This is a genomic window from Salinibacterium sp. PAMC 21357 (genome assembly GCF_000247645.1).
Taxonomy (GTDB): Bacteria; Actinomycetota; Actinomycetes; order Actinomycetales; family Microbacteriaceae; genus Rhodoglobus.
Genome location: NZ_AHWA01000004.1, coordinates 1,201,441 through 1,422,923, shown reverse-complemented (window position 1 = coordinate 1,422,923; position 221,483 = coordinate 1,201,441). Strand labels below are relative to the sequence as shown.

The window sequence follows — 221,483 nt, the reverse complement described above, 5'->3', positions numbered from 1 at the left end:
CCTATCCCCTGTGTGCCTTGGCAGTCTCAGAATGGTGGCCCCCACTTGAGGCCGGAAACCTAGCAGCAGAACTGCCCGGGACTTCCGCACCTTTGGGGTGACAAGAGGAAACATTACGTGCATTTTGCCCCCCTCGCCAACACCGCCCACATCCCGGGCGTGTCGCAAAAATGAGGCCCCCAAAACACTGTGTTTAGGATGTCTGAAGTCGCACGCGATATCCCGGAGTGAAGAGTGCCGGAGGCAACTCAATACCCACTCGCCGATAAACCTCACGGGGAATGCCTATATCCGCCAGCCAGAGAGATCCGACAGCTTCGGCATCCAACCCCGTCTTCGGAACGGCGAGAGTCATCGTGTGCGTCGCGGAGACGTGATCACCTGGCGCTACTGCGGTCGTGGAGTCGACCCCGGAGGGGATGTCGAGAGAGACGACCGGGGCGGGGTGGCGCGACATCCATCTGATGAGTTCGGCAGCTGCCCCGTGCGGTGCACCACTGAGGCTGTAGCCCAACACGGCATCGACGAGCAGCTCCGCATCCGCGGTGTCGAGGTCAGCGACCGTCGCAACTCGTGCGCCAGTGGCGCGATAGAGCGCGAGTTGCTCGGCCGGTACGCCCTCGAGGCGCGACGGGTTCGAGATCACCAGCGTGACGGTGCCACCGTGGTTGGCCAGGTGGCGGGCGGCGCAGATTCCGCCGCCGCCGTTGCCGCCGGTTCCGGCCAGCACCACGATCAGCGCAGACGGCCACTGATCACCGAGCAGCTCCACGCAGAGAGAAGCAAGATTGCGGCCGGCGTTCTCCATCATTTGATAGAGGTTTGGCCCCAGCTCATCGACCGCTACTCGATCGACCTCGCGCATCTGCGCCGTCGTGATCGCGGGCACGATGAGTCCGGCATCCGTTCGAAAGGAAGCTGCAGTCACAACGGGCTTTCTTAGCTCGCGGGCGTGGACGGGAAGAAGTGCGTCTTGGCCTGCGTGAGCTCGACGCCATCGATGAAGATGTCGACCTTCTCGTTGTAGAACGCCACAAGGCCGGTGATCGGCAACAGCTGTCGCGTGGGGAACGAATACGACCACGCCAGATCGTCGTGAACCGTGTCGCCCACCTCCACTGACCAGTAATCGGTGGTCGTTCCCTTATAGGGGCACTCGGTGACGGTGTCGTTGGGCACGAGGTGCTCGAAGTTCACCTCCGTGCGATTGAGGTAATACCTCGTCGGCAAACCAGTTTCATAGACCATGACCGGAGACGATGACTCGGCAAGAACGGCCCCGTCGAGTTCGACTCGAACTGTGCGGGTCGAACGTACCGCATCCACTCGAACATAGGGGCTTCGAGGATGAACGAAGATCTGCTCGTCCTCTTCGAACCAAGAGTCGAGAGCATCCCACTCGAAACGCACCATGCCGGCCAGCCCCGCCAGCGAATCATCCGAGAATAGCTTGGCGGCCGCCGGATGCTCGCGCTCTCCTGACTTCAGGCCGAGCCGCATATAGGTGCCGCGCGACTCGTGCTTCTCCTTCTCCTCATCGACAAGCAGATCATCATTCACGTCATCAATGGGGATGTAGTACTGCGGATACGGCGACCACTCCCAGACGTAAATCGCCTGAGTGGTGTCAAAGATGAGTTCGCCCGCGAAGTAGCCGCGGATACGACGCGGGACAGGCTGGATGAGGTTCTTCTCGGAAATCATTCCTGGATAGTCGTTCATCAGAATCCTCTTTCGTCAGTGGGTCCAGCCTGTCACCGTCGCCTGAGAGGGACAACAAAACAGCGGCTGCCGCTCAGCGAACGCCACGAGGGCGAACGCTGGCGGCAACCGCTGCTGCTTCAGATTACGGGCGAGGCGCTCCCCCGCCGGGCGCTCCGCCACCAGTGCCTTCGCTACCCGCTGCGGCGACTCCCGCGGTCACGGTTCCGGCAGTCTCGCCGTTGACTGTGACCGTGTAGGTGTCACCGTTCGTGATGGCAGCATCCGATAACACGACCGATTGGAACGACTTAATCGAGGTGAATTCGGCAATCACTGTGCCACTGCTATCGAGCACCTGCACGTTCTGGTCAGCGGCGTAAGCCTGCTCGAGCGACGCACTCACCCATCCCTGAGTCGAAGACGATTCAGGCGCAGTAGCCATGAAGGTCATACCGATCGCCAGGACTGTTCCACTCTCGACCACGATGGTGCCGTTCGCATCGAGCGCACCCTCACGGTCTTCTGACGAACCGAACACCGTGGTGGTGCCGCCCGTCACGAGCATGGAACCGTTGGAGTCGATTCCGTCGCCGGCAGAGTTGACCGTGGTCTCGCCGCCGGTGATCGCCACCATTGCTCCGTCATCCGCTTCGACGACGCCGCCGATGTCGGTGGTGGTGCTGGTGCCGCTCGTCGCGTTGATTCCGTCATCGCTTGCGTTGACGGCGAGCGCGCCGCCCTCGATCGTGATGTAGTACGACTCGATGCCTTCGTAAGAGTTCGTGACAGCAGTTCCACCGCCCGAGATCACGATGTTGACTTCGGATTTGAGACCGTCATCTTCTGCCGCGAGCGTCGTTGATCCACCGGCGATCACGATGTCAGTCGCGGCTTGAACTCCGTCATCCGTCGCAGTGAGGTCAACAATGCCGCCCGCGATATACACATAGCCGCGCGTCTCGTCTTCTTCGTTGTCTGACTTGAGAGCATCGCCGCCGGCAGCCACCGTAACCGTGCCGCCTTCGACGGTCAGCGAATCTTTGCCGCGCAGACCGTCATCGCCGGCGGTGACCGTGATGTCACCCGAGAGGATGACGAGATCGTCGTGGCTTGTGATGCCGTCGTTGACCGCGCTGCTCACCGTGAGCGATCCGTCGCCCGAGATGGTGAGGTCGGCGTCACTGAAGAGCGCGGCGTTGTAGTCGGCGTCGTCTCCGGTGGAGGAAAGCGTGTTGGCGCCGCTGAGGGAGACGACCACGTCTTCGGCGTTAGCGACCGCGATCGCGGCACTTGTTGAGCTGGAGATTTCGGCGCCATCGAGCACGAGGGCAACGACAGCTTCATCGTCGGTGTCGACGACTACTTGGCCATCGAACTGCCCCGAGAGAATGTAGGTTCCAGCTGCGCTAATGGTGATCGTGGAGCCGTCGACGCTCACGCCATCACCGTCGGTAGTCGCCGTGGGGCCGTCGAGGGCGATCGAAACGGCGCCATCGAGGGTCCACTCGTCGTCGTTGGTGGTCGTTGAATTTGAATTCGCCGCCAGGACTTCTGTCGCAACAGGTCCCAGATTCAGGCCGACGTTCGCGTCGCCGATCTCGGCGGTCACGCTGGAGGTGACGGCGGGAGTCTCAACTGCCGTCGTGCATCCCGCCAACAGCACGCTGCCAATCAAGAACGTGCTGACGGCGGCGGTAAGGGTGAAGTGATTTCGCTTCATGATCAAGCTCCTCTGTTGGGTGACTTGTTTCATCACACCGAGATTGCCTATGACATTCCTATGAACGAGATATACGTGAGCCGTGGATATTGAAACCAGGTGATAACCCGTGCATTTTCGACACAGTGTGGAACGCCCTTCGGTGCGCGAAGATTGAGCCATGACAACCGGGACCACTTCCGCAGCACCAGTCGGCAACCTCGACGGTTGGGTTCGCGCGCCGTTCACCGCCGCGGGCCTGACCTATGACTGCTTCGAGAAAGGCGCGGGACCAGGGGTGGTGTTGATCCCTGAGATTCCCGGAATCACCCCCGAGGTTCTTGGCTTGGCCGAGCACCTTGTTGCCGCGGGTTTCACCGTAGTCGTGCCCTCGCCCTTCGGTGAGCCCGGCAAAGCAAAGACTCTTGGCTACATGACACGGATCGTGTTGCGGCTGTGCGTGACTGCCGAGTTCCGTGCGTTTGCGACGAACGCGGCGCGGCCCGTTACCGACTACTTTCGGGCGGTTGCCTCCGACCTCGCTGCTCGCACTCCCGGTCGAGGCGTTGGCGTGATCGGTCAGTGCTTCACCGGCGGATTCGCCTTAGCCGCTGCTATTGATGACTCCGTGGCGGCATCCGTTCTCAGCCAGCCGGCCGTTCCCTTTCCGCTGGGCCGTGCGCGCCAGCTCGATGCTGGGGTCTCGCCCGACGAGTTCGACCGCATTGCTGCCCGTGCGGATGCCGGCGAAGTCTGCGCGCTCGGCTTACGGTTCAGCGGAGACACCGCTGCTCCACGTGCCCGCTTTGACACGATCAAGGCTCGCCTCGGCGACGCCTTCGAGATCATCCAGTTGGATTCCTCGCCCGGAAACCCCGACGGTTACGCCGCGACCGCGCACTCGGTGCTGACCGGTGCATTGCGCGAGAACCCGGCCAACTCAGCGGCGGGGGCTCGCGACCGCGTGGTTGCCTTCCTTCGCGAGCGAATCGGCTGACCCGACTGACCCGACTGACCCCGCCTGCCGAATTGAATCTGCCGATCTAGGCGATTTACTCGTTTTAGCCAAGGCTCGAACCAAGCGCGCCAACGATGTACGGCACGAGCCAGATTCCCCACACGACGACAGAGAACCGGTGAAAGCTGGTTTTTTCGGCTTCACGATTGCGCACGAGCACGATGATTGCCCATGCGAGATGCACGGCCATGAGAACGATCGCGATCACTCCCGTGACGCCCATGAGCTGATTCAATGCGCTCTGCTCGATCCCGGCCGCGCGATTCTCGGTTGCGATCAGGTTCATCAGAAAGGTGCCCGTCGCGTCGGCGGCCAGCCCCAACCCGAAGAGCACGACGTGCCAGAGCTTGAGCACTTTTTGCACCCGCTCGCTCCACACCCCCACGGTGTAAAAGACAAGGGCGAGGGTGATGAGGATGATCGCGGGCAGCAGCATGCTTCTATCTTGCGCTGTTCACCGCTCGAGCGTGAAAGTGGTTCCCGCCGATTGATGCGCCAGCGGGCGGATCCGCAGAGATGTGCCGCCTGAGTCGTGTTTCTCGTGTTCCTTCTGAATTAGATGTTTGTGGCGCGTGACTGTCGTTCCGACGCGACGATCAGTTCCGTGCCGGCGTTCGCCAAGTGCCGTCGAATGTCCGCCGGAGGTGCGGCGTCTGTAATAAGGCAGTCAATTTCTGAGAATTGAGCCAAATGCGCCAGCGCGGAGCGCGCCATTTTGTCGTGGGTTGCCACGACAACGACCCGGTCCGCTGCGGCCATTGCAGCAAGTTTGATGTCTCGTTCATACTCACGCTCGATATAGCACCCACCCTCACCAACCCCGCTGATACCGATGAAGGCGATGGATGCGCGGAGCCCTTGGAGCGACTGGATGGGCATTGGTCCGACGAAGGCCTGACTATCCTTGAGCAGCTCTCCTCCGAGGCAAATGGTTCGAGCGGCTGGCAACTGGCGAGTTCGATAGACGGCCGGCAGTGAGTTCGTGATGACGGTACCGAGAAAACTTGATGGCAGTGAGTTTGCGATCTCGTAGGTAGTCGTGCCCGCATCGAGCACAATTACGTCTCGGTCAGAGAGGAGACGAATGCACGCCGCGGCGATTCGTCTCTTGCCCTCAGCATGCTCGCGGGCTCGAGCAGCGAAGAACGCACTGTGCCCGCTCACGTGGGTTGGGCTGATCCCGCCATGAACAACACGAGCGTGGCCAGCTTCAGCAATTCTCTTGGCGTCACGACGAATAGTCATGTCAGAGACACCGAACTCCTCGGCAAGGTCGACGGTTGCAATGAAACCGTGTTGCTGCAACTGATCGACGATAGCTCGCTGTCTCACGCTCAACTCGGCGGATTGACTCATGGTGACACTTCCCCAGTCTGCCCCGGCGCACGCGAGAGCATACTCACCGAGCCACGAGCTCTGTGTGGAGTTCGACGGGGTGGCCTTGCACGGCAGACAACTCGGCTGCGAGCCCCATGCGAATGGATTGGATGCCGTCTCGCAGTGTGACTTGGACGGGGCCCTTGCCGAGAACGACGTCGCGAAACCCGATGTGCTCATAGTAGGTCGACCCAAAGTGTGCGCCTGCGGCCAGGATCTCAGGGTCAACGTCGACCGCGTGCCGCGTCGGCCCCTGCGGCGAGCGCGGGCTGAACTCCACGAACGCTTCGCGAACCGTTCCGTCGGCGGGCCAGTGGTTGCTATCGACCGGGATGAAACATTCGATCTTCGCTTCGGAGCCAACCACGGAGATGTGTTCCTGATAGAAGGAGCCCTCGGCAAACATGCAGAGGTTGAGGAGTGCGCGCGAGCCACCCGCGAAATCTACAACCACTAGAGCGTTATCCAGGATGTCCGGAACCCTCCCCGCGTAGCTTTCGTCGAGGTGATTAACGCTCTGACCACCGCTCGCGTATACCCGTACCGGCTCGTCGTTCAGGATCAAACGCATCAGGTCGAAGAAATGGCAACACTTTTCCACGAGTGTTCCCCCAGTTCTTTCGTTGAATCGATTCCACGAGTCGACCTTGTCAAGAAAGGGGAAACGGTGCTCGGTGATTGACAACATCGCTGGCTTGCCGAGTCGCCCCTCATGCGTGGCCTTTATCAATTCCGCGACCGGCGGCATGTAGCGATATTCCATCGCGACCCAGATAGGTGCGCCGTACGCTTCAGCGGCTTTTTCAAGTGCCTCGGCATCGGCTAGCGACGTGCAGATCGGCTTTTCCACGAGAATGGGCAGTGCTCGACCGGACTGCATGATGTCATGCAGGATACGCGCGTGGGTGTCATTGGGACTAGCGATTACTACAGCGTCGATGTCAGCGTCGTTGAGCAAGTCGAGGTGTGAGCTAAATTTCTGGCACTCGTACCCAACCTCTCGCTCGGTTGCCGCGAGGGACTCTTCGGAGGGATCGGCCAAGGCGACAACAACGCTGCCGGGCACTAACGCCAAGTTACGTACATGTTCGCGCGCCATAAGGCCTGCACCGATAATTCCGTAACGCACGGTGACTGGGTTGCTGGGTTTCGACATGGGTATCTCTCGCTCCGCTTCGCTCAGCACTAAGGTTCGCGAACGCGTTAACGTCAACGCAAACGGTAGTGATGGTTCTTGAACAAATTATGTTGATTACTTAACATCCAGTGTGTAGCATACGACATGTTCGCAACTTTCAGTCAAGAAAACAATCGGCCTGAAATACGAAGAAGTACATCCAGATGCGCGTTCGAAACGCGCGTCATCCGGTGCAGTTCGGACGCGAGCAATCACTTCCAACGCATACTCAATGAGGAGATACAGATGAGCTACGAACTCTCGCGTCGTCAAGTACTTGGCGTCTTTGGCGCAGTGGGCGCCACCTTCGCGCTCGCGTCGTGCGCAGGGCCAGGATCCACAGGCGGCGCCATCACCGCCACAGGCCCCAGCGCACCGCTAACAGGAACGCCCAGCGGCAAAGTTTCATTCGCGCACTGGCGCGCCGAAGATAAGGATGTCTTCGACGAGCTCGGCAAGCGATGGGCTGCAGAAATTGCCGACGTATCTTTCACTCAAGACATCACGACCTCGAATGACTACAACGCTCAAGGGCTCCAGAAGATCAGAGGCTCCAATGTTGGCGACGCCTTCGCATCCTTCCGAGGCGCACAGTTTGCCAGCATGGCCGACGCAGGGATTTATACGGATCTCAGCGCAACAGCCGCCGCAGCCGCTTTCGTACCTTCGCTGCTGACTGCAGGAACACTCAACAAGCAAACTTTGGGACTTCCCTACCAAGTTGTATTCCCCATGCCCGTGAGCAATCTCGACGCCTTTGACAAAGCAAATGCAGAATCAGCCCCGAAGGACTGGGATAGCTTCCTCGGATCCTGCGAGGCGCTCAAGACCGGCGGCTATGTTCCGATGGCGTGGCCAGGTGGTGACGTCGGCAACGCCGGCCAGCTATTCAACTGCATGGTGGCCAACAATGCCCCCGCCGAGGACGCGTGCGCCCAGATTGAGATCGGCACACTCAAGGTCACGGATGACTGGTTCATTGCGATGCTTAAGCAGTATCAAGAACTCGTGCCATACATGCAGGACAACGCTCAAGGAACCGCCGTCGAGGCCGTACAGAACATGTTCGTTCAACAGCAAGCCGCGATGCTCGTGACCGGCTCGTACCACATCTCGGCAATCCGGGCTCTCGGCGCAAAGTTCCCCGTCGACCTCATCTTCCCCTCTACCAACGCTTCGGGAAAGACCGCCAACTATGAGGGTGTCTACAACGCAACCTTTATCCTCGGCGTCAACGCTGCAAGCGAGGTTCAGCCCGCTGCCTACAGCTGGATTGAGTTCCTCTCTCGTCCCGAGAACGCGGCCTACTACGCAGACAACACCGCACAACACGTCGCGGTTGCGGGAGTCGAATACTCCGACCCAGACCTCGTGAAGCTCAGCCCATGGCTGGACAAGAGAACCATGCTGGCCGCACGGTTCCAGTTCGAGAACCTCGACGTGCGCAACGCAGTCGAAGCGACAGCCATCGCAGTAGTAGGCGGGGCATCCCCTGAAGAAGCTGCAGAGAGCGCACAGCTGATCGTGGACCAAAACCTACGATGACAAAAACTCTCAACGACGACGGGGCGCCAGCAGAGCGAACTCTGCTCGCCCCGTCGAAGAAATCGCGACCGCCGAAGAAAAAGGCAGGCCGTAAATCGCCGATGCGGGTGCATCCCGCACTCTGGTTGTTTCCGATGCCCGCCGTGATCCTCCTAGTGATTTTCATGGCGATGCCCACGCTCCAGGCATTTCATTACGCCATCACGGACTGGAATGGTTACTCCGCCACGTTCAACTACGTCGGAGTAGACAATTTCGTCCGGGCCTTCACCGGCGACATTCTGTTCATGAACGCTGTCACCAACAACGTGAAGTACATGCTCGTTGTCGTGATTGTGCAGACCATCGTTTCACTAGTGCTATCGCTTATGCTCGTTCGCAACACGCGAGGTGGGATTGTGCTTCGCGCACTGTTCTTTTTCCCCACCATCCTCTCGTCGGTGTCGGTGGCATTCATCTGGCGGTTCATTTATGACCCGAATTTCGGGCTGCTGAATTCGTTCCTCGGCGCAATTGGGTTAGAACAGTTCCAAGGTGCTTATCTTGGCGATCCAGCTCAAGCGATCTACTGGGTTGCGCTTGTGCAGATCTGGGCACACTCGGGCCAAATGATGGTGGTTTTTGTGGCCGGACTACAGGCCATTCCCGCCGAACTTTACGAAGCGGCTGAATTGGACGGCGCCAACAGACGTCAACGATTCACCACCATCACCTGGCCATTGTTGGCACCGGCGACGGCCATTGTGGTGGCCTACACGACCATCCAATCGTTCAAGGCGTTCGACCTGATTTTGGGAATTGCGGGCAATCCGCCCAAGTCATCCGTAGACATCATTTCGACCCGGATCTACACGACTTTCGCAAATACTGATTTCGGCTATGCCGCTGCGCAGTCTGTGATCTTCATGCTCTTGATCGTTCTGATTACCGTCCTCCAACGACGTGTTCTTCGACTGACACAGAAACAGGAATAGCATGCTTGCCAAACTCGGCCGCAGAGGGATCCTGGCGGTGTACGCGATCATCGTTCTCGTACCCCTCACGATCGTCATCTTTGGGTCATTCAAGTCCACTGCTGAACTCTTCAACGATCCGTTCATGCTTCCCAGTTCGTTCGCTCCGACGAACTATCAAGAAGTACTCACCGGCGGTGATCTCGGGAACGCATTTCTCAACAGCACCATCGTGGCCCTGATCTCCGTGCCCGCAACACTCTTCATCGCCAGCCTTGCCGCCTACGCCCTGTCGCGCATCCAAGGGTTTCTCTCGTGGCTGATCTTCGGTTTCTTGGTGCTTGGCATGGCAATCCCCGCGCAGACGAACATGATTGCGTTGTACGTACTCTTCGGGCAGTTAGGCCTTCTGAACAGTCTGGCGGGCCTCATTCTCGCCAACATTGTTGGCACGATGCCCATTGCTGTATTCATTTTGACGGGATTCATGAAGACCATTCCCCAGCAACTCTTCGAAGCATCATCAATCGACGGAACAGGGCCCTGGCGCACCTATCGCTCCATCGTGATTCCCCTCTCGGCACCATCACTGGCCGCAGCCGGAATCTTCCTCTCCGTGATTCATTGGAACGAATTGCTCTACCCGCTGCTATTCATCCAATCGCCAAACATGAGAACGCTGCCACTAGCTCTGCTCAGTTTTCAGGGTGAATACCAGACGAACTATCCGGCCCTCTTCGCGTCGGTCATGCTCGCCTCCGCGCCAATCGTCATCGCCTACGTATTCCTGCAGCGCTACTTCGTCGCCGGAATCACGGCGGGAGCGACCAAGGGGTAACCAACCCGCACTGGCGTACGCTCCGGCATCCGCCCCTGTTTTCCGCACACAACACCCACCCATCTGGTGAAGTTCGAGCTAATTCCTTGGCTGGAAACCACGCAGAGGTGAAAGGAACACTGATCAATGTCGCAGTGGATAGGAACCCCAGCCCACAATCGTTGGCTCGAGGTCGAACTCGATCGCATTCTTGAATTCGGGCGCAAAGCAAAGAAACCCAACGGGTTTGGCTGGCTTGGACCCCAGGGCGAGACGATTGACGACAACGGAACCCACCTGTGGATCACCGCTCGCATGGTTCATGTGTACTCAGTCGCATCGCTCATGGGACGCCCCGGTGCTCGCACCCTCGCCGCGCACGGTGTTGATCAACTCCTCACGGGCGTGGCCCGCGATACCCGCAATGGCGGCTGGTTTGCGGTCGTCGCGAACTCCGGCGATGACGTGATTGATCGCCGCAAGGAAGCGTATGCGCACGCGTTTGTGGCCCTCGGTGCAGCATCTGCCGCTGCCGCCGGCATCCCGGGAGCTGACGAACTCTTGGCGCTCGCCATCGATATCATCGAGAAGTACTTCTGGTCTGATGACGAGGGACGATGCCGCGACAACTGGGATGAAGGCTTCACCGTGTGTGAGGACTATCGCGGTGGCAACATGAACATGCACTCCGTCGAGGCATTCCTCGTGCTTCATGATGTAACGGGCGACAGCGTCTGGATTGACCGCGCGCTCTCGATCGCATCCTTTGTCATCCACGACATTGCCAAGAACAACAACTACCGGGTCAACGAACACTTCGACAGCGATTGGGTGCCTCTCCCCGAGTACAACCGCGATGAGCCCGGCGATCGTTTCCGCGCTTTCGGCGGCACCCCTGGGCACTGGGTTGAGTGGTCGCGCCTGCTGCTTCAGTTGCGCGCGAGCTTGGAGACAATGGGGCGTCCCGCGCCAGAATGGCTGGTCGAGGACGCCGTCGGCATGTTCGAAGCGGCCGTGAACGATGCGTGGTCAACGGATGGCGCGCCCGGGTTCCTCTACTCGGTCGACTGGACTGGTGCTCCGGTGATTCGCTCGCGGGTTCGCTGGGTAGTCGTTGAAGCCATCGGCGGCGCCTACGCGCTGTTCCGTGCCACCGGCGAGAAGAGATATTCCGATATCTACAACGAGTTTTGGGACTACTGCCGCGACTATCTGATCGACTACGAAACTGGTTCGTGGTGGCAAGAACTCGACGAGAACAACGTCGTCACGAGCTTGGTATGGAGCGGCAAGCAAGACATTTACCATCTGCTTCACTGCCTGGTGGTTCCGCGCCTTCCCCTCACCCCGGGAATGGCGCCGGCCTTGAGTCGCGGTCTTCTTGATGCCTAAGAGTTCTTGCGGCGCACAGCGGCAAGAACCTCCCCAGCGCACGAGGAGAGTGTCGTGATTGCTCAGGACGAGGCGATGACAATCTCAGTCTGTGCCGCCTCGGCCGCACGCCTCACGTCTGCCGGCGGCTCAGCGTCGGTGATGATGACATCTATGTCGTCGTATGTCGCGAGCCTGATGGGAGACGACATCGCGAATTTGCTGGCGTCGCATAAGAGGATGACGGTGTCGGCTGAATCCATAAGCGCGCGTTTGGTCGGTCGTTCAGAATCAGTCTCGACGTACAGTCCGCGAGCGTCCGCCGCTGCGACTCCGAGGAAAAAGGTCGTCGCCCGCAGCTGTTCAGCACCAGAAACTGCGAGGGAGCCCACCATCGCTTGGCTCTCGGGGATCACCGCGCCGCCAAGCACCACGACGCTCTGTTGCGGCCGCCCGAGATACAGCTGCACTACGGGAATTGAGTTCGTCACGATTGAGCGGGGCGAGGCATCGTGCAAGCGCTCGGCTAATACGAAGGTCGTTGTTCCGGAGTCGATCGCGACGGTGTCTCCGTCGCTGACGTATCGGCGGGCGGTCTCGGCGATCGCCCGTTTGGCGACGCTTTCTGTTCCCGCTCGATTGACGAAGTCTGGGGTGCGAAGTGTGCCGTGCGTGAGCGCCGCTCCGCCGTGCACCAGACGAATGAGGTCTCGCTGCGCGAGAGTGCGCAAATCACGCCTCACTGTCATTTCTGACACGTCAAGGTGTGCTGCGAGGTCCCGAACCGAAACGAATCCCCGTGTCTGAAGCATCGCAACAATTCGTTCGTTGCGGGGGGCGGCAGGCTCTGCCGCTTCAGTCTCGTCGCGTTGCGCCATTGCTCTCCTCAAAGCTCCTCACAAGTTAACCAGACAAAAACGAGGAACCCGGAACAACTCATGTTCTTAAATCAACAATAGATGGTAATATTCACACATCTCCCATCTCGAGCTGAAAGGCAATGATGCCCCTGCCCGTTCTTTTTGTCGGCGCCGCGACCTACGACGCGATCGCCGTGGTCGACCGCACGCCTGCCTCCGACGAGCGCGTCATCGCCAGCACCATCCGTTACGGAGGTGGCGGTCCCGCCGCTACCGCTGCCGTTGCCGCGAAGCGCCTTGGGCTCGATGTCGAGCTCATCGCCGCCATCGGTCTCGATCAGGTTGGCGACTACATCCGCTCCGGACTCGAAGAAGAAGGCATCTCCGCCGAACTCTTACAAGTAGAGACTGATCGCGCCTCCCAGGCGAGCGTCATCATCTGCAGCGATGCGGATGCGACCCGAAGCATCGCGACCCGCGAAGTCGCTCCCCTGCACCTCAGCGCAGAAAACCGCGAACGCCTCCTGGCCGCCGAGTGGGTCCACGTGGATCACCTCGGCTGGCCCGCCGTAGCCGAAGCACTCGCCCACGTACCGAGGGAACAGCATCCGAGAATCAGCGTCGACGCGGGCAACCCGCTCGTTGGCCCTTCCGCTCGCCTCTGCAAAGTAGAAGACGTCGATCTCTATGTGCCGCCCCTCGAAAAGCTCATCGAGCTCTACGGCAACGGCACCCACGAAGAAATTCTGCGCGGCACTCCCAGCCTCAGCGTTGTCGCAACGCTCGGCTCAGAGGGCAGTATCGGGCGAGATTCTGCTGACAACTTCTACTCTGCTCCTGGCTTCGCGGTCGACGACTTCGGAAGCACTCTCGGTGCCGGCGACGTCTTCCACGGCGCCCTCACCGCGGCGATTACGCAAGGAACGCCCATGGCTGACGCCCTGATCTACGCGAACGCCGTCGCTGCGCTGTCCTGCCGCGGCGTCGACGGCCGCTCTGCCATCCCTAACCACAACGAAACCATCGCTTTCCTTCGAAAGGCACAGAAATGACGAGCTCCACCTCACCGACCGACCCCACGCAACCGCTGCGACGCGAGTCAGGCGCCTTTGCGATGCTCGCCGTCGACCAACGCGAAGCTCTGCGCCTCATGTTTGCTGGTGACGTGGCCGCCAACTCCGACGGATCGGTGCCTGCAGAGGTGCTCGCGGCCGTGCCCGACAGCACCCTCACCGACTTCAAGCTCAAGGCCACAAAGATTCTCAGCCCCTACGCCTCCGCTGTACTGATGGACCGCCAGTTCGTCTGGGACGCCGCCATGGAGCAGGGTGTCGTCGCGGCTGGCTGCGCGCCCATCATCGCCGCCGACCAGTTCGTGCCCGGCAATGGTGAAGTCGTTACCGCCCAGATTATTGATGAGGGCGTCGACTTTGTTGCCGCCAAGGCTCAAGGCGCTGTCGCTGCCAAGTTGCTCGTGATTTACCGCGAAGATGAATCGGCGCAGGAACGCGTCGACATGGTCGTCGACTTCATCGGCCGCTGCACAGCTGCAAACCTCATCAGCATCATCGAGCCGGTCTGCAAGGCTCCTCGCCACGGTGGCGAATGGGACTGGAACGCCGGCGTTCACGCCGCCGCCCACGAACTGGGCAGCCTCGGAGCAGATCTGTACAAGGCCGAGGTTCCACTGAAGGGCCTGGGAACTGATGCTGAACTGCTCGAAGAGTGCATCCGTCTCGGTAACGCAATCGCCTCACCCTGGGTCGTGCTCTCCAGCGGCGTTGCCGCAGACGACTTTCCGCGTGCAGTAGAAATCGCGTGTCAGGGCGGGGCATCAGGCTTCCTCGCTGGCCGAGCTGTCTGGCGTGCCTGCGTCGATGCCCCCGACGTTGTGGCTTCACTCGAGGCCGACGCGGTGCCGCGACTGCAGCGGCTGGTCGAGATCGTGGACCGCGTCGTCGGAAACCGCTGACGCTCACGCGCCCTCGATCCACTACTCAAGGAGACAAATTCATGGCCCTGAATCCGACCATTCTCATCAACGGAATTTGGCAGACACGCGACGCCCAAAAAGAGGTCTTCGATCCCTCAAACGGCGAGCTTGTAGGACGCGTCGATTACCCCGAGCCTGACACGGCCGCCAGCGACGCGATCGCCGCCGCCGACGCCGCCCATGCCGCCTTTCCCTCGTGGGCAGCAACACCCGCGCGCGCTCGAGGCGAGATTTTGCTGCGGGCCGCGGGCCTCATCCGGGAACGTGCAGACGAACTAGCGCTGCTGCTTGCCCGCGAGGCAGGCAAGCGCCTACCCGAAGCAGCCGGTGAGATCGCGTTCTCTGCCGAATACTTTCAGTGGTTCGGCGAAGAAGCCCGGCGCCTGAGTGGCGAATACCCCGCCCACGAGTTGTCGCACCGACGTCACCTTGTTCTGCGCCGACCGGTCGGTGTCGTCGCCTCCCTGTCGCCCTGGAACTTTCCGTGCTCGATCCAAGCACGAAAGCTCGCGCCAGCACTGGCCGCTGGCTGCACTGTGGTGATTCGCGTCTCTGAGAAAGCTCCACTGGCCGTGACCGAACTCATTCGTTGCATCACGGATGCCGGAGTGCCGGCTGGTGTAGTCAACCTCGTTCACGGCCCCGCTCGTGTCACGACATCCGCCATCTTGGATCACCCGCACGTTCGCGCGGTCAGCTTCACCGGATCCACCGAAGTGGGTCGAGACATTATGGTTCAGGCCAGCCGTCGCATTATTCGACCACTGCTGGAGCTGGGCGGCGACGCAGCCTTCATCGTGATGGATGACGCTGACATCGACAAAGCCGTTTCTGGCGCCATGCTTGGACGCTTTCGCAATACCGGCCAATCGTGTGTGGCCGCGAATCGCTTCTACGTTCATTCCGCGGTGTACGAAGAGTTCGTGAGCAAGTTTGTCGCTGCTGTTGATGCGCTCAGCGTCGGAGCAACGACCGGAGACGACGTTGCCGATCTCGGCCCGGTGATCGACAACGACCGCAAGGTTGCCGTCGAGAGCCTCATCGCCGACGCGGTGTCGCGGGGTGGCAAAGTCGTCACAGCGAGCCGTGATCTGCCCGAAGCAGGGTCGTGGGTTGCTCCTACGCTGCTCGTCGACGTGCCAGACGACGCTCTCATGGCGACGAGTGAAATCTTCGGCCCGGCGGCCGCGATCTTCCGTTTTGACTCGGTGGATGATGTCGTCGAACGCGCCAACGCAACGGAGATGGGCCTCGCTGGCTACGTCTACTCTGCGGGCCTGACGACCTGCTTGACGCTGGCAGAACGACTGGATGTCGGAATTATCGGCATCAACGAAGCATTGCCCTCCGTAGTGTTCGCCCCGATGGGCGGCGTGAAACAATCCGGCCTCGGTCGCGAAGGGTCCCACGCCGGCATCGAAGAGTTCACCGAAACTACGTATGCGTCGATCACGCTATAACGACGAAGCGTAATGATGAGCGCTCTGACGATTGCCCTCGCGGTACTGGTCGGAGCGCTCACCCAACGTCTCACTGGCGTGGGGTTCGCTCTCGTAGCATCCCCGCTGCTTCTTCTCGCTCTGGGCCCCGTTCAGGGAGTAGTACTGACAAATATCTTCGGGGTGGCGACCGCGCTCAGTGTCTTCGTATTCCACGTACGAGATATTGAGTATCGCCGCGTGCTGCCCCTTCTTGGCGCCGCGGCGATCGCGGTCATCCCCGGGGCCCTCTTGGCGCGTTCGCTGCCATCCCACGTTCTCGAGATCGGGGCAGGATCACTGGTGATTCTCGCGCTCGCCTTGAGCGTGCTGGCCAAGCGAGTGCCGCACGTGCGCGCCTGGCCGGGACAAGTGGTCGCCGGAGCGCTCTCTGGCTTCATGAACGTGATCGCCGGAGTCGGTGGGCCCGCGATCACGGCGTATGCGGTCGCCTCCGAGTGGGAGCACCGTCGGTTTGCGATCAGTGTTCAGTTCTACTTCGCCACACTCGGCTCTCTTTCCTTGATTGCGCGAGGCACTGCCCCCGCACTGTCATCCATTGAATGGATCGCTGCGATCACGGCCCTTGTCGCCGGGCTGTTAGGCGGTCAGCTGCTGACCCGTTGGGTGCCGACACGCGCAGCCAGAGTCTTCTGCCTAGTCCTCGCCTCACTTGGCGGGGTAGCAGTAATTGCTCGCGGAATCTTTGACGCCAGCTAGACAACCTCGGACGAGGGGTGGGCCGTCAGACCGCCGAGCAGCTGCGCTGACGAGCTCCTCGATACGGCATCGTTCCACTCCGCAATCAATGACATATGCTTAGGAAAACTAGGGGCAAGAGGGGTGTGTCTGTATGGTCGTCAACACAATCAAGGTTTCCGCTGTTCTCGTGGCAATCACTTTTGCACTGTGCGGTTGCGGCACTACGTCGTCAAGCTCATCACCGACCACCACTCCGACATCCACTCCCCCCTCAACGTCGGCCAGTGCGACCCCACAACCCAGCGCCTCGACTCCTCCTGCGGAAGAAACCGTCGCAGGCTGGACGAACCAACAGCTTTATGACGCCTGCGTGTCGCTGCGGTCCGACATGGTTGACGGCGGGGAAGCCACCGAAGCGTCATTCACACCCGGGCCACTTTCTGGCCTCATCGTTCATCTTCAAACTAATGGCGCGCTAGAGGTCGTTGTCAATGGCACTTCTGAATCGAGCGCGGGCGAAACATTCGTGTCGTCTTTCGTCTGCGAGATCTCCGGAACACCCGAGTCGCCCGTGGTTTCGGAGTACGCAGGGCCGTGAGCCCGGCATTCGGTCGAGGGACGTCATAGTCGTCCGGTGCGAGGGACAACGAGACAGCCCTGGCCATCGCCACTCACATCAGCGGTGCGGCAGCTCCGCCGCGAGCTGGAAATTGTAAAGCTGGGTGGCACCATCGATGCCGTATCTCTTCTCAACCAGCGCCAACTTATCCCCGGCATAAAACAAGAACACCGCGATCGGCACACAGACGATCAATAACCACCCGAAGACGAAGTCCTGGGCGATGCTGTCGAATTCATGCAACACGATTCGAACGGCGAGTGAGCCAATGCCATAGAGAATCACTCCGAGGAGGCCAGGGGCCACAATTCCCAGCAGCGCTTTCAGCCGAAGCCCGCGCTCAGCAGGAAATGCTTTCACTGCCGCATTGGCGAAAACCACCTGCAGGACCGCAGATACATTGGTACTCACAAGACCGACAATCACCGGTATCCGTGCCTCGAGAGCCGTCCCGAAGAGTCCAGAAAACACGACATACCCGATCAGGCCCAATACGGCGACTCCGAGCAAGGCCCAAGACAGGGGCGCGGCAAGATCGAGTATTCGCTTGACGTTCAGAAGATTCGGATCAGTATTCACGCGCGTTCCCCAATATTCGACAATCGGTATGTCTCGATTTTCAATCCCACCATCAGACCACTATTTGACAAGCGCTGGCCAAGGATCTGCGAGGTTATCGCTAACGTCAACAGCAAGCCGTTTGGCGTCCTCCGCGAATTTCTCAAGGTTCTCGAGCTCAGTAGCAAACAGGTCAACCACGCTAGTGACGGCGCTAGCAGCCGAGAGGATCAACCCGGCCACTCCTAGCAGTGTCACTGGCGGCACCAGTGCGACCGCGGTCACCACGACGCCTGCCAAGGAAATCAGGAAGGCGACAAAACCTTTGACGATATCTCCCCAGAAATCTTCGATTGCACCCGCGTGATTTTCGAGCGCGCGGCCCATGGTTTTTGCGCTCTCCTTCACCTTTGCGATCGCTTCATCTTGATCGACTGTTGCTTGCACATACAAACCCGCGGCCGGGCCGTTCCAGGTCGTGTCTGCTTGCAGGTCAGCGGCCTTGATGAGTTTTGCGGACTGTTCCAAAAGCTCGACTGTCGACACGCTCCATGCATCGGCGAGTCCACGCAGCGCCCCCGGATCTCCGAAGCCATATCCGAAAACCTCCGCGCATCGGTCGAAGAACATCTGCGCGAGGGCGCAGAAACTGTTCCACTTCGCGTAGATCTCTCCCAGCATGTCTTGAAGAAAAGACGGCACGAACTGCAGCGCGGAATTCACAGCTCCTGTCAGTTTGGCGATCTCCTCCGAGCACCTGTCAAGTGTCTGGACTGCCTGAAACGCTTGTCCGGTCATACTGTGTCCTTTAGTTTCCGTCGATTTCAGCCAAGAGCGCTCTGACCTCGTCTACAACAGACTCATCGGCCTCGATATATGATCGGGCCGCGCTGCGGAGCAGTTTCGAAACGTCGTCGCTTTGAGTAGCACCATCAAGGAGTAGAGCGGACACCGTATTCAAATATCCGCGATAGATTTGCGCCAACGGGTATCCCGCCATCATGAACGCGGAATCAGGCAAATCTCGACTAGCGGATGCCTGCGCGAGAGCAGCCAACTTCAGCGAAGATTCATACCACTTCGAAGAATCCGATCCGAGGTCTTCAATATCTATCTCAACTTCGATACTCATGCTGCCCGTAGTGTGTTTTTTCGCGGCTCCATCATTCGCCTGACCTACTCTGATTGCGCCAGTAGAGGGACTCGAAGGGCCTGCTGCCCAATCGACACAGCAGCCATCACATCACTTGCAAGGTCGCGCCCTTCACGGTGTTGCACCGCGGTCTCATCGAACGCGATTTGGTTAACCGAGCCGTCTGGCGCGAGCAGCACAGTTGCAAGCTCAGCAGGCCCGCGATGATTGATGCGCTTGCGCGCCGCTGAACGAGCGCGTTCAACGAGAAGATCTAGCGCGTCGGAAAACACTGCTTCATCAGCGGCTCTGTTTTCATCAACAAATCTCTGGACAACGTTCGCATCAGCGTGCGGATTTGGCAAAGTTAACTCGGCGATTTCAGTAGTTTCCAAACTCGCCCCGCCCCCATCAAATCGCGCCGTCGTCGCGTCGCTCAACGCCTCACCTGCACTCGCAGCGATACCGGAGGCACCCACACGCCTTTCCCAGTCGTCCGCAATCTCGATCAGAAACCGGTCGCCCTCGAGCACTATGGTGACTGCACCCCGTTTGTCAGAACCGACAGCACGTGGAGCTCCTGCGCGAGCGCTCGCGCGGAGGCCCCCTTCAAGTTCGTTTAGCCGAGCGAGGCTCAGCCGTAGGCTTTCATCAATCATTGTGATCACTCCGCGTAGGGTTTGCGTCAGCTTTTATGCAAACGCCTGCTCGATTAGGTCCTCGGTTGACTCATACTTCTCGACCGCGAAGTCACAGACAGCGGAGGCCGCCGCAATCAAGCGTTCCAACTCACGCATTGACGTCATCCAATCTGCCTGAGCTTTCTCGAATGCCAGTTGCGCTTCGCCGCTCCACGTGCCAGCGAGTTTGGTCAACTCAAGCTCTAGTCTCATCAAGTCACTCTCGATGCCTCGTGCCGCGAGCTCGATGCTGCCCCCTAGCTCACCAATCTTGTCAGTATCGTAAATAAAGTGAGTCATTTTTCTCCCAAGCAGCAGCCTAGCGTGAGGCCGCCGCACCGCCAATAAGGATGGCGATTTGTGAGTCCCGGCCTATTGATCCGTAATCGAAAACCGTTCCCGCTGAGTTATGCGGAAGTGCCCGAATTCCCGCGAAAAACTGGTGACTGGGCGCGACAGCGATGACTTGCGCTGACCACGATGATCTCCAAGTGTGGGTGAAATGTGGGCACGCCCAGACTTCAGATCGCCCTCACCCAGTGCCCCTAGTCGCGCCCTCCAAACGCGCGAAGCGCCCACGATAATCCGTGCCTAATTGCGGCGGTCTTCCACTCTTCTCCTAGAAAAGCGTCGGCTCAGACTCTGGGGCACTCTCGGGTTTCATCAAGAGCTGAAAGAACTTTGAGTTGATAAAGATGCGCTCGCGCCCGGCTTTTACATCGACGAGTATGCCCTCTCGGACCAGTGCATTTAGCCAGTTGGTTGCTGTGGGTCTAGAAACACGGCAGCGTGAAACCACATTTGTGATGCGACAGTAGGGCTGCTCAAAGAGGACAGCCAAGAGATCCGCATTGGCTGCGGGAGTAACCTCCCTTATGGTGCTGAGTGTCTCATCTTGCAAGTCTTGAATTCGGTCAATCTTCGATACCGTGCTCAATGCTGTGAGACGGATCCCTTCAAGAACGAAGAGTATCCATTCTTCCCAGTTGCCGTCTCTCGTCACTTCAAGCAGCAATCGGTAGTATTTATCTTTGTTTTCGATGATGTACCGGGAGAGATAAAGAATTGGCTGGTCGATTAACCCGGCGCTCATCAGCATCAGAACGTTGAGTATTCGACCGGTTCTGCCATTGCCGTTCTCGAAGGGATGAATGGCTTCGAATTGGTAGTGAGCAATTGCCATCACCACTAATGGATCTAAGCCGCGTGACTCATGAAGAAAGCTCTCCCAATCGCCAAGCTTGTCGCGTATTACAGTTTCACCGGACGGCGGAGTGTAGATGGCAGCCCCTGTTGCCGGGTTACCGATATAAGTTCCCGGCAGCCATCGAACGTCCATCTCGCGGCCGTTGACAATCGTGCACACCTGGACCGCGGTCGTAGACGATAGAGGTCTCGACTCGATTAACTGAATTCCGGCAAAGAGAGCTGTTCGGTACTTGAGGGTCTCTTTTGTGGCGGGGTTGGTCGCCGCCGACTCATCCTGAGCGAATCTGAAGATGTCGTCGGTGGTTGTAACAATGTTCTCTATCTCAGTACTCGCCTGCGCTTCGAGTAGAGGGATCGAGTTGATCAACACGGTCGGGTTAGTCATCCGCCGCGCAGCTTGGTCCAGAGTAGCCAAAGCCGTTCGGGCTTCAATCGCTGCTTTTAGCACTCGCTTCGTTTCTATCTCGACGTTTGGTGGCAGCTCGGGAAGCTCGTTGTGGGGGTGCGCAGGTCGCCAAGTCGTTTGTAATGCGTAGCAACATGTGCGCATGACATGCAAAAAAAGGGCCCAAATTTTTACACGTCGAGTCGATCTGTAAAAATTGCTTCAATAGACTCCGTTACACGGAAGTCAGAACCAGAACGCTCCTAACCTCTGGAAGTAACAAGCATGCGACGCGAACACCGAAGAATTCGGTCTGCCACGGCGTGAACACTTGCTGCACTCTCTCGCCCCAAACCCCAACGGTGTAGAAAACGAGGGCCAGGATTAGCGCAGGCAGCAGCGGGCCCCATAATGCGCGATTTACGGCCGGCAATCGAAAGTGGTTCGGGTCACTCAGCCGTCGGCCGCAACCCGCTCGACCTCATCGAAGTGCTCCACGACCGGGAACGGTTCGTAAAACTCATGTAGCAGTGCTCGCCACTGCTGGTACTCGAGTGAACCCCTAAAGCCGATTTCGTGGTCGTCAACGGTGTCCCACCGCACGAGCAGCAGATACGTTTCGGGATGCTCGACCCCGCGTGAGAGCGTCAGCCCACGGAATCCCGGCATCGCCGCAATGATGCTCTTCGCTTGGGCGAAAGCCGCTTCGAACTCCGCCTCACGGCCGGGCTTGACCGGAAGAAGCGCGTGCTCGAGAACGCGACCTTGCTCAGTGGATGCCATGGAGTCACTCTAACGACGCTGCAACAGGAACAACACACAATTAGCGGGGCAATAACGCCGATTCATGTTGGGAGTCGTAGAGCTGCACGGCACCGTCGACGCCATATTTTTTCTCGACTACCGACATCTTTCGGCCCGCATCAAACAAGAAGCCAGTGAGCGGCGCGCACACGAGCACGACGAGCACGAAGAGAACGTCAGAACCGAAGGCGTCTCGGACGCCTGCGATGACTTGCACCCCGAGCGAGCTGATGGCGGCCACAATAAAGGCGAGCACACCGGGGGCGGCAATTCCCAGCAATGCTTTCAGCCTCAACCTGCGCTCAGCAGGAAACGCCTTCGGTGCCGCATTCGCGAAAATCACCTGCAAGATGGCAGAAATGGTGACGCCGATAAATCCAATAATGATCGGTACCCGTGCGGCGAAGGCTGTTCCGGTTAACCCCGAAATGACGACATACCCGAGTAACCCCAGCACCGCGACTCCGAGCAAGACCCACGACAGAATCGCGGCAAGATCGAGCACTCGCTTGACGTTCAGAAGATTCAGATCAGTATTCACGCGCGTTACCTAGCTCTCTCCGTGTGTAGCTCGTCACACCGCAAATCGGGCCGAGGAAGCACTTGAGGATATCTTCTCAGAAGTTAACGACGAAAGCCCCACACGAATGTGGGCTTTCAGCTGGTGCGCCCGGAGGGATTTGAACCCCCGGCCTATTGATCCGTAGTCGAAAACCATTCCCGCAGAACTATGCGGAAGTCGCGAAAATCGCTGCAGAACATTGATGACTGGGTGCGACCCCGATGTCACGAGTTGACCACGATGCTCTCCGAGTGTGGGTGAAATGTGGGCACGGCTAATCTGATTATTGCTCGGCAAAGTGCTCTGCCTCCAGCAGATCGGTGAAATCAGGGAATGAGAACGTGCAGCCTTAGACCCACGTCTTCGAAGTTGGCTGCCACGTTGCCGCAGGATCGACTGCGTTCAGGAAAATTGGGTCGAGGAATGTCGACATCTAGTGAGTTGCTTATCGAGGATGGCCAAGACAATGTCTTCCACGACGGACTTCCTCAACACACAGCAGGGGCTACACACGAGCTAAATACTCCGCTGGCTTCGACGAAGCGAGCAAACTTTGAGCTCAGATTCGTGACTTTTCAAATGAAGCCCCCTCGCCCTAGCGTGGCGAGAACTTCGACGCCGACGAATTCCTCTCCGGCGAAAACACTCTCTACCTGATCGGCTCCAGCGGCGGATCAGGCTCGATGGGCGGCTTCCTCGGCGCCCTCCTAGACGACGTGGTGGAAACCGCACGCCGCAAAGCACTAGCAACACCCGGCTCACGGCTCGACCTGCCACTGGGGCTGATCCTCGACGAGATCGCAAATATGTTCGCATGGCCAGCGCTGCCACGGGTCATGGCTGACGGTGGCGGCCGCGGAATCTGCACAATGGTCGTCTTGCAAGCACTCTCACAAGCCGAGACTGCCTGGTCGAAGGCAGAAGCAGACGCCATCTGTTCTGCAGCAACAGCGAGAATCCTGCTCGGAGGCGCTTCAGATATGGGGCACCTGGGCGATATCGAAGCGATGCTCGGAACGCGACAGCTGAAGCGTCCCTCCTACAGCTACAACCAGCAGGGAGCCTCAACCAGCAACCAACTCGAACGGGTTCCGCTAATGACCGTTGACGAGATCCGTCGCATGCCGCAGTCGATGGGATTGTTGGCCTACCGAAACCGTCGTGGCGCTCTCCTCGATCTGCGCGGATGGACCGACCGGGCAGACAGCAAGAGCATCTCGACGGGCAAGCGCACAACCGAAGCAGAACAGCAGGAACAGTTCCGCACGCAGTTCGCCAAAGCCGAACCGCTCGTACTTTCTGAGCCCGAGGAAACCCTCGAGTTGGACTACGAGGAAACCCAGAACTGATGTCGAACTCTCGCAGGCCGGCACGGGGTAACAAGTACCGCACAGGCTATCTGCCTCACGCGCATGGTACGCCCGCCGAGCCCGCTGGTTCGCGGAGGAAACCGCAGCTGGAAACGAGTTGCGTTGCGCCGCCTGCAGCCGAACTGCAAAAGTACGCGACCTCGTGAGCCTGCACCCTGCCCACCACGAGCTGCTGCATCGCCTTCTCGAACGCGACCAGGCACTGCGCGCCATGCGCAGCCGCCGAGTCGCAAGCGCATTCGCCCTACGTGGTCTACGTGGTCTACGACGCAAACTGACCAGACCCCTCACGGAGTAACCATGAGCTACGACGACTTTGACATCAACGACGTCCTCGCCGAAGAAGAAAGCGACCGCGAACCAGACTCCGAAGAGATCGCAGCAATCGCAGTGAACTGGCGAACGCTACCGAACGAAGACGCCTCTGAGAAATGGGAAGAGCTGCGCTCGTGGGTCGAGTGGATCAGCAAACGCTACGCGGTTGACGAGACCGTCATCCCTGATTGCTGGTGGAAGCATGACGCCCTCGTAGAAGAGCTCTCCGCATTACAAACCGCATGGACTGTCTCCTATGACACCACCGACGCCGGCTACGGACCCGTCGGATTCGTTGAACGCTGGCACAACGCTCAAGCACGGCTCCGACAAATCTCCGGAGGATCGTGCACCCAGGGCCACCGCACCGTCGCGTCCGAGATTTCCCTGACACCGACGAGTGGAACCGTTGGAGCACATCCAGCCATGCATGAATCGCCCTGTCTATCTCGAGCAAATATGCGAAAGCATTGCACCTAGAGCTAGTCCAAAAATTGTCGAGGATTCCTACACAAACGAGACCAGATCTGCGTTTCAACTGACATACTCTTCTGCATGACGCAGAAGAAAATGAACATGGCGGGGAAGCACGCGGTTGCTGCAGTAACGATGCTGCTCATGACCTTGTCACTCGGTGGCTGTTTTTTGCTTGACCCTTATGGGGCGCAAGAGCGCCAAGATAACCTCGATGCTGCCGTGGCGGAATTCCAGGCACCGACGCTCGGAGAAGTACTTTGCGAAGGGTCCGGAGGCAAGCCCACCCCAAACAACGGCTTCACCCATTTCTTCGTCATTGAGGGCGACGATATTGTTGCAGTCGTCGCTGCCCAGCTCGAAGCTACAGGCTATTTCGGAACCCATCGCCCAGATACTCTCACGTACTCGCGCGCCGACGGTGTTGGCATGGAGGGCTATTTGCTCGGCTATAGCGACTATACGGAAGAGCTGGAAGCGTCATTGGCCGCCGATGAGTGCGAATTTCCTTCCAAGGGAACTATGTACGTAAAGTTCCGCGAGTCCCCCTCGACGGAGCTGACCGACTGATTGCCTCACTTTCGAGGGTATTGACAAAGGAGCAGACCACACACATTATTGGGTAACTTTCAAACTGAGGGATATTCGATTAATCGACCTATCGCGGCAATCACTGTCGCAATTCTGGCCTGTCTCGCTGCACTTCCATCTAGTGCTCTTGCCGATTCACCTGATTGCCCAACGTTTGAAATCATTGGCGCCCGAGGAACCGACGAGCCAGCCGAAGCCTCGGGGATGGGGGCGATGACATTCTCTTTCGCCAACAAGATGGCGGACCTCATCGATCCAATCCCAAACGCTGGCACCTTCAAAGTCGTCGAACTTAGCGGAGTGGACTATCCCGCGGCGGCCTTTTGGGAAAGTGAAAACCCAGGAGGAACCCCTTACCAGGGGAAGATCCCGAAGAACTTTTTCGACTCAGTGCAACTCGGAGCCGTAAATCTCAAGAATGAGATGTCCCTAAAGAGCACTACCTGCCCAGATACCCAATACATACTGGCAGGCTACTCCCAAGGTGCCGCTGTGGTGCGAACCGCCTTGCAATTGCTCGCCGCCGACGGCGAAGACGATGTAATCGACCAAGTCTCCGGGATCGCGACCTTCGGCGACCCTTACTTTGACCCAAAGGACAAAACCGCAAATTACGGCACCTTCAGCCCTTCTCGGAACGGACTGTTCGGCCCTGTTCGGAATGGGCTGTCGGGCCCGGTTGTCAACTGGGAAGATCTGACAGATGCACCAGTGATCTCGGTTTGTGTGGAGTGGGACTTTGCGTGCCAAACTCGAACCAGCTCGACGCTACTGAGCTTCTTTGGTACGCCTGTTTACGACCTATGGCCGATAAAAGCTTGGGCGAACGAAGCAAATAACGGGCGCTTCTTCGCGGAACACGAATCATATGACGATAAAGGATACACAGCGTCTGCTGCTTACCAACTAGGCACTCGCATGGGAATATCCTTCCCTGAGCCGGCGTGGGGCGAATCGTCACCTGTTGACGTCGTCATTGTCGTGGATTCCACCGGAAACGCTGGCGGGGCAGTCTCGTTGCTTCAGGGTGATGCCGCTGAGTTTGTGGAACTGGTGACCGACAACGTCAACGATTCTCGTGTCGCGGTAGTCGATTTCAAGAGTGGCGGCGAAGTCACAACTGACAATCCCTATGCAGTGAACATTGCGAACGACTTTAGCCACGATGGGCAAGACGCTATTGATGCTCTCCAAGACATCAGTCAAGGCGGTAGGACAACCGGCGCACTTTATTCCGCCGTCAATACGATCGATGAAATGTCATGGCGACCAGGTGTGCGCAAGATCACTCTCACCCTGACAGGGTCACGAGCCTGTGCTTCACAATATTGCACTTCGGAAAGCGGTAGTGGAATTCTTTACCCTGTTTACACGGATCGTCACCGTCCGGCCAATTTGCGAGCTGCTGGCGTTTACACAAAGGATAATGAGTACTTCTTCGAAACTGCGGGGTGGAGCGCGATCATGGATGATCGTTGGAGGTCGCGCCCTGGTGAGTATGAAACCAACGCTTACATGGTTGAAGAGCTCAAGCGAGTCTTCGTTTCCGCATTGACAGAAGTAGACGAGCCTATCTCGGGAATCTCCGAATCTTTAGTCGGGGAAAAAGCTACCTTTAACGCCGAGGAAGTTGTGCCGTTCTTCGCCGATTCACCGCCACGTAACTTGCAGTGGTCTTACACCCGCCAGCCTTTGCCTTCCGATGGTGACGACGGCGGCGGTGCATCCGCATCCCGGTTCGGAATCATGAATGAGACGGAACCAGAGCCAGAACTGGATCCGGATCCGTTACCTGCCGATATGGGGCCGTTGTACGAGATCGAGTTCCTAGAATCCGGCATCTACCAGGTGACACTCACGGGGTATGTGGACGATGTGATGCAGCAGTGGAACACCAGTGTTCGGATCGACGAGCTCCCCACGGAGGCTCCTGCCTCGCCCCTTCTGGCTTCGATAGTGGAAGACGACGCACAAGTCTTGGCGTGGACGGCAGGCGAGGGTGAGCCTGCCGCGTTCTATAACGTGGTGGATGCTGACGGCACCGTTCTGCAATCGTTGGCACCCGTAGCCACAATAGGTAAGAACGGGCTGATGGACTTCGAGTTCACGATCCCGCTCGATCCCGCGGAGGAGCCCAACTACTCAGTCGTCGCGGTCAACGCGGCCGGACAGACTCCAGCGACGATGCTCGTCAGAGCCAATTCAGCCAGTTACGAGCATGCATTTGATGTTGAAGGGGTACCCAGCGGTCGCGCATTGCACCTGAGCGGTGACAGCACTCCAGAACTAGCCGCGCTTAAGACCAAGCTGGATGCGAGCAACGAACTGGCTTCTATTGGCGGGGCCTACAACGCGACGTTCCACTCGCCCTCTGGGGTGAGTTTCGCGCTCGATATGTCCTCTGTTACCACGGACATCACGATCGACGACGGTTTTGAAATCGATGTGGAGTTTGGAGACTCGGTAGATTCTGCGGGCAGAGCTGTGTGGGAAACGATGCAAGAGGGATTCGCGGATGAGTTCCTGCTGGGTGGCACGCTGGATGTGCTGGTCAACGGGGATCGTATGCGTCTCAAAGTCGAACCGACCGCTGAAACCTCTCAACCCGGTGAGTTTGTCATCGACGCCAATTCAACTCCCCCAGCGAGCACTCCAATAACGAGTTTCGTCGCGGACCCCGCCAACAACTCGGTCTCACTCGACTTCAGCGGAGCGGTGGATCCTGCCACCATGCCTATGTTTGCAGAAGCCGCCGACCCGCTGTTTGATTGGTCAACAGCGGCAATTTCAGACGTGCGAACCTGGATCGGTAACGCTGAAATGACCAATGCCGCTGCGCTAGTGAATCTCACTGCCGCCGAGGGCGATGCGAACGCTCCGGGAGCGTTGGCGTTCACGTTGAATGGAAACATCGGAGGTGGGGACTACCGCACAATGCGAGAGTTCCTGCAGGAGGGAACAGTCTCGTTCCGAGTAGGCACTGGTGAGCCCAACGTCGTGAGCATGAACGTGGCAAAGGCAGAAGCTGATAGCGCCTACCCCGCACCCGTCGTGGCTCCCGCTTTCGTCGGAGGTACCACAGCGAGGTTCGTGGAATATCGAAGCAGCGCGACGTGGAAACCAGTGATCAACTGGGGATCTGCGGACCCTGGCACGATCGTTTATGACGGAGTATTCCCGGACGGCTCGCTCTTCCCCGATTGGGATACGGGCCGATTGGAAGGTATGCCGCTAGAGCAGGGAACTTTCCCGATCACCATCACTGCCACCAACGATGCGGGCCAAGTCAGTCGCGTGTACAACATCGTCGTCTCAGCGAACACCGTTGACACCCGATACGCGTTGAATCGGACCATCGTCGACCGCAATCAAGACAACACTGTGTTTTTCTTGTTGCAGGGTTCGGACTATTTCCGTTCCGACAACCCGAACGTGATCAGTCGTTTGCCGATCATCACGCAGTTGGAAGCCGAGGGCGGCTATATAAATGGGCCGCTCGATAGCCTCACCATCACCGATCCCAACGGTGCACCGATCACGGTGACAGGTAGCTTCACCGTGAGCATGTTCCGTTCGAATCCAGACATCATCGATATTCAGTCAACAAATGCTGTAATCGGTGACAACGCCACGACCACGCTGGAAACGCTGCTGGCGCAAGGAGCGACAATCTCATTCGTCTACGACGGCGGAGCGACCAACACCGTGGAACTCGGACCGCTAGAGATATACGAACCCGGGCAGCCCTAAAGAGCATGCTCACGATGTCTTCAAATTTTCTTCATCTACGAGCGCTGGGCAAACCAGCTCAGTTAACTGGGCAAGCACTTCATGGTCTTATGCTGCCTGCTATCGAGACGTCTCCGAGCCTTCACCAGCAGTCGGCGGGACGGTGACGGGATCCGGGCGTCCGCCCCTTAAATCGCGCGATTAGTGGTCGCGCAGGCTTCTCGAGAACGGCGCTGACCTCGCGGTAATACACCGCAAGCGGGGCGCGCTGGGCCGAATCGTCTTCAACCAGCTCGAACACTTGACCTTGGCAGGCTCGAAAGTGCGGGTTTGCTGCACGGATAGGTGACGCATGAGGACATCGAGAGCGGCTACTTCTCCCGCCCCTCGATTAGAGGTCAATAGGTCAATAGGTCACTTCTACGCGGTAGACCAAATCTCAGGCAAACACTGGGCCGGGACGAGTCGCAAAAGCTGCATCTCAGCCGAAATCCGACCCAGAACTTTGTGAAGTGTGGGCAAAATGTGGGCAAAAGAAAAACAGGCCCGACCGCGCTCCACGAGAAAGTGCTGGTCAGACCTGCTTTATTTGGTGCGCCCGGAGGGATTTGAACCCCCGGCCTATTGATCCGTAGTCGAAAACCGTTTCCGCAGAACTATGTGGAAGTGCTCGGAATCGCTGTAAAAAGCTGGTGACTGGGCGCGACTCCGATGCTGTGAGCTGACCACGATGCTCCCCAAGTGTGGGTGAAATGTGGGCACCGCGAACCTGGTGATTGCTCAGCAACAGGCCCTGCCTGCAGCGTATCGGTGAAATCGGGTGCCACACTGCCGCGGGTTCGTTTACGCCCAGGAAAATCTAATTCAGGAATCACGACACCTAACAAGCTGAACGTTGAGAACCGCCAAGGCGACAATCGTCACCTATTTATACAGCAGCCCCAATCAACTGACGCTGAAGCTAACCCGATCGATTCCCGAAGGCCCTAAGGAGATTAGTGTGTACCTTCACTTCACACGACGAGCCCTTCGGTTTCAGAGCGAGTGAACCTGCCCAGGGATAGCCACGCGAATTCGTCTCGCGATAGCGACCATGCTGGGTTATCGGTGCCCAAAGATAGCAGCAGTTAGTTTGAGGCACTTCCTTACAGCACCATAATCTGTCGGATACACGCCGAGGATAGATATGAGCCGTTGGTCATCCTGCACCTTCTGTTGCCGGAGTCGTGGGGCCCAACTCAGCGGCGCTAATACCTCGAGGAGTATGGTGCGACTAACGGTGACTACAAGAAAGGATCTATAACTCATGATGTGGGGCTACGGAAATATGGGATGGGCCTGGGGATACGGTCTGCTGGCGCTAGCAGGCGTCGCCTTGCTCATCTATGTCATTGTTCGTTTAGCGTCGAATAAGCCCGGGAACGACACCACACGATCTTCTTCGCGGCCCGCCGACTCATCAAATGCAAAGCGAATCCTCGAGGAACGTTTCGCCCGTGGGGAACTCACCGCGGAACAGTACCGTGAACAGTTACGGGTCCTCGACGAATCGCCATAATGCCCGAACTTAGTCGCCGCAACGCCCTGATCCTCGGCGGACTTGGCATCACGGGCACCGCCGTGGGCGCGACTGGTTTCTTCGCCAACCAACGCCTGTGTTCCCCGTCGTCGCTTGCAACAACATCCGGGAATGCCCTCGTCGAACCCACGGAACTTCGAAGTGTCAATGGCGCCCTCGCCGTTGCCCTCGAGTCTTCACCCCAGCAGGTCACGATCGCGGGTCGTGACGTACAGGCGTTGAGCTACAACGGTGGGGTACCCGGCCCGACACTTCGCGTTCGCGCGGGAGAAACTCTCAGCGTGAGCCTTCGAAATGGTCTATCGGACCCTAGCAACCTGCACGTGCACGGCCTCCATGTGTCGCCCGAAAACAATAGCGACAACGTGTTTGTCACGATCGCAGCCGGGGACTCTTTCGATTACCAGTACGAACTCCCCGCCAACCATCCTCCGGGAGTTTACTGGTATCACCCCCACCATCACGGTTTCGTTGCCGACCAGGTGTTCGGCGGACTCTATGGCGCCATCATCGTCGATGATCCCGATCCCATCCCGGTCGACCGGGAACGGGTGCTCGTCATTTCCGATATCACCTTCGATTCCGCTGGAAACATTCCGACGGCTACGCCGATGGACACAATGTCCGGGCGCGAGGGAGAACTCGTCTTGGTCAATGGACAGCTCACCCCCAGACTGGATGCCCGCCCTGGCCAACAGGAAAGATGGCGGATTATCAATGCGTGCGTATCCCGCTACCTACGGCTGCGCCTCGACGGGCAGCAGTTGACCCTGATTGGTATCGACTCTGGGCGTTGAGAATCCGCACACAATGTTGATGAGGTCACGCTGACACCAGGCAACCGAGCAGACCTCCTCGTGACTGCAAGTGCTGGCACCTCCACGCTGAGCGCCCTCCCCTACGATCGCGGATCAGCCGGCGGAATGATGATGGGAGACCGCAACTCGCGTAGCACCGACAAAATCGCGCTGGCCACATTCACCGTGGCTGGTGACACCGTTGCCCCAGTCGCCGCGATACCCAAGCAATCGGTTCAACGCGACCTCCGCAGCGTTACCGTAACTGCCCGGCGCGAGCTGGTCTTCACAATGGGAATGGGAATGGGCGGCGGCATGATGACCCCCACCATCAACGGTCAAGCATTCGATGCAGGCCGAATCGACACGACCGTGCAATTCGGTAGCGTGGAGGAATGGCTGCTGACCAATACCAGCACGCTGGATCATCCCCTCCATCTGCATGTGTGGCCGATGCAGATCGTCGAACAGGATGGGCGCCCTGTCGAGACCATCATGTGGCAGGACGTCGTGAACATTCCAGCCCGCAGCACCACGCGCGTGCGGATCGCGTTTAGCGACTTCAGCGGCAAATCCGTGTATCACTGACACATTCTCGACCACGAAGACAACGGGATGATGGGGATTATCAACGCAAGCTGACCGAAACGGTGTTGTTGCTCGGTCAGGCCACGTTGCGCGGATCAGTCAAGATTGATATTCCATGCATCAAATACTCTAGGGGGGTATGGTATCCATATGAACGGATATGCCCAAAATAAAGATGACGTGCTCAAGCGGCTTCATCGGGTTGAAGGACAGGTTCGCGGGATTGAGCGGATGGTGGAGTCCGACAAATATTGCATCGACGTACTGACTCAGGTGTCTGCCGCCACAAAAGCTCTCGAGTCAGTCGCGCTGACACTGCTTGCAGACCATCTGGCTCATTGTGTTGCCGAAGCCGCAGCTGAAGGTGGACCTGTCGCAGATCAGAAAATCCGCGAAGCCAACGAAGCGATCGCCCGTCTCGTACGTTCATGACAACACACCAACAAGGAGAGAACATGACCTCGATCGACCGCGTAGATCTAGGCCTTACGGACGGATCTGACTGCAGCTGCTGCGCCACATCGTCAGCTCCCGCACGTGAACCCGACTCCGGAGCGTACGAGACAGAGGTCCTAGTGCAGGGAATGACCTGCTCGCATTGCGTGGCAAGCGTGACCGAGGAACTTGGTTCGCTCGACGGCGTACTCGGTGTGACGGTCGCTTTAGTTTCGGATGGGGTCTCGACGGCAACTGTTTCGAGCTCGATCGCACTTGAACCTGAGCGGGTGCGTTCCGCAATCGAAGACGCAGGTTACTCGTTGGCAACAACCCCGGGAGAGCCTTCGCCGGCTCTCAACACCGAATCCAACTAGCTCGCCGAGTCCGAGTACAACCACAACACCAGGGATTGGCTAATGAGCACTCACAACCATAACGGCAGTAAGTCGAACGCAGCACCGGTTGACGCGAATTCGCGGCACCAGGAACCGAGTGCTACCGCGGCTGAGATGCCCGAATCGCAGCAACACAAAGGTGGGCACGAGCAGCACGGTGCTGGCCATGGTGGAGGCCATGGCGATCACGTTGCCGGCTTCCGGCGGATGTTCTGGATCATGTTGGTTGTTGCGATACCGGTGGTCGGGTTCTCACCCATGTTCGCGATGCTGCTGGGGTACGAACTTCCCGCTGCATGGATGGTCTGGATTTCTCCTGTGCTCGGCACAGTCATGTATGTGTGGGGTGGCGCTCCGTTCCTGACAGGCGCGGTGAGCGAGCTGCGCAGCAGGCAACCGGGAATGATGCTCCTGATCGGTTTGGCGATCACCGTTGCCTTTGTGGCGTCGTGGGGTGCCACGTTGGGCATGCTAGATCAGGGGCTGGACTTTTGGTGGGAGCTCGCGCTACTTATCGTGATCATGCTGCTTGGCCATTGGATAGAGATGCGGTCGCTGGCCCAGACGACGTCGGCGTTGGACTCCCTTGCGGCTCTCATCCCTGATGAAGCTGAGCGTGTTGACGGCGATCAGACGGTAACCGTTTCACCGTCAGAGTTGCGTGTTGGTGACGTTGTTGTTGTGCGGCCTGGTGGTCGTGTTCCTGCGGACGGACGGGTTGTTCAGGGCTCGGCGAGTATGGACGAGTCAATGATTACCGGGGAATCCCGGGCGGTCCGTCGCAGCGAAGGTGACTCCGTCGTTGCGGGCACTGTCGCGACCGATTCCGGGATGCGCGTCGAGATCACCGCGGTTGGTGACGACACCACTCTTGCCGGAATTCAGAAGCTCGTCGCTGAGGCGCAAAGCTCATCCTCGCGTGCGCAGCGTCTCGCCGATCGTGCTGCCGGATGGCTCTTTTGGTTCGCACTCGGCGCAGGAGCGATTACTGCTCTGGTCTGGTCTCTCATCGGGATGCCGGATGCCGCGGTAGTTCGCACAATCACCGTGCTCGTCATCGCGTGCCCCCACGCTCTCGGCCTCGCTATCCCGTTGGTGGTGTCGATATCGACCGAACGCGCCGCTAAAGCCGGCGTGCTGATCAAAGATCGTTTGGCGCTGGAAAGCATGCGCACCGTTGATACGGTTCTCTTCGACAAGACCGGAACGCTCACCAAGGGCACCCCCGCTGTCACCGCTATCGAACCCACCGAAGGCTTCGAGGCGGACGGACTGCTGGCATTGGCGGCCGCCGCAGAAGCTGACTCCGAGCATCCACTCGCCCGCGCAATCGTCGCGGCAGCACACGAGCGTGGACTGTCCGTACCGAAGTCAAGCGACTTTGAATCATCTCCCGCGGTAGGTGTTCGCGCTCGCGTCGCTGATCGCACGATTCAGGTTGGTGGCCCCTACCTCCTCGAGCAGGAGGGTGGCTCTGAGCTTCCGGTGACGGCCGAATGGTCTGAGCAGGGCGCGATTATTCTCCACATTTTGATCGACGGCAGCGTCGTCGGTGCCTTAAGGCTTGCTGATGAAGTGAGGTCCGAATCTCGGGATGCGATTGCGGCACTTCATGAACGCGGTGTACAAGTAGTGATGATCACCGGCGATGCGGAGGCTGTTGCCGCATCCGTTGCAGAAGAACTCGGAATTGACCGTTACTTTGCCGGGGTTCGGCCGGAAGATAAGGCCCTCAATGTTAAAGAGTTGCAGGCTGAGGGACGTAAAGTTGCGATGGTTGGAGACGGCGTTAATGACGCTCCCGCCCTTGCGCAGGCAGATGTGGGAATCGCGATCGGTGCGGGTACGGATGTAGCTATCGCCTCGGCCGGGGTGATCCTTGCCAGTGACGATCCGCGCTCGGTGGTGTCGGTAATCGAGCTTTCTCGTGCATCGTATCGAAAGATGAAACAGAACCTCTGGTGGGCCGCTGGCTACAACCTTCTTTCCGTGCCGCTTGCCGCTGGCGTATTGGCGCCGATCGGATTCGTGTTGCCCATGTCGGTCGGTGCTGTACTCATGTCGATATCAACTATCGTTGTGGCATTGAACGCACAGTTGTTGCGCCGCTTGGATCTGAACCCCGAAAAGTTCACCAGCCAGTAACGGCAGGCACAGCGCCGGTCGATACGAGGAAACTGCCATGACACAGATCACAGCAACGCGACACGCTCGCGCTACTGCGCGTGCTTCGGCGCTTCGACCGCCTGGCGGCGTGACGTTGCCTCGATTGGCCAGCACGGGCTGGAAAGCAACTGTCTTGGTCGTTCTCGCCGTGGCCGTGATTGGCGGAATTTTGGCGATGCACTCGTTCGCTTCGTCGGTGTCTCACTCCGAGATGGCAATGTCTGCCGGTAGTTCGACTTCGGCTGCTGCATCCCATCACGAGGCAGCGGGCGCATTCGCTGCCTCGAGCCTCGATTGTGTGGGTTGTGGTGAGGATGAGTCTATGGCCGTGATGTGGTGTGTTCTCGCTTTACTGACCGTGAGCCTGCTGCTGGTCGCACCCAAACTGATGAAGAGCTGGGCCGCAGTTTTGTCGAGCCGGCTCCTCTTTAAAAGTCCATTCCGAAGGCTTGCCAGTTTCGTTTCTCGGCCGCCCTCGCTCACTGTTCTCTGTATTAGTCGAACCTGATTAGGGCGCTGTCGACTTCGCCTCGACATGCCCGACGTATGCCCATTTCGGTCATGCGCTAATTATTGACTTATCAGGAGAACAACAATGAAGATCCGTTTTGCGGCGACAGCCGCTATCGCCGCGACAGCACTACTAGCGCTCACCGGATGCACCACATCCATGACCGATTCGACACAGAACCCCGACTCGTCGGCCACCGAGTCGGTCACGGTCGCCGACGCGAACAGCTCCGACGTCATGTTCACCACAATGATGATTCCGCACCACGAACAAGCCGTTGAGATGGCCGATATGGTGCTCATGAAGGAGGGAATCGACCAGCGAGTCCTCACCCTGGCACGGGACGTTAAGGCTGCTCAGGCTCCCGAGATTGCTCTCATGAATAGTTGGCTTAACGACTGGGGTGTAGAGGTTGATTCCGGTATGGCTGGGATGGATCAGGGCGACGGCATGATGTCTGATTCTGATATGACTGATTTGGAATCTGCCAGCGGTGTCGAAGCGTCACGCCTGTTCCTTGAGCAAATGATCCTTCACCACGAAGGTGCAATCGATATGGCTCTGTTGGAAGTTGAAGCCGGCCAAAACTCGGCCGCGGTAGAACTGGCACAACAGGTCATTGATGCGCAAACCGGCGAGATCGACGTCATGCGCGACATCCTCAGCTCCTTGTAATCGCAGCAGGGCTCGCCGTTCACCGACGGCGAGCCCTGCTCCTACTTTCTCTCACGAAGGACTTTCTCAATGACTTCCATTTCTCGTCGGCTGATTGCTGGCACAATTCTCGGCGTCACCGTTTCTCTCACTGTCGCTGCGTGTTCAACTGCACCTGAAACCTCGTCCTCCGCGCCGCCGACTATTCAACACATTCACGACATAGCGTTCAGTAGCAACGGCGGTTTGCTGATTGGGTCGCACGATGGTGTCTACACAGTCGACCTTGACAGTGGCGGTACCACCCTCGTGGGTGATGTCGCCTTTGACGCGATGGGCTTAGCGGCTCAAGGCGAGACCATTTTCGTCTCCGGTCATCCCGGAGCGGACAGCCCCGACTCTTTCGCCACGCCGCACCTTGGGCTCGTCAAGCACGACTCGGAGGCCGGCTGGGAGCAAGTATCTCTGGCGGGAACGACCGACTTTCATAACCTCAGCACCACCCCCGCGGACCCAGATTTCATTGTGGGCCTACCCTCTGATCGCCCCGTACTGTTGCGAAGCACGGACGGCGGGCGTACCTTCGCCGAAGCATCCGAACTGTCTGCTCGCGACGTCAGCATCGATAGCGATGACGCGAATGTACTGGCCGCGACCACCGCCGACGGACTCATGGTTAGCCGCGATGGGGGCGAGACTTTCTCGCCACTAGCCGGGCCGACCCTGGTAGTCATTTCGCCGGACCCCACCCGAGAGGGCGGGATAGTTGGCATCGCACCCGATGGTGAACTATGGATTGGGTCTACCGCGCCCGACGCCGAGTGGACATCGGCCGGCATGATCGAGGGCGGTGCCGCAGCAATTGTGGTGAACAACGATGGGGCAATTGCGGTCGCAGGCGAAAGCAGCATCGCCATCACTAGAGACGGAGGGCGGACATGGACTACCGTCATTCCAGCAGAATAATCGCCACCCTAGCGCGCCCTTCCACGCCACGGATTGAAAGGACACCGCATGTCTGAGCGCTCAAACAAGATTTCATTATTGGGATCCGTCTCGTTGGGTACCGGCGTGATGATTGGTGCGGGAATTTTCGCCCTTGTTGGGCAGGTCGCTGAGTTCGCAGGCGACTTTTTTCCCCTCGCTTTTCTTCTTGGCGCGATCGTGGCCGCCGTGAGCTCCTACTCGTACATCCGATATTCCAGCGTGAATCCTTCGTCGGGAGGAATCGCAATGCTGCTGAAGGATGCGTACGGGCCTGGTGTTGCTGCTGGTTCGTTCTCCCTGTTCATGTATGTGTCGATGGTGGTGGCCGAAAGCCTGCTCGCGAGAACCTTCGGCACTTACCTGTTGCGCCCCTTCGGATTGCAAGACTCGCTAATCCTTGTGCCGATATTGGGCGTGGCCGCGATCGTCACTGCCGCGATCGTGAACCTCATCGGCAACACCCTCGTCGAACGTTCGGCAACAGTCACCGCAGTGCTCAAGATTGTGGGCATTGCGGTGCTCGCAATCGCCGGACTGATTGGGGTGGCGTCTGCCGGAGACGGTTTCTTGTCGAAGTCATCGGGCGATTCGATCGACATCGTCGGGATACTAGCGGGCACAACACTGTGTGTACTCGCTTATAAAGGGTTCACAACCATTACCAATCAGGGCGATGACATTCAGGACCCCAAGCGCAACATTGCGCGCTCGATTCTGATCTCTCTTGCGATCTGCACCGTTCTCTATCTGCTGATCACCGTCACGGTAAGTTCGAGCATCGGGGCGAGCGGCGCAGTAGATGCCCGCAACTACGCTCTGGCTCAAGCCGCTGAGCCTTTCTTCGGCGCCTGGGGTGTCGGAATCACCGTTGCGATCGCGGTCGTCGCCACCCTGTCGGGCTTGCTCGCCAGCCTCTACTCGGTGTCGCGGCTCTATGCGATGCTGCAGAAAATTCGGCAGGCACCCTCGTTGCCGAAGTCAGTTCCGCAGCAACCGATGGTCATCACCGCCGGGCTCGCAATTCTGGTGACCGTGTTTCTTGATCTCAGCCAGATCGCATCAATGGGCGTCTTCCTTTACCTGACAATGGATATGGCAGTGCAGTGGGGCGTCATCCGTCACCTTCGTTCGAAAATCAAAGCCCGCATCTGGCTTCCGGCGCTGACTATCGTGCTCGATCTGGCCATTCTCGTGCCGTTTGCCATCCTCAAGGTGCAGAGTGATCTGTTTACGGTGATGGTTGCGGCGGTTGTTGCGGCAGCGATCATTGCTGCGCAGGTGATTGCGGTGCGCGCTCGATCGGCCCGGGAAAGCTGACACAGTTCGCCCGCTGACACCGGATCTCGATTATCGACGTGTCCCATCGATCGTTACCTGCGCCGGTGACTTTTCTTGTCGACTCCCTTCCGATACGGATTCCCTCGCCAGCCATCAACGGACTCGAGTCAACACATTCCAGCCGTGCACTGCGAAAACAACGACCGGGTCCACAGAGCGGACAACTGACGCGCCACGACTTGGAGAGCAGCTGAAGTCTTTACGCTTCGGCTGAGAGATGAAGGCCACGAGGGCAACTTCTGCAGGCTGCCATAACTAGTAGAACGCTGGTACACCAGGAGAGATTTGAACTCCAGGTCGACTACCCCTTAGCCGAAAAGCATCCCCACAGAACTCAGCCGAAGTTCCCGATACACTGGGAAAAATTGGGGACTGGCCGTAACCCGACCACGATGATCCCAGAGTGCGAGCTAAATTCGGCCGCGGCGGCTATCGAAAAAAGCTGGCGGGACGACCTCGGCTGGATTTCCTTCCGGGCCCTCCATTTATCGCACGTACGAGAACACACCCATCATGCCGCGAGCTGCGTGGTAGGCGTTGTGACAGTGGGTGAGCCATTGGCCCGGGTTGTCGGCGTCGAATTCGAACGACACTATTTGCCCCGGACGCACAATCACGGTGTCTTTTCGGGCACCGTCGTTGTCAAGTTGGAAGGTGTGGCCGTGAAGGTGCATGGGGTGCCACATGAGCGTCGTGTTGTTGATGTTGACGCGAACTCGTTGTTCAGACGGATGTCAAAGGCACCGTCAAATGGTGCGGTCGCGTCGAATTGTCGACCGTTGATCCCCCAGTCGTACATCATCATCCCGCCAGTCAATTGCATGTCGATAACTCGGTCTACCGCCCTGGCAGGAAGCAGCACTGACTCGTGTGCTCGGAGCTTTCCACCGTCGGTGACTGTACCCTCGAGCTTGGCCGGCAAAGGTGGCGGGCCGTCGAAAGTGCCGTCGGCCGAGATGATCCCCAGAGCACCGCCGCCCTTGCCTTCAGCGAGGGCAAACAGTGCGGTCTGGTCTTGAGTAACAGTGATGAGGGCATCAATCCGTTCTCCCATCCCCACCACGACCGCGTCGACATCGACCTGCTGCACGGCAAATCCATCGGCGTGAGTGAGGGTGATTTGCTGACCTTGCAACCCAATTCGATACGCAGTGTCGCCCGCAGCGTTGATGATTCGCAAACGAATACGGTCGCCCCGCTTCGCCTCGAACTGATCGGGGGCATCAGCGGACTTTCCGTTGAAAAGGTGTACCGGAATTTTCACATCGCCTGCGTCGCCGCCGAGATATTCGCTTGACGAGCCCATCAGCATCCCGCTGCCGTCACCCATGTTCATTCCAGACATGCCAGAGATCGAGGAAAGGAGTTCGTCTGGAGTGCCCGGCATTCCGTCGACCCAGTCGTCCAGGATGACAACCCATTCTCGGTCATAGCTCAAGGGCTCCTTCGGGTCCTCGACGATCAGCGCTCCGTAAAGTGCGCGTTCACGCTGCATCTCGACATGGGAGTGGTACCAGTAGGTTCCCGGATCAGGAGCCAAGAATGAGTAGCCATAGTTCGCTCCCGCGGCTACAGCCTGCTGGGTGACGTCGGGAACACCGTCTGCGTTATTGCGAAGTGCAAGCCCGTGCCAGTGAATGTTTGTTGCTTCGCTGAGCGAATTTTTGAGCTGAACGGAAAGCAAGTCACCAGCCTGCGCACGAATCGTCGGCCCGGTGAGTGCACCGTTGTATGCCCAGGTTTGCACGGTGGTTCCGGCAATTTTCGTGCTGAACTTCTCCGCCGTGAGCGCCTGCGCAACAGTTCTTCCCGAGGTAGCTCGCTTTGCTTCGTATTGCGCGATTAGTGCATCCGTCGGCATGATCTTAGTGGCGGCGAATGGTCCGGTAGCGCAGCCTGCGAGTGCGGTCGTTGCCGCAACAACGCCTAGTCCGCCGAGAAAGGTGCGTCTGGTGAACGTTGAGGTCATAGTCATTTCTTTTCGAGTACGTAGTGTGTGCGTGAGAGTGGCTCTGATCGGTTGAAAGTCCAGCTGAGCGTTAGCTCGCTTGCTGGCCGAACGCCGTTCACGATTGAATTGTTTAGTTGGAGGCATCGCATACTGCCCAATCGCAGCGCGCGACCGAGCTTTACATTCGAGTAGGCCAACTCCTCCCGGCTCTAACCAAGGCGGATACCTCGGTCGGCCATGAACTGCACCGGATCAGTAGTGTTCCAACCGCCGGGGCGAACCTCGAAATGAAGGTGGCATCCTGTTGAGCTTCCGGTAGTGCCGACGCGCGCAATCTTAGATCCGGCCGCCACGTTCTGACCGGTCGAAACCGCGATTCCGCCAGCCTCGATGTGACCGTAAGCGGTTCGCAGACCATTAGCGTGCTCAATGATGATGTAGTTGCCATAGCCGCCGTTCCATCCGTACGCCGCATAAACAACTGTTCCGCTCGCTGCGGCATACATGTTAGTTCCGCAGTTTGCACCGAGGTCGACTCCTTTGTGGAACCTCGCCCCATACTGTGAGCTGAAACCATAGACAGAAGTGATGTAGCCGCCTGAAGGTCTCGCCCAGCCGCTCGAGCTGATCGCACCGGCATTGAGGTTCGAGGCCGCAGCTGCTGCAGCTGCGGCGGCACGTTCTGCTTCACGTTGACGAACACCGGCTAAATAGCTCTCTTCAGTTATCTTGCGCTCTTCAGTAAGCGAGGCGAGCTGTGAGTCAAGTTCGACTTTCCGCTCTTCCTGTTCTTCGAGCGCTGCGGTCGAGGCCGCCGAGGCCGCCAGAGCCTCATCGAATGCCTTCTCTGCAGTGACCTTGAGCTGCTCGAGTTCAGTGCGAGCAACCTCGGCTGCATCGCTCAACGACTGAGCAGTGTTTCGCACCTGCACGGCACGATCAAAGAGTGCAGAAGTCTGCTGCGAGATCTTCGATGACATTCCCAAGTTGTAGAGCAAAGAATCTGCAATCTGCGAGTTGATGAGCAGGTTCACAGTCATATCCCGCCCGCCAGCGCGAACAAGCCGCGCAGCAAGCTCAGCGATGCGTGTCTCAGCCTGATCGGCTTCGGTGCTGGCCGCATCCGCTTGCTCTTGAAGCGCTGCAGTTTGGGCGGCTTTGGCCTGGTATTCGTTATCTGCCTCTTGCCAGATGTTGCCCTTATCCTCAGCGTCTTTTTGGGCTGCGGCAGCCTCCGCTGCCAATCGAACGAGGGCGCTTTCGAGGCGAGACACCAGCTTTTGGGTCGCGGCCTCACTGCTGCGAGCCTCAGCGACATCACTCCACGTCGGATAGTCCTCAACTGCAGAAGCCTCGCCGATATCGTTGCGCAGCGCAGCCCCCAGCACGAACGTTAATACTGTGGCGAAGGCGACGACTCGAAAGGCTAGAGACCGCAGCGTGAGTTGTGAAGCGGTGCGTCCATCCGCATGCATAGCTTTCATGTTTGCCTACGACCGGCGAGCATCCCGCCGACGATAAGCAAGGTGGCGCCCATGGGGTAGCCGGCGGCAAGATCCAGCCAGCCTGGCGGCTGACCCGGCCCGAACGCCTCGAGGTGAGCGAGCCAGTGCGAAGCTGCCACCAATACACCGGCGAGCATGACGGCTTGGCCTATGTGCACTATTCGTCGATGTTGATCCCAACTGTTCGCCACAGGGGACTCTTCGTTGTTCTTTTTGCTCCGTGAACTCATCTTTCGCCTCTACCTTTCATGCTTTGCGACCGGGGTAACCCTCGAATGTGTTTGCACTGGCCGCTAGTCGCGTGATTGTTGTTCAAGGTTTTTTCCGTCGAATCTCTTGGGCACGCTGTCTTTGCGATTCAAGGAAGTCGCAATGATCCAGGCGCCAACGATCGCGGCCACTAGCGCCGTGACGATATTGATCTTCACTCCAAAAAGTTCGAGTTCCGTCGGGTCTAGGCGGAATGACTCGAACCACGCTCTGCCAAATCCGTACCAGAGGAAATAGGTTCCGATCGCGACCCCCGCACGGCGTCGCGCGATCCGCTCTACCCCAAGAACGACGGCTATGCCCACGAGGTTCCAGAGCATCTCGTAGAGGAATAGTGGATGAAACAGTGTGCTCGAGGGAAGGCCCTCCGGAAAGGCGGGATTGTTCGCATCAATTTGGAGCCCCCACGGGAGGGTAGTTGGGGCTCCAAATAGTTCTTGGTTGAAATAGTTGCCGATTCGCCCGACAACTTGGCCTAAGAGAAGTCCAGGAGCTAGCGCATCAGCAAACGCCCCAAAGGACACCCCCGCGCGTCGCGCCCCGATCCATGCGCCAAGAGCACCAAAGGTGATCGATCCGAAAATGGCGAGGCCCCCCTCCCACACGTACAAAACCCTGAACAGATCTGCACCTTCATAGAAATAGTCGCTTGGGTGGGTGGCAACGTGGTAGAGCCGTCCGCCGAGTATTCCAATGGGAACTGCCCACGCAGCGATGTCCAATGCAACGCCACTGGCAATGTTCAGCCTCCGCATTCGCCGCCCTGCCACCAGAATCGCGGCGGCGATAGCTACGAGCATGAAGAGCGCGTAGAAATAGATTCGAATCGGGCCAAGCTCAACGAAGCTGATATCAGGACTCGGAATAACCAGTGGCAACATCGGGTGTTCCTCTCTTTCTGTGAGTTACTTGCTTGTGATTCACCATTAGCTGCGCTCGTTTCACGAGCCGATCTTGGCTTTCATCCACGCGTACGGATCCGTAGGGGTAACGCCGTCGAGGAGTATCTCGAAGTGCAGATGTGCACCAGTGCTTATGCCCGTGTTGCCTACTTGCCCCACGAGATCACCCACCGCAACGACGTCTCCGAGGCTGAGCGGCGATGACCCTTCGATCATGTGGGCGTACCGGCTACTGATCGTCTGGCCGTCGATCTGGTGAGTAATGACCACATTCGTTCCGTAGTCCGCATCGTTGGCGCCCAACTCGGTGACAACTCCGTCGGCGATCGCTTGAATCGGAGTCCCTAGCCCCGGATTGATGTCGATGCCTTTGTGGAAGGTCGGACAACCGTCGCAGGTGCGGTACCCGAACCAACTACTAATGGGCACGCCCACCAAGAACGGCCACTGGATCGGGGATTTCGCGACGTTCGTGAAGGTATCGGCAATGCGAGAGTAAGACGCCGATTCGGGCACGACCTGAATGACGCTGACGCTATCGCGCGCGACAATCGTCCTGGAACTCGCTAGCACCTGATCGGAGACGCTCAAGGATTGAACAGGTGGTGACGTGGCGGGTTCGGCAGTGAGTACCGTACTCGCCGGTTCCGCATACGCTGGTAGCAGGAAGGTACCAAATAGCAAAGCCACCACAGCGATGGCCGTCCCCGCTCTGGTACGAACACGAAGGGTTTTCGCCGCCGTGTAGTGGCCTGAGCCGCGTTGTTTCGTCCTCTTCGTGGATGATTCGACTTCAACGTGCTGGTGCCGCGAGTGTCTTGCTCTGTTCTCGATCGCGAGAGATTCACGGCGAGTAAGCGCTGTCGGCGCATCTGATTTGCGGTCGTTCATTTTTTCCCAACTAGGCATAAAGCGCGCCGTTTTACTAACTAAGGGAAACCGTTTCGATGACAGGCACGTCGTCGCGATTTCGATGGGATCGTGTCCGGGTTTCGGCAGACTCGGGATGTGATGCATGCTGCGGATCTCTACTCCCGGATCGTCAATAGACTTCTGCACGAAGGCAACCGCCTTCGCGGCCTGTCCATTTGCAGGTCGGGCTCCGGCCAGCTTGATGATCCGCTCCTGATCGACCGTCGACTACCACAGAAAAAGCGCAGGAGAGTCATCGTCGCAAGCGGCTTCTGAAATGCCCTTGGGTCGGCCGGGGGTGCCTATGCGCCTAAGTTCGTCCCGATAACGGGCCGCTTAGCGTGCAATGAACCACGAGCTCAGAAGAACGAAGTGCGATTGCGTGATCGTCGATCGATGAGGGTCGTTCTTCCGCGTGCGAGATCTACCCGAAAGCACGAGAAGAGAAAAGAATCAGGTGCGGCTAATAGAGAGCATGTGAAGCGAAGGCCGATGGGCCGAAACCACCCCAAATATCTGGTGGAAGGCGAGCCGCACCGCTGTACTCCGCGGTCGCAGCTCAAAGCGCAAACAATAAAAAAGTGCGAGAAGTGCGGAACCCAAAAGCGCTAGCAGACATGCCATCACCAGCTCGTTATGCGGCGGGCTGCATGAATCGGCGCAATTCTCTTGCGCTAAAGCGTCGCCCTGAAATACGGCAACGTCCGGTGACTCTGCAACCGCGGATCCGATGAGGGAACTCGACGCAGTCGCTGCGTGAGTTTCTGACGTCGGAGACTCCGAAAGCAGGAGATGCATCGCGAGCAGCGCAACGATAACTGTGGGAATTGCGATTAATACGACCAACATGCGTCGCCAGCTCGAACTGGCGCGAGAAGAGAGAGACAGTGCCATAAACGCCTGACCGCCCTTCCCTCTCATACGGTCAGCATAGCTGGCGCCGCGTGCGGCGGACCTGACAATCGGCCCAGCGTGATGCCTGCCACTGACCGTCAAAGCATCGACGCCGAGGCCGGGCCCCGTGCTTAAAAGAAAAACAGGCCTGACCGCAATCCGCGAGGAAGTGCCGATCAGACCTCTTTTAACTGGTGCGCACGGAGGGATTTGAACCCCCCGGCGTATTGATCCGTGGTCAATAGGTCAATCTCGTGCGGTGAACCAAAACCCAGACCAACAGTGGGCCGGGAGGAGTCGCAACGGTCGCACCACGGCCGAAATCCGATCCAAAACTTTGTGAAGTGTGGGCAAAGTGTGGGCAAACGAAAAACAGGCCTGGCCGCACTCCAGAAGAAAGTGCTGATCAGACCTGTTTTAGCTGGTGCGCCCGGAGGGATTTGAACCCCCGGCCTATTGATCCGTAGTCAATTGCTCTATCCGCTGAGCTACGGGCGCATCTTGTTGACTTACGCCAACCAGAAAACTATACCAGCGGTTGAGGGCTCCCACTGACACTTTCACCAGTCGGATGCGGCGAGCGCCTACTTTCGGACGCGAAGGTGGGCCACGCCACCATCAACTTCGAGCGCGGCGCCCGTCGTTGAGCCGGAGAGCGGGCTCGCCAGATACGCGACGGCGCCGGCAACTTCTTCGGGGGTGACCATGCGGCCGGTGGCCTGGCGGGCATCCAGAGCGGCACGTTCCTTGACGGGATCGTCGAAGCCCTGCAGCATCCGCTCCACGAACGGGGTGGAGACCGTGCCAGGGCTGACCGCGTTGACGCGCACGCCATCCGCCACATGATCGGTTGCCATCGCGTAAGTCAGCGCGAGAACCGCACCCTTCGACGCACCGTAGAGCGCGCGCTGCGGGAGGCCGTTGAGGGCTGCGATGGAGCAGAGGTTCACGATCGCGGCGTGCTCAGACTTGCGAAGCCACGGCATGGCCGCAGCCGACACTCGCGCCATACCGATGACGTTAATGTTGAGCACGCGCGCCCACTCGGCGTCGTCGTTCTCTTCGACGGTTCCGACCGCGCTGATGCCGGCGTTGTTGACGACCACGTCGATACCGCCCAATTTCTCGGCGGCCGCAGAAACGGCGGCGTCGACGGAGGCGCGATCTGACACGTCAGCGGTGAATCCGTGGAGGCGAGCATCCAACCCCTCAGTGTTGAGGTCGAGCACGGCAACCGTGGCACCACGCTCTGCTAGCGCAAGTGCCGAAGCGAGGCCAATGCCCGAAGCGCCCCCGGTGACGACGGCGACGAGACCGTCGAACTCGGCACTCATGCCTGCACCATAGTCTGGCGAGCGCGACCGAGGCCGTCGATCTCAAGTTCAACGACGTCGCCCGCACGCAGGTACGGCTGGCCCTCGATACCCATGGCAACACCGGCGGGCGTGCCCGTGTTGATGACGTCGCCGGGCTGCAGCACCATGAACTGGCTGAGGTACCAAATGATGTGGTTCACGCCGAAGGCCATGTTTGCGGCCGTGCCGTTTTGGCGTTCGACACCGTTCACCCACAGGCGCAAGCCCAAGGCTTGGGGGTCGGCCACCTCGTCGGCGGTCACCAGCTCAGGCCCGAACGGATTGAAGGTCTCGCAGCTCTTGCCCTTGTCCCAGGTTCCGCCCCGTTCGAGTTGGAAGGCGCGCTCGGAAACGTCGTGCGACACGGCGTAACCGGCAATGACGGCGGCAGCGTCATCCGGAGACTCAAGGTAGCGAGCGGTCGCGCCGATCACGACGCCGAGCTCGACCTCCCAGTCGGTCTTCTCGCTCGTGCGCGGGATGAGCACGTCGTCGAACGGGCCAACCATCGTGCTCGGATCCTTCATGAAGATGACGGGCTCGTCGGGAAGCGTTGCACCGGTCTCTTCAGCGTGGTCGCTGTAGTTGAGGCCGACACACACGATCTTGCCGGGGCGAGCGATGGGCGCACCCACGCGAACACCCTCGGTTTCGACAGCCGACAGGGTGCCCGCGTCGAGCGCGGCACGTACCGCGGCGACGCCACCGCTGGCGAAAAAGGCTCCGTTGATGTCGGCGGTGATCGATGTCAGGTTGAAGGCGCCACCTTCATCGAGAACAACAGGGATTTCTGAGCCAACCGGGCCGAGTCGCGCGAATCTCACTGAGTGTTCTCCTTCGTTGCCAGCGCGATACCTTCGCGCTCTTGTGATTCATAGCCGGCCTCGACGACCGCCATGGTGTGCATGACGTCGTCGACCGAGGTCGGAAGTTCAGATATTGAGCCCTCGAGGTAGCGCTGCAGCGCGCTCATCGAACCGATGAAGGCATCCGGGAACCAGCTGCCCTCGAACGGCACCGGCTGCCAGCCCAGCTCAGGCTTGTCGGTATACGCGATCGCGAGAGCGTCGGGGCCGCCGCGCGGATAGTCGAGCATGAGGCCCAGCTGCGCGCGAATGGCGCCCTTGTTGCCCTCCCACTTGACGAAGGCCTCTTCGAACTCGCCACCGAATCCGTGATCGTGGTTCGTGCTGATCGTGACCCGCAGTGGGCGATCGCGGTACCGCATGATGATCGTCGAGCGCGTGTTCGAGACTTGAGGCTTGGCCGGATGCCGCACCGTCGCTGCGCTCACGCTGTCCGGGTCGCCCAAGAATGAACGCACCAGATCCAGATAGTGCACGCTGTGCATGTTGAGCTCGAGCCGTTCGATGCCGAGCACGTGAGGGAAGATCTCCCACGGCGTCTCGGTGGCGATACGGATCTCCAGGTCATAGAGCTCACCGATTGCACCCTCGGCGATCAGCGTGCGGGCGGCCGCGATGTACGGCGCGAACCGCAGCTGCGTGTTCACCGCAGCAACAAGGTTCTTGCGGTGACAGATCTCGAGTAGCACGCGCGCCTCGGCAAGATTCTGGCCGAACGGCTTCTGGATGAGCACGGCCGCTCCATCGGGCAGCTGGTCGAGCACCGCCGGGTACTGCTCGGGCATGAGCGCGAGGTCGTAGACGGCGTTTTTCGGGGCCGCTGCTACGGCATCCGACAGCGAGGTGAAGACATTCGGGATGTCGAACTCGTCGGCGAGAACCTGCGCCTTGGCTGCGGTGCGGTTGACGATCCCCCACACCTCGAAACCCGCTTTGCGGTAGGCAGGCAGGTGCGCGTCTTTGACGATGCCGCCGGCGCCGATCATGACAATCGGACGCGGATGCTGGGGCAACGCCAGCGTGTACGCCTCGGCTGGCTCACGTTCGGGGAAGGGCGACACAGACAACTCCGGCTCTCGTAGACGGTAAATCTTGTGATCAAACGATATATCAAACGCCGTCACGCGGCAATGCGGCGGCCAAGCCGCTGCCGTGTGGCTTCCGCTGACTTTTGGAAACTCAGGAGATTGGCACCGTATTCGGCGTCCGCAGCGGGTCAGCGCCCCGAGAAAACCAAATCTCCTGAATTTCCGAAGGGGCAGAGCGCGATCGGGCAACGCACAACGACAAAATGCGGCCTACCCGCAAGGGTGAGCCGCATGTGAGTCGCGTTAGCGAGCAGGTTTAGATCGCACCCCGCGGGCCCTGGATCAGATCGTCGTGATGAATCTGGGCGACGTTGGGGTGCGCCCGCATTCGGTAGCGGAGCGCATTGTCTCCGTAGGTTTCGAGGATCGGGCTGTTCGTGGGGTCGAGCGAGAGTCCGCGCGCTTGAGCGGCAAGCTCGGGCGGCAACTGCAACTGCGGCATCACGGTGTCGAGCGCCGGGTTGAAGAAGAAGGGAATCGAAATGCGGTCATCACCGATCAGCGGAGAGATGACGCGGTGCAGCGTCGCCTTGAGGTAACCCTCGGTCGCGAGCTCGAGCATCTCACCAATATTCACGACAAACGCACCTGGCTTGGGTGGGACATCCACCCATTCTCCGTTGTAGTCGACCTGCAGTCCGCCCTTGCCTGGCTCCACCATCAGCAGAGTCAGCACACCACCGTCACGGTGGGCACCGACGCCCTGCTTGGGCTCCGGGTTAGATTCGCCGGGATACCGCACGATTTTCAACTGCGGGAACGGTTTGTCAGCAAACGCAGCATCGAAGACATCTTCGGGGGCGCCGAGGGCCTGAGCCCACGCGCGCAACAGGCGAAGCGAGACGGCACTGAGCTTGTCGTTCCACTCGTTCACTAGGCCACGAAGCTGGGGCAGAGCATCCGGCCACAGATTGGGGCCTTCAAGGCGCCAGTAGTCAGCATGACCGGCAGCATTGTCGACAAGGTCGCGCTCGGGGCCAACGTCGATTTGCTCACGCCAGTCGGTCTTGCCTTCGGTGAGCTCTCCGCCCACACGCGTGTAACCGCGGAACTGCGGGCTGTTCGTGTTTTCGACGGCAAGCTTTTGGTCTTCAGGAAGGTCGAAGAACTCACGGGATGCCGCGAGCAGGTCATCCATCAACGTCTCGTCGACGCCGTGCCCGACAAGGTAAAAGAACCCAACATCGTGGGTAGCACTCAGCAAATCATCCCGGAACTTGGCAGCCGCTTCTGGGCCGCCGTCGAGTAGCGAGAGGTCAATTACAGGAAGCGCGGAATCGTTCATTTAATGATGTTCACACGAGAGCGCTGAGAGTTTTCCTTTGTTACGCCCACAGCGTTAACAGTGAGCGCAACTCGATCACAGTTCGGAAAATTATGCTCCGACTACGGCGCGTTCGGGAATAACTTGCGGGTGAGTTTGGCCCATATGTTCAATAACGCGCACCACCTGGCTGGTGTAGCCAAACTCGTTGTCGTACCAGACGTACAACACGAGGTGCTTGCCCGTGCTGATCGTTGCAAGGCCATCAACGATGCCGGCACGGTGCGAGCCGGTGAAGTCACTAGACACGACCTCCGGCGAGTCGATGAAGTCGATCTGCTGCTGCAGAGTCGAATCAAGGGAGAGATTGCGCAGGTAACGGTTCACTTCGTCGCGCGTGGTTTCAGTCGCGAGATTGAGGTTCAGAATCGCCATTGACACATTCGGGGTGGGAACCCGGATGGCGCTGCCGGTGAGCAACCCCGCCAGCTCGGGGACAGCCTTTGCGACTGCTTTCGCCGCTCCCGTTTCGGTGATGACCATGTTCATCGGCGCGGAGCGGCCACGGCGGTCGCCGGAGTGGAAGTTGTCGGTAAGGTTTTGGTCATTCGTGTACGAGTGCACCGTCTCGACGTGACCGTGCTCAATGCCGTACTGGTCATTGATGGCTTTCAGCACCGGCGAAATCGCGTTCGTGGTGCACGACGCAGCAGAGAGGATGGTGTCGGCGTCTGAGATTGTGTCGTGGTTGAGCCCAAACACGATGTTCTTGATGTCGCCCTTGCCGGGAGCGGTGAGCAGTACACGCTTCACACCCGTTGACTTGAGGTGTTGGCTGAGGCCCTCTTCGTCTCGCCAGCGACCGGTGTTGTCGACGACGATGGCATCCGAAATGCCGTATTCGGTGTAGTCGATCGTGGCGGGATCGTTCGAGTAAATGACCTGGATTAGGGTGCCGTTTGCCAGGATCGTGTTCGCTTCGGTGTCGACCGAGATGGTGCCCTCGAAGGGACCGTGAACACTGTCACGACGCAGCAGGCTGGCACGCTTCACGAGGTCGTTGTCTGATCCCTTTCGCACAACGATGGCCCGCAAACGGAGCCCTTCGCCGTTGCCGGCGTGCGCGATGAGGATGCGGGCCAGCAGCCGACCGATGCGTCCGAAACCGTAGAGGACAACATCCGCGCCCACCGGTTTCGTCTCGTGGCCGTTTTTGAGCACCGGTTCGAGTTCGGCAGCCAAGAACTCGCTGAGTTCGCCGCCCACTTCGCGAAAACGGTTAACGAGCTTTGCCAGATCAATGGATGCCGAATTCAGCGGCATTGCCGACAGAGCGAGCATCATCGGCATGGTCTCTTCGATCGGCAGTTCGCTCTCGTTGAGCTGACGCGCAAAGCGGTGAGCCTTGAGCACTTCGACTGGCGACTGGTTGATGAGGCGGCGGCCATGAATCGAGGTCACGACGCCGCGGTTGCGATACAGCCCACCGATGAGGGGGATCATTGCCTCAGCCAGTTCTTGGCGGGCATTCCATCGGGCAAATTCGTCGCTGTGTTCGCGTTGCATCAGGTTCCTTCCGACTGCAGAGTCACGGGCCGCGAGCGCGCTTGTAACGCGGCTGGCCCGCGTCCATTCTCCCAGACGGATGCTCGGCACGCGGGGGCGGGCGGGCGCAGTTCTGGCAACACTTTAGAGATCGCCAAAGGGGGCGATTTTTAACGTCAACGAGCAGTGATGACGTTGCTCACTCTAGTTGCCGCTTTCCGTTACCCGTCGTGCGAATAGTACGATAATAGGATTTACTACTCGAGGGAGCATCGTGAAGATCGCACGCATCGAAACATTCCTGGTGCCGCCACGCTGGCTGTTCGTGCGCATTGAGACCGACGACGGCATTGTTGGTTGGGGCGAGCCCGTCGTCGAAGGCCAAGCCGATATCGTTCGCGCTGCCGTCGAACAGCACGCCGAATACCTCGTGGGGCTCGACGCCACCCGCATTGAAGACCACTGGCAAGTACTCACCCGCGGCGGGTTTTACCGCGGCGGCCCCGTAGCCTCCAGCGCTATCGCTGGCATTGATCAAGCCCTGTGGGATATCGCCGGCAAAGCCCACGGCGTTCCCGTGCATGATCTGCTCGGTGGCGCCGTGCGCGACCGCATCCGCATGTATGGCTGGGTCGGCGGCGACGAGCCGTCTGAACTGCGCGACAACATTGCCCAACAAGTGAGCTCTGGTCTCACCGCCGTCAAAATGAACGGCAGCGGACGGATGAAGCCCATCGGCACCGTCAGCGCCATCAACGAAGTTGTCGAACGGGCCGCCCTCGCGCGCGAAGTTCTCGGCCCCGACCGTGACATGGCGATCGACTTTCACGGACGGATGACCGTGGCCAACTCGCGCCGCGTGCTCCCCCTGCTCGAGCCCTACGCTCCCCTCTTCGTTGAAGAACCCGTCGTGCCCGAAAAGTCGCACCTACTTGACGGCATTGTCGCCTCAACGTCGATCCCCATCTCCACCGGCGAGCGCCTCTTTTCCCGCAATGAGTTCCTCGGGCCGCTCCAAGCCGGTATCGCCGTCGTTCAGCCCGACCTCTCTCACGCCGGCGGAATCTCCGAAGTGCGCCGCATCGCCGCCCTCGCCGACATGTTCGACGCTCAACTCGCGCCGCACTGTCCCCTAGGGCCCATTGCCTTGGCGTCGAGTTTGCAAGTCGGGTTCAACACACCGAACTTTCTTATTCAGGAACAGAGCATCGGCATCCACTACAACGTCGGGTCAGACGTGCTCGAGTACCTGATGGATACGAGCGTCTTCGACTTCACGAGTGGGTACATCGAACGTCTCACCAAGCCGGGGCTCGGCATTGATATTGACGAAGCCGCGGTGCGCGCCGCCGATAAGGTGGGGCACCAGTGGCGCTCCCCTGTATGGCGCAACGACGACGGCGCTCTCGCCGAATGGTAACGACCCCGCGCTAAGCGCCGAGGGTGGTCGTCATTCCCCCATCGACGAGCAGCGATGCGCCGGTAACGTATGAGGCGCCATCGCCAGCTAAGAATTGGATGACCGAGGCAACTTCTTCGGGAGTGCCCAATCGTTGCAATGTTGCTTGGCGCTCAGCACGTTGCCGATCTTCAGAGCTTTGGTGGTTCCATTGGCGCGTCTGGATTGCACCGGGAAGCACAACGTTCACGCGAACGTGTGGTGCGTAGTCGAGAGATAGCTGGCGGGTCAACGAAATCAGACCACCCTTGGCCGCAGCGTAGGCAGGCTGTTCAGCCCACGCAAGCACACCGTGAACACTCGAAACATTGACCATGTTTCCCCGCGCTGCAGTGAGGGTGTCGTGGAAGGTGCGCATAGAGCGGTACACGGAAGAGAGGGTCACCGAGAGCTGCTTGCTCCAGTTGTCTTCAGTCTGCTCGTGGGCGACTCCGGCGACCTGAAAGAAGGCGTTGTTGACGATCACGGCGGGCGGACGCTGAGCGGCGCGCAATTCGCGCGAAAGTGTCTCCCACGCTTCGGGGTCGGCAACGTCAAGAAAGTTGCCGGTGGCCGCTGCGCCAGTTGCTCGGATCTCAGCAGCGACTGCCTGCGCGGCATCCACATCGATGTCGGTAACAACAACATCGTCGCCGGCGTCCGCAAAAGCGCGCGCGGCTGCAGCCCCGATTCCGTGACCTGCTCCACTGATAAGGACGGTGCGCATCATGCTTGATCCCTTCGTCACTAAAGTGCCGGCTTGCGACTCTTCACGAGCTCAGCGCCCTCAGCATCCGTGCTCACGAGTGTTTCGGAGTCGCGGTTTGACTGATCCATTAACAGCTTCATAGCTGCCTGGGCGGCATCGGCATCCTGAGCCACAATGGCGGTGACAACAGCTTGATGCTCCACCAAGAACTGGGAGGTCGTCTCATTCTCAAAAGCCAGTTCGTCGCGCGCGTGAAGCGCAGGCTCGAGCACCACTTCAAACCGTGCCAATAGTTCATTGCCGGATGCTGCAAGCACTGCCCGATGGAACGCTAGGTCGGCTGCTGCATGAGATGCAGCCGCGTGCGATGCCGCCCCGCGCGACGCGGCCTCGGTGCTCTCGAAGGTCGCCACGAGCGCGGTCATTGCATCCTGAATCTCGGCACACTGTTCCGGGGTGCGGCGCACAGCGGCTAGTCGGGCGGCGGCAGGCTCAAGAACTTGGCGCACCTCACTCAGCTCAAGCACAAGCAGGGCGTCGGGCGTACCCTCAGACCGCCACGTCATGACGTCGCTATCGAGTAGTTGCCAGCGCTGCCGCTCGGTCACGAAGGTGCCCAATCGCGGGCGGGCATCCACAAGGCCCTTCGTCGTCAGTACTTTGATCGCTTCGCGGATAACGGTACGGCTCACCTGAAATTCGGTGAGTAGAGCATCCTGATCGATGATCTCGCCCGACACCAGTTGACCGCGCATAATGCGGCGGCCGAGCACGTCAACAACGTGGCCGTGCAAACCTCGCCGCGAGAAAGTAATCATCACCGCGATGATACTGCCCCGCTCGCGATCACTGGGACAAACGCGTCGCCTCAATGATCAGAGCGCTCTCGGGGAACAAGATCGGCGCCAAGAGCCCCACCTCAGCCAGCGCTTGTCCACTCACCTCGGCACCAACGCACCACTGGGGTGTCGCGCGAACCGGCTGCGGCGTAGAACCGGCAGGCTCAACGAGCCGCACGCTGTACCGCGCCGCCGGGTCAAGGCCCGTCAACCGGATGCGCGCCGGGATGTTCGAGCCGATATCCCGCAACTGAATGTAGCTGTAGATCGCGGCATCCTGGGTTGGGGAGACGACCCCCAGGACGTGCACAGGAGTGAAATCATCGCCCTGACGCACGACACGGCCACTGTGAAGCAACGCGCGCTTGTCTTTGTAGTACTGGGCCCACGAGGCAAGCTGCGACCGCTCTTCTGGCGTGCACTCGGTAATGTCCCACTCGATACCGGCATGACCGAAGAGGGCGATGGCGGCACGAAACTGGAGCGTGTGCACTCGGCCAGTGGTGTGCGACCACGTCGGGCCAATGTGGGTGCCCAACATCTCGGGCGGAATCGCGAACATCGTATTGCGCTGAATGCGCTCACGCTCGAGCGCGTCATTGCAGTCTGAAGCCCAGAAGCGATCAGCGTGCTGCGCCATCCCCAAATCGATGCGGGCACCACCTGAGGCACACGACTCAATTTCTAGCCGCGGATGCCGCTGCTTCAACTCATCGAATAGACGATAGATCGCCAGAGTCTGCTCGTGCACCGCGGCGTGACCGCGGTGGGAAGGCTCAACAAGCGGGCGATTATGGTCCCACTTAATGTACGAGACGGCGTTAGTGCTGAGGATCGCGTCCACCTGCGAAAACACGTGAGCGTAGGCGCCGGGATGCGTCAGGTCGAGCACCTGCTGGTTGCGCAACTCTGCCGGGATGCGTCCGTCAGCGCCAAAAATCCATTCCGGATGCGCGCGGTAGAGATCAGAGTTCGCATTGACCATCTCGCCTTCAAACCACAGACCGAACTGCATTCCGGCAGCCTGAACCCGGTCGATAATCGGGGTCAGCCCGTTCGGCCACACCCCCTTGTCAATCACCCAGTCGCCGAGACCCGCGTGATCGCCGCGGCGGCCGGCAAACCAGCCATCGTCAAGGACGAAACGTTCAACGCCGACTTCGGCTGCGGCATCCACTAGGGCACTGAGCCTGTCGAAGCTATGGTCGAAGTAGACGGCCTCCCAGACGTTGAGCGTGAGGGGGCGGGGCGAGGCGGCGCCGAGGTGGCCGGGGCGGGCCCGCAGCCACTCGTGCACCCGGTGAGATGCTCCGTCGAAGCCGTCGGTGGAGAACGTTACTGCCACGGTTGGAGCGTCATAGCTCTCGTCGGCGGCCAGAATCATTTCGCCGGGCAGCAATAGTTCCGCCGCGCCGATCTCGGTTTGGCCGGCGGCAGTGCGTTCTATGAGGTGGCGACTATTTCCGCTCCACAGCAACCCGACTCCCCACACCGACCCGTGTTGAAAGTCGGCGCCATCGGTCATCGCAAACTGCATGATCGTGGAATCGTGGCTCGTGCGCCCTTCCAGAATGTCGCGGCTCCAGAGCCCTGGCTGAATATCCCGTCGGAATAGCTGGCGTTCGTTCACCCATCTGCCGCTGAAATCCATGGACTCGGTTGCCGCGTTCGGCAGCGGAAGCCAGGTGGCGAACTCATCGACCTCAAGACCATCAGTACCGATATTCGTGATGGTGGAATCCACCAAAATTACGCCGGAGTCAGCGATCGTGAAAGTTCGCGAAACTCGTATGCCCGCAAGGGCATCTTCTGATTCGAAGTGCAGGGCGACACCGGATGTCGCTGCCGAAATAAGATCAAATCGGTGAGTCCAGTCTGCTCCTGAACGGCGCGCCCGCACGGCAGGCCGCCCGAAGAAGCCGCGCGCATTCTCGCGCCAAATGCCTGTCGGAACACTCACGTCTCCGTTGGGCCCCACCACCGTCTCGGCATTCAGCACGGCCAGATCGTTGAGGGCATGCCTTCCCCAGTCGTCACCCCAGTGCACGATGTGTGGGGTGCCGGTTGACGTGTCTACGACGAGGAGTACGCCTGCTGCGCTGAGCTGGTGAAGATTCTGCGCGGTCATAATGTGTTCACTTTCAGTGGGCCGAAACCCAGAAGAGACGGCCGCCCGTGTGAGTGGTCAACGGACGGCCGTCTGGTATCAGCGAGTGCTACTTGAAGAGCCCATTTATCTCGTCATTGACAGCGGTCAGTGATGAGACTGGCTCTTTGCCTGACATCACTGCTTCCATCGCCGGCGTCATGAGCGCGTTCACGTCTGACTTGTGGTCAGTGATGGGGAAGAGGAACGTGGTTCCCTCGTCCACCTGAACCGTGAAGGCACTCACGTCGACACCGTTGGCAGCGAAGGCCTCAACGGCGGCATCCGTTGCTTCCGGAATTGACGGGAACACGACGGCAGCATCGGCCACGACCGACTGGCACTCGAGCGAGCCCATGTACTTGACCCATTCCCACGCTTCTTCAGGATGCTTCGTACCGGCCCAAATATTGTCGGCCAGTCCGTTGAACATCGACGCACGCTCGCCCGTCGGGCCGGTCGGTGTTGGCGCAACTGCTGGAGTGAAGGAGTCAGTTGTTGCACCGAACACGTATCCGGTCATCCACGAGCCATTGCTTGCCAACGCTACTGATCCAGCGGTCAGTTGATCAGACCAGGAAATACCGGTCTGAGCTGCGAGGGAAGGCATGTAGCCCTTTTCGATGAGCGAGTGCCACCACGTGATGGTCTCCTGAAATTCAGGAGCGTCGAAGTTGTATGAGCTGCCCCAGGGGCCATCGGTTGCTTCCCAACCGTTGGCTGCCGCGAGGTAGCTCCATTGTGTTTGACCATCGCCAAGGGCGCCGGCATTGGAGGCTTCAAACCAAATGCCGTAGGTCTCCACATTGTTCTTGTCGAAGCCAGCTTCATCACCGCGAACACCGCTCTTGTCAACGGTCAAGTGGGCGATGACGTCTTCGTAGGTTCCGCCGTCTTTCGGGTTCCAGTCAAGCGAGCCGAGCTGCTCCGCTGTGACTCCCGCGGCATCCGTCAGCTGCTGGTTGTAAAAAAGCGCGATCGTGTCGAAGTCTTTGGGCAGTCCGTACTGAACGCCCTCGGGGCTCTTCCACAGGTCAACGAGTCCGTCTTGGTAAATCGAGGTGTCGACGCCATCGGCTGCGATGTAGTCGTCGAGGGGAAGGATCTGATCGTTGAGCACGAACTCGGGGTAGTACGCCAAGTGGCTCGTGAAGACATCGGCGCTGTTTCCAGAAACGAGACCGGTGTTAATTTTCTGCCAGTAATCTTCCCACCCTGACTGGTCGATCGAGATCGTGATGTCAGGGTTGGCCGCGTGGAAGTCATCAGCACACTGCTGGTACGCGGGCATTTGGTTGGCATCCCAGAGGCTGTACTTAATTTCTACAGAACCGTCTGTCGTTGTGGAGCCAGCGGAACAACCGGCCAAGACAAGGGGCACCGCTGCAAGTGCAGCGATTCCCGCCAGTGCTTTCGTCATTGCTTTCTCTTTCTCTTGGGGTCGACCGCTCAGCGACAATGCTGATCCGGTCGGATGATCGCTCAGTGCGGAGCGAAATAATGGTGGTGTTGTCGACTACTTCACGCCCGACGATTGAATGGATCCGACGATCTGCTTACCGAAGATCAGAATCAGGACGAAGATGGGGATCGCCGCGAGCAGTGCACCGGCCATGAGGCCCGCCCAGTCGGGGTTTCCCGCGGGAGTCTGGGAGCGGAAGATTCCGAGGCCGACCGTGATCAGCTTCGACTCCTCGGTGGTGCCGACCAGGAGCGGCCACAGATAGTCGTTCCAGTAGAAGATGAACTGCAACAGCGCCAGCGTGATGATCTGCGGCCAGACCAAGGGCACGGCAATACGACTGAAGATGCGCCACTGGCTCGCACCGTCGATCACTGCCGCCTCAATGATGCTGAGGTTCACGCCGAAGAAGAATTGACGAAGGAAGAAGATTGCGAATGGCGTCATGAACATCGCTGGCAGAGCGATGCCGATGATCGTGTTGAGCAAACCCAACTCTTTAATCAGCACGAAGTTGGGCAGGATCGTGAAGATGACGGGAACCATCAACGCGATCAAGAAGAGGTTGAAGACCGCGTCGCGCCCCTTCCACTTGAGCAGCGCGAAGGCGTAAGCCGCCATGGCGCTAAACGCGATCTGGAACACAGTGATGAGGGTGGCCGTGATGATCGAGTTCAGCATGTAGAGACCGAAATTGATCGATGCTCCCGAGCCGCCCTCGGCAATCGCTTCATCGGGGGTCGCGAGTCCGAGGACTCGCTCGATCGGTCCCAGGGTGAAGTCGACCGGCAGCAACGAGAGAGGTTCACCGAACATCGCCCGGTTATCGCTGAAGGCCGTACGCACCATCCAGTAGATCGGGAACAACGTGATGATCACGACAATGGCGAGAGCCAACCGGCCGAAGAACTTCGACACCGGTGATTTGGCCATTGCGGGATCTTCGGCGCTGCTTGCCCGAACTTTCTTGACGCGCTTTGTGCGTGTGCTGGTGGACATGATCTACCTCTCCATGTCTGACTCGTTGGCCCGCAGTAGGCGATTTTGAATAAGCGCAATAGTGGCGAGAAGAATCATCAGAATGACGGCGAGCGCCGAGGCGTAGCCAAAGTCGAACCGTTCAAATGCTCGCTCGAAAATGTAGAAGTTGATCGCTCGCGTTGCGTCAACCGGGCCACCGCCAGTGGTCACGGCGATGGTGTCGAAGATCTGGAACGATCCGACGACGGTGACGACAAGGACGAACGCGAGAATGGGTCGGAGAAGCGGAAGAGTGACGCTCCTGAACACTCGGAACTCGCCGGCGCCATCCACTTCTGCTGCTTCGTAGACGTCACGGGGAATGGCTTGTAAGCCTGCGAAGAGCAACAGCGCGGTGTAGCCGACGTGGCGCCACACATTGACGAAAGCGATCGTGGGCATCGCCCAGGCTTCACTGCCGAAGAAGCCGATTTTGTTGAGGCCGATTCCATCGATCACGGCGTTGATGAGACCGAGGCTGTAGTCGGCGAGCCAGAACCAGACCAGCGCGACGATGACGTTAGCGATCAAGTACGGCAGGACAACGACACCCCGAATAATCATCGAGCGGGTGAAGCGGTGCATCAGCACGGCTAACGCCAAGGCGATGACTGTCTGGAGCCCGACGTTGATGAAGACGTACTGGAATGTCACTGCCATCGAACGCCAGAAGACGGCGTCATTGAAAATGTCGATGTAGTTCTGAAAACCGATGAACGTGGGGTCTCTCAGCAGGTTGTAATCCGTGAAGCTGAGGTAGATGCCGCGAATAGTCGGCCACAGGAAGAAAGCCAAGAAACCGATGCTGGCGGGAATGAGAAACAGCATCGCCGGAACGATCTGATTATCCCTGCTGACCTTTGCTGCCATGAGCGGAACCTCACCTAACGTCGTCGTTGCCTGAATTATTCCATGATGGAAGTAATGGCGTCAAGGGCCAATGTGAAAGTTTTTCGGCACAACAAAAAGCGCCGTCGACACAGCAGGGGCGCCCGAGGCGCAGAGAAATCGTGCGCTAAAGCGCCGCGATCGACCGGTCGAACGATGTCTGAATAGCCACGGCAGCAGCGCCCTTAGCCCAGATCCCAAACCCCGTCTCGTCAACCACGATCGTGATCGGCCGCGCATCAGGGTCGCGTTCTTCGTCGATCACCCGCATCACTTCGGTGCGGGCGACATCCAAAATGCCAGTCCCCTCCCCCGCTAGCAACACCTGGTGCACCATTGCGAGGTTCGCCGCGAGAGCAATATAGCGACCGAGCGCACGAGCGGCGGCATCCACAATGTGCTTCAACACCGGCTCGCCCTGTGCTGCACCTTCAAGGATCTGCTCATAGCTGAGTTCATCACCCGTCGCCTCCCGAACTTGCTCCCGGATGCTCTCCACCGTGAGCATCGCCGTGGCGCAGCCATGGTGACCACGGAAGCAGCGGGGACCACCCGGTGCGAGCGGAAGATGCCCGCCCAGCTCGATGCCAGTCTCGGGAGTGCGCACGACACTGTCGTCCCACACCAGGCCGTACCCAATACCCGCACCGATCGTAATGACGGCAAAGTCGCGCATGCTGCGCCCGAGCCCGAACCAGTGTTCGCCTTCAATGAGCGCGATGAGGTCGTTCTCAATGGTGACAGGAACGCCGAGCCTGTCCTCAAGCGCACCACCTAAATCGACAGAAGTCCACTCGAGAAAACGCACGTTGTCGACGATGCGGTTGCCAATAACTCGGCCGCCGACCGAGACGCCCACTCCCGCGATTGCTTCGTCGCCGTCGTGGTTGAGTTCATCGAAAAGTTCGGCGATCGCGTCGACAACCACCGAAACATCGTGGCTGGCGAGCGCGCGATCGGCGCGGGCAAAAGCCAGAGCGCGCTGATCAGAGACCACGCCAAAGGCAGTCTCACTAGTGAGTTTCACCCCCAAGAACCGGCGAGGGTTCCGAGGAATGTCGAGGGGCTTCGCTGGTCGACCTACTGTTCCGCTAAGAGTTTCGCCAGCCTCAACGATTACGCCGCCGTCGAGCAGAGGCTTCGACAGTCTCGTGAGAGTTGGCGGAGTCAGCTGCAATCGGCGAAGCAGGTCACCGCGGTGGATCGGCCCATGGATGAGCACAGCCCGCGCCAGCGACGACATCGGTGACAGGGTGTGCGCGCGCCGAACCTCAGCGGGCTGCGTGCGAAATTCTTCCCGTTCGACGGATGACATGGGATCGAGGCTACCGCAGCCCAAAGCGCAGCTTGCAACGACACTGCTGCACGGGAGCGAAGGTGGGTTAACCTCACGTCCACGCGAGCTGAAGCACAGAGGTCGCTAACGGCTTGCCCAGAGCAGACCTCTCTCGACGATGGTGCGCACGGGCTCAGCCTCAAGCACGTCCGGGGTGTGCCCTGGTGTTGCGACGAAAATGCGACCTTGCCCCCAGTTGCGTGTCCACAGTGCCGGACACGTCACGGGGGAATCCCACGGGTCGCCGGGTTTGCTGGGATGGGTAGTAGTCGCCAAAACAGTGTTGTAGTCGTCAGTAAGCACCCAGTACTGTTCTGTCGACAGTTCAAAGTCATCGATCCCTGTCGTTATCGGGTGTTCCGCGCCGGCCGCGGTCATCTCGATCACGTGGGATACATCGTTGTCGTGGGCGTCACCGACGCGGTCAGCTTCGGGCTTCGAAGGATGCTCGGCAAGCTGGCCGCCGACGAGCTGAAGGTATAGCCGCGAATCGCGGAACGAGTCGACAATGCCCCCGTGCCACCCGGCAAAACCCACCCCGCGGCGGACCGCGGCATCGAGCCCCTCGAACTCTTCTGGCTCGATAGACGACATTGTGATGCACTGCACGATGAGGTCAACATCGGACATTTGGGTCGCATCCGCGTAGATAGTTGTTGAGCGAGAAATCCTGACCTCGTAACCCTGTTCCTTCAAAAAGGGAAGGAATACGTCGGTGGTGTCGATCGGATGATGACCGCTCCACCCACCGCGAACGATGAGGGCGACTTTTGACGCCCCGGCAGGTCTTTGAGAATTTAGTGAGTTCAGCACATTTTTAGCCTAGTGAACTGAGCGGCAGAAAGGCTACCGCAGTCCTCCTCGCTACCTTGGGTGCCTCATTCATCCTTGGCGTCGCGTTCGAGACGACCTTTTAGGCCATCACCCCGATCGGGGCAACCTTCCACTCGGGGAAGATGATGTTGGCGTCGCCAGCGCTCAAGTTGAGTCGCTTCATCACGACTTCACCGAGCAGGTCGCGGAAGTCGTTGCTGCCGGGCACATCCCCATGATCGAGCACTGCTTCGCCGAGGCCTTCCCACTTGCCATGCACCCCGCCGCGCACTCCCCCACCGAGAACCATCGCGAGCCCACCGTGGCCATGGTCGACACCCGAGCTGTCGTTTTGGCCGACGCGGCGGCCGAACTCGCTCATGAGTACCACCGTCGTGGTGTCGGCTTTGGGACCAAGATCAGCGAAGAATGCGGCAAGGCCGTCGCCCACCGCGGAGAGCATGTTTTTCATGTCGCCCTTATCGGGAGTGCCGATATCAGTGTGCATGTCCCAGCCGCCGAGATCCAAGGTACCGACGCGAAGTCCGACGTTGGCGCGAATCAGACTTGAGAGGGTGGCGAGATCATTCGAAAAACTGTTGTCGGCAAAGCCTCGGTCCTTGGCGGTTCCGGCGGTGCTCGCGATCTCTTTTGCCTCGCTTGAAGCACTCAACGCTAGGTTGGCCTGCTGCGCGATCGGATGGTCGAGTCCGGTGAACAGGCTGGCGAGCGCGGTGCGTGTTGGTTCGAGAACAGTGGCGTCAACGTTGATAGCCATTTTGTCTAGGTCCGGCACGACAAGCGCATTCGCGCCACCGACGAGTGACCGCGCCAAACGGTCGCTTGCTCCCACCCCGCGCCAGGTGGTGCCGGGGCCACTCTGCTCAAGGGTGCGGTTCAGCCACCCCGTTTGCGATGCATTGCCACTAGAGCCACCGCGCTCAAGGCAGTCTTGCGCTTGAAAATGACTGCGCGAAAGGTCAGGTGTTCCGATTGCCGGCACGGCGGCGATCTTGCCTTGAGCCAGCATGGGCTTGAGCGCTGACAGCGCCGGATGGAGGCCAAAGCCTCGCCCAAAGGGGATCAACCCTGAATTCTCTTTCACCATGATCCCCGGACGCGCTTTGAGCAAGTCAGCGTCGGTCGCGGGGACCAAGACCGAAAGCCCATCCATCCCACCTCGGAGAAAGACCACGATGAGCGCGCCAGTATCTGGTGATCCTGGAGCAGCGTACGAGGCTTGGGTCGTCACCAGCTGAGAACCGATCGCGGCGACTCCCGCCATGAGCCCACCCTGCAGCATTCGGCGTCGGGTAAACCCTCGCGACCAGAGTTCACGCCGAGCCTTTTCTTCAGCTACAACAATTTCGCTGTGGGCTCGCACGGCGGAATCGAGTTCGGTGGGGCCTAGTTGGCGCCAGTCTGGGCAGTCAGGGTGGAGGAAGCGCGTATCGGTCATGAGAGGTTCTTTCTCGAGTCGGGTTCGAGCATGCGGGTGTCGAGGTTTACAGCGACGGAGGCGATCAGCGCAACTGGAAATAGGGCGAATCAAGCACGAGTGCTGCGAGCGCTGGAGCTTGCCAGCCGTTGCCTTTATCGGCTTCAGCGGAGCCATCGACCCCGAGGTAGGTGAGCAAGACAGCACGATGCTTGTCGCTTAGTGGGCGACCGATCATGCGCTTCGAAATAGCATCAACCCATTGAGCATTCGTCTGGCCGATGACGGGAGTAAGTTCATCGCTGAGCTTTGCGGGCGGCGTTAGTCCTTTAAACCAACCGCCGACCAGCCCTCGATGGAGATTCCATCGCGCCACCGTCTGGCTGGCCGAAAGCCACGCGCCCGTGACGTCAGGAAAACCGTTGGGTGGACTCCACGTCAAGGGAGCGTGACCCAAATTTTCCAGCGCCCAGTAAAGGCTCTTGACTCCGTCGGCGAGTTTGTCAGTCGGCTCTGCACCAACAGCGCGCACGGAGCCCACGGCATCCTCAAGCGGACGGCGCGACTTCTCTCCGATCGCTGACCAGAATTCTGAGCTAGCGAATAGCTCTTTGAGCACCGGCACGATCGCGGTGTCGTTAGCGAGGTAAACCTCAGCGAGGTGGGTGAGCAAGGATTGCGGAGGAACATCCGACACAAATCGAACCGCAAGCTTTCTGACCACCGTGGCTGCGGTAGCCGGATGATTCGCCAATACGCTGACGAAGCGATCCCCCATCTCAAGACCACCATCGGCACTAGCGTTTTCATCAGTGAAGAACGACGTTTCAACGGGCCCGACGAAGTGGCGGTCAGCGCGGTAGAGAAACTCGCGAGTCTTATAGTCAACGCCCCGGCCAGAAAGAATCATGGCACTGTTGCGCACATCACCCTCGGTGTAGCCGGATGTGACACCGAGAGTGTGCAGCTCGAGCAGCTCGCGTCCCAGGTTTTCGTTGACATTCGCCTTGTTAGATTTCTCGTTATTGAGATAGGTCAGCATCGCCGGATGCCGAATCGCGGCATGCAGCATGTCGGAGTAGCGGCCGAAAGCATTGGCGCGAATAACGGAGTGGGCATAGTCGGAGCCGGTAGCCCACACCGAGTCTGACGGCGTCGTTACGTTGAGAAGGTTGGAGAACACGTCGACCACAACCTCGAAGAGCTGCCGTTGACTGAAGATCTGCGCGCCCAAAGTTGCTTGGCCAGTCTGGCGCGCCGCCTCGGAGCTGTACTCCTTGACTGAACTAATCACGTTCGGAGTCGAGAGTCGCGAGAGAGGGAAAGCAGCCCACGCTGCGTCTCCGCTGGGGTCTGCGATCGACGCCGGTGCCAGCTGAATACCTAACCACCTGTCGATCCCCAGCGAAGCCAGTTCTGAATGGTCGACAGCTCGTGACCCGAAAGTGGCCCGGGAAAGCAAGTGAGCGTGAGTGAGATCGTTGTCGGCGACCCCGAGAGAAATAATCTCGGGCGTCGTTGAGCCTCCCGGCTGGCTCAGCGGTTGAGGCGCCGGCCTAGCCTCCGAGGGCGCATCCGCTCGCGGAGCAGTTCCCGTGCCAGCGCCGGGTTGAGCGTAGCTCTGGTCCCGGTCGGCTGGAGGGTTGGCAGTAGCGGGAGAGCGCGGGTCTTTCGTCGGCGGCGGGCTGACAACCCCCGGCGGGTTACTCGGCGTTGGCGGCTGAGTCGCCGTTGCGCTGGGAGTCGGGGTGGTAGCAACCGGCGTATTTCTCGGCGCCGGCTTAGCTCCCGTGGGAATGCGTGGCGGGCTGGCGCCATCCGGCACCCCGGTGCCTCCGGCCGGGGCAAAGACAGCACTGCTCGCAGCGGCAGCACCGATTGCCGCGAGGGCAGCAATGCCACTGGTGATGACCATGCGGCGAGCGAGAACTGGCTCGCCATTTGAGCGAGGACGTACGTCGGGATCTACAGGAGGATTCACGCGAAAGTCCTTCGTCGGGCTCACGTGCGAGTGCCGTCGGCTAGGGATCGACGGGCTGTGCGCACTACTAAATAACGATTCGGAATCGATACTAGGGCGCGAGAGCGACGACTGTCTACCCCCTTCGGGGGGACAAGGGGGTGATTCGAGTTATGACCCCCAGAATGAGAACGCTCGACCCCGTAATTGCGAGGGTGAGCTGCTAGTTCTCGTTGCTCGGCGCAACGATGCCACGAGCCGGGTAATCGTTCTCAGCGACATACTCGAGCCCATGAAGGAGGGCTTTCACGGGCATCCGCCCGAAGGGCATGCTCGAAACCGTGCTCCAGAACACCGAGCCATCCGCGTCGAGAATGTACATGCCCGGCTCGCTGAAAAATTCAGGCTCGCCCTTTTTGAAGCCGCTGGAAATGAAAAGTTGCCACTGGCGGGCAGCTTCTTCACTCAAGCCGTGCGCAATCGGCAGACGGGTGATTTCCCACTCATCGATAGCGATAGAGGCGCGCTTGAGAGTGTCCATGCTGACTGCAACCACGCGGCCCACTCCCGCTTCGCGAAGCTCATCCATATTTTCGTCGAGCTCGCGCAACTGCTTGCGGCACACCGGGCAGTGCAAACCACGGTAAAAGACGATGAGCGTAAACCGACCGTCGGTGCCGGTGCCGAGAGCAAGATCGTCAGTCATACCGCCCTGCGCGAGCGGCAGCGAAAGAATCGGGGGCTGGGTGCGCGGCAGAATGGTCATGGTGTTAGCTAATCAGCTCTGCCCGCAATTCATTCCGATAATCAGAAGATTGACGGATGGCCTCTAGCACCAGTGTGGGACTTTTCGACGCCGCTGAAGGAAACAGTTACGCGACGTCGTGGCTGTGCAGGGCGGAGCTCACGGTTGTTCCGTTGAGCTCAAGATACAACTGCGCTTCCGTCACCGAGAGAGTCACAGTATTTCGTCGCTCGAGCGCGGTCACAGTTTCTTCAATGAAACCTGGGTCGAAGCTACGAAATACGATCGCTGACGCGTTGTGAATCTTTTTGCCTGCCCACGGGGCCGCAACCTTCGCAGGATCACGGTGAGTGTAAACGGCCACGCGGTCGGCCAGCTTACTTCCGTAGTGCAGTCGGGCAGCATCCGGGGCACCAACCTCAATCCAGGCGGTGATTGTTCCGGTGAGATCACGCACGAGAACGGCGGGCTCGTCGGTCGACGACACTCCTTCGCTGAACGCAATACCTTCCTCGTACTCGAGGCAGTACGCCAGCAGGCGCGTGACCATGTACAAATCAGTTTCTGACGGATGGCGCGCCACCCGCAGAGTGAAATCTTCGTAGACGCCGCGATCGACGTCAGCGAGTTGCACGCTAAAGGTGTGCATGGTTGAGCCAGTTGCCATAACGTCCGAGCCTAGTCTGCGGCTGAGACCGCCAGCACCGCACGGTCATGCACCGCCACTTCGTTAAACGAAGAAAACCCCCGACGAATCAGGGGTTTTCTTTCAAGAGCGGAGACGGAGAGATTTGAACTCTCGGTACCCTTACGGGTACTCCACCTTAGCAGGGTGGTGCACTAGGCCGGACTATGCGACGTCTCCAGACGTACTCAGCAATCATAACCGGTCATAGGCCATACGACGAACCGAAGGTCTCATTCCCTCCGACTATTGGATTCGCTGCAGTTTCACTCGAACCGTGACGCGCGACAGACGAGCTCAAGGGCACCTCTCACAGTCGCTCGCGCAAGTGTGATGCGTAGCCTCCCGGCGTGCGACCGTACTCTCTCCCTGAGGTGAGAACACAGCACTCGTCCGTTGCTACCGAGCGAGCGCCTAAGGCCGTGAGTGCCTCGACGAGACGCACATCCTCGTGCTCGGTGATCGGATCGAAACCGCCCGCTTCTCGATAGCGGTCGGCACGAAAACCAAGATTCGCGCCATGGACGTGGCCATTTGCTTCGCCAGGGGTATGCGTCGCCAACCAGCGATCTCGCTTTGTCTCGCTGAGGTCGTTGAAGTCGGGGCGCACCGTCCCGATCATGACCTCAGCACCGCTCTGCGCGAGCCGCCATTGCTCACTGAGCCAGTTCGCTGGCACCTGAGAGTCCGCGTCAGTGTTCGCGATCCAGAACTCTGATTCTGCTGTGCGGGTAGTGGAAAGTAAATGACGGATGCCATGCCGACGAGCCGCACCGACGGCTCCGTAGTTCACCGTGAGAACTTCGATCTCATCCCACTGCGCTGCGATAGCGGCCGACTCATCGGTGCAGTCATCCAGCACAAGAATGATGCGGATCCACGGCTCGTCGCGCGGCTCATGTGCGCGTACCGTGGACCGTGCCGAAGTGAGCGCGGTTAAGGCAGCATCGAGCAATTGGTCTTCATCTTTTGCGGGAACCACGACCCCGATTCCCGAGATCGGCGTGATCATAGAAGCCCCGTTCGCCGGGCGACGGAGCGCGCCGGACGCGGGCTGAAAACCTCAAGAAGGAAATCTTCTTCGACATGATGAACAAGTCGCTCCAGAGACCCGAGCGCGTTGAGACGCTCATGCACCTCATCCCCGCTGAGCGGATAGTCCTTCACCTCATGTCGCCAATGGCACGCAACCAGTACTCCGCCGAGGGTGAGACTCGCGGCAGCCCGCGAAAGCACTCGATCAAGAGCATCCACATCGAAGTAATACCCCACTTCTGACAGCACGATGAGGTCGAACATGCCCTCGGGCCACTCTTCAGCGGTCGCGACCTGCCGGAGCGAAACGTGAGGGAATTGCGCCAATCGTTGCCGCGCGATCTCTAACGGTTGAGGCGCGATCTCCGTCGCCAGAAGAGCATCGCAGCGCGGTGCAAGCTCGGCACTCAACACCCCGATGGAGCACCCAAGTTCCAGAGCATTTGCGAAACGCTCTCTCGGCAGACTCGCCATCGTAAGAGCTCGCTTTCGTTGCTCATACCACCGAGTTTCGAAGCCCCACGGATCAGTCTTGCCCGCGTAAAAATCGTCGAAAAACTCACGCGTGAGCGTTGCATCATCATCGGGCTTGGTGACCACGTACGCCTCCATCGGCCGATCGAAGTGTTCGAGAAAATGAGGGTGGAGAATTGCCTCGTCACCATCGGCGTCCGACAGCGGCGCGACTTGACTCTCATGGGCGGCGATGGCGCGACGCTTAACGTCTCGCTCTTCAGTGCTCAGCATCACGGTGCGCAAGGTCGTCCAGGGCATCCGAGAGTCCTCTGGTGATGACCAGTGCCACAGCCAGATTGGATACTCGACGAGGCTCAGCCGATGGGCGCTGGCGATATCGGCACACACCTCGCCAACCACTCGATGATCACCGTGTCCGTCCCCGCGCCACGTTGCCGCGATTACGGTTTTTCCCCCGCCCGGGGCGAGTGCCTCCACAATGCCGGCGCGCAACGCGACAGTCTCGTGCTTGAGCGCGCCATCCCGCAGTCCCAGTCGCCGGATCGGGGTTCCCGGGGCAATCAGTTCGATTGCTTGTTCGAGTTCTGAAGCTCGCCACGAACGCAGCTCGGCCGCGCTGCGGGTCGGCGACTCCGGATGTGAGCCTTCGCCATCAGTCGCGAGAACGAGCTGAACCTGTCCTCCTGCAGCGGATACTCTCCGCATAAGCCCGGCAGCTCCCAAAGTTTCATCATCCGGATGCGCGGAAACCACGATGAGCTGCTCGATTCCCGATGCGTCGAATTCAGCTAGGCCCTGCCAGCGTGCGCTAGAAATCCACTGTGCCTCGGGAGTCCCCGGATCACGGTGGTCGAAGTTCACCACTCGAAGGACCGATCCGCGAGCACTTTGCTGCCGAGTCGGGCGTAATCTCGTTCGGCGTGATGTTGGCGCACGTACAGCTGTAGGTCCGCTACTCGACGGGCGTGCTCTTCGTCGAGTGCGAGGGGCGCAGGACCTAAGGCGTGCCCGACTCGCTCGATCACTTCATCAACGTCACGGGCAACGCGCGCGCGCGTCCGATGGCCCACAATCGTTGCGGCGCTGCGGGTGAGCTGGCCGTTGTCCACAGCGGCAGCAGAATCCGCCAGAGCGATCCGCGATGAATGGAGCGCCAAGTCGAGAGCCCCTAAGTGCATCTGGGCAATCTGGTCGGGCTCGCGCGTGCCGGCCGCCGCGAAAGCACGTCGAGCGACTCCGACGGCTCCACCCCACCAACAGGCCGCGACACCCATCGAGCCCCACGCAAACCCGGGGCGCTCGAGATACCACCCGTCTTCGCCGACGGGAAGGGCGGAGGCAGCGGTGAAAGCAACGCTGCCGCTGGAGATCGCGGTCAGGCCACGAGCATGCCATTCACCCTCGCGCGGGACTACCCCGATCTGGCGTAACGACACCGCGAAAAGTCGCCGCGTCGAGGCTCCGGTAGTCGACGCTCCGGTAAAGGCCGTAACGAGAGCATGACTTACTGATCCCGCCAACGAGCACCAGGCCTTCACCCCGGAAAGCTGCCAACCCCCGTCAACGAACTCCGCGGTGACACGTGAATCTGGAGCTTCAGCGGCAAACACGCCCCACGTGCTGTGAGCGTCAACGCCGAGTTCACTCAGACCACCGACATCCGCTTGATCGAGGATCGCTAGAGCGTCTAGATGAGGCTCCACTGCGCGGGCAACAGTGAGATCTGAAGCTCCGACTGTGGCCAGTGCACTGAACAGCAGGCCGGTTGAACCTCCGCCAGGAAGGGGAAGCCTCTGACCTAGAGAACACGCAAACTCAAGGGCAGCGTTTACCTCGCCCGCGCATCGGTCAACTTCTTCGCTGACCCACGCCAATACCTCCCGGTCGTGTTCGTCGCGGGTGGGTAAAATCGACAGCGCTTTCTTCACCGGCAGATCTCGTCCTCGTACTCAGTGCCGTGAACGGCAGCGCCCTAGTGTTCCTCTAGCGAGGTCCACTCGTTACTGCAGTTCTATCAAACTGATCTGAGATCTGCTGAGAAATTGCCTTTAGTAGTAGTTGGTGACCGAGCAGCTGTACGTCGCTGCATTCTGGCCGCTGATGTCGAGAACTTCAGCTTCTTCGGTCGGCGCTGCGGTCGAGCCATCGGTTGCGTCGGGAACCGGGGCAGCCACGGGTGCGTTCGGGTCGAGAGTTGCGCCACGCTCATCAGTGGCATCCGCGAGGGTGAATGGCTGGTCTGCCGCGATGAGGGCCATCATCTTGTCGCCGAGGTACTCGTTGGGCTGAACCTTGCCCGAGTAGACGCCGGTGCCGCCGGTCGTACCGGGGTACTGCACGAACTGGATGCCCTCGAGCGGGATGTCCTTCAGCGCCAAAGCGATGGACACCATGGTCGGGATATCAGCGAGACCACTTGACAACTGCATGTTGGCGATTGCGGCATCTGCAAGGTTGTAGACCTTCTTGTAGTCGCCGAGCGTGTCAGAACTCTTGAGCGTGCGTACGAGCGAGGAGAGATAGACCTGCTGTGAGCTGATGCGCGTCAAGTCACTGCCATCACCAACGCCGTGTCGCGATCGAAGAAAGGCAAGTGCCTCCCAGCCCGCGAGATTGTAGGTTCCCTCCTCAGGGAGGTTGATTCCGGTATAGGGATCGATAAGAGGGCCATCGATACACACGTCGACTCCGCCGATGGCGTTGGTCATTTGGATGACACCGTCGAAAGTGATGATTCCGGCGAATTGGATGTCGAGGCCGGTGAACTCCGAGAGTGTGAGAGCAACGCACGGAAGGCCACCATACGAGAGAGCCGTGTTGAGGGCTTCGGTGGAGTAGTACTTGTTGTAGTCACCGCTCGAGCTGGGGCATTCGGGGATGCCCATGACCATGTCACGAGGGAAGCTAATGGCTACTGCTGACTGACGGTCAGCGGCAACGTGAAGGATCATGTTTACGTCGTTAAGCTCGCCTGAAGCGTCTTTAGTCGTTCCGCCGATTCCGCCTTGATCCTCACGGGTGTCACTGCCGGCGATGAGGATATTGAATCCACCCTCATAGCTGCCGATCTGCGGCGGAGGACCTTCGGTCTCGCCCACGAGAGTGACGGTGTCTCGCTGCCCATAGATGCTGTCGAAAGCGACGGCACCGACTGCGGTGCCGCTTACCAACAACACGGCAAGCGAGCCGGCTACGATCTTGGCGATCGAGCCCCACGGTCCCGGCTTCTTGAGCCGTCCGTGTCGCGCCAAACCTTGTACTTTGGGGGCCTCTTTTGAGTCTGAGCGGGCAACCGAGCGCGAACGTAATTCTGACCGCGGACGTAGTTCACTCATTACTAACTCCTTTCAACCACCTAGGACAAGACATAGCGCGCAGTGCGGAGGGCGTGGGATTCGAACCCACGAGACATTTCTGCCCACCAGTTTTCAAGACTGGCTCCATCGGCCGCTCGGACAGCCCTCCCTGCATAGCGCAAGTTCAGAGTGTATCTGATGCCTGCACTGCGTACCTGAAAGGCAGGCTGGAACACTCGAAATGGGGGTGCGGCGCGCCAAACCGTCTATTCGAGCATCCGCAGAGCTGCCCACACCTCCAGTCGCCCTTCGAAGGATTCGAGATCGAGCTGCAGGATGCCGGCAGCGTGGTCTAAGCGCGCTCGCACCGTATGCCGATGCACCCCTAGCTGCGCGGCCGTAGAACCCCAGGAGCAATCGTGCGCCAGCCAGGAGCGCAACGTCTCCACTAGGGCTGTCGAGTTCTCGGCATCAAAGGCCATAAGAGGAGTGAGCACATGGCGCGCCACCGTCTCAGCGCCAGCGGAATGCAGCACCCCGAGCATCCCAGTCTCCGCGATCGTGGTGAAGTCGGCGAGACCGGGGCGTCCGTCACCGGACCGCAGCGCGTGGGACGCTTGCCCCAGCGCGGCCCCAAGGTCGGCATAGTTAACGGCTGCAGCACTTCCCGCCGAAAGGGCGTGGTCCGCAATGAGGGTCGCAATCTGCTGCCGCTCACTGCCTTGTTCTCCGATCACAACGATGCTGTCGTCGCGCACCGCAAAGAAGACGCGACCGTCGCTATCGACAGCCAGCGACTCGAGGGCATCAAGAGCGTAGTGACTGCGCACGGGCTTAGCGATCGCGATCACGATCAGAGGTTCCGCCGGCAATGCCCCCCACACGCTGTCTGCGGTCGACTGCGCGACTGCCACCTTGCCGGCAAGGATCAGCTCAAGAAGAGTGGCACGAAGCAGACTGCGCGTTGCGTCTAGTTCGCGATTCTGCTCCAGGGCGAGAGTTGCCAGAGCAATAACGCTCGTGACTAGCTCGTTTTCGGCACGATCGAGCGGAAACCCGCGCCCTAACGCCAAAGCTCCCCGCAGTTGACCGTTTTGGCCAAACGTCTGAATGGTCACTTGACCCGAATCGAGAGTGAGATTCGTGGATGACCGGCGCCCCTTGCGCAACGCTCGAACCACCTCATCCCGCACCGGGGCGGCAAACCGGTCTTCTGACGGTCGCTGCGACGGCACTATCAGAGGCACCCCTGCTGCATCGAACAGGCCCACCCAGCACGACAGTTGGCGCTCAAGCTCCACCAGCGTTGATCGCAATCCGGTCGGTTTGAGTGCTGCGCGCGAGATCGCCTTGTGGGCTGCGATTGACCACTCCATGCGGCGGCTGCGTTCAGCGGCGATCTGATCTGCGACGTCACGGATAACGGCGATAAAGGGCACTCGGTCGGGAACATCAATAAGAGGGAGGCCGACGCGAGCGCAGGCCTGGGAGAGCCCGTGCGGCATGCCCTGATGGAGAAAGTGCGTCGCGAAGCCGACTCCGACAACCTCGGCCGCAACGAGCCGGCCGACATAGGCGTCGTAGTCGTAACGTTCCGCATCCGCCTCGAACCCGAATTGGGCGCCGTCAGTCAGGAGAAGGTTGCCAGCACTAAGAAAGGGGGAAGGGTCATCGAGGTCAGAACTGTGCACCCACGTGATCGGTGTCGCTACGAGAGCGGCCTGCAGCGGATGCTCCTGCGCGCTGGTCACGAGACTGAGCCGCAGCTCACTCCTGGCTAGCAGCCAGGAGATTGTTGGAAGCATCAGAGCGCCTCTCTTCCGATTGAGGTTCTCACTCTATGTCGATCGCTGTGCTGTTGACTATACAAAGTGTCATTCACGGGGAAGCGCTCGACCGCGATAGTTGGATTACCAGTCTCGCCCTCGAAAGGTGCCTCATGACCTCTGCGCCCACATCCAGTAATCCCAGCAATGAAGAAACCGTCGCGCTCGACCGCGCGCACGTGTTTCATTCCTGGTCGGCACAGGGCGCACTGAAGCCTCTCGTGCTCGAAGGTGGCCTGGGCAGCATGGTCTGGGACAACGAGGGTAACGAATACCTCGACTTCTCCAGCCAGCTCGTCAACATCAACATCGGCCACCAGCATCCGGCCGTCATCGCCGGCATCAAGGCACAGGCCGACATCATGGCCACTGTCGCTCCCGCCCACGCGATCAACATCCGCGCCGAAGCAGCCCGCAAGATTACCGACCACGCGCCCGAGGGCATGAACAAGGTCTTCTTCACTAATGGTGGAGCGGATGCCAACGAAAACGCCATGCGCATGGCTCGCCTTCACACCGGCCGCGACAAGATCATCTCGCGTTACCGCTCGTACCACGGCAACACCGGATCGGCCGTAGTCGCCACCGGCGACTGGCGCCGCATCCCCAACGAATACGCTCGCGCTCACGTACACGTCTTCGGCCCCTACGAGTACCGCTCCGAGTTCTGGGCTGACTCCCCCGAACAAGAATCAGAGCGCGCCCTGCACTACCTTGAGCGCACCATCCAGGCAGAAGGCGCCGAGTCAATCGCCGCGATTCTGCTCGAAACCATTCCCGGTACCGCCGGCGTGCTCATGCCACCGCCCGGCTACATGGCCGGCGTTCGGGCCATTGCCGACAAGTACGGCATCCTCATCATCCTCGATGAGGTCATGTGCGGCTTCGGTCGCACCGGCAACTGGTTCGCGTTCGACGCCTTCGACATCAAGCCCGACCTCATCTCCTTCGCCAAGGGCGTCAACTCCGGCTACATTCCCGTCGGTGGCGTCATCATCTCCGACGAGATTGCCGCAACCTTCGACGAACGCGTCTTTCCTGGTGGGCTAACCTATTCCGGACACCCGCTCGCGGCAGCATCCATCGTCGCCTCCATCACCGCGATGGAAGAGGAAGGCATCGTGGAGAACGCCGCCATGATCGGCCGCGACCACATCGCCCCCGGCCTCGCCGCCCTCGCCGAGAAGCACAACTGCATCGGCGAAGTCCGCGGAAGCGGAGTGTTCTGGGCGATGGAACTGGTCGCCGACCGCGATACCCGTGAGCCACTCAGCGCCGCCGCCATGGGCAAGATCAAGGGCGCACTCGTGAAACGTGGCCTGCTGCCGTTCATTGCCGACAACCGCATCCACGTCGTGCCGCCCGCCGTCGTCACGCCCGACGAGGTCGCACGCGCTATGGCAATTTACGACGAAGCCCTTAGCGAGCTTTAGGCAACCTGGGTTATCAGCAGCAACCCATCACGGCGAGGCGAAATAGGGCGGTCAGCAATACGCGAGAGCGCGCGGCTGACCGCCCTTCAATCTGGCGGAGGGGATCAACCGATCCAGCTCAAACCGCCCCAGCCCCAGCCGATCTGCTGCCCACCGAGCCAGCCGCCGCGGCCGTCGCCCGAGTACAACCACAACCCGCCCGAGGCGGAGCGCGCAAGCACGTCATTGTTTCCATCCCCAGTGAAATCACCCGGGCTGAAAAGCGCTGTGAAACCGCCCCAACCGTTGCCAATTTGGCGCGGGCCAGTCCACGTTCCGTTCCCTGTTCCGGAGTAGAGCCAGAGCTCCCCTCCGGCACCACGGGCGATGAGGTCTGATTTTCCGTCTCCGTCAAAGTCCCCCGCGCTGAAGAGCGCAGTGAACGAACCCCAGCCGTTGCCCACTTGCTGGCGCTCGACTAGACCACCAGCACCGTCACCGGGGTAGAGCCAGAGGATACCGCTCTCGTCTCGGGCGATGATGTCGGACTTTCGATCTCCGTTGATATCGCCGGCGGCAAAGATTGCGTTCATCGCATCCCATCCAGTTCCGAGGGATGCCGGCGCTCCCAAGCCACCAATGCCGTCGCTAGCGTGCAGCAAGAGCGCACCAGACGTGTCGCGGGTGATCACGTTTGCGATTCCATTACTGTCGAAGTCCGCCGCCCCGAAGGAAATCGTGCGTCCAGCCCAGCCATCAGCGATCTTCTTTGCAGTGCGCCAACCTCCGCTGCCATTACCCGGATACAGGTAAACGCTGCCGGCCGCATCCGTGACGAGCACGTCCCGAGCGCCATCCGCGTTCAGGTCGCCAGCACCTGGTTGCTCCACGAAGGGCTTTCCTATCGGCGATCCGGGTCCGACTATTGCGGTCAGTCCTGACCACGAGGAACCGACCTGCACTGGGGTGCCCCACCCGCCCCGCCCGTTACCGGGATAAAGCCACATGTCACCCGATGCCACACGCCCGAGTACATCCTGTGTTCCATCGCCGTTGAAATCCCCCGGGTTCGAGAGCGAGTTCATACCGTTCCAACCCCAACCAATGGCGACGGGATATCCCCAACCTCCACTGCCGTTGCCGGGATACAAAGTAAGCGTTCCCGCAGCGCTGCGACCGATGACATCCTGCTTACCATCGCCGTTGAAGTCGCCGGCTCCGAAGAGAGCCGTCATCCCCTGCCAACCGTTCCCTATCTTTATGGGAGCGCGAAGCCCACCTTGGCCATTCCCGGAATGAAGCCACAAGTCGCCAGCTGCATCTCGTGACATAAGGTCTTGGAATCCGTCGCCGCTAAAGTCGCCCACGCTGAAGATCGCTGTCTTAGTTTCCCAGCCAGAAGAAATCTCAGAAACGGTTAGCCATCCGAGGCTGCCGTTCATGGGGTAAAGGCGCATTACGCCGTTGGCATCAACACCGATAATGTCGCGGTGCAAGTCACCATTGAAGTCGCCGACCCCGAGGATGTGGAGAAAGCTGCCCCAACCGTTGCCGATTTTGGTCGTAGAGCCCCAGCCGCCCTTTCCGTTGCCCGGGAACATCCAGAGATCCCCTAGCGAGTCGCGCACGACCACGTTCGTGCCGAAGTCCGGTGATGACGCGGGCGACCCGTCCGTGGGACCAAACCATGAGTTGTAATAAGCCCAAAAATTGCGATTACCGTACGACGAGCAACTGTCACCAACTGCACCAAGATTCGCGAGAGCTGCAGCATTCGGCTGGTACGGCGTGTAGTTATAGAGTGCGGCGGTCGCATAGTTCTGCACGTTAATAACCGCGCTTCCACACGCGGTGTTCGGGTGATACCCGATGGCTTGCACTCCCGGTTGCTTGGCAAAGCGCCCAGCCTTGTAGAAGTGGAGCTGTTTAGCACCTTCGTAGAGTTGGTTGCCAAACCCTAGAGCATACTCAGCACAGGGAGCGGTATCGGGGCACGCCATTCCCATTGCGCGGGCAAGCGTCGAGGCTGACGGCGCGCGGCTCGTGACGAGACTCTGCTCCTTTTGCAAGGTAACCAGGAGGACCTTCGCGCTGATGCTGCACGCCACTTGCGCGCGATAAATGATGGATGCAGCGGAAAGCGTGCCGCCCTCGAATGCGGAACAAACGAGGTTTCCTGTGCTGTTCGAATAGACTGCCGGGCGACTAGCCACGGCAGCAGTGAGCACGTTAAGGCACTGCCCGTTCGTGCACGAGCCAATTTTGGAGTTGAGGAATGACTGGATCTCGGCCTCAGACATCGCACCACCGTCGTAAAACAACGAGTCACTGATGATGTTGCCTGCGTTGAAATCACTTCCCGTTAGCGCCTCAGCGGGCGTGACGGTTTGTATCGCCGAGACGCTAGTTGCAATCAGTGCGACAGACGCCGCGACCGCAAAGATCCGTGCGATGGCTTTCGATGTTTTAGACAATTCCGCTCCCGCCCCCTGCACGAGCCTTGTGAACAGAACCGTGCCGTCGCATTCTACGCGACAGAGTTGCGCTGGCTCGGGATTGAGCGTATGAGCATTCAAATTTCCTGCGGACCTACCTGAGTGGGCTCTGTGCGACAGCCACTCACAGAACCCTACTTGTCGGTAGACTTCATCTGCCCAGTAACTGAAACGCACTACTGCGAGGTGGGGCCAGACCAATTGATTGAGGTACACGGAGCATGATTTCCGCAGCAAAGCCAGAAGTAGGCGAAGAAGAACGCGCAGCAGTTGACCGGGTCATGCGATCGGGAATGCTCGCGCAGGGTCCCGAGGTCGCAGCGTTCGAGTCTGAGTTCTCGACCATCGTCAACAACTTCCACTCAGTCGCACTGAATTCAGGCACTTCAGCGCTGCACATGTCGCTGCTCGCAATCGGTGTTGGTCCGGGCGACGAGGTTATCGTTCCGTCCTTTAGCTTCGCCGCCACCGCCAACGCCGTGGGGCTTACGGGCGCGACTCCCGTCTTTGTCGATATAGAACTCGACTACTTCGCAACAGATCCTGCAGCCATCGAAGCGGCCATCACCCCGCGCACGAAGGCAATCATGCCCGTGCACCTTTACGGCCACCCGGCGAATATGCCGGTGATTGCCGCTATCGCCAAAAAGCACAACCTCCTCCTTGTCGAAGATGCCGCACAAGCCCATATGGCCGCGATTGATGGCGTGCCCGTCGGCGCTTGGGGCATCGCGGGCTCCTTCTCCTTCTACCCCACCAAAAACATGACCTCTGGTGAGGGCGGGATGGTGACCACCCCTTCCGAGGAAGTCGCTCGCTCAATCCGCGTATTGCGCAACCAGGGCATGGAAAAGCGCTATGAGAACGAGGTGATCGGCTTTAACACGCGGATGACCGACATCCACGCAGCAATTGGGCGCGTGCAGTTGACCAAACTCGCCGGCTGGACCGCGAAGCGCCAAGCAAACGCTGCTTTCCTCACGGAAAACATCAGCGGAGTCGTTACGCCGCCGACTGCACCAAACGCCGAGCACGTTTTTCACCAGTACACGGTGCGTGTAGTTGACCAGGACCGCGATGCGTTTGCTACTGAACTTGCCGCCCGTGGCGTGGGCAGTGGCGTCTACTACCCGACTCCGATCCACCGCCTTCCTTCGTTTGGTATAGACCTCGACCTTCCGCAGACAGAAATCGCTGCGCAGCAGGTGCTGTCGTTGCCGATCTACCCATCCCTAACGGAAGACGAGCTTTCGACAATCGTTGAAGCGGTCAACGCCATTGCAAAGGCAGGAAGCTAATGGCGCTGCGTGCCGGAGTTCTCGGTCTGGGTGTCATGGGGCGCCATCACAGCCGCGTGCTCAACAACCTCGACGGGGTCGACTTCCTTGGCGTCTATGACCCCGCGGATGCTGTCGGGTCGACCATAGAAGGCAAACCGATTGTCAAAGATCTCGATCAATTCCTCGATATGGGCTTCGACTACTGCGTCGTCTCCGCTCCGACGATCTTCCATCTCGACATTGGTAAGGCGCTTGCTGAGCGAGGCATTCACGCCCTGATCGAGAAGCCCGTCGCTTCCACCACAGCCGCAGCGATTGAGCTCCGCGACCTGTTCGCTGCCTCAAACCTCATTGGAGGCGTCGGACACATCGAGCGCTACAACCCCGCACTGCAGTCCGCTCGCGTTCGCATCGAAGACGGTCTGATTGGTGATATCTACCAGATCGCGACCCGGCGTCAGGGGCCATTCCCCGGCCGCATCGCGGACGTCGGAGTAATCAAGGATCTTGCTTCCCACGACATCGACCTCACCGCGTGGGTGAGCCAGCAACAGTACGTCACCGTAAATGCTCGCACTGCTCACCAGAGCGGTCGAGAACACGAAGACATGCTCATCGCCATCGGCACTCTCAGCAAGGGCACCATCGCGTCGCACACCGTCAACTGGCTCACTCCGTTCAAGGAGCGCACAACGGTGATTACCGGGTCAAAAGGAGCGCTTGTCGTCGACACGCTCACGGCAGACCTCACCCACTTCAAGAACGGCGTTATTGGCGATTCATGGTCGGGCGTTGCGGCGTTCCGTGGAGTTTCCGAGGGCGACGTAACCCGTTTTGCGCTTGAGAAAAAGGAACCTCTCATCGCGGAGCACGAAGCGTTCCGCGATGCAGTACTGACGAGGGACACAACATCCATTGTCACGCTTGACGAGGGAACGAACGTCGTGAGAATCGCAGAAGAACTCGCGCTCGATGGCCTAAACCACCGGATTTCCTAGCGAACTGGCTGGACTGCCATTCCTCCGCCGATGACCTGATAGCTAACGCTTCTCCAGGCCTCGGGCGACGTCACTCGGCGACCATCGACGAGTGCACGGATACCGGGAACGTCGGCAGGGACGAGTCCCCGGTATTCACGGTGATCCGTCTGAATGATCGCGGCATCGGCGGGATCACCCATCGAATGAGCTTCGAACCCGAACGAGTTGAGTTCAGCGTCGGTGAACAATGGGTCGTGCACAACTGCAGTCGCGCCGCGAGCTTTGAGCGCCGCGACAGTGGGAAACACACCGGAGAACGCGGTCTCTTTGACGCCCCCACGATAAGCGGCGCCGAATACGACGACCTTTAATCCGCTCAACGAACCAAAGGCTCTCTCCAGCACACCCACCGCATACTCAGGCATTTCTGAGTTCGCTTCTCTAGCGGCCCGCACGATCGTCGCGTCCGGATCGTTCCAGAGATAAAGACGCGGGTACACGGGAATGCAGTGCCCGCCGACAGAGATTCCGGGTCGATGGATGTCGCTAAACGGTTGAGAGTTCGTGGCTTCGATTACTTTCGACACGTCGATACCATTCCGATCAGCAAATCGTGCGAACTGATTCGCCAAACCTATGTTGACGTCGCGATACGTGGTTTCTGCGAGCTTGGCGAACTCCGCAGCCTCCACGGAATCCAAGTTCCAGACGCCGTTGGGTTTGCTCAGATCCGGACGTTCATCAAAATCGAGAACAGCGTTATAGAAATCTGTGGCAGCCAATACGCCAGCCGGAGAGAATCCCCCCAACAGCTTGGGATAGTTGCGCAGGTCTGCAAAAATTCGACCGCTGAAGACGCGTTCAGGAGAGAACACGAGGTGGAAGTCCTCACCTTCGACAAGCCCTGATTCCTTCTCCAGCAATGGCTTCCATCGGTTACGTGTGGTGCCGACGGGCAGGGTGACTTCATAGGCTACGACGGTGCCTGGTGTGATCGTCGAGGCGAGAGAATTCGTCGCGGAGTCAAGCGGCCCGAAGTCCGGGCGGGCTTCGGCATCCACTATGAGCGGAACGACGATGACCACAGCATCGGCGTTGGGTACCGCCTCCTCATAACTTGTCGTGGCGACTAGCTTTCCTTGCGCCACCACTTCAGCAAGCAATCTGTCCAGATCCGCCTCACCAGGGAACGGAACCGAGCCCTTATTCACCAGCTCAACGATTGAGGTATTGATATCGACACCGACGACATCATGACCCTTAGACGCGAACTGAACGGCGAGGGGGAGACCAATTTTTCCGAGAGCGATAACGGCGATCTTCACGTGAGCCTTTCAAAGTCTGCGTTTGCGGAAGCGTGCCAAGCGTACTCGACTCGACTGTCCGATCTACGCGTATTGTTGACGGATGAAGGTATTGAGTGTTGTAGGGGCCCGTCCGCAGTTTGTGAAACTGTCTGCCATTGCGCGCGAATTCGCGTTGCGGGATGTAGAACACGTCATTGTGCACACCGGACAACATTATGACGAGATGCTTTCTGATGCGTTCTTCCGAGATCTAGATATTCCCGCGCCGGACGAGTCGCTCAATATTGGCTCCGCAGGTCATGGTGCACAAACTGGCGCGATGCTCGCCGCGCTCGACGATGTTCTGCTTCGACACCAACCCGACTGGGTGCTGGTTTATGGAGACACAAATTCCACGTTGGCAGCGGCCCTGAGCGCTGTAAAACTTCATTTTCCCGTCGCCCACCTCGAGGCCGGTTTGCGCTCGTTTAATCGCCGGATGCCCGAAGAACATAACCGGGTACTGACCGACCACGCGGCCGACCTGTGTCTCGCTCCTACGGCCAGCGCCGTGGAGCAACTCGCCCGAGAGGGCCTCGGGGCAATCGCTGTCGACGTAGGAGACGTGATGGTCGACGTTCTCAATCACGTGCGCAACAGCCTGCAGGCGTCCGATGAAAAGTCCGAACCTAGCGGCACATTCGTTGCGACGATACATCGAGCAGAGAACACTGACGACCCAGCTCGATTAGAAATGATCGTTCGTGCACTCGCGTCGTCACCTCTGCCTGTGACGCTGTTCGCCCATCCACGACTCATCGCCAAGGCTGCGGAAGCCAACATCGACCTAGAACGCGGCTCGATTCAGCTCCAACCCCCTGCTTCGTATCCCGCCCTTGTGCGGGCCGTTCTTGCGAGCAGCGGAGTGATCACTGACTCGGGAGGATTGCAGAAAGAGGCATTTCTTCTTCGAGTTCCGTGCACAACGCTACGCACAGAGACCGAATGGCAAGAGACGGTAGACCTCGGCTGGAACGTGCTCGCTAACTCCGCTGAGGAAATTCTCGCAGCGTTAACAAGAGCGATACCTTCGCCGACCGATGCCTCGCCGTACGGAATCGGTGATGCATCGTCTCGCGTCTACTCTGCACTAGCCAAAGCCCACTAACGAGCTAAATTTTCGCCTCGAGGTTCTCTATCGCGGCGACCCACGTGGCAATTTGAGCGTCTGCACCGAGCGGCTCCGAAGCGACTTGCGACTGCTGCTTCCACTGCGTAACTAGTTGCGGTGTCAAAGTATCGAGCACGTCACGAACGGCTGCCACTGTAAAATCTCTCGTGACGGCCCCAACTCCGTACTCCTCAAGAAGTCTGACCATCTCGACTGACGGCCCAATGATGAGCCCGAGTCGTGCCTGCACGTAATCAAAAAACTTGTTGGGGAGCGCATTAGCGTTGTTGAAGCTCGTGGGAGGCAACACATGCACGCCAACGTCGTATGAGTTGAGGACACCGATCAACTCGGATTGCGGCACCGGTTCGAGTATTCTCACGCGAGAATCAAGTTGCATGCTCAGCGCCGACAACTGTTCGAGATACAGAACGTCGTTCGGCATGAGAAGAAGGTCGAGCGTCACGTTCGCTGACGACTCCGAGACGGCTCGCATAATAATTTCGAGTTGCCTACTTGGTTGAGCATTCCCGCTGTGTACTAGCCGGATTGGGCTAGAGACGATTCCAGGGGTGTAGTCTGCGCGAGGAGAGGCATTGGTGACCACCTGCGCCGAAATTCCATACTCTCGGTATGCCTCCACTATGCCCTGGCTTACCGTTGTAACTGAGGCGGCTCTAGTAGCAAACGAGCGCACAAGCCACTCCATGTAAGCGGTAGCTTTTCGGCCTTGTCGCGAACTATCACTATGCAGCCCGGGAAAAAACTCGTGCAGATCTGCGTGTACGCCGGCTGGCCCTGCTGACCGCAGACCAACGTCAATAGTGTCGACGTCGTTGGCGAGGACTAGGTCGAAGCGTCGCCCCCGGAGCATCCTTCGAGCCTGCAGGACGTATCCGGTGTCGTTATAAATGCGATGATGCCACCCGGTGACTCTGGCCGCGATTGTGCCAACTTCGCGAAGCTGACGTAGCAACGAGTTCGTGTGAGTCGGGGCACCAGCATCCACTTCGAGATGTTCAACCCCAGGGTGGGGCTGCTGACCGAAGCCACAGGTGGTCACCCTATAGCGGGAGGAAAACTCTCGTACTTGCTTGAGTACACGAGCGTCATTTGCGATATCTGAGAAGCTAAGAATCAGCAGACTCGGTTTCACGATTACACTCCCCCACGTTGTTGAAGACGCTCGGGCGAGGCAGAAAAGAACCCTGATGCTGGTGAACCGGAGCACAGTGGTGCGACCACCGGGCCTTCGCCAGAAGCTGTCTGACCCTAATCTTACAAGCAGGGGTCAGCGCGACGGTCGCTCCCGGCGTCCGTATTCGAGGAGCTCGGGCAGTTAGGCTAGAGCCGATCGATTCAGAGAACGGTAATAATGCGACTAGCAGCGACTGGGGAAAGTCAAGCACTTTCCACTTCCATGCCGCGAATCGACGCGCTCACCGGGCTCCGCTGGTGGGCCGCATTCTTTGTATTCACCTATCACATTCAAGTTTTCGCCCCGCTGCCGACAGCCGTTGCAGCATTCCTGGGACAGGGATTCTTCGGAGTTACATTTTTCTTTGTTTTATCCGGGTTCGTACTCACTTGGTCGGCATCGCCGCGTGTATCGCAGTCCACGTTCTACTGGCGTCGCTTCGCCCGTGTCTACCCCGCCCACTTCGTCGCACTCATCTTCGCGATCCCCGTCTTTTACACCTTCGCGTCAATACCTGATCCGGCGTGGGTCAAGCCAGTCGACTTTGGAGTATTAGCTCTTTCATTTGTCCTACTCCAAGGATGGTCGACTGTCCCGGCCATCCTGTTCTCGGGCAACCCTGCGGCGTGGACACTCACTTGTGAGGCATTCTTCTACGCCCTGCATCCCTACATCAGCCGATTCCTCAATCGAGTCTCAACGCGGGGGTCCCTAGTCTTTGTTGGCACCGTTGCCGGGATCGCCTTCGCCTACCGCATCATGGTTGTTGCTTCGCCATCCGATACTTTCGATGGCGTTCCGACGCCACTCATTCGCATCACCGAATTCGCCATCGGGATGGGATTAGCATGGGCGTTTCGAAATGGATGGCGCCCGCGCGTGCCCGTCTGGTTAGGGCTTTCTTCTCTCGTGGGCCTACTCATGGGAGTCACGATTGTTCAAAGGTTCATTCCCGATACGGTGGCCGGTTGGGTGGTGGGTCACTTCACCAACGAGTTCGTGATTCTTGCCTGCGCATTGACTATTGTTGCTGTCACTTCAGAGGCCCTAGCCGGTAAAAAATCGATCTTTGCGAGCCGAATTCAGGTCCTACTTGGGCAGTGGTCATTTGCGTTTTACCTTGTGCACGCAACTTTCGTGTACCTCTTTCTGCTTGCGTTCGGCAATCAGCCACAGAGTTGGTGGAACGTCGTCTGGTTAGTGGTTCTTTTCGTCGTCTCGCTACTCGGTGCCGCGGGCCTGCATCATTTCGTAGAAAAACCGTTTGAACGTCGAATCCGAGCTTGGGATAATTCACGGAAATCCCGAAAGGCAGCCAAAATTTCATCTCCCACCGGCTCATCGACCGAACCAACCCAGAACTGACAACCGATAGGCTGGCTTCGACTTCACGACAGATTGGTTTTCATGCAACTCGCCCCGCCAGCCGAATTCGGGTTCTCATTTCACGATTATGCTCGTGTGCTTCGCGCATACAAGGAAAACGGATACGCGGTGACTGGATTTGGTGAGTACATTCGCAATCCACAACCGAAGCACGTAGTTCTGCGCCACGACCTCGACAACAGCATTGATCAAGCTTTACGGGTGGCTCGAATCGACGCGCAAGAGGGTTGCGCGTCCTCTATTTTCGTTCGCGTACACGCACGCGGCTACAACCTGATGAGCCTCCCCGCACTCGCTGCCCTTCGTGAGATGGAAGACATGGGCCACGAAGTCGGCCTTCATCTTGAGGGAGGAATCAACGAAGTTTTGGGCGGCAATAATAACGATTGGGCGGATCGACAGCGCACTGTTTTCGAGGCAGCACTGAATCGCAGCCTCATAGGCTTCAGCTCACACGAACCAGCTCGCATGGGCGGTATCGAGTTTGCAGACAACCTACTCGAACGTTGGTCCGATACCGTTACCCACCATGCCTACGAAGACCGGTTTACCACGCCGACGATGAAGTACCTCAGCGACAGCAGCGGCAACTGGCGTGAGGGACATTTCGGCCTATGGGTTGGAAAAGAACCGCTCATGCAGGTGCTTACACACCCATTCTGGTGGTTCGATAAAGTGCCTGCCGAAAATTACTAGCCTGAGTCCTCCTCCTAGCGCGGCCTACTCCTTTGGCCGGTGATTGTCTCTGATTCGTTTCGCGGGATTTCCGAATTGCACTTCGTTCTCGCGAATACTCCGAGTGACGACGGCGCCGATTCCGACTAGCGACCGTGCCCCGATAACTACGCCTTGAATGATGGACGCGTTTGGACCAATCCAAACATCATCGCCGATTTTCACGCTGCCCGATATCTCTGCACATGCCGTAATAATCACGTTGCGACCGATCTGCACGTTGTGCGATATGTGCACATGGTCGTCAATCTTTGTATAGTCACCCACCCGCGTCGGGGAAATCGTGCCCGAACAGACTGTCGTGAAGTTACCCACTTCAACGTGGCTGCCAATAACCACGGAGCCTAAATGGGGCAAACGCACGTTGTTTCCATCAGGGTCCTTATCTACGCCAAAACCCTCCTCGCCAATAACGGCGTGGCTCTTGATCAGCGCGCCCTCCCCAACGCGAACGTTTGCAGCAAGGACAGCGTGGTGACGAATCTCGGCGCTGTCTCCCACAACCACCCCCGGCCCAAGAACCGTGAAATCACCGATGTAGGCCGAAGGAGACACCTGAGCGGTCGGATGGACCGAAGCGGTCGACGAAATTCCTGCCTCGATGACCGGAACGAAGAACTTAGCTACCGCAATGGCAAATGCCCCGCGCGGGTTCTCCACTTCGAGCAACGCCCCTTCGCCGACCGTGGATACTCCAGTGCCTATGGGAACAAGCAACACCGCTCCACGCGCAGTCGCCGCGAGAAACGAGTCTGCGTATTTGACCGGGTCAGCAACGAATGCGAACGTACCCGCTGTCGCGTCGCTCAGCGTAGCGATGCCATTAACAACCTGGTCACTTCCCGAAAACGGGGCGCCGAGTGCTTCAGCGATAGCACTGACTCGTACTGATTTGGTATCCATGCTTCTCAGGCTAGCGCGACCCGAGGACTCTGCCCAGACGTTATGAGTACAATCGTTGCTATGGAGCAAAGCGTATTTATTTCACTCATTGCGGGCATTCTCGAGGTTGAACCGCAAACGGTTTCAATGACGGATGTTCTCGAGGATATCGACTGGGATTCCCTCTCGAACATCAGCTTCATCGCTGACATCGATTCCGAGGCCAACGTGACCGTCAATGCCGATGATCTTTCTAACGCAACGACCGTCGCAGACCTCTTCGCCCTCGTCAACGGCGCTGACCAGGCGAAATAACATCGCTGATTATCTTGAGCTCGATGGCGCCGCGATCGTCGTCACGGGCGCTTCCTCTGGAATCGGTCGCGCTTTCGCGGTCGAAGCGAGCCGCCACGGTGCGCGCATCGCTCTGTGCGCGCGACGTACGGATGCATTAGAAGAAGTGAAAGCTAGTCTTTCCGGGTCTGGCCACACCGTCGTGCAATACGACCTTTCTCAACTCGACGGTATTCCTGCACTCCTCAAAGGCATCGCAACCGAGATGGGCCCGCTGAGCGGTCTCGTTCATGCTGCCGGCGTCCACAGCACGTCAGCGCTGAGGGGAATTACGGCAGAGCAATTGTCCTCAATGTTTGAAATCAACGTCTCGACGGCTGTCATGCTCGCGAAGGGCTTCCGGCACAAACAAGTACGCGCCGCTCACTCAAGCATCGTATTTCTTTCGTCTGTCGCCGGCATGACTGGTCAAGCGGGAGTTAGCGTTTATTCAGCGACCAAAGGCGCCGTTGCTTCGCTCGCACGTTCGCTCGCAATTGAGCTCGCTCGCGAAGGGATCCGGGTCAACAGTGTCGCCCCCGGCATCGTTGAAACGGAACTTTCTGCGGGCATCCGCGCCGCTATCGGAGAGCAAGCATGGGCGGATGTTGAAGCAGCGCACCCTCTCGGAATCGGTTCGGCTGATGACGTCGCGAAGGCCATCCTCTATCTGGTTTCGCCGGCGTCTCGCTGGGCCACTGGTACTTCGCTAGTGATCGATGGCGGGTACACGGCGCAATAGGGGCGCGCATCGGTAGACTGAACAGCATGAAAGCACGCGTTCAGGCAGTCGAGTACTACCTCCCCGAGAATGTCCTCACTAACCTCGACCTCGCAACGGAGTTTCCCGAGTGGAGCGTCGACAAAATCTCGGCGAAAACAGGTATTGAACGTCGGCACATTGCCGCCCCCGACCAGTTTTCATCGCATTTGGCAATTGCTGCCGGTGAGCGGCTTTTCAAACAGAAAAATATCGACCGTTCGACGATCGAGTATCTAATCGTGTGTACCCAAAGCCCCGATTACTACCTGCCGACAACGGCGTGCCTCGTTCAGGATGGACTAGGTCTTCGCACGGAGATAGGCGCAACTGATATCACCCTCGGTTGCTCCGGCTACATTTACGCTCTTGGCCTCGCAAAAGGACTCATCGAATCTGGGCAGGTGACCAACGTTCTCGTGATCACCGCCGACACCTACAGCAAGTTCATTAACCCCAAAGACAAATCAGTTCGGACAATATTCGGAGACGGCTCAGCGGCCACCTTGATCACTGGCTCCGATGACGACGAAGATCACTTCACAGGAATTACGTATGGCACCAACGGCGCTGGTGCAAAAAACCTGATTGTGCCGAATGGTGGGCTCCGACCTGGCACTGACATATCGCCCAAGGCCGCTATCAGCGAGCGCAACATCGAAGAGTCCCAGTACGACATTTTCATGGACGGCCCGGAGATTTTCAACTTCACGCTCGACATTGTTCCGAGTTCAGTTGATTCGATTCTCTCAAAAGCTTCGCTCGAACTCGACGACATCGATCTCTTCGTCTTCCACCAAGCGAACGCGTTCATGCTGGAGCACCTTCGCAAGAAGTTGGGCGTACCAAAAGAGAAGTTTTTTGTGGCACTCGAAGAGTCGGGAAACACCGTGTCGTCGACGATTCCGATCGCTCTGGTCGAAGCTGAACGACGTGGCGCGTTGAAGCCGGAGATGCGAGTCATGATCCTCGGCTTCGGAGTCGGGTTGTCATGGGGAGGCATGATCGTTAAGTGGTAAGTGTGCGGTGACGGCGAAGGGGCTTCTTCCCGGAATGCGAATGATAGTCTTTCCCCCAAATGAAACGTATCTGGGCAACCCTTAAAGAACTGCTTCCATTGCTCCCAGCGGGAGCGCGACGGTTCTACACCTGGTACATGGTGACGACAAGCTCGTTGACCATTCTGGATGTCGCGGCGATGGCTCTGCTGGCGATCGTTATAGCACCTGCGGTTAACGGGACAGACATTGACATTCCCGTCATTGGCGTGCTGCCACCTTCTGCTACACCGTTGCTCGTACTGATCGCATGCCTTCTAATCATCTCCAAGAGCGTGTTCGCCGTTGCGCTGCACTGGGTAGCAACAAAGCAGTTCGCTAAGTATGAACTTGAGATCGGACGACGGCTCTTCCGCGCCTACATTCACTCCAGTTGGGAAGAGCGGTCAAAACGAAGTGTCGCAGAAATAACTCGCATCGCCGATGCCGGAATTGCCGGAACAATCGCCGGCTTCATCCTTCCGCTAGCGGTAGTTCCGAGCGCCCTCACAACGTTCACTCTGGTTCTTGCCGTCCTCGTATTCACCGACCCGATGACATCAGTCATCGCGCTCGTTTATCTTTCTCTCGTCACTCTGCTCGTCAACAAGGTGGTTACCCGACGATCGTTAGAAGCTGGCCAAGTCAACCGCGATTACAGCTATCGCGTAGCAATTCTTATGACCGAGATGGTCGATGCGCTTAAGGAGCTCAGCCTTCGCAACCGCCTCGATCAGGTCGCGGATGTCGTGACGGAAAGCAGAATCCATTCGGTTCGTGCTCGCCGCAATGGTTCGTTCCTCGGAATCCTCCCCCTCTATGCATTCGAAGCTGCCCTTGTAGGAGGCTTCTTATTGATTGGGTTCGCGGCGTACCTCACGTCGGGACTCAACGGAGCTGTCTCCTCGGTTGCGTTGTTCGCTGCCACAGGATTCCGCCTCATCCCGGCAATCAACAGCGTCTTGGCCAGCGTGGTGCAGGCGACAGCCTCTATCCCGACCGCATCCGACGTCATCAAAGATCTAACAGGCGCCGAGAAAAATGTCTCCGCGACCACAACCGCGGTGGACGTTGCTGTGCTCCCGGCCAACCCGCAAATGCTGCGTCTCGATTCCGTTTCCTTTACCTACCCACGTTCGAGCGAGAGAGTTCTTCGTGAGCTATCACTCGATATTCCTCTCGGAAGTTCATTGGGCATCGTGGGGCCATCCGGCGCCGGCAAATCAACTCTTGTCGACTTGCTCTTGGGCCTGAGCGTACCGACCGGCGGACTTATCGACATTGACGGTGAGCCCTTGACTGACGTAATTCGCGCCTGGCGCGAGCGTGTCGGTTATGTTCCACAGCGCGTTGCCCTCTTCGACGGCTCTATCGCGCAAAATGTCGCCCTCACGTGGGACGACAACTTCGATCGAGATCGTGTCAGAGATGCACTCGAAAAAGCGCGCCTCACGACACTCGTCGCTTCGCGCGACAAAGGAATCGACGAGCGCATTGGGGAACGTGGAGTATCACTTTCGGGCGGGCAACAACAGCGTTTGGGAATTGCCCGTGCTCTCTACGCCGACCCCTTGGTTCTCGTACTCGACGAAGCGACAAGCTCGCTCGATACCAAAACTGAGGACGAGATCACTCAAGCAATCCGCAGCCTCCACGGTGAAGTGACGCTGATCTCTGTCGCCCACCGCCTTTCGACGATCAAAGATTACGATCAGGTTGCTTATCTTGAAGGCGGCCGAATCGTCGGCAAAGGAACGTTTTCCGAGCTTGCACTCAAGCTCCCTGAATTCGGTGAGCAAGTCGCCCTCGCTGGGCTCGCTGAAGAAGCCGGGCTCCACACTGTTGTGACGCGCGATAGTGAGGTTGCGCAGGAAGAGACGCCACGGTGATCGTGCCTCCGATCAACCAGAATTCGGTCGAGCGAAAGCCATGATCGCCCGGATTGCCGCCCGTCTTTCCGACCGAAACCGACTGCCACGGGTTCTGAATGCGACGATTGACTATGTTGCCAATCACCCGATGAGCTTGTTCGGCCGCGTTGCTGCGCGCAGGCTGGGCACGCCAGAGACTCCCGGGTCGACGGCCGTCACTACCTTCCCCCCGTCGGAGCAGCGAGTTTTGATAGCCCCGGTGAACTACTCCGGGCAAGGCAGAGCGTGGAGCGCGGCGATTGAGCACGCCGCCCCCTCCATCGCCGCGCGAAACATGGCGATCGATGTGCCTGGCGGTTTCTCCTTCGTGTCTGACTTGCTGGTTCCAGTGTCGGTCTACCACAACGACCGACTGTGGCAACGACGACAATTGGATGCTGTTGCCTCGCACGCCACCCATGTACTCGTTGAGGCTGAAGAGCCTCTCTTTGGGCGACTGATGCGACGCGACCTCCGACGTCAGATAGAAGCGCTCCGCGAACGCAACGTACACATTGCGTTCATGGCGCACGGCACCGACATCCGCCTACCGAGCAGACACGTCACCCGGACCCCGTGGTCTCTGTACAACGACCACGCGGTCTACACCCCCCGACTTGAGTACCTCGCGAAGCACAATCGAGAGATCCTTGACCGCTCCGGGGGACCGGTTTTCGTTTCCACACCGGACCTTCTCGCGGACGTCAGCAACGGGATTTGGTGCCCGGTCGTTGTTGACGTCTCCCGGTGGCAGAATATCGAGCGCACTCGATGCTCCAGCGAGAACAAGCTGCGCGTAGTCCACGCGCCTTCTGCCTCGGTGAACAAAGGAACGCCTCTCGTGCTGCCGGTGCTTGACCGTCTCCATCAAGAGGGGGTCATCGAATTCTCGCTGGTTTCTGGTGTCGCGTCTGAAGACATGCCCGCCGTTTTTCACAAAGCCGACGTCTTGCTCGATCAATTCAGGGCGGGCTCATATGGGGTAGCCGCCTGCGAGGCAATGGCCGCTGGCGCTGTGGTGGTAGGGCACGTGATCGATGACGTGCGCGACGTGGTGAAAGAGACGACGGGAATTGAGCTCCCGGTCATCGAAGCAACCCCTGATACTCTCGAACAGGTACTGCGGGGACTCGCAGCCGACCGTAACCGCTTGGACGACATCCGAGACGCAGGCGTCGGATTCGTCTCCGAAGTTCACGACGGTCGGTTGAGCGCACACGTACTCATCGATTCTTGGCTGAAGCCGGGAACCACCTAACCCAAGGGGAGAACTTCTTCGTGCATCCGACAGCGAAAATGGTCTGGAATCTAGTGCCATCGGTAGTGCAAGATTTCGTCGCATCAACCATTGACCGTGTCAACAAGGTCCCGATTCCGCCGCCGCCACTCGCGCAACGAGACAGACGAGTCCGGCTATATATCGGTCCGACGAACTATGCAGGCCAAGGCCATCGCTGGGCTCGAGCGGCGGCAGAGAACCCCGATGTCGACGGCCGAAACATGGTGTGCCTGGAGACTAATCCGTTCGGATATGCGACAGACTATTCCGTACGTTGGCGCACGATGGAACACTCCAGACGTTGGCAACGCGACTTGTTTGCCGAGCTGACCGAGGGCTATACCCACGTCATGATCGAGGCCGAATCGCCCATCCTTGGAGGTATGTTTGGCGCTGACATTCGCCGGCAAGTCGCAGCCCTCAGAGCGCGTGGCGTAACCGTCGGAATGATCTGCCACGGCACCGACATTCGCCTACCCAGTAGGCATAAGGCCTTGGAGCAGTGGTCATATTTCAGCAATGATGATTGGACTCCAGTCGCCCCCATCGAAAAAATTGTGCTCTCAAATATGGCATTGCTCGACGACATCGCGGCTCCAACCTTTGTGTCCACCCCCGGATTGCTTCTCGACGTCCCCTTCGCGCACCTGCTCCCCGTCGTCATTGAACCAGACCTTTGGGCTAACTCCGAACCCCTGCTAGAGAACAAACGCCTACGCGTCGTTCACATCCCCTCGAATCCTTTACCGAAGGGCACGATGCACATCGCTCCAGCGTTAGAACGGTTGCAGTCGGAGGGAATCGTTGACTACATTCACGTCACAGGAAAGACTCAAGCTGAGATGCCGGCCATGTATGCCGGAGCTGATGTCGTGCTCGACCAATTTCGCGCCGGGGACTATGGAGTTGCGTCTTGTGAAGCCATGGCTTCAGGCCGACTCGTGGTAGCGCACGTGAGCGAGCAAGCCCGAGGGGTTGTTCTGCAAGAAACCGGTCTAGAACTCCCGATCCTTGAAGCAAACATTGACACTCTGGAGGATGTCATTCGCGACATCGCCGTGCGCCGAGATTATTACCGCACAATCGCGGCGCGCGGACCGGCTTTTATCCGGCATGCCCATGACGGTCGGATGTCACGAGCAGTTCTCGAGCAGCACTTTCTCTCGGAGTAGGAACGATGCGGATCACAATCGTCAGCCGGATCTACGACCCAGAGCCGTCCGCCGCCTCCTTTATGCTCAGCGCAATAGCTGCGGCCTTGGTGCGGGCAGGGCATGAGGTAACTGTCCTCACCTCATCGCCGCCACGCGGGGCCCTCATCTCGGACGACCCCGACATTCGTGTGCGTCGAGCGTCAGTCATTCGCGACCGCGGTGGGTACGTGCGCGGCTACATCCCCTACTTGAGCTTCGATATTCCCCTCGCTTTTAGGATGTTGTTCGGCCCTCGCGCCGACCTCTACGTGGTGGAACCACCACCGACAACCGGTGCTGTCGTGCGGGTCATCACCACGCTGCTCGGTCGACCATACGTATACGATGCAGCAGATGTGTGGTCCGATGCTGCACGCATGACTACTTCATCGTCGATCGTGCTTTCGCTGCTGCGGTGGGTAGAAAAATTTGCCATGCAGGGAGCGAAGGCAGCCGTCACAATCTCGCAAGGAGTCGTTGATCGAGTGCGCGAGCTGGGGGTTGTGACCCCAACGACGGTTGTCGGCTTCGGCGCTGACACTTCCGTCTTTCACTACGAGCCAACCTCTACAAGCGATTCACCGTACTTTGTCTACGCTGGTTCGTTTTCAGAGTGGCATGGTGCGGAAATCTTCATCATGGCATTCGCCGCTTTCTCAGAACGGCATCCTCACTACAGTCTGCTCTTCGTCGGGAACGGGTCTGAGAAGGAGCGATTGAAAGAGCTCGCGCAGACAGCCGGCGTAACCGCCATCGAATTTCGCGATCCTATTCCTGGCGCTGAACTTGTCCCCATTCTCGCAAATGCGACTGCGTCGCTAGCGAGCTTGAAGCCTTCGGCCGGCTATGACTACGCCTTCACCTCGAAGGTGTATTCGTCTATGGCAGTAGGCTGCCCTGTGGTGTTTACCGGCCCGGGGCCCACGATTCCTTTCATTGCTGAGGCGGAGCTTTCGCAGCGTAGTGGCGTTGCCGTTGCCTATAACGTTTCCGCCGTGGTGGGCGCCCTCGAAACTTTCGCCGCAGCACCCCTGGACGACAAGGGCCGTCGACGGTTGAGCGAATGGGCATCAAAGAACCATTCAATTCGGGCCGCTGCCGAACGCGTAGTTGATGCTATTTCCGCGACGTTTACTGCAGGGGGTACACAGTGAACCAGTTTGCGAAATTCGCGATGACCATCACTGACCGCCTTGTTCGCAATCGCTCTCGCCTTCCTCTTTGGCTCAATAAACTCATCGACAGCGTCGCTAAGAACCCTGACGGAATAGCAGGAAAGATCGCTTCGCTGGTGCTCGGAGGGGGCGCAGGCGCCGTGCCGAAAGCAACGGATGTGCCTTCGACCGAGATCCGCTTGTATATCGGCTCAACGAACTACGCCGGTCAGGGCTATCAATGGGCCCGCGCAATGACCGCCTCATACCCCGGCGTTGGCGCTCGCAATATGGCGGTCGAGCTACCAGGCGGATTCGCGTTTCCGGCCGATTCACTAGTGCCTGTCGCCATCTACAACCGATCGAAGGCTTGGCAACAAGCCGAATTTCAGGCCGCCAGCGCTTTCACCCATGTTCTTATCGAGGCCGAGCGACCGTTGTTCGGAAGCCTCTACGGCCGCGACGTAGCCCGCGAAATCGCTGCCTTAACTGCACAGGGCGTCTCAATGGCGTTTCTGAGCCACGGCACTGACGCCCGTTCACCGCGGCGACACCTCGCGACAACTCCGTGGTCTCACTTTGCCGACAGCCCTACCGAGACAGCGGCAACGCAAGCTGATGTTGATCTCAATCTTGCGCTTATCGCTGCTCATAATCTTCCTGTATTTGTCTCGACGCCAGATTTACTGCTCGACCTTCCATCGGCCAAATGGTGTCCCGTGGTAATCGATCCACGGGCCTGGCAACAAAGCAGGCCAAGTGGGCAGCAGAAAAAGGTGGTCGTTGCTCACGCTCCGAGCATGGGATCGGCTAAAGGCACTCATCTCATCGACGACGCGGTGCGAAATCTGGCCGCACAAGGAATCATCGAATACCGTCCGGTTTCCGGCGTAGCCTCTGCAGATATGCCTGCGGTGTTCAGGGATGCCGACATCGTTCTCGACCAGTTTCGCGCGGGCTCATACGGTGTTGCCGCGTGCGAAGCGATGGCGAGCGGTCGAGTTGTCGTCGGTCACGTTCTTCCCGACGTACGCCGCTACGTCCGTGAGTCAACCGGGAGAGATCTCCCCATCGTTGAAGCAAACCCAACAACGATTGCAGCAACGATCCTGGCTCTCGTTGATGATCGGGAGCGCATGCGTTCGCTCGGGACGCAGGGAGAGGAATTCGTCGCTCAAGTACATTCGGGGGCCCTCAGCGCCGCCGTATTGAACGACAACTGGATCCACGCAGACGACCTAGCCCACTGAGCACAACAGCCGGGAGAGACCAGATTAGGATTGGCTCCAATGAATACCCTCGAAGCCGACATCATCGTCGCCGTCCACTCGCAGACGCGGCCCATCTCGAGGGCCGTCGGGTCCGTTCTGGATCACACACAGGCGAATATTCGAGTTACTGTAGTGGCTCACAACATAGATCCCGAGATTATCCGCACCAATCTTGGCCATTTGGCGAGCGACCCCCGCCTTCGCCTGCTCGCTCTTACCGACGGTATTCCGAGCCCCGCCGGCCCTCTCAACTATGGTCTCGACGAGGCGGAAGCACCGTTCGTCGCCATCATGGGGTCGGATGACGCATTCGAACCCGGTGCAATCGACTCCTGGCTTTCCGTTCAGCGTTCGACCGGCGCCTCCACCGTTATCGCTCGAATCTTTCACACCGGCCGGGGCAACGATAGCTACCCGCCCGTTCGCCGGCGGCGGTCACGAAATCTCGACGGAGCGAAAGATCGCCTTGCCTACCGAAGCGCTCCCCTCGGGCTGATCTCCCGCGAAAAATTTGGTCATTTACGGTTCACCGCAGGTCTCCCCTCCGGAGAGGACCTCGCGTACACCACCTACTTATGGTTCCACGGCGAAGCGATTGCCTTTGACCGGGCCGGGCCTGCATACGTTGGCTTCAGTGACGCAGTAGACCGGGTGACCTCTGAGCCGCGAGCAGTCGCAGATGATTTCCGCTTCCTCGACGAAATCCTGCCGACAGACTGGTTTCTGGCGCTATCCAAGCGTCAACGACGCGCAATCTGCATCAAAATCCTCCGCGTGCACATGTTCGATTCCATCTTGAGTAGAACCGCAACGATGCCCTGGACAGACGCCGAACGTGCAGCGCTAAGCGCGGTAATTGAGAGAATCACGGATGCCGCACCCGGCGTTCTGAGCTTGCTATCAATGGTCGACCGGGAGGTTCTCGACACTGTGACCCAGAAACCGGTCACCACCGAGCTCACGATCAAGCTGCTAGAGCGCCGTTGGAACTACAAGACGATACCAGCGATGCTGCCGCGCAACGTGTTCTTGGCTCTGCACAGACAGGGTCCGTTTCGCACACTATTTGCTGGACTTCTCGTGATGGCACCCGGGCCGTTCATCGAACGCAGCTAACTGGTTGTAGAGGCGCGTCCGTTATGCGGAGATCGGCGAAGGGAACGCCGCGAGCACCAGCGCGGCACCATCGTTGACGTCACTCTCGGTGACCTCGCTGGCGACTGCGAGTACGTCATCCGGAGCCTGGCCCATCGCAATACCGCGACCGTGACGAGCAGCCCATTCGAGCATGTCGATGTCATTGCGGCCATCGCCCATGGCGAGCACACGCGTGCGCGGGATGCCAAGCCGTGAGCGCACATTCTCGAGCGCCGTTGACTTGTTGACGCCATCGGGGGCTATGTCGAGCCAGGCGGTCCAGCCGACGTTGTAGCTGACCTTGTGCAGCCCCATGCGTTCGACAACGGCAAGGAAGTCATCCACCTGGTGTTGTGGTGAAATCACGACAACCCGAGTGGCCTGAACCTTAACGAGCTCGTCGAACGAGACATCTACACTGACGGCGCCGAGCGCACCATCAGGAAACTTTCCATCAACGAAGAACTTGCCGGTCTGGTCTTCGACCGCATAGTTCGCCGAACCCAAGTGCTTCTTGATGCTCGTCAAGACCTCTTTAGGGTTGAACATTTCAACGAACTCGCGGCTGTAACCGCCCTCGCCCATGGGGTCACGCTTGAGGGTGATCGCACCATTGGAGCAGACAACGTACTCGGGCTTGAGCCCCAGCTTCTGCAAGATGGGCAATGTCATGGCAACCGAACGACCAGTGGCCAACATCACTTCGTGGCCGGCATCCCGAACCTTCGCGACCGCCGCAATCACGGCGTCGTTCATTTCGCCCGATTCGAGCAGCACAGTGCCATCGATGTCGAGTGCGATCATCCAGCGGTCATCGAGGGCAGCGGTTGTCACGCGATGGGCTCCAAAATTTCGAGGCCGCCGAGGTAGGGGCGAAGCGCTTTCGGCACTACGACTGACCCGTCGGGCTGTTGGTGGGTTTCAAGAATGGCAACCAACCAGCGGGTGGTTGCGAGAGTTCCGTTGATGGTCGCGACGGGAGCCGTCTTGCCAGACTCGGTGCGATACCGGATGTCGAGACGGCGCGCTTGGTACGTCGTGCAGTTCGAGGTCGAGGTGAGCTCGCGGTAGGTGCCCTGGGTTGGAACCCACGCCTCAATGTCGTACTTGCGAGCAGCGCTCGAACCGAGGTCGCCACCGGCAACATCGATTACGCGATAGCTGAGCTCACACGCCTGCAGCATCGACTCTTGGAACGACAGCAGCCGTTCGTGCTCGGCCTGAGCATTCTCGGGCAGCACATAGCTGAACATCTCGAGCTTGTTGAACTGGTGCACGCGCAGGATGCCGCGGTTGTCTTTGCCCGCGGAGCCAGCTTCGCGGCGGTAACACGTCGACCAACCGGCGTAGCGCAGCGGACCCTTCGACAGATCGAGGATCTCGTCGGAGTGGTACCCGGCGAGCGCCACTTCACTCGTGCCGGTGAGGTACAAGTCATCGGCAGGCAGGTAGTAGATCTCGTCGGAGTGCTCACCCAGGAACCCGGTGCCGGCCATCATCTCTGGGCGCACCAGTGTGGGCGTGATGAGCGGGATGAAGTCGCCAGCAATCGCGCGGTCAAGGGCCATGTTCATGAGGCCAATCTCGAGGCGCGCCCCAACACCCTTGAGGAAGTAGAAGCGGCTGCCCGACACTTTCACACCGCGAGGGATGTCGATGGCTCCGAGAATCTCGCCGAGATCGGCGTGGTCGCGGGGCTCAAAGTCGAACTTTTTGGGAGTGCCAACTTCGCGCACGAGCTCCCAGTCGTCCTCGCCGCCGACGGGAACGCCCTCAACAGCGATGTTGCCAATCGCGCCAACGATGCGGGTGAACTCTGCCTCGGCCTCGGCCGAAACCAGCTGGGCGGCCTTTACCCGAGCGGAGAGCTTTTGCGCTTCTGCGACGAGAGCTTTTTTCTCCTCGGATGGCGCCTGCGCAACCTTCTTGCCGAAACTGTTCTGTTCAGCCCGAAGCGACTCGAACTCGCCAATGCTGGCGCGACGGTTTTGGTCGGCAGCAATAGCGTCGTCAACCAACTGAACCGATGAACCGCGGGCAATTTGCGATTGGCGCACGGCATCGGGGTTATCTCGGAGAATTTGGGGGTCAATCACCACTACAGCCTACCGATTCATGGCGTAGCGTTTATCTGTGCCCACCCCTCGAACTTCGAAGCCTAAAGCTGCGGTCGTCTATAACCCGCTCAAGGTTGATCTCGCGAAGCTTAAGAAGACGGTCAATGCTGCCGCAAAGGCGGCGGACTGGGCTACCCCGATCTGGTTTTCCACCACGCTGAAGGATGGCGGGCAGGGGGTCACCGGCAGTGCAATTCGTCGCGGTGTGACCATGGTGATTGCGGCCGGCGGCGACGGAACCGTGCGCTCAGTCGCGGAGGCTTTGCGGGGCAGTGGAGTTTCGATGGCCGTTGTTTCGGCCGGCACTGGCAACCTGCTCGCCCGCAACCTCGACCTGCCGACGACGAGCATTCGCGACAGCATCCAGATCGCTTTCAACGGCGCCGACCGCACCATTGACCTCGGCATGGTGGAGATCGTGCGCGACAACAATGACCACGAAGAGCACGCGTTTTTGGTGATGGCTGGCCTCGGGCTCGATGCCAAGATGATCAAAAACACCAGCACGAAATTGAAGAAGGCCGTGGGCTGGCTGGCCTACGTCGACGGCATTGCCCGCTCTATTCCCGAATTGCGCCCCGTTAAGCTGCGGTACAGCGTCGATGGGGGCCCCCACCGGTCGCTCAGCGCTCACACCGTGATCATCGGCAACTGTGGATCGCTACCCGGCGGTCTGCTACTGATGCCCGAGGCTCAGCCCGACGACGGCATCCTCGATATGGCGGCGTTGATTCCGCGCGGCCGCCTTGGCTGGCTCAATATCTGGAACAAAATTGCGTGGGAAAACGGTGTGCTGCGCAAGAGCGTCATGGGCCGCCGCATCATCGACCTCTCTAAGGACGTACGTGATGTGCGTTATGCCAAGGGCAGCGATCTCAACATGATCGTTGACATTCCCGAAGAGTTTCAGCTCGACGGTGACGAGTTTGGGCTGGCCAAATCAGTGCACGCTTGGGTGGATGCTGGCTCCCTCATCGTTCGGGTGCACAAACCTCACTCGAAAGCGCAGTTGCGAGCCCACTCCAAAGAGCAGGCTAGGAAGACTACGACCCGCGGTTAACGGACGGCTCGTTGGTCGTAATCGCTCGCAACCAATCGCGTGCCTCGGCGAAAACATCGTTTCCGTACCGAGGCGTTACGGTCGTCGCCAGCTTGTCTGCACGCGGGTAACTACCCAAGAAGATCACGTTCGGGCTGAAACGCTTCAGCCCCAGCAGAGCATCAGCAACACGTTCGTCAAGGATGTGACCTTCGAGGTCGATGACGAAGCGGTAGCGCCCCAGAGAATCACCAATCGGTCGCGACTCAATCAAACTCATGTTGACGCCGCGAGTGGCGAACTGCTCAAGCATCTCGAGCAAGCGACCTGGAGCGTCATCCGGTAGTTCTACGATGATGCTCGTTTTGTCGGCCCCCGTTGGCGCAGGCAAGGCGGTGTTTGAACTGACGAGAACGAACCGGGTAACCGCGTTCTGGTTATTGCCAATCTGGGTTGCCACAACGTCGAGGTCGTAGTGCTCGTCGATTCCGGGCGGGGCCACCGCAGCATCCGCAAGTTCGGTGTCGAGAAGGGTCGCCGCAGCAGCGACGTTCGAACTGGCAGGCACATGACCGTGGCTCGGCAGGTTAGCGTCGAGCCAACGCCGCGTCTGCGCATAGGCAACTGGATGCGCGTTGATGACGTTAACGTCGGCGAGCGCTGTGCCGGGTCGCGTCACGAGCACGAAGTTCACGGGCACTAGGTACTCGCCAATAATGCGCAGATTGGGCACGTTGGTGAGCGCATCTTGCGTTGCGCTTACTCCACCTTCGACGGAGTTTTCGATGGCGATCATTGCCGCAATACTGCGACCATTCGTGACGTCGTCGAGCGCTTCGCCCACATTGTTGACGCTCTTCCACTGCGCACCAACGGCCTCTGGAACCTGCTTGAGCGCAGCTTCCGTAAACGTCCCCGCTGGGCCTAAGTAGCTATAGGTCAGTGAGTCGGGGTTAGGCGTTGCAGTCATGACACGAGTTTAGGGTGCGCGGCACCGGCAGCGGTTGCGTTGCGAACTGCTCGAGGGCAGTCCGCGTACTTTATCCCTGCGGCACGTAAGCGTTGAGGCCTGAGCCTGCGCCGTCTTCATCGAATCTCTCGCCAAGCGGGTTCGCGGGAAGCAGCATCATGACGAACACGATCAGGCCGCCAATCATCGGAATCGCGGCGAGAAAGTAGAGCCACCCGCTGTAGTTGGCATCGTGCAGTCGTCGGCAGATCAGGGCGAAGCTGGGAAGGACCGCGGCGAGCGAAAACACAGCCAAGAGGATAAGGGCGATGATGAAAATGAGACTCGTCCCTCCTTGGTAACCGGGATCCTTCGGGAGGAGGTCGCCAGTAGCGAAGCCGACGGCAAAGAACACAGGAATGACGAGAGCAAACATCAACTGCGCCCACCAGAACTCGCTGCGACTGGCACGCCCCGAAAACGTTGTGGACTTCTTCCAAAATCGGCTCACTGCTGTCGGGAATGACGCCCCATAATAGGGCGACGCAAGATCAGGAGTCGCGTCGAACGGCTGCGACTGGTAGCTGAGCTGAGTTTCTGGACTCATGGACACGGTGGTTTCCCCCCACTAATTCGACTGGGGTCAACCAACCCCCGAACCTAAATTTAGCTCACTGGTGCGCCCGATGTCGCCCCCAATTCGCGCCACAGATCGACCCAATAGACCGGCACCGGCGGGTACCCTTGAGCTATGGCCAGCGAAGTAATTCACGACCCCTCGATGCACCGCTACGAGCTGCTCCTCGATGGCGTTCAGGTGGGGCTCGCTGACTACCAAATGCAGGATGATCAGATCGTGTTCGTGCATACCGAGATCGACCCGAAGTTTCGCGGTCAAGGCCTCGGCAACGATCTTGCTCGTGGCGCCCTCAATTTAGTTCGCGCCGAAAGCGAAGCCCGCATCGTTGCCCGATGTGAGTTCATTGACCGCTTCATCACCGACAACCCGGAATACGGCGACCTCCTCACCCGCTGAGAGCACCGCGCGTTCGGCAGCTAGATCAATCCCTAGCGACGCGGGACAACTACCGGATGCCCGGCAACCTGATGCAGGTCGACCGGGAGCCCATAGACGCTTTCGACCCGCTCGGCGGTGAGCACCTCGCTTGGCGTACCAATAGCGTCGAGCTTGCCGTGCGCAATCAGCGCGAGCCTGTCGGAGTAAGCCCCGGCCAAACTCAGGTCGTGCAGCACGACGACGACAGCACGACCATCCGCGGCCATCGAGCGTGCCACTTTCATGACGTCTTCTTGATGGCGCAGGTCGAGGGCGGCGGTCGGCTCATCGAGAAACACCACGGGGGTGTGCTGCGCGAGCACGCGCGCGAGTGAGACTCGCGCTTTTTCGCCACCAGACAGCGTTGTGTAGCGCCGCTCCCCCAAGTGGGCAACATCCGTTGCTTCGAGCGCCGCGGTGACGACGGCGACGTCATCACGGCTCTCGATGGCGCGCGCCCACGGGCTGCGGCCCATCGCCACAACTTCAGAAACGCGGAAGGGGAAACTGACGCTGTTCTCTTGCGTGAGCACGGCTCGCAGCTGGGCGAGCTCGGCATGGCGGATGCCGCCAACATCCCGACCATCAATGGTCACGGTACCGCTGTCTGGCTTGCGATCGCCGCTCAAGACCGAGAGCAGGGTCGACTTTCCGGCGCCGTTTGGCCCCACCAGCGCGAGGACCTCGCCGGGCCGCACCTCGAGACTCACGTCGTGGAGGATGGCGCGGGAGTCGAGGCGAACTCCGACGTTGCGTGCGCTGATCATGCCCATCCTCCGCTGCGCTTGCGTTGGCGAAACAGGAGGTAGAAGAAGAAGGGGCCACCGACGAGGGAGGTGAGGAGGCCGATCGGTAGATCGCCACCGGTCACCACCGAGCGCGCAAGGAGATCGGAGAGCACGAGCAGCACGCCGCCACCGACTGCACTCGCCACTATGAGTTGACGGTGGGCCGGGCCGATAACCATGCGCATGGCGTGCGGTACGACAAGGCCGACGAAGGCAATGATTCCGCAAAACGCGACCGCGACGCCGGTGAGCAGCGCGACGATCACGATCGACACGATGCGGAGTCGCTCGACATTGACGCCGAGGTGACGGGCGTTGCGCTCCCCCAGCGACAGTAGATCGAAGGGGCGCGCAAGCACAACAGCAGCGGCAAGGCCGATTGCCGTCACGAGGGCGACGATGAGCACTTCGCTCCAGCGGGAGCCGTTGAGGGATCCGAGCTGCCAAAACACGATCTGTTCTCGGCTGCCTGAGTCGGCGACGAACAGCAAAAAGGCAAGGCCCGCTCCGGCGAAGGCGTTGACGGCGATACCGGTAAGCAGCAAGGTGACGACTTCGGTGCGACCGTTGGCGCGTGAGACGAAGTAGACGAGCAAGGTGGCGAGCAATCCGCCCACAAAGGCGAAGAGGGCGATTGCGCCGTCACCGAGCGCGGCAACGCCAGCGACGATGGCAATCGCGGCGCCAAAGGCGGCTCCGGATGAGACACCAACGACACCGGGTTCGGCCAGCGGGTTGCCAAAGATGGCCTGCATGACGGCACCGGCCACGGCCAGTGCCGCACCAACGACCAGGGCCATCGCTATACGGGGGAAGCGCACTACCCAGAGCGTGGATTCCACGATGGAATCAGCCGGTGCCCACTCGTTGTGAATGCCCAGCGCCCGCAGCAGTGACCCACCGACTTCGGCGGGGCTAACGGACAGTTGCCCGAGCACCGCCGACGCCACAATGCCGCCGAGCAGCAGCGCGGCAAGAGTGAGCGTCAGGGTCACGCCGCGGAGGGTGTTGTTCACGGAACGCGCTGCAACCACTCTTCGGTGCCAAATTTCTCGGCCACGAGCTCTGCAGCGCGGGAGATCTCCTCGCTCGTCAATTCGCTTTCAGTCAGACCGTGCAGTTTGCGGAAGGTAGCGACCATGGTGTCGATGATGTCTGCGCGTTCCATGCCGGTCTGGCTGCGCAGCGGATCAACCCGTTTTGCCGCAGATTTGGTGCCCTTGTCGCTCATTTTTTCGCGACCAATGCGCAATACCTGCACCATTTTTTCGCCATCCATGTCGTAACTCATGGTGACGTGGTGCAGCACGGCACCGGCACCGAGTCGCTTTTGCGCGGCTCCCCCGATCTTGCCGGTGGGGCTGGCGATGTCATTGAGGGGCTGGTAGCTGGCGTCGATACCGAGCGACTTGAGGGCAATGATGACCCACTCGTCGAGGAAGGCATAGGAGTCGGCGAAGGTCATTCCCTGCACCAGTTCGACGGGCGCGTAAATGGAGTAGGTGATGACAGTGCCGGCTTCCATGAACATGGCGCCACCGCCTGAGATACGACGAACGACTTCGAAGCCGTACTTTTTGGCATTGTCGAGGTCGACTTCGTTGCGCAGAGACTGAAAGCTGCCGATGACAACGGCAGGTTTGTTCCATTCCCAAATGCGCAGGGTTGGCTTGCGCCGGCCAGCGGCAACCTCATCGGCGAGCACCTGATCCATTGCCATTTGCATGACAGGTTCTAGCGGCGGCCCGGTGACGATCTGCCACTCGTAATCTTTCCAACTCGTTGCACGCTGCAGTGCCCGACGGATGGCCGTGGCCACAGAGTCGGCAGAGAATCCGAGCATCACGGTGCCCGCGGGTAGCGCCTGCTGCACGGCGGCGGTGATGGTCTTCGCATCGGCGTTAGCCGGGAGCCCGTTGACGGCGGCATTGATGTCTTCGAGCGCGTCATCCGGCTCAAGAAAGAAGTCGCCGGCCAGTCGGAAGTTCGTGATGGTGTCGTCAACAACATCGAGATCGACGACCACAAGCTTTCCGCCGGGCACCTTGAATTCGCCGTGCATGACTAACCCCTGTCTAGTTGTACTGAATCCAGCCTAATGCGCCACGTTCGGCAGCGGAATTGACCAGTCGAGTGGTGGCACAAACTCGCCATGACCGTGATCGATCAGCCGCGAGCGCAACCGCCGGAATGACTCATTAAGAGCTTCAGTGCCGGGATCGCGGTCGATGCCCGTGTGGCTGTACTCGTAGACCGTCCACGAGGGCCAGATGTGTAGGTGGGCGTGCGGAACTCGGTAGCCCTCGAACATGAGCCCAACGCGATCGGCATCCCATTCGTCTCGCTGCGCCAACCCAATGTGGCGGCCGACACGAAAAATGTGCAGTGCGAGCTCTTCGTCGAGATCGCTCCACCGGTCGACCTCGAGGCGCGGAATCACGAGCACATGGCCCGGATTGCGCGGCTCGATCGTCAGAATGGCAAAGACTCGATCATCCGCCCACACAAAGCGACCGGGTGAGCGTCCGTTCAGTATTTCGGTGAAGATTGACGCCATCTATTTGGGCTCTGCAGCCTCGGGGCGGGGACCGTCTGGATGAACGGGCTTGAGCCGCACATCTAACCAAGCGATGAGATCAGTGATCACTTCGTCTTTATTGGTCTCGTTGAAGATTTCGTGACGGGCGCCAGGGTAAACGATCGCTTCCATGTCTGTGAGCTTGGAGCGTGTGGCATAGTCGGCCGCGAGCCACTCGATACTCGTCGTGCCACCAAGTGAATCCTCATCGCCGATCATGATCAGCAGGGGGATGTCGCGTTTGATGTGTTTCGTGGGGCGACCGAGGAGACGCATCCCGTCGATGGGACCGAAGAGTTTGAGCGCATCCGCATAGAAGGTCAGCGGGTCATTGACGAAGTCTTCGGCGACCTGAGCGTCTCGGCTCAACCATTCGTAGCCGGTGGTGCCGAGGTCTTTGTGCTGCGCGTTGAGATTGCCGCTGTTCATGTGCGCAAAGGTGCGGTGCGCGGTTCCGGTGAGAATCGCGACCTCATATTCGTCGGCGTGCGAGTTGAGCACGTCTTGCACCATGAGCGAACCCCACGAGTGGCCCAGAAGAGCAACGGGAAGGTCGGGATGATCGGCGCGAATAATCCGGGACAGTTCACGGATGTTTTGGGTCGCCGCCCGCAGACCACCCTTGCCGAGCTTGCCCAGTTTGCTGGCGTCGCCCGCGTTCTGGTCGAGACCGGTAGCGCCGTGCCCGCGGTGGTCATCGGCATAAACCGTGTAGCCGGCGGCGGCGAGAGCTTGGGCAACATACTCGTAGCGGCGGGCGTGATCACCCAGGCCGTGAGTGAGCTGCAGCACTGCATGGGCGTGAGGTGATTCCCACACGTAGTAGTGGATTTTTACTCCGTGGGCGTCCGTATAGGAGTGGTCAGTTCGTGGCACCGTGAACTTGGGCATTGATGGGCCTCCTTGCTTACTCCATAGTACGGCGGGAGCGGGCTCTGGTGCCGAATTCTCGATGCCACGATCGTCAGCTGTTGAGTCTGTCAGTTAGTTAGCAAGACTAATTTGATAGACTAACTAACATGCCTGACAAACTAGACGACGAGCTTCGAATCGCTCTCATGCGAATTGCTCGCCGCGTTCGGCAGCAGCGTCACGACGACACCCTCAGCGACAGCCAACTCTCCGTTCTCTATGTGCTCACCCATCACGGTGGCAGCACTCTGGCCGCCCTTGCCGAGCACGAACGCGTCACTCCCCCATCGATGAACCGCACGGTGAACTGCCTTGTTGAGGAGGGGCTGATCACCCGATCGAGCTCGCCAGACGACGGCCGCAAAGTGCTCATTGAAGTGACGGATGCCGGCACCGAACTCGTCAACAAGACACGGCAGCGTCGCGCTGAGTGGTTCGCGGCAGAACTCTCGGGGCTCGACACCGCAGAGTATGCCGCCCTCCATGCCGCCATCCCCGTTCTGCTGAAGTTGGCCAATTCGTGAGCGCAATGTTCCGCTCGCTTCGCATCTTCAACTATCGGCTCTGGATCATCGGAGCCATCGTCTCCAACACCGGCGCGTGGATGCAGCGCACCGCTCAAGACTGGATCGTTCTCACCGATCTGACCGATCATGATGCCGCAGCTCTCGGCTTCACCATGGCGCTACAGTTCGGCCCCATGCTGATTCTGATGCCGCTCACCGGGATCATCGCTGACCGTTTTGATCGCCGCACCGTGCTGTTGTGGACCCAGTTCAGCCAGTTTGCTCTCGCCCTCGGGCTGGGCATCCTCGTGATCTCGGGTCACGTTCAGTTGTGGCAGGTGTACGTCTTTGCGCTCCTGTTGGGAGTGGCCACCGCAATCGATGCCCCCGCCCGTCAAGCGTTCGTCTCTGAGCTCGTGAGTGACAAAGACCTGCCGAACGCGGTAGCCCTCAACTCAATGTCGTTCCAGACTGCGCGCCTCATCGGGCCCGCCGTTGCTGGTGTGCTGGTCGCTGCCATTGGTGCCGGGCCGGTGTTCATCGTGAACGCGGCATCCTTCGTGGGTGTACTCGCGTCCCTCTGGTTTATCCGGCGCAGCCAACTAGTTTCGGTCGTGAAGCTCGGGCGAGCGAAGGGGCAAATTCGGGATGGGCTGCGTTATGTGCGCGGTCGGCCAGACATCCTGATTGTGCTCGTCATGGTGTTTCTTGTCGGAACCTTCGGCTTCAACTTTCCTGTCTTCATCGCCACCATGGCCACTACAGAATTTGGCAAGGGCGCCGCCGAGTTCGGCCTGCTGTCGTCGATGATGGCGGTTGGCGCGGTCGTCGGATCGCTCCTGGCCGCGCGACGCGAACGGGCCAAGCTCGGCGTCGTCATTGTCGGTGCCGCCTTCTTTGGCTTCGCGTGCCTGCTTGCCGCCCTGGCCCCCAGCTACTGGACTTTTGGGGCGGCCCTCACCATCATTGGCGTCTTCTCGCTCACCATGATGACGACCGCCAACGCCTACGTGCAAACCTCGACAACGCCGATCATGCGTGGCCGCGTTATGGCGCTCTACCTGGCGATCTTCGCGGGCGGCACCCCCATCGGCGCGCCCATCGTGGGCTGGGCTGCCAACGAACTCGGACCCCGCTGGGCGCTCGGCATCGGCGCCCTTTCCGGGCTACTTGCCGCCGCCGCCGCCGTCATCTGGCTCGTTTACAGTCGCGGGATGCGCGTGGGCCGGGTGCCCGAAAGTCGCTTCCGTTTACGCTTGCGCTTTCCCCCAGAGCCCACGCCCGACGAAGCGATCGAGCTCGCCACCCAGGAGATCGCGATCGTCGAAACAACCACTCGTCGCACCAGCTAGCTGACGCTGCTCTAACCAACGAACGGGGCGGATGCTCGTTGCATCACACCCCGCCCGTATAGACCTTTTCGGCGCAGCCTAAGCCTCGCGGGTAATTTCCACACTCACGAATAGCTTCGAGCCGAACGGCCCCGCATACACTCCACGGAGCGGCGGCACGTCGTTGTAGTCGCGCCCGCGACCAACCAGCACGTGACGGTCACCAATATCGATGAGGTTCGTGGGGTCGTAGCCACGCCACTGCCCATTGCAGAACCATTCGATCCACGCATGGGACTCGCCGACTACCGTCTCGCCAATCGCCGCATCCGGTTTCGGGTGCAAGTAGCCAGACACGTAGCGGGCAGGAATGCCGACGGAACGCAGAGCGCCCAGAGCGAGATGCGCGATGTCTTGGCACACACCCTTGCCTCCGGCCCACGCCTCGGCCGCGGTCGTTGCGACTCCCGTGACACCACTCATGTACTGGATGGCATTGCCGATGGCCTTCGAGATTTCGAAAGCACTCTCGCACGCGTCATCCGATGCACCGGCGATATCTTTCGCGAGCGCCACAACCTCGGCAGGCGGTTCGGTACGACGGGTCTGACTCAAGTTCTCGACAGCATCCATCGACAGTTCAGCGGCGGCCGCCAGATCTGACCAACTCATGCACTCCGAGACATGTTCACGCTCGTGCACCTCAACCAGACTTGTCGCGGTAAGCGACAACTCCTTGTGCCCCGTGAGCACCTCAAAGGAGGCAACCCGGGAACCCCAATAGTCGACATAGTTGCTTTGACTTGAGAGCGGCAAGATCTCCAGATTCGAGAACAGCACCAGCTGACCCTCGACGCTGGCGGGCAGCATCCGAGCCTCGTTATACGACGCCGTGACTTCTCCGCCATAGCTGAACCCCGTGGAGTGAACGATCCTGAGACGCTTCATGAGATCTCTCCAACCCACTCGGGAGCGGCATTTGTGGGGAAGTAGCGCTGACGCACCGCCTCCGAAGCCGCACTCGTTGCTGCCTGCACCCGGTCCATGTGGTGGGGCAGGTCATCCAGAATTTCGTTGATGGGCCGATACTCCAGCTCGCTGCGAATCTTGCCGAGCAAGCGCTGCGCGTCATCGGCAACCCCCACCCGGTTCATGCGGCGGGGCTCAAGTTCGCGCATGCAATCCTCGGCCCGAGAAACCGAGAACAGGATGCTGCGCGGGAACAGGCGATCGAGCAGCAAGAACTCGGCAGCATTGCTCGCACTCGGAACACCACGATAGGTGCGCAGGTAAGGCTCATAAGCGCCACAGGAGCGCAGAATGGTCGTCCACGACGGGCCACTTGCTTCGGTGAGACTGCGTGTTGCCAGCAAGCGCGCCGTCATGTCTGCGCGCTCCAGGCTGCGGCCGAGCGTAAAGAACTGCCACGCCTCATCCCGACTCGTTGCCGACTCGATAATGCCGACGGCAAGAGCACTGCGCTCGCGAACCCACGAAAAGAAGTCAGCAACTTTTTCTTCAGAAATGCGACGCGGCATGCGGGCACGCGTCGTATTGAGGCACTCCCACAGTTCGGTCGACACAATTTCGCGAGCACGGCGAGCATTTTCGCGCGCAGCCCCCAGAGAGTAGGCGATCGAAGCGGGCTCGGTGCGATCAACGGCGAGAATGGAGAGCACGTCGCCGCGAGTGAGCACAGCGTCGGCGGGAGCTTCGCTACCCATGACGCTCAAGAGTGCACGGCAGGCGTCGTTTTCTTCGATCCACGGGTCTTCGAGCAGCAACTGCAAGTGAACGTCGAGGATGCGGGCTGTTCCGTCGGCACGCTCAATGTAGCGCCCGATCCAGAACAGCGATTCTGCGATGCGGCTCAGCATGACTGACCTCCCTCGATGTCGGCACTCTGCTGTTGCTGTTCTTCTTGACGTTGACGTTGCGTTAGCGAGCGAGCATTGCCGTGATCTTCGGCATGATCTTCGTGAACGCCGGCTTCCAAAAGCATCTCGGGAGTGATGACCGTGATTGCTTCGGTATCGGCCTGAACTTCCACTAGGCCCTGCATGCTGCTGGTCGACACCTCAAGCTTTTCGCGACCAACAACCCACGTGTCTTTCGATCCGCCACCCTGCGAGCTGTTGACGACGAGTTGCCCTTCGGGCATTGCCACACGGGTAAGCCCCCCCGGCAACACCCAGACGTCATTTCCGTCGTTGACGGCGAAGGGGCGAAGGTCGGCGTGACGCGGGCGCATGCCGTCATCCACGACTGTGGGAATCGTTGACAGCTGCACAACGGGCTGCGCGATCCATCCGCGCGGATCTTTACGCAACTGCTCCTTGAGTGTGGCCAACTCTGGCTTAGAGGCCGCAGGACCGATAACTAGTCCCTTGCCGCCAGAACCATCCACCGGCTTAACCACGAGCTCATCGAGTCGGTCGAGTACCTCTTCGAGTGCCCCCGGATCTTCGAGTCGCCACGTATCAACATTGGGGATTATCGACTTCTCGCCAAGGTAGTACTCGGTGAGATCGGGCAGGTAGGTGTACACGAGCTTGTCGTCGGCGACACCGTTTCCGACCGCATTGGCGATCGTGACATTTCCGAGGCGAGCCGCGAGCATCATGCCCGGGCTGCCCAACATGGAATCGGCACGGAACTGCAGTGGGTCGAGAAACTCGTCGTCGACCCGGCGATAGATTACGTCGACGCGGGTGGGGCCGGCGGTGGTGCGCATCCACACCCGACCGCCAGAACAGAAGAGGTCACGGCCTTCCACGAGCTCGACCCCCATGAGGCGGGCAAGAAGTGTGTGCTCAAAATACGCCGAGTTGTAGACACCGGGAGTGAGCACCACCACAGTGGGCTCTTCGATACCACTCGGTGCGCTGGCCCGCAAAGCCTGCAACAACTTATGCGGATAATCGCCAACCGGGCGAACACGCATCGAAACGAATAGCTCGGGCAAAGTCTGGGCCATCACTCGACGGTTCGAGATGACGTAGCTCACACCGCTGGGCACCCGAACGTTGTCTTCGAGCACGCGCCAAGCGCCAACCTCATCGCGAATCAGGTCAATACCGCTGACCTGAATGCGCACGCCGTTCGCCGGTTCAATACCGGCGGCTTGGCGATGAAAGTGACTGGATGAGGTGATCATGCGGGCAGGAATCACACCATCTTTGATGGCATTCTGCGGCCCATAAATGTCGGCTAGAAAAGCCTCAAGCGCACGCACTCGCTGCTTCACCCCGGTCTCGACCTGTTTCCATTCAGACAGGTCGATCACCCGAGGAACCGGGTCGAGCGGGAAGGGTCTTTCTTCTCCCGCAAAGTCGAAAGTTACCCCCTGCGCAAGGTAGCTATCAGCGAGCGCTTCTGTGCGCCCGTGCAACTCTTCTTGCGTCATCTGGGCGAGCGCGTCATGTATCTCGCGGTAGGGGCGACGTATCTCGCTATCGGCAGAGAACATCTCATCCCACGCCGCTGGTCCGGTGCGTTTGGAGGCGCTTGATGTGTATCCGTCAAACAAATCTGCCATGTACAGACACTATGCCGATTGCACAGTTTCCGCTTGATCGCGGGTCGCTTGCCGCAGATTGACGCACACAATTTACAATTAAGTAATGCCTAAGTCGCTCCCCACCATCCTTGTCCTCCCCGGTGGAGGATACTCGCGACTCGCACCCCACGAACGCGAGCCGATTACTGCCTGGCTGCGCACTTTAGGGTGGAACGCCCGCGTCGTCGAGTACCCCGTCGCCACGAGACATCCAGCCCCTTTGCTGGCAATTCAGTCTGAAATTGCGAAAGAGCGCGCTGCCGGAGCACCGATGGTGGGTGTTTTGGGCTTCTCCGCCGGAGGGCACCTTGCCGCCCATGCTGCCGTTGCTCCCATCGCCGAGCCAGAAGAGCGCCCCGATTTTGCGGTGCTTGGCTACCCCGTTGTCAGCATGGTCAGCCCGACCCACGCCGGCTCGCGCGAGAATCTGATCGGTCTGGACGCGAACAGATTTCTTCGCGAAGACACCTCAATTGAGTTGCTAGTTACTCCAGCAACACCGCCGATGTTTATTTGGCACACCGCCGCTGATGAACCGGTGCCGGTCGGCGAGCACTCCTACCCGCTGGCGTCAGCCTTGGCCGCCGCTGGCGTGCGTCACGAACTGCACGTCTTCGCTGACGGCAAGCACGGTCTGGGGCTCGCTGAAGGAACTCCCGCTGAGGCGTGGCAGTCGCTGTGCGAGATTTGGTTGAGCTCACTGCGCTAAAACTGCGCTGCGGATGCCCCGCTGCCGTCGATCGACGCAGTAGCTGAAGGGCAGTCCGGTAGACTGGGGTTACTGTTGTCGACCGAATAGCCCACTTCGAACAACGGGCTACCAAAATTACTGGAGCAAGATCCTGAGCAAGCTCGGCCGCTGCCACAACATGCCCCGGGAACACTAATGCTCGCGCTGCTAGCAATCTTCGCGCTCGTAGCACTTGTGGTTCCGGCGCTGACCCGAGCACTCGGGGTTCGCGTGTTCCCGCTGATTGCGATTGTTCCTGCGGCAGCGTTCGTTTACACCCTGACTTTGACGCCGCAGGTGATGGTGGGAGCACCCCCGACGGAAACCGTCATGTGGATCTCCCAGTTGCAGCTCGACCTGAGTGTGCGCGTTGATACTTTGTCGTGGCTGCTCTCCCTGATCGTGACCGGTGTCGGCGCTCTGGTGATCCTCTATTGCGCCAAATATTTCACCAACTCTGAAGAAGGTCTCGGCCGATTCGCTTCGGTGCTGCTCGCCTTCACTGGAGTGATGTACGGGCTCGTTATCGCCGATAACGTCTACCTGCTCTTTATTTTTTGGGAAGCAACGAGCGTCTTCTCGTACCTGCTCATCGGCCACTACACCGGGCGCACTGCTAGTCGCGGTGCGGCGATGCAAGCACTCATCGTGACCACGGCCGGCGGGCTCGTGATGCTGGTCGGGCTCGTGATGCTGGCGGAACATTCGGCAACCGCAAGCCTGACCGAGATCATCGATCGCGAACCTCACGGTGCGATTGTCACCGTCGCGGTCATGCTGATCCTCGTTGGGGCTCTCACGAAGTCGGCAATCGTTCCCTTCCATTTCTGGCTGCCCGCCGCGATGGCAGCCCCGACGCCCGTGAGCGCCTACCTTCACGCCGCCGCGATGGTTCAGGCCGGGATCTACCTCGTCGCCCGGCTTGCACCGGGATTCGCTGACACCCCCGGCTGGCGCCCACTGCTTTTGGGACTGGGACTCTTCACCATGCTGGTGGGCGGATGGCGCGCTCTCAAGCAATTCGACCTGAAGCTGCTCCTCGCCTACGGCACCGTGAGCCAACTCGGTTTCCTTCTCGTCGTGGTCAGCTACGGCACCCGCAACGCTGCCCTCGCCGGAGTGGCGCTGCTCCTCACCCACGCCCTCTTCAAAGCAGCTTTGTTCCTTATCGTCGGCATCACCGACCACCGGGCGGGAACCCGCGATCTGCGCAAGCTCAGTGGTCTCGGCCGAGAAGCACCATTCCTCGCAGGCTTCGCGGTACTCGCGACAGCATCCATGGCCGGAATTCCGTTCACGGCTGGCTTCGTTGCTAAAGAAGCTGTACTCAGTGCGTTTTTCGAGGATGCGGCCTCTGGCTCGGCGGCCGGTTGGGTAGCGCTGATCGGCGTAGCAGTGGGATCAACTCTCACGGTGGCCTATAGCGCGCGTTTCTTGTGGGGTGCGTTTGCCCGCAAGGAGGGTGTAGAAAAAGTTCGTCCGGTGCATGAGAGCGTGCCGTTTCTTTTCTCCCCTGGGCTTCTTGCCATCACCGGCATAGTGCTCGCGCCGCTGTTTGGTGCGCTCGGCACGGTGCTCGCCGGATACTCAACTCTTCTTCCACAGCATCACGATGACTACGCGCTCGCCCTCTGGCACGGATTCGATGTGGCGTTCCTCGTGTCGACGCTTACCGTGCTCGGCGGGCTGGCCCTCTTCTTTGCCCGCGCCCCCGTTTTCGCCGGCCAGTCTCGAGTTCCCGCACTCATCGACTCCAGCCGCCTCTACCGCCAGTCCATGAGAGCTCTCGACCGGGTAGCCGGCCGCGTCACCGCGACGACGCAACGCGGTTCGCTGCCGTTCTACCTCTCCGTGATCCTGCTTGTCATGGTCGGCGCGGTTGGCACAACTCTCGCCCTGAACAGGACGTGGCCGACAAGCCTCCTACTTTTCGATGGCCCAACGCAGCTCGCCATCGGGGCGATCATGGTCGTCGCGGCGCTCTCTCTCGGCGGAGCCAAGAAACGGTTCTCTGCCGCGTTGCTGGTCGGCGTTACCGGGTATGGACTCGCCGCACTCTTCGCTTTCCACGGAGCACCAGACCTCGCCCTCACTCAGGTGCTGGTCGAAACGGTCACCCTCATCGCCTTCGTTCTGGTCTTGAGGCGGCTGCCCGCCAGACTGGGCAAAGAGCACGGCAGCGTCCACCGCGGGGTGCGCGCGCTCATCGGCGCCGCCGTTGGACTACTCATGGCCGTGGTCGCCGTCGTCGCCCTTGGAGCAAGAACCGCCTCCCCCATCTCAGAAGCCCTACCCAAGCTTGCCCACGAAATCGGGCACGGAAATAACGTCGTCAACGTCGTGCTCGTCGACATCCGCGGTTGGGACACTCTCGGAGAGCTCGCGGTGATCGTGGCTGCTGCCACCGGAGTAGCCAGCCTGGTCTTTCTTCGGAGTCGAACCGACAACCTTCCGCGCGACGCCGAACGCCCCCGCAAGCAGAGCCTCACGTCACGTTTCACCCCCTCGCCCGAGCTCATTGCTCCGGAGTATGTTCCGGGCGTACAAGATCCTTCAACGCGCAATTCGTGGCTGCTGGCCGGACGACGGCTGGCCCCCGAGAACCGGTCCATTCTGCTCGAAGTTGTCATCAGGCTCCTCTTTCACGCCATCGTCGTTCTTTCGCTCTACCTGCTGTTTGCCGGGCACAACCTACCGGGCGGCGGCTTTGCGGGCGGGCTCGTCGCCGGTCTCGCTCTGGCCGGACGCTACCTTGCTGGTGGACGCTACGAGCTTGCTGCCGCGGCTCCCTTCGATGCGGGACGCGTATTGGGTTTCGGTCTCCTGCTTGCCGCGGGCACCGCCACTGTCCCACTCTTCTTCGGCGCTCAGGCTCTCACGTCGACCTTTTTCGAGGCCACGATTCCGGTGCTCGGACACCTCGAGTTCACCACCTCAACGATCTTCGATATCGGCGTCTACCTCGTGGTGGTCGGAATGGTTCTCGATGTGCTTCGCAGCCTCGGGGCTGAAATTGACCGCCAGCAAGAGGACGCCTCAGACGTTCTAGAAAGTGGGAGCACCATATGAGCGCCTCCCTCACCCTCGTCGTTGTCATGGCAGTGCTCTACGCCGTGGGCGTGTTCATGCTGCTCGAACGCAGCATGACCCGGGTGTTGCTTGGGTTTCTTCTTGTGGGCAACGCCACCAATCTGCTGATCCTGATTGTGTCTGGTCGGCCCGGTGTGGCCCCGTTCTTTGGCGACGAAGGCACCTTCGCTGACCCTCTTCCTCAGGCCTTTATTCTGACCTCGATTGTCATCACCTTTGGGGTGTCGGCCTTTCTCATGGCACTGATTTATCGCTCATGGCGCTTGGCCAATGCGGATGTCGTTCACGATGATTCCGAGGACATCGAGGTGGGCCGTCGCACAGCAGCCATCGCAATGGAACGTGCGGTTGCGGGCGACGACACCGAGTTCGGAACCCGGGCCGCTGCCGCCGTCGCGGATGCGCTTGACCTTGCCGAGCAAGAGCGTAAAGAAGACGAGGCGAGCGTCAACGAACAACTAAGGATGCAGGCCTCGCACACTGAGTCTGACGGCGCCGAGCACGACACAACAGAGGAGGGCAAATGAGTTCCCTGATTCCCCTCCTCGTCTTGCTGCCACTGCTGGGTGCCGCCGTCGCGTTGACGCAAGCCAAGCGCCCGCGGGTTCAGGTGTTGATCTCCGTGACCGTGCTCAGTGCTGTTCTCGTTCTGGGCATCGCCCTGCTGGTGTATGTCGACGCGAGCGGAACGATCGCCGTTGAACTGGGGGGCTGGGATGCACCCTTCGGGATCGTGCTGGTTGTCGACAGACTGGCTGCGCTGCTGCTCGTTGTCTCCGCGGCTGTCCTCTTGGCTGTGCTCGTATTCTCTGTTGGTCAAGGGCTCGCTGACGGAGATAAAGAGACCCCGGTTTCGATCTACTACCCGACCTACCTGATTCTCGCGGCGGGGGTCTTTAACGCCTTCCTCGCTGGCGATCTTTTCAACCTGTATGTGAGTTTTGAGATTCTGCTCGTGGCCAGTTTCGTGCTCATCACGGTCGGTGGCACCGAACTTCGCATACGCGCGGGAACCGTCTACATCGTCGTGAGTTTGGTCTCATCAGCCCTCTTCTTGGCTGCCATCGCCATGATCTACGGCGCAACCGGCACCGTAAACATCGCCCAACTTTCGGTGCGTCTTGCCGAGTTGCCCTCGGACACCCAACTAACCCTGCACGTCATGCTGCTCGTAGCCTTCGGGATCAAAGCGGCCGTGTTCCCGTTGTCGTTCTGGCTTCCCGATTCTTACCCCATGGCACCAGCCCCAGTGACCGCAGTATTCGCCGGCCTGCTCACCAAAATTGGTGTGTACGCCATCATGCGCACCGAGATGACCATCTTCGCTGGCGACGATCTCAACATCGCAATCTTGGTCGTCGCCGCCCTCACCATGATCGTGGGAATTCTTGGTGCCGTAGCCCAGTCCGACATCAAGCGGCTGCTGTCGTTCACCCTCGTGAGCCACATCGGTTACATGCTGTTCGGTATTGGTCTCGGTACCGCCGCCGGGCTCAGCGCGGCGATCTACTACATCGTGCACCACATCACCGTGCAAACGACGCTCTTTCTCGCGACCGGACTTGTCGAACGCCAAGGCGGCACGACGGGCATTAACCGGCTTGGCGGCATGTTGAAAGCGAATCCTTTCGTCGGAATTCTCTTTTTCATCCCGCTGCTGAACCTCGGCGGAATCCCGCCGTTCTCGGGATTCCTTGGCAAACTAGCCCTCTTCGAAGCCGGAGCGCAAGAGGGCTCCGAGCTTGCTTGGGTTCTGATCGGCAGCGGAGCCCTAGTCTCGCTGCTCACCCTTTATGCCCTCATCCGGGCGTGGAGTTTGACGTTCTGGCGCCACACCGATGAAGTGGCCGGCTACGAAAATCCACTGCCCGCCAACGACACGATGGGCGAATCCATCGAGGTGAAGACGGCTCGCAGCATCCCGCGCATCATGGTGGGCGCGACCGTGGCTATGGTGGCGCTGAGCGTGACCCTCACAGTGCTTGCTGCCCCGCTGTTCGACCTCAGCACCCGGGCTGGCGACAACATCACGGGGCCTGGCTACTACGTCACTACGGTGTTCCCGGGAGGATCCGAATGACGCGCCAGAAGCGTGATCACGCCGTCGGCCCCCGAGCAGAGGTGCCACGCCAAGCTACCCGACGCGAAGTTCGCGGAAACCTGTGGACCCAGCTGCCCTTGCTCCTGGGGCTGGTTCTGCTCTGGACCGTTCTGTGGGGGCAAGCGACCTGGATCAGTGTGATTACGGGATTCATCGTGGCAATTACGGTCACGAGAGTGTTCTACCTTCCCCCGGCAGAGCTCTCGGGTCGGCTCAACCTCTGGTACCTGCTCGTCTTTCTCGCGCACTTCTTTCTCGACGTGGCAATCGCCTCCTTCACCGTCGCATTTCAAGCACTCAACCCACGCCCCATCCCCGCCTCCTCCGTGATAGGAATCTCGTTGCGGACGAGCTCAGATCTCATCATGACCTTGGATGCGATTGCGATGTCGCTCGTGCCGGGCTCACTTGTCGTCGAGGCAGACCGCGAGCGCGGCATCCTGTATCTGCACACTTTTGCTACCCAGACCCCAGAAGATATAGAGGCTATGCGCAGAAAGGTGCTGATCGTCGAAGCACGCATTGTTCGAGCCATTGGGTCTAAATCAGACCTCGCACGCATCCACGAGAGCGAGGCCACATCGTGAGCGACTGGGTGTTCATTGTTGTCGGCCTCACTCTGACGGCAGCCGCGGCTACCGCCCTGTTCCGCATCATCCGGGGACCATCTATCTTGGACCGGATGATCGCCTCAGACATGCTTCTGACCACCATGATCTGTGCTCTGGGCGCCGAAATGATCTACAACTCCCACACCAGGAGTCTCGCCGCGATGTTTGTGCTCGCGGGAACCGCATTTCTGGGATCGGTCGTCGTAGCGCGCTACGTATCGAGGAATGGGCGCTTATGAGCTTCGATCTGATCGCCGACATTCTCACCAGCGTCTTTCTCCTCCTCGGCGCGTTCCTCTCGCTCGCGGCCGGCGTCGGGCTGATCCGTTTTCCGGATGCCATTGCACGGATGCACGCGACCACCAAGCCACAAATTCTTGGCCTCACGTTCATCCTCGCCGGAATAGCACTTGAAGAGCGTCAACTCTCGACCACCTTGGTGCTGATGGCATTACTGGCGTTCCAAATGATGACGGCACCAATCTCTGCCCACATGATCGGGCGAGCAGGGTACCGAAACGATGTCATCGCCCCCGGCTCACTACTCGTCGATGAACTTAAGCAATCAATTGACGAGGTGCAGCAAGAACTAGGCAGGGCTGAGAATGAGCCAAAGAATGAGAACGACGACGGCTCGCCGAACTAACGACGCTGACTGAACGCCTCTGATTTGGCGGTGGGGCCAGAAACCAGAATGGTGTCGTCGGCGGCGATCACTGTTTGCTGATCGGTGTAGGTCCAGGCTCCACCATGAGGGCGCACTGCGGTGATCGTCACGCCGGCCGTTGAGCGAACCTGTGACTCGCCAAGACTCTTACCCACGATGCTCGCGGGCGGTGCCATTTTCACGAGCGAGAACCCGTCGCCAATTTCTAGATAGTCCTGCATCGAACCGCGCACCAGATGGGCAACCCGACGCCCCATTTCCTTTTCCGGGTACACCACGTGCCGCACCCCGAGCTGCTCAAGGATCGTGCCGTGAGGTTCACTGACCGCTTTCGCCCACACGTGTTCCACGTTGAATCGCAACAGCAGCGACGTCGTGAGGATGCTCGCCTGAATGTCACTGCCGATCGCCACCACGACGCGATCGAACTCGGGCACCGCCAACTGCTGCAGCACCTCCTCGCGAGTCGAGTCGGCCGTCACCACATGCGTGAGCTGGCCATTGAGCTCCTGAACGATCGACTCATCAAGATCAATGCCCAGCACCTCAGTGCCGTTGGCCATGAGTTCCAACGCGAGCGCGCGACCGAAACGGCCCAACCCGATCACCGCCACCGAATCTGCGGCAGCCACGCTCGACGCATCCGAACCAGAGAACATGCGCAATTTAGCCAATGATCGGCCTTTCTTTAGGAAGTTCGTACAGGACAGCGCGTTCGCGCAACGCCAGCGCGGTAGCGAAACCGATCGGGCCGAGGCGGCCAACGAACATGAGCACCGCCAGAATCACTTGGGCAGCAATCGGCAACTCGGGGGTGATGCCTTCAGACAAACCGACGGTGCCGAACGCTGACACTGTCTCGAACAACACGGGGCCGAGCGGCAAGCCCGAGATGAGCATGATGACGATCGTGGATGACGCAACAACACCAACCGAAAGCAAGACAACCGCAATTGCTTGGCGGTGCACCGCCCGCGACAGGCGCTTGCCGAAAACGTTGACGACGCCATCGCCGCGTACTTCGGCCACAAGGATGAAGAACAGCACCGCGAAGGTGGTGATCTTGATGCCACCGGCAGTGCCAGCCGGACCACCACCGATGAACATCAGCGCCGTCATCCCGAATTGCGTCGCTTCGCTCATGGCGCCGATATCGATGCTGTTGAAGCCTGCCGTGCGGGTCTGCACCGACTGAAAGAAACCGGCAAGAATTTTGGTTGGCCAGTCGAGCGGGCCGAGAGTGGCGGGGTTATTCCACTCGATGAGAGTGATGTAGAGCGCGCCGGCGACCAACAGCAGTGGGGTCGCGGCCACAACGATGCGGGTGTTCATGCTCCACTTGAGTCGTTGGGTGCGGTAGCGCAACAGCTGAACAATCACCGGAAAACCAAGGCCGCCCAGAATGATTTCGGCGCACAACGTGAGTGAGACCACCGGATCATCGACAAACGACATCATGTTGTCGCTAAACAGTGCGAACCCGGCATTGTTGAACGATGAGACAGCGTGGAACAGCGCCAGCCACGCCGACTCCCCCACACTCTTGCCGTAGTGCAACGTAAACCAGAGAAACAGGATGACGGCGCCGGCGCCCTCGATGATGAGCGAAATCTTGAGAACGCCCAAGATGAGCGACCGCACATCGCCAAAGCCGACGCTCTTAGTTTCAGCGGCAGCCGTGATGCGCGAACGCAGCGACATGCGCCGCACCACCGCGATACCAATGATCGAGGCGAAAGTCATCACGCCAAAGCCGCCCACCTGAATGAGCATCATGATCACGACCTGGCCAAAGCCGGTCCAATAGGTGGAGGTGTCGACAATCACATGGCCGGTGACGCACATCGCCGAGACCGCGGTGAAGAACGCCTCGATGAGAGTGGCGCCGCCAGGACCGGTACGCGAAATGGGCAACGCCAGCAGGAAGGTGCCTGCGGCAATACCAATCAGAAACCCGAGAAGAGTGAGTTGCGCTGGATGAACCAGTTTTCGCTTACTACCCGTCCCACGAAGGATGTTGTGCACCGGGACACGATACGCCTGTTTTTGCCCCGGCGCGGCACTATTTTCGCGCGCGCAGGTAGCTCGCTCTAGCTCTTTAGCGGCTCCAGCACGAAGACCGGGATTTCGCGATCGGTCTTGGCCTGATAGTCGGCATAGTCGGGGTAGGCGGCGACAGCGCGTTCCCACCACAGCGCCTTTTCATCGCCGGTGGCTTCGCGGGCCAGATAGTCGCCCTTGGCGCCAACATCGTGCAATTCAACATGCGGCTGAGCCACGATGTTGAAGTACCACACCGGGTGCTTGGGCGCACCACCCAACGAAGCGACGACCGCATAGTTGCCGTCGTGTTCTACCCGCATGAGCGCAGTCTTACGCAGCTTGCCCGACTTAGCACCGACCGTGGTCAACACAATGACGGGCATCCCGCGCATGAGGTTGCCTTCGTGGCCATTGCTGGCTTCGAAAACGTCGGCCTGGTTGCGGGCCCAGGCTGAGGTGCTGGGTTCGTACTCTCCTGTTAGCGGCATGAGTTAACGGTACCCCTGCCTGCCTGAGAGCTTGTGTTAGCGCGCGGGTCAAGATAGGTAGTTTCTACTCACGCGCTAACGACCTCGAAACCGCTTGACTACCATCATGATCACTTCACAGCGCGCGCTGAAAGGCGCAATCTCTTTCGCCATCGCGGCGGGGCTCACCGTTTCCCTCAGCGGTTGCTTTGGCAACCCTTTCGAGAATCTGGCTAATGGCCTTGTTGAAGGCACGGTCGAGAAGGTCGTTGAGGGAACGACCGGCGTCGACGTTGACGTTGACGGCACTGGAGGTTCGCTACCCGACTCGTGGCCCTCAGAAGTTCCCGTCCCCGACGGCAAAATCCTCTTCTCGCTCGCCGCCGCGGGTACCTACAGTGCCACTCTCACAGTCGACAGCCAAGACAAAGCGAAGGCGGGCTACGAGCAATTCGTCGCGAACGGCTACGAAGTGGTCTCAGAGATCTCCCTCGGAGACCAGGGCTACGCTTACGGACTTCAGAGCGACAACTGGACCGTGCAGTATTCCTGGGGCGCCGATGATGAGGGCACCGCAACGGTCAACGTGACCGCGTCTCCGGTAGAGGAGTAGGCGCGCTAAAGCTCAGCGAGTACTTTTTCTAACTCAACACGACCGGTAACACCCAGCTTGCGATAGATGCGAGCCAGATGATTATCGACAGTTCGAACCGACAGCCCGAGCTGCTGGCCGATTTCCCGACTACGTTTGCGGCCAGCAGCAGCCCGGGCGATCGTCCACTCTCGTTCAGTGAGTTCATCGCCCGCCGGCGGCGCCGGCGCGTGATCCATATCGGCGGCAAGTCGGCGGGCAAGAAGAGTGGCTTTGCGCCGCAACTCCAGAAGGCCAGCTTTTTCTGTGCCCTGCACCCCGGCGAGCAGGCCATCAACCGCGAGCGCAGCCACACCAGACGACACCAACGTTGGAGCGAGTTCGCACAACTGGGCGACATCCCCCACCGCTAAGGCGTCACCCCATTCGTGGATGCCAGCGATAAGCGGCGCTGGTGATAATTGCGAAAGAAGCCGAAGCTGGTCGCTCGCTGCCGACGCCTGGCCGAGACGCAGCGCAACGGTGAGCGTGAGGGCACTCAGCAAGAAATGACCAAGGATGATGCCCTCGGCAACCGCAGCAATGATCACCGCAGCGGCGGCTTCTGGTTTGCCCTCGGCGGCAAGGAGCCACGCTTCACATTCGGCACGCTGCAGTATTACTTTGGCGTCGCCCGCATGCTCGGGGGCTATTTCGGCGAGGATGCGGCGCGCAGCTTCCCCGTCTCCACGTTGGGCTTCGATCGTGGCGTGCAGAGCGGTAGCCGTGCCGAGCAGCCCCGTGAAGTCTCGCCATTTCAGTTGGTCAACGGCGAGCGCCGCGAGAGTGTTTGCTTCGGTGAGTTTGCCGTCGTGAAGGTTCACTATGGCGAGCGCGTACGACCAGACTCCGGCAGAATCGGCAAAGTGGTCGAGGCGACGTTTGGCCGCAAATTCGCGGGCACGAACAATCTCGGCCGAAGCGACAAGGGCGAGAAATTCCGACAGGTCTAGTAGCGAGCCGGCAAATGGTGCCTCGAAACGAAATGCCTCGGCCAAGGGCCGCGTCTGAGCTATCGCCGCAAAGGCTTCGACCGGATGCCCTGACATCGTAGCCATCATCGCCGCCGTCAGTCCAGCATTCACCGCCCCCAACCCGCCATCGAGCGTGACCGGATCGGCGACGTCGGCGAGTGCCGTGGCGTCACCCGTCATGAGTTGCCACTTGGCCAGCTCTGGCCGCAGCACTTGTTGAGCTCGAGCATCCAATTTGCGGAGTTCGCTCGACACCCGCTCGACAGCTTCGGCGGGGCGAGCCAGCCGGTAGACAACATGTTGCCCCCATCGGGCAAGCGCGATCGCGCGCTGCTCGTCGCTGCTCGCCAGCGCGATCGCTGAGTCGAACACTCGCGATGACCGCTCGGATTCGGCGAGCGCCGAAAGCGCACTCGCTAACACCAGCTCGGGAGCAAAGCGCCGCTCCACGAGCTGGGCACGCTCGGCCAGCGTGGCCGCGACAGCATGGTCACCCGCCGCATGCGCATAGTTGGCGGCCCAGTCCAGATCGTCGTTACTGATGAACGCGTCGGTAGAGGTGAGCAGCAGGGTCGACGTGAATCGCAACTGCGGGTCGGCCAGAGGGCTGAGCCGTGAAGCTATATCTCGGATGATGTTTGCACGTTCCGCCCGCGAGAGCTCGACAACAAGCGCCTCCGCAAACAGCGGATGGGCCAGCCGCACCGCAGGGATCGAGTCGCCGCGAGTCTCTTCGACAACACTCTCTGCGACAAGTTTGGCCAGCAGATCCAGTTCGACCGCACGCAGGGCCGCGTGCGGAATCGGCTGCGCAATCGCAATCAGTTGAGCCAAACGCCGTTCCTTGGCGCTCAACTGCAGCAGCCTCTCGGCAATCGTCGCCCGAACATGTTGTGGCAGCGCTGCCACTGACACTTCGATACCAAATTCTCCCGCGTGGATGCCACCAGCGCGCGCCGCCGCAAAGGTAAGTTCCCGCAGCATCAGAGGGTTACCGCGGCTCGCCTCGAACAGGGCGCGCAAGCTTTCGGGGCGCAGGGTTGCGCCCAAATATTGTTGGAGGATCGACTGGCTGTGTTCCAGGCTCAGGCCTTCAATATCAACGATGTCGATCAGATTTTCGTGCAGCAGGCGCGCAAGCGGGCCGTCGACCTCGTGCGAGTCGCGAGCCGTCAGTAGGGTAGTGACGCCGAAAACGCGCATCAGTTGGTAGAGCACTCCGGCGGAGACGGCATCCAAGAGTGGTGCATCGTCAACGACAATCACAAACTTGGCGGGGTTTTCGCCGACCACCGCCACGAGTGCTTGCACGCGGTCGCTCACGCTGGCCAGGTCCACTCTGCCTGCACTGGCAAGCACTGGAGCGAGAGCTCCGAGCGGAACCTCAGACAGCTCGGCGAGGCCGACAACGGGCACCACTGTTCGGCCATCCGCGCGCAACGCTTGGGCGATGTGGGCGCCCAGTGTGGTCTTGCCGACTCCACTCGGGCCGCGCAACATCACCGATCGAGGATGGGGGCCTCGCAGTGCGTTCAGCACAGCATCCCGCTCAGTTTCTCGAGGAAGCACCGGCCAACGCGCCATGTGATCCCCCTCCCCACAATCATTGAGCTTGTGGCCGACAGCATAGTGGGGTGGCGTTGCCGGGGGAGAGATAGTGTGGATTGCATCATGATCACCATTGCGCTGCCCACCCAACACATTTTCGACAGACTCGCCCCGCAACTGCCAAACGTGAACCTGATCGTGTGGACCACCGCTGATGGTGCTCCCCCGGTACATATCGATTTGGCTCTCCTGGGTTACCTCGGTGCTTCCGGTGGGTTGGGCTCCTTTGCCGGCATGGATGTCGCGGCGCTGCAATCACAATCGCTCGGCTTCGACGGGGTTCTCGAACGGTTGCCCGCCGGCATCACCTTTTGCAACGCGGTTGGTGTGCACGAAGCTTCTACCGCTGAACTAGCGGTGGGCATGATGATCTCTGAACAGCGCGGATTCCCCGAACACTTTGCGAACCAGCAGACCGGAACCTGGAACCAACACGAACAACCCGGAATCGCCGGAAAGACCGTTGTCATTCTCGGAGCCGGTGGTGTCGGAAATCAGATCGCCGACAAGCTCGCCCCCTTTGACGCCAACGTGGTGCGGGTAGCCCGCAGCAACCGCAGTGACGCTCGCGGCGCCATCCAGTCAATGGATGCACTGCCCTCGCTGCTCGAAAAAGCCGACATCGTGGCGATCGCCGTACCCCTCAGCGACGACACCACCGGGCTCGTTGACGCCGATTTTCTGGCCGCGATGAAGCCAGGGGCGCTGCTCGTTAACGTCTCTCGCGGCAAAATCGTCGACACTGATGCGCTCATCGCTGCGGCATCCGCGGGACAGATTCGGGCAGCACTTGACGTCACCGAGCCAGAGCCGCTGCCCAGCGATCACCCCCTGTGGTCAACGCCGGGCGTGACCATCACGCCACATATCGGCGGTGCCACCTCAGCGATGCACTCCAGAGTGGATGCCGTCGTGCGCGATCAAGCCAAGCGATTACTCGCCGGAGAACCGCTCGCCAACATGGTGGTCGACGCCCGCCAGAACTGAGTCAGCCGGCGGCGAGGCGCTTAGGCGCCCCAGCCAGCTTGAACTCCACCAACACGGTCTTCAGCGATTTTCTGCTGATAACCGGATGCCGCGTAAGCCGCCATTGGGTCTGCTGCGAGCCCGCGCGACTCACGCCACGTAGCGAGGTCACCACGCACATCGGTGTAGAAGGCATCCATCATGATGGCGTTGGCACCGAGCACATCGCCAGCAATCTGGGCCGCGGTGAGCGCATCCGTGTCGACAAGCAGTGCCCGCGCCGTCATTTCTTGAACGTTGAGCACCGAGCGAATTTGACCGGGGATCTTGTCTTCGACGTTGTGGCACTGGTCGAGCATGAAAGCAACATCACTGTCAGCGCCATAGCCGCCACCGCGAACAACTTCGTACAGGATGCGGAACAGCTGGAAGGGGTCAGCCGCGCCCACAATGAGATCATCATCGGCGTAGAAGCGTGAGTTGAAGTCGAAGGAACCGAGCTTGCCGAGGCGCAGCAGTTGCATCGCAATGAACTCGATGTTGGTGCCGGGAGCATGGTGCCCCGTGTCAAGGCAGACCATCGCGCGCTCGCCGAGCGCAGACACCTGCGCATATGAAGTACCCCAGTCGGGAACATCCGTGTGATAAAAAGCGGGCTCGAAAAACTTGTATTCGAGCACCATGCGCTGCTCACCGCTCAAGCGGTCATAGATCTGCTGTAACGAGTCGGCCAGTCGATCTTGGCGACCGCGAAGGTCAGCTTGGCCGGGATAGTTCGAGCCGTCCGCTAGCCAAATCTTGAGGTCACGAGAACCGGTCTGGCCCATGATGTCGACGCACTCGAAGTGGTGATCGATAGCCTTCTGGCGAATCGTCGGGTCGACGTGCGTGAGAGATCCGAACTTGTAGTCGTCATCCTGAAAAGTGTTGCTATTGAGCGTGCCGAGTGCGACACCGTGGTCGTTCGCGAACGCACCGAGCGCCGCATAATCGTCGACTTTGTCCCAGGGGATGTGCAGGGCAACCGAGGGCGAGAGCGCCGTGAACTTGTTGACCTGAGCTGCGTCCGCAATCTTCTCCTCCGGGGTGCGCGGGGTTCCGGGCGTGCCAAACACTTTGAAGCGCGTTCCCGAATTGCCGAACGCCCACGATGGCAATTCAATAGCCTGCTGAGCGAGCAGTGATTCAATCTGAGCGAAACTGGTCATGGTGTCTTCCTGTCTTCGGTGACGATGGTGAATTCGTGGTCTGGGTCACGGGCTGGGTGAGAGAACTGTCGGCACGTTGTACCCGAGAAGCGCCGTGCTGGTGGTGCTGCTGGTGTCATTCGCTGCGGTGTCGGCGTTTCTAGTCCACGACACAGTCGTGATGCCCACGTTGAGTACCCCGGGAAATGTCGTGCGGTAGTTATCGAGCGGAATCCCCAGCGCACGACACAGGATGAGCCTCATCAGCGTCGAGTGCATCACCACAAGAACAGTGCCGTCGGGATGCCGAGCAACGATCTTCTCGAGCGCTCGCCACGCGCGTTCGACGGCGGCCTCCCCCGACTCCCCCTCGGGCAACGGCACAGTGCCAGGATTGGCGACGAAACGTGCGGCCTCTGCCGGAAAGGCGGTTCGCATCTCGGCCGAGGTGAGGCCCTCTCCCCGACCAAAGTGCACCTCACGTAATGCAGCATCGATCGTGAGCGGGATGCCGAGCGCGGTCGCGGCTGGTGTTGCGGTGATCACGGCACGAGAAAGGTCAGAGGCGTAGACCGCATCGATGGGTTGCGATTCTGCCCATCGCCCCAGTTGCTCACCTTGGGCGATGCCACGCTCGGTGAGCGCGACATCCGTACTGCCGGCGTAGCGGTTTTCGGCATGCCACGTCGTTTCTCCGTGACGCGCGAGCAACAGTGTCGTCATGCGGCTATCCACTCTTTCGAGATAAGTTCGGCAACGAACTCGTCGTAACGATCGTTCCACTGCGCCGAATTTTCGGAGCGTGGCTCAATGACACTGCCGACAATCGACATGCGCGACGCCGTTTCAGGCAGCGCTGCACCGGAAGTTCCGGCCCATGCCGCCAAGATTGCCATGCCGATCGAGCCCTCTGCGGAGCGCGGAATGGTGATGCTACGGCCGAGCAGATCAGCGCGCAACTGAGTCCACCACTCGTTCTTCGAGCCTCCTCCGGAGGAACTCAACGTGCCGTCAATGGCAGCACCCGAGCGCGCCATCATGTCGAAACTGAGTCGCTCAACGCAGGCGATTCCGAGCATGATTGACGCGATGAGACTGTCGGGGTCGAGGAGCTTGGCCGCGGCTTCGAGGCTGTGATCGACGCCAGCGATTGTGACGAAACCGCGAGCATCCGGACGGATCACCGGAAAGCGTTCACCGGTGCCGACAAGGGGATAACTCGAAGGAATCGTGGGAAGCCGGTCGCCTAAGGCACTGAGACGAGTTGACACCCCGGCAAGATCGATCGACGGCAGGGCCGCCGTAATTGCGCCAGCGCCGACGCTGGAGGCACCGCCCGGAAACCAGAGCCCGTCATGCGGAGCCCGGTGGGAGTAAACCGCGCCGGCATCGTCGATGATGATGCGGTCGGTCACGCCCTTGAGCACCATTGTTGTGCCGATCACCGTGTGCCAGTCACCGAGCCCCAGCGTCGCAGCACCCAATTGAGCGGCGCAGCCATCCGTCATGCCCGCAAAGATGGGGGTGCCCGCCGGCAGCCCCGTGAGCTCTGCCCACCGCACATCCGACTGCCCGAGTTCAGTGCCGGGCGCCACGACCTGGGGCAACTTCGCCGGATCGATTCCCAGGGTGGTGAGCGCGCCAACCGGCCACTCAAGTTCACCAAGGTCGTAGCCCGATTTAAGGGAGTGGCTCCAGTCAGAGGCAACGCGGGTTCCGACCATCGCCGCCGCGAGCACATCGCTCTGGTGGGCGACCCAGCGGTCTTCCGTCAGCAGGCCGTTGCGTGCAAGCCAGGCAATCTTTGGCAACGCCCAAGTGGGTTGGATGCGGTAGCCAAGTCGGGCCCACCGCTGCGGGTCTGCATCGTTGGCTTCCCGCCCAAGCGCGCCAGCCCGGGCATCGTCGTACATGATGCCCGGTGAGCGAGGATGTCCCACAGTGTCCACCGTGGTTACCGTGCCTGAGGTGGCGCAAATCGACACCCCCGCAATGCGGTTCACTGAGTTTGCCGCCAACGATCCCACGGCGGAGGCAAGGGCCGCTCCAGCCTGAGTGATCCACTCTGCGGGATCCTGCTCGTGACGTTCTCCGTCTCGATGGCTAACCAAGGGCAACGAAGCTGATGCCGCGACAGAGCCCTCGTCGTCGACGATGGAGACCTTTGTGCTCTGGGTCCCCAGATCGATACCAACCCACAGTGCCGTCATTGTCAGAGCCCGCCCATCCGTGCCATTAGGCCGTGCCGGCCAAGTTCTTGCGGCGCTCAATCATGTCAGTGCGCTCAAAGTAGTGCGCCACAGCCTCACTGCCGAGACCCGAAACGCCGCCAATCGACAGCGCCTGCACCCGGGTTCGTGCCCCCTTGACGGTCATGAGAGTGATCGCTTCAACGGCATCCGCACTGCCGCCGATCGCAACGATGCCGTGATTGCCCAACAGCACCACTGACGGCAATTCGCCGTGCTCGGCGAAGTAGTCGCGCAGGCGTTCGAGGAAGAGACGCCCGAGGGCTATGCCCGGCGCGGCATACGGAACAAAAAGCGGGATGCCGATCACGACAGCTTCGTCGGTGTACACCCACTCCGCAAAGGCAGTCTCGGCATGAATGCTCGAAAGGATGCCAAGCACCGCAGTGGGGTGAGTGTGCGCAACATACGCTGACGGTGATACCGACTGTACCGCGGCGTGCACGAGCGTCTCGATGGATCCGCGACGTCGAACACCGTCGTGCTCGCCGGCATCGAGCAGCGTGGTCAAGTCTTCTTGAGTCGACTCTGGATCGTCCATCAGATCGATGAGTGGCTGCACATCGGTCACCACAAAATCACTGGCGTCGGCGCGAACCATGTACACGCCTGACGCTTTAACAACGAGCCGCCCATCAGCGAGGAGGTTCGACGTGTTTCCCTCGGCGAGAATCACAAGGTCCTTGGCGGGCTCCCCGAGAGTGCGGGTGAGAGTGATGAGGTCCTCAGTAACGAGGCTGGGTTGCCAGTTGGTAGCCATGATTCCTTTCAGGAACGGATGAGGTACTCGTCACGCAGAAGTGCGCAACGATGGGGGTGCCGCGCTCGAGGCGCGCACCACCAATTCAGGGACAAGCAAGTCGTGGTGGTGAGCGTGAGACTCACCGTGGTCGATTTCGTCGAGAAGCATACGCACGGCACGCCGCCCCAACTCTTCACGGGGCTGACGCACCGTGGTGAGCGGCACGGTGGCGGCCTGCGCCCAAACAAGGTCGTCGAATCCGATGATGGTGATGTCTTCGGGCACCCGGATGCCGCGGTGCGCGAGCTCCAAAAGTACTCCAAGGGCAAGCAAATCGTTTCCGCACATGATGGCGGTGGGGCGTTCGCGGAGAGGGAGCTTCGCAATGCTCGCAGCCGCGTGCCGCCCATCCTGAATCTGCCACGACTCGGCGATAACACGACGCGACTCGATACCGATCGGGGAAAGCGCTTCAGTGAAGCCCTCATAGCGTCGGTCTACTTGAGGATTGGTGCCGAGGTCACCGACAAAAGCGATGTCGCGGTGCCCGAGGGCAACCAGGTGTTCGCCGGCAAGTCGTCCGCCAGCAAAATCGTCAGTTTTCACCCAGCAGCGGCTGGACTGTTCGGCGACCCTGTCGACGTAGACCAACGGAACGTTGCGAGCATCGAACCGGTCGAGAGCAACATCATCTGCCTGCACCGGTGCAATCATGATGCCGTGCACCCGTTGCTGCACCAGCACATTAAGGTTGTCGTGCTCACGCTCGACATCGTTGCCGTTGTGGGTCATGACGACGCCGACACCAAGCGACTTGGCCTCAGCCTCTGCGCCCAACGCAACATCGACAAAGAATGGGTTGGCCAAGTCGGCCAAGGCAAGCCCCAGCGTTCGCTGACGGCCGGCAGGAAATCGTCGTGCAGTTTGAATCGGGGCGTAACCCAGGTCGGCGATCGCCTTCTGCACCCGTTCGCGCGTCGAAGAAGCCACGTACGCCGGCCGGTTGAGCACATTGCTCACCGTTCCTGCCGACACGCCTGCGTGGCGTGCAACGTCATGGATGGTCGCCATCATTGGCCCCTTCGCGCTGGACAGGTAGAGCCCGCAACAGTCATTGCCGCGGGCTCTACCGTGATGTTCAGTTCGTCGTTCGACGAATCTTATGAGGTGACTAGTCCTTAGAAGGAGAAGTCGCCTACGTTACTTGAGTCGAAGACAAACATCGGGCCGAGAACGACCTCTCCGTCGGGGCCGACCGTGTATTCGCCGAGCTTGCCTGCCTCGAACGTGTCACCTTCAGCACCAGTGATGTCGCCGTTGATCAGAGCCTGAGCAGCATACGAAGCGAGGTAGCCGAGGTCTTCTGGGTTCCAGAGACCGAACTGCTCGATGACGCCACTGTCGATGTACTCCACCATTTCGCTTGGCAGTCCAAGACCTGTTACCCAGACCTTGCCCTGGTATTCAGGAGTGTCTGCGAGGTAGTGAGCAGCTTCCTTCACCGATACGGTGTCGGGTGCGATGATCGCGTCGAGGTCGGGGATGCTCTGGATGAGTCCCTGAGCCTCCTGGTATGCCTTCTCATCGATGTCGTCACCGTAAGCGACCTTGGCGATCGTGATCTCCGGGTGGTCTTCTTCGATGATCGCGGTCATGGCGTCAACCCACGCGTTCAGGTTGGCGGCGTTTGCTCCACCGGACAGGATGGCGATGGTTCCACCCTCAGCGCCGAGGTGAGCAGAGGTGAGGTCAACAAGACCCTGTGCGATTCCCTCGACCGTAGCCTGGTTGATGAAAACGTCGCGGCAGTCGGTGTCGGTGTCGTACGCAACAACCTTGACGCCGGCGCTCTGCGCTGCCTTCAGGTCATTACAGACGGCGGCGGGGTCGTTCGCCGCAATGACGATAGCTCCCTGGCCTGTCTGAATTGCCGTCTGGATGAACGGAACTTGGTCAGCTGAACCAGTAGCGGTCGGGCCAGCTTCGGTGAAGCTAAGGCCGAGCTCGTCCGCTGCTTCCGCAGCGCCCTTGTCTGATGCCTCAAAATACTTGTTACCCAGGCTCTTGGGGATAACGGTGATGCTTCCGCTGGCGTTTGCGTCGCCGTCTCCGCTGTCATCGCCCGTGGGGGCAACGCAGCCGGTGAGCAGCATCGCGCTGGCCGCGACGGTTACTACAGCTGCTACTCCGCGCTTGCGCGAGGCTTTACTGAACGTGAACTTCATTGTTCTGCCTTCCTGTGTGGATTGTTGGTGCATTGTGGTTGGGATGGTGAAACTTGTTGGCGCTACGCTCCCGCACCGATGGCGGAAGCCTTTCCTCGACGTCGACGCGAGATCGACCCAGCGACACTTGCGACGACGACGGAGAAGATGAGTGCAGCACCGGTGACGATGCTGATGGTGTCGGATCCGATTCCGGCGAGCTGCAGCGTCTTGTTGAGCGCTGCGATCAGAACTCCGCCAGCTAGTGCGCCGAGAAGCGTTCCGCGGCCACCCCAGATCGACACCCCGCCGAGCACGATTGCCGTGACGACCTGGAGTTCGAAGCCGAATCCGTTGGTGCCAATCGCGTTGCTGTACTGCAGCGTGTAGTAGACGCCGGTCGCTGAGGCGACGAGTCCACTCAGTACGAACAGGATCAACTTGGTGCGATTGACTCGCACTCCGGAGAAGGCTGCAGCTTCCGGGCTGAGCCCGATCGCGAAGACTCCCCGACCGAACGGGGTGAAGTGCAGGAGCACCGCGAACGCGACGACCAGCACGAGGATCGCTATCGTCACCACGGGAAGTGGTGATCCAAAGATCGGCGAGATGACAAAGCCGAGAACTTCTTCCGGGAAGTCGGTGACCGCTCGAGTTCCGAGCAGCCCGACCGCGATACCGCGGAAGAGCGCCAATGTTCCGATGGTGACAGCCAGGCTGGGTAATCCGACGATGGTAACGAGCACCCCATTGAACAGGCCGATCAGACCGCCACCGACGATCGCCAGCACGGCGGCCAGCGAAAGAGGAACGCCCGCGGCATACGACAATCCAAAGATTGCGCTCGAGAAGCCGAGCACGCTGCCAACCGACAGGTCAATTTCACCGGTGATGATGATCAGGGTGACGGGAATCAACATCAGCAAAATCGGTGCCGAGTTGAGGAGCATTGTCAGGTAGGTGTACGGCTGCGCAAAGTACGGCACCGTTGCGGTGGCGATGATAATCAGCAGCACGATGGCCACGATGATGGCGGTTTCGGTGCGCAAGAGCAGTCGACGCCACAGCGGGCGGCCGAAGCGCTTGTACTTAGCTGCCGCGGCGGGGTCAGTCATTACAGCGCTCATAGTGCGCGCCCCTTTCTCTTGGCTTGGCGTGTTCGGTTCAGAAATAGCAGTCGGTCGAGCAGGATCGCGCCCACGATGAAGACACCGACGATCGATTGCTGCCAGAGGCTAGGGACTCCGAGCACGGGAAGCGCGCTGCTAATGGTGGCTAAGAAGAATGCTCCTAGCGCGACGCCCCAGATTGTGCCCGATCCGCCGATGATGGCGACACCACCGACCACTGCTGCGGCAACTGACTCGAGTTCGTAGCCGGTGCCAACTTTTGCGTCACCCGTGGCATAAATCGACAGGTAGACGAGACCGCCAAGGCCGGCGAGGGCTCCGCTCGTGATGAACGCGTTGAGGGTGAGGCGACGCTCGCTGAGACCAAAGAGTGTTGCGGCTTCGGGGTTTGACCCGAGGGCGTACAGGTCTCGTCCTGCCCGACGGTTGGTCATGAACCATCCGACCAAGAGCACCACGATGGCGACAATGATGAGCAGTACCGGGATGCCGAAGACCTGCATGGTGCCCAGCTTTCGGTACTCGGGTGGCAACCAGCTCGAGCGGATGAAGTGCGGTCCGATCCAGAGGATTGCGATACCGCGGTAGGCGTAGAGCGTGCCCAGGGTGATCACGAGAGACGGTACTTTCAGGAAGGCAACGAGCAATCCGTTGATCAATCCGAGGAACGCACCGAGCAGAATCCCGATCACAACGACAACCGGAATCGGGATTCCGGGCACGTTGGCGAAGAGCCAACCCGAGAGATAGGTACACAGGCAGAGAATCGAGCCGACGGAGAGGTCGATGTTTCTGGTGATGATGACGATCGCCTGACCGAGCGCGATCAGAATCAGGATGGTCGGCTGGCGTAGTAGCTCACGGAACCCGCCATCGCTGAAGAGGAACGATGGTTGGATCGCTGTTGTCACCGCAACGAGCGCGATGATGAGCACGATAAGGCCGACCTCGCGAGCGCGAATAAGTTTGCCGAACACCGATCGCCCCTTCTCAATGGGCGGGAGTTTCAGGGTCGTGGTCATGCTGCCACCTCCGGTGCGTGGGTCGCGGCGTACATTACGTTCTCGGGGGTGGCCGCTTCGCGCGAGAATTCGGCCGTAATCCGGCCCTCTCGTACGACGAGAACTCGGTCAGCCATTCCCAAAACTTCGGGGAGTTCAGAAGAGATCATCAGCAGCGCGACGCCGGTGCCGGCGAGTTCAGAGAGTAGGCGGTGCACCTCCGCCTTGGTGCCGACGTCGATTCCTCGTGTCGGCTCGTCAACGATCAGGAATTTCGGTTCTGTGGCCAACCACTTGCCGAGAACGAGCTTCTGCTGGTTTCCGCCGGAAAGCATTTGAGCTTCGGTATCGAGAGCGTTTGTCTTCACGTGCAGTCGAGATGCCCAGTTTCGGGCGCTTGGCTCTTCGAGCGACGACGTGATGATCCCGAAGCGGGCGAGTCGATTGCGGATCGCCATAGTGATGTTGGTCTGCACCCCGGCTGTCATCGCGAGTCCTTGCTTGCGTCGGTCTTCGGGAACGAACCCCATCCCCAACCGCATCGCTGCGGCCGGATTCTTGCGAGCTACCTTCGCGCCGCCGATCCGAACGGAACCGGAGTCATAACCATCGACGCCGAATATCGCCCGGGCGATTTCGCTGCGCCCGGCACCGACGAGACCGGCAAAACACACGATTTCGCCGGAACGAACTGTAAAGCTCACGTCTTCGAAAACGCCTACGCTCGTGAGGTTCTCGACTTCAAGAACAGCATCTCCGACCTCGGCGACCTCTTTCGGAAACAGATTCTCGACACTTCGACCCACCATCTGGCGGATGATCTCGTCTTCCGTGACCTCTGCGGTCTGGTTAGTGGCCACATAGCTGCCGTCACGCATAACGGTTAACACATCGCAGAGCGCGAAGACTTCGTCGAAGCGGTGCGAGATGAAGATCAGGCCCTTGCCCTCGTCTCGCAACTGGCGGGCAATACCCATCAACCGTTCAACTTCGATTCCGGAGAGAGCTGCGGTCGGCTCATCCATGATGATCACCTTGGCGCCAACGGAGATTGACTTGGCGATCTCGACGACCTGCTGGTCGGCTATCGAGAGGCCACGCGCATCGCGGTCGGGGTCGATGGGAACGCCAAGACGCAATGTCAGCTCTCGCGTCTCGCGACGCATCTTGGCGCGGTCAAGAAAGCCGAGCCGCGTGTACGGCTGCCGACCGACGAAGAGGTTTTCAGCGACCGTAAGGTCGGGAAACAGTGTCGGCTCTTGGTAGATCACCGAGATGCCGGCGGCCTTAGCCTCGTGCGTGTTCTGAAAGTCAACACTCTTACCCTCAAGCAAGAACTCGCCATTATCGCGACGGTACAAACCACCAATGATCTTCACCAAAGTTGACTTGCCTGCACCGTTCTCGCCGATCACGGCGTGAATCGATCCGGCATCGAGTGCGAGGTTGGCATCGACCAATGCGGCGACCGCGCCGAACGACTTAGTCACGCCTTTAAGTTCTAGCAGCGGTGTGGGGGTCATGCTGCATCCACCTCAATCTCAATCGCATATGAACGGCTTTCGCCTGGTGCAAGCGTCGGCAGGATGCCGTTATCGCGAGCAGCAGCGCGGCCCTGAATCTCGGGAGTATTGGCAGGCTCAAGACCCAGCACATAGTGCTTTGTCGCCGTGAGCTTCCACTGGAAGAGTGCGGGAAGTGTTTCTGAGTAGCGAAGTGTGAAATTCAGTCCGCGGGCCGCGTTAGTGACTCGCACTACACGCTCAGCGCCTGGCGTGTGCACGTAGACCTGTTCGCGCGTGCCAACCACGGGTTCGCCGATCTCGGCGCGCTGGTCGAAGCCTTCGACGGCATCCGCGTCACGCGGTGTTACCGAAGAAGAGGGGATGTCGATGACGGCGCCAGCGTCGAGCAGCGGCCACCCGAGATTCACGTGGTACAGCACCATATGGGGGCTCGAACTCTCGCCCTCGTTCGTAACCGTGTCTTCAATCGTGAACGAGGTGGAACCGACGCGTGAAGTGATTCGGCGACGAAGAACGAGGTTCTCGTGAAATACCGCGGTCTGGCGTACTTCGCCGGCAATAGTGATGAGCTCGGGAGTAACGGTCACTTCGGAGACTCTGGCCGAGAGGGAACCGATGCGGCCGTGCATGCCGGAGACACCGTCTTCGTCATCCGCCGGCGGGCCGAAGCTATCAAGACCGCAGGTGGTAACGAGACCGCCGGCAAAGGTGCGGAGCCAGCCGCGCCCCTCGGGCTCGCGCGCCGCGGGGGGCGTGAACCCGGTCGAGGACAGCCAAGCCAAGGGAACTCCGTTGACGGTCGCCGCCCCAATGTCGAGCCCACGATCAGGATGAACGTCGAATTCGAGCCCTCCCCCGTTGACAACGCGAAAGCGACGAGCGCCGCGCGCGGGACCGTCGTCTTCGACGAACCGATCTACGCGGGCGAATTGATCGAGAGAGCCGACCCGAAGGATGGCCTCGTCAACCGGAATCCCGTAAATATCAGCCGACATTGCCGAGCTCCTGGTTACCAGGACCAAAGTGCTTGAGCATGACGATGTCGTCAGTAGAGCTGCGGTTGGTGATGGTGACGCCGGCCCGAGCTGCTGCCTCGGAAACGAAGAACTCATCTTGACTGAGCTGCCCATAACGAATGACCGTTGCGGCCTGAGCGTCATGCGCCCCAAAGGTGCCGCCACCCTGAACGAAGATGACGCCGTACGCATCCTGATCCGTGATGGTCACTGTCTGACCGGGGCGCACCGTGAGCTCTTTCGCGCTGAAGGAGTTGGAGCGATAAACGATCCAGTTTTCGACGTAGGCGGTGCCACCGTCTGCGACTGAGCCAGCAGTGGGGTACGGGTTCATGAAGCGGTTCGAGACAAAATCGGCGTCGACGTTCTTGTCCCAGTCGAGAAGGTCGAGGAGGAACTCGTAGTCGCCGTGGTGTGCTTCGGGCACGTCCTTCCAGAGCAACTCTTCTGGCACTTCCTTGTTGTTGCTCCACGATTCGCACATGGCAAACACGTCACTGGCGGACTGGGGTTCGTAAGTGCAGATGCTGGCCGGGGCGTGCAGTACGCCAGCGGGGATGTCCCAGCCTGTACCGAGCTGAGTGCGGTAGCCGAGCGATAGATCGGTGATGCGGTTATCTCCACCATCGGCGAAGCGCATGAGGCGCTCTTTGACCTGGTCGCGAGTGATGCCTGGCTGAAATCCGAAGAACGAGATCGGCTGCATGCCGAGGTTGTCGTTCATGTGAGGCGAGTAGTAGTACGCCTCAGGCTTGCCCACCTTGTCGACAAGTGCCGCCTTTTCATCTGAGTGGTGCACGTGAAAAGGCAACGGCATGAGGTTGTCGTAGAACTTGGAGTACATCGTCCACGCGCCGAAGCGTTCCCACAACCGCGACCCGATGAGGCCATCTTTGTGGTGAGCGATGAATTCATCGAACGGCAGGAGCGCGCCCTCGGGGTCGACCACGAGGCTGAGGCCTTCATAGGCGCCAGTGAGCGGGCCGTTGTCGGCGCGGATCGACGATGAGAGCCAGCGTTCGTCAATTCCACCGCGACCGTGACCGAGGGGAAAGTAGTCGTCGGGGTGAAGGCGGATGCGCTTGCCGGGGGTGCAGAATGCACGGGGAACCCACGCAGGTGCCAAGCGAACGATGCCGTTACCGGCGTCGAGTACACGATCGTATGCCGTTGCTGATGTCACAACGTTGTCGTAGGCCTCAGAGGTCATCAGCGACGCTCTCCCTTGCAGTTTGCGCGCCGCCGAAATGGCTACGCTGCCAATAAATGTGGGTTCAATGAACCCCGTTTAGGGAATGTAGCACCACGGTATTTGTGTGTCAACGTTGGATATCAACACGTAATAGAAAGCAGGCGAATAAAGGGCATAAACAAGATATTGTTATGTTTAGTTGGATTGATACCACAAAGAAACGGAACGAACATGGCCACGACGGGCAGCGCGGAATCTGAAGATCGACGCAAGCAATTGCTCGATGCCCTCGAACAGGAAAGCGTCATCCGTCTCACCGATGCTGCCGACTCACTCGGAGTCTCGGCTATGACTATCCGGCGAGATCTGGCCGATCTCGAAGCCGAGGGGCTGCTGCGGCGGGTTCGCGGCGGCGCGATTTCGGTTCTTCGCCCTCGGCCATTTGAAGAACGACGTTCGGTGCGTTCTCGTGCCAAAGAAATCATTGCCGACAAGGCCCTCGCTTTCGTCCCGCGATTCGGCTCGATCGCTCTTGACTCATCAACGACGGTGGGCATTATGGCGAGCAAGCTGGGGCCGAGGTCAGGCCTCATCGTTGCCACGAATTCTTATCCGACGTACACGAGCATCAACGGCACGGTCGGCGTGACTCCCATTCTCATCGGCGGCGAGACCGAGGAATCAACGGGTGCCTTCGTCGGGCCCTTGGCGGTGCAGACCGCGCAATCATTGCGGTACGGCCGGTTCTTCGCGTCGTCGAGTGCGGTCGTTGCCGCGACCGGCACCACCGAGGTCTCCCTCGCTGAAGCGCAGATGAAGCAGGTTTTCGCCAAAGTATCGAAAGAGATCGTGCTCTGTGTCGACTCATCGAAGCTCGATCAGGAGGCTACGGCAGCGGCTCTTGAGCTGTCGCAGATCACCGTGCTCATTACCGAACTGGCCCCCAACGACAGCCGGCTCGACGAGTTTCGCGATTACGTAGAGCTGCGTTAGCGCCTCATGACATAGTTGTGACTTCTTGTGTTATTGGTTGTTATATTTCACAATTGATCACACGCGGCGTATCATCGTCGATCAGACCACCTCACAGACTCAGAGTCAGGAGCTCAATGAAGAACTCGACCACGGCCGAACTTGTTGCTCGCAGCAACGCTTTGGGCAGCGACCCCAAGATCACCAACTACGCAGGGGGCAACACTTCCGCCAAGGGCTCCGACATCGACCCCGTCACGGGCGAACCCGTTGAACTGCTGTGGGTCAAAGGCTCCGGTGGCGACCTCGGCACACTCACCGAGTCAGGTCTCGCCGTACTGCGTCTTGACCGCATCCGCGCTCTCAAGAATGTCTACCCTGGTGTAGACCGCGAAGACGAAATGGTTGACGCTTTCGCGTACTGCCTCCATGGCTCCGGAGGCGCAGCACCCTCCATCGACACCGCAATGCACGCGCTCGTGGATGCCCTTCACGTAGACCACCTGCACCCCGATGCCGGCATTGCCATCGCGACCGCCAAAGACGGCGAGAAGCTGACCGAGACAATTTTCGGCGGCACCGTTGTGTGGGTTGATTGGCGCCGCCCCGGGTTCCAGCTCGGGCTCGACATCGCCGCCATCAAGGAAAAGAACCCCCAAGCGATCGGCTGCATTCTCGGCGGCCACGGCATTACCGCTTGGGGAGATACCTCGGCGGAGTGCGAAAAGAACAGCCGCTGGATCATTGATACCGCGCAGGCCCACATCGATGCAGAAGGCGCGGCAGCCCCGTTCGGTGCTCCCGTCGCCACGAACGCTGCTCTTGCCGAAGACGAGCGTCGCACCAAAGCCGCTGCTCTGGCCGCCACTATTCGCGGAATCGCCTCGCAAGACAAGCCGATGGTCGGCCACTTCACTGACGACCCCCGCGTGCTCGAATTTCTCAGCAGTACCAATGCCCCCGCCCTCGCCGCTCTCGGCACAAGCTGCCCCGACCACTTTCTGCGCACCAAGGTCAAGCCACTGCTACTCGACCTGGCCGCCGACGCCTCCATCGAGGAGTCCATCGAGCGCCTCAAAGAACTGCACGAGGCGTACCGCGCTGACTACACCGCGTATTACGAGAAGCACGCCACCCCGGAGAGCCCGGCAATGCGCGGAGCTGACCCGGCAATCGTTCTGATTCCTGGTGTGGGCATGTTCAGCTACGGCGCCAGCAAGCAGACTGCCCGCGTGGCTGGCGAGTTTTACCTCAATGCCATCAACGTCATGCGTGGCGCCGAGGCTCTCTCTACCTACACTCCCATCTCTGATGCAGAAAAGTTCCGGATTGAGTACTGGGCTCTCGAAGAGGCGAAACTGAAGCGGATGCCGAAGCCCAAGAGCCACCAGGGGCGAATTGCTTTCGTCACGGGTGCCGCTTCCGGTATCGGCAAGGCCATTGCAACACGACTCGCAGCGGACGGTGCCTGCGTGGTCATCGCTGACCTCGACCTCGACAAGGCTCAGGCGGCAGCGGCAGAGCTTGGTTCCACCGACGTCGCCATCGGCGTTGCTGCCGATGTTTCTCAGGCAGATGCCGTGCAGACTGCGGTGGATGCCGCCCTTCTCGCCTTCGGCGGCCTAGACCTCGTCGTCAACAACGCTGGCCTCTCGATCGCACGCTCCCTGCTGGAGACCACGGAGGCGGAATGGGATCTGCTGCACGACGTGATGTCGAAGGGTTCGTTCTTGGTGGCTAAGGCTGCAGCGAAGACTCTGATCGAGCAGGGAATGGGCGGCGACATCGTCTACATCTCGTCAAAGAACTCGATCTTCGCGGGCCCAGATAACATCGCCTATTCGGCAACCAAGGCCGATCAAGCGCATCAGGTGCGTTTGCTTGCTGCAGAGCTCGGCGGTCACGGCATCCGCGTCAATGGAATCAATCCCGATGGCGTTGTTCGCGGGTCAGGAATCTTCGCTTCTGGCTGGGGCGCCAACCGCGCCAAGACCTACGGTGTCAAAGAAGAAGATCTGGGTCAGTTCTATGCGAACCGAACCATCCTGCGTCGCGAGGTCGTTCCCGAGAATGTTGCCGATGCAGTGTGGGTGCTTACGGGCCCCGAGCTCAGCCGCACGACAGGAATGCACATCCCCGTTGACTCCGGTGTAGCGGCGGCGTTCCTCCGATGAACCAGGGATCGGTCGCGGCGGTCGATCTCGGCGCGTCCAGTGGGCGTGTTGTTGTCGGCCATATCGACAACGACACTGTGCGGCTCGAAATCGTCGAGCGGTTCATGAATAATCCAGTACGCACGTGGCAAGGCACGGTCGATGGTTTGCAATGGAATGTGCTCGAGCTATTCCGCTCGCTGATGGTTGGGCTGCGCAAGGCCGCCAATGACAATCCTGAACTACGCAGTATCGGTGTCGATTCGTGGGGGCTCGATTATGGGCTTTTGCGCGGGGGCGCTTTGCTGGGCAATCCGTATTCACACCGCGACGCGCGCACCGAGACGGCGGTAGGGGTAACCCATGACCTCGTGTCCCAGAAAGAGCTATATTCCGTCAGCGGGATGCAGTTCATGCCGATCAACACCCTCTACCAGTTCACCGCCGACCGGCTAGCGGGGCGCGTTCAGCCCGGCGACTCTGCTCTGCTGATTCCCGACCTCATTGGGTATTGGCTTACGGGCGTCGAGGCCGCCGAACGCACCAACGCCTCGACAACGGGGCTGCTCAATGTGCATACTCAGGAGTGGTCAACCGATCTCACCAACAGGCTTGGATTCGACGCTAGTTTGTTCGCTCCGCTCGTCGACCCCGGGCAGTTGCTTGGTGCGTTGTTGCCCAGTGTTCAGGATGAGATCGGTGCGCAAGTGCCGGTTGTTGCCGTTGGGTCGCACGACACCGCATCCGCTGTAGTGGGGATCCCTGCTCTCGATGATGATTTTGGCTATATTTCCTCGGGCACCTGGTCGCTCGCCGGCGTCGAACTGGAGCAGCCAGTGTTGAGCGAAGCTGCGCGCATCGCCAACTTCACCAATGAAACCGGTGTTGATGGCCGCATCCGGTTTCTCAAAAACATCACCGGGCTGTGGTTGCAGTCAGAAAGCATCCGAACGTGGGAGCGCGAGGGCCTCACCATTGATTTACCGGCCCTCATCGACGCGGCCGCAGCATTGCCCCGTGGATCAGTGTTCGACGCCAACGATGCGCGACTTTTTGCCCCGGGCGACATGCCTGCTCGAATCGCTCAATGCTGCATCGAAGCGGGTCAGCCTGCACCTCAGTCGCCAGCCGAGTTCACCCGCGCCGTTAATGAGAGCCTCGCCGAGGCCTATTCGTGTGCCGTTCACGACGCCGCGAGGTTGTCGGGAAAGAACGTGAAGGTAATCCATATCGTCGGTGGTGGGTCGCAAAACGCTCTGCTGTGCCAGTTGACGGCCGATCGCAGTGGACTGCCCGTCATCGCCGGACCGTCTGAGGCGACTTCGCTGGGCAATGTACTCATTCAGGCGCGGGCTGCTGGCTTGCTTTCGGGAAGCCTTGAATCTCTGCGCGCGGTAATCACCCGGTCAATGTCGCTGACGCGGTACGAGCCGCGAGCCTAAGCCCGCCGACTGCCGCGGGGCTTAGCCCGCGGCAGTTCAGTGAGGTTCAGCCTTCGTCGAGCATCGGGTAGGTCAACCCGATCTGGCGACGAACTTCATCGAGGGTGTGCATGATCTGCACGCTCTCGGTCGGCGACAGGATGTCGTTGGCCAGTTCACCAGCAGCGACAAGCCGTTCGAGTTCTGCGGCCTGAAACTGCATGCCACGGCCGGTAACGCTGCCGTCGAACTTCTCGACGACATTGCCGTCTCCGTCGAAGCGCGTGTACGTGGTCGGTGCGTACCAGGTCTCGTCGATCTCGATGCGGCCTTCACTGCCGACGATCACGGCGCGGGTGGGACCGCGCAGGTCAAGGGTGGTCTGAATCACGGCTTGGGCTTCGTCTCCGTAGCTCAAGATCATCGACGTCTGGCGGTCAACGTCGGTGACAGTCTTGGTCGCGACCGCCACGATGCTCGTCGGCGCTCCCAGGATGTCATACGCGAACGACACGGGGTAGATCCCGAGGTCGAGCAACGCTCCGCCGCCGAGCAGCGGGTTGTTGAGGCGGTGCAGCGGATCCATCGAGATGTTCTGGTTGTGGTCGGCCATGACGCTGCGGATGGTGCCAAGCGCGCCACTCTTGACGAGTTCGCGAATGCGCACCATGTGGGGCAGGTAGCGGGTCCACATTGCTTCGAGCACAACAAGGTTCAGTTCGGATGCTCGGGAAACGACGTTCTCGGCCTGGGCCGCGTTCATTGTGAATGCCTTCTCAACGAGCACGTGCTTGCCTGCGTTCAAGGCCAGCAGGGCGTGCTCTTCGTGGAAAGGGTGGGGCGTTGCGACATAGATGGCGTCAACGTTGGGGTCAGCGACGAGGTCTTCGTAGCTACCGTGGGCTGTCGGGATGCCGTACTCTGCGGCAAATTTGTCGGCCGATTCTTGAGTGCGGGATCCTACGGCGACGACGCTGAAGTCGTGTTCGAGAAGGTCGCTGGTTTGCAGTGTCGCAATCCATCCGGTGCCCAAGATTCCCCATGCCAGACGATCAGTCATTCCAACTCCTTTGTTGTGCCGTAAAACATATCCGCTAAGCCTAGCAGGACGGCATTTCGCTTTGTCATACATTCTGCTACATTGTTTGACAATCCGAAACCCGGCGAGAGGAATGCATCGTGATCGACAGTGCAGCAGTGCTCCCCGAAACGGTTGCCCAGAAGCTCCGCGCCGACATCATCGCGCAAAAAGATGCGCCAGGCTCCTCCCTCACCGAATCAGCCATCGCCCTGCGTTTCGGCGTAGCACGCCCCACCGCCCGCATCGCCATCGACCGCCTCGTGGCCGACGGGCTTCTTCGCCGCGAAGCCCACCGAGCCGCCCGCGTTCCCTCCCTCAGCTACGACGACATCCTCGACCTGTTCGACACCCGCTCCATTATCGAAGCCGCCGCCATGAGCGCCCTCGCTGACGCCGGTGCCATTCCGGCCGAAGCGCTAGCAGCACACCGCGCCCTCGCCGCCACCGACGACTTTGCCCAGCACGACATCCGATTTCACCGCGCGCTCGTCGCCGGTCAACCCAGCCCGCGCCTCACCCGACTGCACGAACTCCTCATGGGCGAAGTTGAGCTGTGCATCGGACAAGTTCAATCAGCCCACCTCATCACCGCCCGCGAAATCGCCGACCAACACCAGGGCATCCTCAATGCCATCACCGCCGGGGATGCCGCCGCCGCAGCGCGCCTCACGCGTGACCACATCCTGGGGGCGCGCGATCGCCTCCTCACCCACCTCGACACCACCAACTAAAGGCACACCATGGTCAAGCGACAGTTTCCGAACCCCATCGAGCTTGCCAAGCTCATGAAATTCAAAGCACCCGAACTCGACGGCAAAAAGCGTCGCCTCGACAGCGCGCTCACCATTTACGACCTCAAAGACATCGCCAAGCGCCGCACCCCCAAAGCCGCCTACGACTACACGGATGGCTCCGCCGAAGGCGAGATCTCGCTCAGCCGGGCGCGCCGGGCCTTCGAAGACATCGAATTCCACCCGTCGATCCTGCGGGATGCCTCGAACGTCTCCACCACGACCCAAATCTTGGGCGGCACCTCCGCAATGCCCTTTGGTATTGCGCCGACCGGCTTCACTCGTCTCATGCACACCGAGGGCGAGACTGCGGGCGCGAGCGCAGCAGCGGCAGCAGGAATTCCGTTCACGCTGTCGACGCTGGGAACAACATCCATCGAAGACGTGAAAGCGGCCAACCCCCACGGCCGCAACTGGTTTCAGCTTTATGTGATGCGCGACCGCGACATCTCGTACGGTCTCGTCGAGCGTGCTGCGGCCGCCGGCTACGACACCCTCATGTTCACCGTCGATACCCCCATCGCTGGCGCCCGCTTGCGGGATACCCGCAATGGGTTCTCGATTCCGCCGCAGCTGACTGCTGGCACGATCCTCAACGCGATCCCCCGCCCGTGGTGGTGGTTCGACTTTCTCACCACGCCCCCACTCGAGTTCGCGTCACTCTCATCTACCGGCGGCCGCACCGTTGGCGAACTGCTCAACTCGGCGATGGACCCTTCGATCAACTACGAAGACCTCAAGGTCATTCGCGCCCTCTGGCCAGGCAAAATCGTCATCAAGGGCGTACAGAACCTCGAAGACTCCAAGCGCCTCGCTGACCTTGGCGTTGACAGCATCCTGCTTTCCAACCACGGTGGCCGCCAGCTCGACCGCGCACCCATCCCGTTCCACCTGCTGCCGGATGTCGTCCGCGAAGTCGGCAATGACGTCGAAGTGATGGTCGACACCGGCATCATGAATGGTGCCGACATTGTGGCCTCGATGGCCCTCGGTGCCAAGTTCACGCTCATCGGTCGCGCGTACCTCTATGGCCTGATGGCGGGCGGGCGCGAAGGTGTCGACCGCACCATCGAGATCCTCTCTAGCCAAATCGTGCGCACCATGAAGTTGCTCGAAGTCACCAGCATCGAGGAACTGGAGCCGAAGCATGTGACCCAACTGCAGCGGTTGGTTCCGCGCGCTGTAGCCCCGAGCGCTGCTGCCGCCGTACCCGCTAAGCGGGCGACAGCCTCGCGCGCACCAGCGACGAAAGCCGCAGTGAAGAGCACCGTGAAGCCTGCGGCGAAATCCACAACGAAGAAGTAATTGTTCGGCCCGGTTGGGCCTATCGTTGAATAACGTGAACGACACTCTTTCTCCACCCCCACCGCCGGTCTGGCGCGCTCCCGGAATGTCGGCGCTGCTCGTTCTGACGGCTGCTGGTTTTGGCGGGTTCGCTGCCCTGTTGCCGGTGGCTCCGCTATGGGCAGTCCAGGGCGGCGCCAATGAGGCGGGGGCGGGACTCGTCAACGGCGTACTTCTGCTCGCCACCGTGATGACTCAACCTTTCGTTCCTCGCCTGCTCAACCGTTTGGGCACAGGTCGGGTCTTAGCTACGGGCTTGGCACTCCTCGGCGTTCCCCCACTGTTGCTCCTCTTTTCCGACCACCTCAGCTGGATTCTGGCGCTGTCGATTGTGCGCGGCGTAGGCTTCGGCATCCTCACTGTCACGGGGTCGGCTGTTGTCGCCAATCTCGTGCCTCGCGCTCAGCACGGCGCCGCCATTGGAGCCTATGGCGCCGCGATCGCCGTGCCTCAGGTCATCCTCGTTCCTCTCGGGCCGCTTCTGTCAAACTCGGTCGGCTTTTGGGTCGTGTTTGTGCTCGCCACTCTTCCCCTTCTGGGCATTAGTTCTGCCCCGCGGTTGGCGCGCGTGTTGCGCAAACAGGAAGCGGAGCGTGCGCTGCGGGCACCAACCGACGCGATTCCTACTGTTACTGCCGGCGGCTCTGAGCGACGGATGCTCGTGGTCAGTCTTCTCCGCCCCATGCTGTTGCTCAGCGGCGTGACCCTTGCCGGTGGAGCCCTCATCACTTTTGCCCCACAAATGAGTTCCTCCCCCGCGGCGACTGCCGGTGCTCTCACGCTGCTAACGCTGAGCGCGGCCATCTCCCGCTGGGGGCTTGGTGGCCTTGCCGATCGACACGGAACCACTCTGTTCCTCTGGCCACTTGTCGCGATCTCCGTGCTCGGTCTTATCGTTATCGCTGTTGCCGTAGAGAACCCCGCGGCCACGAGCATCCTGCTGTTTCTCGGGGGCATGACGCTCGTCGGCATCGCGTACGGCGGGCTACAAAACCTCACCCTGTTGCTGTCTCTCGCCGCAGTTCAACGCAAGCAGTACGGCACCGCCAGCGCCGTGTGGAACATTGGATTCGATCTAGGAACGGCCGTGGGATCCGTGCTTATCGGCACGCTGGCTGCCGGGCTTTCCTTCCCGCCAGCGTTACTCATCGCCGCAGCCATCTCGCTCCTGACGCTGCCGCTTGCTTTTAGCCGCAAACCACGGGCCGCCCGCTAGGCGGTGGGCCCGTGCGTGGTTGTCAGGCGAATTGCGCTGAGCTCGAATTGCGCTGAACTCGAAATCACGCGGTTTCGGCACCAAGCCCGATGAAGGACTCTCTGGCTAGTGAGCCGTCGGCTGTCATCGACGTGCGCAACAACGCCAGGCTTGCCGTCACTGCTGCCGAAGCGCAGACCGCAAAAACGATCCAGGGTGCCGGCGAGAAACCTGCGCTGGAATTGACGTCGTTCTGTACCCCAGCGACGATGAGCCACACCGCGGCCGCCGCGGCCGCGGTAAGGCTTGCGAGGAGGACGACGATCCACGTAAGAACTACTTTGTTCATGATTTGCTCCCTGCTGTCAGTTCTGCCGGTTAGTGCAACTGTTCAGTACGAGCGAAAGCCGTTGGCTCCCTCTTCAGCACGACATTAGCCCCGACCGGGGGCCAAAACTAGTCGTCATTTAGGTGGACTGCAGCAGACTAAATCCCCAGGTCATCGCGAAGACAACGATGGCAAAGATCGGGAAGAGCCAGTTCACGAAGATGAGGAACACCTGCCTGCCGCGTCGCGGACCCGTGCCCGGCTGCGCTTGCAGGGGTTCGACGATTTCGTCCCCGTCTTGGCTTCGGATTGTCACGATCGTTCCGATGATCGACAGGACGATGAGCGTGGCAGTGGTGCCGATCAGCAGAGCCAGCGGTGAAAAGACGAGCCAAGCCTCGTCCGCGGTTGAGGGCGCGAGGAGCGCGGCCCCGGCACTTGCCAGCGCTGCGCTCAGGAGGAGCGCGACGGGGAGCCACCGCTGCCGGAAGACCGCTCGCGGGTAGAAGCGAAAGGAGAACATCGCTGCTAGGACTACCGGCACAGCGAGGAGCAGCGCTTGAGGCGCTGACAGCAGCACAGGGTTCTCCGCGAACCAGGCCGTGCTTGCCAGCGTGAAAACCAGAAACGCGAAGAGCCCGAGAACCGGAACGAACGTGGTTAACAGTGCCTGCTGCCGGGCGTTCATGACAGGCAGGTCAAGTGAGGCTGCGTATTCCCGGGCGGGGCCGAAGGCCTCCTCCGCGCTTTGCCCAGAATCGGAGAGCAGTTCCCGGACACTCGCGATCGCATCCCCGATCGCCGCACCGGGCACGCGTCGCAGGCGGAGTTCGACAGTGAATAGTTGAATCCATGTCTTGTCGGTCATCGTCGCGTTCATCGTGTTCCTTCCCTCGTTGCGGGCGCGTTGGTCAAGTAGTCATTGCTGGTCGCCGTGAAACGCGTCCACTCTTGGCGCGTTCGTTCCAGCTCGTGACGACCAAGTTTGGTCAATGAGAAGAATTTGCGCCCCGGTCCCGCCTCACCGGGTCGCCACTCGACGGCGACGAACCCGGCCGATTCGTAACGGGTCAGAAGCGGATACAGGGTTCCGCCCTTGACCGCGCCCATTCCGTGGGCTTCGAGGTCGGAGATGATCGCGTAACCGTACGAGGGACCAGCCTCCAACGCGCGGAGCGTGAGCACGCCGAGGATTGCCCGCATCCAATCGCTTGGCCACTCCCGAGTCTCTGCGAGAGCATCCTTCTGATTCACCTCCATGACTAGATTGTCTGTCTAACTAGACTATCTGTCAAACACCCCGAGCCTGCTGGCGATCTTTTCGACTAGGCGAGCCGCAGCAACCGCGCCCGCAGTTCCTTGGGTGTGGATTCTGGCAATGCCGCCGACAGCTCGCTGCGTTTCGGCAGCGCGCCACCCTCAGCGACGACGGTGATTGCCCGGGCCAGGCTGCCGCGACCAACATGCCTGAGAGCGTTGTCGTCGGCGTGCATCTCCAGCAAGAGGGCAACTTCGCGTGACGCGTTGCGGGCTGTTGGTAGCCAAGGAAGCGAAACTTTCCACGCCGTGAAGAAGATCAACACGATGTCATGACGCAACCGAACGTGGGCGCGTTCGTGCTCGATTACCGCGCGCAGTTCTTCTTCATCGAGCAACGCGATGAGGCCTGCAGTCAATACGGTGATCGACTTGAGAGCGCCGGGCAGGCAGTAGGCAACCGGGGCCGGAGTGTCGATGAGCCGCGTGCCCGGACGATCAGACATCGGTTCACTGAGCAGGGTGATGAGTTGAGAGTGGCGCGCGCGCTCCCGCTCGGCATAAACAACAGTGACCAGCAGGTTGAGCAACAAATGGGCCGTAAGGAAGAGCGCCCCAGAAAGGGCTAGCAGCGACCACACCGAGGAGCCATCCGGTAGCTCGTTGTGGGTGACGAACCGCCACATGCCGTTAGCGGCATCCGATAGATCATCAGCGAATGTCGACGCGCCCAACAAGATGAGTGACCCGATCATGCTGGTGCCGCCGATGAGCGCAACAAGTTGCCACACGAGCAGACCGAGCGTCGGGCGTCGGTAGGCCCATTTCGCTCCGGGCAGCAGTGCAGGCACCGGCCACGCGAGCACTAGCGCGATGAAGCCCAACGTGATGGCAGCAAACAGCATGGCTACCGGCCGGCGAGAATGCGGCGCAGTGTTTCGGCTTCTTCGCTCGAAACTTGGCCAACGAAGCGTTCGAGCACTGCTGCGCGATCGCTTGCCCCGCCGAGCACCTCATGCATGAGGTCAGCCATATGCGCTTCGCGTGCTGCGGCAGCACGGTACAGGTGCGGCCGAGTCTGACGTTCGCGCACGACAAAATTCTTGTTTTCGAGGCGCGACAGCACCGTAAGAATGGTGGTGGCGGCCAATTCGCGGCCGGATTCTGATCGCTCCGCAAGCTTGGCTTGCAGGTCATAGGCCGAGAAGCTCTCGCTACCCGCCCACAGCAAATCCATCACGCTGCGTTCGAGTTCCCCTAACGAATTCATAAGCCAATTCTACCTTAGGTAGAAATCATTTCTACAACTGTGTAAAAATAGTTCTACAAGACGTAGAAGATGCAGTGGAAGGTGCGGAGTGGATCCCCTAGAAATCGCTCGTTGGCAATTCGGAGTTACTACCGTTTACCACTTCATCATGGTTCCGCTCACGATCGGCCTCGGCCCGGTCGTCGCGCTCATGCAAACCCAATGGGTGCGCACGGGTGACGAGAAGTGGCTGCGCATGACCAAGTTCTGGGGCAAGTTGTACCTCATCAACTTCATCATGGGCGTGGCGACCGGTCTCGTTCAAGAGTTCCAATTCGGCATGGCGTGGAGCGAATACTCCCGCTTCGTCGGTGACGTCTTCGGCGCCCCTCTCGCCATGGAAGGCCTCCTCGCCTTCTTCTTCGAGTCAGTCTTCCTCGGCCTCTGGATCTTCGGGTGGGACCGCCTCGGCAAGAAGCTGCACCTCGCAACCCTGTGGATCGCCGTCGCCGGCTCGGTCGTATCGGCCTTCTTCATCATCGTCGCCAACTCGTGGATGCAGCACCCGGTTGGCGTCGAGCTCATCGACGGCCGCCCCGTCATGACCGACATCTGGGCTGTGCTCACCAACAACACCGCCCTCACCGCCTACGCCCACACCGTGACTGGTGCCCTCGCCGTCGGTGCTGGCTTCGTCGTCGGCATCTCGTGGTACCAGCTTTGGCAGCGTCGTCGCGACAACATCGACTCCGTGGATGCCACGGGTCGGGTCGTCGTCGGCGAGAATGCCAGCATCCCCGGCCGCGACCGCAAGGACCACTCGGTCTGGATCACGAGCATCCGCATCGGCGCCGTTATCGCCATTCTCGGATTCGGCGGAGTCGCGATCACGGGTGACTTGCAGGCCAAGCTCATGTTCGAACAGCAGCCGCTCAAGATGGCCGCTGCCGAGGGTGCCTGCCACGACGGCACGAGCTTCTCGGTGCTGTCGATCGGCAATCTGGGTTCTGAGAACTGTGAAGATGTTGTCGCGATCATCGAGATCCCCGGCATCTTGTCGTTCTTGGCTCACGGTGACTTCGACACCAACATCAAGGGCGTAAACACGCTCATCCCCGAGTACCAGGCGCTCTACGGCACGAACCTGCCTGATGACCCGCTGTATGGCGAGCGTGCCGGCATGGAGATTAACTACCTGCCCATCATGGAGGTCACCTATTGGGGCTTCCGTCTGATGATCGGTTTCGGGATGCTGGCGGCAGCGTTCGCGGCACTCACGCTGTGGATGGTGCGCAAGGGCACGGTTCCGCGCTCCAAGTTCATGATGGGAACGGCACTGCTCAGCATCGCGGCTCCTTTCGGCGCCAACATCGCCGGCTGGGTCTTCACCGAGATGGGCCGTCAACCGTTCGTCGTAGCTCCTAACCCCACCCCCGGTGGTGTCGATGGTGTCTTCATGTTCACGGCTGCGGCGGTCTCCCCCGGCGTGAGCGGCGAAGAGATGATCTTCTCGCTCGCCTCCCTCGCTCTCGTCTACGGGTTCCTGCTCGTCTTCGAGGTCAAGCTGCTCGTGAAGTACGTGCGCGGTGGCGTCGCATCGGCAATGCCCGAGCTCGCGCATCCGGATGGCGAAGGCCACGACGGCACGGGCAGCGACCCTGACGATCCCAACAAACCAGACAAGCGCGACGACGTTCTCGCGTTCGCCTACTAAGCAGAAGGGCAGCTACTCATGGATCTTCCTACACTCTGGTTTATCGCGATCGCCGCTTTGTGGATCGGCTACCTCCTTCTCGAAGGCTTCGACCTCGGCGTCGGGATGCTGCTGCTCTTCAGCACCCGCAAAGACCGCGAACGTCGCCTCATGCTCAATGCCATCGGCCCGGTGTGGGACGGTAATGAGGTCTGGCTGATCACGGCCGGCGCCGCTACGTTCGCTGCATTCCCGTTTTGGTATGCATCCCTCTTCTCGGCGCTCTACATCCCGCTGACGATTGTGCTCGTGAGCCTCATCTTCCGCGCCGTTGCCATTGAGTACCGCGGCAAGGGCTCGACCGACAAGTGGCGCATGTGGTGGGATCGCGCTCTCGGGCTCGGCTCGCTCGGTTCGGCTTTCGGCATCGGTGCAGCGCTCGCGCTGACCACCACGGGCCTGCCGATCGACGCCAACGGTGACCGCGTCGGCGGTGCCTTCGCGTGGTTCACCCCGTATGCCGTGCTCGGCGGCCTCGCAGTTGTGGGGTTCTCGCTCGTGCACGCCTCCGTCTTCCTCGGCCTCAAAACCGATGGCGCAGTGCGCGTTCGGGCCCGCAATTTCGTGGTGCGCTGGAGCCCCGTTGCCCTGCTGCCGATCGTGGCGTGGGTGCTTGTCGTCCAGTTCCAGAACGGCACCCCCATCACGTGGGCGCTCGTTGTTGTCGCGGTGGTTGCGGTCGTCTTCGGCTGGATCAGTGCGCGAGCCGGGCGTGAAGGCTGGGCCTTCGTGGGCATCGCAGCGTTCTTGGTCGCGGGAGCGTCATCCATCTTCGCCGCGGTCTACCCCGTAGTGCTGCCCTCGACGATTGACCCCGCCTTCAACCTGACGATCTCGAACGCAGCTAGCGGCGAATATACCTTGGGCGTTATGAGTGTCGTGACCGCGTTCGGACTACCGCTGGTGTTCGTGTACCAGGGCTGGACGTACTGGGTGTTCCGCAACCGCCTGAGCGAGAAGCACATCCCCGAGGCTCACGTCGTGAAGCCCGCGGTTGCCCCCGCTTCGTCAGCTAGCGCCTCCTCGTCTTCAGATAGCTAGGGCACGATGGAGGGCATGAGAGCCAAACTCCAAGAACGACTTGCAGCAGGCTTCGGCCCGGGCGGTGTGCACACACTGTTCGGGCTGGGTTTGCTAGCTTCCCTCAAGGGATTGGCCCTCGTGCTCATGGCCGAGGCCGTCGCTCGCGGTGTCGTCGGCGTTATTGAAGCGGATGCCGCAGCCTGGCAATTTGCGATCGTGCTGGGGGTTGCAGCCGGCCTTCTCCGCGCGGCTACCGCCTGGGCAACGGAGAGTTTCGCGACCCGCGCCGCGTTAGGCGCCAAGGAGTCTCTGCGCCACGAACTCGCGGAGCGAGTACTCACCGGTTCCGATGCTCGCCCGGGCGCAAGCACCGCGATTGCAACGGTGGGGCTCGATGAGCTCGACAACTACTTCCGCGTGGTGCTGCCGGCGATCGTCACTACCGCAACGGTTCCGCTGCTGATTGGCGCCCGCATCCTCTCGGTCGACTGGGTGAGCGCGCTCATCATTGTGCTGACCGTTCCGCTCGTTCCGGTGTTCATGATTCTCGTCGGTGGTCATACGCGCGAGCGGGCCGAGGCGGCCAGCGCAAGCCTCGAACGCCTCTCCGATCACCTCGTTGAGCTCGCCCGCGGCCTTCCCGTTCTTGTTGGCCTGGGCCGGGTTGCCGAACAGGCGAAGGCACTGCGCGCAATCTCTGCCGAGAACCGCACCAAGACAATGGAGACCCTGCGCACCGCGTTTCTCTCCGCTCTCGTTCTGGAACTTATCGCCACCATTTCGGTTGCGGTCGTTGCTGTCTTCGTCGGCGTTCGACTCGTGGATGGTCAGCTCTCCCTCACCGTCGGCCTCATCGCTCTCGTGCTCGCGCCCGAGTGTTTCGCGCCCTTCCGTGAGTTGGGCTCCGCGTTCCACTCCTCCGAGAACGGGCTCACGGCCCTGCGCCGCGCCCGCACGATCATTGATGCACCGCGCGCTCGGGAGCACCGCCAGAGTGCCGGCGGCTTCCGGGTCGTCGACCTCAGCATCTCTTATGAGGGTCGCGCGCGGCCCGCTGTGGACAAGCTCAGTTTTCGCGCCGCGCCCGGCACCATCACGGCTCTGGATGGGCCCAGCGGCAGCGGAAAATCCAGTGTTCTCGAGGTACTGGCGGGCAATCGCGAGCCGAGCGGCGGCAGCGTGTGGGGCATCGACGTCTCCCGTGTGGCGTGGGTTCCGCAGCATCCGCACACCGTTGCTGACACCGTGCTCGACGAGCTTCGGCTCTACAGCAGCGACGCGAAAGCCATTCGTTCGGTGCTGCTCGACCTCGGTCTCACCGGTGTCGAGGATGCCGATCCGCGCCAGGTGAGTCCCGGCGAGTTGCGCCGCATCGCCGTCGCCCGCGGACTGCTGCGCGTTGAAGCGGGCGCCACCCTGTTGCTGCTCGATGAGCCGACCGCACACTTGGATCCGGCATCCGCTGCCCGCGTCGAAGCCGCGCTAGCTGATCTTCGTGGTCGTCCCGTGACGGTGCTGGTTGCATCGCACGAAACGGGAATCGCCGCGTTGGCCGATCAGGTTGTGGCCGTGGGTGCATCGGGCGGAACCCGCGCTGTCGAAGCGCGCGTTGACCCGCTGACCGCGGAAGGGGCAGTGGATGCTGACGCTCTCGACGCGCCGCGCACCACCCGCGCGACCCTCGCCAGCCTGCTCGAGTTTGTGCGCCCGTCGCTCGGAACCCTCGTGGGAGCGATCGCTCTCGGCACCGGCGCGAGCCTCTTCGCTCTCTCCCTCACTGCCCTCTCGGGGTGGTTGATCGTGCGGGCCAGCGAGCAGCCGCCGATCATGTTCTTGCTCGTCGCCATTGTGGGCGTGCGGTTCTTCGGAATCGGTCGCGCGGCGCTTCGCTATGCCGAGCGCCTCGCCACTCACCGCGCTGTGCTCGGTTCGGTGATCGAGCTGCGGGTCGCCCTGTGGAACGGTCTCGGCGCACGCGCTCTGGGCTCGCGCGCTCTCGCGAATGGTGGGGTCGCGCTCGACTACCTCGTTGCCGCCTCGGACCGGGTGCGCGATCTCGTTCCCCGCGTCGTGTTGCCTCCCGCCGTTGCATTGGGCACTTCGCTCGCCGCCCTCATCGCCGTCGGGCTGCTGCACGCTCCCGCTGTTCCCGTGCTGCTCGCGGGTCTCGCCGTCGGGCTTGTTGCGGCACCGATCATCGCCGTGATCGTGGACCGCTCAGCCGCCAACGGCATCGCCGAAGTGCAGTCGCGCGTCGTTCGCGCCTTCGCCGCCATGACCGGAGCCGCGACCGACCTGCGCGCTAACGGCGTTGGTGGGCGGATGCTCGCCCGCGTCGATCACATCGACGCCGAAGCCGGCGCACTCTCCCGCCGCAGCGCCCGCGCCCTCGGAATTGGCAACGCCGTCGTCGTGCTCGCCTGCTCCGTGACCGCCGTCGCGATGCTGCCCGTCGCCGCGCCCGCCGTCATCGCCGGCACCCTCCCGATCGGCATCGTCGCGGTGCTCGTACTCATCCCCATCGGGCTCGTGGACTCGCTGATCGCGTTCGTCGACTCCGTGCAGCAGTGGCCGGCGCTGAGCGCCGCACTGGCAAAGGTGCGCGGGGTTACTGCCGGGGTTGAGCGTGCGGATGGTGCTGGCGGGAACGACGCGCGCGGCCGCGCAGCCGAAACGGCGGACGGCAAGCGTGGAGCTGCAGATGCTTCTGCTGCGGGAACGCGACGCGGCAACCGCGCGCGGGCCGGAGCCGCGAGCGCAAACCAACCACTCGGTGACGTGACCGTTCTCGAACTGAGCGAGCTCGGCATCCGCTGGCCTTCGAGCCCTTCGCTGGCGTTCTCGGGCGCGACCGCTCGGGTTGAGCGTGGCGAGTGGCTTGTCGTGGAGGGTCCGTCGGGCGCGGGTAAGTCGACGTTGTTGGCCGCGCTGCTCGGGTATCTTCCGGCGGCCGCGGGTTTGTGGAGCCTCAATGGGGTGGATGCCCGCGAGCTGTCGCCCGAGCAATTGCGCGCAGCGGTCACGTGGTGCCCGCAGGAGTCGCACCTCTTCGATTCAACGATTCGCGCGAACCTGCTCTTAGGCCGCGCCCACGATGATCAGCCGACCGAGCACGAGCTTGTTGCGGTGCTGCGCCAGGTGGGTCTTGGCCCGCTCTTCGATTCGCTCGAACGCGGCCTCGACACTCGGGTGGGTTCGGCGGGCGAAAGCCTGTCGGGCGGTGAGCGTCAGCGCCTGGCTGTTGCGCGCACCCTGCTGACCCGGGCGGATGTCGTACTTCTCGACGAACCGACCGCCCACTTGGATGCCGCGAGCGCCGAGCAACTCATCACCGATCTGCGCACGGCTCTCGCCGACAAGATCGTGGTGCTCGTGAGCCATCACGACGATGAGCGTCGCGACGACGATGTGAGCTTGCGTCTTGGGGCACGCGAGATTGCTGCGGTCTAGCACCATACAAAGAGCTGCGGTGGGGCCGCTCGGAGTCAGTTGGAATAGCTGCCGATGAGTCTTACCGCTTGGTTCGCATTGTGGAGGTAAACCGTTACAGTGCTCGCTGAGCCTAGATTCGCGCAGGTAAACGACTTAGACGTCGCTCTGGAGCTCGCCGAGCAGACACGATCCGTCTTTGCGCCGCCATCTAGGTACACCCGTGCCGCATTTCCGCTCCACGAAACCGTAAATGGCCGACCGTTCACGCCGCTCAGCGTTGCCGAGCAGTACGTTTGCGATGTTTTACAGAGCACGTTGACGGAGAACGTGCTCGCCAGCGCTGGGGTCGGAGAAGCGACAGACATTCCGGCTGCGATGAGAAATGAAAGCACGAAAGCAGAAAGCGGATGGCGGAGTTTCGACTTGGTGTCCTACACGGTTGAATTCATTATGCGAGCATAGATCAACAAACTGCGCCCGCACTACGCTCACAGAAAACTCAGAGTATTGCGCACGCGTGCTTAACGAGCTTCCTCGATAGCCCAAAACGCATACACGGTGTCGCTTCGGCACTGTTGAGGAAATTCAGCAGGGATATCTTCCGCAGCCAGCCTCACGTAGCCTCCAGTGAGCACAACTCGTTGCCCCTCGCCCCCGCGATCTAGGCCAGGAAAGCTGATCAAGCCGTTGCTTCCCAGAGTCGTGCTTTGAGGCGGCATCAGTACGACCGAAGTTCCGCCCTTCAGCTCGACAGCGAGGCACCCCCCTGAATTCCAAGCAAGCGTGCCCGTGAGCCGGTCGCTGCCAGGGATCAAGGCGGAATTGGGTGCGTTGCCAACAAGGACGTAGCGATCGCCTTGGTGCTGAACTTTAATCACGTAGGTCACATAGCGCGCGACGGTGCAGAACGCAACAACCAGCACAGCAACAACCGCCACGCTCACTAACCGTTTGATCATCCGCCTTGTCCGTTCCCTACACGTGAGTTCTAACTCTTCGGAAAGATGCCTGCCCGGCCATCTCATCGGGCCCCGGGGCGGCCCTGATCGAACTCACACTCGCTCGCGTAGGGTGGCGCTCTACGTCCTCGTAGAAGAAATCGCGCCGCTGCCCTAAGGGCTGGCTGAAACCTCTAGAGAGTGTAGGCGACGACGACGTGAAATTGTGACCAGGAGCGCGCCAGCAGGTCGCTTCGTTGTAACCTCGAGTGAGAACGAGTCAAATTTCGGGGTGGCTCGAGGGGATGTGGACCAGTGACGACATCACCACCAGAACAGCGCATCGTTAGTGTTCCGACCCCAGCGAGCGCGCACCCGCAGCGAAACATCAAGGACATCGCCACCATCCTCGGCTGCGTCGCGGTGGCATTGGCTCTGGGCACTGTGCTCGTAGTGCTGGGAACCCCCTATTACGGCTCGACTGGCTCAGAGCTGCTGCACGCTTTTGCCCGCGCAACTGCGGTGGGCCTCCCGGTAGCGGCGCTGTTCGGCGTGCCATTCTGGTTGTGGCTGAGCACACGGGTTCCCGCTCGCGCACTCCCCATCGCACTTTTCATCGCGCTGAGCCCACTCTTCGGGATCGTGCCCGGTCTCGCCGTCTTGGTGACGGGACTCATTGCCCACCTAGAGACACCAGTGTTCCTCGGCAGGTTCATGATCGGCGCGGGAGCGTGGACCGCCCCTCTCGCGACTGCGCTGTACTACCTGGTGCTGGGCAAACGACCGCGGATCGCGATCTCGCTCGGCGGCATCCTGGTGGTTCTTGCGCTCGTGGGCTGGGTGAGTATCGCGATCAACGGCGGCTAACTCCCGAACAGGTCGCTCGCGACCGTCTTGTAGACCGACTCCGGGTTCGAGGGGTGGTAGATGCCAGCGAGTACATCGCGTTGCAGGCGCGCAAGTTCGCTGGTGCTGCGGAAGGCTCCTCCCCCGGCCGAGCGCATGACTTGGTCAACAACGTGGCGTGCGGTTTCGATGCTGCGGTGCTTCACCCCGGTCAGCTTGCGGAACCACCCAGCCCCGTGATCCACGAGTCCGTCAACGTCATCGACGACGGCATGTAGTTGGGGTTCGATCGCATCGAGCGCAAGGGCGGCATCCGCCATACGCCAGCGCAGATCCGGATGCTCGGAGTACGCCTCTCCGCTGATGGCCGAGCTGCGCTGCTGCAGTGCTTCGACACCGAGTTCGAGGGCGCGGTCCGCGAGCCCCGCATAGACGGAGGCGATGAGCGGCAAGAAGTTGGCGAACACCGCGAAGATGAACGGATCGGCGTTGGGGCCGACCGGCAGCACGCGGGCGACCCGGTTCGCGGGAACGAAAGCGCCCTCCAGCACCGTGGTGTGACTTTGGGTGGCGCGCATGCCGAGGGTGTCCCAGTCGCCGAGCGAGCGCCAACCGGGTTCATCGCGAGAGATGAAACCGTGCACGAGGGTTTCGGTGCCATCGTCGGCGGTGTGCTTACCGAAAAGTCCGAGCTGAGTCCACGCCGGGGAGAGCGAAGTGAAGATCTTGGTGCCCGTGAACGCGTAACCGCCCTCGACGGTTTCGGCGGTGGTGAGCGAGTCCCACATGACGAGATCGTTGCCGGGTTCGCTCAAGCCGAAGGCGAAGACTTCGCCGGCTTCGGCATCCGCCAACAGCCAGTCGAGGCTCGAGTCGCCGCGCTCGCGCAGGGCCCAGGCGACGCCGATCCAGACGAGGTGCATGTTGATGGCGAGCGCCGTGGCCGGAGCGTACGCGGCGAGCAGTCGCTGGTCATCCGACAGCTCACGCAAACTGCGCGGCTTCAGGTAGCCAACGGCACGCAGCTCTTGCAGGTCTTCGGTGAAGAAGATGTTCTCGCGGTCGTAGCGTTCGGCGCGCGAGCGGATGCGATCGAGCAGCGCTGGGGTGAGTACCGTCATGGGTTCACGCTACCGCGCTGCGGTCAGTCTTCTCGCGAAGTGATGCCGAGGGCCTGTGGAATGTCACGGAGTCAGAGTCGCGCATCTGCTTGGCTGGCAAGAGAAAAGCTCCGGGTCCGCCTGCGCAGAATACCGGAGCTTTCGATTCGTGGCTTGGGCAACATGCAACAGCGGTCGTCCCAAGCTTTCCTGACAATTCTAACCGAGAGCTCCGCCAGTGACAACACACCCCAGTTCCGACCTGTGGATTGAAGACTGGCTCAGCGCCGGGCGGTTTAGGACTTATCTTGACGCCGCGGGCGGCTCTCGTCGCCGCGCTCTCCGCCTTTACGAGTGGAACGCCCAACTGAGTGCGGCGTTTCAGCACGATCTGGCACATCTTGAAATCGGTTTCAGAAATGCCTGCGACAGACAGCTCGATGCGGCGCGACACGCTGAAGAGGGTCATTGGACGGAACCGAGGAGCATCCTCACATTGTTCCCTCACTCTGCGCGCCGTAACCGCGATCAACCCAAGCCGCGTGACCGCAACCACCTTCCACGCCTCACCCTCGAACGTGCTCGCGCCCGTGCCGCTGAGGCAGGCCCGCCTGGGCTGCTTCCGGGAAAAGTGGTCGCAGAACTAACGTTCGGGTTTTGGACCTATTTAGTGTCAGACCTCCACGAGAAGACTATTTGGGTTCCTTGGTTGCACTCGGTGTTCCCCGAGGGCACCGATCGCAAGAAGTTGAATGCAACACTCACCTCGTTGCGCGACTTTCGCAACCGCGTGGCGCACCACGAGAATATCCTCGCCAACCCAGAGGCGAAGCGACCCAGCTTGTCTCCGTCGTCAAGCTCATCTCGCCTGAACTCAACGCTCACATGCAGGAGCAAAGCCAAGTCCTGGCTATTCAGTCGACGAGGCCGTAGGCCAGCGCGTCAGAGCGGAGTTGACCGCCACTGATCGCGCTCGACCGCAATCTGGCGGTCCAGCTCGCCGACGGGGCGAGCAACACCCACAGGGACCGGGTTGCTCCTCAACCATTCAGCCGCGTGTGCGGCGGTGTGCTCGGAAGCACTCTCAGGGGCGCCCACGAGGTCAGATCGCAATCGGCAGAACGTTGGGGTGCGGCTTCTTTCGCTCCGCCCACAGGTCGTACGCGGTCTGCATGCCGAGCCACAGCTCAGCACTGGTGCCGAGCAGGATTCCGAGGCGCACCGCCATATCGGCGGTAACGGACGCATGACCATTACGGATGCGCGACAGCGTCGACCGCGTGACGCCGAGTCGGCGGGCAGCTTCAGCGAGGCTGGTGTCGCCGAGGTAATCTTCCAGCAACAGGCCGGGGTGGGGTGGGTTGTGCATGCTCATTATTCCCGCTCCTTTCGAAACCGCGTCCGGCGCTAAGCGCTTTTCTGCAACTCGTCTGCGTACTCAGCCTTGCTGAGTTGCTGCACACGCTGGGGCGAAAGGCCCAACACGATTCCGGCATCCTTGTAGGTGAGTCCGTCTGCGCGGAGGCTGGCGACTGCTCGCCTCGCAAAGATCGCCGCTTGAGCACTCTCCTTGCGGGCGGTAGCCTCGAGGCTCTTTGCCCGCTCCCACGCTTCGCGCGCCTCACCGGGGATCTCGACATCGAGTTGGACATCGAATGTGTTGGGTTCGACATCGAGCCAGAGCCCGATGATTTCTCGGGCGACCTCTTCGACTTCCGAGGCGTTGCGCGCTTGGCCAACAGCGTCGAGCTCGGGCACGCTCACGAGCCACCAACGGCCATCTTTACGCGCTGTGACACCGTATGTCTTCTGGTCTGACATGACTTTCCCCTATCGCCAGTTCTGCGGGATCTCCGGCAAATTCTTCATCAACTGCCCAACGACTCCGGCGCTCACTTCTCCATGACGCGGAATCACTGCTTTTATCGACCCATCAGGCAGTCCCCACAGTTCGTGGCTGCCTTTTGCGTCGCGCAGGAATACCCAACCGTTCGCTCTCACTACCTTGATCACATCGCGGTACTTCTGCGGCTTCGGCATCAGCTTACTCTAGTCCCTCTTGATTTTTCCATCAAGCCCCGCTAGAGAAAATATTTACATGCCCTACTTTCACGCAACGGGACGAGGGTACCCGTCACTCACACTCGGCGCTCCTTAGCGCGACGACCGGCACGATAAAGCTCCCGAGGCTACGCCTTAATAACCGAAAGCACGTTCCCTGCGGGATCCTTGAACCACGCAATCTCGGACCCGTGCCCGCGCATGATGCCTTTCGCGTCGGTACCCATGTCGCCCATGAGGTCGTCGTCGCCATAGATCTTGGTGACCACGCCACGCTCGTTGAGCGCATCGACAGCAGCTTCGACATCCTCCACCGCGAAGTTCAGGATGGTGAAGCTCGCCGGTTCGTGGTTCTCTTTCGGATAGATCGTGACCTCGGCGCCGCCGGGGAGCGTGAGGCGCAGCGTGCCCATCCCGCCATCGGCGACCGCGAGGCCGAGGCTGTCGCGGTAGAAGGCCGCGGCGGCATCAAGATCGTTGACACTGAAGCCAGAGAATGCGTTCTTCGGAGCAAACATCGTGCACCATCCTTGTCGCAACTAGCGCGCACCGATGGGGCGCTGGGGCTAGCGTGCGTTCACAGTCCACACCCGCTGCGAGTCAGGCGCAACCCTCAACCGGTACCCATCGGCACCCGTCGGCCCCGAACGGCAACGACCGCTTAGACCCCGGAGAACCGTGCGATCGCGACAAAGAGCGCGAGCAGCAACAACACCGCGTTCACGGGGAGCGTCTTGAACTCACCACGGCGAACGTGCAACACCACAGCGACGACCTGCACGAGCACGAGGCCCACGGCAGCAATCGGAGTCAGGATGGGCAGGATGCCGATGAGCGCCGGCAGGATCAGCCCGAGAGCGCCCAGAACCTCCACGGCACCGATCGCGCGCAGCATGCCGAGCCCACCGCGTTCAGCCCACGGGAACGTCACGAAGGCTTCGTCTTTCGCGATTCGCACTTTCTGGCCGCCAGCGGCGAGGTAGGCGAGGGCGAGGAGTCCGGAGGCGATCCATACGGCAATGATCATTGATGCTCTTTCTGAGTTGGTTATGATTAGTGCCTAAGGCACGATCAGTAACCTAGACTGGTTCGAGCAGCCTCACAAAAGGCACACCGAGGTAACCAAGGAGCAGAATGCCCAACCGCGAGCTCGATGAAATGTGCCGTTCCAACGATGGCATTGTCGTGCGCGAAACCTTCGACCGCATCGGCGATAAATGGACGCTGCTCGTCGTCGGCATGTTGGCCGAAGGCCCACTCCGGTTCACTCAGCTGCGCCATCAGGTTCCGGGAATCTCGCAGCGCATGCTCACCCGCACTGTTCGCCACCTCGAACGCGATGGACTCCTCACTCGCACCGCCTACCCGGAGGTTCCACCGCGCGTTGAGTACGAGCTCACCCCGCTCGGGCAAGGGCTCCTGCCGCCGGTGCGCGCTCTCGCCGAGTGGGCGCTCGCTAACTCTCTTCAGGTTGAAGAGCATCGGCGTGCATACGACCACTCAGAAGCGCAATCGCCAGTAGCACCACAGCCACTGCTGCAATAGCCACGGCCACCCCGATAGTGCCAATGGCGGATGCCGCGAACGGCAACGCCAGCATCACGAGCACCGCAACGACTGTTGCCGATCGCGGAATCGACACCCGCTCCACCATGGGCGCGTGCAGCAGCCACAGCAGCAGAATGAAGAGCGCGACAGGCAATGCCAGAGAGTAGCCGACCACGAGCTCGCTCGACTCGAGGTCTGCCGTGACCGCTCGCACCGACACTTCGATGCCGGTTCCGACAGCGGCGAGCGCCGCGAACAAAAAGTAGTGGCCGTAGTTCCAGTACAGGTAGCGTTCTCGTTTGTTCTCGAGGCCCTCGGCGGCAGGTTCAGAGAAGTACAGCCACCAGAGTGCGAACAGCAGCACGAGCCCGGCGACCGATGCAACGACGAGCGACGGCGTCAGGCCCTCTTCGAGCGCCTCCTGCACCGCGAACGTCGACGCGAGCACGCTTTCGCCGAGAACCAGAATGGTGAACTTTCCGTAGCGCTCGGCGATGTGGTGCGGATGCCAGGAGAGTCGCTGTGCACGGTCAGCCCAGAGCGGCACGGCCAGTTCGGCGAGCACGATGATCACGAACGACACCATGGCCAGCTCGGCGGGAAGCAGGAGCCGCAACAACCAGCCAACCTGCACGATCCCGATACCGAGGGCGTAACGCCCGGCGGTCGCGCGCGTCTTGGGGTCGTCTTTCACCGCGCGCAGCAGGGTCGCGATGAGCCCGATCCGCAAAATCAAATACCCCACGGTGACGGCTGCGAAGTTGCCGTCGTCGAAAGCCATGGGCACTCCGGCGGCGAGAACGAGGATGCCGCCCATCTGCAGCATGGTGAACAGACGGTAGGGAACGTCATCCGTGTCGTACGCCGACGCGAGCCACGTGAACTGGTTCCACGCCCACCAGATGGAGAAGAAGACCATGAGGAACGGCGCGATGGCTTCGAAAGCGTGCCCCACTTCGACGGCGTGGGTCAGTTGCCGCACCACCGAGGCGACCGCGACCACGAAGGTCAGGTCGAAGAGCAGCTCAAGCGGAGTCGTTTTGCGGTGCGGCTCGTCAATATCCCGAGCCACCACCCGCGAGCGCAGTGCGTTCATGCAACAACTTTAGGCACCCGCAGCCCCACGCGCCTGAATTTCAGCGCGCGAGAGGCGAGTACGATTTTGGCTAGGCGTTGCGGCAGAAGCAGCAACATCACGCGCTAGCCCGACGGTGGGTTCGAAGGGTTGAGTGGTTGTGGTTTCCTCTGACGTGAACGTGGATCGCACGGGTCGTCGTTCGCCAGCACGGTGGTTGCCGTGGGTGAGCGTCGTCGCTGCCGCGGGCATCATCTCGGTGATGACCGCTCCGGGCCAGACCGCCGGAATCTCCGTCTTCACCGACCCCCTCATTTCTGAACTCGACGTCTCCCGCACCGGCATCTCGGTCAGCTACTTCTTTGGCACGCTCGCCGGCGCCTCGGCTCAACCCTTCATCGGCCGCGCGCTTGACCGCTTCGGCGCCCGCTCCGTCACCATCGTCATCGGCGCCCTGTTCGCGGGCGTGCTGCTCGCCCTCAGTTTCGTCGACGGCATCGCCGGCCTCACCGCTGGCTTTGTCGGCGTGCGGATGCTCGGCCAAGGCGCCCTCAGCCTCGCTGCCACCACGGCTGTCGCCCGCGCCATCACGCACCGCCGCGGCCTGGCACTGGGCATCACCGCCGCGATCGGATCGGCCGGAATCTCCCTCGCACCCGTCGGTCTCGAACGGCTGATCTCGGCCGTGGGCATCCACGCCGCCTGGCGCTGGGAAGCCGCGATTGTGCTCGCGGTGGTCGTGCCCCTCGCGTTCATCCTGCCAAAGCGCAGCCGGGTTGCTGCCAGCGACGACGATCTCTCGACGGCGCAGATCGTCATCCAGAAGGAATCGTGGATGCTCGGCGAAGCAGCCCGCACCGGCATGTTCTGGGTCATCGCAGCCTCCCTCGCCGCCTCGGGCATGCTCAGCACCGGTCTCGCCTTCCACCAGATCGCGATTCTCGGCGAGCGCGGCCTGACCCCGTTTGAAGCGGCCGCCAACTTCTTGCCGCAAACCATCACCGGAATTGCCGCGACGCTGGTCGTCGGCGCTTTCGTCGACCGCGTGAGCCCCAAGCTCTTCGTGATCTTCTCGATGCTCACGCTCGCGGGTTCACTGCTGTTGCTCTCGGTTGTCGGCCCCGACGGCACCGCGGTGCTCTACGGCCTCGTACTCGGCGCTGCCGGCGGCACCCTGCGCGGGATGGAGGCGGCCGCCTACGTGCGCTACTACGGCACCGCCCACATCGGTTCCATTCGCGGCGTCACCACTGCCATTGCTCTGGGCTCGACGGCTCTCGGCCCCATCGCGCTTTCGCTTGCCGTCGACGCCAGCGGCAACTTCACCGAGCCGGCCTTCTGGTTCGCGAGCCTGCCCATCGCCGTCGCGGTGCTCGCGCTCTTCGTGCGTCCACCGCAGCGCCGCGCAAGAATAGAACCATGAGCACCAGCAACCGCCTCAGTGACCTCGGCATGAAAATCATGAACGGCGTACACCGCACGATCCTCGCAGTCTCGGGCGGTCGCCTCGGCTGGACCCTCGGGGGCATGCCGTCACTGGAGCTTCACACCACCGGCCGCGTGTCGGGCATCCGCCGCTCCACGCTGCTGACGGCACCCGTGCATGGCGATGGCCGCTGGGTCATCGTGGCTTCCAAGGGTGGCGATGATCGCGATCCGCTCTGGTATCGCAACCTGCAGGCGGCTCCCGATGCCGAGCTCACCATTCGCGGGCGCACTTTCCCGGTGCGCACTCACACCGCCAGCCCCGCCGAGAAGGCCGAGCTGTGGCCTCAGATCGTGGCTGCCAACTCCCGCTACGCCGAGTACCAGGCCAAGACCACCCGCGACATCCCGGTCGTCATTTGCGAAGAACGCTAACGCGCGGGCCCAGGCGACGCGCGGCCTCGCGGCCTCGCTGCCCCGCAAGGCCCCACACCCCTCGGCCGCTGGTCGCTAGTCGCTAGCGAAAACACGAATGGCCCGCGTTCGAGTCGCAGGCCATTCGTTCTGTTCAGTGCGCCAGGCGCAGTCCGACGCGTCTAGCGCCGAAGTTTGAGGTACCGTGCCGCCGTTAGCGGCGAAGTTCCAAGGTGCAGCACTTCACGCCGCCGCCGCCGAGCAGCAGCTCTGAGAGGTCGACGCCGATGGGGTTGTAGCCGCGTTCCTTGAGCTGGCGCTCGAAGTCTTTGGCGCGGGCGGCGATAACCACGTTATAGCCGTCGCTGTAGGAGTTGAGTCCGAGCACTGCCGCATCCTCTTCAGTAGCGAGGATAGCGTCGGGATACAGCGCACGGAGTTTTTCGAGAGAGGGCTCGTCGAAGGCGCTCTCCAAGTAGGCGATGTTGGTTTCGTCGAGCTTCGCGATGGCAGTGTCGACGTGGTAGAAACTCGGGTTAATGAGGTTGAGGGAGACAACGTTGCGGCCCGAGATTTCAGCGAGCTCTCGGTGGCTTTCGACCGAAGTGCGGAAACCCATGCCTGCAAGGATGTTGTCACCGACAAGGAGGAAGTCGCCCTCACCCTCATTAACATTTTCGGGGGAAGCTACTTCCAAACCGTTGGCGCCGAACCAGTCCATGTAGGCGGGGCCTTCAGCTTTGCGCTCGTCGTAGGTGAAGAGTGCGCCGTAGGCCTTGCCATCGATGACAAAGCCACCGTTTGCGGCGTAAACCATGTCGGGCAGGCCATCGATGGGGTCAATGAGCTCAACGGTGAAACCGAGGTCAATGTAGGTGTCATAGAGCGTCTGCCATTGCTTGACAGCCAGGCTCGTGTCTGTGGGATCGTTGGGGTTCATCCACGGGTTGATGCTGTACGTGACCGTAAAGAAGTCAGGACGGCACATCAGCACGGTCTTCGCGGTGGCCTGGCGTGCAGGCGTGGTCGATTCGGTGTCAGTGATCGTCATAAGCTCCAGTCTTTCACGCACCTATCCGCAATGTCTCGGCAATGTGCGCACTTTTTCGGCGCAAACGCTGGTAATTGCACAATATTTCGCCGTAGAGTGGAGGTATGGACAAGCTGGATGCAGGAATAATTGACATGCTCCGCCTCAATGCCCGCGCCGGCTATGGTGATATCGGTGAAGCCGTCGGCCTTTCCGCCTCCGCAGTTAAACGGCGTGTTGATCGCCTTGTTGCCAGCGGCGTGATCCGCAGCTTCACCATTCAGGTCGACCCCGCCGTCGACGGCATGGGCACCGAAGCGTACGTTGAGCTGTTTTGCCGCGGCAATGTTGCCCCTCACGAACTTAAGCGAATCCTGAGTGCTATCCCCGAAGTGGTGGATGCCGGAACAGTCAGTGGGTCTGCCGACGCCGTCGTTCATATGCGTTCTCGCGACATCCACTCTCTTGAAGTTGCTCTCGAACGCCTGCGTACCGCCACCAATGTCGACAACACGCGCAGTTCAATCGTCTTGTCACGGCTCATTCACCGCCGCTACGAATAGCGAGATTACGGTGTGGTTTTGCACAGCAAATCGCCCCGTAGACAACGAAATCCGTTTCGTAACATGATCTTAACCGAGCAAATCGTTGCACATCATGGCTTTTTCCGATTGACTACCTTGACGGTCCCGAACAAAATTTCGTGACCCCGGAGGTACGCAACGACGTGACAATTTCAGCCAAAAACACCAGCCATGCAGCACCCGCCGCGGGGGAATCTCCCGCCATCGCACCAAGCGCGAGCGAGCCTGAGGGCAGTGTTGTGCTTGAAGGTGTGACGAAAAAGTTCGGCGGCGCAACGGCCGTTGACAACATCAGTTTGCACGTGCGCCCCGGAGAGTTCCTCTCTCTGCTTGGCCCTTCCGGTTGCGGAAAGACCACCACGCTGCGCATGCTCGCCGGCTTCGAGGAGCCAACGTCGGGCAGCATCCGTATTTCTGGGCAGGATGTCGTGGGCATCCCGCCCCACAAGCGCAACGTCAATACGGTTTTTCAGGCCTACGCGCTCTTTCCGCACATGAGCGTTGCCGAGAATGTGGCCTACGGGCTTCGCCAAAAGGGCACCCCCAAGTCCGAGATTCGTGAACGAGTTACTGAGTCGCTCGATCTCGTGCAGATGCGATCCTTTGCCGACCGCAAGCCGACCCAGCTTTCTGGTGGCCAACAGCAGCGCATCGCGCTCGCTCGGGCCCTCATTAACCGCCCTGCCGTCTTGCTCCTCGATGAGCCGCTCGGTGCGCTCGACCGCCAGTTGCGCGAAGAAATGCAGATCGAGTTGAAGCTTCTGCAGTCGCGTCTCGGCATCACCTTCATCTTCGTCACCCACGATCAGGGCGAGGCACTCTCGATGAGCGACCGCATCGCGATCATGCGCAGTGGCCGCGTTGAGCAGTTGGATGACGCTGACTCGATTTATGACAACCCGGCGAGCGCCTACGTTGCTGGTTTCATTGGCCAGCAGAACTTCATCCCGGGCACTATGACGAGCAACCTCAGTGTCATGGAGTCTCCGTTTGGGCCGATTCGCGCTGCAGCACCCCACGATGATCTGGGTGACGGTGTCGAGGCCCAAGCAGCGGTGCGACCGGAAGCGGTTGCGGTTGCTGCCGCGGCGGCTTCCGATAGCTCGGCCGCCACTCGCGAGAACCAGATCGCGGGCAGCGTGATTGGTGTTTCTCACCAGGGCGAAACGTTGCAGTTCTTGGTGTCGATCGGTAACGACCAGACGTTGCTGTCTCGGGTTCCGCGCCCGAACGCGCCTCGCCTTGTTGTTGGCGACTCAGTGCTCTGCACGTGGGATGCGGCATCCGTTCGACTTTTTCCTAGTGAGCAAGCAACCCAGGCTCAGGCCGACATCGCTCGCGCGCTTACCAACCCGGCCCCACCAACCAGTTCGATCTCGCTTTAAAGGAGCATCCCGATGTCACACGAAAATCCTGTACGCATTCTTGCCTCAACGTCAGCGACGAAGATCATCAAGGCCGAACTTAACCGCCGCCGCTTCCTTGCCCTCTCGGGCACGACTGCTGGTGTCGCAGTTCTTGCCGCCTGTTCCTCAGACACCGGCGCCGGTTCGTCCCCTCAAGCCACCGGTGGGGCCCTTGAGGGTTCGCTGTCTGTCTACAGCTGGGGCGATTATGACGACCCCGATCTGGTTACCGAGTTCAGCGACGACTTGGGTCCGACGGTCACGTTCGACGCGTTCAACTCGAACGAAGAGCTGATCTCGAAGCTTGTTGCCGCCCGCGGTACGAGCGGCTACGACATTGTTGTGCCCACCGGCCCGTTCATCCCGCAGATGATCGAGAACGGCTTGCTCAGCAAGCTGAACCTCGACCTCATCCCCAATATCGCCGACATGGATTCTGACTTCCTGGGTCGCGACTGGGACCCCAAGAACGAGTACTCCATCTGCAAGGCGTGGGGCACGACCGGTTTCGTCTACGACAAGACCAAGATCACTCGCGAACTCACCAACTGGGCTGATTTCATTGACGCTGCGCAGAATGAGGCAAGCGGCAAGACTTCTGTGCTCGACGACCCCGCTCCCCTGCTCGGTATTTACTACTGGGCGAATGGCATCGATTGGAACACGACCGACGAGGCTGACCTCGCTGCCGCAGAGGAGTTCCTCACCACTCAGCTCGCCCCGCACATCTCCGCTTTCGACTCCTACCCCGGTGGTGCTGCGATTCCGCAGGCGCAGCACATGCTCATGCAGTCGTGGAACGGTGACGCTCGCATTGGCATCATGGAAAGCGAAGACCCCGACCGTTGGCAGTGGGTGCTCGGTTCTCCCGACACTGAACTGTGGATGGATAACTGGGCTATCGCCGAGGGTGCCCCCAACCCTGAAGCGGCACACGCTTTCATTAACTACGTGCTCACCCCCGAGGCTTCGCTTCGCGAACTCGACTACATCGGGTACCACACTGGCGGAGCTGGCATCGAGGACACAGCGCGTGCCGAGGGCCTCGAAATGCTCGATCTCGTGTTCTTCGACGAAAAGCAGATCAGCACAATGCACACCCAGGCAATTGGCGAAGCGCAGCAGCGCATTGTAGAAATTTGGGACAAGACCAAAGCCTCCGCTGGCGCCTAGTCACTGACGTTAGTAGAGCAAGTTATGACCACCATCGCTGAGAAACGCGCGGCGCCCGATTCGGGGCGTCGCGCCACTCGACCACGCCCTCGCTGGTTGAAGCTTCCTAGTTTTGCGCTCGCCATCCCGGCCTGGGCGTGGCTATTTGCGTTCTTTGTTGCGCCAGTAGCTCTCGTTGTGTGGTTCAGCTTTGGCTACAAGCCGGGAATTTTCGGTACGCACGCCAATGATGTGTTGTCGTTTGATCGCTACGCCGAAGCCCTGTCACCGACGTTCTTCTCGACGTTTCAGAACACTCTCTGGGTGGGGGTAGTCGGCACGCTCATCTGCTTGGCTATCTCTATCCCGTTTGCCTACTGGCTCGCGTTCAAAGCTCCGGTCGCTCGTCGCGGCATTCTGCTGGCCATGGTGATGATTCCGTTCTGGACGAACTTCTTGGTTCGCACAATCGGCTGGCAGATCATCCTCGCTCCCGGCGGTGTTCTTTCTGAGGCCATGCAATCAATTGGTCTTCTCAACGAACCCCTCGAGATCCTTTACACCCGTACGGCAGTGCTCATCGGTGTTGTCTACAACTACTTGCCGCTCATGATTCTGCCCATGTTCGTTGCTTTCGACCGCGTATCGCTACCGATGCGCGAAGCGAGCAAAGATCTCGGTGCCGGTCGGTGGTCAACGTTTATGAATGTGACACTGCCGTTGGCGAAGCCGGGCATAGTGGTCGGCATCCTGCTTGTCTACATCCCCCTCATGGGCGACTACATCACGGCAACGGTGCTAGGCGGTGCCAAGGGAAACATGGCTGGCCAGATGGTGGCGAACCAGTTTCAGACTGCCCAGAACTGGGCTCTCGGTTCAGCGATGGCGGTGGTGCTGGTGCTGACGATTCTTACCACGGTGGCAATCGCCGCTCTCGTGGCGTGGCTGGCCGCGTGGCCTCTGCGCCGTAGCCAGCGACTCGTGTTGGGAGACAAGTCATGAAGCGACTAACCCTGACAGATATTTCGCTCAAGGTGTGGGCCGTTGTCGTATTCGCGTTCTTGTTTGCGCCGATCGCGATCATCATCATTTACTCGTTCAATGAGGGTCGTCTTCTTGTTTCGTGGAATGAGTTCGGTTTCGGCTCGTTTAGCGCGATTGTCACGAAACCAGCAATCACGGATGCCGTTCTGGTCTCGATCCAGACAGGTTTCATCGCTGCCCTCATCGCGACCGCGCTCGGCACGATGGCTGGTGTCGCACTTGCTCGTCGGGCCGGCAAGTGGGCTCCGGCGTTCCTCATTCTGCTAGTGCTCGTGACGGTCACCCCCGAGATTGTGGATGCCGTCTCGTTGCTCCCCTGGATGGTTTTCCTCGGTCAGGATGTCGGTCTCAGCATGTTCGATAACGGAATCGTGCGCTTGGTCGTCGGTCACTCGTTGTTCGCTACCGCAGTGGTGGCTTACATTGTGCGCTCTCGCCTAGTCGGCATTGATGAGAGCTTGGAGGAGGCAGCGGCAGATCTTTATGCTCCCCCGTTCAAGCGGTTCACGCAGATCACCCTGCCACTCGTGATGCCGGCAGTGCTCGCCGGCGGGCTGCTCTCGTTCACGCTCAGCCTCGACAACACAATCGTTTCGGCTTTCGTGCAGGTTTCGGGTTCAACCCCGTGGCCCGTCTACGTGTTGAGCGCGGTGCGCACTGGACTGCGCCCGGAGATCGCCGCCGTTTCGACGATCATGTTGCTGCTCACGTTGCTCGCTCTTGGCCTGGTGGCCTACGTCTTGCGTCGCGCTGGCGACTCGGCAACCGACATCGCTAAGACCGTCGGTGGTGGCTAAGCCGGCAGCCCGCTCGATCACTCCCGCTAGTCCGCCGAACGCTTTTCGAACGAACCCAAAGGTGCACGAATCCATGTTGTTTGCTGACCTCATTTTTACCGGTGGCCCCATCTTCACGGCGACCGGTACTGAGCCGCGCCCCGGAAGTGTTGCCGTGCGCGACGGGCGCATCATCGCCGTGAGTAGTGCTGCGGACTCGGATGCTGCAGCGCCTACTCACGGCGTGACGACGGGCGGCGTGGCAACTGACGCCGTGACGACGAACGCAGTGGCTACCGACGCCGACATCCGCGCGCTCATCGGGCCCGACACCGAGGTCATCAACCTTGAGGGCAAGCTGTTGAGCCCGGGCTTTCAGGATGCCCACGTACACGCTGTGTGGGGCGGGCTCGACCTCATCCGCTGTGATCTGTCGCAAGACTCAACGCGCGATCAGTATGTAGCGCGGCTGAAGACCTATGCCGCGGCAAACCCTGAGCTCGAGTGGATTTTGGGCGGTGGCTGGAACATGTCGGCCTTCCCCGGGGGCACGCCCACGGCATCCGATCTCGACCTGGCTGTTGCCGACCGCCCGGCGTTCATCCCGAACCGTGACGGCCATGGCGCGTGGGTGAACTCGCGGGCGCTGGAGCTTGCGGGCATCACCGCCGAAACGCCCGACCCCGCCGACGGTCGCATCGAACGCGATGCCGCCGGCAACCCCACCGGGACGCTGCACGAAGGCGCGATGGCGCTCGTCAATCAGCTGCTGCCCGAGACATCGCCCGCCGACTATTCTCGGGCCCTGATGATCGGGCAAGAATATTTGCACTCTCTCGGCGTCACCGCCTGGCAAGACGCCATTCTCGGCGGTTACGGTGATGCGGGTGACGCCACTCCCGCCTACATGGAGGCCGCAACATCCGGAGCTTTGACCGCTCGTGTGGTTGGCGCACTGTGGTGGGATCGCACCCGCGGGCCAGAGCAGATTCCCGAACTAGTGCTGCGGCGCAAGAACAACGCCGCAGGGCGCTTCGCCGCGACGAGTGTGAAGATCATGCAAGACGGGGTTGCCGAAAACTTCACCGCGGCCATGCTTGAGCCCTACCTTGATGGGTGCGGGCACCACACCGACAACTCCGGCATCTCCTTTGTTGATGCCGCCCAGCTCATCTCCAACGTCACTGAACTCGACGCCCTCGGCTTTCAGGTGCACTTTCACGCCATCGGTGACCGTGCCGTTCGCGAATGCCTTGATGCCGTAGAAGCTGCGCGGGCAATCAACGGGCCCAACGATAACCGGCACCACATCGCGCACCTGCAGGTCGTGCATCCGGATGACATCCACCGCTTCGCTGAGGTGGGCGTGACCGCCAACCTGCAGTCGTACTGGGCTGCCCTCGAGCCGCAGATGGTCGACCTGACGCTGCCCTTCTTGGGTGACCCGCGCAGCTCCTGGCAGTATCCGTGGGCTGACCTGCACCGTGCCGGAACGCATTTGGCGTCGGGTAGCGACTGGTCGGTGTCGAGCCCCGACCCGATGGCGGCCATCCACGTTGCCGTCAATCGCATCGCTGCCCCCGGTCATAAAGAGGGCGAGTATGACGCCTTTCTCCCCGAGCAAAGCATCGACTTGCTGACCGCGATGACGGCGTACACCGCCGGCAGCGCGTTCACCAATCATCTGGACGAGACGGGCACGATCGAGGTGGGCAAGATTGCCGACCTCGTCGTTCTCGATCGCAACCCCTTCGCAGGGCCCGCCGACCAGATCGGCCTCACCCGCAGCGAACAGACCTTCGTCGAAGGCGAACGCGTGTTCCGCGCGCCCGCCCAACCATAAAGCTCGCCACCCGGCGAGAGAGGAAAGTGCCCCATGGGCAAGATAGTGTTCGAAAGAAACGCGCCAGCAGCGTCCGTTATCAGCCACTCGCTTGAGGGTTCGAAGCAGAAGCCGTTCTGGATCGATGATGTCAAGGACGCCCCGGAGTTCACCGCTCTGCGCGGCGACATCACCGCTGACCTCGCCATCGTGGGAGGAGGATATCTCGGCCTCTGGACTGCGGTGCTCGCGAAGCAACGCAACCCTGATGCCCGCGTTGTGCTGCTCGAAGCCCGCGAATTGGGTTGGGCCGCCTCGGGCCGCAACGGTGGTTTCTGCGAAGCCAGCCTTACCCACGGTGAAGAAAATGGCCTCAGCCGCTGGCCGAAGGAGTACGAACAGCTTGACCGCCTTGGGCTGCAGAACCTCGATGAGATTGAGGCGAGCGTTAAGTCGTTGAAGCTCGATTGTGACTTTGAGCGCACTGGCTCGCTTGACCTTGCCATCGAAGAGCACGAGGTCGCGTGGCTCAAAGAGACCGCGACCGACGAGAACACTGTCTTCCTCGACGAGGCTGCCGTACGCGCTGAAGTGAACTCACCCACCTACCTCGCCGCCATCTGGAATAAGCGCATCAATGCCCTTATCCATCCCGCCAAGCTCGTGCGCGAGTTGGCGCGAGTGGCGAGCGAGCTTGGGGTCGAGATCTTCGAGAACTCGCCTGCACGTCAGGTCGAGACATCCGGTGGCCCCACGGATGCCGCCGTCGTGCACACGCCGAAAGGTACGGTGCGGGCGGCGAGGGTTGCTCTCGCGACGAACGCGTTCCCGTCGCTGTTGAAGCGTGCGCGCTTGCAGACGGTTCCGGTCTATGACTATGTGCTCATGACGGAACCCTTGAGCCCGGCACAATTGGCGTCGATTGGGTGGTCGAACCGTCAGGGTTTGGCGGATATGGCTAACCAGTTCCACTACTACCGTCTGAGTGCTGACAACCGCATTCTGTTCGGTGGCTATGACGCGGTTTATCACTATGGTCGCAAGGTTCGCGATAGCTACGAGGATCGCCCGGAGAGCTTCGAGCGTCTCGCGAGCCACTTCTTCACGACCTTCCCGCAGCTGGAGGGCCTCAAGTTCAGCCACCGTTGGGCTGGGGCTATTGATGCGTCGACTCAGTTCAGTGCGTTCTACGGTTTGGCCCGCAATGGTCGCGTGGCGTACTCGGCTGGCTTCACCGGTTTGGGTGTTGGAGCGACTCGTTTTGCGGCTCAGGTGATGCTCGACAAGCTGGATGGTCTCACGACGGAACGCACCGAGTTGGAGATGGTGAAGAAGATGCCGTTGCCGTTCCCGCCGGAGCCGATCGCGTCAGTGGGCATTCAGGCCACGCGGTGGTCATTGAATCGCGCGGACCATAATCAGGGTCGCCGTAACGTGATTTTGAAGACGTTGGATGCTTTGGGGCTCGGTTTCGATTCTTAGTTCTCCGGTTCAGATGTTCGCGGTGCTGCGGGGAGCCTGAGAGTGGTCTGTAATAACTTGCACAGTTGTGTGCAAGTTATTACAGTTGACGGAATGACCACCTCCGCTCCCCGTCGCCCGAGACAGGACGCAGTCGACAATCGCGCTGGCATCCTCAGTGCCGCGACCGCCGCCATCGCCAACGACCCGCAGGCATCCATCAACACCATCGCCCGCAATGCTGGGCTATCCCGTCGTGCGCTCTATGGTCACTTCGCCGACCGAAACGCCCTCGTCAATGAGATCGTCGACGCCGGCGCTCAACGCTTCAACCGCATCGCCCTCAGCGTCACCGACGCCGATGCCCGCGTAGCCCTCGCCCGCCTCACCTCACTGCTCTGGCAAGAGGCAGCCCACGTGCAAGTCGCCGCCTCCATCGCGCTCGACGACACCCACCTTGCCTCAACCGGCGAAGCCCTCGGCCCGCTGCGTGCCGCCGTCGCCGCCATTCTGCAACGAGGGCAAGACGACGGAACACTGCGCACTGATGTGGATGTCACCACCCTCGCCCGCCTCGTCGAAGAAGCTGCGCGCGCCGCCATCACCCGCGTCGATGCGTCACTGCCCGAAGCTCGTTCGCTCGCCGTGCGCACCACACTCAGCGTTGCCGGACTGTCGTGGCGCGAGAGCGTTGCCCTGCTCGAAGAGCACCCCGAGATTCTGGGTGCAGCCGAGCCACGCGACGAACCTTCGCCACGCAGAAGCCGCTAATGCGCGTCGAACTGCACGGCGTCACCAAAGGCCGTGACGCTGAGGCTCTGCCCGCAACATCCACAAGCTTCGTCAGCGGCAGCGCGACCCTTGCTGTTGCCGAAACCGAGCAACGCCCAACGGTGCTCGGCCTCATCGCTTCTGGTCGCATGCGCCCTGACTCTGGCTCGGTCACGCTCGACGGAAAGTCGGATGCCCGGGGCCTCCGTCGTCGCGTAGCTCTCGTAGATGCCCCCGGAGTTTCGGACCCCGACCCCGGCGTGCCACTCGTCGGCGTGGTCGCCGAGGAACTCATGTTTGCCGGCCGTCGCGCCGACCCGCTCTCGACCAGACGCTGGCTCGACGAGATCGGCTACCGCAGCCTTGCCTCAACCCCCATCGCCGACGTTGAGCCCCTCACTCGCTTGCGCCTTCTCTGCGAGCTGGCTGTGCTGCGCCCCCACGTCGCAGCCCTCGTCGTCACCGCGCCCGACCGCCACGGCGGCCAACCCCTCGACTGGTGGAACCTGCTCGGCGAATTTGCCAACCGCGGGTTCGCCGTATTAGCGGTTGCCGGTAGCGCCTCAGAATGGGCCATCACTCACGCCGACGTGATCGCGCGTGCCGAATCGGCCGAAGCATCCCTGCGAGACACCCTCGGCGCCCTCGGCGCTCTTGACGAACGTACCGCTGCCTGGGCCCAAAGTGGCGGCGGCGTAGGAGTAGACAACGCATGAAGGTTCCTGCAATGATCGCCGCTGAACTGCGGCGACTCACTTCTTCACGCATGGCCATGTTGGCTTTGCTCGCCCTCATGGCCGTTCCCGTTCTCTATGGCGGCGTCTACCTCTGGGCAAACCAAGACCCTTATGGCAGCTTCGCTGAAGTTCCCGTCGGGTTGGTGATTTCCGATGACGGTGTTGCCGCCGACGGCGATACGGAGGCGGTGAACTACGGCGAGCGCGTTGCCGACGATCTCCTCGCGGGCAACGCCTTTGAATGGCACGTGCTTTCGGCATCCGATGCTTCGAATGCTCTGGCCGACGGCTCGGTCGACTTCACCGTGACAATCCCGAGCGACTTCTCGGATGCGCTGCGCTCCATCGCCGGCACGGACCCACATCAGGCAGAGATCGACCTCGAAACCAATGACGCCAACAACTACTTGGCATCCACGATTGGCAAACAGGCAGTTGAGCAGATTCGGCGGTCGGTGGCGGAACTCGTGGGAAAAGAAGCAGCCAGCTCGCTGCTGACAGCGCTCTCTGACATCCGCACCGAACTTTCTGATGCCACCGCTGGGGCAACTCAGCTCGTCGACGGCTCTCACGATGCCGTAACGGGTGCCCAGCAATTGGCGGATGGCGCCGATACTCTGGCCACCGGCTTGAGCACTCTCAGCACCGCAAGCGGCAGCCTGGTTGCCGGTGCCGACCAAGTCTCCTCCGGAGCAGCTCAAGTAGCTGCCGGCAACCGCGAACTTGCCGGGTACGCCGACCGTGCCGGCACCGCAGCGCAGACCATTGCGGATGCGCTGCCCACGGCCCGCGCCGATCTTGTCGCCGCGCTCACCGCTCAGGGACTCGATGGCCCAGCGATTGACGACGTGCTCACCGCGCTCGACCCGCTCAGCGATCGCATTGCCGAAGGAAATGGCACTGTGCAGTCGGCGGTATCGAAGGTCGATGAACTATCGGCGGGCGCAAACAGCCTCGCGAGCGGTGCTGCCACACTGGCGTCAGGCGCGACCCAGCTTGCGGCCGGAGTAGGCTCCGCACATTCGGGAGCCTCGACCCTCAGCACCGGTGTCACAACCCTCGGCACAGGGTTAGGCACCCTCGCCGACGGCACCACCGAACTGCGCGATGGGCTCGAAAGTGGTGTCGAAGCAATCCCGAACTCCAGCGCCGACCTGCGCGCCCAACAATCAGAAGCCATCGCAGATCCGGTCGCCGTGGAGACCAGTGCCGTCACCACTGCGGGCAACTATGGTGCCGGCCTCGCCCCGTTCTTCACCGCGCTTGCCGGCTGGATCGGAATCTACGCCCTCTTCCTTATCGTCAAGCCCGTCTCGAAACGTGCCGTCACCGCCCTGCGCTCACCCGTACGCGTCGCCATCGCTGGCTGGCTCACCCCCGCCGTGCTCGGCGCCATCCAGATGATCGCCCTCTTCGGGGTGCTCGCCGCAGCGCTGGGCTTCAGCTTCACGCATCCGATCGGCACCCTCGGCGTAATGATCGCGGCAAGCTTCACCTACGCGGCGATCATTCTCGCGCTCAATATCTGGTTCGGCTCCGTCGGCCAGTTCCTCGGACTCGTATTGATGGTGCTGCAGCTCGTCACCGCTGGCGGCACCTTCCCTTGGCAAACCCTGCCCGCCCCGCTCGCCGCACTGCACCACGTGCTGCCGATGGGTTACGTCGTGGATGCCATGCGCCAACTCATGTACGGCGGCGACCTCGCCCGCGTCGGCACCGACGCCATCGTGCTCGGCGCTTGGCTCGTCGGAGCCCTCATCCTCGCTGCCATCGGCGTCACCAGGATGACCCACCGCCGCACCCTGCGCGACCTGCAGCCAAGTCTCATAGGCTGAGCTCATGACTGAACCAGCACCGCTCCTCACCGCCGGCACTCCCCTTGCGGCGAGCGCCGTCCCCGTCGCCCACGAAGCGCTCGCTGCGTCAGAAGTGGTTGAGGGCACTCCGACCGCGGGCTACGCCGTGCTCGATACCCTCGGCGACAGCGAGATCGGCATCTGGGAAATGACCTCGGGCACCGCGACCGACACCGAGGTCGATGAGGTCTTCGTTGTCATTAGCGGGCGCGCCAGCATCCACTTCGCTGCGGATGATCGCACGATCGCTGTGGGCCCCGGCGATGTTGTGCGGCTCACCGCCGGCATGCAGACCACGTGGACCATCAGCGAAACGCTGCGCAAGATCTACATCAGCTAGGGGTCGCTATCGGCGCGGAGATTCGGGCCCGCACGTACGGGCGGGCGCCCGGGTCGCGTACCGTAGGAGCATGATTACACGACGGGAAGCCGCGCTGCGCCTAGACATCCCTCTAGAGATGGCTCGCCGGCATGACCTCCCGAATCGGATGTCAGATGCCGAGTTCGAAGAACTAGAAGCCAACCCGCCAGCGTGGTTGGTTCAGTCGCGCGCTAACCGCACCGGCAAGCGCCCCGTCTGGATGCAGCTCACGTGCACGGTCTGCGGCTTCACCGAGGCGGCGCGCCCCAAGAAGTGGTGGCCGGCTTTCACCTATTTGACCTGTGATTGGCATGACGCGGATGAGCTTCCCGCTCCCGCCGACGGTGTGTTCCGCTCGGAGATCGACGGCATTGGCAGTCGCTTCGTGGGCATCGTCGACGAGAAGGTTTAACGAGACACACCCGCTGGCTGCGTAGCGCGAGCCAGCGCAAAACTATTTCTTCGGTAGCGGCTTCGCAGCACCGGCCAGCACAAGCGCCACCAGAATCGGCAGCCCAATAGCGAGCAGCGCGAACCTGATTCCGACGACGTCGCCGAGAAAACCGAGCAGCGGCGGTCCGGCGAGGAACGCGACGTAGCCGAGAGTGGAGACCACTGACACTCGGGCCGCAGCCCGCTTGGGGTCATCGGCTGCTGCCGACATCCCCATCGGGAAAGCAAGCGCAGCACCGATTCCCCACAGGGCAACCCCGATCATGGCGAGCCACAGGGTGGGGGCGAACACAAAGAGGGTGAGTCCGATTGCCGCGGCCGCCATGCTTCCGCGCAGTACCGGAACGCGACCGAACTTGTCTATTGCTCTGCCGCCGAAGAAGCGCATCGCGGTCATCGCGAGAACGAAGGCGGCAAACATGAGGGCACCATTGGCTTCGGTGACGTCGAGTCCGTCGACGGCAGCTTTGGCGATCCAGTCGTTTCCGGCGCCCTCAGTGAGGGTAGCGCCGAGCACCACAACACCGATCAGCAGGGTGCGGCGGTCGCGCCAAGCACTGCGCACCTTCGGCGGGGCAAGTTCTCCCTCCGGGTGCGGTGGTTCCGGGATGTGCGGCAGAAAGTACTTCGGAAGCCACTGAGTTGCCACCGCCACAACGACAGCAATCACGAGTAAGTGAGCGGGCAGTTCCACGCCCAAGTTTGCGAGCCCCGCACCGATGATGGCACCAAGGAATGCTCCTCCGCTGAACGCGGCGTGAAGTTGCGGCATGACAGTGCGACCCAGTTTGTGCTCGACGTCGGCGCCCTCGATGTTGATTGCGACATCCCAGAGTCCGATCCCGATGCCAAAAACGAACAACGAAATCGCGGTGCCTACGGTGGATGCCGCGGAGAGTGAGAGGGCGATACCGACACCGGCGAGCGCAGAAATCAGCCCCGCCAGCCGCACAGTATTTGCGGTGCCAAGCTTGCTCGCCACATACCCGGCACTGGGCAGAGCAATAAGGGAACCGACCGCAAGGCACAGCAGCAGCCCGCCCATCTGCCCCGGAGTGAGGTTGAGGGTGTCCGTGACGGCGGGGATGCGCGCCGCCCAGCTCGCAAATACGAGTCCGTTGATGCCGAAGACCACAAACGTCGCGATAACAGCGACTCTGAGTTGTGTTGCGGATGCGGTGGTGCTGACAGTCATAAGGTCAATACTCTCAGTGAAAGCGGTCACCGCCTGATTGGACAGTCAGCCACAACACGGACATGTACTAAGTAGGAGCAACCCTACGAACCGGAGAATGTCATGGACAGAACGACCGAACTGCTCGAAGCGAGCGCCCCGCGGCGGGGACTGACGAATCCCGCGATCAGCACAGCGCTGAGCGACGTCGTTGAGTCGACCACGAAATCGCCCCGCTATCGACGCCCGGTTTTCATCGCCGGGGTCTCGGCGCTCCTCCTTGGCGCGGGCACCGCAGCCGCGGCTGCGGCCGGGCTTTTGTTTCCCATCCTTCCGCAAACCGACGAAGGCTACGACCTCTCGTGGAACGTCATCATCACCACTCACGGGCAAGAGTTCGCCTGCAGCGGAGGGTTCACCCTCGAGCCTGTCGAAGATCAACCCGGCTTCGACCAAGAGGTCTATGACGACGCAAAACTATTCCTTCAGACAGAAGACTGGTCGGGCATCCACCCTGACTCCGCCTTCATGGACCAAGAGACGGTTCTCGCTAAGCACACCGCCGAGGTTCTCGCGAGGTCTATCAAGACCCAGGTCATGGCGGCGGTGTTCGCTGAATTCGAGTCACGTGGCACACCGTTGATGGGCATCTCGGGGAGAGGAATTGACGAGTGCACTCTATAGACACTCGGGCCCGGGAGGCGCTCCAGCGACACCAGGCGGCGCTCCTTTCGTATTTCACTTATCGCGTGGAGAACGTCGAAGACGCTGCGGATCTTTTCTCCGAGACAGCCCTCGTCGCCTGGCGGCGCCGGCGCACGATGCCCGCCATCGACGAGGAAGCGAAGCGGTGGCTGTATGGAGTCGCCCGCAACACACTGTTCAACCACCGCCGGGCTGGGCGCCGTCGCAACAAACTTTGGGAAACTCTGCGCAAAGAGCTCGTTCGCGCTGACACTCTCGCGGTCGCCGAAAGCGCAAACAACCTCCAGTTCGAGGTTCGCGCCGCCCTTGACTCCTTGCCGAGCGCGCAGGCCGAACTGCTGAAGCTCATCCACTGGGATGGCCTGACGATTGCGGATGCCGCAGCCGTACTCGAACTTAATGCGTCGACCGCACGCAGCCGGTACTCGGTCGCGAAGGCAGCGATCGAAGCCGCACTCTCAGCGAATGCTGCAATCACCGAGCATCCTCGACGACGCGCGGCAGTAAACAGCGCTATTGAGCCCACCAAAACGTGTGGGTATTATGTTAAGCATGATAGTTAATGACGTCGGCGCTCAACTGCGCAAGGGTGTCGTTGAATACTGCGTCCTCGGCTCCCTCGAGCGTGAGGCAATGTACGGCTGGCAGCTGTCAGAGAAACTCATCGACGATGGCATGATCGCGAGCATCGGCACGCTCTACCCCGTGTTGGCGCGATTACGCACAAAGGGCTTCGTCGCCTCGTTTGACGAGTCATCAGAACGTGGCCCTTCACGTCGCTACTATCGCCTGACCGCTTCGGGAACCGCCCAGTTGCAGGCATTTCGAAAACAATGGAAACCATTCGCGGATGCCGTTGCCGCGATTGTGGGAGAGGACACCGCTCATGCCTAATAATGTGCCTGACATCACCACCAACTACCTCCGCGATCTCGATGATGCGCTCGTGAGCCTCGACGGTGACGTGCGCCGAGACCTGGTTCAGGGTGCCCGAGAAGAATTGCACGGGCTAGACGCCGACGCAGCACGAGAACGCATTGCGGCCCTCGGCGACCCTGCCTTTATCGCGGCAGAAGCCAACGACGCTTCGGATCGCGGCGACACTGCCCCGTCGGCGTCCACGGCGGCAGCAACCGCGCACTCTGAACCGCGCGCGTTGCCTCGACCGCCTGCGCGAGCGGGGCGTGGTTATGCCATCACCGCGAGCCTGCTCTTCGCGCTTGGCGGGGCCATTGTCCCCGTTCTCGGCTGGGTCGCAGGGCTCGTCATGGTGGCGATTTCGCCCCAGTGGCGGCGTTGGGAGAAGCTTGTCGCCATCCTCCCGGCACCTGTCTTTGGAGCACTGATATTCGCGCTCACCCTGGCAGCACCGGAGCCCAAACGAGGTGACGCCGTTAACCCGTTGGTTCCAAACATTTTCGACATCTGGTGGTCGTACGCCCTGCTGCTCCTGGTGGTTAACCTCGTCGGTGGCCTGTGGTTGCTGTGGCGTTCCCAGCGGGATCCGCAATCTCCTCCTCACCGCGCCCAACATCATCCCTCCGGGGGACGCCGTTAGGCCGAATCAGCTTCTAGACTTAAGACATGATTGAAATTCAAGGATTAACCAAGAGGTATGGCGCCAAAACCGCCGTCGATAACATCACCGCGACCATCCGTCCCGGTATCGTCACCGGCTTCCTCGGCCCGAACGGCGCAGGCAAGTCCACCACAATGCGCACCATTATTGGCCTCGATCGCCCCGACTCCGGAACGGTCACCGTAAACGGCAAGCGGTACGCCCAGCACCACAACCCCATGCACGAGGTTGGCGCGCTGCTCGACGCCAAAGCAATCCACACGGGGCGCACCGCCTACAACCACCTGCTTGCCATGGCGGCTACGCACGGCATCGGCAAAGCACGCGTGCACGAAGTCATTGCGATGACCGGCCTCGAATCTGTTGCCAAGAAGCGCGTCGGCGGCTTCTCGCTCGGCATGGGCCAGCGCCTCGGAATCGCCGCCGCCCTCCTCGGTGACCCCCAAACCCTGATCCTCGATGAGCCGGTCAACGGCCTCGACCCCGAAGGCGTGATGTGGGTGCGCAAACTCACCAAGCACCTCGCCTCGCAGGGCCGCACAATCTTCCTCTCCTCTCACCTCATGAGCGAGATGTCCCTCACCGCAGACCACCTCATCGTGCTCGGGCGTGGCCGCATCATTGCGGATGCCCCCGTCGGCGAAATTTTGGCGCTAGCAACCGGAACGGCTGTGCGGGTCCGAACACCGCAGGCCACCGACCTCGCCAACCGCCTCGCCAGCAGCGACGTGACCGTCACCAGCGTGGAAGGTGACCTTCTGACTATTGCCGGTCTGGCATCCGCTCAGATCGGTGAGGCAGCAGCACAAGCAGGAATCGTGTTGCACGAACTCACTCCCCTCTCTGCTTCGCTTGAGGATGCCTACCTAGAGCTCACGCAAGACGATGTTGAATACCACTCGGAGGTTTCCCGATGACAAACACCGCCCTTGAAGCCCCACAGACTTCGACAGCGCACAGTTCGACCCACCTGAGCTTTCCCCGCGTGGTTCGTTCCGAGTGGATCAAGCTGCGCACCCTACGCTCCACCCAGTGGTCATTCGCGATCTTCGTGTTGCTCACGGTTGGTTTCGGTCTGCTCATGGCGGTCACCCTCGACACCTCCAGCGGCCCGGCGGTCGACGCTGAAACGCAGAAATCACTCACCGTGATGGTGGCAACGCTCGGCGTGAACTTCACGCAGCTCGTCGCCGCTGTGCTCGGCGTGCTGATTATTAGCGGCGAATACACGACGGGAATGATCCGTTCAACGTTCGCTGCGGTGCCCACCCGCTTGCCTGCCCTTTTCGCTAAGGCACTCGTTCTGGCAGTGGCTACCTTCGTCGTCAGTCTGGCGTCGATCATCGTGACCGCACTGGTGACCGCTCCGATCCTGGCCGGGCAGGGCATTGAAGGCCAGCTATTCGATGGCGAAGTGATGCGCGCTCTCGTGGGCGGCGCCGGCTACCTCACCCTGGTTGCTTTACTGGCATTCGGATTCGGTGCGGTTCTGCGCAACAGCGCCGGGGGTATTGCGAGCGTGCTCGGCTTGATCCTGGTTGTTCCCACCGTTCTCGCGATTCTCGCGGGGATAACTCAGGCCGTCTGGGCCCAGAACCTATCGGCGTTCCTGCCGTCGAATGCTGGCGCGCTGATGTACGCCGTCGGTGATGGATCCGCTGCCGGAGGCCCACCGATCGGAGCGATCGGAGCAGAGGTGATCACCCTCGACACCACCCAGGGCTTCCTGGTGCTGTTGGGCTGGGTTGTCGTAATGATGATCGCAGCGGCCGCGCTCATCAAACGTCGCGACGCCTAGGTTCATCAAGCGAACTCGATTCACTCGCCCCCTTCCGTCGCGCACTCAGCGCAGTGGGAGGGGGCATTCGTGTTGTGGCGCCGCGAGCGTCATGACCCAATCGGGCCAGACAGCTGCAGTGCAAGATGGCCTATCGTGCCGATGCGCATACCGGCGGCGCAGCCCAGAGTTGTTGTAGAAGTTCCACACCGCGTGGGGCCGACGAACAGGGAGATCGAGATGCCATTCATCCAGGTCAAAGTTATCGAGAACGTCTTCAGCGATGAGCAGAAGCAAGAAATGATTCGGAACCTCACCGACGCCATGGTCGGGATAGAGGGCGAGAACATGCGCCCCGTAACGTGGTGCGTCGTGGAGGAGGTTCGCAGCGGCAGCTGGGGCATTGCCGGCAACCCGCTTTCTACCGCAGACGTGAAAGCGTTGGCAGCGGGTGTGAGTGCCTGAGTCCTCCACAATCGTCAGGCCGGCCGGGCCCAACCGGTCGGCCGGCCGGAGGAGGGCCATAATGAAGGGATGACGTCCCTTTCGTCGGCGCGAGCAGCATTAGACGCCGGTTCGTGGCAGGTCGCACGAGCCGAATTTCTCGCGGTCGCAAACGAGACTGCGGATCCTCTGGCCTACGAAGGCCTAGCCCAAGCTGCGTGGTGGCTCGACGACGGAGCAACGTGTGTCGGAGCCCGAGAGACCGCATATCGACGACATCGCGAGCGTGGCGACTCGCTCGGTGCCGCGCGTGCCGCCACCAGTTTGGCGTGGGATTCGCTGCTCTTCGGTCACGGCGACGCTGTTGCCCTTGGTTGGTGGACGCGAGCCGAGTCACTCCTCGAGGGGCGTGATGAGTCGGCCGAGCATGGCTGGCATGCCGTGCGAGGAGCGGAACTGGCCCTAGAAGTCGGGCACGATCCCGAACGGGCGTTGGGTGCCGCGATACGAGCGTCGGCTATCGGGCGCAGGCTCGAGCTGGAAGACCTTAGGGTTGTTGGCATGGCGCTGCAGGGCGTCGCTATGACTATCGCCGGAAATGTCGACGAAGGTATGTCGAAGCTTGACGCCTCCGTCGCCGCCGCGACATCCGGCGACGTCAGCGACCCGATGTGGATGGGCAAGGTCTGCTGCTGGTTGATCGCCACCTGCAACCGCAATAGTGACGCAACACGGGCCGCAGCTTGGTGCCGCCGGGTGGAAGCCATCTGCGCCGAACGTGACCTTGCTCCTCTTTTCAACGTCTGCCGCATCCAATACGCGGCGGTTCAAGTGGCGCGAGGATCGTGGCAGGAGGCTGAGCACGAACTGACCGGTGTGATACAACGACTAGCCGGTTCACTGCGCACCTCCCGACTGGATGCGGTTGTGCAACTGGGAGAGCTGCGTCGCCGCCAAGGTCGAGTCACTGAGGCTGAGGCACTGTTCGCCCAAGCCGAGTTTCACCCAGTCGCGATTGCGGGACTTGCTCGCATCCGTCTGGCCGCGGGCGATCCTGAGAGCGCGTGGAGTGCCATCCAGGCGCTACTTGATTGGCTGCCGCAGAAAAGCCGCATTCTCCGCGCCGACGTTCTCTCTCTCGCGGTAGTCGTGGCTCACGCTGCCGGCGCCGTAGAGCAAGCACAACTCTTGGCGAGCGAACTCCGTCACACTGCAGAGCTAACGGAAACCGATTCCTTGATGGCCGCAGCGTCTGTCGCGGAGGCGGCTCTCGTCCCGCCAGAAGCGGCAACCTCATTGCTGACTGACGCAGTGCGACGGTTTAATGCTGCGGGCTTGCGTTACGACGAAGCCCACACGCGCCTCGTGCTTGCGGAGGCGCTGCTAGCCACTGGAGACAAGCCGGAAGCTGAGCGGCATCTCAAGCTCGCCACCGACGTATTCGCTGAACTCTCGGCGGACGATGATTTGGCGCAGGCACGACGGCTAGCGTCCTCTGTTGGGGAGCGAACCGACCGTCTTCTCTCAACTCGCGAACTCGAAGTGTTGCGGCTGGTGGCGCAAGGAATGAGCAACCCGGAGATCGCGGCCTCTCTCGTGCTCAGCGAGCACACGGTGCACCGGCATGTCGCTAACATCCTCACCAAACTCGAGCAGACTTCGCGCACCGGTGCCGCGGCGTACGCCATTCAGACCGGTCTGCTCTGAGCGCGCTCGCTGTTGCGGCGCCTGAGTCAATCGCCAGAACTCGGCGGAAGAGTGTCTCGTTGCGCAATGATCGAGATGGTGTCGAGTCGTTTATCGTCGACCAGCTGCCGAAAGATTGCTGGCTCAGCGGCAACCACCAGGGAGTCGGGATAGAGCTGGCTGCCCCACGCGAGAGAGCCGTCGTCGTCCCACGCGAACGCGGCGACCCGAACACCGGCCTTTAGCGCAGAAGCGTCAGGAGGGAACTCGCTGTAGTCCTCCCCGAATATTCGCCGGCGAGCAGCATCCTTCGGGGCATCACCATAGCCATCCCACTGAAAACTGTGGAGGTTGATGTCGCCCACGGCATCGCGAAGGGCGTGGGCCGTCGCATCATCGAGCACGCCCTGGCATGGCAGCAGATCCCTAACCATTGGGTGCTCATCGGCCACACGATCGGCGAGTTCGAACCAATCCACCGAGGCAGATGCGCGGTCAAACCCGGAGAACGTCGACCAGCGAACGACAGTGCCACGCTCATCCGTCAACGGGAGAAACAGCCTCAGCATGGGCAGCGAGCGATGCGATTCCGGGATGAAGTCGCGAGCGAGCCATGCACTTCCCGACGGGGCAATACCAATCGCAGCTTCGTCCATGCCCAACACCTTACCGAGGGGAGGCGCGCAAGTCGGCGGCCTAGGCATAACCCTTACGCTGGCCGCCACCCGTGGCTACTCTGAAAGCATGAACGAATACGAGCACACGAAAGGCGAAGATGAAACGTCTGGCCCTGGAGGCTACGTCGGCTTCATCGATTGGCTAAACCGAAAACTGTTTCCTGCCCTAGGCACTCCCTATCTGGGACCTTACGACGCTGTCGTCGAGAAGGTCGCGGATGCAGTGTGTCCCGTCTGCGGGCAGCCGATGGCTGAGCACTTCATCGACCATTCCCGGCCGAACACAATTCTGCACTGTCCCGTTGAGCATCAACCACTGCCCGTCGATGACTCTCCTATAAACGAACTCGGAATGGACATCCCCTCCACCGACAACTAACGCGGTCAATGGTGAGGTAGCGACGACCTACAGTGGTGAGCATGGCATCCGTTACTCCCCTGAGCTCGAATACGGTCAGGTCAATCGTGACCCTCACCATCAACCCCGCGCTCGACATCAGCACGTCCACTCCTCGGGTTATTAGGGATCACAAGCTGCGCTGTGGCCCCAGCCGGATTGATCCTGGCGGTGGCGGAGTGAATGTGGCGCGCACGATTCAGAACCTCGGCGGGGATGCCCTCGCGATCTACGCTGCGGGCGGCCTCACCGGCGCCACCTACCGTCAGCTGCTCGAGGCGGAGGGCGTGCCGAGCCTCGCCGTTCCTATTGCCGGAACGACGCGGGAAAGCTTCACCGTCGACGAGTCCGAGTCACGCGACCAGTTTCGTTTCGTGCTGCAGGGCCCCGACTTTTCCGAAGCCGAATGGCGTGCCTGCCTGGCAGCGCTGGAGGAGGCCATTGTTCCCGGCGGCTATGTCGTTGCCAGCGGCAGCCTGCCCCCGGGAGTGCCCACGGACTTCTATGCCCAAGTGGCACGTTTGGCGCACAAACACGATGCTCGTTCGATCGTCGACACCTCGGGCGAAGCACTCGCTGCCGCGCTTGCCGAGGGCGTGTATCTGGTGAAACCGAGCCTCCGCGAACTCAGCGAGCTCGTCGGCAAAGAGTTGACTACCGAGCAGGATGAAGTGGATGCTGCCTCCGAGCTCATCGCTCGCGGCTCAGCCCAACTCGTAGCTCTCACTTTGGGCGAGGCGGGCGCTGTGCTCGCGTCAGCGTCTGGCGTTATCCGCTTGCCGGTGCCGAAAGTGCAGGTTCAGAGTGTTGTCGGCGCGGGCGACGCCTTTCTGGGCGCATTCGTGTGGCGGTTGTCGCAGGGGCACGATCCCGAAGCTGCCTTCCGTACGGCGGTCGCGGCGGGCAGTGCCACGGCAGCGAAACCGGCCACTGAGATGTGTGTCATCGCGGAGGTGGAGGCGCTCGAACTGCTTCTCCCTGATGCTACCCGCTACTGATCTGGCACCCCGATCTGTTCGCACTGCGCTCTGCTTACACTGCGCTGCACTCGGCCTGCGACGGCTGCTGCGGCTGCTGGTCTAAAAACCTCGTGTGAGAGAATCGGGCATGGCTGAATCATGGCGTCGCACACCGACCGAAAGTCCTGTCACTTTTGAGATTGATACGGCGGCGTCTCTTCCTCCCTTCGAGCAGATCAAGGCTCAAGCTATTGCTCAGATCGCGAGCGGTGAACTTCTTGCCGGCACGAAGCTTGCTACGGTGCGGCAGCTTGCCACTGATCTCGGCATTGCTCCGAACACTGTTGCGCGTGCCTACCGCGAGCTCGAAGCCGACGGCTTTCTGCTCTCGCGAGGCCGCAATGGCACCGTCGTGAAAGCGCGCCCCGGGGACGCCGCCGCACTGCTTCAACTCGACGCGAAGGCCTACGCCGACCGCGCCATCGAACTCGGCATCAGCGCCGATGAAGCCCAGCGCTTTATCGCCATCGCACTCAAGAAGTAGCGCAAAAGCAGCCCTGACGGGCGACCGCAGTCCCACGACCATGCGCGCGCCCACGACCTCCGGCCGCGATTCACCAGCGAATTACCGCAGCACTCCCAGTTCGCGCGCTTTCGATACCGCAGCGGTGCGCGACGAAACATTGAGTTTCGAAAAGATGTGCACGAGGTGCGATTTCACGGTGGTCTGCGACACAAACATGTCGCTCGCGATCAGAGCATTCGATTTGCCCTGGGCAACCAGCTCCATGACCTCAATTTCGCGTTTACTCAAACTCACTTGCGGCGCCCGCATCCGGTCAAGCAACCGGCCAGCAATGACCGGGGCTAGTGCGCTTTCCCCCGCGGCCGCAGCACGAACCGCCGCGATCAGTTCGTGGGGTGGCGCATCCTTCAGCAGGTAGCCACTCGCGCCAGCCTCCACTGCACCGAGAATGTCGCCATCGGTGTCGTAGTTGGTGAGCACCAGCACGTACGGGGCCGCATTGAGAGCACGGATGCGGCGCGTGACATCCGCCCCAGATTCCAGCGCGCCGAACTGCAAGTCCATCAGAATGACGTTCGGGTTGACGGCCTGTACGAGAGCAAAGGCTTCATCGGGGGTCGCGGCTTCGCCCACCACAGTGAGGTCAGCTTCGTGGTCGAGCAGGGCACGCAAACCGGCACGAACAACCGGATGATCATCCGCAATCGCTACCCGGATCATGCCTTCTCCTCACCCGACGGACCTAATGGGTTCAGCGTGAGGTCGACGGTTATCGTCGTGCCCGCACCGAGTTGTGAGTCTACGGTGAGGGCGCCATCCAATTGTTCGACTCGTTCGCGCGTCGCGGTGAGCCCGAACGAGTCAGAGAAACCGCGAGCTGCCGCCGCCTCGACTAGCGCCGGATCGAAGCCGCGCCCGTTGTCGCTGATCATCAGTCGCACGCCTGAACGATCCCGCTCAATCGAAATCGTGGCTTGCGTTGCCTCCGAGTGCTTCACGACATTGGCCATCGCTCCCTGCGCAATGCGCAGCAGTGCCGTCTGCAGGGGCATCGGCAGGTCGAGCACATCGGCAACGCGCACCCGCACTTCGCGCTCCGGGCTCTGCCACTGAGTTTCAGCCAAGCGGCGCAGAGCTGCGCCCATCCCCTGCTCTACAAGAGCGGCCGGGGCCAGCTCCCGAATGAAATTGCGGGTGTCTGCGAGGTTGACGGCCGCTGTTTCGCGAGCGAGCCGTACATGCTCAAGGCCTGCAGCATCCGGGTCAGCACGCTCGGCCGCATGCAGCAGTAGTTGGATGCTCGACAACCCTTGAGCGACAGTGTCATGAATCTCGCGCGCGAGTCTCGCTCGCTCCGCCAGCACCCCGGATTCGCGCTCGGTTTGCGCTAGCTGGTCGCGCGTCTCAAGGAGTTGCTTCACCAGTAGTTCGCGTTCGGCAGCTTCGGCCGCGAGCGACTTGTACCCAAGACCGATCACGATCGCGACACCGGCGCCGACTAGCGGACCAACGACTCCGCCAACAGTCCACTCACTGTGCAGTCCCAGCGCCGCGATCGCGAGCAGCGTTGAACCCAGTACTGCCAGAGTGCGCCAGCCGCGAGGCAACAGGTGCAGATAGAGAAAGAAGAGCGGGAACACGAGGTAGGCGGCATCCGGACTCAGCCACACCAGCACAAGCCATTCGCACGACAACATGAGTGCCCACACATAGGTACTCAGCGTTCGGGCGTTCGCGCCACCACCCCGAGCTCGGCGGGCCAGCACGCCGCCGAAACCGTACGTGATAATCAACAGAACCGCGAGCACAATCACGACTGCAGCGTTGGGGTTGCCGTCGACGAGTGCGCGCACCACGACGAGCGAGGTCAAGGCGGCAAAAAGAATGTGCAAACTGGTGCGCAGCCCCACAAAGACCGGGGTCAATGCAGTGTGGCTCATCGTTCGACCTTACTCCCGCGCGCGCGGGTACCGATCCATCGAAATGATGATTCTGGGCTCCGCCCTTAGAGCGCAGAAGTGCAGCCTCCCGGCCGATGTACCCCACGCCCGATCAGAGGATTCTTGGTGTTGTCGAAATGTGTCGACACCGAAAGGACTCCCATGTTTGTTGCCTGGCGCGATTTGCGCTTTGCCCGCGGACGATTCGTGCTCATTGGCACCGTTGTCGCCCTCATCACTTTGCTCGTCGGATTTCTGAGCGGCCTCACCGGCGGCTTGGCGGCGCAGAACATTTCGGGGGTGTTGTCGCTCCCCGCTGACCAGCTCGTTTTTGCGACCCCGAGCAGCAAGGGTGCCGACGAAGCGAGCTTCTCCGACTCCAACGTCACCGAGAAGCAGGCGAACATTTGGGCTGCGGCTGACGGTGTTGAATCAGCTAACCCGATCGGCGTCTCGCAGACGAAGGCCGAGTCGCCCGAATCCAGCACCGCTATCGCCATCTTCGGTGTCGCCGCTGACTTCGATGAGACTGCCCCCAGCGGCGACGGCAAGGTTGGCCTCTCGGAGGATGCCGCCACGGGCCTCGACGTCACCACCGGCGACACCATCACGATCGCCGGCACCGACTACACGGTCGAGAAGGTCAGCGGCAACTGGTGGTACAACCACACCCCCGTCGTGCAGATGACCCTCGAAGACTGGCAGGGTTACTCGGCTACGACCGGAAACCCTGATGCCTACGCCACTGCCATTGCGGTCAACGGCGACGCCGACTGGGATGCCATCAACACCGAAGCAGACACCCTCAGCAACTCGGTGTTGTTGTCGCTCACCGCGGTCAGTTCGTTCCGCTCCGAAATCGGTTCGCTGTTGCTGATGGTGGCGATGCTGTTCGGCATTTCGGCTCTCGTCATCGGTGCCTTCTTCACCGTGTGGACGATGCAACGCAAAGCCGACATCGCTGTGCTCAAAGCGCTCGGCGCATCCACCCCATCGCTCGTTCGCGACGCTCTCGGGCAGGCCCTCATCGTGCTGCTGATAGGGGTCGGTATCGGTATCGGCGTGACCGCCATTCTCGGGGCTCTCATGGGTGACGCGTTGCCGTTCATCCTGAACCCGTTCACCACGCTGTTGCCGGGATTCATCATGATTGCGCTCGGCCTTGCCGGGGCTGCTTTCGCCCTTCGTTCTGTCACCACCGCCGACCCCCTCACCGCCCTTGGGAGCACCCGATGATCAACCTCAACAACGTCACCCTCAGCTTTCCCGACGGTGACGGCCGCGTCACTGCGGTCGACCGCGTCACCCTCAGCGCCCGCCCCGGCACAGTCACCGGCATCACCGGGCCCAGCGGTTCCGGCAAGTCGAGCCTGCTTGCCGTCGCAGCGACCCTCATCCGGCCCGACTCCGGTCAGGTCATGATCGATGATGTGGATGCCGCCCAACTGTCAGCCACGGAAGCCACCGTGCTGCGCCGTGACGCCATCGGCATCGTCTTTCAGCAAGCCAACCTGCTGCCGTCGCTGACGGCGCTGGAACAGCTCGCCGTCATGAACGAACTGGGGGCACCCCACAGCCGCCACCGTCGCGCCGCCGTGCGCACGCACGCCGCCGACCTGCTCGCCTCCGTTGGGCTTGGCGACCAGATGCACAAGCGCCCCCACCAGCTTTCGGGCGGTCAACGTCAGCGCATCAACATTGCCCGTGCCCTCATGAACGACCCGAAGGTACTGCTCGTCGACGAACCGACCAGTGCCCTCGACCAGGAGCGGGGCGCGAGCATCATCGACCTCATCCTGCGCCTCACCGACGAACGCAACACCTCAACGCTGCTCGTGACCCACGATCTCGTTCACCTGCCGCGCATGCACGCTGTCGTGAACATGGTCGATGGCGCCCTCAGCGCGGTGCGCGAAGAGGCCCTAGTTACCGCGGGGTAACTTCACTCCCTTGCGGGTTACTAGGGTGCGTGGAGGAACATTATGACCATGACCGACACAATGAACGCCGTAGCGTATTCGCATGCTTTGCCCATTGACGACCCCACGAGCCTGGAAGACGTTACTCTTCCGGTGCCCGCGGTGGGGCCGCACGATCTCCTCGTGAAGGTCGTCGCTGTTTCGGTGAACCCCGCCGATGTGAAGGTGCGCTCCGACATGGATCCGGGTGGCATGCCGACCGTGCTCGGCTTCGACGCCGCCGGAACCGTTACCGCAGTGGGCAGCGATGTCACCCTGTATGCCGTCGGCGACGAGGTCTATTACGCGGGAGCGATGGGCCGTTCAGGCTCCAACGCTGAACTTCAGGCCGTCGACGAGCGCATCGTCGGCACCAAGCCGAAGTCGGCCACCTTCGCCGAAGCCGCCGCACTTCCGCTGACGACGCTCACCGCGTGGGAAGGCCTGTTCGACAAGCTCAAGCTCACCGCCGAGAGCACAGGAACCCTTCTCATCGTGGGCGGAGCAGGCGGAGTCGGCTCGATGGTTATCCAACTCCTGAAGGCACGCACCCCCGGCATCCGCATCATCGCTTCCGCCGGCCGCGAAGCCAGCCAAGAGTGGGTTCGCGGGTTGGGGGCGGATGACGTGGTGCGCCACGGAGATCACCTCGTTGCCGACACCCAGGCCGTCGCCCCCGAGGGCGTCGACTACATCTTCAGCACGAACTCTGTCGGACAGGTCGAGCGCTACGTTGAGCTACTCAACCCCTTCGGCGAGATCGTCGCTACCGACAACCCCGGTCTGATCGACCTCGGAATGTTTTCCGGAAAAGCACTCTCATGGCACGCCGAGCTGATGTTCACTCGCCCCACTTTCGGCCGCGCCGACATGGTCGAGCAGCACAACATCCTCACCGAAGTCGGTCGCATGATCGACGCCGGCACGGCGACAAGCACGGCGACAACCACCTTCGGGCCGATCAACGCCGAGCAACTTCGTCTCGCTCACGCCAGTGTCGAAACCGGTCGCACTCTGGGCAAGGTCGTCGTAACGAACGAGCCGCTCGCGAGCTAGCGAACCGACTCGCTAGTGCCCGACCTCATCGGAATCGACGCCTGACCCGGGAACATCGATGGCCGCAATCGCTTCGAGATCGCGCGAGTCGAGTTCGAAATCAAAGATCGCAATGTTGTCGGCCAACCTTTCGGGGTTGGCCGATTTCGGTATCGCCACGAGACCGTTCTGCAGGTGCCAGCGCAGCGCGATCTGCGCCGCTGAGCGCTCATGCTTCTGGGCAATTTCGAGCAGTACCGGCTGATCGAGCACTCCCTTGATGGGGCTCCACGCTTCCGTGACGATTCCGCGAGAGTCGTGATACGCGCGCTCGGCTAGGCGAGCGTTGGTCGGCGACAGGTCGACCTGGTTGACAGCCGGAACGGTGGTTCCGGCATCCGCCAGCACGTCAAGGTGCGCTGGTTTGAAGTTCGAAACTCCAATGGAGCGCACAAAGCCGTCGGCTTGCAGCTGCTCGAAAGTGCGCCAGGTGGAGAGAAATTTATCGAGTTCTGGTCGTGGCCAGTGGATCAGCAGCAGGTCAACATACTCCAGATCGAGGCGTTCGAGGCTGCCACGCAGCCCATCGATCGCAAGGTCATCGCCCTGAAAGTCGCCATCGAGCTTGGTCGTAATAAAGAGTTCATCGCGGTCAATACCACTGCGACGGATGCCCTCGCCAACGCCCGCTTCGTTGCCGTAGCGCACCGCGGTGTCGATATGGCGGTAGCCGAGTTCAATCGCTGTCGGTACAACAATGGCGACCTCAGCATCGCTGAGCGGCCAAGTGCCAAGGCCAAGCTGGGGAATGCTGTGGCCGTCGTTGAGCGGTATCGAGGGAATCATCCTCTTAGGCTAAACGACGGCCACCACATTTCACCGAAACGCGCTGGATTGCGAATCGGTGGTGGACCTATTAGACCTCGAGTGCGGCCATGGCCGGGTCGGGGTTTCCGAAGCGGTGTGCCGTGATCGACAGCGACTGCTCCTGCACGAAGATCAGCAGTTCAACGCGACCGGAAGTGGTGACCGGTCCCGACCACACTGCCACGTCGGGGTTTCCCTTAACGGCTTCAGCAAGATCAACTGCGGAACCGCCGATGAGGCGCACCCGGTTGGTGTTGAGCTCGCCCTTCGCTGCGCGTTCGTTCCAGCGAGCATCCGATTCAACATGAACTTCGGCAACCGAGACGGCAGCATTTCCTGACTCGAAAGCGTCAGTGAGCAGCGACGGCAACGGGATAGCGGAACTGATGTGAATGGTCGAGCCAACACGAGCAGCACCGGCAACCATCCGCACGAGGTGGCCCATGGGCTCACCCTCAGACAGGCGAACGGTGACGGGCACCGGACGGTAGCGGAACACGTTGCGCTCCACACCGAGGTCTGAGACGTCACGGCTAATACCGAACTCGGTCTCCCACGCACGCTGGTCGCTTTCGGCAGCACGACGCACGCGGTCGAACTCGTCGAATTCCATGCCCGACTGCGCCTTCTTGATAACCGAAGACACCTGGTCGCTGAGGCCACGAACCTGGATGTCGCGAGCGGCGGGCTGCTCAACGGCTTCCCACTGCCCGAGGGTCATCAGGTAGTTGGGTCCGCCAGCCTTGGCATGGCAGCCAACGGCGGAACGCTTCCAACCACCGAAGGGCTGGCGGCGAACGATTGCTCCGGTAATTCCACGGTTGACGTAGGCGTTTCCGGCCTGAACTTCATCGAGCCAGCGAGCGACCTCTGTGGGATCAAGCGAGTGGATCCCTGCGGTCAGTCCGTAGTCCACGGCGTTCTGCATGGCGATCGCTTCGGTAAGGTCCTTGGCGCGCATGACGCCGAGAACGGGGCCGAAGTATTCGGTCTGTGGAATTCACTGCCAGGCACGACACCGGTGCGAACTCCGGGAGTCCACTGCTTGCCTTCGTCATCAAGCTGACGCGGCTTCACGAGCCAGCTCTCGCCGGGAGCGAGAGTGGTGAGGGCCTTCAGCAACTTACCCTGAGCAGCTTCAACGATCGGGCCCATCATGGTGAGCGGGTCCTGCGGAAGGCCGACGCGCAGAGTGCGCACCGAGTCAACAAGCTGACGCTCGAAACGTTCGCTCTTACCAACCGAACCGACCAAGATCACGAGCGAGGCTGCCGAACACTTTTGCCCAGCGTGGCCGAAGGCGCTCTTGGTGACGTCGGCGACGGCGAGATCGAGGTCTGCGCTCGGCGTCACGATGATGGCGTTCTTGCCACTGGTCTCCGCGAGAATCGGCAGGTCATTGCGCCAAGAACGGAACATGGCGGCAGTTTCCCACGCCCCCGTCAGGATGACGCGGTCAACAGCGGGGTCGGCAATCATGACGCGACCGAGTTCACGATCCTTCAGATCAACGAAGGCGAGCACTTCACGCGGCACGCCCGCTTCCCAGAGCGCTTCGACCATTACGGCGGCGCTGCGCTGCGAAAGCTTCGCTGGCTTGATGATGACGCCACTGCCCGAGGCGAGCGCCGAAAGCACGCTGCCGGCGGGAATGGCAACCGGGAAGTTCCACGGCGGAGTAACGATGATGAGCTTTGACGGCACGAACGTGGCATCGTCGATCGCTTCAAGGTCGAGAGAGCGCTCGGCGTAGTAGTGCGCGAAGTCAATCGCTTCGCTGACCTCTACGTCACCTTCGGCGATCGTCTTACCGGCTTCGGTAGCCATAACCTCGATGAGGCGGGCTCGCGAGGCTTCGATCGCGTCGCCGGCGCGGTGCAAGATCGCGGCGCGTTCTGCAGCGGGCATGCCGCCCCAGTTCGCTCCGGCAGCCGTGACGGAGTCGAGGATGCTCTTCATCTGCTCGGGAGTAGTGACAGCGCCAGCCGTGACGGTGTCGATACCGAGCTGCGAGTCGCCGCTGCGCTCGAGGATGGCGCGACCCCAAGTGCGGTTTTCACCAATGGCGGGGTCAGTATCGGCCACGTTGTTGAACGGGCGATCGCCGATGAGAGCTGCGGGCTGGTTGCGGTCCTGCACCCGGTTGGATACCTGTGCTGGTTCGTTGAGGTTAGCGAGCGAAGCCAAGAAACGGTCTTGCTCGCGCACGAAGATGTGCTCGTTGCTCGAGAGCTCGAAGAGGCCAGACATGAAGTTCTCGGTGCTGGCGTTCTCTTCGAGGCGGCGCACGAGGTAGCTAATGGCCGAGTCGAATTCGCTCGGCTGAACAACGGGTGTGTACAGCAGCAGGCTGCCGACATCCTTCCGGACTGCTTCGGCCTGGCCCGTAGCCATTCCGAGCAGCATCTCGAATTCGATGCCCTCAGTGACGCCACGCTCTTGAGCGAGGTGCCACGCGAACGCGATGTCAAAGAGGTTGTGGCCGGCAACACCGATGCGAACAGCGTCGATGTGCTCGGGGGTGAATGCCCAATCGAGCACACGCTTGTAGTGAGTGTCGCTGTCTTGCTTGGAGCCCCACGTAGCCATCGGCCAGTGGTGCGTTACCGCGTCAACGTGCTCCATGGCGAGGTTGGCGCCCTTAACAACGCGAACCTTGATGCTGGCGCCGCCGCGAGCGCGACGAGCCGTTGACCAGGTGGTGAGTTCCTTGATCGCGTCGAGCGCGTCTGGCAGGTAAGCCTGAAGAACGATACCGGCTTCGAGTTCGAGCAGCTCTGGCTGGTCGAGAAGCTTCTCGAAGACCGCAATGGTGAGGTCGAGGTCTTTGAACTCTTCCATGTCGAGGTTGATGAACTTCTTCTCCGGCGAGCGCAGGGCAAGCAGGTAGAGCGGCGTGAGGCGGTCGACAACACGGTCGACGGTCTCATCGAAGGCCCACATCGAAAGCTGGGAGACGACCGACGAAACCTTGATGGAAACGTAGTCAACGTCATCCCGCTGCAAGAGCGCGCGGGTGCCGGCAAGGCGGTTGTCTGCCTCATCATCACCGAGCACGGCTTCACCGAGCAGGTTGAGGTTCAGGTTGACGCCTTCACGACGCAAGTGCACGAGGGCCTTGTCGAGCTTGGCCGGGGTTGCATCGATGATGAGGTGCCCGACCATGCCGCGGAGCACGCGGCGGGCGATCGGAACGATGATCCACGGCAGCAGGGGCGCAAAGCCACCGCCAACGAGAATTGCGAAGCGGAGGTACCACGGCAAGAACGCCGGGATGATGTGGGTCAGACGCTCGAGGTTGCGGCCGGCGACGCGGAGGTCTTCGGGGCGAACCACGGTGTCGATGAAGCCGAGAGTGAACTCGAGGCCATTCGGATCTTTTAGTACACCGGCGAGGCGCGTGGCGCTCGCGTCGGTGGGAAACTCTTCACTTTCAGCCAGCCAACGACGAACGGTGGCTACCGTTTGGTGGCAATCTGCTGGTGTGAAGCATCAAGGTTGTCGGTATGAGTTGACATGCTCACGAGAATAGGCCTCCGAACGGGGTATGGGCTGGAACTCTCAGTGTGTGCCCCACAGTGCCTTTAGCAAAAGCGACGGAATTCGCATGGTTTCAGTTAGAATAAGTTAACGATTGGCGGAGAAATGCTCGATGTTCGACGACTGCGACTTTTGCGTGAACTTAAGCTCCGCGGAACCATCGCTGCGGTAGCCAGCGCACTGAGCTACACCCCCTCCGCAGTGTCCCAACAATTGGCCCTATTAGAGGAAGAAGCGCGGGTACCGCTCCTTGTTAAAGCGGGCCGCCGCGTGCAATTAACCCCCGAAGCCGAGCTGCTCGTCGAGCACACCGTAGCCCTTCTCGAACGCCTCGAACTCATGGAAGCCGAGATCCACTCATCGCTCACCGAGGTGCGGGGAACCGTGCGTCTCGCCGTCTTTCAGTCCGCCGCCCTCGGCATCATTCCCCAAGCGCTCAGCATCATCGCCCACGAGCACCCCCAATTGCGCATCGAAATGACCCAGCGCGAACCCGAAAGCGCCCTCTTTGAGACTTGGACGCGCGAATTCGACCTCGTGATCGCCGAACAATATCCCGGCCACGCAGCCCCCCGGCACCCCGACCTCGACATGATCCCGCTCTACGCCGACGAACTCTCCCTCGCCGTTCCCCTCGACAGCGACATCACCTCCCTCACCGACACAGCCCGCAGCGCCTGGGTGATGGAACCCCGCGGCACCGCATCGCGCCACTGGGCAGAACAGCAGTGCCGCCGAGCAGGCATAGAACCCGACGTACGTTACGAAACTGCCGACCTTCAGGCGCACATCCGGCTCGTTGAATCCGGTCACGCCACCGCGATTCTTCCGGGTCTCGTCTGGGGCAGCCGAACCCCAACGGTCGCTCTGCGCCCCATGCCGGGCCTCCCCCGCCGCACCGTCTTCACCTCGGTGCGCGACTCGAGCGTTCTCCGGCCATCGATCATCGCGTGCCGCGAAGTGCTCGAGCAGGTCGTTCAAGCGCTAGCGCCCGAGTAGATCGAACCGAACCAGAGCTGGCCGGACTACGCCGAATCGCGAATGACGAGCTCAGTGCTCAATGTCGTCACGGTATCGACGGGCCGGTTTTCGATCAGGCCCACAATCATTTCGGCCATACGTCGCCCCATTTCGAGCGAGGGTTGGCGCACTGTCGTGAGGGGCGGAGTAGCGGTGCTGCCGTAGTTGTCGTCATCGAAGCCGACGACGGCGATGTCTTCGGGAACGCTGAGCCCGGCTTCACGGATGGCCGAGTAGGCGCCGATCGCCATTTGGTCGTTGGCCGCAAAAACTCCGTCGATGGGTTCCCCGCGGGCGAGAAGTCGACGCATTGCTTCCGCCCCGGAGGGCGGCGAGAAGTCGCCAACCTCGACGAGGTCGCTGGTGAGCCCGTGCTTCGTGAGCGTCGTGTGGAACGCATCCAAACGGTCGACCCCGGGAGGCATGTCTTGGGGGCCTGCGATGGTGGCGAGGTTGCGGCGCCCGGAGGCCAGCAGGTGCTCGACGGCCGAGCAGGCGCCGGTGAAGTTGTCGACATCCACAAAGTAGTTATTGCCGTCGACCTGATTGAGGGGGCGCCCGCCGAAGACGACCGGCAGGGTGCGACTGAGCTCAGAGTAGGAGTGGTCACCGGTGTGGTGCGAGACCACGAGGGCACCGTCAACGTTGCCGCCGAGCAGATAGCGCCGGGTTTTATACGACGCCTTCTCTGATTCGATGATCATCGTGAGCGTGTAATCGGTGTCGGCAAGGTACAGCGCGACCCCCTGAACTACGGCGGCGAAGAAGGGGTCATCGAAGACTTTGGCCGCCGACTCCGGAACGACCAAGGCGATGGCCTGAGTTTTGCGGCTGACCAGTGAGCGAGCAGCGCGATTCGGAACATAGTTCAGTTCGTCGATCGCGGCCTGCACTGCCGCCGCAACATCCGCTTTCACCTTGGGCGACCCGTTGACTACACGAGAGACTGTGGCACGCGAAACACCTGCCTGTGCCGCCACCATTTCTAGTGTCGGCATGGCACCGCTGCGCAATTTCTCCGCCACGAGTTCGCTCTCCATCAGTAGGGGTGTACTTACCTTAACGCTCTCACACGGCGATCTTGGTTGAGGCGATCAGCGCGGCGTACTCGTTCGCGCTGCGCTTCGGAACCCGTTCTTGAGTTTCGTAGTCGACGTACACAATGCCGAAGCGCTTGTTGTAACCCCACGCCCATTCAAAGTTGTCGAGCAGTGACCAGACGAAATAACCGCGCACATCAGCACCGTCGGCAATCGCATCTGCGACGGCTTGGATGTGCTGCTCGATGTACCGAGTTCGTTCGGCATCATCGATCGTGTCGCCGACACGGTTGTCGTCGTAGGAGGCACCGTTCTCGGTGACATACAGCGGCGGCAAGGTCGGATATTCCTGGCCGAGGCGAACAAGCAAGTGGTGCAACCCGCTGGGGTTGACCTCCCAATCCATGGCCGTGCGGGTGAGGTCGCGCGGCGGAGTCGTCACGAACTCACTGCCGACGAAGGGCGAACGACCGGGCTTAGTGGTGGGTCGAAGCCCGGGCGTCGCGTCGGCGGGAGCGGGGTGTCCGCTCACGTTGTCGTCGTGATAGTGGTTGACGCCCAAGAAGTCGATGGGGGCGGAGATGATCTCCAAGTCGCCAGCCTGCACGTACTGCTCGAAGTCGTATTCGCGCACATCCTCGATTACGTCAGCGGGGTAAGCACCAAGAACGAGAGGCTCGAGAAACATGCGATTCCAGATGCCGTCAATGCGACGGGCAGCATCCTGATCAACAGGATCGCTCGGGTCGTTCGGCACAGCATTGGTCAGGTTCAGCGTGATGCCGAGCTCAATTTCGCGCCCCTTTGCTGCGGCCAGGTCGCGCAGTCGGGCTGCGGCCAAACCGTGAGCGAGGTGCTGGTGGTGCAGGGCAGCCAGACCGAGATTGGGGTCAGTGAGCCCGGGAGCGTGTTCACCCGCAACGTAGCCAATGAGCGAGGAGCAGAGCGGTTCGTTGAAGGTTGTCCAGTGACTGACCCGATCGCCGAGAGCGTTGTACACAGCTTCGGCATAGTCAGCGAAACGGTACGCGGTGTCGCGATTAGCCCAGCCACCCTTCTCCTGAAGGGCTTGCGGAAGATCCCAGTGATAGAGCGTGAGCCACGGCAGGATGCCGGCCTCCAGCAACGAATCAACGAGTCGGCTGTAGAAATCGAGGCCCTCAGCATTTGGGGTGCGGTCTCCGGGAACAACGCGCGCCCAGCTGGTCGAGAAGCGGTAGGAGTCGAGGCCCAGCTCTTTCATGAGCTGCACGTCTTCGCGCATCCGGTAATAGTGGTCGACCGCTATTTCGGGGGTATCGCCGTTCGCCACGGCGAAGGGCACACGGGCGTAGGCATCCCAGATGGAATCCTCTTTGCCACCTTCGTGGGCTGCACCCTCGATTTGGGCGGCAGCGGTGGCAGAGCCCCACAGGAATCCTTGCGGCCAAGTGTTGGTAGAAATATTCATTAGCCTTTTACTGCTCCTGCCATGATGCCCGAGACGAGTTGCCGCCCCGCGAGAATAAAGATGATGAGCAGTGGCAAGGTGGCCAATACTGCTCCCGAAAGTACAACTGAGTAGTCGACATATTTTGCGCTCTGAAGCTGACTGAGCGCCACCTGCAGGGTCGGATTTTGAGGAGAGACCAGCAACGGCCAGAGGTAGTCGGTCCAGGCGGTCATGAACGTGAAGAGACCGAGGATGGCCATAGCCGGCCGCGCGGCGGGCAATCCCACAGTGAGGAATGTGCGGAACATGTTTGCTCCGTCGACGCGGGCCGCTTCGATGAGTTCGTCGGGAATGACATCCACCAGATATTGGCGCATGAAGAACACGCCGAACGCGGTCACGAGGGTCGGCACGATGACGGCGCCGAGGGTGCCGGTCCAGCCGAACTCTTTCATGAGCATGAACTGCGGGATGATGCCGAGCTGGGTCGGCACCGCGAGCGTCGCGATCACGAAGATCATGAGCCCTTCGCGGCCCTTGAAGCGCAGCTTGGCGAAGGCATAGCCGGCCAGCGTCGAGAAGAAGATCACTGAGGTCGTGATGATTGTGGAGACGATGATGCTGTTCAGTAGCGACTGCCAAAACGGAACCGTTGTCAGCACTTCGCTGATGTTGATCCAGAACCGACCGCCGGGTAGCAGCGGCGGCCACGTTTCGGTGATCGCGGTGTTGTCGCTTGAGCCAACAACGTACGACCACCAGAGCGGGTACGAACCGCCGAGAAAGAGGGCGAGCAGGATGCCGTAGACGAAGAAGCCGGGGCGCTCTGCGAGTCCGCGGGCGCGGCCACGACCGCGGCGGTTCTCTTTCACTTGCGTGCGCGCATCCGTTGTTTCCTTCGGGCTGCGCGTGGGGGTGGTGGTGCTCATGAGCGCTTCTCCTCATCTGCGACAGTTGCCGCCGGTGCACCAGTGCTGGCATTGGCGGGGATGTTCGCCGCGGTGGTGGCGCGGTATTTCGCCAGTTTCTTGGCGCGACGCTTCGAGATGACCTTCACTTCGGTGGAGGCAATCTTGCGCGAGATGGCAAAGTTCAACAGTCCGAAGCCAACGATGATGATGAACAGCAGCCACGCAATCGCGGACGCCTTACCAAAGTCACCGCGGTTGAAGGCCATATCCCACAGGTAGAGCACCGTGGTTTGGTACTCGCGGTGGGCGCCACCCAGGTTGGCACTGGTGGGGTTGAAGAGCTTCGGTTCGGTGAAGATCTGCAGTCCGCCGATGGTGGCGGTGATGATGACGAAGATCATGGTGGGGCGGATGCTCGGCAACGTCATCGAGAAGAAGCGACGCACGGCGCCCGCTCCATCGAGGGCTGCCGATTCGTAGATGTCGCGGGGAACAGCCTGCATCGCGGCAAGAAGGATGAGGGCGTTGTAGCCGGTCCAGCGCCAGTTGACCATCGAGGCGATAGCGAAGTGGCTCGCGAAGACTTCGCTCTTCCACATGACCGGCTCGATGTTGAACGAGGTCAGGATGTTATTGATGAGACCGTACTTCTCGCCGAACGCACTCGAGAAGATGATCGCCACCGCGACCGGAGTCACGATGTAGGGGATCAGGATGCTCATGCGCCAGAACGTTTTGGCGCGGATGTTCTGGTCGAGCAGGGCCGCAATGAAGACGGCGGCAACCAGCTGCGGGATCGCGCTGAGCAGGAAGATGCTCATGGTGTTGAAGAGCGAGTTCCAGAAGTAGGGGTCGTTCAACTCGGCAACGTAGTTGTCGAGGCCGATCCATTCGCCGGGGCCACTCAGAATGTCCCAGTCGTTGAGGGACACCACGAACGTGTAGATGAGCGGGAAGAGCCCGATGAGTGCGAAGAGCACAAAGAACGGGGCGATGTAGAGGTAGGGGGATGCTTTCACATCGAGACGACTGAGACGCTGCCGTCTGGTGAGCAGGGCTTTGTCAGCCTCAGAGCGTTTCTTCGCCAGACCAGTATCTGGTCGGGGAGGGCTCGTCATGGTCGTCATGTGGGGAGTCGCTTTCAAGAAATGAGGCCCCCGGCAAAGGGGACGCCGGGGGCCTCAGTTGCTTCTAGGTGATTAGTTGAGGTCGAGGTTCTTCAGAACCTCAAGCGCGTTGTTCCACGCCGTGTCTCCGTCAACACCCGAGTCGAGTTCCTTGGTAGCGGGGCCGAAGACCTGCTCCTGAACTACGGCGTCGTTCGGACCCTTGAACTGAGCCTTCACGCCTTCGGCACGCGATCCGAGGATCGTGCCGATGGGAGCGTCGTTGAAGAAGGTGCTGAGCTCGCTGCCGCCGGTTACACCGTCGTCAGTCTGAGCAGCAACAACACTGGGGAAGGTTCCTGCGGCTTGGAAAGCAGCAACTTCGGACTCGGTCGAGGTGAGGTAAGCGGCAAGCTTTGCTGCCTCTTCAGGGTGCTTCGACTGCGTGGGTACGGTCAAGAATGCGCCGCCCCAGTTAGCTGCTCCACCGGGGAAGACGTCAGCGAAGTCCCAGCCGCTGTCGGCGTCTCCGCCTGCTGCTTCAACCTGTCCCTTGACGACACCGAGCATCCAGCCGGGGCACATGAACGTGGCGAATGAGCCATCAACGAAGGCCTTTCCCCCGCCCCAGTCCCACGCGCTCTGCTCAGCCGAGAGACCGGATGCTGCGCCATCAGCCAGCTTGTCCCACTGGCTCTTGAGGTCAGAGTTGCCTTCGATGTCGAGCTCTCCACCGGCGGTGTAGTAGCCCTCGTCGAGCTGGTTAACCATGGCGTTCCAGACGAATCCGGAGTGGTCATAGAAAGCCTTGCCGGTTGCTGCGTTGTAGTCCTTGCCGACTTGGAAGAATTCATCCCAGGTTGCGTCGTCGCCACCGAAGAGCTCGGCAACTCCTTCGCGGTCACCGGGCATGCCAGCGGCTTCGAGGAGGTCTCCGTTGTAGCAGAGACCCTCGGGGCCGATGTCGGTTCCGTAGCCGATGATGCGGCCGTCGGCGTCGGTGCCCTGAGCGAGCTTCCAGTCGACCCAGCGGTCCTTGATGTCGTCGGCGCCATATTCGCTGAGGTCAACGAACGTGTCGGAGACCTGCATGACCTGTCCGAGCCAGCCTTCTTCAACAGCCTGCACGTCGGCGAGTCCAGCGCCAGCGGCCTGCTTGGTCTTCCAGTCGGTGAGGGCGTTTCCACCGGTGTCGATGTTGGTGGCCTTGATGGTGATGTTGGGGTTCTCGGCTTCGTACGCTGCGTACAGGTCGTCGAGACCCATGGTGCCGAAGGTGGTCACGGTGAGGGTGATGTCGCCATCACTGTCGCCGCCTGCGGCTGCTGAACAGCCGGTCGCGAGTAGAGCGATGGATGCTGCGCCTGCGACGGCTGCAACCATCTTGGTGCGTCGTTGAGTTTTCACGGTCACTTCCTTGTGAATGAGGGATATTGGTGCCGAAAGAGTTCCCCCATCAGGAATGAGAGCGCTCTCACGATTGCAGGCTGAGTCTATGAGAGCGCTCTCTCGAATGTCAAGAGAGCGCTCTCACATCCGAGAAAGTCACACAAGTCGCTGTAAACGCTTGCGGTGCGCGCTTATTCCCAGGTGCTTGGCGCTTCAGCGCGACTGACGGGCAGCGCAACATGATCGGCCCACTCCTGAACCCAGTCGGGCATGATGGGCTGTTCGTCATCCCAGCCGATGGTTTCGAGCAGTTCGGCAACGCTGACGGTGCCGCCAGAGCTCCGAAGGAAGCGGGCCCGGGTCATCGCCTGGGCGTAAATCTGGCCGTCAACCACAAAACGTTGTTCGACAAATACCGCCTTGTCGTCGTACCCCACAACGCGCGATTCGAGCTGAAACTTCTTCCACAGATCGAGCGACTTGCGAAAGCTGATGGTCTCGTTGGCCATCACCGGGTAAAACCCTTTGGCCCGAAGCTTCTGCCAGCCGCCGGCGCGGATCAGCAGGTCCATGCGGCCGATATCCATGATCGAGAAGTACACACCGTTATTCATGTGGCGCAGCAGGTCAACATCGGTAGGCAACACCCGCAGCGACATGGCGCCCACATCGGTGATCCCGAGGGCCGATCGACGCGTGCTGAGGATGCGATGCAAGATAGTGCGGAAGATCAGATTCACTCGCCCAGATTAGGTGAATCGTGATCGACATCGTAAATCGTTTGTAGGGATTCTCTAGCGTGTGCGTGCGATGCACGGCACCGAATGCGCGGCTCCAAGCGCGCGGCTGGCTCCCCCTCCTCCCGACGAGGCGAGGGAGCTTCCCACGGTGCCGCTGTTAGATCAGCGCGTCTACTGCCGCACTTGCCTTCTTCATAGCGTCGGCAGGCGAAGACTGACCGATGAGCACGGCCTGCACTTGCTCGGCAATCGCGGTCTCCATCTGCGCATACGAGACATAGGGCCAGAGCGGGCTCGCGGCAGCATCCACCGTGATCTTCTCCGTGAAACTCGCCAAAAATGGGTCGTTCGAGCCAGCAGTTTCGCTCAGCGCCGGAGCCGTTGTCGGCGGCAATCCCAGCTGAGTGAAGTAGTCAACGGTCTGAGCTTTATCGCTCGTTAGCCACTGCGCGAACTTTGCTGCCGTTTGCGAGCCAGCACCGTCGACAACCGCCACGAGGTGACCCCACAGTACTTCTTGCGGAACGTCGCCTGACTTGAGCACCGGGCGCGCGATCGGCATCATCTTGTCGGAGAGCCCACCATCCGGTGACTGGGAGACGACCCCAGCCTTGCCGACAGGAGCGTCGTCGTAGATGGCGGCGTTGCCCTGAGCAAAGAGCGAGCGAGCAGCAGAGCGGTCGATGTCGGCCGAAATCAGGCCTTCGTCATAGAGCTTCTTGTACCAAGTGACAGCTTCGATGGCTTCGTCGCCAGCCAGCGCAGATTTTCCGCCCTCGACGATGGGCGAGCCGAAGGTCTGCATCCACACGAGGATATCTTTGAGGCCGGCAGCCTTGGTCGCGGCAGCGTAAGGAATCACGCCGATTCCCTTGAGGGCCCGAAGGTTGTCTTCGAATTCCTCAATGGTCTTCGGGTCGCTGGATGCACCAGCTTTGTCGAGAAGCTCGGCATTTGTTACGAGCCCGATAGCGGCAATGGTCCACGGCAGCCCTAGCTGCTTGCCCTCGTTCTTGCCCGCGGCAAGCGCAGCCGGGGTGTACTCGCGGCCTTCGGCGTACGAGGAAAGATCGACGAGCTTACCGAGTGCCGCCAGACTTGACAGCCACGCAACATCGAGCTGCGCCGCTCCGGAGAACTGACCGCCGCGAATCTGGAGCATCATTTGGCTGAGGTAGTCGTTGAAAGGGTAGCTTGGCGTCGTTACTGCTACGCCTTCGCTTTTAGCAAAGGAGTTGGCGGCGGCCAAAAGCACGGGCTTCGTGGCGTCTTCTGACATTCCCCACGACGCGAATGCAAAGTCTGCTGCTGCCGCGTTCGGATCGAGAGTGGCGGTACCCACCGGCGATGTTGCGCAGCCCGCCGTGCCTCCTAGCAGCGCTAGGCTTCCGAACCCTACTGCTCCAAACCGAAGCAGGTCTCTGCGGTTGAGGTTCACGGTCATGATTCTCCTTTGAATAGCTGTTGTGAATGTGAATTGCGAATTGCGAATTGCGAAAAACGCGGATGCTGCAGCTGAGGTGTTAGCCCTTCACCGCTCCCGCAGTGATGCCACCGACGAGAAAGCGTTGCAAGAAGATGAACGCGATGCAGACGGGAGCAGAGACGAGCAACGAGGCCGCCATGAGCGCTGGCCAGGCCGCACTCGCCTCGAAAATGAAGGTGTTGACGAGACCAGGCGGAAGGGTTTGCTTCTCCGGGCCAGCAAGAGTCAGCGCGAACATGAAGTCGTTCCAGCCGCGCACAAAGGCGAAGAGACCCGCAGCCACCAGTCCCGGCAGCGCGAGCGGGAGGATTACCGAATGGAACGTTCGCCACGGCCCCGCCCCGTCGATCTTCGCAGCCTCGATGAGGTCATCCGGCAGCGCATCGAAGAAGCCTTTGAGCATCCAGACGCACAGCGGCAGGGTGAAGGTGGTGAATGAAATGATGAGCGCTTGATAGGTGTTCAGCAAACCGAATTGCGCGAACACTACGTAGAGAGTAACGAGCAACAGCGCCTGCGGAAACATCTGGCTCGACAGCACGAAGTACATCAGCGACTTGCGACCCCGGAAGCGGAACTTGGAGAACGCGTACCCCATGTACATCGAGACAACGACTGAGAGAACCGCCGTCACGACCGACACGATGATGCTGTTTTTGAGGTATCCGAAAATTGCCGGGTTGGCGAAGACCGAAACATAGTGCTCGAAAGTCACCTCAGTGGGCACGAGGCTGGGCGGGTACGCAAAGACCTGGTCGTTCGGAGTGACCGACGTCACGGCGAGCCAGTAGATCGGCAGAAAAGCGAAGAGCCCGATGACGGTTAGAGTGCTCCACAGCGCCCACCGAAATGGTTTCTTCCGCCGAGCTGAGAGCGCGAGCCTCCCCTGCGATTTCGGATCAGCGTTCTCTGCTTCGACTGTCAGCGCCGTGGCGGGAACCATCGTTGTCGTTTCCATGATCAGTCCTTTGATCCTCGTTCGGAAAAGCGCACGTACACGACGACCAGGATCATCAGGAGTCCCATCCACAACAGGCCTAGCGCGCCGGCATGACCGAGGTCATATCCCTTGAACGCTGTGTCGTATACCTCTGTCGCGAAGGTTCTTGTGCTGCCAGCGGGGCCACCACCAGTGAGCACGAAAATGGTGTCGAAGTGCTGGAAGTTCCAGATAAATTCGAGCAGGATGACGAGCCCGGCAATGCCGCTGAGGTGGGGCCACGTGACCGTAAAAAAGCGACGGATCGGCCCAGCACCGTCGATCGCGGCCGCTTCGTGGAGTTCGCCCGGCACCGTCTGCAGCCCCGCGAGAAGCATGACCATCATCCAAGGAAACGAGTTCCACGTCTTGGCAACGATGAGAGCGCCGCGAGCGCTGTCGACGCCGAAGAGCCAAGCGATGGGTTCGTCAATGATTCCGATTTGGGTCAAGACGCCGTTGAGAACCCCGTAGTTCGCATCGAAGATCCACATCCACAGGAACGACACGACGACGCCCGGAATGAGCCAAGGGATGAGAAAAGCCCCGCGAAAGAAACGCTGGCCGCGGAATCGTTCATTGAGAACGAGAGCAAGTCCCATGCCGATGACGAAGGGAAAGAACGTGGTGCCGATGGTGAAGATCAGCGTCTGGTTGAGAAGGGCACCAAAGTCGTTAGCTAGTACGTCAGCGATGTTTTGGAACCCGACGAAACTCATCCCGGGGTAGAGAAGACTCTCTTCGAAGAATGCTGAGACAAGCGACCGAATCAACGGATAGACGACAACGGCGAGCAAAAGCAGAATTCCCGGCGCAAGCAAGAAGAACAAGAAGCTGCGCTCGTCAAAACGCTTGCCCTTGCCGTACTCCCGTCGCCCAGTGACGGTGGTCCGCGGCGTTGCGTCCAGTGCCATTCGATGCCTCTCATAAAATATCGGAATTTGGTAACCATATACCGCAGAACGGTAATATGGTACCGGTGAACGGTTTAAATGATGTTCGGGATCAATCGCAACGCCAGGGAGAGAAATGCTGAAGCTTCACAAATCCACCGACGTGGTTGTCATCGGTGGAGGTCTGGCTGGCGTGACTGCCGCCGTTTCGGCTGCACGACTCGGCTCCACAGTTTCTCTCATCACGAACCGTCCCGTGCTCGGCGGCAACTCCTCCAGCGAGGTGCGCGTGTGGGTAGTGGGCGCAAGCGCTCACGGCCGCCAACGTTTTTCTCGCGAGACCGGCATCATGGGCGAGCTCTTCTTAGAGAATCAGTACCGCAACCCCGACGGCAACCCCTACTACTGGGATCAGACCGTTCTTGATCTTGTGCGCGCTGAAGCGAACATCACGCTGCATCTCAACACTGACGTGCGATTCGTGGAGATGGCAGACTCATCCGTCGCTGCAGACTCCATCGCCTCCGTCACCGGTTGGACAATGGGAAGCGAAATCGAGACCCAATTCTCGGCGCCCGTGTTCATCGACTGCACCGGCGACGGCCTCATCGGTCACCTCGCCGGTGCCTCCTACCGCGTCGGCCGCGAAAGCTCGGCCGAATTCGGAGAGTCGTGGGCGCCCGAGATCGCCGACGACGAACTTCTCGGCAGCTCGCTCTTCTTTTACACGAAGGATGCTGGCCACGCCGTGCCCTATGTGGCACCACTCAATGCCAAAGACATCAGCTCAACCCCCATCCCCATGAACCGCATCATCCGCACCGGCGACAACGGGTGCGACTACTGGTGGATCGAATGGGGAGGCCTTCTCGACACTGTCACCAACAACGAAGAGATCCGCGACGAACTCTGGAGCGTGGTGTTCGGCATCTGGGACTACATCAAGAACTCCGGCAAATTCGACGCCGACAACCTCACGTTGGAGTGGGTGGGCTCCCTCCCGGGCAAGAGGGAATACCGCCGCTTCTGGGGCGACTACACACTCACCCAGAACGACATCCTCGCGCAACGAAAGTTCGATGACGCCGTCGCATTCGGTGGCTGGTCGATCGACCTCCATCCCGTTGAAGGTGTTTACGCCGAGAAGCCAGGAGCCCAACAGCGCTATAGCAACGGCAGCTACGACATCCCCTACCGCTGTCTCTATTCAGCGGATGTGAACAATCTCCTCTTCGCCGGCCGAAACATTTCTGCCACGCATGTGGCCTTCGGATCGACCCGAGTCATGGCCACCTGCGCGACTCAGGGGCAGGCTGTGGGAACCGCAGCACATCTCGTCACGACGTTGGGCGTGAGCCCCCGCAACCTGGGTGATGACCACATCGCGTTGCTGCAGCAGACCCTGCAACGTGAAGACGCCCCGATTATCGGAGTCTCTATCGACGATGCGGATGATCGCGCGCGCTCCGCTACCGTCACCGCCTCCAGCAGCCTCGAGACAATCGACACCACTGCGCATACCAACCCGAACGACCGGATGCGGCTGGATCGCGACGTTGCGCTGATCGTTCCGGTCAACCCCCGCCTCGACAGCATCCGATTTGTCGCCGATGTCGGGCAAGAAACGACGGTGCGGCTCGAGCTGTGGGATACCGATAAACCGCAGAACTACGTTCCCGTGAATCAGCGACTGGTGCGCGATGTCACGGTGAGCGCCGGAGCAGCAATCGACATTGCGGCCATGTTCGATTGGGCGCCGGGCACTCCATGCAATGCCGTGATCGTCATCCGGATGAATGAGCACGTCGCGCTTCACCTCACCGATGAGCGACCCTACGGTGTGATGGCCCTCGTCTCGCAGACGACTGACGGCGCACACTTCGACGCTCGGATTCCGGACGAAGATGACCAACTCGTCGCCGACTGGAGCGCCCGAGAATTGCGACGAAAAAGCTTCGCAGCCGTGGTTTCGCCCCGCACTGACGCATATTCGCCCGACCGCGTGACAGACGGTCTGCAGCGACCTTTCGGTGGGCCACAATTGTGGTCATCGGCGCTTCTGCCCGCCGCTCGTGATCTGCAGAACGCTCCGGAGGTCCTCACCCTCAACTGGGACGAACCGCAGACGATCTCCTCCGTCCGGCTGGTCTTTAATGATGATGTTGACGAGGACCTCATCAACCTTCATCGGCACGTCACACCGTTCCCGGTGATCCCCGAACTTGTCGCCGCCTACGACCTCGAAGTACTTCAGGTGCAGGATGACGGCACCGCAGTGTGGCGGACGCTGGCGACTGTCGAACGCAACCGTCACCGTCTGCGCATCCACGATTTCGATGCCGTTCAGACCACCGCGCTTCGAGTAGTTGTGACGGCAACGAATGGATCGCCGTACGTCACTATTGCTGCCGTCAGGGCATTTGCTACAGCGAGCGCTCGTGCCACTTCTTCCCGCAGTTCGTTCACGGGCAGCCATAATTGACCTAACGGCTTCCTAGCCGACTCAGCGCTGAGAAAAATATTGATGGAGGATGTATGCCGGTCGAGGTTCAACAGGGCATTGCTCGCGCCTCGGCGGTTCTCGCGGCGCTTGGCGACTCGACGACGGGTGCCATGCGGGCAAGCGAGATTGGCCGCGTAGCAAATCTCGGCGCCACGACCATCGCGCGCCTTCTGAGCTCGCTCGAAGAACTCGACTACGTCTCGAAGGATCCCGAAAGCCAGCTGTATTCCATCGGCCCCGAGATTTTGAAACTCAGCAGCCAGGGGCTCAATCAAAACGCAGTGCATCGTGAATCTCGGTCGGTGGCCCAAGAACTGGCGCGGCGAACCGGCCTCAGCGTGAACGTCGCAATTCGAGACAACGACCACATTGTGTACCTCTGCCACTTCGAGGGCGAGCTGGCGCCCAAAGCCCACACCATGATTGGTATGCGCCAGCCAATGCACGCCTCAGCACTCGGCAAATGCCTACTAGGTTCGATGAGCGAGAACGAACGGCGGGAGCTGTTGGGCCCCGACCCGCTCCCCTCCTATACGGCGATGACGCTGACCACTCACGAACGTTTGAGCGCAGACCTTGCCTCTTCTGAGGATTCCGGGGTCTGCACGGAAGACCAGGAGCTCGCGTTAGGTCGACTGTGCATCGCCGCCCCGATTCACGATGCGCGCGGCGCTGTGGTGGCATCCATTTCGGTTTCGGGGCGCCTGAGCGTCATGCGGCAACAAGACCTTGAAGACGTCACCGAGCTGATGATCGAAGCCGCAGACCGCATCAGCGTCGGGCTCGGAATGATCTCTGCCATCCCGCACTAAGAGCGTGGGTGTCATCTCCGGGCGGTCCTGCTTCTCTTGGCTGGTGACCTATTCGGTCCGAGCAAGACGCACAACGGCCTGCACCGGCGCGTGATCCGACGGCCAACCGCGCTCATAGCGCGTGACGTTGATGGCGGCCTGCAGCGCCGTGACGCTGGGCGTTGCCAGAACCCAGTCAATCCGTTTGCGGTTGTGCTTGGGCGGGCCGTAGTTCGGGAACGTTCCCCACACTTGAGTGACGCGCTCCGCGGCGGTGTCCCAGGTGTCGACCAGCAGCCCGTTGCCGGTGAGCTGGTCGTACGGGTCGGTGGCGGCATCCGTATTGAAATCGCCGGTCATGATCGTGGGATGCGGTGTCGCCTGCACGATGCTTCTGAGCGCATCGGCTGAACGCAGCCGCGAAGTGCGGGAGCGGTGGTCGAGATGGGTGTTGATGGCCTGAAACTGGATGCCGGTGGCGAGGTCCAAGAAGATGGCCTCCACCACGATGCGCGGAGTGCGATTGCCCCAGGAGGTCGAACCGGGAATATTCGGGGTGTCTGAGAGAGCGGTCTGACGCCACTCGATGACCTGCAGTCGCCGGGAGTCGTAAAAGATGGGGCAGCCTTCGCCACCCGTGTTTTTCTCGCGGCCGTAGCCGATCGAACGGTAGTGCTCCCCCAGCGCTTGGCGCACAAACCTGGCCTGCGTGAACAGGGCTTCTTGCACGCCGAGCAGCGCGGGCTGTTCGGCGGCGAGCAGTCGTTTTATTAGCGGCCGGCGACGCCTCCAAAGGTCGGGGCTGCGCGGCAACAGCTCGGGGCCGCGACGACGGATGTTGTACGACATCACCTGCAGCGCGGGAGCCTCGACTGGCCCGATCAGCGCGCTGCCCCGCGGCGGGAACGCCAACTTCGGCTCCCGCTCGGGCGCTAAGGCCAACGCCAGCGCCGAAAAACGTTTCGGCCGTGGAGTGGGGCTGCCAGTCATGAATCCAGCCTAGGGGGCTGTCCTGTGTTTCGCTGATGACGCGAGCGAAATCGGCGGTAACGGCACGTGATCAGCCCGGATGTCTCCGGCCGGCCATATTCTGATTGAGACATGTACCTTCTCACCGATACCGCTCTCGTCACGAGCGCCAGCGATCTGACCCAAGCCTCGAACTGCGAGTTCGGTTTTTTGCGCGTGCTCGACAAGCGGTTGGGGTTCTCGACTGATCCGCTGCCCGACGACGATGCGATGCTCATGCGGGCGGCTGAGCTCGGCAACGCCCATGAGGCCCGGTTGCGGGATCGCTATCGCGACGAGTTCGGTGATGCGATGGTCGAGTTCGATAAGCCTCCGGGGCGGGATGCCGCGGTGCTGCGCGACTACGCGGCACGCACGCGCGACGCTCTGTTGGCCGGCGCGCCCGTCGTTTTTCAGGGCGTGTTCTTTGACGAAACCGACCCCGAGTCACCGTTCATCGGTTACGCCGACTTTCTCGTCCAGCAGCCCGACGGCAGTTATCGGGTCGTCGATTCGAAGCTCTCGCGCCACGTGCGCGTCACCGCGCTGCTTCAACTGGCGGCGTATCACGAGCAACTTCTGAAGCTCGGCGTTGCCGCCAACGGAACCGTCGAACTGATCCTCGGCAATGACACCTCCGAGCTCGCCTCCGTCGCCGATATCGCCCCCGTGTTTCGACGCCGTCGCGCCCGCATGCACGCGATCATCGCCGAGCACCGCGCTGAAGGTACGCCCGTCGAATGGCACGACGAACGCTTTGCGCGGGATGGCCGCTGCAAGTTCTGCAAGGAGCCCTCGCAGGCTGCCGACGACCTGTTTACGGTCGCGGGGTTGCGCGCGGGGCAGCGCACGAAGTTCTTGGCGGCGGGCATCCGCACCCTCACTGATTTAGCGGAAGCCTCCGAGCGACCCGACGACCTCGCGATCCCGAAGGCGAGTTTCGCGAAGCTTCATCTTCAGGCCAAACTGCAGCACACGGTCGATCCGGCTGACTCCCACGCGAAACCGCCCGTCGTCGTTGTTGATCCCCTGCCGATCGCGAGCCTGCCCGCGCCCAACCCCGGCGACCTCTTCTTCGACTTCGAGGGCGACCCGATGTATTCCGAGCCCGGTATCGGCGGAACGCCGCGCTGGGGCCTCGATTACCTCTTCGGTTGGGTGGATGCCGCGGGCGACTTCGACTGCCTCTGGGCGCACTCCCTGGATGAGGAACGAATCGCGCTGCGGTCATTCCTGAAGTTCGTCACGGAACGGCGGCAGCAGCATCCGGGCCTCCACATTTATCACTACGCCAGCTATGAGAAGACGCATCTGCTGAGCATTGCCGCGCGGCATGGCGAGGGTGAGGATGTTGTCGACCAGCTGCTGCGCGAGGGTGTGCTCGTCGACCTGTACCCGATCGTGCGGGGCGCGCTGCGCATCGGAACGCCGTCGTATTCGATCAAGAAACTTGAACCGCTCTACATGGGTGACGAGGAGCGCGCCGGGGTGACGAACGCGGCCGATTCCATTGGCGAGTACGTCGAGTCGAGCGTCGCGGCAGCCAACGGCGACGTGGAACGGGCGACCGAGATTCGGGATGCGATCGCCCGCTACAACGAGTACGACTGCGTGTCGACGCTCAAACTGCGCGACTGGCTGCGGGCACTGCCCGAGGTGCAGGGCGTGACCGTCGACGTCGACGAGACCGAGCTTGATGTGAAGGTTTTCGAACCCAGCGCGCTCGACCTTCAACTGCAGGCTCTCGGCGACGATGCCGAGGAGCAAGGCGACGACACTGCCGCGAGCGCCTATCGCATGGCCGCGGCCGCCATCGATTATCACCGGCGCGAGGTCAAGAGTTTCTGGTGGGAGCACTACGACCGCCTCGAGCAGCCCTCCGAACTGTGGGAAGACACTCGCGGAATCTTCGTGATCGACAGCGCAATGCTGACGCTCGACTGGCATAAGGAGGGACGCCAACGCAACGAGCGTCGGCACCTGTATCTGCGTGGCCAGTGGGCGCCGGGCAGCAGTGCGCCGCGGCCGGGTGGCGACGTGTTTCTCGTCTACGGCAACCCGCTTCCGTACGTTCCGCCGGGCCATCGCGCCGGGCACCGCCTTGCCCGCGCGGTGCGTTTTTCTGACCCCGCCGAGGATGCCGATGGCATCTTTGTGATCGAGACTCGCCCCGACGAGATCCCGGCGTGGGATGAGATGCCCACCCACATCACGCCCGGCCCTCCCCCGCGCGCCGACAGTATCGTCGCCGCGATCGAAGCCTGGGGCGAGACGGTCGTTGCCGCCGCTCCCGAGTGGCCCGACGACGCAATGTCCGATCTTCTCCTGCACAAAGCGCCCGCCACGGTGAGTGCGCTCGAACCCATGAAGAGTGCGGATGATGGGGTGCGCGCCGTCATCGCCTCGCTGGTCTCGCGGCCGAGCGGCTATCTTGCCGTGCAGGGTCCTCCCGGCACGGGCAAGACGTATCTGGCGGCCCATGTCATCCACGAACTTGTCGAGAGACACCACTGGAAGGTGGGCATCACCGCGCAGTCGCACAAGGTGGTCGAGAACGTTCTCGATGCGGTCGTGCTCGACGCGAGCCTCGACCGCGAGCTGGTGGCGAAGGCGGTGCCGGGCGAGTTCGGGCCGGGCTATTACGCCGACGGTCCCTTCAGCGAGCTGCCCTACAACGGTCACGCGGGTTTCGCCCTCGAGCACGAGAACTCGGGCTACGTCATCGGCGGCACCGCGTGGGATCTGACGAACCGCAAGCGTGTGCAGGCCGACCAGCTCGACCTTCTCGTGATCGATGAGGCGGGCCAGTTTTCGCTCGCGAACACGATCGGGGTGGCGGCGAGCGCGAAACGCATCTTGCTGCTCGGCGACCCGCAGCAGCTTCCGCAGGTGAGCCAGGGCATCCATCCGGCCCCGGTTGATGGTTCGGCGTTGGGTCATGTGATTGGTGAGCTGGCGGTGCTTCCGGATGACTTCGGTTACTTCCTGGAGGAGAGCCGCCGCATGGATGAGGCCGTCACGCGCCCCGTCTCGCAACTCTCGTATGACGGCCTGCTGCGCTCGCACGCGTCAACAGAGGGGCGGATGCTCGCCGGCGTCGCCCCCGGGCTGCACTCGGTGCCGACCGCTCATGTCGACAACTCGACGTTCGCGAGCGAAGAAGCCGACCGCGTGGTGGAGCTAGTGCGCGAGCACCTCGGAGCCCTCTGGACATCGCAGGCCGGCGGCTCCCCGAAACCGCTCGATGAGGACGGCATCATCGTGGTGACGCCGTATAACGCGCAGGTGGAGCTCATCCGCGGCCGCCTCGATGCTGCGGGCTATTCGCGCGTGGTCGTGGGCACCGTCGACAAGTTCCAAGGCCGAGAAGCAGTCATCTCGATCGTGAGCCTCGCCGCCTCGAGCGCCGACGATGTGCCCCGCGGCCTCGACTTCCTGCTCTCCCGCAACCGCCTCAACGTCTCCATCTCCCGCGCCCAGTGGGCCGCGTACCTCGTCTACTCGCCCGCACTGCTCGACTCGCTGCCGCAGACCGCGGAGGGCGTGGCGACGTTGAGTCGGTTTATCTCGTTGGTTGAGGGTGCCGCGCTCTCCGAAGGCGACGCTCCGGTCGTCTGAGCGGGATCGCTGCTAGGTTGGCGATATGGATGAACCTTCTCTCCGAGACGAGATCAGGGCCTTCGTGGCGGAGCGCGATTGGGGACAGTTTCACGCACCGGAGAACCTGGCCAAGAGCATCTCAATCGAAGCTGGCGAGCTGCTCGAGTGTTTCCAGTGGAACGCACAGGCCGATCCGGAGCGAGTTCAAGAAGAGCTCGCCGACGTCTTGACCTACTGCTTCATGCTCGCTGATCGAATAGGAGTAACTCCCGATCAGATTGTTAGAGACAAACTTGCCGTTTCACGGGAAAAATACCCCGTCGAGAAAGCCCAAGGCGCGAGCACTAAATATGACCGACTTTGAGATTGAGCGGGTCGCGTTCAAGAAGCAAGACATCGGAGTCTGGGCCCAGTTAAGCGCGCGAAATACCAATTGGCCCGTGGTTTATGTCCTAGACGACGCAGCAAAAACTGTGGCAGGCAATAGGTCGCGGCTCAGCGACGTCTATGTGGGCGAGTCGCGCAATGCAGCCGGCAGGATGTTGCAGCACATCGACTCGAGCAGCAAGAGTCACCTTAAGACGGTACGTGTGGTGATCGACAGCACATTCAATAAGTCAGCCTGTCTAGATCTAGAGTCGTACCTGATTCGTCTGCTTGCCGGGGACGGAACCTATCGTGTGTTGAACCGGAACGACGGGATCACCGATTCCGATTATTACGATCGTGAGCGTTATCAGGCATCGTTCCGGGAAGTCTTCGAGAAACTACGGTCCGATGGAGTGTTCACGCGCACAATCCCGGAGATTGAGAACAGCGATCTCTTCAAGTTGTCCCCGTTCAAGTCGCTCAGCCCTGATCAAGCAATCGCCGTTGAAGACATCGTCGAGGGTTTGTTCGAGAACCTCGAGAAGAGCAAACTCAGCACGATTGTGATTCAGGGCGACCCGGGCACGGGGAAGACGGTAATTGCGATCTACCTCATGAAGCTACTCGTCGACATCGCGCAATCCGAACCGGGCAATGACATCGACCAGGATTCGATGTTCTCCGAGTTTTTTGCATCCGGTTACCCTCAAATCCTCGACGGATTGCGGCTCGGAATCGTTGTACCGCAACAGTCGCTGCGAAAGTCCATTCAGAACGTCTTCGCGAAGACACCCGGATTGACTCGGGGCATGGTGATGACTCCGTTCGAGGTCGGAGAGTCCACCGAAGACTTCGACATTTTGATCGTCGACGAAGCGCACCGCCTGAACCAGCGAGCTAACCAGGCCTCGGGCCCCCAGAACGTCAAGTTCAAAAAAATTACTGAAGCGCTCTTTGGGACTGACGATAAAACTAAGACGCAGTTAGATTGGCTGCGCGCCAAAAGCCGCCATCAGATCTTGCTCATCGATGAAGCTCAGAGCGTTCGCCCCGCCGACCTCCCGCTGTCTGTGACACGCGCTTTGGTTCAAGACGCGAAAGCTGTCAGCAATCACTACAGACTCGCATCGCAGATGCGAGTGCGAGCCGAGTCGGACTACGTTGGCTACGTCCGCCGCCTAATAGGTGCCGCATCGATCGAAGCAAAAACTGCTCCACTGATACCTGAAGAATTTGCGGGCTATGACTTCCGCCTGTTCGACAGTGTTGAGCAGATGCACGACGAAATTCGCGAGAAGGATGCCGAGTTCGGTTTGTCCAGGCTTACCGCTGGCTACGCGTGGGAGTGGAAGTCCAAGAAGCAGCCCGCCGCCTACGACATCGAAATCGACGGCTGTCAGCTTCGCTGGAACAGCAAGGCGGTGGACTGGATCGCCTCCCCAAATTCAGTTGACGAAGTCGGCTCGATTCACACCGTTCAGGGATACGACCTCAACTATGCCGGCGTCATCATCGGGAATGACCTGAGATACGACCCCGAAACCGACTCACTGTTCATCGACCGTGACTCCTACTTCGACAAGAAGGGCAAGGAGAACAATCCAACGCTCGATAAGGTCTACACCGACGCCGATCTGCTGCAGCTAATCAGCAATGTTTACGCGGTGCTCCTCACCCGTGGAATTCGTGGCACCTACGTTTATGTCTGCGATCCTGCACTCCGCAACTACCTACAGAAGTTCATCCCGTCCAGCGGCGTAGAAACGGAGTGAATCCTGCAGCCGCAAGGTTGCGGTCTTCCCCACCGACACAGCCACGGAGAACCTATGAGACTTTCTAGCGCACAAACTGACCGCGCCACCGGCGTGATGCTCGCGATGGCGTGCGGCGATGCTCTCGGCGCCGGCTACGAATTCGGGCCCCCCTTCGAGGGCGAGGTCGTCATGCAGGGCGGCGGTGGCTTCGGCTGGGCGCCCGGCGAATGGACCGACGACACCTCCATGGCCGTGCCCATCTTGCGCGCCGCGGCCTCCGGTCGCGACTTGCGCGACGAGGCTGTGCTCGACGAGATCGTCGCGGCCTGGGTCAACTGGGCCAAGACGGCGCCGGATGTCGGGGTGCAGACCAGCGGAGTGCTGCGCGGCATCGAACCTACCGCGAGCGCCGCCCGAGCATCCGCCCGCCGCGTGCATGACGCTCGCGGTCGCAGTGGCGGAAACGGCTCGCTCATGCGCACCGCCCCGGTCGCGCTCGCCTACCTCGGCGACGCCACTGGTCTCGCCGAGGCGGCGCGCGCGATCAGCGACCTCACCCACTTTGACGAGGATGCCGGCGACGCCTGCGTGCTCTGGAGCCTCGCCATCCGTCACGCAATCCTCACTGGCGAGGCGGATGTTCGGGTCGGGCTTTCAGCCCTCGCCCCCGATCGCGCCGCCCGCTGGGCCGAGTTCATCGCTGACGCCGGGACCCGGCAGCCCCGCGACTTCACCAAGAACGGCTGGGTTGTGGAAGCGCTGCAGGCCGCGTGGTCGGCGATCGTCAATGGCGAAAGCCTCGTCGACACCCTCGAGCGTGCCGTGCGGGGTGGCCGCGACGCCGACACCGTGGCCGCGATCGCGGGCGGTCTCGTGGGTGCCCGCTGGGGACTCTCCGCGATTCCCGCCGCCTGGCAGCGCATCGTGCACGGCTGGCCGAACCTCACGAGCCTCGACCTGGTGCGCCTCTCCACCGAGATCGTGCGGGGTGAGCCGGTGCCCGAACGCATCGACTACACCAAGTTAGGCGACGTATCGACGCTGGTGCCACATCCGCACGACGCCGGCGTCTGGCTCGGCGCTGTCGGCGCGCTCGACGCGCTTCCGGCCGAAGTGGATGCCGTGGTGTCACTCTGCCGCATCGGCTCTAAGCAGGTGCCGGCCCGCATCCGCCACCGTGTCGAGGTGCGCCTGATCGACAAGTCAACGCCCTCCGAAAACCCGAACCTGCTCTTCGTGCTCGCCGATGCAGCGGATGCCGTGGCCGCCCTGCGCGCCGAAGGCCACACGGTGCTGCTCCACTGCGTGCAGGCGCAAAGCCGCACCCCCACCGTCGCTGCGCTCTATGCCGCGCGGCACCTCGGGCTGCCGATCGACACCGCGCTGGCTGAGGTGCGTGCGGCCCTGCCGAACGCTCGCCCGAACGGGGCGTTTCGCGCGGCGCTTGCCGACGCTTCGCTGGCTAGTCGCAGCTAAGCAACCATCGAAGTCGCGCGGGCTATGCGTAAATGCATAGCCTCTGAAGTACACTGAGCCTCAATACTCATGACTCGCGAAAGGAGAACCGATGACGCTCGCAGCCGAAACGATCCGTACCGCTCGCATTCGCGCGGGCATCAGCCAGGCCGCTCTCGCGCGCCGCGCCGGCATTGCGCAGTCGACAATCAGTCGCATCGAGCACGAAGAAATTGATCCGACCTGGTCGACAATGCAGAGCCTGCTTGCCGCTACGGGCTGGGAGATCAACCCACAACCAACATCCGCAGCCCAACTGCTGTCGCCAACAACGGTGTCCCGGGCGATGACGGAAAGTCTGCGAAAAAGCGACTCGGAGTCGGCCATCCGAGATCTAGCTGAAGGCGTCGGGCGCCTGATTCGCACCGGCGAGGCCGGTGAGAACCTTCCCCAGTGGGCCATAGCGCAACCGTCGAAGCCGATCGGGATCCCACTCTGGGACACCTTCCTCGCGACCGCGTTTGCGTACGGACTCGAGCGTGCGGGCCAAACCCCACCTCAGTGGATGCTCGCTGTCCCAGCATTGCCCCACGAAACCTCACCCGGCGACGACCCCGGTCCAGAATTTCGGGACTGGCTGCGAGCGCGAACACCTCAAGTGTTCCTTGACAAGAACATCCTCTCGCGGGCTGAAGACTGGGCGATCGCATGAGCGGCGGCTACCGTCAACTCAACGCGAGCGAAATCACGGAATTGCTCGGCGAGCTCCTCGAACGCGCCGCCGCCGAGGGTGTCGAGGTCGACGCCTACGTTATCGGCGGCGCCGCGATGGCAATTCACTTGGGCCGCGACCAGCTCACTCCCGACGTCGATGGCCTCTTCTTCCCGTTCGAGCGCGTCAAACTCATCGGAAGACAGATGGCTGAAGAGCACGGCCTGGATCCCGACTGGGTCAACGAGAATGCCCGCCCTTTCATCACGTTTGACACAACAGATCCGCGACATTTTGTGGAGGTCGAGCTCCGCGGGCACAAGCTCCGGCTTGCTTCGCAGCGTGCCCTTCTTGCCATGAAAATGGCGCGGTATGCGCGCAAGGACTATGCAGACATCACTGCGCTGATCCGCTCATTGGGCATCACATGTGCTGAACAGATTGTCGACCTGACATACGACGTACTCGGCGAAGAGTCATTGTCACTCACCGCTGGTCGGGATGATCTGGTGATACTGGCCGCAGAGGCACTGGCGCGGGTGAAGCGAGCGATGGAACAGCCGCACTGAACTCGTAGTTGCGGGTCGCGTATCCTGCGCGCCATTAGTGCCCCCGGTGATCCTGAATCGTCATCCGCGGCCCAAACGCTGGCTTACGAAACCCGGATGCCGTGATGAGTCGCACAACGCGCTGACGGTGGCCGCGCCAAGGCTCGAGCAGTTCGAGCATCCGCTCATCGTCGACGGGTTCGCCAATCAGCGCCCAGCCGACGACGGCGGCAAGGTGGTAATCGCCGACGCTCGGGCTGTCAGGGTCGGCGTGCGAGCGCTGCGCGGTTTCGGCGGCCGTCCACACACCAACGCCCACGACTGATCGCAGCGCGGCCTCGATGCGCGGCCCGCCACGACCCCAGTCGGCCGTGCGCTCGAGGGATGCCGCCACTTGCGTCGCGCGCATCACGGTCGCCGAGCGCTGCGGCCCGACTCCGGCGCGGTGCCACTCCCACGACGGAATCCGCGCCCACTCCTGCGGCGACGGCACCACCCGCATCCCGGCCGGGGC

Annotated in this window: 204 protein-coding genes, 3 tRNA genes and 3 pseudogenes (1 of these 210 running past the window's edge); 100 read left to right on the top strand and 110 right to left on the bottom strand. The window is 60.6% G+C overall.

Going from position 1 to position 221,483, the window contains the following annotated elements:
- Positions 1 to 193: 193 nt before the first annotated feature.
- The 3 genes from ON14_RS10265 to ON14_RS10255 all read right to left on the bottom strand — a co-directional run bounded on the left by ON14_RS10265 (position 194) and on the right by ON14_RS10255 (position 3,424).
- Positions 194 to 928 (bottom strand): NAD(P)H-hydrate epimerase, encoded by a 735-nt coding sequence (locus ON14_RS10265; protein ID WP_010204960.1) that lies wholly within the window; start codon positions 926 to 928, stop codon positions 194 to 196.
- A gap of 11 nt (positions 929 to 939) precedes the next feature.
- Positions 940 to 1,722, bottom strand: a complete 783-nt coding sequence (locus ON14_RS10260; RefSeq protein ID WP_010204958.1) for a DUF427 domain-containing protein — start codon at positions 1,720 to 1,722, stop codon at positions 940 to 942.
- 124 nt (positions 1,723 to 1,846) lie between these two features.
- Positions 1,847 to 3,424 carry a carbohydrate-binding domain-containing protein gene (locus ON14_RS10255; RefSeq protein WP_010204957.1) on the bottom strand — a complete coding sequence of 526 codons (1,578 nt, stop codon included), beginning with the start codon at positions 3,422 to 3,424 and terminating at the stop codon, positions 1,847 to 1,849.
- Between the two features lie 160 nt (positions 3,425 to 3,584).
- Here ON14_RS10255 and ON14_RS10250 point away from each other — a divergent pair, with 160 nt between their 5' ends.
- Positions 3,585 to 4,400, top strand: coding sequence for a dienelactone hydrolase family protein (locus ON14_RS10250; protein ID WP_010204955.1), 816 nt, complete (start codon positions 3,585 to 3,587; stop codon positions 4,398 to 4,400).
- Between the two features lie 64 nt (positions 4,401 to 4,464).
- Here ON14_RS10250 and ON14_RS10245 read toward each other — a convergent pair whose 3' ends face one another.
- The 3 genes from ON14_RS10245 to ON14_RS10235 form a co-directional block, all read right to left on the bottom strand.
- Entirely contained in the window at positions 4,465 to 4,857 is a 393-nt protein-coding gene (locus ON14_RS10245; RefSeq protein ID WP_010204954.1) for an HsmA family protein, read from the bottom strand.
- 119 nt (positions 4,858 to 4,976) lie between these two features.
- Positions 4,977 to 5,777: a DeoR/GlpR family DNA-binding transcription regulator gene (locus ON14_RS10240; protein WP_010204953.1), complete on the bottom strand. Its 801-nt coding sequence runs from the start codon at positions 5,775 to 5,777 to the stop codon at positions 4,977 to 4,979.
- Between the two features lie 43 nt (positions 5,778 to 5,820).
- Entirely contained in the window at positions 5,821 to 6,954 is a 1,134-nt protein-coding gene (locus ON14_RS10235) for a Gfo/Idh/MocA family protein (RefSeq protein WP_010204952.1), read from the bottom strand.
- A gap of 267 nt (positions 6,955 to 7,221) precedes the next feature.
- Here ON14_RS10235 and ON14_RS10230 point away from each other — a divergent pair, with 267 nt between their 5' ends.
- The 4 genes from ON14_RS10230 (at position 7,222) to ON14_RS10215 (ending at position 11,682) form a co-directional block, all read left to right on the top strand.
- The gene (locus ON14_RS10230) at positions 7,222 to 8,520 is read left to right on the top strand and encodes an ABC transporter substrate-binding protein (RefSeq protein ID WP_010204951.1); all 1,299 of its coding nucleotides are present in this window, start codon (positions 7,222 to 7,224) and stop codon (positions 8,518 to 8,520) included.
- Positions 8,517 to 9,494, top strand: coding sequence for a carbohydrate ABC transporter permease (locus ON14_RS10225; RefSeq protein WP_010204950.1), 978 nt, complete (start codon positions 8,517 to 8,519; stop codon positions 9,492 to 9,494). Before ON14_RS10230 ends, ON14_RS10225 begins: the two co-directional genes overlap by 4 nt.
- A gap of 1 nt (position 9,495) precedes the next feature.
- Positions 9,496 to 10,311: a carbohydrate ABC transporter permease gene (locus ON14_RS10220; protein WP_010204949.1), complete on the top strand. Its 816-nt coding sequence runs from the start codon at positions 9,496 to 9,498 to the stop codon at positions 10,309 to 10,311.
- Between the two features lie 126 nt (positions 10,312 to 10,437).
- Entirely contained in the window at positions 10,438 to 11,682 is a 1,245-nt protein-coding gene (locus tag ON14_RS10215) for an AGE family epimerase/isomerase (protein ID WP_010204948.1), read from the top strand.
- 62 nt (positions 11,683 to 11,744) lie between these two features.
- Here ON14_RS10215 and ON14_RS10210 read toward each other — a convergent pair whose 3' ends face one another.
- Positions 11,745 to 12,539, bottom strand: a complete 795-nt coding sequence (locus tag ON14_RS10210; RefSeq protein WP_010204947.1) for a DeoR/GlpR family DNA-binding transcription regulator — start codon at positions 12,537 to 12,539, stop codon at positions 11,745 to 11,747.
- A gap of 122 nt (positions 12,540 to 12,661) precedes the next feature.
- Here ON14_RS10210 and ON14_RS10205 point away from each other — a divergent pair, with 122 nt between their 5' ends.
- From ON14_RS10205 to ON14_RS10185, 5 genes are all read left to right on the top strand, one after another.
- The gene (locus ON14_RS10205; protein WP_010204946.1) at positions 12,662 to 13,573 is read left to right on the top strand and encodes a carbohydrate kinase family protein; all 912 of its coding nucleotides are present in this window, start codon (positions 12,662 to 12,664) and stop codon (positions 13,571 to 13,573) included.
- Positions 13,570 to 14,493, top strand: a complete 924-nt coding sequence (locus ON14_RS10200; protein ID WP_010204945.1) for an aldolase — start codon at positions 13,570 to 13,572, stop codon at positions 14,491 to 14,493. The genes ON14_RS10205 and ON14_RS10200 overlap by 4 nt, the downstream gene beginning before the upstream one ends.
- A 41-nt stretch (positions 14,494 to 14,534) precedes the next feature.
- The gene (locus tag ON14_RS10195; protein ID WP_010204944.1) at positions 14,535 to 15,974 is read left to right on the top strand and encodes an NAD-dependent succinate-semialdehyde dehydrogenase; all 1,440 of its coding nucleotides are present in this window, start codon (positions 14,535 to 14,537) and stop codon (positions 15,972 to 15,974) included.
- 12 nt (positions 15,975 to 15,986) lie between these two features.
- Entirely contained in the window at positions 15,987 to 16,712 is a 726-nt protein-coding gene (locus ON14_RS10190) for a sulfite exporter TauE/SafE family protein (RefSeq protein ID WP_010204943.1), read from the top strand.
- 133 nt (positions 16,713 to 16,845) lie between these two features.
- The gene (locus tag ON14_RS10185; RefSeq protein WP_010204942.1) at positions 16,846 to 17,292 is read left to right on the top strand and encodes a hypothetical protein; all 447 of its coding nucleotides are present in this window, start codon (positions 16,846 to 16,848) and stop codon (positions 17,290 to 17,292) included.
- A 78-nt stretch (positions 17,293 to 17,370) separates the two neighbouring features.
- Here the strand turns inward: ON14_RS10185 and ON14_RS10180 are convergent, their stop codons facing one another.
- The 8 genes from ON14_RS10180 to ON14_RS10145 form a co-directional block, all read right to left on the bottom strand.
- The gene (locus ON14_RS10180; protein ID WP_010204940.1) at positions 17,371 to 17,892 is read right to left on the bottom strand and encodes a hypothetical protein; all 522 of its coding nucleotides are present in this window, start codon (positions 17,890 to 17,892) and stop codon (positions 17,371 to 17,373) included.
- Between the two features lie 60 nt (positions 17,893 to 17,952).
- A complete protein-coding gene (locus tag ON14_RS10175) occupies positions 17,953 to 18,669 on the bottom strand; it encodes a hypothetical protein (RefSeq protein WP_039742025.1) in 717 nt (238 codons plus the stop codon).
- Between the two features lie 10 nt (positions 18,670 to 18,679).
- On the bottom strand, positions 18,680 to 19,003 hold the full coding sequence (locus tag ON14_RS10170; RefSeq protein ID WP_010204935.1) for a hypothetical protein: 324 nt from the start codon (positions 19,001 to 19,003) through the stop codon (positions 18,680 to 18,682).
- A 44-nt stretch (positions 19,004 to 19,047) separates the two neighbouring features.
- Positions 19,048 to 19,662 carry a hypothetical protein gene (locus ON14_RS10165; RefSeq protein WP_010204933.1) on the bottom strand — a complete coding sequence of 205 codons (615 nt, stop codon included), beginning with the start codon at positions 19,660 to 19,662 and terminating at the stop codon, positions 19,048 to 19,050.
- A gap of 33 nt (positions 19,663 to 19,695) precedes the next feature.
- Positions 19,696 to 19,983, bottom strand: coding sequence for a WXG100 family type VII secretion target (locus ON14_RS10160; protein ID WP_010204928.1), 288 nt, complete (start codon positions 19,981 to 19,983; stop codon positions 19,696 to 19,698).
- A gap of 319 nt (positions 19,984 to 20,302) precedes the next feature.
- Entirely contained in the window at positions 20,303 to 21,340 is a 1,038-nt protein-coding gene (locus ON14_RS10155; RefSeq protein WP_010204923.1) for a Fic family protein, read from the bottom strand.
- Positions 21,341 to 21,730: 390 nt separating this feature from the next.
- A complete protein-coding gene (locus ON14_RS10150) occupies positions 21,731 to 22,060 on the bottom strand; it encodes an antibiotic biosynthesis monooxygenase family protein (RefSeq protein ID WP_010204918.1) in 330 nt (109 codons plus the stop codon).
- A gap of 40 nt (positions 22,061 to 22,100) precedes the next feature.
- Positions 22,101 to 22,622, bottom strand: coding sequence for a hypothetical protein (locus tag ON14_RS10145; protein ID WP_010204917.1), 522 nt, complete (start codon positions 22,620 to 22,622; stop codon positions 22,101 to 22,103).
- A 641-nt stretch (positions 22,623 to 23,263) separates the two neighbouring features.
- On the opposite strand from ON14_RS10145, the pseudogene ON14_RS10140 reads away from it, so the two are divergent.
- From ON14_RS10140 to ON14_RS10080, 13 genes and pseudogenes are all read left to right on the top strand, one after another.
- A pseudogene (locus ON14_RS10140) lies at positions 23,264 to 23,992 on the top strand (type IV secretory system conjugative DNA transfer family protein); the annotation flags it as partial.
- A gap of 321 nt (positions 23,993 to 24,313) precedes the next feature.
- Positions 24,314 to 24,808 (top strand): hypothetical protein, encoded by a 495-nt coding sequence (locus ON14_RS15240; RefSeq protein ID WP_010204915.1) that lies wholly within the window; start codon positions 24,314 to 24,316, stop codon positions 24,806 to 24,808.
- A gap of 75 nt (positions 24,809 to 24,883) precedes the next feature.
- Positions 24,884 to 25,372 (top strand): hypothetical protein, encoded by a 489-nt coding sequence (locus tag ON14_RS10130; RefSeq protein ID WP_141629992.1) that lies wholly within the window; start codon positions 24,884 to 24,886, stop codon positions 25,370 to 25,372.
- A gap of 48 nt (positions 25,373 to 25,420) precedes the next feature.
- The gene (locus tag ON14_RS10125; protein WP_010204913.1) at positions 25,421 to 29,143 is read left to right on the top strand and encodes a cutinase family protein; all 3,723 of its coding nucleotides are present in this window, start codon (positions 25,421 to 25,423) and stop codon (positions 29,141 to 29,143) included.
- Positions 29,144 to 30,679: 1,536 nt separating this feature from the next.
- Positions 30,680 to 31,498 carry a multicopper oxidase family protein gene (locus ON14_RS16405; RefSeq protein WP_337459756.1) on the top strand — a complete coding sequence of 273 codons (819 nt, stop codon included), beginning with the start codon at positions 30,680 to 30,682 and terminating at the stop codon, positions 31,496 to 31,498.
- Between the two features lie 60 nt (positions 31,499 to 31,558).
- On the top strand, positions 31,559 to 32,086 hold the full coding sequence (locus tag ON14_RS16400) for a multicopper oxidase domain-containing protein (RefSeq protein WP_337459755.1): 528 nt from the start codon (positions 31,559 to 31,561) through the stop codon (positions 32,084 to 32,086).
- Positions 32,087 to 32,236: 150 nt separating this feature from the next.
- Positions 32,237 to 32,518: a metal-sensitive transcriptional regulator gene (locus ON14_RS10110; protein WP_010204911.1), complete on the top strand. Its 282-nt coding sequence runs from the start codon at positions 32,237 to 32,239 to the stop codon at positions 32,516 to 32,518.
- The gene (locus ON14_RS16325; RefSeq protein ID WP_337459754.1) at positions 32,515 to 32,898 is read left to right on the top strand and encodes a heavy-metal-associated domain-containing protein; all 384 of its coding nucleotides are present in this window, start codon (positions 32,515 to 32,517) and stop codon (positions 32,896 to 32,898) included. Before ON14_RS10110 ends, ON14_RS16325 begins: the two co-directional genes overlap by 4 nt.
- 42 nt (positions 32,899 to 32,940) lie before the next feature.
- A complete protein-coding gene (locus tag ON14_RS10100; RefSeq protein ID WP_010204908.1) occupies positions 32,941 to 35,064 on the top strand; it encodes a heavy metal translocating P-type ATPase in 2,124 nt (707 codons plus the stop codon).
- 37 nt (positions 35,065 to 35,101) lie between these two features.
- Positions 35,102 to 35,593: a DUF6153 family protein gene (locus tag ON14_RS10095; protein ID WP_010204906.1), complete on the top strand. Its 492-nt coding sequence runs from the start codon at positions 35,102 to 35,104 to the stop codon at positions 35,591 to 35,593.
- Positions 35,594 to 35,680: 87 nt separating this feature from the next.
- Entirely contained in the window at positions 35,681 to 36,271 is a 591-nt protein-coding gene (locus tag ON14_RS10090; RefSeq protein WP_010204905.1) for a DUF305 domain-containing protein, read from the top strand.
- A gap of 69 nt (positions 36,272 to 36,340) precedes the next feature.
- Entirely contained in the window at positions 36,341 to 37,216 is an 876-nt protein-coding gene (locus ON14_RS10085) for a hypothetical protein (protein WP_010204904.1), read from the top strand.
- A 48-nt stretch (positions 37,217 to 37,264) separates the two neighbouring features.
- Complete coding sequence (locus ON14_RS10080) at positions 37,265 to 38,554, top strand: APC family permease (protein ID WP_010204902.1); 1,290 nt, start codon at positions 37,265 to 37,267, stop codon at positions 38,552 to 38,554.
- Between the two features lie 506 nt (positions 38,555 to 39,060).
- Here the strand turns inward: ON14_RS10080 and ON14_RS16195 are convergent.
- The 12 genes from ON14_RS16195 to ON14_RS10025 form a co-directional block, all read right to left on the bottom strand.
- Positions 39,061 to 39,249, bottom strand: coding sequence for a multicopper oxidase domain-containing protein (locus tag ON14_RS16195; RefSeq protein WP_237719703.1), 189 nt, complete (start codon positions 39,247 to 39,249; stop codon positions 39,061 to 39,063).
- Positions 39,189 to 40,544: a multicopper oxidase family protein gene (locus ON14_RS10075; RefSeq protein WP_237719702.1), complete on the bottom strand. Its 1,356-nt coding sequence runs from the start codon at positions 40,542 to 40,544 to the stop codon at positions 39,189 to 39,191. Before ON14_RS10075 ends, ON14_RS16195 begins: the two co-directional genes overlap by 61 nt.
- 191 nt (positions 40,545 to 40,735) lie before the next feature.
- On the bottom strand, positions 40,736 to 42,010 hold the full coding sequence (locus tag ON14_RS10070; RefSeq protein WP_010204901.1) for a M23 family metallopeptidase: 1,275 nt from the start codon (positions 42,008 to 42,010) through the stop codon (positions 40,736 to 40,738).
- Positions 42,007 to 42,261 carry a hypothetical protein gene (locus tag ON14_RS10065; protein WP_010204900.1) on the bottom strand — a complete coding sequence of 85 codons (255 nt, stop codon included), beginning with the start codon at positions 42,259 to 42,261 and terminating at the stop codon, positions 42,007 to 42,009. Before ON14_RS10065 ends, ON14_RS10070 begins: the two co-directional genes overlap by 4 nt.
- 63 nt (positions 42,262 to 42,324) lie before the next feature.
- A complete protein-coding gene (gene lgt, locus ON14_RS10060) occupies positions 42,325 to 43,182 on the bottom strand; it encodes a prolipoprotein diacylglyceryl transferase (RefSeq protein ID WP_010204899.1) in 858 nt (285 codons plus the stop codon).
- Positions 43,183 to 43,242: 60 nt separating this feature from the next.
- Positions 43,243 to 43,719, bottom strand: coding sequence for a M23 family metallopeptidase (locus ON14_RS15855; RefSeq protein WP_158000087.1), 477 nt, complete (start codon positions 43,717 to 43,719; stop codon positions 43,243 to 43,245).
- Positions 43,720 to 45,431: 1,712 nt separating this feature from the next.
- Positions 45,432 to 45,507, bottom strand: a tRNA-Arg gene (locus ON14_RS10050).
- A gap of 86 nt (positions 45,508 to 45,593) precedes the next feature.
- Positions 45,594 to 46,343, bottom strand: a complete 750-nt coding sequence (locus tag ON14_RS10045) for an SDR family NAD(P)-dependent oxidoreductase (protein ID WP_010204896.1) — start codon at positions 46,341 to 46,343, stop codon at positions 45,594 to 45,596.
- Positions 46,340 to 47,188, bottom strand: coding sequence for a fumarylacetoacetate hydrolase family protein (locus tag ON14_RS10040; protein ID WP_010204895.1), 849 nt, complete (start codon positions 47,186 to 47,188; stop codon positions 46,340 to 46,342). Before ON14_RS10040 ends, ON14_RS10045 begins: the two co-directional genes overlap by 4 nt.
- A complete protein-coding gene (locus ON14_RS10035; protein ID WP_010204894.1) occupies positions 47,185 to 48,291 on the bottom strand; it encodes a Gfo/Idh/MocA family protein in 1,107 nt (368 codons plus the stop codon). Before ON14_RS10035 ends, ON14_RS10040 begins: the two co-directional genes overlap by 4 nt.
- 283 nt (positions 48,292 to 48,574) lie before the next feature.
- Positions 48,575 to 49,603 carry an isopenicillin N synthase family dioxygenase gene (locus ON14_RS10030; protein WP_010204893.1) on the bottom strand — a complete coding sequence of 343 codons (1,029 nt, stop codon included), beginning with the start codon at positions 49,601 to 49,603 and terminating at the stop codon, positions 48,575 to 48,577.
- A gap of 90 nt (positions 49,604 to 49,693) precedes the next feature.
- Positions 49,694 to 51,148 carry a glyceraldehyde-3-phosphate dehydrogenase gene (locus tag ON14_RS10025; RefSeq protein ID WP_010204892.1) on the bottom strand — a complete coding sequence of 485 codons (1,455 nt, stop codon included), beginning with the start codon at positions 51,146 to 51,148 and terminating at the stop codon, positions 49,694 to 49,696.
- 253 nt (positions 51,149 to 51,401) lie between these two features.
- Here ON14_RS10025 and dgoD point away from each other — a divergent pair, with 253 nt between their 5' ends.
- On the top strand, positions 51,402 to 52,547 hold the full coding sequence (gene dgoD, locus ON14_RS10020) for a galactonate dehydratase (protein WP_010204891.1): 1,146 nt from the start codon (positions 51,402 to 51,404) through the stop codon (positions 52,545 to 52,547).
- A gap of 10 nt (positions 52,548 to 52,557) precedes the next feature.
- On the opposite strand, the gene ON14_RS10015 is transcribed toward dgoD, so the two are convergent.
- The 19 genes from ON14_RS10015 to ON14_RS09925 all read right to left on the bottom strand — a co-directional run bounded on the left by ON14_RS10015 (position 52,558) and on the right by ON14_RS09925 (position 73,219).
- Entirely contained in the window at positions 52,558 to 53,295 is a 738-nt protein-coding gene (locus tag ON14_RS10015; protein WP_039742012.1) for an SDR family oxidoreductase, read from the bottom strand.
- Between the two features lie 17 nt (positions 53,296 to 53,312).
- Entirely contained in the window at positions 53,313 to 54,092 is a 780-nt protein-coding gene (locus ON14_RS10010) for a FadR/GntR family transcriptional regulator (RefSeq protein ID WP_010204888.1), read from the bottom strand.
- A gap of 28 nt (positions 54,093 to 54,120) precedes the next feature.
- A complete protein-coding gene (locus tag ON14_RS10005; RefSeq protein ID WP_010204887.1) occupies positions 54,121 to 56,241 on the bottom strand; it encodes an alpha-galactosidase in 2,121 nt (706 codons plus the stop codon).
- Positions 56,242 to 56,329: 88 nt separating this feature from the next.
- The gene (locus tag ON14_RS10000) at positions 56,330 to 57,679 is read right to left on the bottom strand and encodes an ABC transporter substrate-binding protein (RefSeq protein ID WP_010204885.1); all 1,350 of its coding nucleotides are present in this window, start codon (positions 57,677 to 57,679) and stop codon (positions 56,330 to 56,332) included.
- A gap of 96 nt (positions 57,680 to 57,775) precedes the next feature.
- Positions 57,776 to 58,720: a carbohydrate ABC transporter permease gene (locus ON14_RS09995; protein ID WP_010204884.1), complete on the bottom strand. Its 945-nt coding sequence runs from the start codon at positions 58,718 to 58,720 to the stop codon at positions 57,776 to 57,778.
- A gap of 3 nt (positions 58,721 to 58,723) precedes the next feature.
- Positions 58,724 to 59,611, bottom strand: coding sequence for a carbohydrate ABC transporter permease (locus tag ON14_RS09990; protein ID WP_010204882.1), 888 nt, complete (start codon positions 59,609 to 59,611; stop codon positions 58,724 to 58,726).
- 145 nt (positions 59,612 to 59,756) lie between these two features.
- Positions 59,757 to 60,944, bottom strand: coding sequence for an ROK family protein (locus ON14_RS09985; RefSeq protein WP_010204881.1), 1,188 nt, complete (start codon positions 60,942 to 60,944; stop codon positions 59,757 to 59,759).
- A gap of 105 nt (positions 60,945 to 61,049) precedes the next feature.
- On the bottom strand, positions 61,050 to 61,778 hold the full coding sequence (locus tag ON14_RS09980) for a ThuA domain-containing protein (protein ID WP_237719701.1): 729 nt from the start codon (positions 61,776 to 61,778) through the stop codon (positions 61,050 to 61,052).
- 100 nt (positions 61,779 to 61,878) lie between these two features.
- Positions 61,879 to 63,237 (bottom strand): DUF1501 domain-containing protein, encoded by a 1,359-nt coding sequence (locus ON14_RS09975; protein WP_010204879.1) that lies wholly within the window; start codon positions 63,235 to 63,237, stop codon positions 61,879 to 61,881.
- 64 nt (positions 63,238 to 63,301) lie between these two features.
- Entirely contained in the window at positions 63,302 to 65,197 is a 1,896-nt protein-coding gene (locus ON14_RS09970) for a DUF1800 domain-containing protein (RefSeq protein ID WP_010204878.1), read from the bottom strand.
- Positions 65,198 to 65,399: 202 nt separating this feature from the next.
- The gene (locus tag ON14_RS09965; protein WP_010204877.1) at positions 65,400 to 65,942 is read right to left on the bottom strand and encodes a peroxiredoxin family protein; all 543 of its coding nucleotides are present in this window, start codon (positions 65,940 to 65,942) and stop codon (positions 65,400 to 65,402) included.
- 106 nt (positions 65,943 to 66,048) lie between these two features.
- A complete protein-coding gene (locus ON14_RS09960; protein WP_010204876.1) occupies positions 66,049 to 66,588 on the bottom strand; it encodes a YaeQ family protein in 540 nt (179 codons plus the stop codon).
- Between the two features lie 109 nt (positions 66,589 to 66,697).
- Positions 66,698 to 66,786 (bottom strand) — tRNA-Ser (locus ON14_RS09955).
- Between the two features lie 130 nt (positions 66,787 to 66,916).
- Complete coding sequence (locus tag ON14_RS09950) at positions 66,917 to 67,618, bottom strand: glycosyltransferase (protein WP_010204875.1); 702 nt, start codon at positions 67,616 to 67,618, stop codon at positions 66,917 to 66,919.
- Entirely contained in the window at positions 67,615 to 68,982 is a 1,368-nt protein-coding gene (locus ON14_RS09945; RefSeq protein ID WP_010204873.1) for a bifunctional PIG-L family deacetylase/class I SAM-dependent methyltransferase, read from the bottom strand. The genes ON14_RS09950 and ON14_RS09945 overlap by 4 nt, the downstream gene beginning before the upstream one ends.
- A complete protein-coding gene (locus tag ON14_RS15850; RefSeq protein WP_010204870.1) occupies positions 68,976 to 70,046 on the bottom strand; it encodes a hypothetical protein in 1,071 nt (356 codons plus the stop codon). The genes ON14_RS09945 and ON14_RS15850 overlap by 7 nt, the downstream gene beginning before the upstream one ends.
- Before the next feature lie 120 nt (positions 70,047 to 70,166).
- On the bottom strand, positions 70,167 to 71,453 hold the full coding sequence (locus ON14_RS09935) for an LCP family protein (protein WP_010204869.1): 1,287 nt from the start codon (positions 71,451 to 71,453) through the stop codon (positions 70,167 to 70,169).
- A gap of 45 nt (positions 71,454 to 71,498) precedes the next feature.
- Positions 71,499 to 71,583, bottom strand: a tRNA-Ser gene (locus ON14_RS09930).
- 97 nt (positions 71,584 to 71,680) lie between these two features.
- Entirely contained in the window at positions 71,681 to 73,219 is a 1,539-nt protein-coding gene (locus tag ON14_RS09925; protein WP_010204867.1) for a PucR family transcriptional regulator, read from the bottom strand.
- A 134-nt stretch (positions 73,220 to 73,353) separates the two neighbouring features.
- Here ON14_RS09925 and ON14_RS09920 point away from each other — a divergent pair, with 134 nt between their 5' ends.
- Positions 73,354 to 74,673, top strand: a complete 1,320-nt coding sequence (locus ON14_RS09920) for an aspartate aminotransferase family protein (RefSeq protein ID WP_026037655.1) — start codon at positions 73,354 to 73,356, stop codon at positions 74,671 to 74,673.
- A gap of 104 nt (positions 74,674 to 74,777) precedes the next feature.
- On the opposite strand, the gene ON14_RS15225 is transcribed toward ON14_RS09920, so the two are convergent.
- Positions 74,778 to 77,126: an FG-GAP repeat domain-containing protein gene (locus tag ON14_RS15225; RefSeq protein WP_010204864.1), complete on the bottom strand. Its 2,349-nt coding sequence runs from the start codon at positions 77,124 to 77,126 to the stop codon at positions 74,778 to 74,780.
- A 242-nt stretch (positions 77,127 to 77,368) separates the two neighbouring features.
- Here ON14_RS15225 and ON14_RS09910 point away from each other — a divergent pair, with 242 nt between their 5' ends.
- Positions 77,369 to 78,445 carry a DegT/DnrJ/EryC1/StrS family aminotransferase gene (locus tag ON14_RS09910; RefSeq protein WP_010204862.1) on the top strand — a complete coding sequence of 359 codons (1,077 nt, stop codon included), beginning with the start codon at positions 77,369 to 77,371 and terminating at the stop codon, positions 78,443 to 78,445.
- Positions 78,445 to 79,425, top strand: a complete 981-nt coding sequence (locus tag ON14_RS09905) for a Gfo/Idh/MocA family protein (protein WP_010204861.1) — start codon at positions 78,445 to 78,447, stop codon at positions 79,423 to 79,425. The genes ON14_RS09910 and ON14_RS09905 overlap by 1 nt, the downstream gene beginning before the upstream one ends.
- Here ON14_RS09905 and ON14_RS09900 read toward each other — a convergent pair.
- Positions 79,422 to 80,732, bottom strand: coding sequence for a nucleotide sugar dehydrogenase (locus tag ON14_RS09900; RefSeq protein ID WP_010204860.1), 1,311 nt, complete (start codon positions 80,730 to 80,732; stop codon positions 79,422 to 79,424). The genes ON14_RS09905 and ON14_RS09900 overlap by 4 nt on opposite strands.
- Positions 80,733 to 80,814: 82 nt before the next feature.
- Here ON14_RS09900 and wecB point away from each other — a divergent pair, with 82 nt between their 5' ends.
- A complete protein-coding gene (gene wecB / locus ON14_RS09895; protein WP_026037654.1) occupies positions 80,815 to 81,861 on the top strand; it encodes a non-hydrolyzing UDP-N-acetylglucosamine 2-epimerase in 1,047 nt (348 codons plus the stop codon).
- A 4-nt stretch (positions 81,862 to 81,865) separates the two neighbouring features.
- On the opposite strand, the gene ON14_RS16190 is transcribed toward wecB, so the two are convergent.
- Positions 81,866 to 82,360 carry a hypothetical protein gene (locus ON14_RS16190; protein WP_010204858.1) on the bottom strand — a complete coding sequence of 165 codons (495 nt, stop codon included), beginning with the start codon at positions 82,358 to 82,360 and terminating at the stop codon, positions 81,866 to 81,868.
- Positions 82,361 to 82,528: 168 nt separating this feature from the next.
- A pseudogene (locus tag ON14_RS16525) lies at positions 82,529 to 82,927 on the bottom strand (hypothetical protein); the annotation flags it as partial.
- Between the two features lie 357 nt (positions 82,928 to 83,284).
- On the opposite strand from ON14_RS16525, the gene ON14_RS09885 reads away from it, so the two are divergent.
- Entirely contained in the window at positions 83,285 to 84,427 is a 1,143-nt protein-coding gene (locus ON14_RS09885) for an acyltransferase family protein (protein ID WP_010204856.1), read from the top strand.
- A 42-nt stretch (positions 84,428 to 84,469) separates the two neighbouring features.
- Positions 84,470 to 85,144 carry a hypothetical protein gene (locus ON14_RS09880; RefSeq protein ID WP_010204855.1) on the top strand — a complete coding sequence of 225 codons (675 nt, stop codon included), beginning with the start codon at positions 84,470 to 84,472 and terminating at the stop codon, positions 85,142 to 85,144.
- 24 nt (positions 85,145 to 85,168) lie between these two features.
- Here ON14_RS09880 and ON14_RS15485 read toward each other — a convergent pair whose 3' ends face one another.
- On the bottom strand, positions 85,169 to 86,086 hold the full coding sequence (locus ON14_RS15485; RefSeq protein WP_010204854.1) for an LpxD N-terminal domain-containing protein: 918 nt from the start codon (positions 86,084 to 86,086) through the stop codon (positions 85,169 to 85,171).
- Between the two features lie 60 nt (positions 86,087 to 86,146).
- Between ON14_RS15485 and ON14_RS09870 the strand changes: the two genes are divergently transcribed.
- The 9 genes from ON14_RS09870 to ON14_RS09830 all read left to right on the top strand — a co-directional run bounded on the left by ON14_RS09870 (position 86,147) and on the right by ON14_RS09830 (position 96,118).
- Positions 86,147 to 86,380 carry an acyl carrier protein gene (locus ON14_RS09870; RefSeq protein WP_010204853.1) on the top strand — a complete coding sequence of 78 codons (234 nt, stop codon included), beginning with the start codon at positions 86,147 to 86,149 and terminating at the stop codon, positions 86,378 to 86,380.
- The gene (locus ON14_RS09865) at positions 86,310 to 87,140 is read left to right on the top strand and encodes an SDR family NAD(P)-dependent oxidoreductase (RefSeq protein WP_081503536.1); all 831 of its coding nucleotides are present in this window, start codon (positions 86,310 to 86,312) and stop codon (positions 87,138 to 87,140) included. The genes ON14_RS09870 and ON14_RS09865 overlap by 71 nt, the downstream gene beginning before the upstream one ends.
- A gap of 26 nt (positions 87,141 to 87,166) precedes the next feature.
- The gene (locus tag ON14_RS09860; RefSeq protein ID WP_010204851.1) at positions 87,167 to 88,177 is read left to right on the top strand and encodes a 3-oxoacyl-ACP synthase III family protein; all 1,011 of its coding nucleotides are present in this window, start codon (positions 87,167 to 87,169) and stop codon (positions 88,175 to 88,177) included.
- A gap of 59 nt (positions 88,178 to 88,236) precedes the next feature.
- Positions 88,237 to 90,084 carry an ABC transporter ATP-binding protein gene (locus ON14_RS09855; protein ID WP_010204850.1) on the top strand — a complete coding sequence of 616 codons (1,848 nt, stop codon included), beginning with the start codon at positions 88,237 to 88,239 and terminating at the stop codon, positions 90,082 to 90,084.
- A 130-nt stretch (positions 90,085 to 90,214) separates the two neighbouring features.
- Entirely contained in the window at positions 90,215 to 91,363 is a 1,149-nt protein-coding gene (locus ON14_RS09850) for a hypothetical protein (protein ID WP_158000085.1), read from the top strand.
- A complete protein-coding gene (locus ON14_RS09845) occupies positions 91,339 to 92,556 on the top strand; it encodes a glycosyltransferase (RefSeq protein WP_141629989.1) in 1,218 nt (405 codons plus the stop codon). Before ON14_RS09850 ends, ON14_RS09845 begins: the two co-directional genes overlap by 25 nt.
- A 5-nt stretch (positions 92,557 to 92,561) precedes the next feature.
- Complete coding sequence (locus ON14_RS09840) at positions 92,562 to 93,731, top strand: glycosyltransferase family 4 protein (protein WP_010204847.1); 1,170 nt, start codon at positions 92,562 to 92,564, stop codon at positions 93,729 to 93,731.
- A gap of 20 nt (positions 93,732 to 93,751) precedes the next feature.
- A complete protein-coding gene (locus tag ON14_RS09835; protein WP_141629988.1) occupies positions 93,752 to 94,981 on the top strand; it encodes a glycosyltransferase family 4 protein in 1,230 nt (409 codons plus the stop codon).
- A 39-nt stretch (positions 94,982 to 95,020) separates the two neighbouring features.
- The gene (locus ON14_RS09830; RefSeq protein WP_010204844.1) at positions 95,021 to 96,118 is read left to right on the top strand and encodes a glycosyltransferase family A protein; all 1,098 of its coding nucleotides are present in this window, start codon (positions 95,021 to 95,023) and stop codon (positions 96,116 to 96,118) included.
- Positions 96,119 to 96,139: 21 nt separating this feature from the next.
- Here the strand turns inward: ON14_RS09830 and ON14_RS09825 are convergent, their stop codons facing one another.
- Both ON14_RS09825 and serS read right to left on the bottom strand, forming a co-directional pair.
- Positions 96,140 to 96,973, bottom strand: a complete 834-nt coding sequence (locus ON14_RS09825) for an HAD family hydrolase (RefSeq protein WP_010204842.1) — start codon at positions 96,971 to 96,973, stop codon at positions 96,140 to 96,142.
- Complete coding sequence (gene serS, locus ON14_RS09820; RefSeq protein ID WP_010204839.1) at positions 96,970 to 98,235, bottom strand: serine--tRNA ligase; 1,266 nt, start codon at positions 98,233 to 98,235, stop codon at positions 96,970 to 96,972. The genes ON14_RS09825 and serS overlap by 4 nt, the downstream gene beginning before the upstream one ends.
- Positions 98,236 to 98,272: 37 nt before the next feature.
- On the opposite strand from serS, the gene ON14_RS09815 reads away from it, so the two are divergent.
- A complete protein-coding gene (locus ON14_RS09815) occupies positions 98,273 to 99,316 on the top strand; it encodes a diacylglycerol/lipid kinase family protein (protein WP_010204838.1) in 1,044 nt (347 codons plus the stop codon).
- Here ON14_RS09815 and pheA read toward each other — a convergent pair.
- On the bottom strand, positions 99,300 to 100,265 hold the full coding sequence (pheA, locus tag ON14_RS09810) for a prephenate dehydratase (protein ID WP_010204837.1): 966 nt from the start codon (positions 100,263 to 100,265) through the stop codon (positions 99,300 to 99,302). The two genes, ON14_RS09815 and pheA, sit on opposite strands and share 17 nt — an antisense overlap.
- A gap of 70 nt (positions 100,266 to 100,335) precedes the next feature.
- Positions 100,336 to 100,851, bottom strand: coding sequence for a DUF805 domain-containing protein (locus ON14_RS09805; RefSeq protein ID WP_010204836.1), 516 nt, complete (start codon positions 100,849 to 100,851; stop codon positions 100,336 to 100,338).
- Positions 100,852 to 100,995: 144 nt separating this feature from the next.
- Here ON14_RS09805 and ON14_RS09800 point away from each other — a divergent pair, with 144 nt between their 5' ends.
- On the top strand, positions 100,996 to 101,280 hold the full coding sequence (locus ON14_RS09800; RefSeq protein ID WP_010204835.1) for a GNAT family N-acetyltransferase: 285 nt from the start codon (positions 100,996 to 100,998) through the stop codon (positions 101,278 to 101,280).
- 32 nt (positions 101,281 to 101,312) lie between these two features.
- On the opposite strand, the gene ON14_RS09795 is transcribed toward ON14_RS09800, so the two are convergent.
- From ON14_RS09795 to ON14_RS09775, 5 genes are read right to left on the bottom strand one after another with little or no spacing between them, the layout of a single operon-like run.
- On the bottom strand, positions 101,313 to 102,074 hold the full coding sequence (locus tag ON14_RS09795) for a heme ABC transporter ATP-binding protein (RefSeq protein ID WP_443208537.1): 762 nt from the start codon (positions 102,072 to 102,074) through the stop codon (positions 101,313 to 101,315).
- Positions 102,065 to 103,123 (bottom strand): FecCD family ABC transporter permease, encoded by a 1,059-nt coding sequence (locus ON14_RS09790; RefSeq protein WP_010204833.1) that lies wholly within the window; start codon positions 103,121 to 103,123, stop codon positions 102,065 to 102,067. Before ON14_RS09790 ends, ON14_RS09795 begins: the two co-directional genes overlap by 10 nt.
- On the bottom strand, positions 103,102 to 104,151 hold the full coding sequence (locus ON14_RS09785) for a lipoate--protein ligase family protein (RefSeq protein WP_010204832.1): 1,050 nt from the start codon (positions 104,149 to 104,151) through the stop codon (positions 103,102 to 103,104). The genes ON14_RS09790 and ON14_RS09785 overlap by 22 nt, the downstream gene beginning before the upstream one ends.
- 33 nt (positions 104,152 to 104,184) lie before the next feature.
- Positions 104,185 to 104,646 (bottom strand): HIT family protein, encoded by a 462-nt coding sequence (locus ON14_RS09780; RefSeq protein WP_010204829.1) that lies wholly within the window; start codon positions 104,644 to 104,646, stop codon positions 104,185 to 104,187.
- Positions 104,647 to 105,558 carry an alpha/beta hydrolase gene (locus ON14_RS09775; protein WP_010204825.1) on the bottom strand — a complete coding sequence of 304 codons (912 nt, stop codon included), beginning with the start codon at positions 105,556 to 105,558 and terminating at the stop codon, positions 104,647 to 104,649. It lies immediately after the preceding gene.
- Between the two features lie 128 nt (positions 105,559 to 105,686).
- Here ON14_RS09775 and ON14_RS09770 point away from each other — a divergent pair, with 128 nt between their 5' ends.
- Both ON14_RS09770 and ON14_RS09765 read left to right on the top strand, forming a co-directional pair.
- On the top strand, positions 105,687 to 106,103 hold the full coding sequence (locus tag ON14_RS09770; protein ID WP_010204824.1) for a MarR family winged helix-turn-helix transcriptional regulator: 417 nt from the start codon (positions 105,687 to 105,689) through the stop codon (positions 106,101 to 106,103).
- Entirely contained in the window at positions 106,100 to 107,437 is a 1,338-nt protein-coding gene (locus ON14_RS09765; protein WP_010204823.1) for an MFS transporter, read from the top strand. The genes ON14_RS09770 and ON14_RS09765 overlap by 4 nt, the downstream gene beginning before the upstream one ends.
- 78 nt (positions 107,438 to 107,515) lie before the next feature.
- On the opposite strand, the gene ON14_RS09760 is transcribed toward ON14_RS09765, so the two are convergent.
- Genes ON14_RS09760 through ON14_RS09750 form a run of 3 tightly spaced genes read right to left on the bottom strand, consistent with a single transcriptional unit; the run spans position 107,516 to position 110,954 of the window.
- Positions 107,516 to 108,364 carry a transglutaminase family protein gene (locus tag ON14_RS09760; protein WP_010204822.1) on the bottom strand — a complete coding sequence of 283 codons (849 nt, stop codon included), beginning with the start codon at positions 108,362 to 108,364 and terminating at the stop codon, positions 107,516 to 107,518.
- On the bottom strand, positions 108,361 to 109,293 hold the full coding sequence (locus tag ON14_RS09755; protein ID WP_010204821.1) for an alpha-E domain-containing protein: 933 nt from the start codon (positions 109,291 to 109,293) through the stop codon (positions 108,361 to 108,363). Before ON14_RS09755 ends, ON14_RS09760 begins: the two co-directional genes overlap by 4 nt.
- Positions 109,287 to 110,954, bottom strand: a complete 1,668-nt coding sequence (locus tag ON14_RS09750; RefSeq protein WP_010204820.1) for a circularly permuted type 2 ATP-grasp protein — start codon at positions 110,952 to 110,954, stop codon at positions 109,287 to 109,289. The genes ON14_RS09755 and ON14_RS09750 overlap by 7 nt, the downstream gene beginning before the upstream one ends.
- A gap of 85 nt (positions 110,955 to 111,039) precedes the next feature.
- Between ON14_RS09750 and ON14_RS09745 the strand changes: the two genes are divergently transcribed.
- The 7 genes from ON14_RS09745 to mnhG all read left to right on the top strand — a co-directional run bounded on the left by ON14_RS09745 (position 111,040) and on the right by mnhG (position 118,153).
- Positions 111,040 to 111,684: an alpha/beta hydrolase gene (locus ON14_RS09745; protein WP_010204819.1), complete on the top strand. Its 645-nt coding sequence runs from the start codon at positions 111,040 to 111,042 to the stop codon at positions 111,682 to 111,684.
- A gap of 177 nt (positions 111,685 to 111,861) precedes the next feature.
- Positions 111,862 to 114,774 (top strand): Na+/H+ antiporter subunit A, encoded by a 2,913-nt coding sequence (locus ON14_RS09740; RefSeq protein WP_010204818.1) that lies wholly within the window; start codon positions 111,862 to 111,864, stop codon positions 114,772 to 114,774.
- A complete protein-coding gene (locus tag ON14_RS09735; protein ID WP_010204817.1) occupies positions 114,771 to 115,322 on the top strand; it encodes a Na(+)/H(+) antiporter subunit C in 552 nt (183 codons plus the stop codon). Before ON14_RS09740 ends, ON14_RS09735 begins: the two co-directional genes overlap by 4 nt.
- Positions 115,319 to 116,875, top strand: coding sequence for a Na+/H+ antiporter subunit D (locus ON14_RS09730; protein ID WP_010204816.1), 1,557 nt, complete (start codon positions 115,319 to 115,321; stop codon positions 116,873 to 116,875). The genes ON14_RS09735 and ON14_RS09730 overlap by 4 nt, the downstream gene beginning before the upstream one ends.
- Entirely contained in the window at positions 116,872 to 117,483 is a 612-nt protein-coding gene (locus tag ON14_RS09725; protein ID WP_010204815.1) for a Na+/H+ antiporter subunit E, read from the top strand. The genes ON14_RS09730 and ON14_RS09725 overlap by 4 nt, the downstream gene beginning before the upstream one ends.
- Positions 117,480 to 117,746, top strand: a complete 267-nt coding sequence (locus ON14_RS15695; RefSeq protein WP_010204813.1) for a monovalent cation/H+ antiporter complex subunit F — start codon at positions 117,480 to 117,482, stop codon at positions 117,744 to 117,746. Before ON14_RS09725 ends, ON14_RS15695 begins: the two co-directional genes overlap by 4 nt.
- A complete protein-coding gene (gene mnhG, locus ON14_RS09715; protein WP_010204811.1) occupies positions 117,743 to 118,153 on the top strand; it encodes a monovalent cation/H(+) antiporter subunit G in 411 nt (136 codons plus the stop codon). The genes ON14_RS15695 and mnhG overlap by 4 nt, the downstream gene beginning before the upstream one ends.
- On the opposite strand, the gene ON14_RS09710 is transcribed toward mnhG, so the two are convergent.
- The 3 genes from ON14_RS09710 to ON14_RS09700 all read right to left on the bottom strand — a co-directional run bounded on the left by ON14_RS09710 (position 118,150) and on the right by ON14_RS09700 (position 120,705).
- Positions 118,150 to 118,848, bottom strand: coding sequence for an NAD-binding protein (locus ON14_RS09710; protein ID WP_010204810.1), 699 nt, complete (start codon positions 118,846 to 118,848; stop codon positions 118,150 to 118,152). The two genes, mnhG and ON14_RS09710, sit on opposite strands and share 4 nt — an antisense overlap.
- Positions 118,841 to 120,199: a TrkH family potassium uptake protein gene (locus ON14_RS09705; RefSeq protein ID WP_010204805.1), complete on the bottom strand. Its 1,359-nt coding sequence runs from the start codon at positions 120,197 to 120,199 to the stop codon at positions 118,841 to 118,843. Before ON14_RS09705 ends, ON14_RS09710 begins: the two co-directional genes overlap by 8 nt.
- Before the next feature lie 65 nt (positions 120,200 to 120,264).
- A complete protein-coding gene (locus tag ON14_RS09700) occupies positions 120,265 to 120,705 on the bottom strand; it encodes a nitroreductase family deazaflavin-dependent oxidoreductase (protein ID WP_010204803.1) in 441 nt (146 codons plus the stop codon).
- A gap of 106 nt (positions 120,706 to 120,811) precedes the next feature.
- Here ON14_RS09700 and ON14_RS09695 point away from each other — a divergent pair, with 106 nt between their 5' ends.
- Positions 120,812 to 121,297, top strand: a complete 486-nt coding sequence (locus ON14_RS09695; RefSeq protein WP_010204801.1) for a hypothetical protein — start codon at positions 120,812 to 120,814, stop codon at positions 121,295 to 121,297.
- Between the two features lie 5 nt (positions 121,298 to 121,302).
- Here the strand turns inward: ON14_RS09695 and ON14_RS09690 are convergent, their stop codons facing one another.
- Entirely contained in the window at positions 121,303 to 123,873 is a 2,571-nt protein-coding gene (locus ON14_RS09690) for a helix-turn-helix transcriptional regulator (RefSeq protein WP_010204798.1), read from the bottom strand.
- Positions 123,874 to 123,960: 87 nt separating this feature from the next.
- On the opposite strand from ON14_RS09690, the gene ON14_RS09685 reads away from it, so the two are divergent.
- Positions 123,961 to 124,884 (top strand): 2-hydroxyacid dehydrogenase, encoded by a 924-nt coding sequence (locus ON14_RS09685; protein WP_039741997.1) that lies wholly within the window; start codon positions 123,961 to 123,963, stop codon positions 124,882 to 124,884.
- Positions 124,885 to 124,904: 20 nt separating this feature from the next.
- Here the strand turns inward: ON14_RS09685 and rhaI are convergent, their stop codons facing one another.
- From rhaI to ON14_RS09630, 11 genes are all read right to left on the bottom strand, one after another.
- Positions 124,905 to 126,071 (bottom strand): L-rhamnose isomerase, encoded by a 1,167-nt coding sequence (gene rhaI / locus ON14_RS09680; RefSeq protein WP_010204795.1) that lies wholly within the window; start codon positions 126,069 to 126,071, stop codon positions 124,905 to 124,907.
- 45 nt (positions 126,072 to 126,116) lie between these two features.
- Entirely contained in the window at positions 126,117 to 126,773 is a 657-nt protein-coding gene (locus ON14_RS09675; RefSeq protein ID WP_010204794.1) for a histidine phosphatase family protein, read from the bottom strand.
- The gene (locus ON14_RS09670) at positions 126,770 to 128,260 is read right to left on the bottom strand and encodes an FGGY-family carbohydrate kinase (RefSeq protein WP_010204793.1); all 1,491 of its coding nucleotides are present in this window, start codon (positions 128,258 to 128,260) and stop codon (positions 126,770 to 126,772) included. The genes ON14_RS09675 and ON14_RS09670 overlap by 4 nt, the downstream gene beginning before the upstream one ends.
- 25 nt (positions 128,261 to 128,285) lie before the next feature.
- Complete coding sequence (locus tag ON14_RS09665; RefSeq protein WP_010204792.1) at positions 128,286 to 129,059, bottom strand: class II aldolase/adducin family protein; 774 nt, start codon at positions 129,057 to 129,059, stop codon at positions 128,286 to 128,288.
- A 30-nt stretch (positions 129,060 to 129,089) separates the two neighbouring features.
- Positions 129,090 to 130,115, bottom strand: a complete 1,026-nt coding sequence (locus ON14_RS09660) for a LacI family DNA-binding transcriptional regulator (RefSeq protein ID WP_237719699.1) — start codon at positions 130,113 to 130,115, stop codon at positions 129,090 to 129,092.
- 104 nt (positions 130,116 to 130,219) lie between these two features.
- Positions 130,220 to 131,266, bottom strand: a complete 1,047-nt coding sequence (locus tag ON14_RS09655) for a rhamnose ABC transporter substrate-binding protein (protein WP_010204789.1) — start codon at positions 131,264 to 131,266, stop codon at positions 130,220 to 130,222.
- Positions 131,267 to 131,328: 62 nt separating this feature from the next.
- Complete coding sequence (locus ON14_RS09650) at positions 131,329 to 132,360, bottom strand: ABC transporter permease (RefSeq protein ID WP_202800922.1); 1,032 nt, start codon at positions 132,358 to 132,360, stop codon at positions 131,329 to 131,331.
- 8 nt (positions 132,361 to 132,368) lie between these two features.
- Entirely contained in the window at positions 132,369 to 133,397 is a 1,029-nt protein-coding gene (locus ON14_RS09645; RefSeq protein ID WP_010204787.1) for an ABC transporter permease, read from the bottom strand.
- Positions 133,394 to 134,899, bottom strand: a complete 1,506-nt coding sequence (locus ON14_RS09640) for a sugar ABC transporter ATP-binding protein (protein WP_010204786.1) — start codon at positions 134,897 to 134,899, stop codon at positions 133,394 to 133,396. Before ON14_RS09640 ends, ON14_RS09645 begins: the two co-directional genes overlap by 4 nt.
- A complete protein-coding gene (locus tag ON14_RS09635; protein WP_010204785.1) occupies positions 134,896 to 135,897 on the bottom strand; it encodes an aldose 1-epimerase family protein in 1,002 nt (333 codons plus the stop codon). The genes ON14_RS09640 and ON14_RS09635 overlap by 4 nt, the downstream gene beginning before the upstream one ends.
- A complete protein-coding gene (locus ON14_RS09630) occupies positions 135,887 to 137,128 on the bottom strand; it encodes a hypothetical protein (protein ID WP_010204784.1) in 1,242 nt (413 codons plus the stop codon). The genes ON14_RS09635 and ON14_RS09630 overlap by 11 nt, the downstream gene beginning before the upstream one ends.
- 213 nt (positions 137,129 to 137,341) lie before the next feature.
- Between ON14_RS09630 and ON14_RS09625 the strand changes: the two genes are divergently transcribed.
- From ON14_RS09625 to ON14_RS09615, 3 genes are all read left to right on the top strand, one after another.
- Positions 137,342 to 138,103, top strand: coding sequence for a DeoR/GlpR family DNA-binding transcription regulator (locus ON14_RS09625; RefSeq protein ID WP_010204783.1), 762 nt, complete (start codon positions 137,342 to 137,344; stop codon positions 138,101 to 138,103).
- Between the two features lie 116 nt (positions 138,104 to 138,219).
- Entirely contained in the window at positions 138,220 to 140,256 is a 2,037-nt protein-coding gene (locus ON14_RS09620) for a bifunctional rhamnulose-1-phosphate aldolase/short-chain dehydrogenase (RefSeq protein WP_010204782.1), read from the top strand.
- A complete protein-coding gene (locus ON14_RS09615; protein ID WP_010204781.1) occupies positions 140,253 to 141,677 on the top strand; it encodes a rhamnulokinase in 1,425 nt (474 codons plus the stop codon). Before ON14_RS09620 ends, ON14_RS09615 begins: the two co-directional genes overlap by 4 nt.
- 46 nt (positions 141,678 to 141,723) lie before the next feature.
- Here the strand turns inward: ON14_RS09615 and ON14_RS09610 are convergent, their stop codons facing one another.
- The gene (locus ON14_RS09610; protein ID WP_010204780.1) at positions 141,724 to 142,716 is read right to left on the bottom strand and encodes a Gfo/Idh/MocA family protein; all 993 of its coding nucleotides are present in this window, start codon (positions 142,714 to 142,716) and stop codon (positions 141,724 to 141,726) included.
- A 119-nt stretch (positions 142,717 to 142,835) separates the two neighbouring features.
- On the opposite strand from ON14_RS09610, the gene ON14_RS09605 reads away from it, so the two are divergent.
- From ON14_RS09605 to ON14_RS09595, 3 genes are read left to right on the top strand one after another with little or no spacing between them, the layout of a single operon-like run.
- The gene (locus ON14_RS09605) at positions 142,836 to 143,468 is read left to right on the top strand and encodes a GntR family transcriptional regulator (RefSeq protein WP_010204779.1); all 633 of its coding nucleotides are present in this window, start codon (positions 142,836 to 142,838) and stop codon (positions 143,466 to 143,468) included.
- 9 nt (positions 143,469 to 143,477) lie between these two features.
- The gene (locus ON14_RS09600) at positions 143,478 to 144,833 is read left to right on the top strand and encodes an alpha-hydroxy acid oxidase (RefSeq protein WP_010204778.1); all 1,356 of its coding nucleotides are present in this window, start codon (positions 143,478 to 143,480) and stop codon (positions 144,831 to 144,833) included.
- Between the two features lie 34 nt (positions 144,834 to 144,867).
- Positions 144,868 to 146,088 carry an MFS transporter gene (locus ON14_RS09595; protein WP_039741992.1) on the top strand — a complete coding sequence of 407 codons (1,221 nt, stop codon included), beginning with the start codon at positions 144,868 to 144,870 and terminating at the stop codon, positions 146,086 to 146,088.
- A 64-nt stretch (positions 146,089 to 146,152) separates the two neighbouring features.
- Here the strand turns inward: ON14_RS09595 and ON14_RS09590 are convergent, their stop codons facing one another.
- The 5 genes from ON14_RS09590 to ON14_RS09570 all read right to left on the bottom strand — a co-directional run bounded on the left by ON14_RS09590 (position 146,153) and on the right by ON14_RS09570 (position 148,922).
- On the bottom strand, positions 146,153 to 146,416 hold the full coding sequence (locus ON14_RS09590; RefSeq protein ID WP_010204776.1) for a hypothetical protein: 264 nt from the start codon (positions 146,414 to 146,416) through the stop codon (positions 146,153 to 146,155).
- Positions 146,417 to 146,534: 118 nt separating this feature from the next.
- Entirely contained in the window at positions 146,535 to 147,263 is a 729-nt protein-coding gene (locus ON14_RS09585; protein ID WP_026037644.1) for a hypothetical protein, read from the bottom strand.
- 8 nt (positions 147,264 to 147,271) lie between these two features.
- Positions 147,272 to 147,655, bottom strand: a complete 384-nt coding sequence (locus tag ON14_RS09580; protein WP_010204773.1) for a PadR family transcriptional regulator — start codon at positions 147,653 to 147,655, stop codon at positions 147,272 to 147,274.
- A gap of 65 nt (positions 147,656 to 147,720) precedes the next feature.
- Positions 147,721 to 148,557 (bottom strand): M56 family metallopeptidase, encoded by an 837-nt coding sequence (locus ON14_RS09575; protein ID WP_010204772.1) that lies wholly within the window; start codon positions 148,555 to 148,557, stop codon positions 147,721 to 147,723.
- Between the two features lie 2 nt (positions 148,558 to 148,559).
- The gene (locus tag ON14_RS09570) at positions 148,560 to 148,922 is read right to left on the bottom strand and encodes a BlaI/MecI/CopY family transcriptional regulator (protein ID WP_010204770.1); all 363 of its coding nucleotides are present in this window, start codon (positions 148,920 to 148,922) and stop codon (positions 148,560 to 148,562) included.
- An 88-nt stretch (positions 148,923 to 149,010) separates the two neighbouring features.
- On the opposite strand from ON14_RS09570, the gene ON14_RS09565 reads away from it, so the two are divergent.
- Genes ON14_RS09565 through cydD form a run of 3 tightly spaced genes read left to right on the top strand, consistent with a single transcriptional unit; the run spans position 149,011 to position 155,127 of the window.
- The gene (locus ON14_RS09565; RefSeq protein ID WP_010204769.1) at positions 149,011 to 150,615 is read left to right on the top strand and encodes a cytochrome ubiquinol oxidase subunit I; all 1,605 of its coding nucleotides are present in this window, start codon (positions 149,011 to 149,013) and stop codon (positions 150,613 to 150,615) included.
- 18 nt (positions 150,616 to 150,633) lie between these two features.
- Positions 150,634 to 151,695 (top strand): cytochrome d ubiquinol oxidase subunit II, encoded by a 1,062-nt coding sequence (gene cydB, locus ON14_RS09560; protein ID WP_010204768.1) that lies wholly within the window; start codon positions 150,634 to 150,636, stop codon positions 151,693 to 151,695.
- 15 nt (positions 151,696 to 151,710) lie between these two features.
- On the top strand, positions 151,711 to 155,127 hold the full coding sequence (gene cydD / locus ON14_RS09555; protein ID WP_010204766.1) for a thiol reductant ABC exporter subunit CydD: 3,417 nt from the start codon (positions 151,711 to 151,713) through the stop codon (positions 155,125 to 155,127).
- A 503-nt stretch (positions 155,128 to 155,630) separates the two neighbouring features.
- On the opposite strand, the gene ON14_RS09545 is transcribed toward cydD, so the two are convergent.
- The gene (locus tag ON14_RS09545) at positions 155,631 to 156,068 is read right to left on the bottom strand and encodes a hypothetical protein (protein ID WP_010204762.1); all 438 of its coding nucleotides are present in this window, start codon (positions 156,066 to 156,068) and stop codon (positions 155,631 to 155,633) included.
- Between the two features lie 294 nt (positions 156,069 to 156,362).
- Between ON14_RS09545 and ON14_RS09540 the strand changes: the two genes are divergently transcribed.
- Positions 156,363 to 156,914 carry a hypothetical protein gene (locus ON14_RS09540; RefSeq protein ID WP_010204761.1) on the top strand — a complete coding sequence of 184 codons (552 nt, stop codon included), beginning with the start codon at positions 156,363 to 156,365 and terminating at the stop codon, positions 156,912 to 156,914.
- Here the strand turns inward: ON14_RS09540 and ON14_RS09535 are convergent.
- The 6 genes from ON14_RS09535 to ON14_RS09505 all read right to left on the bottom strand — a co-directional run bounded on the left by ON14_RS09535 (position 156,911) and on the right by ON14_RS09505 (position 161,081).
- Positions 156,911 to 158,014, bottom strand: coding sequence for an acyl-CoA dehydrogenase family protein (locus tag ON14_RS09535; protein ID WP_010204760.1), 1,104 nt, complete (start codon positions 158,012 to 158,014; stop codon positions 156,911 to 156,913). The genes ON14_RS09540 and ON14_RS09535 overlap by 4 nt on opposite strands.
- Before the next feature lie 1,081 nt (positions 158,015 to 159,095).
- A complete protein-coding gene (locus ON14_RS09525; protein WP_010204758.1) occupies positions 159,096 to 159,368 on the bottom strand; it encodes a HigA family addiction module antitoxin in 273 nt (90 codons plus the stop codon).
- 32 nt (positions 159,369 to 159,400) lie between these two features.
- Complete coding sequence (locus ON14_RS09520) at positions 159,401 to 159,814, bottom strand: hypothetical protein (protein ID WP_010204757.1); 414 nt, start codon at positions 159,812 to 159,814, stop codon at positions 159,401 to 159,403.
- Between the two features lie 9 nt (positions 159,815 to 159,823).
- The gene (locus ON14_RS09515) at positions 159,824 to 160,033 is read right to left on the bottom strand and encodes a type II toxin-antitoxin system HicA family toxin (protein ID WP_010204756.1); all 210 of its coding nucleotides are present in this window, start codon (positions 160,031 to 160,033) and stop codon (positions 159,824 to 159,826) included.
- A 149-nt stretch (positions 160,034 to 160,182) separates the two neighbouring features.
- Positions 160,183 to 160,572 (bottom strand): VOC family protein, encoded by a 390-nt coding sequence (locus ON14_RS09510; protein WP_010204755.1) that lies wholly within the window; start codon positions 160,570 to 160,572, stop codon positions 160,183 to 160,185.
- A 143-nt stretch (positions 160,573 to 160,715) separates the two neighbouring features.
- The gene (locus ON14_RS09505; protein ID WP_010204754.1) at positions 160,716 to 161,081 is read right to left on the bottom strand and encodes a DoxX family protein; all 366 of its coding nucleotides are present in this window, start codon (positions 161,079 to 161,081) and stop codon (positions 160,716 to 160,718) included.
- A 107-nt stretch (positions 161,082 to 161,188) separates the two neighbouring features.
- Between ON14_RS09505 and ON14_RS15470 the strand changes: the two genes are divergently transcribed.
- Positions 161,189 to 161,599, top strand: a complete 411-nt coding sequence (locus tag ON14_RS15470; protein WP_081503535.1) for a winged helix-turn-helix transcriptional regulator — start codon at positions 161,189 to 161,191, stop codon at positions 161,597 to 161,599.
- Here ON14_RS15470 and ON14_RS09495 read toward each other — a convergent pair.
- On the bottom strand, positions 161,511 to 162,698 hold the full coding sequence (locus ON14_RS09495; RefSeq protein WP_010204751.1) for a low temperature requirement protein A: 1,188 nt from the start codon (positions 162,696 to 162,698) through the stop codon (positions 161,511 to 161,513). The two genes, ON14_RS15470 and ON14_RS09495, sit on opposite strands and share 89 nt — an antisense overlap.
- Before the next feature lie 133 nt (positions 162,699 to 162,831).
- Here ON14_RS09495 and ON14_RS09490 point away from each other — a divergent pair, with 133 nt between their 5' ends.
- On the top strand, positions 162,832 to 164,100 hold the full coding sequence (locus ON14_RS09490) for an MFS transporter (protein ID WP_010204747.1): 1,269 nt from the start codon (positions 162,832 to 162,834) through the stop codon (positions 164,098 to 164,100).
- The gene (locus tag ON14_RS09485; protein ID WP_010204746.1) at positions 164,097 to 164,537 is read left to right on the top strand and encodes a nitroreductase family deazaflavin-dependent oxidoreductase; all 441 of its coding nucleotides are present in this window, start codon (positions 164,097 to 164,099) and stop codon (positions 164,535 to 164,537) included. The genes ON14_RS09490 and ON14_RS09485 overlap by 4 nt, the downstream gene beginning before the upstream one ends.
- Before the next feature lie 193 nt (positions 164,538 to 164,730).
- On the opposite strand, the gene ddaH is transcribed toward ON14_RS09485, so the two are convergent.
- The gene (gene ddaH / locus ON14_RS09480; protein ID WP_010204744.1) at positions 164,731 to 165,567 is read right to left on the bottom strand and encodes a dimethylargininase; all 837 of its coding nucleotides are present in this window, start codon (positions 165,565 to 165,567) and stop codon (positions 164,731 to 164,733) included.
- 104 nt (positions 165,568 to 165,671) lie between these two features.
- On the opposite strand from ddaH, the gene ON14_RS09475 reads away from it, so the two are divergent.
- The 12 genes from ON14_RS09475 (at position 165,672) to ON14_RS09420 (ending at position 177,928) form a co-directional block, all read left to right on the top strand.
- Complete coding sequence (locus ON14_RS09475) at positions 165,672 to 166,109, top strand: Lrp/AsnC family transcriptional regulator (protein WP_010204743.1); 438 nt, start codon at positions 165,672 to 165,674, stop codon at positions 166,107 to 166,109.
- 140 nt (positions 166,110 to 166,249) lie between these two features.
- On the top strand, positions 166,250 to 167,515 hold the full coding sequence (locus ON14_RS09470; protein ID WP_010204741.1) for an ABC transporter ATP-binding protein: 1,266 nt from the start codon (positions 166,250 to 166,252) through the stop codon (positions 167,513 to 167,515).
- A gap of 12 nt (positions 167,516 to 167,527) precedes the next feature.
- Complete coding sequence (locus ON14_RS09465) at positions 167,528 to 168,709, top strand: polyamine ABC transporter substrate-binding protein (protein ID WP_010204739.1); 1,182 nt, start codon at positions 167,528 to 167,530, stop codon at positions 168,707 to 168,709.
- 24 nt (positions 168,710 to 168,733) lie between these two features.
- Positions 168,734 to 169,690, top strand: coding sequence for an ABC transporter permease (locus ON14_RS09460; protein WP_010204738.1), 957 nt, complete (start codon positions 168,734 to 168,736; stop codon positions 169,688 to 169,690).
- On the top strand, positions 169,687 to 170,529 hold the full coding sequence (locus tag ON14_RS09455) for an ABC transporter permease (protein ID WP_010204737.1): 843 nt from the start codon (positions 169,687 to 169,689) through the stop codon (positions 170,527 to 170,529). The genes ON14_RS09460 and ON14_RS09455 overlap by 4 nt, the downstream gene beginning before the upstream one ends.
- 73 nt (positions 170,530 to 170,602) lie before the next feature.
- Positions 170,603 to 172,351, top strand: coding sequence for an amidohydrolase (locus ON14_RS09450; protein WP_010204736.1), 1,749 nt, complete (start codon positions 170,603 to 170,605; stop codon positions 172,349 to 172,351).
- 33 nt (positions 172,352 to 172,384) lie between these two features.
- Positions 172,385 to 173,812 (top strand): NAD(P)/FAD-dependent oxidoreductase, encoded by a 1,428-nt coding sequence (locus ON14_RS09445; protein ID WP_010204735.1) that lies wholly within the window; start codon positions 172,385 to 172,387, stop codon positions 173,810 to 173,812.
- Positions 173,813 to 173,905: 93 nt separating this feature from the next.
- Positions 173,906 to 174,562: a TetR/AcrR family transcriptional regulator gene (locus ON14_RS09440; protein ID WP_010204734.1), complete on the top strand. Its 657-nt coding sequence runs from the start codon at positions 173,906 to 173,908 to the stop codon at positions 174,560 to 174,562.
- The gene (locus ON14_RS09435; protein WP_010204733.1) at positions 174,562 to 175,278 is read left to right on the top strand and encodes a hypothetical protein; all 717 of its coding nucleotides are present in this window, start codon (positions 174,562 to 174,564) and stop codon (positions 175,276 to 175,278) included. The genes ON14_RS09440 and ON14_RS09435 overlap by 1 nt, the downstream gene beginning before the upstream one ends.
- A complete protein-coding gene (locus ON14_RS09430) occupies positions 175,275 to 177,134 on the top strand; it encodes a YhgE/Pip domain-containing protein (protein WP_010204732.1) in 1,860 nt (619 codons plus the stop codon). The genes ON14_RS09435 and ON14_RS09430 overlap by 4 nt, the downstream gene beginning before the upstream one ends.
- A gap of 4 nt (positions 177,135 to 177,138) precedes the next feature.
- Positions 177,139 to 177,495 (top strand): cupin domain-containing protein, encoded by a 357-nt coding sequence (locus tag ON14_RS09425; RefSeq protein ID WP_010204731.1) that lies wholly within the window; start codon positions 177,139 to 177,141, stop codon positions 177,493 to 177,495.
- 70 nt (positions 177,496 to 177,565) lie between these two features.
- Positions 177,566 to 177,928, top strand: a complete 363-nt coding sequence (locus tag ON14_RS09420) for a hypothetical protein (protein ID WP_010204728.1) — start codon at positions 177,566 to 177,568, stop codon at positions 177,926 to 177,928.
- 42 nt (positions 177,929 to 177,970) lie between these two features.
- Here ON14_RS09420 and ON14_RS09415 read toward each other — a convergent pair whose 3' ends face one another.
- Positions 177,971 to 179,164 carry an MFS transporter gene (locus ON14_RS09415; protein WP_010204727.1) on the bottom strand — a complete coding sequence of 398 codons (1,194 nt, stop codon included), beginning with the start codon at positions 179,162 to 179,164 and terminating at the stop codon, positions 177,971 to 177,973.
- A gap of 102 nt (positions 179,165 to 179,266) precedes the next feature.
- On the opposite strand from ON14_RS09415, the gene ON14_RS09410 reads away from it, so the two are divergent.
- The 8 genes from ON14_RS09410 (at position 179,267) to ON14_RS09375 (ending at position 185,355) form a co-directional block, all read left to right on the top strand.
- Positions 179,267 to 179,827: a hypothetical protein gene (locus tag ON14_RS09410; RefSeq protein WP_010204726.1), complete on the top strand. Its 561-nt coding sequence runs from the start codon at positions 179,267 to 179,269 to the stop codon at positions 179,825 to 179,827.
- Positions 179,815 to 180,411, top strand: a complete 597-nt coding sequence (locus ON14_RS09405) for an RNA polymerase sigma factor (protein WP_010204725.1) — start codon at positions 179,815 to 179,817, stop codon at positions 180,409 to 180,411. Before ON14_RS09410 ends, ON14_RS09405 begins: the two co-directional genes overlap by 13 nt.
- Entirely contained in the window at positions 180,401 to 180,742 is a 342-nt protein-coding gene (locus tag ON14_RS09400) for a PadR family transcriptional regulator (RefSeq protein ID WP_010204723.1), read from the top strand. Before ON14_RS09405 ends, ON14_RS09400 begins: the two co-directional genes overlap by 11 nt.
- Entirely contained in the window at positions 180,735 to 181,406 is a 672-nt protein-coding gene (locus ON14_RS09395) for an HAAS signaling domain-containing protein (protein WP_010204722.1), read from the top strand. The genes ON14_RS09400 and ON14_RS09395 overlap by 8 nt, the downstream gene beginning before the upstream one ends.
- Before the next feature lie 26 nt (positions 181,407 to 181,432).
- On the top strand, positions 181,433 to 182,344 hold the full coding sequence (locus ON14_RS09390) for an ABC transporter ATP-binding protein (RefSeq protein ID WP_010204721.1): 912 nt from the start codon (positions 181,433 to 181,435) through the stop codon (positions 182,342 to 182,344).
- Positions 182,341 to 183,225 (top strand): ABC transporter permease subunit, encoded by an 885-nt coding sequence (locus ON14_RS09385; protein WP_010204720.1) that lies wholly within the window; start codon positions 182,341 to 182,343, stop codon positions 183,223 to 183,225. The genes ON14_RS09390 and ON14_RS09385 overlap by 4 nt, the downstream gene beginning before the upstream one ends.
- Before the next feature lie 219 nt (positions 183,226 to 183,444).
- Positions 183,445 to 183,669, top strand: coding sequence for a tautomerase family protein (locus ON14_RS09380; RefSeq protein WP_010204718.1), 225 nt, complete (start codon positions 183,445 to 183,447; stop codon positions 183,667 to 183,669).
- A gap of 69 nt (positions 183,670 to 183,738) precedes the next feature.
- Complete coding sequence (locus tag ON14_RS09375) at positions 183,739 to 185,355, top strand: LuxR C-terminal-related transcriptional regulator (protein WP_010204717.1); 1,617 nt, start codon at positions 183,739 to 183,741, stop codon at positions 185,353 to 185,355.
- A gap of 26 nt (positions 185,356 to 185,381) precedes the next feature.
- Here the strand turns inward: ON14_RS09375 and ON14_RS09370 are convergent, their stop codons facing one another.
- Entirely contained in the window at positions 185,382 to 185,990 is a 609-nt protein-coding gene (locus ON14_RS09370) for a hypothetical protein (protein ID WP_010204716.1), read from the bottom strand.
- 88 nt (positions 185,991 to 186,078) lie between these two features.
- Here ON14_RS09370 and ON14_RS09365 point away from each other — a divergent pair, with 88 nt between their 5' ends.
- The 3 genes from ON14_RS09365 to ON14_RS09355 all read left to right on the top strand — a co-directional run bounded on the left by ON14_RS09365 (position 186,079) and on the right by ON14_RS09355 (position 187,911).
- Entirely contained in the window at positions 186,079 to 186,390 is a 312-nt protein-coding gene (locus tag ON14_RS09365) for a hypothetical protein (RefSeq protein ID WP_039742425.1), read from the top strand.
- Positions 186,391 to 186,431: 41 nt separating this feature from the next.
- Positions 186,432 to 187,406 (top strand): 1-phosphofructokinase family hexose kinase, encoded by a 975-nt coding sequence (locus tag ON14_RS09360; RefSeq protein ID WP_010204713.1) that lies wholly within the window; start codon positions 186,432 to 186,434, stop codon positions 187,404 to 187,406.
- A gap of 109 nt (positions 187,407 to 187,515) precedes the next feature.
- Positions 187,516 to 187,911 carry a GntR family transcriptional regulator gene (locus ON14_RS09355; protein WP_010204712.1) on the top strand — a complete coding sequence of 132 codons (396 nt, stop codon included), beginning with the start codon at positions 187,516 to 187,518 and terminating at the stop codon, positions 187,909 to 187,911.
- 81 nt (positions 187,912 to 187,992) lie between these two features.
- On the opposite strand, the gene ON14_RS09350 is transcribed toward ON14_RS09355, so the two are convergent.
- Together ON14_RS09350 and ON14_RS09345 are read right to left on the bottom strand one after the other, a co-directional pair.
- Positions 187,993 to 188,613 carry a response regulator transcription factor gene (locus ON14_RS09350; RefSeq protein WP_010204711.1) on the bottom strand — a complete coding sequence of 207 codons (621 nt, stop codon included), beginning with the start codon at positions 188,611 to 188,613 and terminating at the stop codon, positions 187,993 to 187,995.
- Complete coding sequence (locus ON14_RS09345; protein ID WP_010204710.1) at positions 188,610 to 189,833, bottom strand: sensor histidine kinase; 1,224 nt, start codon at positions 189,831 to 189,833, stop codon at positions 188,610 to 188,612. Before ON14_RS09345 ends, ON14_RS09350 begins: the two co-directional genes overlap by 4 nt.
- Before the next feature lie 162 nt (positions 189,834 to 189,995).
- Between ON14_RS09345 and ON14_RS09340 the strand changes: the two genes are divergently transcribed.
- Genes ON14_RS09340 through ON14_RS09330 form a run of 3 tightly spaced genes read left to right on the top strand, consistent with a single transcriptional unit; the run spans position 189,996 to position 192,847 of the window.
- Positions 189,996 to 191,069, top strand: a complete 1,074-nt coding sequence (locus tag ON14_RS09340; RefSeq protein ID WP_010204709.1) for an ABC transporter permease — start codon at positions 189,996 to 189,998, stop codon at positions 191,067 to 191,069.
- Positions 191,066 to 191,773, top strand: coding sequence for an ABC transporter ATP-binding protein (locus ON14_RS09335; protein ID WP_010204708.1), 708 nt, complete (start codon positions 191,066 to 191,068; stop codon positions 191,771 to 191,773). The genes ON14_RS09340 and ON14_RS09335 overlap by 4 nt, the downstream gene beginning before the upstream one ends.
- Positions 191,774 to 191,821: 48 nt before the next feature.
- Positions 191,822 to 192,847 carry a zinc-binding alcohol dehydrogenase family protein gene (locus tag ON14_RS09330; RefSeq protein ID WP_026037639.1) on the top strand — a complete coding sequence of 342 codons (1,026 nt, stop codon included), beginning with the start codon at positions 191,822 to 191,824 and terminating at the stop codon, positions 192,845 to 192,847.
- A 12-nt stretch (positions 192,848 to 192,859) separates the two neighbouring features.
- Here the strand turns inward: ON14_RS09330 and ON14_RS09325 are convergent, their stop codons facing one another.
- Both ON14_RS09325 and ON14_RS09320 read right to left on the bottom strand, forming a co-directional pair.
- Positions 192,860 to 193,672, bottom strand: coding sequence for an aldo/keto reductase (locus ON14_RS09325; protein ID WP_010204706.1), 813 nt, complete (start codon positions 193,670 to 193,672; stop codon positions 192,860 to 192,862).
- Positions 193,673 to 193,742: 70 nt separating this feature from the next.
- Positions 193,743 to 197,134 (bottom strand): annotated as a pseudogene (locus tag ON14_RS09320) (bifunctional proline dehydrogenase/L-glutamate gamma-semialdehyde dehydrogenase).
- A gap of 204 nt (positions 197,135 to 197,338) precedes the next feature.
- On the opposite strand from ON14_RS09320, the gene ON14_RS09315 reads away from it, so the two are divergent.
- A complete protein-coding gene (locus ON14_RS09315; RefSeq protein WP_010204705.1) occupies positions 197,339 to 198,232 on the top strand; it encodes a LysR family transcriptional regulator in 894 nt (297 codons plus the stop codon).
- Positions 198,233 to 198,258: 26 nt separating this feature from the next.
- On the opposite strand, the gene ON14_RS09310 is transcribed toward ON14_RS09315, so the two are convergent.
- The 9 genes from ON14_RS09310 to ON14_RS09270 all read right to left on the bottom strand — a co-directional run bounded on the left by ON14_RS09310 (position 198,259) and on the right by ON14_RS09270 (position 208,250).
- Entirely contained in the window at positions 198,259 to 199,293 is a 1,035-nt protein-coding gene (locus tag ON14_RS09310; protein ID WP_010204704.1) for a LacI family DNA-binding transcriptional regulator, read from the bottom strand.
- Between the two features lie 28 nt (positions 199,294 to 199,321).
- Positions 199,322 to 200,743, bottom strand: coding sequence for a glycoside hydrolase family 1 protein (locus tag ON14_RS09305; protein WP_010204701.1), 1,422 nt, complete (start codon positions 200,741 to 200,743; stop codon positions 199,322 to 199,324).
- Positions 200,743 to 201,654 (bottom strand): carbohydrate ABC transporter permease, encoded by a 912-nt coding sequence (locus ON14_RS09300; RefSeq protein ID WP_010204700.1) that lies wholly within the window; start codon positions 201,652 to 201,654, stop codon positions 200,743 to 200,745. The genes ON14_RS09305 and ON14_RS09300 overlap by 1 nt, the downstream gene beginning before the upstream one ends.
- Positions 201,651 to 202,763: a carbohydrate ABC transporter permease gene (locus ON14_RS09295; RefSeq protein WP_010204698.1), complete on the bottom strand. Its 1,113-nt coding sequence runs from the start codon at positions 202,761 to 202,763 to the stop codon at positions 201,651 to 201,653. Before ON14_RS09295 ends, ON14_RS09300 begins: the two co-directional genes overlap by 4 nt.
- 72 nt (positions 202,764 to 202,835) lie before the next feature.
- The gene (locus ON14_RS09290; protein WP_010204697.1) at positions 202,836 to 204,149 is read right to left on the bottom strand and encodes an extracellular solute-binding protein; all 1,314 of its coding nucleotides are present in this window, start codon (positions 204,147 to 204,149) and stop codon (positions 202,836 to 202,838) included.
- Between the two features lie 173 nt (positions 204,150 to 204,322).
- On the bottom strand, positions 204,323 to 204,871 hold the full coding sequence (locus tag ON14_RS09285) for a thioesterase family protein (protein ID WP_010204695.1): 549 nt from the start codon (positions 204,869 to 204,871) through the stop codon (positions 204,323 to 204,325).
- Positions 204,872 to 205,028: 157 nt separating this feature from the next.
- Entirely contained in the window at positions 205,029 to 206,315 is a 1,287-nt protein-coding gene (locus ON14_RS09280) for an extracellular solute-binding protein (protein ID WP_010204694.1), read from the bottom strand.
- A gap of 79 nt (positions 206,316 to 206,394) precedes the next feature.
- On the bottom strand, positions 206,395 to 207,315 hold the full coding sequence (locus ON14_RS09275) for a carbohydrate ABC transporter permease (RefSeq protein ID WP_010204693.1): 921 nt from the start codon (positions 207,313 to 207,315) through the stop codon (positions 206,395 to 206,397).
- Positions 207,316 to 207,317: 2 nt separating this feature from the next.
- Positions 207,318 to 208,250 carry a carbohydrate ABC transporter permease gene (locus ON14_RS09270; RefSeq protein WP_010204692.1) on the bottom strand — a complete coding sequence of 311 codons (933 nt, stop codon included), beginning with the start codon at positions 208,248 to 208,250 and terminating at the stop codon, positions 207,318 to 207,320.
- A 115-nt stretch (positions 208,251 to 208,365) separates the two neighbouring features.
- Here ON14_RS09270 and ON14_RS09265 point away from each other — a divergent pair, with 115 nt between their 5' ends.
- Positions 208,366 to 210,711 carry an FAD-dependent oxidoreductase gene (locus ON14_RS09265; RefSeq protein WP_010204691.1) on the top strand — a complete coding sequence of 782 codons (2,346 nt, stop codon included), beginning with the start codon at positions 208,366 to 208,368 and terminating at the stop codon, positions 210,709 to 210,711.
- A 53-nt stretch (positions 210,712 to 210,764) separates the two neighbouring features.
- Positions 210,765 to 211,544 (top strand): IclR family transcriptional regulator, encoded by a 780-nt coding sequence (locus ON14_RS09260; RefSeq protein WP_010204690.1) that lies wholly within the window; start codon positions 210,765 to 210,767, stop codon positions 211,542 to 211,544.
- 48 nt (positions 211,545 to 211,592) lie between these two features.
- Here ON14_RS09260 and ON14_RS09255 read toward each other — a convergent pair whose 3' ends face one another.
- On the bottom strand, positions 211,593 to 212,513 hold the full coding sequence (locus ON14_RS09255) for an endonuclease/exonuclease/phosphatase family protein (protein WP_010204689.1): 921 nt from the start codon (positions 212,511 to 212,513) through the stop codon (positions 211,593 to 211,595).
- 111 nt (positions 212,514 to 212,624) lie between these two features.
- Between ON14_RS09255 and ON14_RS09250 the strand changes: the two genes are divergently transcribed.
- The 6 genes from ON14_RS09250 to ON14_RS09225 all read left to right on the top strand — a co-directional run bounded on the left by ON14_RS09250 (position 212,625) and on the right by ON14_RS09225 (position 220,990).
- The gene (locus ON14_RS09250; RefSeq protein WP_010204686.1) at positions 212,625 to 216,149 is read left to right on the top strand and encodes a TM0106 family RecB-like putative nuclease; all 3,525 of its coding nucleotides are present in this window, start codon (positions 212,625 to 212,627) and stop codon (positions 216,147 to 216,149) included.
- Positions 216,150 to 216,174: 25 nt separating this feature from the next.
- Positions 216,175 to 216,495: a nucleotide pyrophosphohydrolase gene (locus ON14_RS09245; protein ID WP_010204685.1), complete on the top strand. Its 321-nt coding sequence runs from the start codon at positions 216,175 to 216,177 to the stop codon at positions 216,493 to 216,495.
- Positions 216,482 to 218,272, top strand: a complete 1,791-nt coding sequence (locus ON14_RS09240; protein ID WP_010204684.1) for a DUF2075 domain-containing protein — start codon at positions 216,482 to 216,484, stop codon at positions 218,270 to 218,272. The genes ON14_RS09245 and ON14_RS09240 overlap by 14 nt, the downstream gene beginning before the upstream one ends.
- 54 nt (positions 218,273 to 218,326) lie before the next feature.
- A complete protein-coding gene (locus ON14_RS09235; RefSeq protein ID WP_010204683.1) occupies positions 218,327 to 219,730 on the top strand; it encodes an ADP-ribosylglycohydrolase family protein in 1,404 nt (467 codons plus the stop codon).
- 91 nt (positions 219,731 to 219,821) lie between these two features.
- The gene (locus ON14_RS09230) at positions 219,822 to 220,421 is read left to right on the top strand and encodes a helix-turn-helix domain-containing protein (protein WP_010204681.1); all 600 of its coding nucleotides are present in this window, start codon (positions 219,822 to 219,824) and stop codon (positions 220,419 to 220,421) included.
- A complete protein-coding gene (locus ON14_RS09225) occupies positions 220,418 to 220,990 on the top strand; it encodes a nucleotidyltransferase (RefSeq protein WP_010204680.1) in 573 nt (190 codons plus the stop codon). The genes ON14_RS09230 and ON14_RS09225 overlap by 4 nt, the downstream gene beginning before the upstream one ends.
- A gap of 34 nt (positions 220,991 to 221,024) precedes the next feature.
- Here ON14_RS09225 and ON14_RS09220 read toward each other — a convergent pair whose 3' ends face one another.
- Positions 221,025 to 221,483, bottom strand: the final stretch of a protein-coding gene (locus ON14_RS09220; protein ID WP_010204679.1) for a DNA-3-methyladenine glycosylase family protein. It continues 477 nt past the right edge of the window; the window shows 459 of its 936 coding nt (coding positions 478-936); its start codon lies off the right edge, out of view; it ends in the stop codon at positions 221,025 to 221,027.

Bases quoted from the DNA above. Each gene is read 5' to 3' on its own strand.
- ON14_RS10260 (WP_010204958.1), bottom strand. From the start codon at position 1,722: ATGAACGACTATCCAGGAATGATTTCCGAGAAGAACCTCATCCAGCCT.
- ON14_RS10255 (WP_010204957.1), bottom strand. From the start codon at position 3,424: ATGAAGCGAAATCACTTCACCCTTACCGCCGCCGTCAGCACGTTCTTG.
- ON14_RS10250 (WP_010204955.1), top strand. From the start codon at position 3,585: ATGACAACCGGGACCACTTCCGCAGCACCAGTCGGCAACCTCGACGGT.
- ON14_RS10245 (WP_010204954.1), bottom strand. From the start codon at position 4,857: ATGCTGCTGCCCGCGATCATCCTCATCACCCTCGCCCTTGTCTTTTAC.
- ON14_RS10240 (WP_010204953.1), bottom strand. From the start codon at position 5,777: ATGAGTCAATCCGCCGAGTTGAGCGTGAGACAGCGAGCTATCGTCGAT.
- ON14_RS10235 (WP_010204952.1), bottom strand. From the start codon at position 6,954: ATGTCGAAACCCAGCAACCCAGTCACCGTGCGTTACGGAATTATCGGT.
- ON14_RS10230 (WP_010204951.1), top strand. From the start codon at position 7,222: ATGAGCTACGAACTCTCGCGTCGTCAAGTACTTGGCGTCTTTGGCGCA.
- ON14_RS10225 (WP_010204950.1), top strand. From the start codon at position 8,517: ATGACAAAAACTCTCAACGACGACGGGGCGCCAGCAGAGCGAACTCTG.
- ON14_RS10220 (WP_010204949.1), top strand. From the start codon at position 9,496: ATGCTTGCCAAACTCGGCCGCAGAGGGATCCTGGCGGTGTACGCGATC.
- ON14_RS10215 (WP_010204948.1), top strand. From the start codon at position 10,438: ATGTCGCAGTGGATAGGAACCCCAGCCCACAATCGTTGGCTCGAGGTC.
- ON14_RS10210 (WP_010204947.1), bottom strand. From the start codon at position 12,539: ATGGCGCAACGCGACGAGACTGAAGCGGCAGAGCCTGCCGCCCCCCGC.
- ON14_RS10205 (WP_010204946.1), top strand. From the start codon at position 12,662: ATGATGCCCCTGCCCGTTCTTTTTGTCGGCGCCGCGACCTACGACGCG.
- ON14_RS10200 (WP_010204945.1), top strand. From the start codon at position 13,570: ATGACGAGCTCCACCTCACCGACCGACCCCACGCAACCGCTGCGACGC.
- ON14_RS10195 (WP_010204944.1), top strand. From the start codon at position 14,535: ATGGCCCTGAATCCGACCATTCTCATCAACGGAATTTGGCAGACACGC.
- ON14_RS10190 (WP_010204943.1), top strand. From the start codon at position 15,987: ATGATGAGCGCTCTGACGATTGCCCTCGCGGTACTGGTCGGAGCGCTC.
- ON14_RS10185 (WP_010204942.1), top strand. From the start codon at position 16,846: ATGGTCGTCAACACAATCAAGGTTTCCGCTGTTCTCGTGGCAATCACT.
- ON14_RS10175 (WP_039742025.1), bottom strand. From the start codon at position 18,669: ATGACCGGACAAGCGTTTCAGGCAGTCCAGACACTTGACAGGTGCTCG.
- ON14_RS10170 (WP_010204935.1), bottom strand. From the start codon at position 19,003: ATGAGTATCGAAGTTGAGATAGATATTGAAGACCTCGGATCGGATTCT.
- ON14_RS10165 (WP_010204933.1), bottom strand. From the start codon at position 19,662: ATGATTGATGAAAGCCTACGGCTGAGCCTCGCTCGGCTAAACGAACTT.
- ON14_RS10160 (WP_010204928.1), bottom strand. From the start codon at position 19,983: ATGACTCACTTTATTTACGATACTGACAAGATTGGTGAGCTAGGGGGC.
- ON14_RS10150 (WP_010204918.1), bottom strand. From the start codon at position 22,060: ATGGCATCCACTGAGCAAGGTCGCGTTCTCGAGCACGCGCTTCTTCCG.
- ON14_RS15240 (WP_010204915.1), top strand. From the start codon at position 24,314: ATGAGCTACGACGACTTTGACATCAACGACGTCCTCGCCGAAGAAGAA.
- ON14_RS10130 (WP_141629992.1), top strand. From the start codon at position 24,884: ATGACGCAGAAGAAAATGAACATGGCGGGGAAGCACGCGGTTGCTGCA.
- ON14_RS16405 (WP_337459756.1), top strand. From the start codon at position 30,680: ATGCCCGAACTTAGTCGCCGCAACGCCCTGATCCTCGGCGGACTTGGC.
- ON14_RS10110 (WP_010204911.1), top strand. From the start codon at position 32,237: ATGAACGGATATGCCCAAAATAAAGATGACGTGCTCAAGCGGCTTCAT.
- ON14_RS16325 (WP_337459754.1), top strand. From the start codon at position 32,515: ATGACAACACACCAACAAGGAGAGAACATGACCTCGATCGACCGCGTA.
- ON14_RS10100 (WP_010204908.1), top strand. From the start codon at position 32,941: ATGAGCACTCACAACCATAACGGCAGTAAGTCGAACGCAGCACCGGTT.
- ON14_RS10095 (WP_010204906.1), top strand. From the start codon at position 35,102: ATGACACAGATCACAGCAACGCGACACGCTCGCGCTACTGCGCGTGCT.
- ON14_RS10090 (WP_010204905.1), top strand. From the start codon at position 35,681: ATGAAGATCCGTTTTGCGGCGACAGCCGCTATCGCCGCGACAGCACTA.
- ON14_RS10085 (WP_010204904.1), top strand. From the start codon at position 36,341: ATGACTTCCATTTCTCGTCGGCTGATTGCTGGCACAATTCTCGGCGTC.
- ON14_RS10080 (WP_010204902.1), top strand. From the start codon at position 37,265: ATGTCTGAGCGCTCAAACAAGATTTCATTATTGGGATCCGTCTCGTTG.
- ON14_RS16195 (WP_237719703.1), bottom strand. From the start codon at position 39,249: ATGCACCTTCACGGCCACACCTTCCAACTTGACAACGACGGTGCCCGA.
- ON14_RS10075 (WP_237719702.1), bottom strand. From the start codon at position 40,544: ATGACCTCAACGTTCACCAGACGCACCTTTCTCGGCGGACTAGGCGTT.
- ON14_RS10070 (WP_010204901.1), bottom strand. From the start codon at position 42,010: ATGAAAGCTATGCATGCGGATGGACGCACCGCTTCACAACTCACGCTG.
- ON14_RS10065 (WP_010204900.1), bottom strand. From the start codon at position 42,261: ATGAGTTCACGGAGCAAAAAGAACAACGAAGAGTCCCCTGTGGCGAAC.
- lgt (WP_010204899.1), bottom strand. From the start codon at position 43,182: ATGTTGCCACTGGTTATTCCGAGTCCTGATATCAGCTTCGTTGAGCTT.
- ON14_RS10045 (WP_010204896.1), bottom strand. From the start codon at position 46,343: ATGAGTGCCGAGTTCGACGGTCTCGTCGCCGTCGTCACCGGGGGCGCT.
- ON14_RS10030 (WP_010204893.1), bottom strand. From the start codon at position 49,603: ATGAACGATTCCGCGCTTCCTGTAATTGACCTCTCGCTACTCGACGGC.
- ON14_RS10025 (WP_010204892.1), bottom strand. From the start codon at position 51,148: ATGCAACGCGAACACAGCGACGAATTTGCCCGATGGAATGCCCGCCAA.
- ON14_RS10015 (WP_039742012.1), bottom strand. From the start codon at position 53,295: ATGATGCGCACCGTCCTTATCAGTGGAGCAGGTCACGGAATCGGGGCT.
- ON14_RS10010 (WP_010204888.1), bottom strand. From the start codon at position 54,092: ATGATTACTTTCTCGCGGCGAGGTTTGCACGGCCACGTTGTTGACGTG.
- ON14_RS10005 (WP_010204887.1), bottom strand. From the start codon at position 56,241: ATGACCGCGCAGAATCTTCACCAGCTCAGCGCAGCAGGCGTACTCCTC.
- ON14_RS10000 (WP_010204885.1), bottom strand. From the start codon at position 57,679: ATGACGAAAGCACTGGCGGGAATCGCTGCACTTGCAGCGGTGCCCCTT.
- ON14_RS09995 (WP_010204884.1), bottom strand. From the start codon at position 58,720: ATGTCCACCAGCACACGCACAAAGCGCGTCAAGAAAGTTCGGGCAAGC.
- ON14_RS09990 (WP_010204882.1), bottom strand. From the start codon at position 59,611: ATGGCAGCAAAGGTCAGCAGGGATAATCAGATCGTTCCGGCGATGCTG.
- ON14_RS09985 (WP_010204881.1), bottom strand. From the start codon at position 60,944: ATGTCATCCGTCGAACGGGAAGAATTTCGCACGCAGCCCGCTGAGGTT.
- ON14_RS09975 (WP_010204879.1), bottom strand. From the start codon at position 63,237: ATGACCGATACGCGCTTCCTCCACCCTGACTGCCCAGACTGGCGCCAA.
- ON14_RS09965 (WP_010204877.1), bottom strand. From the start codon at position 65,942: ATGACCATTCTGCCGCGCACCCAGCCCCCGATTCTTTCGCTGCCGCTC.
- ON14_RS09960 (WP_010204876.1), bottom strand. From the start codon at position 66,588: ATGGCAACTGGCTCAACCATGCACACCTTTAGCGTGCAACTCGCTGAC.
- ON14_RS09950 (WP_010204875.1), bottom strand. From the start codon at position 67,618: ATGATCACGCCGATCTCGGGAATCGGGGTCGTGGTTCCCGCAAAAGAT.
- ON14_RS09935 (WP_010204869.1), bottom strand. From the start codon at position 71,453: ATGAGTGAACTACGTCCGCGGTCAGAATTACGTTCGCGCTCGGTTGCC.
- ON14_RS09925 (WP_010204867.1), bottom strand. From the start codon at position 73,219: ATGCTTCCAACAATCTCCTGGCTGCTAGCCAGGAGTGAGCTGCGGCTC.
- ON14_RS09920 (WP_026037655.1), top strand. From the start codon at position 73,354: ATGACCTCTGCGCCCACATCCAGTAATCCCAGCAATGAAGAAACCGTC.
- ON14_RS09910 (WP_010204862.1), top strand. From the start codon at position 77,369: ATGATTTCCGCAGCAAAGCCAGAAGTAGGCGAAGAAGAACGCGCAGCA.
- ON14_RS09905 (WP_010204861.1), top strand. From the start codon at position 78,445: ATGGCGCTGCGTGCCGGAGTTCTCGGTCTGGGTGTCATGGGGCGCCAT.
- wecB (WP_026037654.1), top strand. From the start codon at position 80,815: ATGAAGGTATTGAGTGTTGTAGGGGCCCGTCCGCAGTTTGTGAAACTG.
- ON14_RS16190 (WP_010204858.1), bottom strand. From the start codon at position 82,360: ATGCGAGCCGTCTCGGAGTCGTCAGCGAACGTGACGCTCGACCTTCTT.
- ON14_RS09885 (WP_010204856.1), top strand. From the start codon at position 83,285: ATGCCGCGAATCGACGCGCTCACCGGGCTCCGCTGGTGGGCCGCATTC.
- ON14_RS09880 (WP_010204855.1), top strand. From the start codon at position 84,470: ATGCAACTCGCCCCGCCAGCCGAATTCGGGTTCTCATTTCACGATTAT.
- ON14_RS15485 (WP_010204854.1), bottom strand. From the start codon at position 86,086: ATGGATACCAAATCAGTACGAGTCAGTGCTATCGCTGAAGCACTCGGC.
- ON14_RS09870 (WP_010204853.1), top strand. From the start codon at position 86,147: ATGGAGCAAAGCGTATTTATTTCACTCATTGCGGGCATTCTCGAGGTT.
- ON14_RS09865 (WP_081503536.1), top strand. From the start codon at position 86,310: ATGATCTTTCTAACGCAACGACCGTCGCAGACCTCTTCGCCCTCGTCA.
- ON14_RS09860 (WP_010204851.1), top strand. From the start codon at position 87,167: ATGAAAGCACGCGTTCAGGCAGTCGAGTACTACCTCCCCGAGAATGTC.
- ON14_RS09855 (WP_010204850.1), top strand. From the start codon at position 88,237: ATGAAACGTATCTGGGCAACCCTTAAAGAACTGCTTCCATTGCTCCCA.
- ON14_RS09850 (WP_158000085.1), top strand. From the start codon at position 90,215: ATGAGCTTGTTCGGCCGCGTTGCTGCGCGCAGGCTGGGCACGCCAGAG.
- ON14_RS09840 (WP_010204847.1), top strand. From the start codon at position 92,562: ATGCGGATCACAATCGTCAGCCGGATCTACGACCCAGAGCCGTCCGCC.
- ON14_RS09835 (WP_141629988.1), top strand. From the start codon at position 93,752: ATGACCATCACTGACCGCCTTGTTCGCAATCGCTCTCGCCTTCCTCTT.
- ON14_RS09830 (WP_010204844.1), top strand. From the start codon at position 95,021: ATGAATACCCTCGAAGCCGACATCATCGTCGCCGTCCACTCGCAGACG.
- pheA (WP_010204837.1), bottom strand. From the start codon at position 100,265: ATGACTGCAACGCCTAACCCCGACTCACTGACCTATAGCTACTTAGGC.
- ON14_RS09805 (WP_010204836.1), bottom strand. From the start codon at position 100,851: ATGAGTCCAGAAACTCAGCTCAGCTACCAGTCGCAGCCGTTCGACGCG.
- ON14_RS09800 (WP_010204835.1), top strand. From the start codon at position 100,996: ATGGCCAGCGAAGTAATTCACGACCCCTCGATGCACCGCTACGAGCTG.
- ON14_RS09795 (WP_443208537.1), bottom strand. From the start codon at position 102,074: ATGGGCATGATCAGCGCACGCAACGTCGGAGTTCGCCTCGACTCCCGC.
- ON14_RS09785 (WP_010204832.1), bottom strand. From the start codon at position 104,151: ATGCACGGCGAATTCAAGGTGCCCGGCGGAAAGCTTGTGGTCGTCGAT.
- ON14_RS09780 (WP_010204829.1), bottom strand. From the start codon at position 104,646: ATGGCGTCAATCTTCACCGAAATACTGAACGGACGCTCACCCGGTCGC.
- ON14_RS09775 (WP_010204825.1), bottom strand. From the start codon at position 105,558: ATGCCCAAGTTCACGGTGCCACGAACTGACCACTCCTATACGGACGCC.
- ON14_RS09770 (WP_010204824.1), top strand. From the start codon at position 105,687: ATGCCTGACAAACTAGACGACGAGCTTCGAATCGCTCTCATGCGAATT.
- ON14_RS09760 (WP_010204822.1), bottom strand. From the start codon at position 108,364: ATGAAGCGTCTCAGGATCGTTCACTCCACGGGGTTCAGCTATGGCGGA.
- ON14_RS09755 (WP_010204821.1), bottom strand. From the start codon at position 109,293: ATGCTGAGCCGCATCGCAGAATCGCTGTTCTGGATCGGGCGCTACATT.
- ON14_RS09750 (WP_010204820.1), bottom strand. From the start codon at position 110,954: ATGGCAGATTTGTTTGACGGATACACATCAAGCGCCTCCAAACGCACC.
- ON14_RS09745 (WP_010204819.1), top strand. From the start codon at position 111,040: ATGCCTAAGTCGCTCCCCACCATCCTTGTCCTCCCCGGTGGAGGATAC.
- ON14_RS09740 (WP_010204818.1), top strand. From the start codon at position 111,862: ATGCTCGCGCTGCTAGCAATCTTCGCGCTCGTAGCACTTGTGGTTCCG.
- ON14_RS09735 (WP_010204817.1), top strand. From the start codon at position 114,771: ATGAGCGCCTCCCTCACCCTCGTCGTTGTCATGGCAGTGCTCTACGCC.
- ON14_RS09730 (WP_010204816.1), top strand. From the start codon at position 115,319: ATGAGTTCCCTGATTCCCCTCCTCGTCTTGCTGCCACTGCTGGGTGCC.
- ON14_RS09725 (WP_010204815.1), top strand. From the start codon at position 116,872: ATGACGCGCCAGAAGCGTGATCACGCCGTCGGCCCCCGAGCAGAGGTG.
- mnhG (WP_010204811.1), top strand. From the start codon at position 117,743: ATGAGCTTCGATCTGATCGCCGACATTCTCACCAGCGTCTTTCTCCTC.
- ON14_RS09700 (WP_010204803.1), bottom strand. From the start codon at position 120,705: ATGCCGCTAACAGGAGAGTACGAACCCAGCACCTCAGCCTGGGCCCGC.
- ON14_RS09695 (WP_010204801.1), top strand. From the start codon at position 120,812: ATGATCACTTCACAGCGCGCGCTGAAAGGCGCAATCTCTTTCGCCATC.
- ON14_RS09690 (WP_010204798.1), bottom strand. From the start codon at position 123,873: ATGGCGCGTTGGCCGGTGCTTCCTCGAGAAACTGAGCGGGATGCTGTG.
- ON14_RS09685 (WP_039741997.1), top strand. From the start codon at position 123,961: ATGATCACCATTGCGCTGCCCACCCAACACATTTTCGACAGACTCGCC.
- rhaI (WP_010204795.1), bottom strand. From the start codon at position 126,071: ATGACCAGTTTCGCTCAGATTGAATCACTGCTCGCTCAGCAGGCTATT.
- ON14_RS09675 (WP_010204794.1), bottom strand. From the start codon at position 126,773: ATGACGACACTGTTGCTCGCGCGTCACGGAGAAACGACGTGGCATGCC.
- ON14_RS09670 (WP_010204793.1), bottom strand. From the start codon at position 128,260: ATGACGGCACTGTGGGTTGGTATCGATCTGGGGACCCAGAGCACAAAG.
- ON14_RS09665 (WP_010204792.1), bottom strand. From the start codon at position 129,059: ATGGCTACCAACTGGCAACCCAGCCTCGTTACTGAGGACCTCATCACT.
- ON14_RS09660 (WP_237719699.1), bottom strand. From the start codon at position 130,115: ATGATGGCGACCATCCATGACGTTGCACGCCACGCAGGCGTGTCGGCA.
- ON14_RS09655 (WP_010204789.1), bottom strand. From the start codon at position 131,266: ATGAAGTTCACGTTCAGTAAAGCCTCGCGCAAGCGCGGAGTAGCAGCT.
- ON14_RS09650 (WP_202800922.1), bottom strand. From the start codon at position 132,360: ATGACTGACCCCGCCGCGGCAGCTAAGTACAAGCGCTTCGGCCGCCCG.
- ON14_RS09645 (WP_010204787.1), bottom strand. From the start codon at position 133,397: ATGACCACGACCCTGAAACTCCCGCCCATTGAGAAGGGGCGATCGGTG.
- ON14_RS09640 (WP_010204786.1), bottom strand. From the start codon at position 134,899: ATGACCCCCACACCGCTGCTAGAACTTAAAGGCGTGACTAAGTCGTTC.
- ON14_RS09635 (WP_010204785.1), bottom strand. From the start codon at position 135,897: ATGTCGGCTGATATTTACGGGATTCCGGTTGACGAGGCCATCCTTCGG.
- ON14_RS09630 (WP_010204784.1), bottom strand. From the start codon at position 137,128: ATGACCTCTGAGGCCTACGACAACGTTGTGACATCAGCAACGGCATAC.
- ON14_RS09625 (WP_010204783.1), top strand. From the start codon at position 137,342: ATGGCCACGACGGGCAGCGCGGAATCTGAAGATCGACGCAAGCAATTG.
- ON14_RS09620 (WP_010204782.1), top strand. From the start codon at position 138,220: ATGAAGAACTCGACCACGGCCGAACTTGTTGCTCGCAGCAACGCTTTG.
- ON14_RS09615 (WP_010204781.1), top strand. From the start codon at position 140,253: ATGAACCAGGGATCGGTCGCGGCGGTCGATCTCGGCGCGTCCAGTGGG.
- ON14_RS09610 (WP_010204780.1), bottom strand. From the start codon at position 142,716: ATGACTGATCGTCTGGCATGGGGAATCTTGGGCACCGGATGGATTGCG.
- ON14_RS09600 (WP_010204778.1), top strand. From the start codon at position 143,478: ATGGTCAAGCGACAGTTTCCGAACCCCATCGAGCTTGCCAAGCTCATG.
- ON14_RS09590 (WP_010204776.1), bottom strand. From the start codon at position 146,416: ATGAACAAAGTAGTTCTTACGTGGATCGTCGTCCTCCTCGCAAGCCTT.
- ON14_RS09585 (WP_026037644.1), bottom strand. From the start codon at position 147,263: ATGACCGACAAGACATGGATTCAACTATTCACTGTCGAACTCCGCCTG.
- ON14_RS09580 (WP_010204773.1), bottom strand. From the start codon at position 147,655: ATGGAGGTGAATCAGAAGGATGCTCTCGCAGAGACTCGGGAGTGGCCA.
- ON14_RS09575 (WP_010204772.1), bottom strand. From the start codon at position 148,557: ATGCTGTTTGCTGCCATCACGTTGGGCTTCATCGCGCTAGTGCTCGCG.
- ON14_RS09570 (WP_010204770.1), bottom strand. From the start codon at position 148,922: ATGAATTCGTTAGGGGAACTCGAACGCAGCGTGATGGATTTGCTGTGG.
- cydB (WP_010204768.1), top strand. From the start codon at position 150,634: ATGGATCTTCCTACACTCTGGTTTATCGCGATCGCCGCTTTGTGGATC.
- cydD (WP_010204766.1), top strand. From the start codon at position 151,711: ATGAGAGCCAAACTCCAAGAACGACTTGCAGCAGGCTTCGGCCCGGGC.
- ON14_RS09545 (WP_010204762.1), bottom strand. From the start codon at position 156,068: ATGATCAAACGGTTAGTGAGCGTGGCGGTTGTTGCTGTGCTGGTTGTT.
- ON14_RS09535 (WP_010204760.1), bottom strand. From the start codon at position 158,014: ATGACGGTACTCACCCCAGCGCTGCTCGATCGCATCCGCTCGCGCGCC.
- ON14_RS09525 (WP_010204758.1), bottom strand. From the start codon at position 159,368: ATGAGCATGCACAACCCACCCCACCCCGGCCTGTTGCTGGAAGATTAC.
- ON14_RS09520 (WP_010204757.1), bottom strand. From the start codon at position 159,814: ATGTCAGACCAGAAGACATACGGTGTCACAGCGCGTAAAGATGGCCGT.
- ON14_RS09515 (WP_010204756.1), bottom strand. From the start codon at position 160,033: ATGCCGAAGCCGCAGAAGTACCGCGATGTGATCAAGGTAGTGAGAGCG.
- ON14_RS09510 (WP_010204755.1), bottom strand. From the start codon at position 160,572: ATGTTTGCTCCGAAGAACGCATTCTCTGGCTTCAGTGTCAACGATCTT.
- ON14_RS09505 (WP_010204754.1), bottom strand. From the start codon at position 161,081: ATGATCATTGCCGTATGGATCGCCTCCGGACTCCTCGCCCTCGCCTAC.
- ON14_RS15470 (WP_081503535.1), top strand. From the start codon at position 161,189: ATGCCCAACCGCGAGCTCGATGAAATGTGCCGTTCCAACGATGGCATT.
- ON14_RS09495 (WP_010204751.1), bottom strand. From the start codon at position 162,698: ATGAACGCACTGCGCTCGCGGGTGGTGGCTCGGGATATTGACGAGCCG.
- ON14_RS09485 (WP_010204746.1), top strand. From the start codon at position 164,097: ATGAGCACCAGCAACCGCCTCAGTGACCTCGGCATGAAAATCATGAAC.
- ddaH (WP_010204744.1), bottom strand. From the start codon at position 165,567: ATGACGATCACTGACACCGAATCGACCACGCCTGCACGCCAGGCCACC.
- ON14_RS09475 (WP_010204743.1), top strand. From the start codon at position 165,672: ATGGACAAGCTGGATGCAGGAATAATTGACATGCTCCGCCTCAATGCC.
- ON14_RS09465 (WP_010204739.1), top strand. From the start codon at position 167,528: ATGTCACACGAAAATCCTGTACGCATTCTTGCCTCAACGTCAGCGACG.
- ON14_RS09460 (WP_010204738.1), top strand. From the start codon at position 168,734: ATGACCACCATCGCTGAGAAACGCGCGGCGCCCGATTCGGGGCGTCGC.
- ON14_RS09455 (WP_010204737.1), top strand. From the start codon at position 169,687: ATGAAGCGACTAACCCTGACAGATATTTCGCTCAAGGTGTGGGCCGTT.
- ON14_RS09450 (WP_010204736.1), top strand. From the start codon at position 170,603: ATGTTGTTTGCTGACCTCATTTTTACCGGTGGCCCCATCTTCACGGCG.
- ON14_RS09445 (WP_010204735.1), top strand. From the start codon at position 172,385: ATGGGCAAGATAGTGTTCGAAAGAAACGCGCCAGCAGCGTCCGTTATC.
- ON14_RS09440 (WP_010204734.1), top strand. From the start codon at position 173,906: ATGACCACCTCCGCTCCCCGTCGCCCGAGACAGGACGCAGTCGACAAT.
- ON14_RS09435 (WP_010204733.1), top strand. From the start codon at position 174,562: ATGCGCGTCGAACTGCACGGCGTCACCAAAGGCCGTGACGCTGAGGCT.
- ON14_RS09430 (WP_010204732.1), top strand. From the start codon at position 175,275: ATGAAGGTTCCTGCAATGATCGCCGCTGAACTGCGGCGACTCACTTCT.
- ON14_RS09425 (WP_010204731.1), top strand. From the start codon at position 177,139: ATGACTGAACCAGCACCGCTCCTCACCGCCGGCACTCCCCTTGCGGCG.
- ON14_RS09420 (WP_010204728.1), top strand. From the start codon at position 177,566: ATGATTACACGACGGGAAGCCGCGCTGCGCCTAGACATCCCTCTAGAG.
- ON14_RS09415 (WP_010204727.1), bottom strand. From the start codon at position 179,164: ATGACTGTCAGCACCACCGCATCCGCAACACAACTCAGAGTCGCTGTT.
- ON14_RS09410 (WP_010204726.1), top strand. From the start codon at position 179,267: ATGGACAGAACGACCGAACTGCTCGAAGCGAGCGCCCCGCGGCGGGGA.
- ON14_RS09400 (WP_010204723.1), top strand. From the start codon at position 180,401: ATGATAGTTAATGACGTCGGCGCTCAACTGCGCAAGGGTGTCGTTGAA.
- ON14_RS09395 (WP_010204722.1), top strand. From the start codon at position 180,735: ATGCCTAATAATGTGCCTGACATCACCACCAACTACCTCCGCGATCTC.
- ON14_RS09390 (WP_010204721.1), top strand. From the start codon at position 181,433: ATGATTGAAATTCAAGGATTAACCAAGAGGTATGGCGCCAAAACCGCC.
- ON14_RS09385 (WP_010204720.1), top strand. From the start codon at position 182,341: ATGACAAACACCGCCCTTGAAGCCCCACAGACTTCGACAGCGCACAGT.
- ON14_RS09380 (WP_010204718.1), top strand. From the start codon at position 183,445: ATGCCATTCATCCAGGTCAAAGTTATCGAGAACGTCTTCAGCGATGAG.
- ON14_RS09375 (WP_010204717.1), top strand. From the start codon at position 183,739: ATGACGTCCCTTTCGTCGGCGCGAGCAGCATTAGACGCCGGTTCGTGG.
- ON14_RS09370 (WP_010204716.1), bottom strand. From the start codon at position 185,990: ATGGACGAAGCTGCGATTGGTATTGCCCCGTCGGGAAGTGCATGGCTC.
- ON14_RS09365 (WP_039742425.1), top strand. From the start codon at position 186,079: ATGAACGAATACGAGCACACGAAAGGCGAAGATGAAACGTCTGGCCCT.
- ON14_RS09360 (WP_010204713.1), top strand. From the start codon at position 186,432: ATGGCATCCGTTACTCCCCTGAGCTCGAATACGGTCAGGTCAATCGTG.
- ON14_RS09355 (WP_010204712.1), top strand. From the start codon at position 187,516: ATGGCTGAATCATGGCGTCGCACACCGACCGAAAGTCCTGTCACTTTT.
- ON14_RS09350 (WP_010204711.1), bottom strand. From the start codon at position 188,613: ATGATCCGGGTAGCGATTGCGGATGATCATCCGGTTGTTCGTGCCGGT.
- ON14_RS09345 (WP_010204710.1), bottom strand. From the start codon at position 189,833: ATGAGCCACACTGCATTGACCCCGGTCTTTGTGGGGCTGCGCACCAGT.
- ON14_RS09340 (WP_010204709.1), top strand. From the start codon at position 189,996: ATGTTTGTTGCCTGGCGCGATTTGCGCTTTGCCCGCGGACGATTCGTG.
- ON14_RS09335 (WP_010204708.1), top strand. From the start codon at position 191,066: ATGATCAACCTCAACAACGTCACCCTCAGCTTTCCCGACGGTGACGGC.
- ON14_RS09330 (WP_026037639.1), top strand. From the start codon at position 191,822: ATGACCGACACAATGAACGCCGTAGCGTATTCGCATGCTTTGCCCATT.
- ON14_RS09325 (WP_010204706.1), bottom strand. From the start codon at position 193,672: ATGATTCCCTCGATACCGCTCAACGACGGCCACAGCATTCCCCAGCTT.
- ON14_RS09315 (WP_010204705.1), top strand. From the start codon at position 197,339: ATGCTCGATGTTCGACGACTGCGACTTTTGCGTGAACTTAAGCTCCGC.
- ON14_RS09310 (WP_010204704.1), bottom strand. From the start codon at position 199,293: ATGGAGAGCGAACTCGTGGCGGAGAAATTGCGCAGCGGTGCCATGCCG.
- ON14_RS09305 (WP_010204701.1), bottom strand. From the start codon at position 200,743: ATGAATATTTCTACCAACACTTGGCCGCAAGGATTCCTGTGGGGCTCT.
- ON14_RS09300 (WP_010204700.1), bottom strand. From the start codon at position 201,654: ATGAGCACCACCACCCCCACGCGCAGCCCGAAGGAAACAACGGATGCG.
- ON14_RS09295 (WP_010204698.1), bottom strand. From the start codon at position 202,763: ATGACGACCATGACGAGCCCTCCCCGACCAGATACTGGTCTGGCGAAG.
- ON14_RS09280 (WP_010204694.1), bottom strand. From the start codon at position 206,315: ATGACCGTGAACCTCAACCGCAGAGACCTGCTTCGGTTTGGAGCAGTA.
- ON14_RS09275 (WP_010204693.1), bottom strand. From the start codon at position 207,315: ATGGAAACGACAACGATGGTTCCCGCCACGGCGCTGACAGTCGAAGCA.
- ON14_RS09270 (WP_010204692.1), bottom strand. From the start codon at position 208,250: ATGGCACTGGACGCAACGCCGCGGACCACCGTCACTGGGCGACGGGAG.
- ON14_RS09265 (WP_010204691.1), top strand. From the start codon at position 208,366: ATGCTGAAGCTTCACAAATCCACCGACGTGGTTGTCATCGGTGGAGGT.
- ON14_RS09260 (WP_010204690.1), top strand. From the start codon at position 210,765: ATGCCGGTCGAGGTTCAACAGGGCATTGCTCGCGCCTCGGCGGTTCTC.
- ON14_RS09255 (WP_010204689.1), bottom strand. From the start codon at position 212,513: ATGACTGGCAGCCCCACTCCACGGCCGAAACGTTTTTCGGCGCTGGCG.
- ON14_RS09250 (WP_010204686.1), top strand. From the start codon at position 212,625: ATGTACCTTCTCACCGATACCGCTCTCGTCACGAGCGCCAGCGATCTG.
- ON14_RS09245 (WP_010204685.1), top strand. From the start codon at position 216,175: ATGGATGAACCTTCTCTCCGAGACGAGATCAGGGCCTTCGTGGCGGAG.
- ON14_RS09240 (WP_010204684.1), top strand. From the start codon at position 216,482: ATGACCGACTTTGAGATTGAGCGGGTCGCGTTCAAGAAGCAAGACATC.
- ON14_RS09235 (WP_010204683.1), top strand. From the start codon at position 218,327: ATGAGACTTTCTAGCGCACAAACTGACCGCGCCACCGGCGTGATGCTC.
- ON14_RS09230 (WP_010204681.1), top strand. From the start codon at position 219,822: ATGACGCTCGCAGCCGAAACGATCCGTACCGCTCGCATTCGCGCGGGC.
- ON14_RS09225 (WP_010204680.1), top strand. From the start codon at position 220,418: ATGAGCGGCGGCTACCGTCAACTCAACGCGAGCGAAATCACGGAATTG.